Source organism: Kineococcus sp. NBC_00420, from assembly GCF_036021035.1.
Classification (GTDB): domain Bacteria; phylum Actinomycetota; class Actinomycetes; order Actinomycetales; family Kineococcaceae; genus Kineococcus.
Genome location: NZ_CP107930.1, coordinates 575,875 through 806,560, shown reverse-complemented (window position 1 = coordinate 806,560; position 230,686 = coordinate 575,875). Strand labels below are relative to the sequence as shown.

The following is a 230,686-nucleotide window of genomic DNA, read 5'->3' as shown; positions in this document are numbered from 1 at the left end:
TGGACCTGACCGCCGAGCACCACATCTCCGGGGGCCTGACCAGCGTCGCGGGGGCGTTCCTCGTCCTGCGGGCGTTCTCGTCCGGGGCGGCCGCCCTCACCGGGGTGGAGGCCATCAGCAACGGTGTCCCCGCCTTCGAGAAGCCCAAGAGCAAGAACGCGGCGACGACGCTCCTGCTCCTCGGCCTGACCAGCGTCACGATGCTCGTCAGCATCATCGCGCTGGCCCGGCTGACGGGGATCCGCTTCGCGGAGGACCCCGCCACCCAACTGCTGCGCAACGGCGTCCCCGTGGGGGGCTCCTACGTCCAGGACCCGGTGATCGGGCAGCTCGCGGCGACGGTCTTCGACCACTTCCCGGTCGCGTTCTACCTGGTGACGGCCGCGACCGGCGTGATCCTGGTGCTGGCCGCGAACACCGCCTTCAACGGGTTCCCGGTCCTCGCCTCGATCCTGGCCCGCGACGGTTTCCTGCCCAAGCAGCTGCACACCCGCGGCGACCGGCTCGCGTTCTCCAACGGGATCATCGCTCTCGCGCTCACCGCGATCGTGCTCGTCGTGGCCTTCGACGCCGAGGTCACGCGGCTGATCCAGCTCTACATCGTCGGGGTGTTCGTCTCCTTCACGATGAGCCAGACCGGCATGATCCGGCACTGGACCCGGCACCTGAAGTCGGAGACCGACCCGGCGAAGCGTTCCTCGATGAAGCGTTCGCGCGTCATCAACAGCATCGGCCTCGGGCTGACCGGTCTCGTCCTGATCATCGTGCTGCTGACGAAGTTCACCCAGGGCGCCTGGATCGCGATCCTCGCCATGGTGATCGTGTTCGTGAACATGAAGCTCATCCGTCGCCACTACACCTCGGTGAGCCGGGAGCTCGAGATCGGCCCGGACTCCAAGCCGAAGGCGCTGCCGACGGGGGTGCGCAGCGTCGTGCTCGTGTCGAAGATCCACAAGCCGACGCTGCGGGCGCTGGCCTTCGCCCGGGCCGCCAAACCCACGGAGCTGCAGGCCGTGACGGTGGCCGTCGAACCGGAGGAGAGCGCGGCGCTGCAGAAGCGGTGGGAGGAGATGGGGATCCCGATCCCGCTGACCGTGCTGGACTCCCCGTACCGCGAGATCACCCGGCCCGTCGTCGACCACGTCAAGGCGCTGCGCCAGCGGTACCCGCGCGACCTCGTCGTCGTCTACGTGCCCGAGTACGTCGTGGGCCACTGGTGGGAGACGTTGCTGCACAACCAGTCGGCGTTGCGCCTGCGCGCCCGGTTGCGCTACCAGCCCGGGGTGATGGTCGCCAGCGTCCCGTGGCAGCTCAGCAGTTCCGAGGGCTTGGAGGACCGCGTCGAACGTGCCGCCCCCGGGGTCGTGCGGCGGGGAACCTTCGGTCCCGCCCCCAGCGAGGAGATCGAATGAGCAGTCCCACCCGAGCCCGTCGGACCCGAGCGCGGGCGCCCCGCCCCGAGGCGGGCCCGGACGCCGCCGGGACCGAGGTCGAGCTCGAGGTCGGCCCGGTCGCCCACGGCGGGCACTGCGTCGCCCGGCACGAGGGGCGGGTCGTCTTCGTCCGCCACGCCCTGCCCGGGGAACGGGTCGTGGCCCGGATCACCGAGGGGGTGGCGAGCGCGAAGTTCTGGCGCGCCGACGCCGTCCGGGTGCTGCGGGCCGACCCCGCGCGGGTCGAACCGGCCTGCCCGGTGGCCCGGCCGGGGATGTGCGGGGGCTGCGACTTCCAGCACGCGACGCCGGCCAAGCAGCGGGAGCTGAAGGCCCAGGTCGTCGCCGAGCAGTTGCACCGCCTCGCCGGCCTCGACCTCGAGGTCGTCGTCGAGGAGGCGCCGCTGGCGGGGCCCGAGGGTCTGCGCTGGCGCACCCGCACCCAGTTCGCCGTCGACGCCGAGGGGCGCACCGGCCTGCGCGGACACCGCTCGCACCACGTCGTGCCCGTGCAGGACTGCCCGATCAGCACCCGGGCCGTGATCGACAGCGGGGTCCTCGACCAGCGCTTCGGCAACGTGGAGACCGTCGAGGTCGCCGCGGGTTCCGACGGGGCGGCACCGCTCGTGGTGATCACCCCGACGCCCTCACGGCACGCCAACCTGCCGAAGCTGCCCGACGCCTCCGTGGCGGTGCGGACCCCCGAGGGGCTGCACCGGGTGTCCGGGCGCACCTGGGTCGGCGAGCGGATCACCGTGCGGGGTCAGGAGCACGCGTTCCGCGTCGGCGGGGCCGGGTTCTGGCAGGTCCACCCCGCGGCCCCGGCCGTGCTGGGCGAGGCCGTGCTCGCCGCGCTCGAACCGCAGCCGGGGGAGAGCGCGCTGGACCTGTACTCCGGGGCGGGCCTGTTCACGGCCCTCCTCGCCGACGCCGTCGGTGAGGAGGGGAGCGTGCTCGCCGTGGAGGGTGAGGAACGCGCCGTGCGCGACGCCCGCCGCTCGCTGCACGGGCAGCAGCACGTCGAGCTGTGGGCCGGTTCCGTCGAGGAGTCGCTGACCGACGTGGAGATCACGTCCCGTCGGGTCGACGTCGTCGTGCTCGACCCGCCGCGCTCGGGCGCGGGTCGCGAGGCGGTGCAGGGGATCGCGGCGCTGGGTGCGCGTGCGATCGCCTACGTCGCCTGCGATCCCGCCGCGCTCGCCCGGGACACCGCGTTCCTGGCCGAGCACGGCTACGTCCTCGACGGGCTCCGCGCCTTCGACCTCTTCCCGCAGACGCACCACGTGGAGTGCGTCGCGCGGTTCGTGCCGCGCGGCTGACGTCAGGCGCGACCCGCGCGGTCGAGCTCGTCGAGACCGGCGAGCACGGACGCGAGCACGTCCTGCGCCGGCGTCTCGCCGGTGTCGGTGAGGTCGAGGACCCGGTCCCCCGTCCACCGCCCCGCGGTGTCGCGGGTGGAGTGGCGCGGGACGTAGCGGGCGGGACGGCGGGCGAGCAGCGGCACGGTGTTCTCCTGGGCGATCGGGGCGGGGTCAGCCGAGGCGGCCGGCGGAGGCCAGCCACGCCAGCAGGACGACGGTGAAGAGGAGCGAGGCGCCGGCACCGGCCTTGGCGACCAGGGCCAGGCCGTCGACGTCGATGCGCTGCCACACCGCGCGGAGCGCGTCGAGCACCCGGGTGCGGACGTCGACGACGGGCTTGTCCGGCACGGCGCGCAGACCGGCGAGCAGCGCGGTCAGGACGGCGCCGGACTCGGCGTCGCCCAGTTCCACGGCGCGGGGGGCGCGCCGGGCGGGAAGGGCGCGGTGGGCCGCGGCGGGGCGGGTGGTGCGGGTGGCCGGCGCGGGGACGGTGCGGGGGAGGGTGGGGTGCACGGGCTGCTCCTGAGTCCGTCGGGGGGTCGTCCCCCTACTGTGCTGACCGAGCGTGATCCTTCTCAAGCCGTCAGTAGTGCGTCCGGGTGCCCCCGTCCGGGTGATCCGTCGCCGTCCGACACGTCTGGGGGATGATCGGGACCGTGAGTGACGAGAGGTTCCCGCGCAGCGTCTACGGCGTCGGTGACGAACCCGATCCGCGGTTCTCGCTGGCCAACGAGCGGACCTTCCTGGCCTGGATCCGCACCTCCCTGGCCCTGCTGGCGGCGGGGGTCGCCCTGGAGGGGCTGAACCTCGCGTTGCAGCCCGGGTTCCGGTTCGCGGCGTCGGTGCTCCTCATCGTCCTCGGGCTGCTCACCCCGCTGCAGGCCTGGCGCGGGTGGGCCCGGGACGAGCGGGCGATGCGGCTCCGCGCGCCCTTGGCCTCCCCGACCCTCGCCTCGCCCCTGACGATCGGCGCGGTGCTCGCCGGGCTGCTCGTCCTCGCCGGCCTGGTCCTGCGGTGATCTTCGACGAGGGTCTGCAGCCCGAGCGGACGGCGCTCGCCTGGCGACGCAGCGCCCTGACGCTCCTCGTGGGCTCGCTCGCCGGTGCCCGGCTGCTAGCCCCCCAGCTGGGGGTGTTCGCGCTCGTCCTGGGGGTCGTGGGCTGCGGTGCGGGCGCGTGGACCTACCTGGCGGCGCGGACGCGTTCGCGCCGGGTCACCGCCCGGCTGCTGAGCGACGGGCACCTCGGGGAGGGGCCGCACGCCGGGGTGCTCGCCGCGACCGCCGGGTACTGCATGCTCCTCGGCGTGTTCGCGCTGGTCTTCGCCGTCGACCACGGCCTGCGTGGTATCTTGACGTCGAGATAAGTGGTCGAGATGAATGCCCCGGGAGTTCCGTCGCGACGGACCCCGCGCGCGGTCCCGCCCCCGCCGGTGGGAGCATCGACACCACGCACGGATCGATGACGATGACGACGGAAGACGAGTGAGGAGCTCCCGGTGAGCAGCCACAACAGCTTCGAAGCCAAGGCTACCCTAACAGCCGCTGGAACGGATTACACGATCTTCCGTCTGGACGCGGTGGAGGGTTCGGCGAAGCTGCCGTTCAGCCTCAAGGTCCTGCTGGAGAACCTCCTGCGCACCGAGGACGGCGCGAACATCACCGCCGACCACATCCGGGCGCTCGCCGGCTGGGACCCGTCCGCGCAACCCGACACCGAGATCCAGTTCACGCCGGCGCGCGTGATCATGCAGGACTTCACCGGTGTTCCCTGCATCGTCGACCTCGCCACCATGCGCGAGGCCGTCGCCGCCCTCGGTGGCGACCCGACCAAGGTGAACCCGCTGGCCCCGGCCGAACTCGTCATCGACCACTCCGTCATCGCCGACGTGTTCGGTCGCCCCGACGCCTTCGAGCGCAACGTCGAGATCGAGTACGGCCGCAACCGCGAGCGCTACCAGTTCCTGCGCTGGGGCCAGACCGCCTTCGACGACTTCAAGGTCGTCCCGCCGGGCACCGGCATCGTGCACCAGGTCAACATCGAGCACCTGGCCCGCGTGGTGTTCCCGCGCCAGGTCGACGGTGAGCTGCAGGCCTACCCCGACACCCTCGTCGGCACCGACTCCCACACCACGATGGTCAACGGCCTCGGGGTGCTGGGCTGGGGCGTCGGCGGCATCGAGGCCGAGGCGGCCATGCTCGGCCAGCCCGTCTCGATGCTCATCCCGCGCGTCGTGGGTTTCAAGCTGTCGGGTTCCATCCCGGCGGGCGCGACCGCGACGGACGTCGTGCTGACCATCACCGAGATGCTGCGCAAGCACGGCGTCGTCGGGAAGTTCGTCGAGTTCTACGGCCAGGGCGTGGCCTCGGTCCCGCTCGCGAACCGCGCGACCATCGGCAACATGAGCCCCGAGTTCGGTTCCACCGCAGCGATCTTCCCGATCGACGACGTGACCCTGGACTACCTGCGCCTCACCGGCCGCAGCGACGGCCAGGTCGCCCTGGTCGAGGCCTACGCCAAGGAGCAGGGCCTCTGGCACGACCCGAGCACCGAACCCGTGTTCTCGGAGTACCTCGAACTCGACCTCTCCACCGTCGTCCCGAGCATCGCCGGACCGAAGCGCCCGCAGGACCGCATCGTGCTGGCCGAGGCGAAGGAGGCCTTCCGCGCGGCGCTCGGCGACTACGTCGACGACGAGGTCCCCGGCGTGAACAGCGCCTCCAGCGCCCGGAGCGACACCGTCGACGCGGTGGTGGGCTCCTCCCAGGACGAGGCCAGCGCGGAGAGCTTCCCGGCCTCCGACGCGCCCTCGGCCTCCGCCAGCGACGAGCGCGACGAGCCGGCGGAACCCGGCCACGCCACCGGCCGGCCCTCGAAGCGGGTCGCCATCACGATGGACGACGGCACCGAGACCGAGATCGACCACGGTGCGGTCGCGATCGCCTCGATCACCAGCTGTACCAACACCTCCAACCCCTCGGTCATGATCGCGGCGGCGCTGCTGGCCAAGAACGCCGTCGAGCGCGGACTGAGCGTCAAGCCCTGGGTCAAGACCTCGCTCGCGCCGGGTTCCAAGGTCGTCACCGACTACTACGACAAGTCCGGGCTCACCCCCTACCTCGAGAAGCTCGGGTTCCACCTCGTCGGCTACGGCTGCGTCACCTGCATCGGGAACTCCGGTCCGCTGCCGGAGGCCGTCTCGGCCGCCGTCCAGGAGAACGACCTCGCCGTCACCGCGGTGCTCTCGGGCAACCGCAACTTCGAGGGCCGGATCAACCCCGACATCAAGATGAACTACCTGGCCTCCCCGCCGCTGGTGATCGCCTACGCGCTCGCCGGGACGATGGACTGGGACATCGACCACGACCCGATCGGCACCGACGAGTCCGGCACCGAGGTGTTCCTCAAGGACATCTGGCCCGACGCGGCCGAGGTCGAGCGGGTCATCGGCGAGGCCATCAGCAAGGACATGTTCGTCAAGGACTACGCCGACGTGTTCGCCGGCGACGAGCGCTGGCAGGGTCTGCCCACGCCCGAGGGCAACACCTTCGACTGGGACGCGGAGTCCACCTACGTCCGCAAGCCCCCGTACTTCGAGGGCATGCAGGCCCAGCCGTCGCCGGTCACCGACATCGCCGGCGCCAAGGTGCTGGCCCTGCTCGGCGACTCGGTCACCACCGACCACATCTCCCCGGCGGGTTCCATCAAGCCGGACAGCCCGGCCGGTGCGTACCTCTCCGACCACGGTGTGCAGCGCCAGGACTTCAACTCCTACGGGTCCCGACGTGGCAACCACGAGGTGATGATCCGGGGGACGTTCGCCAACATCCGGTTGAAGAACCTGTTGCTGGACAACGTCTCCGGTGGGTTCACCCGCGACTTCACCCAGGGTGGGGCGCAGGCCGCGATCTACGACGCCGCGCAGAACTACGCGGCGCAGGGCATCCCGCTCGTCGTCCTCGGCGGCAAGGAGTACGGCTCCGGGTCCTCGCGCGACTGGGCGGCGAAGGGCACCGCGCTGCTGGGCGTGAAGGCCGTCATCACCGAGAGCTTCGAGCGCATCCACCGCTCCAACCTCATCGGCATGGGCGTCATCCCGTTGCAGTTCCCGCAGGGCCAGACCGCGGCCTCGCTCGGGCTGGACGGCACCGAGAGCTTCGACATCGCCGGCATCACCGAACTCAACGAGGGCCGCACGCCCAAGACGGTGAAGGTGACCGCGACGAAGACCGACGGTGGGACGGTCGAGTTCGACGCCGTGGTGCGCATCGACACCCCGGGTGAAGCGGACTACTACCGCAACGGCGGCATCCTGCAGTACGTGCTCCGGTCGCTCACCAACGCCTGAGTTCCTCGCGATCCGCGGGCGGTCACCTCTCGAGGTGGCCGCCCGTCGTCGTGCCCCGGGTGTGGTGGGATGGCGCCCATGCGTTCTTCCCACCCGGCTCTGCGGCTCGCCCTCTTCGGGGCGTTCCTCGGCGCCCTCCTGAGCTGGGTGACCTCCCGCGGGCTCATCGACGACACCTACATCACCCTCGCCTACGCCCGCAACGTCGCCGAGCACGCGCACTGGGGGATGACCCCCGGTCTGACGTCGAACGCGGCGACGTCACCGTTGAACGTCGCGCTGCTCGCCGGCTGCCTGCGGCTGGTCCAGCCGTTCGCCGGTCCCGACGGCGAGCTCGCGCTGGGCGTGCTGACGACCCTGCTCGGTGCGCTGGCGGGATGGTGGTCGGCCCGGGCGGCGGGGCGGCTGGGCCTGTCCCTGGCCTGGCCCGCGGCCGCGCTCGTCGTGGTGCTGGCCAACCCGTTCCTGGTCTCCGCCCAGGGGCTGGAGGTCGTCCTCATCTTCACCGCCATGACCGCCCTGCTCTCGGCCGGTCTCGCCGGCCGGGCGCTCCCCTACGGGGTGGTGGCGGCGTTCAGCCTGCTGGCCCGTCTCGACATGGTCGTCTTCGTGGTGGTGATCGCGTTGGCCTGCCGCGGTGTCCGCCGGCGGTTGCCGGTCGCCGTCGGGGTCTGCGTGCTGGTCTGCCTGCCGTGGTTCGCGGCCAGCTGGTGGTGGCTGGGGTCGGCCATCCCCGACACGTTCGTCATCAAGACCAACCAGCGGAACTTCGGCGAGGGGCGAACCTACCTGCGTGGGCTGTGGACCCACTACGCGCTCAACACGCCGGGCGCCGTCGCGGTGAGCGTGGCCGCGGCCCTGGTCGGGGTGGTCGTCCTCCTCCTGCTCGTGCTCGCCCTGCTGCGCCGCCGCGCCCGGCCGGGAACGGGAGCCGTGCTCGGTCTGGCGCTCGGCGGGGTGGGGTACTTCGCGGTCTACAGCGTCCTCGGCGTCCCGCCCTACCAGTGGTACTACGTCGCGCCGATGGCGTCGCTGTCCTTCGCGGCGATGCTCGGGGCCGGCGTCCTCAGCGGTGAGCGGTCGCGGTCCCGGGTGACGTGGGTCCCGATGAGCGCGGTGTCGGTGCTGGCCCTGGTGGGTCTCTTCGTCTGCGTGCCGTCCGCGGCACTGCCGCTGCCGTGGCGCTACCCGCCGGTGTTCGCGAACTTCGCGACGCCGGCCGAGTACCGGACCGCCGGGACCGACCTCGCCCGGATCGTCGGGGACGAACGCGTCGCCGCCCCCGGGGAGATCGGGACGCTGGCCTACAGCTGCGACTGCGAGATCATCGACCAGTTCTCCGACCCGGCGTACCTGCAGGGCGTCATCGACGCGCGCATCGCCGAGGCGGGCCCGGTGCTGAAGCCGCTGCTGGAGTTCAACTACGCCCACCACCGCGACCCGGGGCCGGCGAGACCGACCCCGTTCGTCCTGCGCTGGACCGACGCGGGCGCCGACCCCGCGCAGGGGATCACGAGCTGGCCGACCACGGCGGGGACGTGGCAGGGCCGCAGCGTGCTCGTCCTGCTGAAGGGGTGAAGCCCTCTCCCCACCTCCCTCGCCGTCAGCGCCGGGATCTCCGCCGGGCTGGGCGTGGTGCTGCTCGGGCAGGGGCACGGACCCGCGCACCTGCTCGCACTCGTGGGAGCCGTCGCCCTGCTCACCGCGGCGTTCCTGCTGCCGGAACGGTGGCGTCGACGTCGGGGGCTGGTCGGCTACCGCGGCCGGGTCCGAACCGAGCACACGACGTTCCTGCTCGTCCTCGCCGGACTCGCCGTCGTCGGGTTCACGGCGGACTCCACGATGAGCGCCGTCTTCGTCCTCCTCGGTCTCGCCTCCGGAGCCACCTGGTTCTGGGCGCTGCGCCGCAGGCCGGAGGCCTGAGTCGTGCCCGACCTCGACGAGGTCCTCGTCTCCGCGGCCCGGCTGCGGATCTGCGCCTACCTGTCGGGGTGCGCCGAGGCGGAGTTCAAGGCCGTCGCCGACTACTGCGGGATGAGCGCTCCCACGTTGTCCAAGCAGCTCACCGCGCTGGCCGCCCCCGGCTACGTCGACATCCGCAAGGTCGCCTCCGGTCGCTACACCAGGACCGTCCTCGCCCTCACCGACACGGGTTCGGCAGCCCTGCGCGACCACGTCGCCGCGCTGCAGTCCATCGCGTCGCGCGCGAGCGACGAGGCGCTCAGAAGTCGATGAGTCAGAAGTCGATGAACCCGCCGACGGCGTGCTCGGTCCCGGGCACCTGACCGGTCTGGAAGTCCTCCATCAGCACGACGGCCGCGGTGTCCGGGGGAGTGATGCGACCCGACTCGTCGAACAACGGAATCCGTCGCCGCAGCCGCGCCCCCGGTCGGTCCGGGTGCTCGAACGTCCACTCCAGCACCGTGTCCGGCCAGTCGCCCACGAGGCGGGCGCGAACCGCGGTCATGCCCTCGACGAGCGGGAAGAACCCCTCGTCGGTGCGCCAGTGCTCCTGCAGCCTCCCGTTGCTCGCCAGCACCTGGCGGACGTAGGAACCCGACTCCAGCGGCCGCGGGGCCAACGGGCGGACGTGGTCGGCGACGTCGACGGAATCCGCACCCAGCAGGAGGGAGACGTCTCCGCCGCGCTGCACGGTGAGGACGTCGACCGGGGCCCGCAACACCCCCGGGACGTCGCGGCGCACGGCGACGGTCAGGCGTTCGGCCGGACCGGTTCCCACGAGGGCGGCCGACGTCGTCGTCCCCCGGCCGAGGTCGATCCGGCGCAACGGGTTCCCCTCGGCGTTGTGCACCAGGGCGACCAGGTGGCCCGCCGCGGCCGCCATCCCGTCCGCCCGCCAGCCGAAACCCCAGCGGGCCCCTTCGAGCCGGACGCCGTGCCGGTCGGCCCCGGCGCTCCACGGGTCCAGCCAGGAGTGGGTACCGCGACCGTCCTCGGTGCGGACCTCCGGCCCGTGCTCGACGGGTTCCGCGACGTCGCGCAGTTCGTCGCCGATCTCCGCACCCCAGGGGATCCGGAACCAGCGGGTGTTCCAGACGACCTCGTGGAGGTCGGCCCCCAGGGGTTCCAGGTGCCAGGGCTCGTCGTCCAGGGCGATGAAGAACCCCGACTCCTCCGCCTGCGCCGCCCGCACGGGGGCGTCGACGTTCGTGCGCCGGGGTCGACCGCCACGGCCGACGTGCAGCAGCTGCGCGGGCTGCAGCCCCCAGCTGGGCCGGCCGTCGGCAGTGCGGACGATATCCTGGGGCGGGGGCGAGGGGACGCACCAGACCCCGTCCGGGCCCACCGCCGACAACCGCAGCCCGTGGGTCCAGACCGCGAGTTCCACCCCGTCCGGGCCGATCCGCACCAGCGGGGCGTCCCCGTGCGGGTGGGTCCAGAACGAGGGGCCGTCCGGCAGCAGCCGCGGTGGCGGCCACGGGGTCGGGACGGGTTCGGCCGGCACCTCCGGCCAGCTGACGATCCGCTCGACCTTCCCGGTGCGCAGGTCCAGGACCGCGGCCACGGGCTGGGTCTCGTCCAGCGCCCACAACCCCGACTCCAGGCTGAGGAGGCGGGTCGGGCGCAGCGGTCTCACCGGACGATCCTCTCAAGCACGCTCACCCCCACGGCACCCGCTCCCGCCAGCGCGAAGGCGCCCAACGGCCCGACCGCGTCGACGAGTCCGCCCGCGCCCGCGACGGCGACCGCGCTCCCCGCGGCGCTGCAGGAGGCCAGCCAGGAGAACGTGCTCGTCAGCGCGCCGGCCGGGGCGCGCTCACGGGCCAGCACGGACGTCGCCACCAGGACCGGCGGCACGGCCGTCCCGACGACGAAGAGCACCACGGCGAGGGCCGGGACCGGCCAGGGGCCGATCAGCAGGAGCGCCGACAGGCCGAACGCCGTGGCGCTCACCCGCAGCCGGCGCCGGGCCGGTGCGCGCCAGGGCAGCGCCGAGAGAGCCAGTCCGGCGAGCAGACCTCCGGCGCTGGACGCGACGACCAACGAGGTCGCCGACCCCGTCCCGCGGGCCGCGGCGGCCACCGCCACGGGCACGGCTCCGAAGTGCACCCCGATCGCGACGTTCACCGCGATCGGCAACCCGACCCCGCGGGGCAGCCCCACCCGACCGCGCGGGCCGCAGCGCCGCCCCGGGGGCGCGGAACGTCGCTGGAACCCCAGCAGCAGGGTGGCCCCGACGACCAGGGTGGCGGCGAGGAGGACGGCGGACGTTGAGTGCCCGGAACTGCCCAGCGCCACGCCCAGGGCCGGTCCGAGCAGGTAGGCGGCGGAGTTCGCGGTGGCCTCCCACCCGAAGGCCCGCGACAACTCCGGACCGGGCGGGAAGCGGTGCGACCAGCGGGCGGCCGAGAACGCGCCGAGCTGGGGGAGGGTGGCGCCGAGCAGGCCGCCCAGGACGACCAGGGCGGACCGGGAGGAACCCGGCCCGGTCGCCCCCAGCAGCACGAGCACCGCGCCCGCGTGCGCGACGGCGAGCAGCGGCAGCACCCGGGGTTGCCCGAACCGGTCGACGGCGCGGGCGGTCTGCGGCCCGACCAGGGCCTCGGAGATCGCGAGGCCCGCGCCGAGGGCACCGGCGGCCCCGAACGACCCCGTCCGGTGGAGCACGAACCACAGGAGAGCGACGTTGGTCGCGGCGAGGCCGATCCGGCCCGCCGCAGCCGTCGCGAAGAACGCCGTGAGCACGGCGTGTCCTTCCGGGTGGGGCGGACCGGCCTCGAGGCCGGACGTTTGGCGCGAGGCTACCGCGCGGTGAGGAACTCCGTCACGTCGAGACCGCGCGAGGAGATCCGCACGTCGCCGATCCAGCCGTAGAACCCCTGCCCGAACTCCTCGTTCGACTGCGTCGCACCGATGGCGAAGGGCTTGCCGAGGGTCGCGATGCCCCGGGCCCGCTGCGCCGGGTTGCGCACGACCTTGGAGCCGTCGACGAAGACGACGGTGTGCTCCCCGTCGTTGACGATCGCGACGTGGGTCCAGCGGCCGGGGGTCAGGGCGTGCGTCCACGACGTCGGGTTCACGTCGTCGAGGGAGGGGTAGAGGACGAACTGCAGGAACCACTCCGACGTCACGTTGAGGCTGCAGCTGGGTTCCTCGGTGGTGTACCCGCTGGTCTTGCCCGCGTCGCCGTTGTTGCCCTCCCAGCTCAGGACCCCCATCCAGGCGTGGTCGCCCACGAACGGGTCGGGGAGTTTGAGGAACACCTCGATGGTGAAACCGTCGAGGAACTGCTCGGAGTTCACCGGGGCGTCGGAACCGGTCTCGAGGACCGCCCCGCCGTCGGGACCCTGGTGCCCGTCGAAGCGCAGGCTGGCGTGTGCGGGTGCGTCGTCGTGGTGGTCACCGGACCAGGTCAGGGCCCCGGCCCCGGCCGCCCCGACCAGGCGCGCGGTGACGTCGTTGCCGTTGCCCGTGCGGTCGTGCACCCTCGTCCCCGGACCCACGACGGAACCCTCGACCCCGCGGACCTCGTCGAAGCGCCAGTAGGCGGCGGTGTCCTTCGTGATGACGTCGTGGTCGGGGCGTTGCGCCGGCAGGGCCGGTGGGGCGAAACCCGCGAACCGTTCCTCGGCGACCAGGGGGAAGCTGAACCGGTCGAGGTCGGTGGACTTCTCGAGGTTCTCCGCCGCGAGCAGGTTCCGCTCGTCCTGCGGGATCGACTCCAGCCACGGTGAGAACGTCTCGACGTCGACGATCCCTCGGGCCAGGTCGACGTGGTAGAGGCGGATCATCGCGGCCCCGCCGTAGTACTGGTCCTGGTAGTTGGTCAGGTGCGCCTGCACCTCGTGCCCGGCGTCGTTGACCAGGACGGTCCGCCCCACCGGCCAGAAGTGCCCGTTCAGGGTGAGGAACACCTGGTCGCGGCCCCGGACCACGCTCTGCCACAGGGTGTTCCCGTACTCGGAGAGGGCAGCGACCCCGTGCTCGTCGGCGGCGACGAACTCGTGGGTGGTGAGGATCGTGGGCAGGGTCGGGTTCGCGTCGAGGACGCCGGCGGCCCAGGCGAGACCCTTCTCGGAGGCGCGCCAGTCCATCGCCAGCAGCAGCCACTCCCGCCCGCCCGCGGTGAAGACGTGGTAGCTGTGGTACCCGTCGGGGGAGGCGCCGCGGAACGTCGGCATCCCGCGGAAGCGCCACGGGCCGAAGTGGTCCAGGTACGGGGTGGGACCGCGCTGGTCGTCACCCGAGACGTCGTGGTTGCCCGCCAGCACCGAGAACGGCAGGTCGCTGCCGGACATCCCGTCCCAGACCACCGCGGCCGCGGCGAGCTCGGCCTCGGTGCCGTGCTCGGTCACGTCGCCCAGCTGCGCGACGAAGGCGATGTTCTCCTCGGCCCGGTTCTGCCGCAGCCACTCCAGGGTGGCCCGCAGCGGGGTGGGCTCGGTGCTGTCGGCGTCGAAGAGGTACTGCGTGTCGGGCAGGACGGCGAGGCAGAAGCGGGGGGAGTCGGGGTCGAAGCGCCCCGCGGACCCGCGCGGGGTCGCGCCGGACGTGACGGGTGCGGCGGCCGCGCTGCCCGCTCCGGTGACCGCGGGCAGGGCCGCGACGGCGGGGACCGCGAGTCCGGAGGCCAGCATCGAACGGCGGGAAGGGCCGGGGGAGGTGTTCACGCTCCGCATCCGATCGCACCCAGGTGCCGCGCAGGTGAACGCATCCACCACCCCGAACGATCAACTCGTGGCGCTCCGTGCCGATGAACACCCTGATGCGGCCCACGGAAGGTGCCGCCGGGAACCACCGTGGACGGAACCAGTGCTGAACGACGCGTGGCGCAGCCAGCACGCCGGGGGGAGCGACGACTCCACCACCGGTGTCGATGCCGCACTGCTGCACTTCGCGGCAGCCGCGGACCAACCCGTCCTGGTCGTCTCCCGCCCCCAGGCCCCCGCCCCTCTGGAGATCGCCCGCGTCCGCTGGGCGAACACCGCCGCCGCCGACCTGTTCGGGGTGGCCTCGGACCACCTCGTGGACCGGGCCGTCACCCGGCTGCTCCGCCGTCGCGAGGAGTCCCCCGAGGGGGAACACCTCTCGCGGGACCGCCGCATCCGCTGCACCGTCGACGCCCTCACCTCCGGCGGGGAGTCCCGGCACGTCGAGGTCGTCGCCTGGCCCGTCCCGGAACGCGAGGGACGCGAGTGGTTCTGGGTGCTGGCCGTCGTGCTGCCCGAGGACGAGCGGGCCCAGGCCGCGCTGCGCGCCGCGGAGGAGCGCTTCGCCACCCTGGCGCAGAGTTCCCCGGTGCCGACCATCGTCTCCGACGTCGGGGCCCGCCTCTCCCGCGTCAACGACGCCTTCGCCGAACTCATCGGCCTGCCCGCCGAGGAACTCTGCGGGACCGCGTGGCTCACCCACGTCGTCGACGACGAACGCAGCGGTGTCGTCGAGGCCGTCGCCCGCGTCCTCGCCGGCGAACGCGTCACCCTCGACACCCGGCTGCGCAACGCCGCCGGGCAGGTCCGCTGGGTCGCGGTGCGACTGGCCCCCAGTCGCACCCCCGGCTACGGCGCCGGGTTCATCGGCACCGTCGAGGACGTCACGGACCGCCTGGCCCGCGAGCACCGGCTGGCCTACCAGGCCCAGCACGACCTGCTGACGGGACTGCCGAACCGTCTCGCCCTGCTGGAGCGGCTCACCGACCTGCTGACCCCGCAGGCCGGGGCCCCGCAGGCGGGGAGCGGCGTGGGTGTCCTCATGGTCGACCTCGACGACTTCAAGACGGTCAACGACGGACTCGGCCCGGAGGCCGGCGACGCCGTCCTCGTGGAGATCGCGCGCCGACTCGCCCGGACCGTCCGCGGTGGCGACATGGTCGCCCGGCCCGGCGGCGACGAGTTCGTGCTCGTCTGCGCCGACCTCACCGACCTCGACGCCGTGCAGGCCACCGCACGTCGCGTCCTCGACGCCGTCCTCGCCCCGGTCGAGGTCAACGGGTTGCGGTTGCGGCTCGTCGCCAGCATCGGCGTCGTCCTGCTCGAAGGCCTCACCTGCAGCGCCGAGGAGGTCGTCCGCGACGCCGGGATCGCCGTCCACGAGGCCAAGGCCGCCGGCGGAGGGCGCTGGACCCTGCTCGACGACGAGGTGCGCCAGCGCGCCCGACGCGCCCTGCGCCTCGTCGCCGACCTGCGGGAAGCGTTGTCGCGCGGCACCGTCGACGTCCACTACCAGCCCATCGTGCGCCCCGGCTCGCCCGCCGAACTGCTCAGCCTCGAGGCCCTCTGCCGCTGGACCCACCCCGAACTCGGACCGATCCGGCCGGACGTGTTCGTCGAACTCGCCGAACGCGCGAACCTCGTACCGCTGCTCGACGCCCACGTCCTGGCGCTCGCCTGCCGCGACCTCGCCTCGTGGCGGGCCGCGCACGTCGCGGGCGACCTGCCGCACACCCCGGCCTACGTCGCGGTGAACGTGTCGGCGGTCAGCCTCGCGGCCGAGGGCTTCTCCGCCGGGGTCCGGCAGACGATCGCCGCGGCCGGCCTGCACCTGCGCGACATCTGCCTCGAGGTCACCGAGACCTCGCTCGCCAGCGACCTGCGCGCCTGCCGCACGGTGCTGGAGGAACTGCGCCGCGACGGAGCCCGCGTCGCCATCGACGACTTCGGCACCGGGTACTCCTCGCTGGCCTACCTCAAGGACCTGCCCGTCGACCACCTCAAGGTCGACCGGTCCTTCGTCCGCGACCTGCACAGCGTCGGCGAGGGTGTCGCCGGGGGACCGGCCCGCGCCGTCGCCGCCGCCGTCGTCTCGCTGGCGCGAACCCTCGGCCTGGGGATCGTGGCCGAGGGGGTGGAGACCCTGGAACAGGACGCGGTCATCCGCGACCTCGGCTGCGAGGCCGTCCAGGGTTTCCTCTACTCGCGGCCGCTGACCCGCGAGGCCCTCGTCGAGGTCCTGCGCGCCGGTGGCCTGCTGCACCCGCACCCCCTCGCGCCGACCCCGGCGCACGTGCCCGCACCGCGGGAGGTGACGGCGTGAACGAGACGCATTCCCCCGAGGTGGTCTCCACCCTCGTCCCCGGTGCCGTGGAGGTCCTGGGCCGGATCTCCGCCGCCCTCGACGACCTGCCCTCGCACCGTCCCGTCGCGGCCAAGATCATCGCCGAGGCCGACGACCACCGCTCGGACGCGAAGTCGCTGGGGCGGACGCTCAGCTACGACCCGGCGCTGGTGGCGAAGGTCCTGCGCCTGGCGAACTCCGCCTACTTCGGCCTCTCCGGCACGGTGTCCGCCCCCGCGTTCGCGGTCACCGTCGTCGGCTTCTCCACCGTGCGCAGCCTGGCGGTCTCCGCCATGGCCGGCCTCGACGACGTCCCCCCGGCCCTCGAGGGGTTCTGGGACCGCAGCGTCCTCACCGCCGTGGCGGCCGCGGAGTTCGCCCCGAGGCTGCGGGCGAAGGCCCCGGACGCGTTCTCCGTCGGACTGCTGGCCCGCCTCGGACAGGCGCTGCTGGTGCGCTGCGACCCCGAGGAGTACCCGGTGCTGGTGGCCGGTGCCGCGGACCGCGACGACCTGCTGGAGGCCGAGAACCGCCGCTACGGCGCCACCCACACCCGGGTGTCGGCCGAGGCGCTCGCGGCCTGGGCGTTCCCGGACGAGCTCTCCGAGGCGATGGCGCAGGTGGACCGCCCCGGCTGGGCGACCCCGCTGGCGACGTCGGTGCGGCTGGGACTCGAACTCTCCGAACGCATCCTGGACCCGGCCCGGGCCTCCCGTCCGGCCGAGCAGTTGAGCGCCGGGCACGTGCGCGACGCCGAGGTCGACGCGCTGCGGTCCGGGGTGACGCGCACCGCGGCCGAACTGGTGCAGCTGCTCACGTCCTGACCTGGTTGGATGGCGGGGTGTGCGAGGCGACCCCGGCTGCGGAGATCACGTTGCCCGACGACGAGCACTCCGCGCGTCGGGCCCGCACGTTCCTCAGTGAGGCCTACTGCGGGCGCCACCACGCGCGGGTGCTCGACGAGGCCCAGCTCCTCGTCTCCGAACTCGTGACGAACGCGGTGCGCCACGGTGGCCCGCCGGTGCGGGTCCGCGTCTCCTGCGGCGGCGGCGACGGCGCAGGTCTGCAGGTGGCGGTCTCCGACGGGAACCCGCACCCCCCGGTGCGTCGCGACGTGGCCCCGGAGGCCGAGGGAGGTCGTGGGGTGGCGCTGGTCGACATCCTCTCCGACCGGTGGGGCGTGGAGCACGCCTCGAGCGGCAAGACCGTCTGGTTCGTCCTGTCGTGAGGACCCGGTTGCGCCTCGTCGCGCTCGAGGACGCCGCGACCCTGGCCGCGCTGGTGCGGGAGAACTGGGACTTCCTCGCCCCGTTCGAACCCGAGCGGGCACCGGAGTACTTCACCGCCCAGGGTCAGCGCGAGGTCCTGGCCCGGTTGCTGGCGGAGCACGCCGCCGGTCGGGTGGTGCCCTGCGTGATCGAGCACGAGGGGGCGGTCGTGGGCCGCCTCACCGTCTCGGGCATCGTCCGCGGCCCCCTCCAGTCCGGTGACGTCGGCTACTTCGTGGCGCAGGCGGTCAACGGTCGCGGGGTGGCCACGGCGGCCGTCGCCGAACTGCTGCGCACGGCCTTCGCCGAGGCGCCCGCGGGGCTGGGGCTGCACCGGTTGCAGGCGGGAACGCTGCTGTCGAACTCCGCCTCGCAGGCCGTGCTGCAGCGCAACGGGTTCGAACGGATCGGGGTGGCCCGGCGCTACCTGCGGATCAACGGTTCCTGGCAGGACCACGTGCTGTACCAGCGCACGGTCTGAGGGGACTCACGCGCGGGCCGGTCCCACGACCCGGGCCACGAGGTCGCTCCACCCGGCGGCGAGCCGCTGCGGGGACAGCGGTGGAACGGCGCCGAGCTGCCGCTCGACGTGGAAGTCCAGCGGTGCCTCCAGCGCCGCGAGCAGGTTGAAGGCCAGCACCTCCACGTCACCGCCGACACCGGCGGCCTGCAGCAGGACCCGGACGTGCAGTCGGGCGAAGGCGGCCGGGGCGTTCGCCCCGCGGGTCAGGTGGGCGTCGGCCTCGCGGAGCAGGTAGCCGCGGTCGGCCAGGAACCGCAGGCGCTCGTGGCCGAAGGCCACCAGTCGCGCGACCGGTTCCGCGCCGGGGCCCAGCGGGGGTGGACCGCTGAGGCAGGCGGCCTGGAAGTCGCGTTCGTACTCGTCCAGCAGGGCGGCGAAGAGCCCGGCGCGGGACCCGAAGCGGCGGAACACGGTGCCCTTGCCGAGGCCGGCCTCGGCGGCGAGCGCGTCCATGCTGAGGCCGGCGACGCCGACGTCCCGGACGAGGCGACGTGCGGTGCACAGCAGCAGTTCCCGGTTGCGGGAGGCGTCGGCGCGTTCCGGCGGCGGCGGGGAGCCCAGGAGGCTGACTGTGCGGCGCACGGGTGAAGCGTAGGCCCTTCCCGCCCGGATGCTTGAAGAGGGCAGGAAAAACGGACTACAGTCCGCATCAGGAACGGGCGTGTCCGCCCTTCCCCACCCGCTTTGCGAGGAGATCCCCGATGACCAACGTCCTGGTGCTGGTCGGCAGCCTGCGCGCCGCCTCCACGAACCGTCAGATCGCCGAGACCGCCGTGCAGCTGGCGCCCGAGGGTGTCGAGCTGACGATCTTCGAGGGCCTGGGTGACCTGCCCTTCTACAACGAGGACATCGACGTCGAGGGCAGCGTGCCGCAGACCGTCACCGACTTCCGCGCCGCGATCGCCGCCACCGACGCCGTCCTGGTCGTCACCCCCGAGCACAACGGCACCGTGCCCTCCGTGCTGAAGAACGCGATCGACTGGGCGTCGCGCCCCTACGGCGCCAGCCCCCTGACCGGCAAGCCGCTCGTCGCCATCGGTTCCGCGTTCGGTCAGTTCGGCGGTGTGTGGGCGCAGGACGACGCGCGCAAGGCGTTCGGCATCGCCGGCGCCGACGTCCTCACCGAGATCACCATGGCGATCCCGGGTTCGGTCGTCCGCTTCGCCGACGTCCACCCCAAGGACGACGCCGAGGTCGTGGAGAAGCTCACCGTCGTCCTGGGTGGGCTCGTCGCCGCCACCACGGTCGCCGCGGCCTGAGCCCCGCAGCAGTTCACCGGGCGGGCGCGACCGGGACCATCGCCGAGGCGTTCCGGTCCCAGATGCGCGGCGCCCGCCCGGCGAACTCGGTGGCGAGCCACGTCCGGACCTCCTCGAAGGTCCGGCCGGTCTCAGCGACGCGGTGCTCGCCGAGTTCCTCGAACCGGTCGTCGTCGAGGCAGTAGGCGACCTGGTCGAGGGAGTTCATCTGCCGGATCGTGACGAGTTCCGCGACGAGCCGGTCCTCCGGGTGCGCGGCGGCCGGGTGCAGTTCCCCGGCCGCGGCGCAGAACTCCTCGCCGTGCGCGGTGTCGGTGAAGCTGTAGCGGTTCGCCCCGCCGGCGCCGTCGTTGCTCACCAGCCCGAAGCTCTGGCCGAACCGCAGCAGGTCGCACGACCAGGCGACCTCGAGGGCGTCCTCGGGGGCGTCGGGGTCCTCCTGGTAGCCGCTGATGCTGTAGCGCTGGTGCGGGTGGCTCATCGGCAGGGGCACGGCCAGACCCTAGGCGACCTCGACCTCGTCGCCGACCTGGACCTGCACCGGCGCGGGAACGCTCTGCAGCCGCACCCGGGCCGCCTCCAGCACGACGAGCTCGGCGATGGTGGCGGGGGCGAGCAGGTCCAGCGTGGCGGCGATGCGGGCGCACAGCGCGTGGTCCTCGGAGACGAAGGCCGCGTGCACGAAGGCCAACCCCATCACGAAGCTCGCGTGCCGGCGGGCCTCGATGGCCTGCAGGTCGTCGAGGGTCAGCTGGACTCCGAGCACCCGTCGCACGCAGGCCGGACCGAGGTGCAGGACGGTGCCCGTGGGCGTCGCCACCAGGGCGGCGCCGGTCGGCAGGGCGTGCCGGCAGAGGGGCGCCTGGCACCACCCGCCCTCGCGCGAGAAGCCGACGACGCGGCTGCCGGGAGGGACGGAGGAGAACATGCAGGAGTCATCGGGACGAACGTGGCGGGGCTCGATGCGCCGCTCGGGGGACCCTCGGCACCGGAACCGCGACCCTCTTGAAAAGGGATCTTTCGAAAGATAGCTTTTGATGGTGCCGACGCGCGACGACCACCCCGAGATCGACGACGAACGCGGCCTGCCGCTGCGGCAACTGCGACGCCCCGAACACCTCAAGGCCCTGGCTCACCCACGCCGCATGCAACTGCTGGACCTCCTCGTCTCCGACGGCCCCCTCACCGCCAGCCAGTGCGCCGAACGGCTCGGCGACTCCGCCGCCTCGTGCTCCTACCACCTGCGCCAACTGGCCCGGTTCGGTTTCGTCGTCGAAGCCGACGGGGGAGAAGGCAGGAACCGCCCCTGGCGGTGGGCCCCCATCGGCAACCACATCGTGGAGGGCACCTCACCCGCGGAACGCGCCGCCGCCGAATCCCTCGGTGCGGTGCTGGACGCGCGCAACCTCGACCGGATCCGCGGCTGGGCCGGTCGACGGGCCTCCGACCCGTGGCGCGAGGCCGCCGACGCGTCGGACTGGACGTTGCGGCTGACCCGGCAGGAGCTGGCCGACCTGACCGCGGCCATCACGGCGTTGATCGTTCCGTTGCAGCGCAGGACCTTCGACGGCGTGGTGCCCGAGGACTCCCGACTCGTCGACGTCCTGACCTACCTGCTTCCCCGTCCCGGGACGACGCCCGGTGCGTGAACTCGCGCGGCACCGCGAGTTCCGGTTGCTGCTCACCGCGCAGACCCTGTCGATGTTCGGGGACTGGACGCTGCTGCTGGTCCTGGGCATCTGGGCCAAGACCCTGACCGGCAGCAGCGCCGTCGCCGGCCTGACGGTCTTCGCGATGGCGGCCCCCGGAGTCCTGGCGCCGCTCGCCGGGGTGGTGGTCGACCGGCTGCCCCGTCGCAGCGTGCTGCTGGGGGTGAACCTGGTCGGCGTCGTCGTGGTCTCCTCGCTGTGGCTGGTCCACGACCGGCGGCAGCTGTGGCTGCTGTTCGCCGTCGCGGCCTGGTACGGCATCGCGAGCATCGTCACGAACGCCGCCACCTCCGGCCTGGTCCAGTCGATGCTGCCCGCCGAACTGCTCGGGCCGGCCAACGGGGCCCTGAGCACGGTCCGGCAAGGACTGCGCCTGCTGGGCCCCCTCGTCGGCGCGGGCCTCTTCGCGGCTGCCGGCGGACGCTGGGTCGCGACCCTGGACGCCACCGCCTTCGTGCTGGCCGCGGTCGTGCTGCTGCGCCTGCGCCACCGCGAGCAGCGGAGGGACCCCACCGCGGGACGTGGCGAGGTCCTCGCCGGTCTGGTCCACTTGTGGCGGACCACGGCGCTGCGCCGCGTGGCCCGCTCCACGCTCGTGTTCTCCGGCTCCGTCGGACTGGTCGAGGCGACGGTCTACGCCCTCGTCGACGACGGTCTGCACCGCCCCGCGGAGTTCGTCGGGGTCCTGGTCAGCGTCCAGGGGGGTGGGGCCATCGCCGGCGGGGTGGCCGTCAGCCTCCTCGTCTCCAGGGTCGACGAGGCACGGCTGGTCGCCGTGGGCATGGCGCTGGTCGCGGTCGGGGCGGGCGCCGGGGCGGTCGCGTCCTTGCCGGTGGTGCTCACCGGCTTCCTCCTGGTCGGTGCGGGGTTGCCGGTGCTGGCGGTGGGGGCGGCCACGACGCTGCAGCGCCGCACCCCGAACGCGGTCATGGGTCGGGTGGCGACGGGCTACGAGATGGTGAGCTCGGTGCCGACCACGGCCTCGATCGCGGTGGGGGCCCTGCTGGTGGGGGTCCTGCCGTTCCAGGTGGTGCTCGTCGTCACCGCCGTCGGCTGCGCGAGCGCGGCGGTGCTGATGGTCATCGGACGAGAGGCCGGGTCGCACGACCCGGCGGTGGCGTCCCCGGACCGCGACGGCGGTTCCGCCTCCTGCGTCCGGGCGAGGTGACCGTGTCCTGACGGTGGAGGACCCGCGCGGGATACTCCTGCCGTGCGTCCACACCAGCGAACCATCGCCGAGGAACTCGGCGTCGTCCCCTCCGTCGACCCCGCCGCGGAGATCGCGCGGCGCGTGGCGTTCCTGCACGACTACCTCCTGGCGACCGGTGCCGCCGGCTACGTGCTCGCGGTCAGCGGGGGGCAGGACTCGACCCTGGCCGGGCGCCTGTGCCAGCTCGCGGTGGAGGCGGTGCGGGCCGAGGGCGCCTCCGCCCGGTTCGTCACGGTGCGGATGCCGTACCGCAGCCAGGCGGACGAGGAGGACGCCCAGCTCGCCCTGCACTTCATCGCTGCCGACGAGGGGATCACCATCAACATCGGGCACGGCGTCGACGGTGTCGTCCGCGACGTGCAGTCCGCCACGGGGGAACCGTTGAGCGACTTCGTCAAGGGCAACGTCAAGGCGCGGCTGCGGATGGTGGCGCAGTACGCCGTCGCCGGTGAGCAGAACCTCCTCGTCGTCGGCACCGACCACGCGGCCGAGGCGGTGACCGGGTTCTTCACCAAGTACGGCGACGGCGGTGCGGACGTCGTCCCCCTCGCCGGGTTGAGCAAGCGGCAGGGCCGGGCCCTCCTGGAGCACCTCGGGGCGCCGGTCCGGTTGTCCGAGAAGGCGCCGACCGCCGATCTGCTCGACGACCAGCCCGGCCAGACCGACGAGGCGAACCTCGGTCTGCGCTACGCCGACATCGACACCTACCTCGAGGGCGGCACCGTGAGCGAGGAGGTCGCCGAGGCCATCGAGGCCCGGTACCGGGCCACCGAGCACAAGCGCCGGCTCCCGGTCTCGGGCCACGACGACTGGTGGCGGTAGCGGTGGAGTCACCCCCCGGACGCCTCCGGACGTACCGGGGCGTGGTGCAGATCTCCCTCGGCGGTCTCTGGGTGCTCCAAGACGCTGAGCCCGAGGGCTGGGGCTACGACGACTACCCGTCCGACTTCGCCGGGAGGACGGGCGGTGAAGGCGTCTACCTGATCTCGGGGCACTACGCCGGTCCCGTCGGGGTGACGGTGGAGGTGCACCGCTCCGCTCCCGAACCCCCACGAGGATGGGAGAAGTCGGCTGAGCTGGAGGGGAACTACCCCAGCCGGGTGGCCAGGGCGTGGTGCGAGCTCCTCGAGGTCGATGAGCAGTTGGAGCACATCGAGTTGCCGGCCGAGCGCGTGCGGATCCGCGTCTCGGTGGACGGATGGAGCACACCGCCCAACCCCGGTGGTTCGCCCGAGACCTGGCTCCTGCAGGTGTGGCCCGCTGGAGCTGCCTGACGATCGGCAGGTCGTACCCGCAGCACCCGCAGCGCGCCGCGTCGGGGTAGGCCCGTGCGCCGGTGAGTCCGTCGTCACCGACGTGGGGCAGGACGGGGAGCGTGTCTCCCGGTGAGTTCCGACGTCTCGAAACCCTCGACGACCTCCGAGACCGCGAGGTGGAGTTCGTCGAGAACGGTCACGAGTTGTCGCAGGAGTTCCGGTGGGTGCTGTCGCATCATCGCCTCGACCCGCTCGCCCAGGGGGGCGAAGAACCCCACGGCCTGGTCCTTCACGTCCGGCGGCACGCGCAGGGTCACGACCCGCCGGTCCCGGTGCTCGCGGGAACGGACCACCAGACCCGCGGTCTCGAGGCGGTTGAGCAGCGCGGTCGTCGCGCCGGTGCTCAGACCGATGCGGCGGCCCAGGACGGTCGGTGAGAGGGGTGTTCCGCGGTCCTGGTGGTAGACCACCTGCCCGAACGCCTCGGCGTCAGCCGTGCTGACCCCCAGCCAGCGGGCCAGGTGGTGGACCACGTCGGCGTTGTCGGCCGTGTACACCTGCAGGGCGTCGACGACCTGGTCCGCCAACGGCATCTGGTCCCGGGCGCCTACCGGCGCGTCGGGGACGGATCGGACCGGCCGGGATCCACTGCGTGGCTGGCTCATCACATCCCTCTCGCTGCTGACGTGGTGGTGACCCAGGCTAGCGCTTGACTCCAAGAACAAGTACCTCCAATATGGAGGTACTTCAGGTGAGCGCTAATGCCGCCTGACGGTCCGGCGCGTCCTCGGTCTCGCCGTCGCCTCCACGAGATCGCCGCGGTGATGATCACCGCCGCCCGCAGCCAGGCTGCTGACGCCGCCGTCACCGTGGCTCTTCCCGTCGTCTGAGTTCTCCACCACCCGCACACGCACCGAACCACCCGGAGGAACCACCGATGACGAACACCGCGAAACGTCCCCGTACGCCCCGGGTCCTCATCACCGGAGCCAGCATCGCCGGCCCCGCCCTCGCTTGGGGCCTGCGCCAGGCCGGGTTCGAGGTGACCCTGCTGGAGCGGTCTGCCCAACAGCGCGAGACGGGTCAGAACATCGACGTCCGCGGCCTGGGACGCGACGTCGTCCGGCGGATGGGCCTCGAAGCCACCGTGAAGGCGAACCTCACGGGGGAGCGGGGAACGCGTTACGTCGACGACACCGGACGTCCCTACGCGGTCCTCCCGCGCGAGGAGGGCCGTGACGGACCGACGGCGGAACTGGAGATCCTCCGCGGCAGGTTCGCCGAGATCCTCGTCGACCTCGTGGTGCGGGACGTCGACCTGCGCTACGGCGACTTCGTCACGGCGGTACGCCAGGACGAGGACGGGGTCGACGTCGAGTTCGACAGTGGCTCCCGGGAACGTTTCGACCTGCTGCTGGTCGCCGAGGGCCGCAGTTCGCGCACGCGCAGACTGCTCTTCGCCCAGGAGACCGAGTACCGCGACTTCGGTGTGAGCATCACCTACGGAACCCTGGACCGTGTTCCCGCTGACGTCGACTGGTGGGACTGGTACACGGCGACCGGTGGGCGGGTGGCCTCGATCCGACCGGACGACGTGGGCACGATGCGGGCCAGCATGTCCTTCGAGTCCGAACCCGCGGGGTTCGAGGGACTTCCGCTGGAGTCGCAGTTGGCGGTCCTGCGCGAACGGTTCCGGGGGGCCGGTTGGCAGACCCGGCGGATCCTGGAGGGTTTCACCGCACGGCCCGAGGAGTTCTACACCCAACGCATGGAACAGGTGGTCGTCTCGACCTGGAGCAAGGGCAGGGTCGCCCTGCTGGGTGACGCCGCGTGGGGTTCGGGCCCGACGGGGATGGGGACCACCCTCTCCCTCGTCGCCGCCCACGTGCTCGCGGGGGAACTCGCCCGGACCTGCGCCGCGGGTGGCGATCACCCGGCCCGGGCGTTCGCCCGCTACGAGTCCCTGCTGCGGCGCTACGCCGACAGCGCCCAGGGCCTCCCTCCCGGCGGAGCTCGCCTCCTGCACCCTTCCTCCGCGCTCGGCGTCAGAGTGGTGCAGGCGACGCACCGGCTCTCGGCGACCCCCGCGCTCAAGGGCCTGGCGCAGAGGTTCTTCCTCACCAGCGCCCGCCACGTTCCCCGCCTGGACGACTACCCCCTCCTGCGGGACTGACGCCGACGCCTCGAGTCCGCCAGCCCGGCCCGTGAAGGGGCGGTAGGCCACGGTGTCCGGTCCTCAGCCACGTCGGCGGCCGGTTGCCGTTGCACACGACCGGGGTCGGGAAGGTCCTCCTCGCGCACGCGCCGGCGGAGCCGCGTGTTCGCCGAACTCGTCCGGGTGACGCCCTACAGCATCAGTTCGCCGAGGGTCCTGGCCCGGCAACTCGCAGCGGTCCGGCGGGACGGCTTCGCCAGCACCAGCGGCGAGATGGACGTGGGCAACGCCTCCGTCGCCGTCCCCGTCCGCGGACCCGACGGGGAGGTGGTGGCGGCCCTGGGCCTCGTCGTGTCCTCGCTCGGGCGAGACCGTCCGCGGCTCGTCGCGGCGCTGACCGTCGCCGCGGCGGGGGTCTCCCGGGCGTTGCGTTCCTGAGAACGGTTCAGGCGGTCGCCCCGCCGGGACGGGCCGAGGCGAGGAGCATCTCCAGACCCATCTCGAAGGCCCGCGTCGCCACCGGGTCGTGCGGGTCCTCGTCGGCCAGGGTCGCGAACGCCGCGGCGAAGGTGGGGAAGGCGTCCTCCTGGCCGGTGGGGTCGAAGACGACGCTCGGCCCGGACATGTCGAGGACGCTGCCGAGGACGAAGGACTCGAACGCCGTCAGCAGGGGGAGCACGTCGCGCTCGGGCCAGCCGACGGTTGCGGCGGCCACCGCGAAGTCCTCGTACTGGGCCAGCAGGACGGGTGCCGAGGCGCGCTCCGTCATGAGCAGCGGTATCGCCCGGGGGTGGCGCGCGAAGGCGCTGCGGTAGGAGCGGGCCCACGCGCGCAGGCCGTCCTCCCAGGGCAGGGACCGCAGCGGTCCCGAGTCGATCCGCGCGGAGACCAGGGCCCGCACGTCCTCGATCATGGCGGCGCGGTTGGGCACGTGGTTGTAGAGCGACGCGGGGTTGACGGCCAGACGGGCGGCGACCCCGCGGATGCTGGCGGCCTCGGGGCCCTGGCTGTCGATCAGGGCCAGCGCCGTCCGGGTGATCAGTTCACGGTTGAGCAGTGGACGCGTCGGTCTGGCGATGGGCACCTCCTGGGAACGCGCCGAGCCTACGCGTCACCGGCCGTCAGGCTGCTCGGAACCCTGGCCGTCGGAAAACAAACGATGTATGTTTCCCGCCGTGGACACGAGGCCCTTCACCGTCGTCGAGGCGAGCGTCGAGCAGCTGCGCGAGGCCCTCGCCGCGGGCACCCTCAGCAGCGTCGAACTGGTGGCCCGCTACCTGAACCGCATCGGCCACCACGACCGTTCCGGTCCCCGGTTGAACTCCGTCCCGGTGCTCAACCCCGCGGTCTTCGACGAGGCGCGGGCCGCCGACGAGCGCCGCGCGCGCGGTCGGGAACTCGGTCTCCTCGACGGGATCCCCTTCACCGCCAAGGACTCCTACCAGGTGAAGGGGTTGCCCGTCGCCAGTGGTTCTCCCGCCTTCGCCGGCCTGGTCGCCCGCGACGACGCCTTCGCCGTCGCGCGGTTGCGGGCCGCGGGGGCGGTGTTCCTCGGCCTCACGAACATGCCGCCGATGGCGGCCGGCGGGATGCAGCGGGGCGTCTACGGACGGGCCGAGTCGCCCTACAGCGCCGACCACCTGACCTCCGCTTTCGGTTCCGGATCCTCCAACGGCTCCGGCACGGCGACGGCGGCGAGCTTCGCCGCCTTCGGTCTGGGGGAGGAGACCTGGTCGTCCGGACGGGCGCCGGCCTCCAACAACGCCCTCGTCGCCTACACCCCCTCGCGCGGGGTCGTCTCGGTGCGCGGCAACTGGCCGTTGGTCCCCACGATGGACGTCGTCGTGCCGCACACGCGGTCGGTGCGCGACCTGCAGCACGTGCTCGACGTGGTGGTCGCCGACGACCCCGACCCCTCCGGGGACCTGTGGCGCACCCAGCCGTGGATCGACCTGCCCCGCCCCTCGCAGGTGCGCCCGCCGTCGTTCGCCGACCTCGAGGACCTGCCGCTGGCCGGCCTGCGCCTGGCCGTTCCGCGCCTCTACGTCAACGCCGACCCGGACACCAGGCACCCGATCCGCACCCGCGACAGCGTGATGCGGTTGTGGGCGGACCTGCGGACGGACCTCGAGGCCGCCGGCGCGGAGGTGGTCGAAACCCCCTTCCCGGTCGTGGACAACTACGAGAAGCTCCACGTCGGGGACCGCGACTTCGTCGACCGGGGTTTCGTCAGCCGGCAGTTCCTGCGCGACGAGATCGGCGACCTCTCGGTCTGGGCCATGGACGACTTCCTGCGCCGCAACGACGATCCGACCCTGAACCGGCTCGCCGACGTCGATCCCGCGCGCATCTTCCCGGCGCCGCCCGGCGCGCTGGAGGACCGCTACGGCGTCTTCGACTTCGACCTCGCCTACGACATCTCCGGCTACGTCGACCGCGCCCGGCAGGGGGAGTGCGACTGGCGCACCATCGAGAGCCTCGAGGAGGGGTTGCGCGGGCTGGAGCACACCCGGCGCGTCGACTTCGAGGACTGGCTCACCGCCGAGGGTTTCGACGTGGTGGTCTTCCCGGCGGCCGCCGACGTCGGGCCCGCCGACGCCGACGTGAACCCCGCGTCGGCCGACCTCGCCTGGAGCAACGGCGTGTGGGTCTCCAACGGCAACCTCGTGCCCCGTCACCTCGGCATCCCGACGGTCACCGTGCCGATGGGCACGATGGCCGACACGGGGATGCCCGTCGGCCTCACCATCGCCGGCCCCGCCTACGGCGACACCCGGCTGGTGCAGGTGGCCGCGGCCGTCACCGCCCTGCGCGAGCGCCGGACGATCCCGTCGCGCACCCCGGAACTGCCGGACGAGGCGGTGTTCGCGGTCGCCCGCCCCGTTGCGACGGGGGAGCTCGCCGTCACCGTGGACGAGGTGCGCCTCGACACCGACGGAGTCGTGCGCTTCTGCGCGACCGTGGTCGGCGGGGAGAGCTTCGAGCACGCGGCCTTCGTCGACGGGGTGCGCGTCGCCACGACGTCGGAGCGAGGTCGCCTGCAGGGCACAGCGCAGGTCGACGCCGGAGCCCACCGCGCGCCCGTCAGCGACTGGCTCGCCCCCTTCGGGCCCCTCGTCGTCGTCCTCGTGCGCGACGGGTCGGGTGTGGTCGCCGGTGCCGTCGCGACGACGCCGCAGTCACCGCTGTGAACGCCCACCCGTCCCGTCCCGCCCCCGAGGGAGACGCCGTGTCCGAGGTCTTCGACTACTTCGCCCAGGTCGACCTGCCCACTCTGACGCTCACCGACGACGAGGTGCGCCGCCACGTCGCCGAGGTGTTCGGCGTCGAGGTCGACGTGCGGTCCCTCGGGAGCCAGCAGGACCAGAACTTCCGGCTGTTCCCCCGGGGTTCGAGCGAGCCGCTGGGGGTCCTCAAGCTCAGCAACCCGGTGTTCAGCGAGTCCGAGATCGAGATGCAGGACGAGGCCGCCGCCGTCGTCGCGCACCGTCACCCCGGCCTGCGCGTGCCGCGCCTCGTCGACGGTCCTCGCGGGGTGATGTCGGCGTGGTGGGACACGACGGGCGGACGTCTGCACGCGCGGGTCATCGAGAACGTCTCCGGGCGGACCCTCACGGGCTCGAGGTACCTGTCCCCGCCGGTCGTCGAGGCGATGGGGCGACTCGCCGCCGCCGTCAGCACCGCCCTGTCCGACTTCACCCACCCGGCGCAGACCCGGGTGTTGCAGTGGAACCTGCGCCACGCGGACCGGGTCGTCGACACCCTTCTCCCGCTCGAACCGGACGCTGCGGTGCGTGCCGTCGTGGGGGCGGCCGCCGTGGCGGCGCGCAACGCGCTGGCCCCGGTGGCCGCGGGACTCCCGGTGCAGGCCGGGCACTTCGACGTCACCGACGACAACGTGCTGCGGCCCGAGGGCGGGGTCGTCCCCGACGCCGTGATCGACTTCGGCGACGTGTGCGCGTCGTGGCGGGTGGGTGAGATCGCGGTGACGGTGTCCTCGATCCTGCACCACGACGGCGCCACGCCCGAGAGCGCGCTGACCGCCGTCCGCGCCTTCGACCGCGACCGTCCGCTGGACGATGACGAGATCACCGCCCTGTGGCCGCTGGTGGTCCTGCGCGGTGCGGTGCTGGTCCTCAGCGGCCGGGCCCAGGTGCGCGTGGACGAGCAGAACTCCTACGCCTCCGGCGCCCTCGACCGCGAGTTCCGCATCCTGGAACGGGCCACGTCGGTACCGCTCGCCGTCCTCACCGCCGCGACCCGCGCGGCGCTCGGACGACCGGTGGCGCCGGAACCGGCGTGGGTGGGGGACACCCTCCTGCCCCCTCTCGCGCGTCGGGTCGAACTCGACGCGTCGACGGAGTCGCCGCTGAACGACGCCGGGGCCTGGCTCGACGCGTCGACCCTCGAGAACGCCGCCCTGGCGGCCCTCGACGCCGGCGCCGAGATCGTCACCGTGCCCGCCTGGCGACCGGTCGTCACCGGTTCCCTGCCACCGCCGGCGGCGACGGCCGAGACGGTGTCCACCGGCGTCACCGTGTGGCTGGCCCGTCCGAGTCCCCTCGGTGTGGGTTCCGGTGAGGTCAGCCAGACCGCGCAGTCGCTCCGCTGGACGTCGACGGGAGGGACCGTCATCGTCACCAGAGAACTCGGGAACGACGGGTCAGGGGTGCTCCCCGCCCGCACCCGACTCCTCGTGCAGCGTTGCGCCGCAGGGCAGGATCAGCCACCGGCCCGGGTGACACCGCGGCTCGCACGCGCGTGGCGGGCGGTGGTCGGTGATCCCGGGGCGGCGATCGGCGTCCCCTCCGAGGGGGAGCGCGAAGGAACCGGGGACGACGTCCTGCGGCGCCGGCACCGCGTGCTCGCCGAGGTCCAGGAGCACTACTACGCGGCGCCCCCGCAGGTCGAACGCGGCTGGCGCGAGTTCCTCCTCGACGTCGACGGCCGCGTCCACCTCGACATGGTGAACAACGTCGCGTCGGTGGGTCACGCGCACCCCCGCGTCATCGCCGCGGCGTCCCGTCAGATGCAGTTGCTGAACACGAACTCACGGTTCCACTACCGGGCCATCACCGACTACGCCGAGCAGTTGTCCGCGACGCTGCCCGAGGGGCTCGACACGGTGTTCTTCGTGAACTCCGGCTCCGAGGCCACCGACCTGGCCGTCCGGCTCGCGATGGCGTCCACCGGGCGCCCCGACGTCGTCGCGATGCGCGAGGCGTACCACGGCTGGACCTACGCCAGCGACGCGGTGTCGACGTCGATCGCCGACAACCCGAACGCCCTCTCCTCGCGCCCCGCGTGGGTGCACACCGTCGACGCCGCGAACTCCTACCGCGGGCGTCACCGGGGCGCGGACGCCTGGCGCTACGCCCCGGAGGCCGTGGCCGTCATCGACGGGCTCGCGGCCGGTGGACGTCCGCCGGCGGGGCTGATCTGCGAGCCGTACTTCGGCAACGCGGGCGGGGTCGCCCTCCCCGAGGGGTACCTGGAGCAGGTCTACGCCGCGGTGCGCCGCCACGGTGGTCTCGCCATCGCCGACGAGGTGCAGGTGGGTTTCGGACGCCTGGGGGAGTGGTTCTGGGGTTTCCAGCAGCAGGGTGTCGTGCCCGACATGGTGGCGGTGGCGAAGTCCATCGGTGCCGGCCACCCGCTCGGGGCGGTGATCACCCGACGGGAGATCGCCGACCGCTACCGCACGCAGGGGTACTTCTTCTCCTCCACCGGCGGGTCGCCCGTCTCGGCGGTGGTCGGCTCGGCCGTGCTCGAGGTGATCCGGTCGGAACGCCTGCAGGACAACGCCCGCGTGGTGGGCGCGCACCTGAAGCGGCGCCTGGAGGACCTCGGCCGCGAGCACGACCTCGTCGGCACCGTGCACGGTTCCGGCCTCTACCTCGGCGTCGAGTTCGTGCGGGACCGCACCACCCTCGAACCCGCCACCGAGGAGACGGCCGCGATCTGCGACCGCCTGCTGGAACTCGGGGTCGTCATGCAGCCCACCGGCGACCACCTCAACGTCCTCAAGGTCAAACCACCCCTGTGTGTCTCACGGGCGTCGGTCGACGTGTTCGCCGACGCGCTGGGACACGTCTTGAGGACCGGCTGGTGAACGCCGGTGTTCCCCGAACCGAGAGGAGCTGTCGTGTGGCAGATGCCCGCTGAGACCGATCCGCACGAGCGCACCTGGATGGCGTTCCCCCGTGAGGGGTTCACCCTCGGCGCCGGGGCGCAGACCCGGGAGGAGGGGTACCGGGCCTGGACCGACGTCGCCCACGCGGTGGCGCAGTTCGAACCCGTGACGATGGTGGTCGACCCGACCGAGACCGCCCGGGCCCGGCGGATGCTCGACCCGGCCGTGGAGATCGTCGAAGCCCCCCTCGACGAGTTCTGGATGCGCGACGTGGGCCCGACCTTCGTGCTGGACCGCGACCGTTCCGGAGTCCTCGGGGCGGTCGACTGGATCTTCAACGGGTGGGGGGCCCCGGACTGGGCGGAGTGGCAGAAGTCCGCGGGCATCGCCCGGATCGTCGCCGAGCACGTCGGCGCCGAGGTCGTCGACTCCCTGCTGGTCGCCGAGGGGGGCGGCCTGCACGTCGACGGCACCGGCACGGTGCTGCTGACCGAGACCGTGCAGCTCGACCCCCGGCGCAACCCGTTCGCAGACCGGAGGCGGGTCGAGGCCGAGATGGCGCGCACCATCGGCGCGACGCAGGCCGTCTGGCTCTCCCGCGGTCTCACGCGCGACTACGACGAACTGGGTACCCGGGGCCACGTCGACATCGTCGCCACCTTCGCCGCGCCCGACCACGTCCTGGTCCACCACCAGCGGGACGAGGGACACCCCGACGCCGCGGTGTCGCGCCAGTGCCGGGCGGAACTGCAGGCGGCCTTCGAGAGCACGGGCCGCGCGGTCACCCTCACCGACCTACCCGCCCCGGCGACGCTGCGCGACGGTACGGGCCCCGTCGACTGGAGCTACGTCAACCACCTCGTCGTCAACGGCGGGGTGGTGGCCTGCGGTTTCGGTGAACCCGAGGCCGACGCCCGCGCCCGCTCGATCCTGAGCGAGGCCTACCCGGGCCGCACCGTCGTCACCGTCGACGCCCGTCCCCTGTTCGAACGCGGCGGCGGCGTCCACTGCATCACCCAGCAGCAACCCGCGACGGCCGGACCGGTTCAGTGAGCCGAGGCGGTGCTCCTGGTCTCGAGGGAGGACAGGTCGATCGACCGGGACGGCCGCGCCAGGGACGGGAAGCGCTCGCGGAGGAACTCCTCGCTGCGCTGTGCGGCGTCGCGGTGCACCGGATCGTGGTCGTAGAGTTCCACGCTGATCCAGCCCTCGTACCCGTCGGCCAGAACCCGGCCCACGGCGTCGAAGTCGACGTCCCCGTCTCCGGGAACGAGGTGCGCGTGCACGCGGTCGGCGATGTCCTCCACCTGCAGGTGGCGGGTGATCGGGAGGTGGCGGGAGAGTGAACCCAAGGCGTCCTCCTCCTCCACGACGCAGTGTCCGAGGTCCTGGCTGAGCCACAGGTCCGGGCTCGCCGTCCGTTCCAGCACGACCGCGACGTCGGCGTTCGTCCGGCAGTGGAACCCTGGTTCGGGCTCGATGCCCAGGACCGTGCTGCCGCGGGGAAGTCCTGCTGCGTCGAGGGTTTCGTGCAGCGTGTCGAGCAGGACGGCCAGGGCCTCGTCCAGCCACGCGTCGGCCTGGGCCGCACCGACCTCGGGACGCCGCTTGCCGGTGGAGAACACCACGAGCGGAACTCCGACGAGAACCCCGATGCGGACGCTGCGCTGCAACAGGTCCAGCCGGCGGGCGCGTTCGGCGGGGTCCGGGTCCACGAGCGCGGGTTCGAAGGCCTCCTCGCTCAGCAGGTGCGGGTCCCCGGTGGCCAGGCTGCACGCGACCATGCCGTTCGCCGCGAGGGTTTCCCGCAGGCGGGCCGCGTCGGCGGCGGAGAACGTCCACGGGTCGATGTGCTGGGCGTTGAGCGAGAGTTCGATGCCGTCGTACCCGCGGTCGGCCAGCGTCCGGACGGCGTCGTCGAGGCTCACCGAGCGCAGACCGTTCGCGTTGTAGGCGAGACGGGCGCGCGGGGTCGAGGGGGTCAGGGGGGTTTCGGGCACAGGTGCTCCTCGTGGTCGCGTGAGTCGCGGTGGAGGGGAAGAGTCGGATCAGCCTGGCAGCGGTCTCGGTGCTGCGCCCGACGACGATACGCACGATCTGACCGGGTGCGCTTCCGGAGTCACAGGACGTGAGAATCGTCACGGGAAGTCCGGTGTGCGGACTCCCGGGGAGCGGGGCACAGTGACGCCGTGCCGTTCACCGTGCCGAGCGCAGGAGCTCGAACCCGCCGATGACCTCCCCTCGACCCGTCTCCGTCGCAGGGCCCGACCCCGCGAACTCCGGTTCCCCCGCAGCTCCGGTGGTGGAACCCTCCACGTTGCAGCTCCTGCGGGAGGTGGCGGACGTGAAGCGCCTGCGCGACGCCCGAGGACCGGGTTCCCTCGCCGACCGCGCGTTCGTCCGGTCCTGGCGCGTTCTCCTGCAGGAATGGTCGGTGGACCACGTCCTGGCCCTGGCCCTGCGGGAGGTGGCCCACGCCCTGGTCGCGGCCCGTCTCGCCGGGGTCGACGCCGACGTCCTGGCCACGGCCGGTCTGGACCGGGACGAACGTCTGCTCGTGCTGCAGCGCGCCTTCGACGCCGTCACGGCGACCGCCGAGGGCGGTTTCGGTGACCTCGCCGACCTGCGCGCCGCGCTGGACCCCGACCCGTTCGCGGAGGAGCTCCTCCCTGCCGCACCGGCCTTCGTCGACGCCCTGGTCCGGCAGCCGCGAGCCGGGGCCACCCACCCGGTGCTGCCGCGCGTCGTCGTGGAACCCCCCGAGAGCCACGGTGACCACTGCTTCGTCACCGCGGTGTACTCCGCGCTCGTCGCACCGCGCTTCGGCGTGGGGCGCGGCGAGGCGTTCCTCGTCGCGCTGGCCCACCACCTGCCCAACGGCGACCTCCCCGACGCCGGGTTCGGCGGCGAGGTCCTGCTCGGGGAGCACTACCTGCGCGTGCTGGCGGCCCTGGAGCAGCGGTCCCTGCAGCAACTGCCGCAGGGCCTCGCGGAGCGCCTGCGGGTCCTCCTGCCGCAGCGCGAGACCACCGACACCCCCGTGGGGCGGGTCTTCAACACCGCTGACGTCCTGGACCGCGTGCTGCAGGTCCACCACCACGCCCGTGAGGCGGCGTTCACCGCCGCCCAGGCCCTCGACGACCTGGACATCGTCCACCCCGGCGCCGTCCAGCAGTTCCAGCTCGGTGTCCTCGCGGGCGCCGGCATCCCGGTGCGCTGAGCACCCCGTCCACCGAGGAGTCCCGTGAACACCCCTGACGAACTGCACGACGACGAGCGGACCGGCTGGGTCATCGCCGGAGCGGGCTGGGTCGCCCGCGACCACATGGCCCCCGCCCTGGCCGCCTCGGCCACCAGCCGGGTCGTCGCCGTCGTCGACCGTGACCTGGAGGCGGCGATCGCCCTCGCGGCCCGCTTCCCGGGCGCGCAGGCGCACGACGACCTGGCCGCGGCCTTCGCCACCCCGGGGGCGCGGATCGTCTACGTCGCCACCCCGAACCACGCCCACCGCGAGGTCGCGCTGGCCGCGGCCGACGCGGGGTTGGCCGTCCTGTGCGAGAAGCCGCTCGCGGCGAGCCTGGAGGACGCCGCGGCGCTGGTCGCCGGGTGCGAACGCGCGGGAGTGGTGGCCGCGACGGCCTTCGACCAGCGGTTCCACCCCGCCCACGAGGTGATGGCCGAGTTCATCGCCCGGGGCGACCTGGGCACCGTCACGGCCGTCCGCATCGTCTACGCGTGCTGGTTGCCGCCCGGGTGGGCACCGCCCGGCAGCACCACGGGTGACAACTGGCGCGTCGACCCCGTCCGGGCCGGTGGCGGGGCCTACATCGACCTCGCCCCGCACGGGCTGGACCTCGTCGGCACCCTGCTGGGCGAGGACGTGGCCACGGCCACCACCCACGTGCAGCACCGCGTCCACGACTACGCCGTCGACGACGGTTCCGTCCTTGTCGGCAGCACCTCCTCCGGGGTGCTGGTGACGATCTCGAACTCGTTCAACACCGTCGAGACCCTGCCGCGCCGTCGGCTCGAGATCGTCGGTACCGCAGGGCAGCTCGTCGCCAACGACACCATGGGACAGGACGCCGGTGGCCGCGTGGAGTTCATCGACGCCGCCACGGGTGCGTCCCGCGACCTGGAGTTCGACACCACCACGTCACCGTTCACCGGCGAACTGCGGGCCCTGGAGGCCGCGGTCACCGGCGGGGAGGACTGGCGATTCCCGATGTCGCGGGACCTGCGCCTGCTGAACCTGCTGCACGACGCCCTGGGCGCGCAGCCCCGACCCGTGGAGGCACGAGCATGACCGGACCCGACGACGCCCACGCGATGCGCGGGGTCCGCGCCGCGGAACTGGCGCCCCTGCCCACCCGGGCCCACCGCGAGCACCGCGCCTACTCCTGCACGAACTGCGGCCACTGGCAGCGCTGGTTCGCGCACACCCCGCCGCCGTCGTGCCCGGTGTGTTCCGACGTCCGCAACGAACTGCCCGTCGACGGGTTCGAGTTCCTGCGCGAGACCGAGGTCGACGCGCTCGTGACGACGTCCTGGCGCGAGGCCGTACCCGGGGTCACCGAGTTCTGGTGCGACCCCGTCGTGGGGCTCGGGTCGCACGGCTGGGTGCTGGAGACCTCCGACGGCCTGCTCGGCTTCGAGGCCGCCCCGTGGTACTCCGCCGACGCGCTGGCCGAACTGCGCCGCCGCGGTGGCCTGCGGGTCCTGGCCTCCAGCCACGTCCACGGTTTCGGCGGGCTGTGGCAGCTGCAGGACGAACTCGACCCGCCCGTCGTCTCCGTCGGCGTCCACGACCTCACCTGGACCAAGGCCTTCCGCGTGACCTGGCCGGCCGACGACCGGACCGAGCTGGCGCCCGGGATCACCCTGCACCGCACCGGCGGGCACTTCCCCGGGCACAGCGTCCTGCACGACGCCGATCGCGGCCTGTTCTTCTGCGGCGACTCCCTCAAGATCGACCTCGACGAGGACGGGAACGCCGCGGCGCTGAGCGCCCACAAGGCGTTCCACGCGCAGATCCCGCTGTCCCGGGCCGAGTTGCGCAGCATGCGCGAGATCGTCGGGCAGCTGGAGTTCGACACCGTCTTCAGCCCCTTCGAGTTCGCCCGCGGGGTCACCACGGCCCACGTCGTGGCCCTCGTCGACCACATGCTCGCCAACCCCCCGTCGGCGTCCCCGGTGCCGATGGACCTGCTGACCCGGACCGTGGAGGTCTTCGCGTGACCGCACCCCGTCGCCTGACCGTCGACCACCCCGTCCAGGAGGGGCAGGACCACCTCGCGACCGAACGCTTCCGCGACGTACTGGGGGAGCGCGACCGCTTCCAGTTCCCGACCTACCGCCTGGACACCGTCGGCATCCCCTCGTGGTGGACGATCGCCGCGACCGGCGACGCCGGGGTGGCCGCCATCGGCCACGGGTACGGCGGCACCGACGCCGACGCACGGCGCTCCAGCTGGGGCGAGTCCGCGGAACTGGGTCTGCTGCGCCGCACCGTGGCCACCCTGGAGCACCGGCGCGCCACCCGGAACGAGCTGGTCGCCGAACTCGGGGCCGACGCCGTCCTGGACCCGCCGGCGGTGTGCCTGGACGCCGGCGCGCCCTACACGCCCGACGTGACGCTGAACTGGCTGCCGTTGCAGCGCTACGGCACGGGGGAGCGGGTCTGGGCCCCCGCCGACGTCGTGCTGCGCGACTCCGACGAACTGCCCGACGGTTTCGTCGACGACCTGCCCCGCCTGGTGACCCGGCACGGCAACGGCCTCGGTGCCGGCGACAGCCTCGAACGCGCGGTCGCGCACGGGATCGGAGAACTCCTGCAGCGCGACGGCAACGGGACCCGCTTCCGGGCCCTGGACACCGGCGTCGTCCTCGACCTCGGCCCCGACGACGAACTCGTGACCGACCCCGTGACCCGCGACGCCCTGGCCCGGTTGCGGGCGGCGGGGGTGCGGGTCGTGCCCAAGCTGGCCAACGACTGGTGGGGCATCGCCAACATCACCGTCGTCGGCACCGACGACGACCCGCTGCAGCCGGTCATGGTGACCGCCGCCGGCGAGGCCGCCCACCCCGACCGGGAGGTGGCGCTGCGCAAGGCCGTGCTGGAGTTCGCCGCGGCCCGCTCCCGCAAGGCCTTCACCCACGGGGACCTCGACGCCGTCCGCGACATCAGCCCCGCCGGGTACGTCGAGCGCTACGCCGCCGACCCCTCCACCCAGGAGGAGCGCGCCCTGCGCGGGATGCTCGGCTGGCTGGAGAAGGACGCCGCTCAGCTGCGGTCCCTGCTCGAACCCGTCGTCCTGGCCGAACGCAGCCGGCGTCGCTTCGACACCCTGCCGACGTGGCGGGCCCCCGAGGGCGTCGACGAGCAGCAGGCCCTCTGTGCCCACCTCGTGGGTCTCCTGCGCGAGCGCGGGTTCGACGTGCTGGTGCTCGACTGCTCCGCCGAACCCGTCGCCGTGGCCCGGGTCGTCGTGCCGGGGCTCGAGGTCGAGATCGTCAGCTACGGCCGGATCGGGGAACGCGGGCTGGTGGACCTGCTCGAACGTGGGGACGGTCGGACGGGCCTGCACGGCATCGCCGGCCTCGGGGTGCCCGGACAGGACGGGGTCCCCGCCTCCGCCGAACCCGTCCACCTCACCGACGCCGCCCGGGAACGCCTCGGCGGCCCGGCCTGGTTGGACCGGACCGCGCTCGACTGCGTCCTGGGGGAGCTGTACCCGCTCTACCGCGAACCGGCACTGCACGCGGCCGCCGTGGCCCGCGAGAACGGATGGACCGCATGAGGATCTGCCTCGTCTCCCGCCGCTACTGGCCCGCCGTGTCGGGCATGAGCGTGTACGCGGAGAAGCTCGTGGAAGGTCTGGTGGCCCGCGGCCACGAGGTCGTGCTGGTGTCGCAGTTCCGCGGTGACCCCGCCGGCAGCGCCGTCTACGGCGGCGGTCCGCCCCCCGCGGACCGGGTCCCGGCCGGGGTGCGGGCGATCGGGTTGGAGGCGTTGGGGGAGCAACGGTCGGGCGAGGGTCTGCCCGCCGACTTCGACGCCGACATCGCCGCGATGCGCGAGACCGTGGAGCGCCTGCACGCCGAGGAACCGTTCGACCTGCTGCACGCCCAGTACGCCTGGCCCACCGGGATGGCCGTCCTGGAGGCGTCCGCCTCGCTCGGCCTGCCCTCGGTGGTCAGCGTCCAGGGGGGCGACGGGCACTGGGTGGGGTTGTGCTGTCCCGCCCACTCCGTGGGGATCCGCACGGTCCTCGACCACGCCGGGGCCGTCCTCATCGGTTCCCGGACGTTCGCCGACGAGGTCGTGGACCACCACGGGACCGACCCGGAACGGTTCGACCTGGTCGGTGGAGCCACCGACACGCAGGCCTTCACCCCCGCCGACGAGGTCGCCGTGGGTGTGCTGCCCGCGGACGGGCCGGTGACGCTCCTCTTCCACGGCCGCGTCGACCGTCGAAAAGGCGTCCTCGACCTGCTGCACGGTCTCGCGGCGCTGCGCGCGGAGGGCCGGGACGTGCGGCTCCTCGTCTCCGGCATCGGCCCCGACGTCACCGCGGTCGCCGAACTCGTCACCGAACTGGGGCTGGACGACGTCGTGGAGCAGCGGGGTTACGTCCCCTACACCGAGGCGCCCGCCGTCTACCGCGACGCTCACGTGTTCGTCTCGCCGACCCAGTCCGAGGGTTTCTCGAACACGATCCTGGAGGCCATGGCCGCCGGGCTCCCCGTCGTCACCACCCGCACGGTGGGCGTCGTGGACTGCGTGCGCGACGGCGAGAACGGTCTGCTCCACGAGGTCGGCGGCGTCGCGGGTCTGGTCGACGCCCTGCGTCGTCTGCTCGACGACCCGGCCCTGGGGCCGAAGCTGGCGCAGCAGGCGCTGAGCGAGGTGCGCGAGGTCTGGTCCTGGCCGGCTCTGACGGAACGCGTGGAAGCCGTCTACCACCGGGTCGTCGCCACGCCGCCGGACACCGCGTGGACGCAGGTCCCGCCCGCCGAACGCCCTACCAGCAGGGGGCGGGGCGTGGAACCCACGACCGCCGACTCCGACTGCCGGTTCCTCGTCACCCCCCACCTCCTGTGAACCGCGCCGGGGTGGACCCCGCGCGGGTCCTCGCCGTCTCCCCGCACCTGGACGACGCGGTGTTCTCCGCCGGGGCGCTGTTGACCGGGTTGGTGGCCGCGGGGGCCGAGGTCACGGTGCTCACCGTCTTCACCGGCAGCGTGACGGACCCGACGGGTTTCGCGTTGGCCTGCCAGACCGACAAGGGTCTGGCCGACGACGTCGACTACATGGCCCTGCGTCGCGCCGAGGACGTCGCGGCCGGCGCCGCCCTCGGCACGACGGGTTTCCACCTCCCCCTCCTCGAAGCGCCGCACCGCGGGTACCACAGCGCCGCAGCGCTCTTCGGGCCCGTCGTCGCCGGGGACGAGGGGTGCCCGGTCGCGATCGGGGAGGCCCTCACGGCGTTCCTCGACGAGCGGTTCGGGGGTTCCGTGGACCTGCTGCTGGGTCCGCAGGCTCTCGGCGACCACGTCGACCACCGCCACGTGCGCACGGCGGTCGACGTTCTCGCCCACGACCGGGGCCTGTCTCTGGCCCGGTGGGCGGACACCCCCTACGTCCTGCGGGCCGGAGCGGAGACTCCCCTCGGCGACCCCCGGTACCCCACGGAGGAGGAACTCGACGCCAAGGTGGAGGCGTGCGCCGCGTACGCCACGCAACTGGGTTTCCAGTTCGACGGGACGGACGCGATGGTCCGGGCCTTGCGGGCCCTGCCGGAGACCTTCTACCCACCGTTGCCGGTGGACGCGCGGACCAGGTGAACCCGGTCAACGGCGGCCCTGCCGCGAACCGGCGTACCCGGGTTCGCGGATCCGGCGCCACCGCTGCGGCACGCGCAACCCCGCGACGGCGTTGTGGACCGGTGCGAACGTGATCGGTCCTCCACCTCGCCCTCGTCGAGGAACAGTTCGGCGAACGGTCGCCACGGCCCGCGCGGTCCGTGGAAGCCGAGAGGCTGGAGTGCAGACCCCGAGCCCGACTCCTCGATCCAGCCGACCCCGGTCCCCGCGGTCAGGCCGTGCCGGACCGGTCGGCCGGTGTGGACGGTCCCGCACGGGTGCAGCGCCCTGGCTCCGCGGACGGCGGCCAGGGGGCGGAAGAGGGTGAACATCACCCCCGGCACCTTCCCCGTCCACGGGGGTGGCACACCTCACGGGGCGTCCGGGACGAACACCCGTCAGCGGCGGCGCAGGCGGTACCACTGCGGAGTGGTACCGCGCAGCGGCCCCGGGAACCCCCGGCTGTCGGTGGCGTCCTGGGCCACGACGTCCCAGCCGGGAAGGGCCTCGGTGACGTCGGAGGAACTGGCCCCGCGGGGCAGAGGCCCCCGGCGCCCCGGCGCGAACGCGAGCACGAGCAGGGTGGCGTCCGGCGCGGCGCAGGCGGTGATCCCGCGGCCCAGCTCGGAGCGTTGCCTGCGGCGGAGGCCGTTGAAGCAGCCCGCGTCGAGGAAGAAGTCGACGGGGGCTCCGATCCGGGCCGGGTCCAGTGCCGTCACGTCACCTTCGAGGGCGTGGACGTCCACCCCGTGCTCCTGCGCCCGCTCGGTGGTCCGGCGCACGACGGACGGCACCGCGTCGACGGCGCTGACGTCCCAGCCACGGCCGGCCAGTTGCACGGCGTGGGCGCCGGTGCCGCACCCGAGGTCGAGGGCGTGGCCGAAGGGGGCGACGCGTTCGGCCTCTTCGCGCTCGATCAGCGCGGTGAACTGGCCGGCGCCCACCTCCATGGCGCGTTCCCACGGTGTGATGCCGAGGCGGTAGGCGAGGGAGTAGCTGACGTTCACGGGAACCTTCCCACCGGTTGGAGGACTTCCAGGAGGAGCAGAGTGTCACGGCGGGGGAAGAGGTGGGCCGCGGCCGCGGTGAGGACCTCCCCGCCACCGTCGGCACCACCGCGCGATCAGCGGTACGAGCGTGGGTTCGAGCCCGGGCATCAACCCGGGGTACGAGGAATCGATGGTCGAGGATCCGACCACGCGGTGATGTTCAGACCGATCGTCACGGGGCAGGCTTCGACCATGAGCGAACCCGCCGCACTGAAGACTTCGCTCCGTTTCCCGTGGGCCGGGGGCGGCCGGCGCGACGGCTCGGCCGGTGGGCTGGGCGCGTCTCCGTTGCTCGGTGCGGCAGTGCTGATCGGCGCGGTGTGGGGGGCGTCGACGTCAGGGCTGCAGACGCTGCTGCCCTGGCCCTTCGCCGGGCTGGCCAACGCGGTGGGCCCCTGGGTCGCTCCCGCGTTCCTGGTCGGTGCCTGGAGCCGGCGGCCCTGGACTGCGGTCCTGGCCGGTGTCGCGGTGTGCTTCGGGGAGGTCGCCGGCTACTACGCCGTGTCCGCTGCGCGCGGCTTCGGCGTCAACCCCTCCAACGTCGTGCTGTGGGCCGCTACCGGTGTGTTCGGCGGGCCGGTCCTGGGGGTGGCCGGCTGGTGGTGGCGACGGGCGGCTGCGCCGCGGGTGGCCGCGCTGGGGGCGGCGCTGCTGGGCGGGGTCTTCCTCGCGGAAGGAGTGGTCACCTACGGGCTCTACCTGCGCTACCCGGGTGAGGCGGTCGTCTCCTGCGTCCTCGGTGTCCTGCTGGTGGTGGTCCTCGGCGCCACCGCGTCGGCCGCGCGGGCAGTGGGTGCGCGAGCCCGGGGTGTGGGTTCGGCTGCGGCGTGGTTGCTGTTGGTGTTGCCACTGGGTGCGGCCGGGGAGGTTCTGCTGCGTCTGGTCGTGACCTGAGCCGGGCGACCTCCATCCGCCCGGCCGGCGCAGGAGCGCAGCGCTCGGGCCCTTGAGTGTCAGGGCCCGGGTTTGATGGAGACCGTGGCGGGGCCTCGCCCCGCTCACCCTGGATGCGGCCGGTTTCGGCTGGCACTTCGCCCGCCGGGACTCTCGGGAGCTGGTCCTGCGCGCTGATCTGGGCCGAGAGACAGGAGTTGGTGAACGTTAAGGACGGTTGCCGGGTGGCCGATCGGTCACTGTCTGGTGCCGCTCCGGTGCCCTGGTGATGGGCGGTCGGTCATGTTCTCCTGGGTGCGGGACCTGCGGGTCTCTTCGAAGTTGTTCGCCGGGTTCGGCGTGGTGTGCCTGCTGCTGCTGGTGGTCACTGGCCTGGGTATCGCCCGCCTGGGGCAGGCTCAGACGAACCTGGACAACCTCTCCACCTCCGGGGTGGCCTCGGTGGACACCATCGACAAGGTCCAGACCGCCTACCTGCAGGTCCGCAAGGACCTCAGCGACGTGGCGATCGCCTTGGACGCGGCGTCCACCCAGAAGGCCACCGACCAGTTGAGCAAGGACCAGACGGCACTGGACGCCGCGTGGACGGCCTACCTGGCCACTGATCCGGCCAGCACCACCCAGCAGCAGGGTGTCTACACCCAGTCCCTGGCCCAGTGGCGCACGGCCAGCGAAGCGCTGCTGCCGTTGGCTGGTCAGGCGGATCTGACCGCGTTCGTCACCCAGCGCACGGCCACGACCACCGAGGTCGGCAAGACGGTCAACTCCGCCCTGGACACCATGAACGGGGTGGAGGCACAGGCCGCGAAGACGATCGCTACGGACGGGGCGACGGCGTACCACCAGGCCGTCATCGTGCTGGCCGGCTGCGCGGGGGTGGCGCTGCTGCTGGCCGTGGTCATCGCCGTGGTCATCGCCCGCTCCATCGCGCGCCCCCTGGCCCAGGCGGTGGGTGTGGTCGAAGGTCTCGCGCAGGGCCGGTTGGATCAGCGCGTCGACTACGTCAGCAGGGACGAGGTCGGACGTCTCGCCGCTGCGACCAACGCCTCCATGGACAGCCTCGCCGCGGTGATGCGTGAGGTCACCGACAACGCCACCACCCTCGCCGCCTCCAGCGAGGAGTTGACCGCGGTCGCCACCCAGCTCTCCTCCGGTGCGGAGGAGTCCGCGTCGCAGTCACAGGTCGTCTCCGCCGCCACGGAGCAGATCAGCGCCAACATCGGCACCGTCGCCGCGGCGGGGGAGGAGATGACCGCGGCGATTAACGAGATCGCCACCTCCACCGCGGAAGCCTCTTCCACGGCAGCGACCGCGGTCGCTGCTGCCGGGGACGCCGGCACGACGATCGAGCGTCTCGGTGCCTCGAGTCGGGAGATCGGGGACGTGGTGAAGCTGATCACCACCATCGCCGAGCAGACGAACCTGTTGGCGTTGAACGCGACGATCGAGGCGGCGCGGGCGGGGGAGATGGGCAAGGGGTTCGCGGTGGTGGCGGGTGAGGTGAAGGAACTGGCGCAGCAGACCGCGCGGGCCACGGAGGTGATCGTGGCGAAGGTGAACGCGACCCAGGCGGATGCGTCGGCGGCGACGGAGGTGATCGCGGAGATCGCGGAGGTGATCTCGCGGATCGATGGTTTGCAGGCCACGATCGCGGCGGCGGTGGAGGAGCAGTCGGCGACGACGGCGGAGATGGTCCGCAACGTCACCGAGGTCTCGACGGGTTCCCAGGAGATCTCGGCGAACATCTCGGGGATCGCGGCGGCGGCGGTGGAGACGACGACGTCGGCGTCGCACACGGCGTCGACGGCCGCGGACGTCTCGCGGAGTGCGGCGCAGTTGCAGACGCTGGTGGGCCGTTTCACCCTCTGACGCGTTTCCCCTCGAACGTCGTGGGTGGACTTCACGACGGCGTCAGCCGCGACTACTGCACTTCTCGAGTGGAGGGGCCGCGCTGCCGGTGGGACGACGATCTCACTCGGCCCATCTCGCCCGGCTCACAGTGCCCACCCCATGTCTCTGGCTGCGTCCGTGGTGCCGCGATTCCGTGGAAGGCGGTTCACCGGTGAAGGAACTACGCGACCTGAACGGCGCTGCCGAGTCCTCCGGTGGCGCCGCCGGGGTCACGTGGGTCGACGTCGTGAAGACGATCGATGTCAGCGGTAGGTGGGTGTGGCGCGGAGCGGGCGGTCGCAACGCCCACCTGGTACGGGAACGTTCAGCGAGTAGTTCCAGCCCGTGGTCGCTGTGCGGGAAGAGAGTCCGCGGACCCCGCCTGGCCTGGCGCGGCGTGTGTCCTGTCTGTCGTCGTCGAAGCGTGAGCCTCGACGCCGAACCCACCCCGGCGCATCATCACGGAGACGACTGCCGCCGCTGATCGTGGTCTCCGTCGCCCAGGCCGAAACACCTGCACCCCGCATCGTCAGCGACCACCCGAGCTTCCCACCACGATCAAGCGTCCACAGCCGGGAGCTGTCCGGGTGGGATACGGGATTGGCGAGCGTCGCTGCGGGTCTTTGCGGGTACGGTCCCTCAGTGCGTGCACTCATCACCGGAGCCACCGGCTACGTCGGTTCCCGCCTCGTCCCTGCTCTGCTGGACGCGGGTTTCGACGTCCTCGCCGGTGCCCGTGACCCGGGGAAGCTCGCAGCCTTCGACACCTCGCCTGGGGGCAGCCCACCGGAAGGCACCTCTCCGGGGAGCAGCACGCAGGAGAGCACCGCATCCTCGGGCCTCGCCCTGTCGCGGATTGCGACCAGCGTGGAGCTGGACGTCATGGACGCTGACTCCTGTGCCCGTGCGTTGAGCGGGCACGGCCAGGTCGACGTGGCCTACTACCTCGTCCACGGTCTGGGCGAGGGGGATTTCGCCGAGACCGACCTGGTCGGCGCCCGCACCTTCGCGTCGGCGGCCGCTGCGGCCGGGGTGCGGCGCATCGTCTACCTCGGCGGGCTGGTCCCGCCGGGGCAGGAGCTGTCGGAGCACCTGGAGAGCCGTCGCGTGGTCGGGGAGACCCTGCGGGAGTTCGGGCGGGGGGTGGATCTGGTGTGGCTGCGGGCGGCGATCGTGCTGGGGGCGGGGTCCACCTCCTTCGAGCTGATCCGTCACCTGGTGGATCGGCTGCCGGTCATCCCGGTACCGGTGTGGATGGAGCACCGGGTGCAGCCGATCGCCGTCGACGACGTGGTGCACTACCTGCGCCACAGTGCCGAGGCCGACGTACCGGCAGGCGCGTACGACATCGGCGGACCTGATGCGCTGCCCTACCGCGACCTCGTCGCCACCTACGCGCGGGTGAGCGGCCGTCGACGGTTCCTGCTGCCGGTCCGGGGGGTCAGTACCGCTCTGGCGGCGCGGGTCATCGGGTGGGTCGTGCCGTTGCCGTCGCCGTTGGTGGCCGACCTGGTCGACAGCCTGAGCAACACCATGGTCGTGACCGAGGAGACCATCCGAAGGTTCGTGCCGTCGCCGCCGGGTGGTGTGACCGGGGTTCGTGAGGCGTTGCGTCGCTGTGCCACTCCGGCCGGGGTAGCGGTGGTGGGGCCCGGTGCGAGCGCTGATGCGTTGCGCTTGAACGACACCGACCCTGAGTGGGCGGGCTGACCCTCACCGCATCGACGTCTGGTGTGACGGTGTCGAGGTGGTGCTGGATCCGCTGTGGCGCAGGCAGCCTGTCCGTCCAGTTGCCTGGGAAGCTCTGATCGAGAGGCGCCGGATGCGCCTTGGGTAGCTCTTCAGAGCGAAACGCGGTGCGGCTCTTGGTGTCCCCGGAGACCTCGGCGGTCTCGCGGCACCGGGCTCGGGGGCAGACCGTGTGGTTTCTCCGTGGGTGTCTTCGCGTGGTTTCTCTGTGCGGGGTGATTCGCTGGGCTGTGCGTTCTTGACGTTCCCCGCTGAAACGACGTCAGCCGCGCAGGGCCACCGCTTGGGCAGAACGGATGGCGTCGGCTGCGGTGAGGACCTCGTCCTTCCAGGAGCGGTAGTCGCTCTCACTGATCCCGTGCTCCGCGCACAGCTCCTCCAGCGGGCACTCCTCACGGATCCCGGCCAGGACGATGGCCAGTTTCTCGCGGGCAGGCAGCGGCCGGCTCGTCCGCCTCTGACCGAGGAAGGCTGCGGCGATGACCAGGGCAGCGCCGAGGAGGATGACGTCCTTGAGGACGTACTGCCCCTCCAACGTCGGGGCGTGGTGGGGACCGGCGAAGAGGCGGTGCGGCAGCAGGACGATCGGGGAGAGGATCCCCGCCAGCTGGGGAACCAGGAGGAGGAGGGCCGCGGGCAGGAACCTCCCGCCGAGCAGCAGGCACGCACCGATGACCGTCTCCAGCGAGGCGACGCCGATCAGTGCGAGGTGGTCAGGGACCAGTCCGAAGGTCAGCATGCGGGTGGTCGTCACCGCGAGGTCTTGCGCCGGGCTGGTTCCGGGAAAGAACTTCAGGACGCCGAAGCCGAAGAAGACCAAGCCCATGCTCAGCCGCAGCACCAGGAGACTCTGAGTGGTCAACAGCGTGTGGGCCGTGGCGTTTGCTCGGTGCAGGTGTTCCCGGGGCGTCATCACGGGGATCGTTCGGAGCGAACACCGTGGGCGATGGGTCCAGTTCGCTGCGGCCAGGACTGGGGTGGCGTTCTCACCCGGTTGCTTCGCGCGCGCGGCTCCGGTGGCGGGCTCGACGATCCCGGTCTGCGGCACGTCAGGCGGCGCGTTCGACAGCCGGCGCGTGCTCAGCGGGCACCGAGAACGGTCGCGAGACCGGCTTGCTCGTCCAAGGTGGTGCTCGTGCGGTCTGGACATCGTCCATCCTCCCGATGGTCGCCTCCACGTCCTGGATGCCTTGGCCCACTGCCCCGGTGGAGGTCTGGATGGAGGCGATGAGTTCCCGGACTCGTTCGGTGGCGCCACCGGTTTCGCGGGCCAGTTCCTACATCTCACTGGCCACGACCGCCGTCCCGGCGATGATGACCGATGGAGTCCACGTCAGCACGGCCGGCGATGACGTGCGGTGGGACCTGTTGCGAAGCGCGATAGGGCGCTGACCCGGGTCGATCTTCGAAGGAGGCCGTGGTGCGGTGCGGTGCGGTGATCTCCCGCTCACCGCACCGCACCGTCACATCGTCACGTTCTTGCCCGGTGTTGAACGGATGGCTCGTGTCAGCTGACGAGCACCTTCAACGCACAGCGGCGTTCCTGGGTGGGTCCTACTGGACGGCGGCGGTGGCGGCGTCAGCCGCGGCCTGGGGGACGGAGGGGGTTCCGCCGAAGATCCAGCCGGTGCCGCGGCCGGTGTAGCTGGTCTTGTGCCCGGAGAGGTAGCTGGTCGTCGTCGCGCCGAGCGAGCCGTCGAAGTCGATGAAGACCAGCGGCACCCCCTGCGATCCAGCGACCGGCGCGGCGGAGAGGGCGTCGGCTGCGGTGGTGTCGGAGCCGCCGACCAGGGCCACGGACTGGGTGTCGAAGTTCTGGCTGGCCGTGGCGTAGTCGGCGATCTTGGTGGCGGTGTCCTGTCGGCTGGTGCCGCCCAGGCGCTGAGTTCCACCGGCCTGGGAGTAGACGGCGTCGGAGACCGAGGCGGAGCTGCCGAGGACGACGCGGTTGCTGCTTCCCAGCTCATCCAGTGCGGTCTTCGTCACCGCCGGGAGGGTGCCGGCTTCGGTGAGCAGGATCGGGTAGTTGCGCGCCCACGCGATCGGCCCGGCGGCCAGGGCGTCGGCGGTGGAGGTGCCGGAGGCGAGGAAGACCTGCTCGGGGGCGTTGCCGTTGGGGTTGTCACCGTCTTCGGCGGTGCCGCCGGCTTCGGCGACCAGGGCGGCGGTCTCGTAACGGTCGGCGCCGGCGATGCGGGTCACGTCCTTGCCCGCGGCCTTCCAGGCGTCTTCCTGGGCGGTGGAGACGCGGTCGGTGCCGCCGATGACCCAGACGTTCTTCGCGCCCAGGCGTGCGATCTCGGCAGCGGTGACAGCAGGGACCGCCGTGGTGTCGGTGTAGAGGATCGGCGCGGACTTGAGTCCCGCGAGGTAGGAGGCGGTGAGGCCGTCGACGGTGGCGTAGCCGTTGACGATGACGACGTCAGTGGCTGCACCGTCGGTGGGTTCGAGCAGCTTCGAGGACTCCACGGCGGTGGCGAAGCGGTCGGCTCCGGCGATGCGGTGGTCGAACTTGAAGCCGGCGGCGGCCTGAGCGGGTGCGGCGATGGCGGCGGCGCCGCTGAGTCCGACGAGCAGGGCCAGCCCGGCGCTGACGGCGGTGTGCTTCTTCACGATCGTGTACTCCAAGGATGTGGGTGGTTCAAGGGTGTGGACGGTTCGAGGGAACGTCGAGGTCGAGGGGAGGTCGACGTCGACGGGAGGGGTGGGGTGGGGCTCAGCTGGTCTTGAGGTCGCCGTTGAGACCGGCGGGGTAGAACCCGCCCTTGCTGACGCCGGTGCCCGGGGTCAGGTACACGATGTTGAGGACTTCCTGCGGCGAACGGCTGAACGCGATCGAGTTCGCGTCGGTCGGGACGAGGTTCGCGCGCCCGGACGCACCGGTCGTGATGCCCTGGTCCTTGTCCGCGCCGGCCCCGTCGAGGGAGTCGCGGGCGTCGGAGATGGCGTTGGTGGGGGTGGAGAGGCCGTTCTCGTACAGCAGGGTGCGCACGATGCCCGCGTGGTACGCCTCGACGGCGAGGATGCCGGCCGCGGCCTCGAGGTAGTCCTTGTTCTGGATGAGCGGTGCCGCGCCCTTGTAGGCGGTGACCCCGACGTCTTCGAAGAGGAACGCGCCGAGCAGGAAGAACGCCTCGGAGGAGAACGGGTCGAAGGTCTCGCCCTGCTTGATGACCCCGGCGGCGACGGCCGCACCGGTGAAGGAGTTCTGCAGGTCGATGGCCGGCCGTGCGACGGCGGCAGCCCCGAGGTTCGCACGCAGGAACTTCACGTGGGCGATCTCGTCGTTGGCGATCTCTTCGGCGTAGTAGCGCATCGACTTGGACTTGAAGGGGACCCGGTGCCCGCCGGTGACGCCACCCATGGTGCCGGTACCGGTGGCCATGGCTTCGGACAGGCCGTGGCCGTAGGCGGCGAAGCAGTAGAACTCGGCTTCGAGGTATTCCAAGTTGAGGGCGAAGTTGAGAACCGTGCCGTCACTGATGGGGTCGCCCGGGGCGGCTTCCGCGGGGGCGGCGACGGAAGCTCCGACGAGGCCGGCGCCGACGGTGCCGGCGGAGAGCAGGCCCATGCCGCGCAGGAAGTTCCTGCGGTCGGCGGGGGTCTCGGAACTGCGGTTGATCATGTCGACGATGAGAGACTTCTTGAACATGGCCAGCTTCCTGTCCGGGCACCCCCTTCGTGAGGGTGCCGTCATCACGCCACGGGGTGCATCCAGCGGCAGCTTCTCCGTGCCTTCGACCCCTCGTGATGGGAACCATCGGGAACCGGTGAGAAGTCGTAGGCGGTGACCGTTCGGATCGTGGGGCGCGGTGGACGGTGTCCGTCCGCTGCCAGGATCACTGGTGATCACTACAGACCAGAGTGCCGCACCTCGAGCCCCATCACCACCCCTAGTCACAATCTGATCACTTGCAGTAGGCAAAAGTGGGCTCGATGTGGCTTCCAGCAGTGGGCCGGACGGACGGGCGGGCGGCGGGCGGGCGAGGCGGAGGTCGTCGACGGGGGACCTGAGTCGAGGGGACCTCAGTCGTGGCTGGATGTGTCCGAGCTGACTGGAGCCCGTGTGTCGAGGTGCGCCGAGCGTGATGTTGAGCGCGCCGGAGGCTCAAGTTCGTGCCGGGAGCTGTCGATAGAGCGCCAGGGAGCGTGCTGCTTCGACCTTGTGGGGAGGGCGTTCGATGAGCGAGTGGCGTCACCGCGCTGTCTGCCGGGATCAGATCGAGCTGTTCGATCAGACGTTCGACGTCAATCGCCGCCACCACGACGCCGCGGTCGCGATCTGCTGGCAGTGCCCGGTCCGCCAAGTGTGCCTCGAGGACGCGATGGACTACGAGATGCGGGGTCCTGGTCGCTTTGGCGTCCGCGGTGGCCTCACCGCGCGTGATCGTGAGCGGGCGATCCGTCTCGGGCGCAGTGCGTGACGCGTGGCGTACCCACGCATCCAGTCAGATCCAGCACGGTGGGCGGCTTGCTCCGGTGCCAGGAACACGAGTTGTGGTCGACGGACGGGGCTGACCTCAGCGAGTAGGGGGTGGGGCGGCTTTCGATGAAGTGGTGCGCTGACCGCGAGGCCACGAGCTGACCCGCGTGCGGTCCGTGCAGGTCAATGGATTCGGTGATGATGGTGACTGTGAGCGTCATCGGTCGCGAGCAGCGCCTGCCGAGAATCTTCGCTGCCCTGCCCTTTCCCTGCATGCTCTTGGACCCCGACCTGGTGATCCTCGAGGTCAGCGGTGCCTACCTCCAGGCCACGGGTCGACCCCGTGCGGAGCTGGTAGGTCGCTACCTCTTCGAGGCCTTCCCCTTGGCGCAGGCAGCTCCTTCAGCCCTACCGGGCCACGAGATCGACAGTGGCGGCGGCGGTGCAGAAGTGCAGGATCCGCAGGTCCTGGTGCGGGCTTCGATGCTGCGGGTGCTGGCCACCGGGGTCGCGGACCCGGTGCCGCTGCAGAAGTACGACATCCCCGACGCTGACAGCCCCACCGGCTTCAGCGAACGGTGGTGGAGCTTCACCACCTTTCCCGTCTTCGGCGCCGCCGCCGAAGACGAGAAAGGTGCTGGTGCTGGTGGGCAGGTCGCCGCGTTGCTGCACGTGACAGAGGACGTCACCAAGGAGATCACCCGCACCAGCACCACCCTTTCAGGTCGGGGTGCGACGCAGGAGGAGGTCGAGCAGGAGGTCCAGCGCTCCACTGCGGCCCTACGTGGTCGAGCCCAGCAGCTGGAAGCCGACCTCTACGAGCGAGCCGTCCAGGTGCAGGCCCTGACCGCTGCCCGGGAGCAGGCCGTGACGCGCCTGGCGGGACTAGCACGCACCGCCCTGGCCCTGGCCGAGGCCGGCAGCGTGCTGGAGCTGACCAATCAGATCACCGAACACGGCTTGGCCGCGACCGGCTGCGACAGCGGCGCCGTGGCCGTCTTCACCCCCGGCGATGCCACGATGATGGATCTGACCATCACCGACGGCTTCGGCGCCGCCACCCAACGCAATTACGCCCGGCTGCCCGCCGACAGTGTCCTGCCGGCCTGCGTGGCGGCGAGCACCGGACGCACGGTGCTGCTGAGCGACGCCGCGGCGTGTCTGGCGTGGTCACCGCAGATGCGGGACGTGATGGACTCCACCGGTTCCCAGGCCTTCGCCTGCCTGCCCCTGGTCGCCGACGGGCGGGTGCTGGGCTCCTTGACCGCGGGGTGGCACCAGCCGCAGACTTTCGACGCTGAGCAGGTGGAATTGCTGGATGCCTTCGCCGCCCAGTGCGCGCAGGTGCTGGACCGGTTGCTGGTGCACGAGGCCGAGATCGCTGCCCACGCCGAGGCGGCTGCGGCGTGGGAGACCCTGCAGCGCTCGATGCTCACCGAACCCCCTGAGCCGGACCATCTGCAGGTGGTCGTCCGCTACCGCGCCGCTGCGCGGACGGCGCAGATCGGTGGAGATTGGTACGACGCCTTCTTCCAACCCGACGGCTCCACCGTGCTGGTCATCGGCGACGTCATCGGGCACGACACGATCGCGGCGGCGGCAATGGGACAGGTGCGCACCATGCTCCGCGCGGTCGCGGCGCACAGCGGTGACGGGCCGGCTGCGGTGCTGAGCGCCACCGACCGGCTGCTGCGGCTGTTGATGATCTCCACCAGCGCCACCGCGGTGGTGGCCCGCCTGGAGCAGACCGCGCAGGAGCACGAGGACGGCGTGAGCCGGTTGCGCTTCTCCAACGCCGGGCACCTGCCCCCACTGGTGCTGGACACCGATGGGCGACCCAGGCTGTTGGAGGCGGTCGAGGCGAACCTGCTGCTCGGCATCGATGCCGACACCCCCCGGCAGGAGTCGGTGGTCACCCTGGAGCGGGAGTCCACGGTGATCTTGTACACCGACGGGCTCGTGGAACGGCGCGGTGAGTCCCTGCAGGTCGGACTGGAACGTTTGGCGGAGGTGGCCGGTGAGCTGGCCCAAGGCGGTGTCGACCTGGATGGCCTGGTGGATGGACTCTTGCAGAGGTTGGTGCCGGAGCAGCCTGAGGATGACGTGGCCCTGATCGCGGTACGACTGCACCCTCAGGACGTTCCCCGTCCGGCGGTGGCCGGCCCGAACCGCATCCCGGACGTCGTACCGCCGGAGCAGTGACGCCGGAGCAGTGACGACGCCGTCAGCGACCTGATCCGGATGTCATCAGGCGGTGCCGGTGGCGCGGTGTCACTGTTCACCGATCCCCGCCCCGGGGGTTCGCGGTAGAAGAGGTGTATCTGTGCTGGTCGATGGCGTCTGGGTGGCTTCGGTTGTGCTGGGGGTGCGCAGGTGAGGGGCCGCGCGATGCGGGTGCGGGCGGTAGTGACGGCTGCGCGGACCTCGTTGTGGCCCGTGCCGGTGGCCTGCATCGTCCTAGCCCTGATCGCCGGTGTCCTGCTACCGCGCCTGGACCGCGCTGCCGACGATCACGTTCCCGCCTGGGTGTCGGACCTGATCTTCAGCGGTGGGCCCGGAGCGGCGCGCACCATCCTGGACGCGATCAGCAGTTCCCTGATCACCGTGACGTCGTTGACGTTCTCCCTCACGGTGGTGACCTTGCAGCTGGCTAGTAGCCAGTTCTCTCCCCGGCTGCTGCGCACCTTCACCCGTGACCGCTTCGTCCACGTCACGTTGGGGATCTTCCTGGCCACCTTCACCTACGCCCTGACGGTGGAGCGGACGGTGCGCTCCGCTGATGAGGAGGGCAGCGCGTTCGTGCCGCAGTTCTCGGTGACGGTGGCCTTCGTGCTGACCATCGCCAGTGTCATCGCCCTGGTCCTCTTCCTGGCTCACCTGGCCGGGGAGATCCGGGTGGAGACGATGCTGCGGACCGTGCACGAGGACGCCAGCGGCACCGCCCGGGCGGTGCTGGGTGGCCCCCGACCCCGCGGTCCTGTCGCAGCCGGCTTGACCGGGGACCCCGCCGCGGACCTGCACCCCCCGCAGAGTGCGGTGCCGCTGCTGGCCCGCCGGTCGGGGTTCCTGGTCCGGGTCGATGAGGACGCGGTGCTGGCTGCTGCGGTGCGAGCGGACGTGCTCATGGTCCTCGAGCCGCTCCCGGGAGCCTCGGTGGTGACCGGGACGCCCATCGCCTGGGTGTGGCCGGCCGGCGGCGGCACGGTGGTGGGGCAGGAAGTGCTGAGCGAGTTGGAAGAGGCGGTGGCCGACGCTGTGGTCATCGGACCCGAGCGCACCGAAGCTCAGGACGTCGCCTTCGGGTTGCGCCAATTGACCGATGTGGCGACCAAGGCGCTGTCGCCGGGGATCAACGACCCCACGACCGCGGTGCACGCCTTGGGGCATTCCTCGGCGCTGTTGTGCGAACTCGTGGGCCTTCGTCTGGGCCCGAAGGGCCTGTACGACGGCGAGGACGGCGACGGCAACGGCGATGATGACGGCGACAGCGACAGTGGAGACGGCGGGAAGCGTCGGGGGCTGCGGGTTCTGGTGGCCCGGCCCTCGATCTCGGACCTGCTCGACCTGGCTGTGGCCCAACCCCGCCGTTACGGCGCCGCTGATCCCAGCGTTCTGGCCGCTCTGTACGAGCTGCTGCGGTCGCTGGCCTGGTGCGCACGCGCGGACACCCCCCAGGCCGGCGAGGCGGTCACCGCGGTCGAGGACCAGCTGAGCCGTCTGGACGCCACCGCGGCCGCGGCGGCCCGGGACGGGGATCACGACGAGAGCGAAGCGGCCGCTCTGCGCGTCCAGGGTGAGCAGGTGCGCCGGGCCTTGCAGGGGGTGTGGCGATCCGTCACCGCCGAGACCTCCGCACCGTTCAGTGACGGGGGGCAGCGGTGAACGCCGAACTGGTCGCGAGCACTGCGACCGAGACGGGAGTGGATCCCTCCGGTGCGGTGCGGATCCTCGGAGTCACGCTGGTCGGGGTCAGTGCCACCACCGGGGTGAAGGTGCTGTTCACCCTGGCGCTGATCGTCGTCGTCGTCGCCTTGCAGGCCGCGGCTCGAGCGGTGCTGCGCCGCATGCTCGGGGGGCAGGTCGCCGATCCCCGCCGCTTCTGGGCCCGCCAGGGCCTGCAGGTCATCACCGCGGTCGTCCTGGTCCTGGGTGTGGTCTCGATCTGGATCACTCCCGAGACCGACGTGTCCACCGGGGTCGGCCTGATCAGCGCGGGTCTGGCCTTCGCCCTGCAGCAGGTGATCCTCTCCCTGGCTGCCTACGCGGTGATCCTGCGCGGGGACACCTTCGGGGTCGGGGATCGCATCGTGCTCGGCGGGGTGCGCGGTGACGTCGTGCGCCTGGGGTTCCTCAAGACCACGATCATGGAGATGGGCCAGCCCCCGGCCGTGGCCGGGGCTGACCCGGCCACCTGGGTCCACTCGCGCCAGTACACCGGGCGGGTGGTCACCGTCACCAACGCGGTGATCTTCGAGGAGCCGGTCTACAACTACACCCGCGACTTCCCCTACCTGTGGGAGGAGATCGCCCTGCCGGTCTCCTACGACGCCGACCGCCACCGCGCCGAATCCATCCTGCTGGACGCGGCCCGCACCCACGCTGTCGTTGACGATCCCGACGCTGAGCGGGCCCTGGCGCGGATGCGCACCCGCTACGCCATGGCCGACGCGGCGCTCGCGCCGGCGGTGTACTGGCGCATCACCGACAACTGGCTGGAACTCTCGCTGCGGTTCCTGGTGCACCACCGCGGGGTCCGGGAGGTCAAGGACGCCATCACCCGTCAGGTCCTCGGGGGTCTGGACGAGGCCGGTATCGGCATCGCCTCCGCCACCTACGACGTCGTCGGACTCCCGCCGGTGGAGGTGACGTTCACCCCTGGCTCAGCCCAGTCCAGCCCGACTCAGCCCAGCTCGGCCGAGGTCGACGATCCCGATCGAGGTCCTGCGACGACGCCTCCCGGCCGCTCATAGCCCGAGCGTCGCTGTTCTGGACCAGAACTGAGACAGCTGTCCCGGGGCGGGAGAGGGGTCCCACGGCAGCCTGCTGGCGTTCCCGTGGGAGACCGCGTCGAGCCGGTCCTCAGCGGTCGGTCGGGCCGCGTTCAGCGCTGCCAGCCCCACCGCGGTCACTACCACTGCCATGGCTCCGGCTCAGGTCGGCGGGGTGGCTGCCGCCGAGGTGGCGGGCGGCGTTGACCAGGCCGACGAGGCTGAAGGCCTGCGGGGTGTTCCCCAGGTGCCGCCCGGTGGCCGGGTCGTACTCCTCACTCAGCAGGCCGACGTCGTTGCGCAGCAGCAGGAGGCGCTCGAACGTCTCCCGGGCCTGGGTGCGGCGCCCGATGCCGTGCAGGGCGTCGGTCAGCCAGAACGTGCAGGCCAGGAACGCGCCCTCTTCCCCGGCAAGACCGTCGCCGCCGTCGGCGCTGGTGGCGTAGCGCAGCAGGAACCCGTCGCGGTCCAGCTCACGCTGGACGGCCTCGACGGTGCCGATGACCCGTTGATCCTCCCAGGGCAGGAACCCCACCTCACCGATGAGAAGGGTGGCGGCATCGAGGCCGGTGGAACCGTAGGACTGCGTGAACGTCGCACGGTCGGGGTCGTAGCCGCGTTCGCAGACTTCGGCGTGGATGGCCGCGCGGGTTCGGCGCCAGCGATCCACCGGTCCCTGCAACCCGAACCGTTCGACGCCCTGGACGGCTCGATCCAGTCCGACCCAGGCGAGCACCTTGGAGTGCACGAAGTGCCGGCGGGGGCCACGAACTTCCCACAAGCCGTTGTCGGGGTCCTGCCAGTGACCTTCGAGGTGGTCCAGCAGTGCCCTTTGCAGGTCCCAGGACGCCTCATCGGGGGCGATCCCGGCACTGCGTGAGAGGTGCAGGCCGTCGAGGACCTCGCCCCAGACGTCGAGCTGCAACTGATCGGCTGCGGCGTTGCCGATGCGCACAGGTCCTGAGCCTTCGTAGCCGGGCAGCCAGGGCAGTTCTGCTTCCTGGAGCCGGCGGGTGCCGTCGAGGCCGTACATGATCTGCAGCTGTGCGGGGTCGCCGGCGACAGCGCGCAACAACCACTCCCGCCAGGCTTTCGCCTCCTCTACGAAACCCGTTCCGAGCAGCGCCTGCAGGGTGAAGGTGGCATCGCGCAGCCAGGTGAAGCGGTAGTCCCAGTTGCGTGAGCCGCCGAGTTGTTCGGGCAAAGACGTCGTCGCGGCGGCGACGATTCCGCCGGTGGGTGCGTAGGTGAGGGCTTTCAGCAGGATGAGTGAGCGTCGCGTCGCGGCGTCCCAGCGGGCGGCGGTCTCCGGTTCATCCTGCAGTGTCGTGGGCTGGAAGGTGTAGCGCTGCATCCAGTCCCGCCAGAAGTCCGCGGTGGACGACAGGGCCCGTTCGGCGTCGACCGGCTCAGGGTGTTCCAGCCAGGACGGGGCGTAGGTCAGGACGAACGGGACCCGGTCCCCGGCGCCCACCTGGAACCGGGCGACGGTGGCCATGCCCTCGCCGTGCAGGTGCACCGGGGTGTGCAGGTGGACCGCGTCCGGGCCGGCGACCGCGCGCATCCCGCCGTCGAGGGAACGGACCCAGGGGACGACGCTGCCGTAGTCCATCCGCAGCCGCAGGTCGGCCTCCACCTCGACACTGCCGCTCACGCCCTCGACGATGCGCACCAGGTCGGCTTCGCGCCCGCGCGGGGGCATGAAGTCGATGACCCGGACGGTGCCCTCGGCGCTCTCCCACTCCGATTCCAGGATCAGCGTGTCGTCGCGGTAGCGGCGGCGGGTGCAGTTTCCGGCACCGACCGGGGCGATGCGCCACCGCCCGGCCTCTTCGTCGCCGAGCAGGGCCGCGAAGCAGGCGGCGGAGTCGAAGCGGGGTAGGCACAACCAGTCGATGGAGCCGTCGCGGCCGACGAGGGCGGCGGTCTGCAGGTCTCCGATGAGTCCGTAGTCCTCGATGCGGGCCACGAGGCATCTCCTTCGGCTTAGGGGTCGGGTGAGAGGTCAGGAACTACTGTGGGTGCGAACGGTTCGCAGACTCAGCACGCACCAGGTCGTGGCGAGGATGGCGTCCACCAGGGCACCGCGGGCGTAGCGCGGTGCGCGCACCGCCAGCGCGAGGCAGGCGATCGCGTGGACGCCGTCGACGGCCGCGGCCAGTCGACGTTCCGTCCGCCCGGGCACCAGGGCACCTCCCGCCGCCTGCAGCAGGTGGCGGGCACCGAGGATCCGCGCGACGACGAGCGCGGCACCGTCCTCGCTGACCGGCTTCCCAGCGGTGAGTCCCAGCACCCGGTGAGGTGCGATCAGGAGAACGACACCCCAGCTCGCACGAGCAACCAGTTCCGCGGCGAGCAGTTGCCGCCGCCGGCGGTCCGCCTGTTCTCCGGGTTCTCCGGGTTCTCCGAGTTGCTCGAGGACTTCCCGAAGGGGCCGGTGGCGCAACCAGTCAGCGGCAGACCCCCACCCGGCTCCCGGGTCACGTTTCATAGCGCAACGACCGGGACTCGATGTCGAAGAGGACGACTTCGGCGGCTTCCGCGCTGACCTGGCCCTGACGACGGGCCCGCTGCACCGCGTCACGTTCGGCCTCGCTGGCGGTGGCGAGCAGCCGGCGCAGGTGGTCTCCCGCGCTGTCACCGCCGAGGTCACCCTCGACGAGATCGGTGACGCTGCGGCGGTAGTCCAATCGATTCTCGTACTGGCGCAGCACGGCCTGGACGACAGCCTCGGGGGTGTCGGTGTCGGTGTCGGTGTCGTCTTCGCGGAGTCGGTGCAGGGCAGCCTCCGCGGCGAGGTGGTGCAGTCGACGGACGTCGGTTCCGGTGTCGGCATCATCAGCGACGCCGAGACGGCGGATCAGCGGCGCCAACGTCAGCCCCTGCAGGACGAGGGTCACGATGACCACGACCAGCGCGACGACCACGACAACCTGCCGGGAGGGGAAGTCGTCACCGTTCTCGATCGTGGCTGGCAGCGCCAGAGCCGTGGCCACGGTCACGACCCCACGCATCCCGGCCCACGCCGTCACGGCCGCTTCGCGGTGTCCCGCCGGGGTTCCCTCGTTGCGGCGGCGGGCCCGTCGACCGGCGAGGGCCGAGGCGGTGAACATCGCCGCGGTGCGCAACAGGACCAGGACGGCGATGACCGCTGCCGTCAGGCCCCAGGTGCTCGCGTCGTTCAGCTCCGTCGACGAACGCAGGACGGTGGTCAGTTCCAGTCCGAGGAAGGCGAAGACGAGTCCGCTGACCAGGAAGTCGACGAAGCGCCACACGGACTTACCCAGCAGCCACCCGCCGGAGGTCACCTGTCCCGCGGTGCGGGCCCGCAGGAACAGCCCCGTCCCCAGGACGGCGAGGACGCCGGAGGCGCCGAGGTGGTCGGCCAGCAGGTACACGGCGAAGGGGACCGCGACGGTCACGGTCGTCTCGGTCGCGGCGTCGTGCAGGTGGCCCAGCGCCCAGCGGGTCAGCCAGCCACCGACGATGCCGATGCCCAGCCCACCCACCACCGCGACGAGGAGGCTCAGACCGATCTCCCCGGCACTCACGCCGCCGGCGACGACGGCCATCACCGACAACTGGTAGACGACCAGCGCGGTCGCGTCGTTGAACTGCCCCTCACCCTCGAGCAGGGTCACCAGCCGGGCCGGCAGGTGCAGTCGACCGGCGACCGCGGTGGCCGCGACCGGGTCAGGTGGGGCCACGACCGCCCCGAGGACAGCCGCGATCGCCCACGGCAGGCCCAGGGCGTGCGCGACGACGGCCACGAGCGCGGCGGTGAGCAGCGTCAGCCCGACGGCCAGCCCGAGGACCGGGCGGATCGCGCCACGCAGTTCCCGGATGGAGGTGTTCTGGGTCGCGGCGAACAACAGGGGAGGAAGGACCAACGGAAGGATCAGGTCGGGGGAGAGCCGAGGGATGGGTACATGGGGGATGAGGCCGAGGGCGAGGCCGTAGATGGTGAGCATTACCGGTTGGGGAACTCCCCAGCGGTCCGCGGCGGGGGTCAGCACGATGACGCCGAGGACCAGGAGTCCCAGCGCCAGGATGTCGCTCATGAGGTCATTCCGTCCTGCTGCTGGTCTTGGTCATCGTCGTGGTCGGGTTGACGTTCTTGTCGGTGGTCTTCTGGGGGTTCGTGCTGGGCGCCATCGGTGCACTGCTGGCCGTTCCGTTGAGCTTGCTGGCCCGGGCTGTCCTGGTCGATGCCGATCGTTCAGCGCACTGGCTGCTGCCGCTGATCGCCGGCAATCCCCGTGGAGTGCGCCGGCAGGGGGCTCGTCTGGACAGGACACGGGGCCGTGGAGCCACGGTGGCACCAGCGTCCAGTCCAGTCCCACCCGCAGAGTGAGCTGAGCCCTCCCCGCCACGGAGGAGACCGATCACTGACGGCAAGGTGTCGTTCTGCTCACTGTGTGCCTCCTGCGTCGAAGGCGTTGAGCTCGGCCAGGGTCCGCTCACCGCTGAAGCGCAGCACGAGGATCAGCCACAGGTAGGCCGCAGCGCCGACCAGCAGTACCCGCAGCAGACCGTTCACGTCATCGAAGAACATGCGCCTCGCCTCTAGCTCCGCCCGTGTTGGTAGACGTCGGGGATGCCGTCGCCGTCGTCGTCGCGCTGTTCTTCCTGCTGCAGGCGGCGGTAGGTGCGGTTGCGCACCCGCAGCACGACGGCGGCCAGGAGGGCGGCGAGCAGGGAGCCGGTGAGGACGCCGACCTTGACGTGCTCGTCACGCAGGCTGTCACTGCCGAAGGCGAGCTCACCGATGAGCAGGGACACGGTGAAGCCGATTCCACCGAGCAGGGCGGCGCCCAGTGCGTCCCACCACGACAGGCTCTCGTCCAGGCGGGCGCGGGTGAAGCGGGACACCAGCGCGGTCGCGCCGAGGATGCCCACCGACTTCCCGGCCACCAGGGCCACCACGATGCCCAGCGCGACGCGGTCCTGCAGCGAGGTCACCAGTCCACTGAGGCCGCCCACGGCGACCCCGGCGGAGAAGAAACGCGAACACGGGGACGGCGACACCAGCGGGCAACGGCAGCCAGACGTGCTCGAAGTGCTCGGCCATCCCCGGTCCGGCCTCGGGCCCGCCGGCGGCGCGGGAGCGGATGACGGGGACGGTGAAGCCGAGCAGGACCCCGGCGACGGTGGCGTGGATGCCGGAGGCGTGCATCAGCGCCCACGCCAGCACCGCCAGGGGGATGAGCAGCCACCAGGAGCGGATGCGTCTCTGCACCAGCACCCCGAATGCGGCGATGGTCGCGAGGGATCCGAGGAGGGGCAGCAGGGCGAGACCACTGGTGTAGGAGATCGCGATGATGGTGATGGCCAGCAGGTCATCCACGGCCAGGGTCAGCAGGAACGTGCGCAGTGCGGTGGGCAGGTGGGTGCTGATCACCGCCAGGACCGCGACGGCGAAGGCGATGTCGGTGGCGGTGGGGATCGCCCACCCCTGCAGCGCCCCGTTCCCGGTGGAGAGGTTGATCAGGGCGTACAGCAGCGCGGGCACGGCCATGCCCCCGACGGCGGCGGTCACGGGGACCAGGGCGCGACGGACCTCGCGCAGGTCACCGGCGACGAACTCGCGTTTGAGCTCCAGCCCGGCGATGAAGAAGAAGATCGCCAGCAGCCCGTCGGCGGCCCACTGCCCCAGGGACAGGTCCAGGTGCAGTGCGTGGGGTCCCACGACGGTGTCGCGCAGCCCCGCGTAGGCCGCAGACCAGGGCGAGTTCGCCCAGACCAGCGCGATCACGGTACCCAGCAGCAGCAGGGCCCCACCGACGGTCTCCTTGCGCAGTACCGTGGTGATGCGCTGGGTCTCCAGCCAGGACCCACGGCTGAACAGGGCTGTGCCGCCGCGCGGCGCGGCAGGGGGCGGCGTGGCCGGGGTCGGCGGGGGAGGACTACCGCTCATGCGTGACGGGTGATCGTGGTGGGCTGTCCGGGGCGACGCGTTCGGTGCGTTCGACGCGCGTCGTGGTGTCGGCGGACGGGTCCCTGCTTCACGATCGCTGCCCTCAACCGGCGATGACGAGGGCACGGGCCAGCGCGGCGGCGCCGACCACGCCGGAGTCGTCACCGAGCTCGGCGACGCGGAACTGCAGGTCGGGGCTGGGGCGCATGACCCAGGGCCGGGTGGAGGTCTCGATGCGGTCGGCGAGGTCACTGCCGAGCTTCTCGGCCAGGCCACCACCGATGACGACGAGGTCGACGTCGAGGACGTTGAGGACGGCGCCGATGCCGACACCGACGGTGTCCACCGCGGTGGCGAAGACCTCGATCGCCAGCTCGTCATCGGCTTCGAGGGCGTCACGCCAGACCCCTGAGGTCATCGAGCTCTTGTCGTGTTCGACGCGCAGCTCTTCGAGCACGCTCGTGCGTCCGGCTTCGATCATGGACCGCACGGCGCTGGTCATGGACCGTCGTCCTGCGTAGGCCTCCACACAGCCGCGTCGACCGCAGCTGCACAACGCCCCGCCCTCGCGGACGACGATGTGCCCGATCTCCCCGGCGCCGCCGCGGGCCCCGTGGAAGGGGCGGCCTTGAAGGATCAGGCCGCCACCGACACTGGTTCCCAGCCACACCCCCAGCACGTTCTCGGCGCCTTGGGCCGCACCGGCGAGCCATTCCCCCAGGAGGCCGACGTTGGCGTCGTTGCCGAGCGCCACGGGCAATCCCGTCCGCTGCGTCAGACCGGAAACGAGGTCGACGGGTCCGTCCCAATTCGGCAGGTTGGGAACCGTCAGCGCCTGTCCCTGGTGTACGACACCCGGAATGCCCAGACCCACTGCCGCCGGCGTCTGGTCCTCCCCGGACTCCTCCGCGGACTCGCCGGCGTTCTCGAGCAGTTCGCGCACGAGGTCCGCGACGACGTCCAGGACGGCGTCTGGACCGTCCTGGGGGGTGTTCTTCTTGGCGCGGCTGATGACCTCGTGATCGTCACCGACCAGCCCCACCTCGATGTTCGTCCCGCCGACGTCGACCCCGATCGTGTGCACCGCGTCCTCCTGGTCCAGGTCTTCTGGTCCCGGTGATCATCGACCATCACCGGCGCACGACCAGAGCGGCGCGCGTTCGGACCATGGCACGACACCGGGATCGCAGCGACCGGAGGACATCGCAGCGACTGCCCTTGCGTCCTTCGTGACTGTTCATCCTGCTTGTTCTCCGCGTGCGGAGCAACGCGTGGAGGCCCCCCCACGCCGTGGTCCCGGGTGACGAGATGCCGGCTGCGAGACACCGTTGCGAACGTCGGACCAATCGCGCCGACGCCGACGCCGACACCGTGGTCGCGCTGGTCGAGGCGGTGCTCGGTGGGCTCGCCGGTATGCGCTTCGACCGTCGCCTCGACGAGGTCGGCCTGGGCGCGTGACCACCGTGACCACCGTGGCCGACACCCGTGGCGGGGGTGGCCCGTCCTGATCGCCGGGGTGTTCGTGCCGTTGCTGGACGAGCGGATCGACGATGAACTCCCCACCGGTACTGGCAGGTCGTTCCCTGGATGCTCGTGGAGTCTGGCATGGGTGTGGGGTGGGCCGGCAAGTACTTCTGGGGTTTTCCCCCGTGCAGTTGGCGGTTCTCCCGTCCCAGTCGCGCAAATCCTTGGGGATCGTCCCCATTCAGCGCGCTTGGACCGTCTGCACGACTATCTCCGCTGCCGCTACCGTCGCGTTCGGTGGCGCGGACTCACTCCCGCAACTGCTTGGTGAGTGGGGCGGGGTCCGCGGGTAGCGCCCACGCGCCACCTCGATCCTCCTTCGCGGTGCGTGCGATGAGGTCGGGGAGGCGCAGTGCCGTGGCCAGGCCGGCCACGACGTGCAGAGCGTTGACCGCGCGTTGTGTCGTGGGTAGTCCCAGGCGCAGCAGCCGTGGGTTGACCGCAGCCTGGATCTGATCGGCGAAGGGCCGTAGCTGCCGGTCGTAGTTGGCCAGTGCGGTGGGTAGGTCGTGGGCGTTGTGGTTGATCTGTCCGGCCAGGACGTGTGCCCCGACCAGGGCGCCGGAGACACCCATTCCGCTGTAGGGGGAGGCGCAGTGCGCGGCGTCCCCGACCAGCACGACCCGCCCCTTCGACCAGGTGTCGGTGCGGACCTGCAGCACCTCCTGGGAGTAGAAACTCTTGGTGGCGTCCATGCCGGCCAGGAACCGCTCGCTCTGCCATCCCGCGTTCCGGAACCGGTCGGCCCAGAACTCCATCTGGCGCTGGATCGGCTGGCGGTGCACCGCAGAGGCTTCCGCGGAACTCTCCCGGAGGAAGAAGTAGACCTGCGTCAGCTCCGGGTGGTGACTGCGGCGCATGATCTGGCGGCCACCGGGAGCGGTGTAGGTGTCGCGGAGGGCACCGTCGGAGTCGATGCGGGGGACGAACCAGTACGCGTGTGGATGCCCAGGCGCCGGTAGGGCTCCGGGGCGCCGTGGGGAAGGATCGCGCGACGGGTGCGTGAGCCCTGCCCGTCGGCGCCGACGAGGAGGTCGAAGGTCCGTGAGGAGCCGTCGGCGAAGTGGGCGAGCACCTCGTGTTCGTCCTGTTCGAAGCGTTCCACGCTCGTGCCGTAGACGTGTTCGACGTCGCCCCGCGTCGCCTCGTGCATGATCCGCACCAGGTCCCCGCGCATGATCTCGTACTCCGAGGTCAGGCTCTGCCGGCCTCTGCCGGAGGTGTTCGCCATGATCGTCGCTCGGGTCCTGCCGCGGGCGTCGACGAAGGCGACCCCGGGCTCGTCCACGAGCTTCTCGCGGACGGCCTCGAGCAGTCCCATGCGCTGGACGGCTTCGATGCCCTGCCCGCGCAGGTCGACCTGGGCGCCGGTGGCCCGCAGGGCGGGGAAGCGCTCCACGACGGTGACCTGGTGTCCACCCCGGGCCAGCCAGAAGGCGAGGGTTTCGCCGGCGATGCCCCCACCGCAGATGAGGACCTTCAGGGACGGTGTGGGTGTCGTGGTTGCCATGACGACCTTATCTATCGGTGATAGGTACCTCGACAGCGTCATCTATCGCCGATAGGTTGTCAAGGTGTCGAAGATCAACCGGGAGACCGTCGTCGCCGAGGCCCTGGACCTGCTCGACGAGGTCGGGCTGGACGCCGTCAGCACCCGGGCGCTGGCCCGGCGCCTCGGCGTGGAGCAGCCCTCGCTGTACTGGCACTTCCGCAAGAAGGAGGACCTGCTCACCGCCATGAGCGAGGCCGCCATGGCTCCGCACGCCACCGCGCTACTGCCGAGCGCGGGTGAGGACTGGCAGAACTGGTTCGCGGAAAACAGTCGCAGCCTGCGGCGGACCCTGCTGATGCGCCGCGACGGCGCACGGCTGCACGCCGGCTCCTTCCCCGGCGAGGCGGACCTGCAACGCATCACCCACAAGCTGAAGTTCCTCACCGCCGCCGGAGTCCCCGAAGGGCACGCCCGGATGGCGATGCTCGCCTCGGGCCGGTACACCGTCGGCTGCGTCCTAGAGGAGCAGGCCCAGCTGCACCGGTCCAGTGGTGTGGCTTTGGCGGCCGCAGAAGATCATGTCGATCACGAGGCGGCCTTCGAGGCTGGGCTCGCCTTCATGGTGACCGGCGTGGCCGACCACGTGGTGCGCGGGTCCTAGCTCGATGGTCCGCTGATGACGTCGGAGCGGCGGCTCCAGCGGCTGTTTCCTTGTCTGTCAGGGTGAGTTGAGGCCAGCGGCTCATTGAGCCTTTGTCAGTAGCGGTTTGATCATGACGGCGGGTTACGTCGTGCGGTGGTGCTCGCGGTGCAGGACGACGAGGGCTGCGGCGACGATGACCCCGATACGCCAGGGGCAGAGCCCGACGTGCTTCAGAGCCTTGAAGGTGTTCTTCAGTAGCGAGTTGCCGCGTTCGACGACGGCGCGGGTGGCGGAGTGCAGCGCGTTGACGCAGGCTTCATCGTCGGTCAGGGTTTGGCCCTTGACGTGCTTCACGGGACAGGTGAGGCGGCCGCGTTCGCCTCCGTAGCCCAGGTCAGCCAGAACGGCGTGCTCGTCATCGCGCCAAGCGTCGAGGGAGTCCAACAGGCCAGGGTGAGTTCGGACGCAGGTCGTATCGTGGTGGCGCCGGGCCCGCGACGCCGGCCTGCTCGAAGGCAAGAACGACAGCACGCCCGTTGGCCGACCCAGCGCCGAGCAGGTCGAGATCGCCCGCTTGAAGCGTGAACTGGAGGTGACCCGCAGCAAACTCGCCACCACCGAGACCGCACTGGACATCATGGGAAAAGCGGCTCTTGTGACTCATGTGTGAGCTGAGCCCAGCGCTGTCGACGCGCCACTGACCTGCTGAGATGCAGGGCGCACGCCGTCCTGGTGGCTACGGTCCTGATTGTCGAGATCGGAACCGTCACCACGGGAGAACGGCCTGCGCGGGTCAGGACACGGGTTGAGCTGCTCGGGCTGCAGCAGGCCGTCGTCGAAGACGCCGAGTTCGACGACGACGGGGTGCTCGTCGTGTCGGTGCGGGTGTCGAAGCGCGTCGTCAACCGGTGCGGGCGGTGCCGGCGGCCGTGCCGCCGCTTCGACGACGGGCGCGGGGTTCTGCGGTGGCGGACACTGGACGTGGGCGGTGTGCGGGCCTACGTGCAGGCAGCTGCGCCGCGGGTTCGGTGCCGGAGGCACGGGGTGGTGGGTCAGCAGCAAGGTGGCGATGTGCTGCACAACGGTCCTGGAGGTGTGCAGCACAGCGGTGTCGGTGACAGCATCAGGCACGGTGGAACTCCGGTGGTGGGTGTTGCTGTGGGAGGCCCTCCGTCTATCGGAGTTCCACCTCCACCCGCAAACTCGGATCCCAGGCCGACGACCGGGAGTCACATCTGCGTGCCGCTGACAACAGGGCAGTGTGCCGGTGTGGGCCTCGGGCATGGCCCGGGGGCTTCGTGACGACTTCAACCGCTGGCGGATGCGTTGCCGTGCCCAGAGCGCCGAGGCCGTGGGCACGATCACGGGGCGTTCATCGCGGCCAGAGGCTCAAGAACCAGCCACGTTCGTGGACGGGACCCAACCGGTAGAGCGGATCCACTGGGCGAGGTCCTGGGTGGCCGGCTCGATTGCCCGCACCGCCGCGAGATCGGTCGGGTAGTCCGCCATCTTCGCGAACTGGCGGAACATCGCCCTGTCGAGGTCGCTGGGAAGCACACTCAACGGGAGGGCCTCGTACCGTGCCGGGAGCCCGGCGTACGCGCCGAACGCCGCGGCGATCTGAGGGCCCGTCAGCTCATCGCCGACGAGCTCGACGACTCCGCCGGGCGCCTGCGCGGTGTTGAGCGAAAGCGCGGCAGCGACCTTACCGACGTCCCTGACCGAGATCATCTTCAGGACGGCGTCCTCGGGCAGCGGCAACCGAAGCACGAGCTCTCCGTGCTCCAGCTTGGGTGCCATCACTTCCATGAAGGGGGTCGAGCGAAGCACCGAGGCCCGGAGGCCCGACTTCCTCAGGTGCTCCTCGATCGTGTGCTTCGAGTCGTGGTGCGGCACGCCCGACTCATGGTCCGCGCCGAAGACCGAACTGAACACGACGTGCGGGACGCGTACCGCGGTCGCCGCGTCGACGAGGGCGGTGCCGATGCGGATCTCCGTCTCGACCTCGTCAAGGTTGTTCGCCTCCGGGGTCATGAAGTAGAACGCCTCGACTCCCATCAACGCGGCGCTCAACGAGGCCGCGTCGTCACTCCGGATGGCCACCAGCTCGACGCCGCGGGCGGCCAGCGCCTGAGCTCGGTCGGACTGCGGGTTGCGGACCAGGGCCCGGACCGGGGCTTCGTGGTCCAGCAGTGCGTCGATCACCGCGCCACCCTGTTGTCCCGTCGCGCCGAAGACGGCGATCGTGCCGGTCGTCTGTGTGCTCATCGCTTCCACCCCTCACTAGTTCATGTCATGAACCAAACTAGTTCATGACATGAACATCGTCAAGGTGCGGGTCTAGCGGAACTTCACGGCGTGCTGGGCTGCTTCGAGGTGGACGAAGAAGGGCCCGAAGCGTCCACGACGGCGGTGGCCACGCGCTCGAGGTCGCGCTGATCGTCGGCGTCGAGGTTTCTCGCGATCTCAGGCAGGCGCCTGGTGATCTCGGCGTACACGGCCTCAGCGAGCACCTTCCCCGTGGGCGTTGCACTGAGCATGACGACCCGGCGGTCCTGCGCCGAGCTTGCTCGGGCGACCAACTCGAGGCGCGCGGTGCGATCCACCAGCTGGCTCAAGGCGTTCTTCGTCATGCCCAACGCCGCGACGAGTTCGGCCATCTGCCGCGGCTCGTTCCTGACTGCGCAGATCAGCGTGGCCTGCGAAGGGGTCAAGTCGAACTCGGCGCAGATCTGCGCGTACTTGCGTTGAATCACCACCGAGAGCCAGAAGAGCTTGTCGCCGTAGTCCACGCCAGCCTCCCCTTCCGATGACGGACGATCAGCCTACTCGTCGCTGACCGGCAGATCGTTCTGCACGCCTCGGACACGGTCATCATGTGACGGATCGTGACCATCACACCGCTAGCGGGAAAGGCTCACTACGAGATCGACCTCAGCACCGAGCATGCCCACCAACTGCGCGTCGGCCTCGACGTGTTCATCCAGCACGCCCGCCGCACCGGGAAGCAGACCGTCGGACATCGCGACGACTACCGGCGCACCACTCTCACCCCTGATCACCACATCGTCTTCGCCTGGACCCTGGACAACGGCGACCCCGTCCCTGCCACCGTCCGCATCAGCCCGGCCGTCCTGCGCGCCTGACAGGACATCCGCTGACCCCAGTCGCCCGAACACCCGTGCTTTGCGCCATCGCGACCCGGGAGCGCCGGGGAGGGTATGGGAAGGCGCCGCTGGAAGCGTCGGCGAGGTTGAGCTCGTAGGGCAACAGAAGTAGGCGGTCAGGGGATGTAGCCGGGCGGAGACCCTCGCCGTGCCCTGCAGCCCCACATCCCCGACATCTCGTGCTGTCGACGCTGCTGTGTGGCAGGCTCAGTCCACCACCACGACGCCATCTTCTCCCCAGTGACTTTGCGATGGTAAGTACGGCAACGCCGTCTTCTGGGCTAGATCATCCATTGACCATCGTGATGCGGCCCACGATCTCGCGAGGGCCCATCCCCGAGCTGATCTGCGCCGCGAGGCGCTGAGCAGCCACGCGATGGTCATCCCCTGCGAGCAACTCGTGCACTGCTGCGGCAACACGTGAGCTGTCGGTGACGCTGACTCCTGCACCTGCTCGAACGACGCTCTCCGCGATCGCGGGTTGGTCTGCTCCTTGAGGCCACAGGACCAGTGGGATCCCCTGGCTCAGGGCGGCCAGAACGGTCCCTGCCCCTCCGGCGGTGACCACGGCCACAGCTCCCACCAGCAGCTCAGCGAGCGGTCGAAATGGCACCCAGGAGACGGTCGTCGTGTCGCCGGGAACGGCACTGTCGGGTAGGTCTTCGCCAAGCATCATCGCTCGTGTCACCACGACGTGCATGCCGCCCTCAGCCAAACTGTCCGCAATGGTGCTGAGTGCTGCCGTGTCCGGGAATGTCGTGCCCAGGGTCACCAACACGTGCTTCTCGCGCGTTGCCGTGCGGGTCGATGCAGCGGGGTCTGCTGATCGGTGCGCCGTCGCTTGCATCGGCCAGCGGTTCGCGGTGGTGACCGGCTTGTCGCGAAGGGCGTTGGGCCACAGATCGATGATGCTCGTCGGCTCGGGGATCCTGAGCCCGGCGGTATCGAACCGTTTCTCGGCGGCGGCGGTGATGGCTCGCAGCCACTGTTCAGGGATGTCGACGGTCATGACGAACTCGTGCCACGGGACCGCCAGGACAGCGGAGAGGTATGGACCCAGGGTGTTGTACATGTCCGAGACGATGACGTCTGGCGCCCAGGTCCGGGCAGCAAGAACAGCATCGTCGATTGCGTAATCGAGCTGGACACCCCCGAACGTCTCACCAATGCCTTCGACGGTGGGGTGCATCAGGTCGCCTGCGGTGCGCTCGGCGGCAACGGAAGCGAGCACCATCGGCATCGGTCCGGCCGGCAGGAACGTCGTCGATGACGGCAGTTGCGTCTCCACCAGCGTTCGAAGCTCTTCGCTCACCATGACGGCGACGGCGTGTCCCGCTTCAATTGCCGCGTGCATCAGGGGCACTTGGGGGAGGAGGTGCCCGTGAGCGGAGACGGACGTGAAAAGGATGCGCATGGGCGTGTTGGTTCCCCGGGTCGGTTGTCGAGTGTCGTGTGCTTCGGCTTGATGGTGTGTCACGGGGTCTAGCCGGGGACCCCTGGATCGACTCTATGGGTCTGCAGGTTCGAGGCGCCACCGAGCTGGTCCACGGCGTCGATGAGCGAGGTCGTCCGGGAGCCGGTGACGCCCAGGCCGGCTACTTCGACCGACATGTCGCAGGTCATGAGTTCGATTGCGCCAGCAGCGATGACAACGAGCACAGTCTGCTCGAGGTCGTTGATCGCGAAGATTGCGTTGGGCACGCACGGCCCGGGTTCTTGGAACTGCTCCCACCAAGAGTTCATCCCGGGGACGGGGAGCGGGTGGATCACCTGGAACGCGACACCAGGATGCGACCCAGGCAACCTTGACGTGGGCAACGCGGAACCCCGGTGCGAACTGGTTGACCTGTACCGCCATGGCGGTCTCGACGCATTGAGCCGTTGCCAGTAGCGCGGTAAGGCGGCTGCTCGAGTCAGGAGGCGAAGACGTTGGGGCACGTAGGGCCTGGGTGGTCACGATGGTGGCGACCAAGCTCAACCGCCATGCCCGTCAGGACCCTACGTGCTCTCCTGTCGTGCCAGCCTCGACGTCCCCCGCGGCCTCGCCCAAGCCGTTGCCCACCTGCTGTTCCCTCACCGCGCCCGCATCGGTACCCGTCGCGGTCGCTGACCTCGCCCGCGACGACACCGACAGCCTCTCCAGTGCCTACCGCTGTCTGCACGAAGCTCTCGACGTTCTCGCCGACCAAGCCCCCGACCTCGCTGACGTGAGCGAGGACGCCCTCGAGGCCGGCCACGAGCACCTGCTGCTGGACGGCACCTCGATCCCCACCGACCGCGTCCACGACTGCGATCCTGGATCCGATCGCTGGTACTCCGGCGAGCACGAGCACCACGGCGGCAACGTCCAAGTCGTCTGCGACCCCGACGGTCGACCCCTGTGGGTTTCACCGGTCGAACTCGGCGCCACCCACGACCTCACCGCAGCCGGCCGCCACGTCCTACCCGCGCTCTCCCCAGCCGCAGCACGGGGGCTGCCGGTCCTGGGCGACAAGGGCTACATCGGCGGCGGTGTTCGCGTACCCGTTCGACGGCCGCGCAGAGGGCGAGTTCTCGATCGGAGCACTCGAGGGTGGAACTCCTACGTCAACACCGATCGCTCCTTCGTCGAGCACGGCATCGTTCACCTGAAGGTTCGCTGGCGGGCCTTGGCCCGCGCAACCCTCTGCTCCTGGGGCATCTCCGCCATCGTCGCTACCGCGCTGGTGCTCGGCATCTGGGAGAACCGGTACTGACGAAGGCTCACTGGCACCCAGTCGTCGTTCCGGTGGGTCGCGGCCGCCTACGAGCGGCGGTCCCTGGCCATCGCCTCGCGCTGGCCCTTCGAGCAGTGGGGCCGACTCCTGCCCGGGCAGACCACCGCCGCTTCGGTCCTGAACCGGCTCCTGCACCACGCGACGGTCGTGGTCACCAGCGGGGAGTCCTACCGGATGGGGCAGGCCCAGCAGGCCCGTGACGGTCGGAGGGAGGGCGCCCCGGGCCGCTGATCATCACGAGGGGTGGGGACTTCGACTTGGCCATCAGCGGGGACCGCTACCTGGCCATCGACGGACGATGCGGTCCATGTTCTCGTCGGCACCTGCGCTGGAGGTACGGATGAGGGCGGGGCCAGTGACCCCGAGTGCTGTCGCGCCGGGCGGCTGCACCTTCCGGTGGATGTCGGGGGTCGACTCTAGGGTCTTCGCTGTGGCAATGATCAACTTCGTCGACGAGACGACGTCCGGGCAACGCAGCGACGTGTGGGGACTGGAGGTGTCGGAGGAGACTCTCCCGTTGCGCGAACTGATCCGCCGGCGCATCTTCCAGGAGGTTTCCGAGCACCACGCCCGCCAGTTCGAGCCCTTCACCGGACTGGTGCAGCCCACAGCCACCGAGCGCGCCCTCAACGGCGAGCGCGTCCGCGCTCCCCATCGGGTGGACCCGCAGGAGCAGTTCGACCGAGCGGTGGAAGCATTCTCCGGCAACGGCTTCTTCGTCATCGTCGATGACCGGCAGGTCAGCGACCTCGACGCGGAGGTGGTCCTGCGCTCCGGCACCGAGGTCGTCTTCTTCAAGCTCGTGCCGTTGGTGGGTGGCTGATGACCGATGCCTGGACGCAGCGGTTGGTCGAGGACCTGCAGGGGGCCGCGGCGGCCGGGGATGAGGCCGAGCTGGTCCGACGCCTGCTCTCTGGCCACGGTGGGGCATCGAAGCCGTTCACGTCCGCGGTGCGCTCCTTCTCCTGTGACCTGCGCACCCGCCTGACGGAAGCGGTCCTGGCGCGCAGCGATGACGATGTCCTCGACCGGGCGTGGGCGTTGTCCCTCCTGACGCACGACCTGGATGGAGTTCTCACTGCCGACGACGTCGAAGGGGTGGTGCCCGACCTCGCGGGGCAGTGGACGTCGTTGCGTTCGTACCGCCTCGCTGGGTGCATCGAGCTCGCTCGCCGCGTCGGAGTTGAGGTGCCGCTGTCCCTGGTGGAGGTGGGGCGGCGTTCCGTCCAGCTGGAGCACTACGACCGCGGGCCTCTTCCCGCTGCACTCGCGGGGGTCTGCGCTCCTGCGCTGAACAGCGGGGAAGCGTGGTCCGACGCGCTCTTGGCGCAGCTGCCCGTGCTCAGGGCCGCGTGGCCCCTGTTGCTGGAGCACGCGCTGAGCGCGACCTCGGGAAAGCCGAGCGCCCGTTGGGAGGAGCAGGCGCGGAAGTGGCTGGTGGAGGTCGCCGACGGTTTCCGCCCGGCCGTCCTGAGCTGGCTCGCGCTCGTCGGGCGTCCCCGGACCGTGCCGCTGCAGCGCCAGCAGTGGGGGTACGACGCCAACGAGGCGTTCGACCCGCACAACGCCAACGCACTGCGCGGGCTGGTGTGGGCGCTGTCGCTGCTGCCCGGCGACGCCGCCACCGCCCGCGCTCTCGGCGCCCTCGTGGAGACCTCTCTGCGCAAGGTCCCCGGCCTGGGTCCGCGCAGCCCCAAGCTCGCCAACGCCGGCGTCTACGCCCTGTCCCGCCTCGAGGGGGAGGACGCTCTCGCCCAGCTGGCCCGGCTCGCGGCGCGCGTCACCTACAGGACGACCTTGAAGGAAGTCCATGCAGCCCTCGACCGACGGGCCGCGGCCATGGGGTTGTCGCGCGAGGAGGTCGAGGAGATCGCCGTCCCGGGCTACGGGCTGGAGGTCGGGGGCAGGTGCCTCCTGCAGCTGGGGGAGGCCACTGCGGAGCTCGCCGTCGACGCCAGCGACGTCACCCTCACGTGGCGCAACGCAGCGGGGAAGGTGGTGAAGTCCGTGCCGGGCGCGGTCCGGCGTGAGCACCCGGAGGAGCTGAAGGAGGTGAAGGCCACCGCCAAGGACGTCGCCGCGATGCTCAGCGCCCAGGTGGAGCGCTTGGACCGCCAGTTCCTCGCCCGGCGCACCTGGCCGTTCGCCGTCTGGCGCGAACGCTACCTCGAGCATCCCCTCGTCGCGACGATCGCCCGCCGCCTGATCTGGGTGGTGGACGGTACCCCGCTCGGGTGGGCGGAGGGGGCGCTGCATGGCCTCGACGAGGCAGTGGCTGAGCCGGGCGCGGACGCTGAGGTCTCCTTGTGGCACCCCGTCGGGCGCGACGTCAGCGAGGTGTTGGCGTGGCGGGAGTGGTTGGTCCGCTACGAGGTCGTGCAGCCTTTCAAGCAGGCCCACCGCGAGGTCTACCTGCTCACCGATGCGGAGCGCGCCACGGCCACCTACTCCAACCGTTTCGCCGCCCACGTCGTCCGCCAGCACCAGTTCAACGCCTTGGCCGCAGCCCGGGGCTGGAGGCACCGGCTGCGACTCGTGGTCGACGACAGCTTCCCGCCCGCCAGCCGGGATCTGCCCGAGTGGGGTCTGCGGGCGGAGTTCTGGGTCGAGGGCGCGGGTGAGGACTACGAGCAGGACGCTACCGAGGCCGGTGCCCACCTGCGCCTGAGCACCGACCAGGTCCGCTTCTACCCGCGTTCGGCACCCGAGAACACCAGCCACGGTTACGGCGGGGGGTATGAGTCCCGGGGCGAGACGCAGCGCGAGCCCGCGACCGCGTTGGCGCTTCAGGAGGTGCCAGCGCTGGTGCTGAGCGAGGTGCTGCGTGACGTGGACCTCTTCGTCGGGGTCGCCAGCGTCGGCAACGACCCCACCTGGCAGGACGGCGGGCCCGGGGGTCGGTTCCGCGCGTACTGGCAGTCCTACAGCTTCGGGGAACTCGCGACCACGGCAGCCACCCGACGTGACCTCCTAGCGCGCCTCGTGCCGCGGCTGGCGATTGCGGACCGCTGCTCCGTGCGGGGCAGGTTCCTCGTGGTGCGTGGGGACCTGCGTACCTACAAGATCCACCTGGGGTCGGGGAACATCCTCATGGAGCCGGACGACCAGTACCTCTGCATCGTCGCGAAGCAGGCTCCGGGTCCAGGTGGCGACGGAGTGTTCCTGCCCTTCGAGGGAGACGGCACTCTCGACCTGATCTTGTCCAAGGCGGCGCTGCTCGCCGACGATTCCGCGATCACCGACGCCACGATCACCTCGCAGATCAGCGGTGATCGGTGACGAGTTGCGCGACCTGGCACCTCTCCTCTCGCGCGAGGAAACGTGAGCTCGCGGAGGGTGGACGGGAGGGGGATCGGGGAAGTGGAGAAGTCGGTGGTTGGCCGTCGTGAGTGGTCAGGGCTGCGAGCGTCTGGGGTTTTGGCGGCGCTCGCGGGTCCACTGCGTCAGTGTCGCTGAGGTGGCGGGTCGGGGGTCGCCGATCTGTCGCGCCGCCGGCCTGCACGATCAGGTGCTGACCAGACGGTCTCGTGATCCTGGCGTCACGCGCACGGCGGGACGACCGTGACGTCTGCTTCTGGCCGACGTCAGCGAGGTCACGAGCTGGGTCGTTCCCCGTCGTCGAGGTCCTCGCGAGCGGGCCAGGGAGGCGGATCCGGGAAGGTGCCGTCGACGAGGTGCCGGGAGACGTTGGTCTTCCTGCCCATCACGAACTCCTTGGATGTTGCGCCGCTGCGACGTCGGTCAAAGCCAACCGTTGGTCCCTCGCCCTCGGCCTTGGTCGATCTGGCGGTTGATCTCCTGCGCGATGCGGGCCTTCTCGGGATCTGCCGAATGGCTCGCGCGGTCCAGGTGCCGTCGCGTGCCCCAGCCGATGCCCACCACGGACAGCAGTGCCACGGCGGCGCCGATGATCGTCCATCCCACGTCCGACCTCCTGTCAGCTCCTCGAGAGGCTACTGCCGACTCGTGAGATCGGGTCTGCTGCACTGATCGGTGACGACCGAGCTGGCGTGGGAAGGGCGGCTGAGCGGGGAACCAGCCTGCGGCGGTGGTGAGTCTCCTGTCGAAGGAGACGTAGCGGGGGCTGGTGACGACCGGTGAGGGGAGGACGTTGGCGCTGCACGATCCCGCCAGCGGCATCGTGGCTGGTCCCCGCCTGGTCGTTGGTGTGGGGTGCTCGGAGCCGGCGGGTGCCTACTCGCCAACCGCCGGCGACGGCGGACACCGCGGTACGACCAGACAGGGAGGTCCGCACCCGCGACGGGTGGTTCGCGCGTCCGTGTCCAGCTTGAATGCAGGACGGGACCCGCAGCGCGAGGAGGGACAGCAGTGGCGACGACAGTGCTCGATGAGGTCACGTGGTCCGTCGACGACCGAGGCCCCGAGCGGTCGATCTGGCGGATCGTCGTGCTGCCGATTCGCATCGCGACGGTGCTCGCCGGCTTGGTCCTCGCGCCGAGTGAGGTGCTGGCCGATCTGGGTACCGGCAGCCGCGGCCGGCGCAACGCGATCGTGCAGGTGGGGTCGTCGCACGAGCTGGCTCTGGCTCCGCTGCGGTTGAAGGGGCCCCGCACGGCATTCGGCGGGAAGCGGCAGTGGCCGGTGTGGACGGTGCGGTTGACCTCCTCGGGAGCGCGCGTCTACGACGACCCGGGGATGCCGGCGGTGGCTGAGCTGTCGCTGGCGCAGTGGTCGTTGGTGCAGGCATGTCCGCGTCGGCGTCGGCGTGCGGTGGGTCCCACCGCGTCGGGGGCGTCCTGGCGGGGGCGGCTCCGACGCGTCGGGGCGAGGGGTGTCGAGGAGTTCACGGTGGAGGGTGAGTGGCTGTCGTTGGCGTGGTTGGGTCACCTGGCCGGGTGGGAGGACCCGAGCCGGAACTTCGCCTCGTGACGGGTCCGCTGGGGCGTGTGCGGCGCTACCGCAAGGGCACGCGCGCTTCGAACCCCGTGCTCACGCACCCCCGGCGGCGCAGCGGCGCGGCTCCCCTCCTGTCGCCGCGCCGCCCACCTGCGATCGACACCCGCCCGCAGGCTCTGAGCCAGGGCCACCCGACGGGGTGCTCAGCCGACCGAGACGGTCGCGGCATCAGTGACGTGGATCGCCGCACCGAGGGCGGCGATGTCGGTGTCGGACCAGCCCAGCCCGGCCCACACCTGCACGGCGAGCTGGGTACCGGAGGGCTGGGCGAGGAACAGGGTGGTTCCGCCCAGCCGGTCACCGCCGGTGTTCAGATCGCTCTCGAAGAGCAGTCCCGTCGTGGTTCCCACCTGCACCGGGCGGACTCGGTCGCCGGTAGCGGCTTGCGGCAGGTTCTCCAGGAAGACGGCGACCTTGCCGGCGAAGGAGTTCGGGTCCTGGTCGGCGATCCCCGCCGGAGCCAGGGTGAGGACACCGGCGTCCACGCCCTGCACCTCCCACCCGCGGGGTAGCGCGTCGAGGGTGAAGCCCGCGGGCTGAGTACCGGTGTAGGCAACCATCTGCGTGTCCCCGACACCCGCGGCCGACGAGCTCGCTGGCGGTGTCGCCGCTCTCTCGGGTGTCGCGCCGGTGGGCGACCCGGTCTGCACGAGCACGGCCACGACCCCGGCAGCGGCCACGGCGAGCAACCCGCCACGGGCTCCGCGCCCCACCCGTTCGCGGCGCAGCCCGCGGTGGGCGCGGGCGAGGTCGGCCTGAACCAGGCCAGCGGGCGGGGTGTGGGGCGAGGCGGGGCCGCTGGCCTGGTCGAGCAGGGTGCGCAGGTTCGTCATCAGTGGCTCCTGGAGGTGAGGGGGTCCAGCACGGGGGTGGGGGGGCAGGCTTCGCCGGTTTCGAGGTCGGTCTCCAGGTCTGTGCCCAGCTGCCGGCGCAACTTGTCCAGGGCCCGTGCGGTCTGGCTCTTGACCGTTCCCTGGCTGCAGGTCATCGCCCGGGCGGTCTCGGCCACCGACAGGTCGTGGAAGTAGCGGAAGACCACGACCGCACGCATCCGGGCCGGCAGTTCCTGCAAGGCACGGAGGACGTCGTCGGTGCGTGGGTCGTCGCCGGTCGTGGAGCCCGGACCCTCGAGCTGCCCGGAGTGTTCGGGCAGCTGCGCGCGGAGGTGCTCGCGGCGCCGCCAGGGCCGTCGCTCCTCGTCGACCAGGGCGTTGACGAGCGCTCGCCGGGCGTAGGCGTGCACGTCGTCGGCGGCGCGGGTCCGGGGCCACACGAGGTAGAGGCGGGTCAGGGTGGTCTGCACGAGATCTTCGGCGCGGTGGGCGTCACCGCCGGTCAGCAGGGTCGCGGTGCGCAGCAGCACCGCACGCCGCTGCCGCACGTAGTCCCCGAACTCCTCGTCCCTCGTCACCGTCATGGACTGCTCCTGTCGTTCACACCCACCAGACGGATCACCACCCCACCCAGGTTGCACGAGCCGGCGGGTGTCCGGGCCCGTGGTGGTCGCCTCTGCGGGGCGCGGACGACTCGGGGACCCGGTGTCCTGAGACACCACGGTCCGCTGCCCTCGCCTGTGATGCACCAGGACTTCGGTGACAGTCGACGCGCTGGGCAGGTGGCGACCACTCGCGACGGCGCGCACACCGCGGGGTGACCGTGGAGTCGCAGGTGGTTCGGCAGCGTCGGGGAGCAGGTCAGGCTTGGGGCTGCGTGGAACTACCGCGGACGGCGTTGATCACGTCGTGGGTGGGGTACTCGCCGGGTCGTTGACTCTCGTCCCACAGGGCAAGGTGGAAGTCCTCGCCCTGGCCGCCGCCGGTCGTGCCGGAGCTGCCACTGGGACTGTCGCTGTTGATGATGAGGACGGTGCGGGGGTAGCCGCCGTCCAGTCCAACCTGCTTCGACGCCCCGACGAGCTGGTGCACCTGGGTCAGGACGTCCTGCTCCACCTGTCGTGCGGTCGTGGCCGCCTCCGGGGCGCAGCGGGCCAAGGCGGTAGCCAGGAGGTCGCTGAACTCGTCCTGGTCCCCGGCCCAGTCTTCGGCCAGCTGCTGCAGGGCGGGGTGCAGCTCAGGTGCGGCGAGTGCGGCGGCGGCTTCGAGCTCGAGGCGGAAGAGGTCTTCGCCGTCCTCGAGGCGTCGGCGCAGGACGGGTAGGGCACGTTGGTCGCCGACTTCGGCGAGGGCGAGGAGGGCTTCGCCGCGGGTGTCGGGGTCGGGGTCGGCGAGGCGGGCGGCGAGGGCATCAAGGGCGGAGAGGGAGCGGGCCTGGAGTTGGCCCAGGCCGAAGGCGGCCCAGTCCCGGACTGGGGGTTCGGGGTCGCGGGTGAGGTGGATCAGGACGTCGATGACGCGATCACGGAGGTCGTCGGTGGCGTCGACGTCGTCGACGCCACCGGGGAGGGCTTGGGCCAGGGAGAGGCGGACGTGGGAGTCGGGGTGGTCGGGGGCGACGTGGTGGAGGAGGGCGGTGGCCGCGGAGGAGTGCCAGGCGTGTCCGAGCGCGTCGACGGCGGCATGCACCACCTGCGGGTGGTCGGTGGCGGTGAGGATGGCGACCAGTCGGGGGACGACCTCGTCGATGTGTTCTGGGTGACCGTTGACGAGGTCGCCGAGGCGGTGGGCTTCGGGGATGAGCTGGTCGGTGGACGCATCGGTTGACTCGTCGGTGGGCACGTCGTGAGCGTGGCAGAGGGGCGTTGGTGTCGGTGCGGGACGTGAGGCCGTCACCTGATCGCTGGTGTTCCCGGTACCTCGGTCATCGCCAGACGTGCACAACGTGAGTTGACCCTCGTCGGTCGGCCTGACCGCGTGACGTGCTTGTCATCGATCAGTGCAGCAGACTCGGATGCCTGGGGTGGACGGCTGCCTCCCGCTGGAGTGGGTCATCCTGACCTCGTGCGTCGCTGGGACCCGCTCCAAGAACAGGACAACCGCCAGCAGCGGCGAATCGCTGCGGCGGGGCCGCCTGTCCCCTCGACCGCTGACGTCGCCGGCTTCGAGGACTACCCCTGCTTCTACGTGAAGCTGCGTCGTGGGCGGGTGCTGGACTCCGCGGGTTCCTTCGAGGAGATCGTGCGCTCAGCACGCGGGGGCTGGGCAGCGGGGACGACGGTGACGGCGACCCATCTGGCTCCCGATCGTCATCCGGTTCTCCTCCTCGAGGCGGCTGTCGGTGCAGGGGGCGGTGCTGAGTACGGCGCCAGGTGTGGTGCCACCCGCTGGGTGGCTGACGTGCCCGGCAGCGCCACGGCAGGACTCGTGGGCGCCCTGCGGACCTTGCACGCCTTCGACGCCCTCCCCGAGCTGAGCATCCAACGCGGTGGGGTGATCGGCTCCACTGCCGCCCGGACGCAAGCGGCTTGGCTCAGTGGGGAGACCCGGGCCGGTGTGGACGGGTTTCGGGTCCAGTGTCCCCGCCCATCAGGGCATGAGGGGTTGTGCGTGGTCCACGCCGTGGTGGGGGATGTGACGTGGAGTTGGGATCGCGAGCGTGAGGTGATCATCACCTGACTCCTCGTGCCCGCCATTCTTACCTCGCGCCGGCGAAGGGAGGCTGGGGAGAAACTTTCCTTCGGGGTAGGGCCAGATCCGCGGCGTCGACAGGTCGGGCGAAGAGGAACCCCTGTCCACTGTCGCAGGACGCGTCGATCAAGGACTGCAGCTGCCCGTCCTCCTCGATTCCTTCGGCGACGACTCCGAGGTGGAAGCTGTGGGCTGCGCTGATCACGAGGCGGACCAGGTCGGCGTGTCCTTCGCCGGGTGTCGAGACGAAGCTCCGGTCGATCTTCAGGACGTCGACGGGCAGTCGGGGGAGTTGGCCGATGGAGGTGTAGCCGGTGCCGAAGTCGTCGATGGCGATCCGGACCCCGAACTGGCGCAACGCGTTGAGCTGGTCCAGCGCGGTGGGTTCGTCGACCAGGACCGTCTCGGTGATCTCCAGCGTCAGTCGTGACGGGTCGATCCCGCTGCGCGCCAGTGCGTCGGCGACGTCGTCGAGGAGGTATCTGGCGGCGAGGTGTCGACCGGAGATGTTCACCGCGACGGTGAGACCTGCGAGTTCCCCGCCCGCGGTGTCCCACCAGCTCAGCTGGTCGAGGGCCCGGCCCAGGGCCCAGCGGCCGATGTCGCAGATGAGGTCGGAGCGTTCGGCGGTGGGGATGAACTCATCGGGGGGTACGAGTCCGTGACCGGGGCGGTTCCAGCGCACCAGTGCCTCGACCCCGGCGGTGCCGCCGGTCGCGAGGTCCAGCACTGGTTGGTAGTGAAGTACGAGTTCCCCACCCAGCAGAGCCTCGCGCAGTGCTTCCTCCGTCTCGGCCTGGGCGCTGAGTTCTCGGCGCAGTTCGTCGTCGAAGACTTCCACGACACCCCGGCCGCTGCCCTTCGCGCGATACGCTGCGGCGTCGGCCTCCTGCAGGAGACGTTCGGAGGTGGTCTGCGCGCCGCTCACGGCGACGCCGATGCTCGCCCCGACGCGCGCGGTTCGATCGCCGAGGAGCACGGGAGCCGACACCGCGGCGATCAACCGCTCACCGAGTTCCACCAGCTGACGGTGGTCCTCGGCCGGTTCGACCACGACGACGAACTCGTCCCCGCCGAGGCGGCAGACGGCGTCCCCGCCCCGGACGGTCGCCTCCATCCGCGCGGAGACGACGCGGAGCAGTTCGTCACCCGCGGCGTGGCCGTAGGAGTCGTTGACCTGTTTGAAGTGGTCGAGGTCGACGAAGAGCAGACCGACGGGCTGGTCGTGGCGGGCGGAGCGGTGCAGCGCCCGCTCGATCAGCACGAGAGCTTCCGCACGGTTGGGCAGTTCAGTCAGAGCGTCGTGGGAAGCCTGGTGAGCCATGCTGGCCTGCAGCCGTTCCCGCTCGTGGATGGCGCTGATCATCTGCGTGATCGAGGCGTGCACGACCGCGCCCAAGGACCCGGCCAGGGGTTCCCGGACGAGGTCGGAGGTGATCTCCCCGTCGGCGACGGCCTGAGCCTGGGCGCGTACCCGCCGAAGGCTCGCGACGGTCGCGGCCAGTCCTCGGGCGACGGTGCGCACCTCACGCGGTCCCCCTTCGGCGACGTCGAGGAGTTCACCGTCGCGCACGGCTTCGGCCTGGGCGGCGAGGCGGTGCAGCGGACGAGCGATGAAGCGGTGCACCACCACCATCACGCTGGCGGTGACCACGAGCAGCACCAGCGCGGCGAGCAGCAGGTGGCGCAGGTCCTCAGCGGCCCGTCGGGCCGGTCGCGAGGTGGCCGCGACGGCCCGGTCGCCGATCTCGACGACGGCCCCGCGGATGGCCGCGTTGCGGGCGGTGTTCGCCGTGGTGAGGGTGAAGAACTGGGGGAGCGAGAGCGCAGAGCCGGACAGAGCGGCGGCGTTCGTGATCTCGTCGACCTGCTTCCCGGCGTCCCCGGTCGTCGCGGTGCGCCACCCGGCGACCGCGTCGGCACCGCCGTGTGCGGTGAGGTCGGCGTCCGCGGCCCGGTACCCGCCCCAGGCCTGCAGGAAGGAGGAGCGCGCGTCCGCCGCGGTGGCGGCGTCGAGGGAGACCGAGCCGAGGTAGAGCGGCACCTCGAGGCTGGCGTAGGTCGCGGCCTCCTGTGCCCGGTCGAGGTCGGCGACAGCACGGGCTCCCGGACCGTCCAGGGACTGATCGCGGGCGGCGTCGAGGTGGGCGTCGACCTGCCCCGTCAGGTCCGCGACCACCTGCCGGTAGGAGTCGAACGTGGCCGTGGCGTCGCCGCCTGCGGTGGCGCTCTCGCGCAGTGCGGCGACGGTCCGCGCGGCGGCTGCGGCTTCGGCTGCCGCGGGGGTCCCGGTGGTCGCGGTGACCGCTTCGTCGGTGGCGGTCTGGACGCTGTGCAGCTGCTGGGTGATCGCCGGCCCGGCGAGGGCGGCGATGCCGGCGATGCTGGAGGCGTCGAGGCCGAGCGCGGAGGCGGTGGTGGGCTCGCTCAGCACCGACTGGGCCAGGACCGGGACGACCTCCTGGGCCACGCTGCCGCGGACGGTGTCCAGCAGGACGGCCGCGCGCACCTGCGCCGCGGCCGATTCCGCGGCTACAGAGACGTCCCGGCGTTGGTCGACCACGACGCCGACGACGCTCACCAACCCGAGCACTGGGACGAGCACCAGGGCCATCAAGCTGCGCTGCAAGGTGGGAGACCGACGGGGAAGGGGACGCACGCTGGGGAATCGACGCTTGATGCCGATTGAAAAAGCGATCAGACGAAGATTCACTCGAATGCCGCTTCGGCTGTCTAGTGTCCTCCGCCGGAGATACGCTACGGAAGTACAGTGGCGGGAATGCCTCGTACTGGACGCCCCAAGGCCGAGCTCGTACTCACCGACGACGAACGTGAGCAACTGCAACGCTGGACCCGGCGACACACCTCAGCCCAGGCCCTGGCGCTCCGTTCGCGGCTCATCCTGGCCTGCGCCGAAGGCACATCCAGCCGTGAGGTCGCCGAGAGGCTGGGCTGCAACGAGGCCACCGTCGGCAAGTGGCGGCGGCGGTTTGTGACCGACCGACTCGACGGCCTGAGCGACGAACCTCGACCGGGCCGACCGGCCTCGATCACCACCGACCAGGTCGAGGACGTCGTCGTCGCCACCTTGGAGGCCACACCCAAGAACGCGACGCACTGGTCGCGGTCGAAGATGGCGCAGCGCAGCGGGTTGAGCGAGTCCACGGTCGGGCGGATCTGGAAGGCGTTCGGCCTCCAGCCGCACCGGGCTGAAGGGTTCAAGCTGTCCAACGACCCACTGTTCGTGGAGAAGGTCCACGACGTCGACACATGAGGGTCGGCCTCTACCTGAACCCGCCCGAGGCTGCGGTGGTGCTCTGCGTGGATGAGAAGAGCCAGGTCCAGGATCTGGCCCGCTCTCAGCCGGCGTTCCCGATGATGCCGGGCATGCCGGAGAAGCGGACCCACGACTACGTCCGTCCCCGCATGCACACGGCACCACGACCTTGTTCGCAGCCCTGAACATCGCCGACGGCACGGTGATCGCCTCGACCCACCGTCGACACCGGGCGGTGGAGTTCAAGAAGTTCCTCACCAAGCTGTCCCTGACGACCTCGACGTGCACGTCGTCTGCGACAACTACGGCACCCACAAGCACCCCCGGTTCCACATGCACAACACCGCCACCTACTCCTCGTGGCTGAACCAGGTCGAGCGCCTCTTCGCCTACGTCACTGACGATCTGCTGCGCCGAAGCGATCACCACAGCGTTCAGGCCCTGGAAGCTGATCTGCGCGCCTGGGTCGCGGACTGCAACGAGAATCCGAGACCGTTCGTCTGGACCAAGACCGCGGATCAGATCTTGGCGTCACTCGGGCGACTTCTGCAGCGGATCTCCGGCGGAGGACACTAGGTGATGGAGCACTCGATGCGCCCAGTGGTGCTGACCACCCATGTCGCTGTCGAGCAGGCGGGCGTGGTGAAGGCCGTCTGCGGTCTACTCGTCGGCGGCGATGAAGCCGATCAGACGCGTCCAACGAATCCCCTCCGAGGCCGTCGTGTCAGTCGAGGGATGCACGCCGGAGAGCTGTGGACGGTAGCGAACACGTGCACGGCGATCCGGACCGCCGTATCCGGACGTGGTGGCTGCCGACTCGACAGGGTTCAACGCTCGGGCGCGGCTGGCGCGCCAGGCGTAGGTGCCGTCGGGCATCGCACACCGGAACCGGGTCTCATAGCGTCGTCCGGTCCGCAACGCTTCGTCCAGCGCGGCGGCCACGAGCGCTCGGTCGTCGGGGTGCACGTGATCTGCTCGGGCCATGTCGAGGGTGCCTTGGCCGCCGTGGTGTGTCAGCCCCATCAGGCGGGCGGCTTCGGCGTCGAAGCTGACCAGGCCGGTGACGGCGTCGAAGTCCCAGGCGCCGGTGTGCGCGGCGGGCAGGGCGGCCATCCCGATGCTGACCGGGGCCACCGTGAGTGCCCCCGCGGCGAGGAGACGCTCCAGCAGCGGCGCGGGGAGGTGGGCGAGGGCTTGAGCGCGTGATCCACTGTCCAGCAGGGCGGCAACGAGTTGGCGGTAGGTCAGTCCGTCGCCGTGCACGACGGTGTGGTCTTGGCGGCCGTGCTCGTCGTCACCGCCCAGGGCGTCGATGAAGGTGCTCAGCTTCGGGTCTGGTCCCAGAGGTGGTGAGTCGCCCCACAGTGCTTCGATGAGGTCCGCGACCTTCTCTGCGCGCAGGTGCAGACGGTGCTCGCGATCGATCCCACTGTCCACTGCACCCTCCTTCGAAGGCTCTGCCGAGGTCTCAGACGGGCTGGCGTTCACCTCGCTCGAGCGCCCTCGTGAGGAGACGTGTGGCCCTGAGAACGTTTGTACCAGCGGAGGCGTGAGAACGACCACGCGAGAACCGGGGCGGGTCGGGTGGAGGGGTGGGCAACCGCAACAAGGGTGAGCAACCCGCGACGAAGAGGGTCAGCGGGTGCGAGACAGCGATGCAGACCGGAGCGATACCCAGCAGAGCGGCTTGAAGCCGTCCAGGTGGACGGGGTGACGTTCAGGTCTTCAGGTCCGGCGGCAGGTGCCGGTGCTGGCTCGGTTGTCACCGATCCACGCAGCAGACCCTTGCGACCTAGCGGGTGGTTGTGCCTTGAGGGCTGGGTCATCAGGGTCGCGTTGTCCAAGGCTGCGTTGTCCAACGCCGGATTGTCCAGGGTCGGTTGTGCAAGGTCGGGTCAGGAGATGAGACCGCCCTGGCGGGCGAGGGCGGCGGCAGCGGCGGAGGAGTGGACGCCGTACTTGCGGCGCACCGAGACCAGGTGCTGGGCGACGGTGTTGGGGGCCAGGCCGAGGCGTTCGGCGGCGACGGCACCGGGGCAGCCCTCAGCGATCAGCTGCAGGATCTCCTGCTCGCGGGCGGTCAGGGTGACTCCGGGGTGACCTGGTGACTGGGACTGGGCACGTTCGGCGTCCTCGAGTGCGCGGTAGTGGGCCTCGGAGACGATGACGAAGCGGTGGCCGGCGGCGTCCTCCACGATCGCTCGACGCTCACCGTCGGCGGTGGCTCGCAGGACGTCTGCGAACCAGTCGGTGGGGACCTGTACCCGGTTGCCGTCCGTGGCCGCCAGGTTGGTGTGCGTCATGTCGTGGGGACCCTTCATCGCTGCTGGAGTCGTGCTTGGTGGCGAGAGTGAGGTTCGCCGTCCAAGTCAGGATCGGGTGGCAGCTAGCAATGTTCAAGTGCTCAACTAGAAGGTGACCTGATCGGCCCCCGGTGGCGCAGCACGACTTCGAGCGGACACGCCGGTGGAAACTGTCTGTGAGCATCGAGGTGGGCTGATGACCTGGTCTCACACCGCTGCCGGCGTCGGTACCGGTACGACGGTCGAGTCCGGCCCGACAGCGTGACCGACCGCGGTGGTGGTGGCGCTGCGCTAGGTCTGCAGTTCGATCCTGCACGTCGGATCTGCGGTTCAGGGTGTCTTGGAGGGGCGAGGCCTCCGCACTGACCTGACGATGAACGCGTGTGCGCTATCACCCCGCCTTCACAAGTGACCCTGCCCGCGGAACTGGCTTCTGGGCGACTGGCTCGGGTGTTCATCGACGAGCACTGGTGCACCACCCACGACAGCGTCGAGCGTGAGCGGGTCCACCTGCTGGTGACGGAGCTGGTCGTCAACGCGGTGCGTCACGGCGGACCGCCGATCATGGTCAGGATCGAGTGCACCGGTCCGGTCAGTGTCCTGGTCTCGGTCAGCGACGGCAGCGCTGACCTGCCCCGCCCCCGCGAGGTTGAGCCCGAAGCGGTGGGTGGTCGTGGGGTGCATCTGGTGGACCTGCTCAGTGCTGAGTGGGGGGTGGAGCACCACCACATCGGCGGCCGGCACACCACCGGCATCGATACCGGAACCGACAACGACACCGATGATGCAGCTGGTGAGGGGAAGACGGTGTGGTGCCGACTGGTGGCGTGAAGACCTGCCGACGACCACGCCGAACTGGCCGCGGAACGCGGCATGCCCGGTGCCGCGCATCCCCGGATGACCTTGCGCTCACGCGACGGCGGCCGTGGCGGCGGTAGGAGTCGCCGTCGAGGTTGAGGACGACGGAGCGGTGCAGGAGCCGGTCGAGCATGGCGACAGCGACGGTCGCGTCGCCGAGGATCTCGCCCAGGACGCGACACCGCGGTTGGTCGTGAGGATGATCGAGGTTTTCGCGTAGTGCTGGGACACGACTTGGAACAGAGGCGAGGCAGCCTTGGCCGGTAACGGGAGGTACCCGAGTTCATCGATCACGAGCAGAGTCGGTCCGGCGAAGAAGCGCATCGTGCAGTTCCAGCGGCCTTCGATGGCCGCGCGGTGGCAGCGGGCGACGAGATCGGCGGCGGTGGTGAAGTAGGTGCGGTAGCCGCTTTCGACAGCATTGCGGGCCAAGGCGACGGCGAGGTGGGTCTTGCCGACACCGGGTGGCCCGATGAGCAGGACGTTGGTCGCGGTCTCGAGGTAGCGGCAGGTCGCGAGTTCCTGCAGCAGGTGCGGGTCGATGCCGGCGGCGGTGCTCAGGCCAAAGTTCTCGATGCTCGCCGGGGTCGGGAGGGAGGCGAACCGCAGTCGCCCGGCCAAGCGGCGTGCTTCGGTGTCGGCGACCTCAAGAGCCAGGAGTTTCTCCAGAGCTACGGTCATCGACAGGCCTTCGGTGACGGCCTGGTCGAGGACGGCGGGGAGGTGTTGCGCGGCGGCGTGCAGGCGCAGGGTGGCGAGGTGGGCGCCCAGTTGTTGGTGGAGACTGGCCGGCGTCGTCGTGTTGGGGGTGCTGAGGTCTTGGGCGTTCATCGCAGGGTGTTCCGTCCTACCGCGATCGCGGCGTAGCGTTCGAGGTCGACGACAGCAGCGTCCGACTCGCTCAAGCGGCCAGCGTCCTCGACCAGGGCCATCTGTCCAGGGACATGTCCGAGCTGACCGTTGAATTGGCCGTTAATGTTGCGTTGCATGGCTTGTGCGGCCAGCACTGCAATCGCGCCGGGTGGAACCCGACGCTCATGCCGGTGCGGCAGGTTCGTCTCACTCCCGGCGGCGGCGGCGGTCGTCGCGGCGGTGTGCAACGCGGTCACGTGATGGTCATCGCGGACCGTTGCGCCGGTCCCGGCGGCGACGAGTCGGTAGCGGGCCACGACCGCCGCCGGTGAAGCGGCCGGGGCGATGGCGAGGTGATCGGCGCCGTGGACGACGGTGACGAGAACGGCGGCGCGGGCCAGTTCAGGTGTGACGAACTAGGAGTTTCCGCCGTAGGACATCAAGGCCTGCGCCGATGCGATCCGTTCCACGGTCGCCGTCACCGGGTACGGTAATGGCAATGGCCGCAACGGTTCCGCGGCGGCAAGTTCACCGACGGTGGTGCGCCGGTGGGTCCCGTCAGGTTCGAGGATCACCCGCAGACGCGCATCGCCCTTGGCGGCGCACCAGGCGTCGGGCCTGGGCCTGGGCCTGCTCGACGGTGATCGGCTTCGACCTGTCCCCACCGTCGATCGTGTCGGGCAGGGACCGCCAGAAGCGTTGCGCGGCGGCGTGGTTGGCCTTCTCGACGACACCCTTGCGGTTGCCGCGCCGGGATGGGCAGAGTTCGACGGTGACGGCGTAGTGCTTGGCCAGGCGGGCGAACGTAGCCGTCACCCCTCCCCGACCCCGGCGCGGCGACGGTCGACATCCGGTCGAAGCGTCAGGCCCGGGTGGGCCCGCCGAGACGGTCGGCCACTTGGTGCAGGGCGCCGGCGAGGTGGGCCTGTTCTTCCGACTCCACCAGCACTCCCCGCCAGCGTCCGGAGTGCGATGAGGCTCCCACCCGCAGGTGGGCGTGCTTGCCCCACCCCCCCAGTGCGCGGGCGGGTCGGGCAACTCGACCCAGTCGAACTGCGTCTCCGCCCCGGGCGGGTGGTCGATGACGGCGATGGGACGGTCTTTCAGGCTCCGGCACTGCTCACACCGTGGGCGCAGGCCGCGGTCGCGGACCTGACGGGTCAGCGTGGAGTATCCGCCGCCCCAGCCGAGTGGTTCGAGTTCGTCGGAGAGGGCGCTGACCCGCAGGTGAGCGTCTTCGGTCAGACGGGCGCGGACGTAGTCGACGAAGGGCTCGAAGGCATCGGGGATGGTCTTGGCGCGAACCCCGGCGGTCCGCTCGCCGGACAGGTGGGCGCGGATGGTCTTGCGGTCTCGACGGAGGTGGCGGGCGATCGCGGAGATCGTGATGCCTTGGGCGGCGAGTGCGTGGGCTGGGGGCACCTCCCGCTTGCGGGGGACGATGTCTTCCTCCCGTGTCAGCATCTGCTGCAGGAGTTCCTTCGAGTGCTGGTGCGTGGTCAGAGACCACCAGCCTCGGAGGGGCTCCGCCTGGTTCTGCGGAGCCACACGGGTGGGGAATTCCAGTGAGCAGGACTGGAGACTTTCACGTGAGCGGCATCAGCAGAATGCGCGTCGTACTTGCAGCGGGCTGAGGGCGACGCTGGGCCATGGTGTGAGGCGCCAGGCCGCAGCACTCCAGGTTGCTGGACTTCGGGGCGCGGCCGGGTCAGTCCACTGGAGTGTTTGGTTGGCCCTCCACGTCAGCGTGGGGATCGGGCTGGCCGCGCTGAGTCTGCTGGTCATGCCGTTCCTGTCTGCGGCCCAGCGCCGGGCCGGACGTGAGCTGGGTTCGGCCACCGCGGTGGCCGATTCCCAGCAGACGCTGCTGTGCACCTACCTCTCCGGGGTGCTGCTGGTGGGGCTGGTGGTCAACGCCGTGGTGGGCTGGTCGTGGGCGGCCCCGATCGCGGGGCTGGTCATCGCCGTCATCGCGGTGAAGGAGGGCCGGCAGGCCTGGCGCGGGGAAGGGTGCTGCGCACCGCACGCCAGCGTGCCGGGTGCCGACGCGTCGAGTGGACACGTGGTGGCGGGCAGGTGCGGGTGCGGAGACGACTGCTGCGGCTGACGACACCACGGATCGTCCGAGGTGTTCCTCGGATGCGGTGAGGTGGCCAGCAGGCTGGCTCCTAGGTACTTCACCGTTGCAGAAGGTTGATGTCGCGCGGGTACGACTCAGACCGAGGCGCCGCCGGTCTCTGCGGGTGTCAACCGGTCACCCCGGTTCCCCGATGCCGCCGCCGGGGGCGTCCTCCAAGACGGGGTACGCCGTGGTCGGTGGAGGGAGAGCACGAGGCGCGATGCGTCTTCGTGCGCCCTTGCCCGGCCGGCGTGGTCAAGATGCCTTCGTCGATGCTGGTCGGACTGGCACTCGAGCCCGCAACTGCCGAGGCGCATCGTTGCTTCTCGTGGTTGGCTGGTTGCTGAAGGTGAGATCGAGAGCGGGGCGTACTTCAGCGTCTCCAGAACGAGGGGTGTCGTGATCAGCGTCCAGTTCGTCGTGGGCACGTTGCCCGACGATGACCCGGTTCAGGCGTGCCACCGCCTGACGCTGGAGCCCTCACCACGCTCGGTCTCGGCCGCACGCCGCTTCGTCCGCTCCCACGTCCCCGACCTGCCGGTGGAGACCGGAGAATCGCTGGAACTGATGACCAGTGAGTTGGTCACCAACGCCGTGCTGCACGCCCGCACCATCGTGAACGTCGAGGTGGTCGTCGCAGCCACCTCGGTGGTCGTCGGTGTGCACGATCAGGACCGGGTGACGTCCTTGCAGACTCCCTACGGTGATCGTGAGGGTGGGTGGGGGTTGGGTCTGGTGGGGGCGCTGGCGCATTCCTGGTCCATGGTCAGTCATCCCCAAGGTGGTAAGACGGTGTGGTTCCGGCTGCTGCGGGCAGAAGCGCACTCCGTGAGCAACGGCGCCGCGGCTCGGACCGACGCAGACCGGAGAGATTCATGACCGATGCTCCACGGAGAGGGTCCTCGTTCTCTTCCTCGACCCCGCCCTCCACGACCCTGCCCTCTCCGTCGCCGGGAATGCCGGCCGCATCGGCCCGACTGGCAGGGCGGTTGGCGCTGGGGGACGACGGCCACGAGTCCGGTGCGGCCATCACCAAGGTCGCCACCGGCATCGGCGGGTTCGACCACGTCGCGATGGGTGGGTTGCCGCTGGGGCGGACCACGGTGGTCGCGGGGCCGGCAGGGGCGGCGAAGACGCTGTTCGCAGCCCAGTTCCTGGCCGAAGGGGTCCGCTCGGGTCAGCCCGGGGTGTTCGTGACCTTGGAGGAGCCGGCTGCGGACCTGCGGGCGAACTTCGCCACCCTGGGCTGGGACGTGGCCGCGTGGGAAGCCCGTGGGGACTGGCGTTTCGTCGATGGCTCCCCGTTGGCTCCCACCGACACCAGTGCCCGACCGGACTACGACGTGGACACGTTGGCCGCTCAGATCGGTGCCGCGGTGGACCGTACCGGGGCCCGGCGCCTGGCGTTGGACAGTCTCAGCGCGGTGCTTTCCCTGCACGAGGACGTAGTGCTGGCGCGGCAGTTGTTGCGCACCCTGGTCCTGCGACTGCGGGCGATGGCCCTGACGGTGGTGCTGACCGTCGAGACTGAAGACGATCCCGGGGGCTCCCTCACCCGCTACGGGGTGGAGGAGTTCGTCGCCGACAACGTGGTGCTCCTGCGCAACGTCCGGGAGGGTACGTTCCGCCGTCGCACCGTAGAGGTGCTGAAGATGCGGGGGGCGATGCACCACAAGGGCGACGTCGCGTTCACCGTCGTCCCCGGCGAAGGCCTGCGGGTGCTGCCCGTCAGTGTGCCGACACCTGCAGTTGCGTCCCCGCCCGCTCCGTCCTCGCCCGCTGCGTCGTCAGCAGCAGTCGACGTCCCCGACGCGGCCCCGTCCTCCCACGCTCCTCGGGAGCGTGTCTCCAGTGGCGTTGCCGGTCTCGACGAACTGACCCACGGTGGACTGTTGCGTGCATCGACCACACTGGTGGCCGGTCCCACGGGGGCGGGAAAGACGATGCTGGCCACCCAGTTCGCCGCCGAGGGCGTGAGGTCGGGGGAGGAGGTGCTGGTCATGGCCTACGAAGAATCTCGTGAACAGGTTCTGGCCAACGGTGCGGCGTTGGGATGCGACCTCGAGCACTACGAGTGGGCGCTCGGCAGCTCATCGACGGGCAGTTCTCCCACGGCGGACCCATCAGACGATCAGCCGGGCCGAGTGTCGATCCAGTCGTTCTACCCCGAGGTCGCCTCTCTCGATGATCACCTGGTGGAGCTCCAGGGACTCATCGAGCGGTTGCATCCGACCCGACTGGTGCTGGATGGACTCTCAGCGCTGGAGCGCCTGGGTTCTCAGCCGTCCTACCGGGGGTTCCTGCTGGCGATCACGGCCTACGTGCGCAGCATCGGTCTCGCCACGTTCATCACCGCGACCCCGCCGGCGCTGCACCCGGGTTCCTCTCCCGCCGGCGGCGCCAGCACGGCGGACAACCTCACCGGTCTGGTGGACACGATCATCGTGCTGCGGCTGCAGGAGGTCGGGGCCACCATTCACCGCGGCATCCACGTCCAGCGGATGCGTGGTAGCCATCACGAGAACGTGGTGCGGGAACTCGTCGTGGATGAACGGGGCATCAGCGTGGGGGATCTCATGCCCACCGGGGCGACAGGGATCGCGGGGACGTGATCGTGAGCGGTTCCAGTTCCACTACCGCCGGCAGCGCCCCCTGTCCTCGCTGTGGGGACTTCGCGGTGTGGGGTAGACGACCAGCTGCGACGAGCAGAGCGACTGCCGTCTGATCGAGGGGCGGCTCGAGACGAGTGGGGTTCACGAGGACGACCACGTCGTCGCGTTCATGGACCACCAGCCGGTCAACCCTGGACACGTCCTGGTCGCTCCCCGACACCACCTGCCGCTGTTCGAAGATCCCGACGACGTCGCCGGAAATGCTTTCCGACGCACCCATCACCGGCACCCAGCGGCCAGAGCAAGACTCGCTGACGCTGAGGTCGGCAGCGATCTCGGTGATCGGCTGCTCCCGTGGCTGGACCAGTTGCACAGCGTGTCGACGGAACTCCGGCAGTGAGGTCGGGCATCGCGAGACTCTTTCCTGGGCAGCATCACCACCTCAGATCGGTGTCCTGAGGAGCAGGTCAAGCTCCGTGTCATCTCTGCCGGCCGTCACCGGCATCTGCAGTCCTGTTGTCTTTCAGCCAGAACCGGAGACCTCGCCGTTGCGACTTCTCTCCACCATCACCGCAGCAGATCCCTACGGACGGTGAGGCCGGACGAGAACGAGGGTGGTGTCGTCACCCGCTCCACCGGCCACCGCGGTCAGAAGCCGGTCCGCCAAGGTCGCCATCGCATCCGCCGGGCTGACCGCTGCGACGAACAAGTCCGTGGCCGCACCCGTGGCAGCTGCAGCGAGGACCGCGGTGGTGTGCTCCATGCTCGCGTCACGTCGCTCCACCAGTCCGTCGCTGAACATCAGCAGCAGGGCGTCGGGTGGCAGTGAGATCCGTACGACCTCTTCCGCCAGACCGGTGGTGGGACCGAACCCCAGCCCGAGCATCGGACGCGGGGGCACGTGCACCGTGCTGGTGCTCGCGCCACTGAGGTCACCCGAGGTCCCGGAGGTACTGATGAGCAGTGGTGGGGGATGTCCCGCGCTGGCCAGTTCCACGATCACGTTCTCCCCGCCCTCGACGGACTCGGCACCGCTGCTCCTGCCGGGGCGGGCATGCTCGATGACGGCGACGAGGGCGGTCGCGGTGTGGTTTCCCAGCAGCGTGCACACCAGGGTGTCCAGGCGGTCCAGGGCGGAGGCGGGGGAGTGTCCCTCCAGGAGGTAGGCGCGCAGCGCGGTGCGCAGTTGCGCCATCGCCGCGGCGGCGTGCACCCCGTGTCCAGCGACGTCACCGACGACGACTGCGACTCGGCCCGTCTGCAGTGGCAGGACGTCCCACCAGTCCCCGCCGAGCTGACCGCCTTCGGTGGGGCGGTAGCGGGCCAGGACGTCCATGCCGGGTACCTGCGGTGCTTCGTCGAGCACGACAGCGCGTTGCAGGGATTCGGCGATGGCGATCTGTCCGTGGGAGCGGCCGAGCATGATCCCGGTGATCTGGGTGCGCAGCCGGTCTGCGGTGCTGGCGTGCCAGGGTCGCCACGCGGTGCTGCGCCCACGAACGACCTCGCGCCACTTCTCGAAGCTGGTGCGCGGGCTGATCCGCACCTCCAGACCTTCGGTGGCCGCGATCTTCGCGTTGTGCGGATCACCACCCCACTCCACGACGCGGGGCTGTTCCGGTCGCAACCACAGCAGCCAGCCGGTGTCGTCGATCCCTACCCGCAGCGCCCCCGCCGCCGTGTCGGCGACCTCGCCCAGGCCGGGGCTGAGCGTGGCGAGGTGATCGGTGAAGGTCGAGGCACCGTCCTTGCGGGCCAGGAGTGCGGCGATGCGTTGCAGCACCGCCCACGGAGGTACCTGACCGCAGGTGCGCAGCTGATGCCCGTCCCACACCGCAGCACCGGTGGCGTCCAGCAGCTCCAGCAGCCGCCCGTTCTCGATCAACGTGGCCAGGGGTTCACGGGTGCTGGCGGCGACGTTGGCGAGGATGTCGGACATGAGTTCGTGCGCGGCCAGGGCCTCGTCACGTTCTTGGGAGCGCACGCGTTCAGCGACCAGCTGGGAGGTCGTCTGGGCGAGGAACTCCGCGGCTGAGCGCGCGTCGTAGCCGGGGCGGTGCGCGCCGGTGTAGTGGTGGCAGGCCACCAGACCCCACAACCGCCCGTCGACGACGAGGGAGACCGACATCGATGCCGCCACCCCCATGTTCTTCAGGTACTCGATGTGAATGGGGGAGACGCTGCGCAACACCGAGTGCGAGAGGTCAAGTGGGGCACCGGCATCGGGGTCGAGCAGGGGAGTCAACGGGGAGGGGGTGTAGTCGACGTCGGCGATCAGGCGCACCCAGTTCAGCGTGTACAACCGGCGTGCCTGGGCGGGGATGTCGGAGGCGGGGTAGTGCAGGCCGAGGAAGGGGTTGAGGTCTGCCCGGCGGTCCTCGGCGACGACCTCGCCGTTCCACTGCGGGTCGAAGCGGTAGACCATGACCCGGTCGAAACCGGTCAGGGCCCGCACTTCACGGGCCAGGACCGCACACAGGTCCTCGATGCCGGCGCTACCGGCCAGGCGCGCCACCGCCCCCCGTGTGGCGCGGTAGGACACCGGCGCGGCCTGGTCAGGAAGGCCTTCGATCTCCACCACGAGCCGATCGCCGGAGATGTGCAGTACGACGTCGACGTCGACGTTCTCACCGCCCACTTCGAGGCGGGCGTGGAGCGCCTCGTCCAGGTTGTCCGCGGCCTCAGCTGCCGACACTCGGGCGGCGAGGTCCAGACCCAGCAGCTCGTGCAGGGGGGCGCCGAGGACGTCATCGACTTCACGAGCGAAGAGCTCCCCGGCGTTCGCGGAGGCAACCACCACCTGCCGGGTGGCACGGTCGACAGCCAGCAGCACGCCGTGCGGCTGTACAGCTCCGGGAACGTGGATGGGTTCGCTCTCGCACGTCGTCAGGTCAACAGCCGGATAGGCCGGCGCGAACGCTTCCGGGTGCAGCGGAGCACCTGGTGGGGTGGTGCTCACCGGGTCCCCATCCTGGGAGACGCGCGAATCGCCGACGCGACCCGCTCGACGGACGAGCAGCAGAATCTGGTGATGACGTGCACCCCTCGTGCCAGAACTTCGAGCGACCGGTGGCCACCCCTCTTCGAGGCTAACTCGTGGAGTCGAGTCCGTCGTGGTGGCCGGGTCGCGACAAGGAGGAGAGCCATCGCTCGTAGGCGGTGAAGGTCGCGATCGCGGAACGGACTGCTGCGGCGACATCGTCTTCACGCAGGGCGTCCAACGCGGCGATGGTCTCGCGCCAGCGCCGCCCGACACCCTCGCGCCCGGTCAGCGAGGTGCACGCCTGCACCGGTACTCCGGCAGCCACCGCGGCGCGGGCGACGAGTTGACCGCCGAGGGTGGATCCGTCCAGGACGTAGCAGACCCCGAGTGCGGCGGAACGCGTCGTCGCCGGGGGCACGTCGGGGCACTCCTGAAGATCCTCGAGGTCGACGTCCTCGACGCCCAGCACGCGGAGGTCGGCCAACGCCAGGTCGGCGCGCGCTCGGGTGACCACGTCGAGGGCGTCGGGGTCCTCCTCCGCCCACACGGCCAGGTCTCGCTCCAGAGGCGCGAGCAGTCCCCAGGTCAGGCTCAGCCAGCGGCGGTGCACGTCGAGGCTCCAAGGACGGGAGAACACGTCCAGGCCTTCGTTCAGACGTTGGTGAGCCGGGGCGGTCGCAGTGCGCAGCCGAGCCAGGGCACCGGGCGGGCGGGTGGACTCCTTCGCGTTCCTCACCGCGACATGATCCCGCAACTCGTTCCACGCCGCCTACGTCCTGGCTGTGTTGACTCCCGCTCGAGCAGTCCTCCCTGACCAGGTCAGTCCGTGCTGCAGGCGGTAGGAGACGTTCGGGGATCCTGCCTCCTCGGGGAGGGGTCCGTCTTCGGGGTGGACCTGCAGGGCGAGGAGGGCGCCGTCGTCCTCGATCTGGTCACCGGTGCGGCCCAGCAGGGCGTCGCAGAGTTCGTCCACGGGCAGAGTTCGTCCACGGGCAGGGCGCGGGAACGGCCGCGGTGGTACGCCGTGGAGCGCCGCAGAGGCGGTTGGTCGTTCCCTGCAGCAGACCGACCACACGTCGGCAGACCCGAATCGCCTGCTGTTGCCTGCGGATCGGGAAGTCGTTGTGGCGCGTCCGGCTACCGTTGTTCTGCCTGCACCCGCAACACGTTGAAGGGCCGTGGTGAGACATGCAACCGGTTCACCCGATGAGCACCCTGCTACCGGCTGGACGCAGCACTGGGTACCCAGTGAGTCACGCGTCCTCGCGGAGCTGCTGCGCTGCAGCGCCTGCGCCGACACGTCCGGCCCTCAGCGGGGAGGTCCCGACTGCCTACGCCGTGTCCGGGTCTGGGCGGTTCCAGGTGGCCGTATGACTTCCTCGCCACCCTTGGAGTCGATGAAGGGGGGTGGGGACACCGATGAGACGTTGACCGCGCAACACTGCGAGGCGACGTCGTTCGAAGAAGCCGCGCTCGCGGCGAAGGCGACGGTCACTGCTGAGGCCGCGACGATCCTCGGGCAGGCCAGCTTCGGCTCTCGGCCCGGGGATGAGGTTCGGGACGAGTCGCTGGAGCGGGCAGTTCGTCGGGCGATGCTCCTCGGCGAACGGGAGGCCGCCTTGACTCGACGACGGTCTCGTGGTGTCCGACCACGCCGTCTGCCGGTACCGCGCCAAGGGGCCCGCGGAGGCACCGAGGACGAGCCGTCGGCGTCAGAGCGCTGATTTCGAGACGAGCACGGGCAGGAGTCGCAGCTCAGTCCACGATGCGAGCATCGCGGGAGACGTCGCCGATGTGAACGTGGGTGTGGACCTGTTCGGCGGCGGGGGCGAGTTCACCGAGCAGCTCCCGCAGCACCTTGAGCGCTACGAGGTGGATGCGGTCGGCGAGTTCCAGCAGGGGGGTGCCGAAGAGGGCGATCAGCTGGATCGTCACTGATTCCAGCTGGTCATCGTGCCCGCTCGTGCAGGTGATCTGCTGTGCAGCGGCGTGGGGGACAGCGTCGACCGCCTCGCGCAACTGGGCGACGAGGACGTCGGAGGCGACGAAGAAGTCGCCGTCGTGATGCCGCCCGCGCAGGGGTGCCGAGGGGCGGAACAGGCTCAACGCACGGGCCAGGACGCGGTCTTCGATGGCCTCCCAGCCGGCGTCGGTGTGCTGGCGCAGCAGCATCGTGGCCTGCGCGAGCCGGTCAGTGACGGTGCCGTCAGCGCGGCGAGCTCCACCGCTGTCGCCGGTCCGGTCACCATCGCGGTCGCCGGAGGTGCTCTCGTCGTGACCGTCGTCGTCGTTCTTCATGTTCACCGCCACTCCTCCAAGGTCGCTGCGATCGCCGTGCGGGCCCGTTGCAGCAGACCCCGCACGGCGGTGGGGCTGACACTCACGACAGTGGCGATGTCGGCGTAGGAGAGATCTTCGATCTCCCGCAGGATCCACACGCTGCGTTGCCGCTCGGGCAGCAGCAGTAGCGCTGCATCCAGCGCGGCGAGGAGTTGGGAGTCGATCGTGTCACGTGCAGGGTCGGCGTGCAGATCTCGCAGGCCCGCGGTGGCCTGATCGAAGTCGATGACAGGGCGTGAGCCCGACTCGGGAAAGCGCGGCCGACGCCGCTGGCTGAGTTTCTGCGCCGCGTTTCGGCCCAGTACGAACAGCCAGGTCCGGAACGCGGAGTCGCCGCGGAAGGAGGTGATGTTCTTCCAGGCCGACACCATCACCTCCTGCACGCAGTCCTGGGCGTCGGAGGTGTCGTTCAGCAGCCGGAACACGTAGCGGTACAGCGCCGGGCCGTGTCGTCGGGTCAGGTGCGCGAAGGCCACCTTGTCGCCCAGTGCCGCCCGCCGCGTCAGCACCTCATCGGGGACCGTCGTCGCCGCGCTGGTGTTGCGCGGTGATTCCCCCGGAACGCTGGAGGTGGAAGAACCGCCGGCCGATGACGGGTCGTGGTCGCCGGGGATGGGGAAATCCGGCAGTTCGTTCGTGCCTCGCTGTCGGGCTCGGCGTTCGATGCCGTCCGGTCCAGTACCACCTGATGCGTCCCAGCTAGCGGCGGCACCGGAGGGGCCGCTTCGCTCCCGGTGGCTCTCTACCACCGGGGGGCTCCCGACGGGGGTGCAGTGCGTGTGGAGGGGGCGCCGGAGGGTTCGGTGCCACGGGATCGGGGGGATCCGGGGTGCGGGTTCACGGCGCACCCTTCGAGAAGACGTCGCGTCGGTGGTCCGGGCGCAGAACCGAGTGCAGCAGGGGTCGCAGGTCGCGGCAACTTCAACACCGCGATCTTGTCGGGTGAACAACGACCCATCCCAAAATGTGACGCAGGTCATACTTGAGGGACCGTGCCGTTTCGCCGGTTCTTCGTCTCTATCCCCGTGACAGACCACGAACGACGCCCGGCCACCACGGCCGGCAGCGCGATCGCCGGCTGCACCCCTCAACGTTTGAAGGAGTTCTCGTGAGCGAGCGCACCACCACCACCACGACCGCTACCCCCAAGGCCGTGCCGACCGCTGGCTCCAACGCGCTGGCCGTCTCCCGTGACGGCTCCGGTCGCGACGCGTCCCTGTTCTCCAACCAGGGCACGACCTCGATCGCCGACACCGTCGTCTCCAAGATCGCCGGGCTCGCCGCCAAGGACGTCTCCGGGGTGCACGCCCTCGGCGGTGGCGCCTCCCGCGCCGTCGGCGCCCTGCGTGAACGCATCCCCGGCGGCCGCGTCAACCACTCCCAGGGCGTTTCGGTGGAGGTCGGGGAAACCCAGGCCGCCGTCGACATCGACCTCATCGCCGAGTACGGCGTCGCCATCGCCGACCTCGCCGCCGGTGTTCGCCGCAACGTCATCGCCTCCGTCGAGCGGATGACGGGTCTGCAGGTCACCGAGGTCAACATCGCCGTCGCCGACGTCCACCTGCCCAGTGACGACGCCGATGAGAACGAGGACGCCGACTCCGCTCCCCGCGTCCGGTGACCGAGCCCACCACGCCGACCGGCGCCCCCCTCGGCGCTGGCTCGGCCACCGGGTGGACACCCGCCCCAGTCACCGCCCCTGAAAGCACTCCCGGGAGCACGGCGTCGGCGGCGCCCACGTCGGTCACCGGGGCGGTGGAGGTCATCTCCACCGTCCCGGTGTCGGAGGTCACAGTCGCTGACGAGATCGCGGGTTTCGTCCTGGCCGTCCCAGGAGTGGTCGAACTGCACCCGGGCCGCTTCGGTGAAGTCGCGACCTATCTGCCCGGCCGACGGGTGGCCGGGGTCAAACTCGGCGACGAAACCGTGGAGATCCACGTCGTCCTCGCCTACGGGACTCCCATCCGGGCCGTGGCCCAGCAGATCCACGCCGTCGTCGCGGCCGTGGTGGACGTGGCGGTGCAGGTCTTCGTCGAAGACCTCGCCGCCGCCCACGCCGCCTGACGTTTCCTGCGGCACCAGGTGCTACCGCGCCACAGCGCGCCGTTCTGCTGCACTAGCGGCCGTTCTGCTGCACTACCTGCCGGTTCTGGCTAGATCCGGCAGGCCCCACCCCCCTTCCCCTGGAGGAACTCGTGACTGCCTCGAACGTCGGCATCTTCGCCGGCCTGCTCCTGGCCATCATCGCCATCCAAGGTGGCTTCGGCTGGTTCCTGCTGGCCCTGCTCTTCGCCGCCGTCGGCTACGTCATCGGCGCCCACCTGGAAGGCAAGCTGGACCTCTCCGCCCTCGTCCCCGGCCGCAGCCGTGGCTGATGGCGCCACCGCTGATACCGCAGCAACCAGCAGCCGTGGCAGCCTGAACTCCCGCGCTGAGAAGGCTCGCCACGCACACACCTCGAGTGCACCCAGTGTGCGTCGCTGGGACGGCCCCGCTCAGGCGGCGGCTGAACTCAGCGCCGAGGAGTGGACCGAGATCGCAACGCGCGGATCGCTGCAGGTCAAGGAGAAGGCCGTGGAACGCATCGCCGAAGCTGCGGTCGCGGAAGTTCCCGGCGTCATCGCCGCCCAGGACAGCGCCGGCACCATCGCGACGGCCCTGGGGCGTTCCTACCCCCGCGTCGATGTGCAGGTGGCCGGTCACCGCGCCCGGGTCGAGGTCGACATCGTCACCGCCTGGCCTCGCCCGGCCGCTGCCGTTGCCGCCGCCGTGCGTGACCACGTCACCGAGCGACTGCGCACCCTGGCCGACCTGGACGTCGACGTCGTCGACGTCACGGTCGCCAAGGTGCTGCGTCCCACCACCCCGGAGAGGAGACGCGTCCAGTGAGCTTCCAGACCAGCCCTGACACAGCCCCTGAACGAGCTCCGATGCAGGCTGCGGACCAGAAGAGCGGCAGCGGGCCCATCGGGGTCATCGGCCCGATCCTGGCCATCCTGCTCCTAGCTCTCGGCGTCCTGCTGCTGCGCGATGCCCTCGTCGCAGCCGGCGCCTTCTCCGGTACCCCGTGGCTGAGCGCCGGCGTGGACGGGCTGAAGGGGTTCGCGCCGGTGTGGTGGCTGATTCCGGTCGGGATCGTCGTGGCCCTGATCGGGTTGTGGCTGGCCGTGACCGCGTTGCGTCCCCGTTCGCGCAAGACCCTCCCGTTGACCTCACGTACCGGGGTGTTCCTGCACACCCGCGACATCGCCCGGCTGGCCTCCGGTGCCGCCCAGGACGTCGACGGTGTCCTGGACGTCTCCTCGACCGCCACCCGTCGCACGGTGAGCGTCATCGTTCGCGGCACCGCTGAAGCGGGCCTGCGGGAGTCGGTGACCGAGGCGGTTGCGCAGCGGTTGTCGCCGCTGCAGTCCCCGCCGCGGGTGGCCGTCACCGTCCACACCCCGAAGGAGAACTGATGGGCCGCGCCGTCCTGGGGCTCAACCGCCTCGCCGCGATCATCGTCGGCCTGGTCCTGCTCGTCCTCGGTGTGGCTGTCGCCGCCTGGGGCGCAGGATGGTTGGTGAAGGTGTGGACCGCGTCCCCGCAGCAGCTGACCTTGAAGACAGCCACCGACACCTTCGCCACCGCCTGGTGGCCCTGGGCCGCCGGCATCGCCGGCGCCGTGTTCATCCTGCTGGCCCTGTGGTGGTTGTTGTCCCACCTGCCTCGACGTGGGGTGGGCGAGTTGTCGTTGAAGGGCTCGAACAAGAGCGGGCGACTGCGCGTCGACCCGGCCGGGGTCGCAGCCACCGCAGCCGACGTCTTGGCTGAAACTCCGGGGGTTCGTTCGGCTTCGAGCCGGGTACTGCGGGATCGTGGTCAGCTGGTGGTGGCGTTGAAGGCCACCGTCGAACCCGATGCTGATCTGCAGTCGGTGGTCACCGCCACCGATGACGTCGCCACCGACCTGGCTCAGGTTCTCGGTCGTGATGACGCCCGCGCGCGGGTGCAGCTGGCCGTGGCCCGCCGAACCCGCCACCAGACCCGCGTGCACTGACTCCCACTTCGAAGCCGGGCACCGGACCCGGTACCGGACTCGGTCAAGAACCCAGCATCCCGACTGAAGGAGATCGAACATGTGGGTCCTGCTCTCCAGCGGTCTGCGCCGATGGGTCATCTTCACCGTCGCCGTTCCGGTGGCCGGACGGTTGCTCGCCGGCCTGGGCCGGCGGGTGGAAGCCGGTAGCGGCCCCACGAAACTCTCCCGTGGTCTGCTGGGCGCAGGCCGGCTGGTGTCTTCCCGGGCCCGCAAGGACGACCCCCGCAACGCCCGGCGTGGACTTCTGCGCCGCAGGCCCCGCTGACCCGTCGGCGCCCTCTCGAACCGCACGACCCGCAGACACCCTGAGCCGATCAGATCATCGGTCGACCTGCACGAAGGAGAACCATGACCATCGGTGGCATCATCACCGCGATCATCATCGGCGCGATCATCGGCGCTCTGGCCCGCCTCGTCCTGCCGGGCAAGCAGAACATCTCCATCCTGCTGACCATCGTCGTCGGCATCATCGCCGCGTTGATCGGCACCGCTCTGGCCCGGCTCTTGAACGTGGCCGACACCCCCGGCATCGACTGGATCGAACTGATCCTGCAGGTCGCCGTGGCTGCCGTCGGGGTCACCGTCGCCGGCAGCCTCAGCGGCCGCCGCCGCTGATCGGCGGTTGCATCACCCGACCAGGTCCTGACCGGACTAGGAATCGGGGCTCTACTTCTTCCTGCACCGGCCGGTCGAAGCGCGTTGCGTGACATCCACACCGAAGAAGAGGAAACCCTCATGGCTCAGAACATCACCCCCGACGCCCTGTTCGGCACCACCGTCTACGACAACGACGGCGACAAGATCGGCAAGGTTGACGAGGTCTACCTCGACAACGCCTCCGGCCAGCCGGAGTGGGTCTCGGTCAAGACCGGCCTGTTCGGCTCCAGCTTGTCCCTGATCCCGCTGGCCCAGGCCAGCACGTCCGGGGACTCCGTCAAGGTGCCGTTCGCCAAGTCGGTCGTCAAGGATGCTCCCCATCACGACCCGGGTGCCGAGCTGAGTGAGACCGACGAGGCCGACCTGTACCGCCACTACGGCATCGCCGACTCCAGCGCCTCGGCTCCGAACACCGGCACCCAGAACACCGGCACCCAGAACACCGGCACCCAGAACACCGGCACCCAGAACACCGGCACCCAGAACACCGGCACCCACAACACGGGCACTGGTGTGACGGGCAGCTACGACACCGACCGCACCAGTGATCGCACTGCCTCCGGTTCCGGCTACGACCACAGCCGCGGCGAGGGCTACGACACCTCCGGTGACAACACCGACAACGCGATGACCCGCTCGAAGGAAGAACTGCGCGTCGGTACCGAGACCCGCGAGGCGGGCCGGGCGCGGCTGCGCAAGTACATCACCACCGAGAACGTCTCCCGCACCGTGCCGGTCTCGCACGAAGAGGTCGTTGTCACCCGCGAGCCGATCACCGAGGCCAACCGCGGGGCGGCCCTCTCCGGTGGCGACCTGACCGAGGAAGAGCACGAGATCGTCCTCACCGAGGAGCGTGCCGTGGCCGAGAAGGACGTCGTCGCCGTCGAGCGCGTCCAGCTGGGCACCGAGACCGTTCAGGGCACCGAGACCGTCCAGGCCGAGCTGCGCGAAGAGCAGATCGACCTCGACGCCGACGCCGGTGTCAAGACCGGCAACACCGCCGGCGTGGCAGACACCGCTACCGGGACCACGGGCAAGCACAACAAGCGCTGAACGCGCTTGCGGTGGCCATCAGGACCATCAGGGCTGATGGCCACTCAGCTTTCTCTGTTCCAGCTCCTCAGGACCCTGCGCTGCGAGGCCCTGCATGTCAGGGTTGAAGTGCCCACCGAGCGGCCTCGAGGTCAGGAACCAGGATGAACAGCAATCCCGCCGGTGAACCCACCATCACCGCTCCCACTGACCAGTTCACCGTGGCCGCCGCCCAGGGCGATGATTTTCCTGCTCTCGTTCCTGGCGACGTCGACTCGACTGTCGATGTCGTTCTGCACGCTGAGCGGCTGCTCATCTCTCGTGCGCGTTACGCGACGGAACGGGTTCGGTTCAGCAAGCGGATCGTGACGACCACCCGAACGATCGAGATTCCGGTCCGTATCGAGCAGCTCGTGATCAGTCACGAGCCTTTCCCCCCGGCTACCTCCGCGGACACTCTTGCCGCCACCTCCGCAGCCACCTCCACCAACACCATGGTCAGCGATTTGACCGCGGCTGTACCGGCGCACTTCCCGGGTGACGGTGAGGGCGAGAGTGACCTGATCATCGTGCTGCACGAAGAAGTTCCTGAGTTCACGTTGCGTGTCGCCCCGGTCGAGCGGGTCACCATCGGGGTCCGCACAGTCGTCGCCGAGCAGATCATCACCGCGACACTGGGTAGTGAGACCATCAGCGTCGATCAGCAGCAGGTCGACCAACAGCAAGTCGGCCACGAGCAAGTCGGCCAGTAGCAGCTCGATCATGTGCGTGGGGGACAGGTCCTCCCGGATCCCGCAACGTACCGACGCCGACACGAAAACCGTCAACCTCGTCGAGTCACGCAGAGGCTTGATTCGTTGAGTCCACCGGCGGCCGATTGATGTAGACCGTCGAGGGTGGCGTCGGCAGTCGCGGGTGCCGGGCAGAACGTTCAGGGTGCTCAGTGTAGGCAGCGGTCAAGGTCGCGCAGCGGCGGGCTCGAACCTCCCCGGCACGACCGTGGTGAACGTCAGTGGGGGTGAGCAGCCCAAGCTCGGAGTGGCGGGGCTCGGTGTTGTACCACGTGAAGAACTGCCTGCCGTGGCTGCGGGCGCGCTCCAGGCTGGAGAACCGGGCCGGGAAGTCCGGGCGGTACTCCAACGTCTCGAACGTGGTCTCGGAGTAGGGATTGTCGTTGGAACGATGCGGACGCGAATGCGACTTCGTCACCCCGAGATCGGCCAGCAGGAACGCCGTCGGACGAGACGCCATCGAGGATCCGTTGTCGGAGTGGATCGTCAACTGATCCCGGTCGTTGCCGTGACGGGTGATGGTCTCGGCCAGGAACGGCTCGGCCAGCGTCGAGGACTCTCGTGGATCGATCATCCACCCGACGATGTATCGGGAGTGGACGTCGATGATCGTGTAGGGGTGGAAGCAACCCCACTTCACCGGTCCCGCGGGTTTCGTGATGTCCCAGGAACACCTGGTTCGGCGCGGTCGCGACCAGTTCAAGCTTCATCCGCGCCGGGTGGGTGGCCTGGCGGCGACGTTCGGGGACCTCACCCCGACTGCGCAGCAACCGGTACGTGCTGGTTTCGGAGCACAGGTAGGTTCCTTCGTCCAGTGACGTCGCGACGATCTCTGCAGGAGCGGAGTCGACGAAGCGCGGTGGATGCAGGACGTCCAGGACGCCTTGGCGTTCGCCTGCGCTGAGGGCTCGGAGTTGAGGCCCCACCGGCCGGTTCGCGGCGAGGGCCCTGCAGTGGCGGCCGGCAATGCACCTCCCGGCAGCGCCGGCTGCGTGTTCGTCCCAGAGCGCGGCAAGCGGTCGTCACTCCGATGACCGGGGTGAGTTCGGCCAGGTAGCCTCGATCATTTGTCGGCCTCGCGGTCGGTGGTCGGGCTGCTGGTCGTGAGAGTGTCCAACAGCGCAGAGAGTTTTCCCTGGACCACGATCACCGCCTGTGCCTTGGCCAGGTCCGCGGCAAGGCGTTCGTTCTCCCTGGACAGGCGGGCGTTCTCTCGTTCCAACGGGTCGGCCTTGGCCCGCCCCGGGGCCCGGCTCAGGGCGTGGAGGGCGGCGGTGTCGCGTTGTTCACACCAAGCGGGGATGAGGGAGGTGTAGAGGCCTTCGCGGCGCAGGATGGCTCCGCGGGTGGTCTTGTCCGCGTCGTCGTACTCGGTGAGGACTTGCGCCTTGTACTTCGCGGTGTAGGTCCTGCGTTGGGCACGGGCGGGGATCTCTGGATCAGGTGCGCTGCCCATTGCTTCAGCCTGCACCGTGAGGAGGGGGTTGGTCACGCTCATCGGAGACTCCTTCACCACCCTTGGGTCAGAGTCAAGACAGCGGGTGCTGTCTCACTCCAGGCTGACAGAGAGGGCCGCGTTGTCCGCCGGTTGAGGGTTGAAGTCGAGTCAGGGCGCGGGTGGCTGCGGGGGTGAGGTCGATGGAGGGTTGGGGGTCGTCCACCAGGTCATCGTGGCGTTGTGCGGGGTCTCGCGCAGGGAGCAGTCGAGCCTGGTGGTGACTGGTGTGCCGGAGCCCACGACCAGTGCGGACACTGTCGTGACCGTGACGTCCGTGACCGTGAGATCGGGGTGGTGCGGGTGAGTCGCTGACAGCCCCGCGCTCACCCGGTGCAGGAGGAGGTCTGCGCTGCGTGGTGGCCGGACGGCAGCAGGAGCTCGGAGGACCGAGGAGTGTCACCGACTCCTCGATGCGGAACTGTCACCGATGTCCTGTGACATGACAGTCCGCTTCCTCGCCTGTTATGTCTCAGGACATCGGTGACGGTTCTACATCAGGACATTGGTGACACTTCCAACGATCCTGGTGGTGACACTTACGCACCCCCGGAGACGCTGCCACAGTGCGGCCCCGGGCAAGGGTGCGTACCGCGAGCATGGACGCCCAGCGACCTTTACCGGCTACCTGGGTCGCCACTCCCGTAGGTGAGAGCGGACAGATTGAGCCTCAAACTATAACCTTGGGTGATGAACCCATTACGCGGAGTAGCGGTATGAGGTACCGTCTCATCCGGTTCATCTAGAACCCACAGGCAAATCCCATGTGACTGCACCTCACCCTCACCTCCGGGAGAAGACACGTGAAGATCAAGACCGCCCTCAGGACCGCTGCCGCTGCCGCACTGGCCGTCGGGACCCTCACCGGCCTGGCGATGCCCGCCCAGGCCGCAGGGAACTACAGCGGAGCAGGCTCCCCGCTGACCTTGACCACCTACGGCGCCAGCCGCACCGGCTTCGGTCCCTCCGCACCCTCCACCGTGCCAGCGACGAGCACGATCACCGGCGTGTCCTACAGCATCAGCTACAGCCGACCGTCGTTCGCCCCTGGCTCCCTGAGCTCGCAGATCTGCTACACCGGCTTCGGCTGCACCGCCGCCAGCTACCCCTCTGGGTCCACCACGGCCTTCAATGGTCTGGCAGCCAACAAGGATCTCTACTTCAAGTTCATCTGGTCTGGTGGTAGCGGGACCATCAAGGGCGGAGTGAACGTGACCGACAGCATCACGGTCGACTACAGCTGAGAGGGAGCCACCATGCAGGTCAACCCCATCGGAGCCGCAAGCAGCAGCTCTCTGAACCGGACCGCGCAAGCCCTGTCCCGCCACAACCTCATCGACGGTGGCGGCATCGGACCCCTCACCCCGGGCGACTACAAGATGCTCCAGGCCGCTAGCGGTCTGACGTTCAGCTGGCCCCCCAAGGAGGGAGAGGTCTTCCCCGAAGAGGCGGTGAACATCGCCTCCATGCGCGCCCAGCAGGTCGCTGCTGGCGCCGCGATCAAGGAGCTGAACCCGGCCGACCTGATGAAGATGCTGACCGACGGCACCGGCAGTGAGGAGTTTGCAGCCAACGCGACCGCCTACCTGCAGAACGGCACCGTCGCTACAGCCAAGACCACAGCCAGCGTTCGGGCCACCCAGGTCGCCAACCCGGATGCGACCTACCTCTAGACCGCATGGCGTCAGCCGACGCAGACTGCCCGCCATCGCCTCCTCTGGGTGGCGGGCAGCCTGCGTCTACGTGATGTCGGTGACGGCGAAGCACGGGCCCGGCGATCGTTCGGTCGGGATCACCGGGGCCGCGAGGCTGCGGCGGTGGCTGCTCATGAACCGATCAATCCCAGCGTCCGTCTCGCCATCGCCCAGTGGCCCGAAGACGCCCCGCGCGGGGCGGTCTCAACCTTCTGCGCCGAGCACGACATCTCCCGCAAGTCCTTCTACGAGCTGCGCAAGCGCGCACGACTGCACGGGCCTGCGGCGGTGCTGGAGCCCCGGTCGCGGCGCCCTGCGGTCAGCCCCAGAAGGCTGACGGAGGAGGTTAAGGACCAAGCCGTCGCGGTCCGGGCTGCCTTGGAGGCCTCCGGCTTGGATCACGGCCCGATCAGCGTGCACGACAAGATGGCCGCGATGGGCCTGCCGGTGGTGCCCTCGACCGCTGCGCTGGCCCGGATCCTGCGCGAGCGGGGCGTGGCCCGCGCCGAGCCGAAGAAGCGGCCCCGCGCGGCCTGGCGCCGGTTCGTCTACCCGGCACCGAATGCCTGCTGGCAGATGGACGCCACCGAGTACGTCCTCACCGGCGGCCGCAAGTGCGTGATCTTCCAGTTGCTTGATGATCACTCCCGCTACGCCGTCGCCTCTGTGGTCGCGGCCAGCGAGACTGCTGCGGCGGCGATCGCCACCTTCGACAAGGCCGTTGTCGCTCACGGTGTCCCGCAACGGCTGTTGACCGACAACGGTGCCGCGTTGAACCCCGCCCGCCGAGGTCGGGTGGGTCAGCTCGTAGAGCACGTGTCTCGCCTGGGGGTCGAGGCGATCACCGGCAAGCCGTACAAGCCGACCACTCAGGGCAAGAACGAGCGCTTCCACCAGACCTTGTTTCGCTACTTGGACAAGCAGCCCCTGGCTGAAGGTATGGGCGAACTGCAGACGCAGGTCGACGCCTTCGACCATCTCTACAACACTCAGCGGCCCCATCAGGGGCTACCGGGGCGGGTTACGCCCCTGACGGCCTGGCAGGCCACCGCCAAGGTTGAGGCGCCGCGTCCGCACTTCGAGCGGCCCCAGCCCTCCCGGCTGCCTTCCCGACTGCCCGACCTCCGACTCCCTGAAGCTGCCGCCGACTCCGGCCGACTCCGGCCGACTCCGGCCGACCACGGCGACCTCGCTCACGACCTCGCTCACGACCTCGCTCACGGACGCGCCCGTGGATCTGCCGATGGATCTGCACATCGACACCTGCATCAGGACGTTGAGCAGTGCCGGCACCTTCATGCTCGACCGGGTTCAGTACAGGGTTGACGGGCAGTACGGCTTCGAACGGGTTCTGCTCACCACCGACGGCGACAAGATCATCGTCACCGACCTTGAGGGTGGGGTCCTCATCGTGCACACCCGCCCCGCGCCGGGGGTCCGGTACGTCGGCAATGGAAGAGCCGCGGGCCGGCGGCGACTCAGTCCGGCAAGTGTCACCGATGTCCTGACACATGAAGTGTCACCGATGCCCTGATGCAGAACCGTCACCGATGTCCAGATACATCACAGTCCGCTTCCTCGCCACGACGTCGTAGCATCGAACGCATGTTCGAACGACGTCCGCGGCACGGCCCGCCGGGCTGGCCGCAGGAGGTCCCGCCCCCCGAGGTGGACGACTGGCAGGTCGCCACCTCCTCCTGGCTGCTCGACCAGGCCCCGCCGGAGTTCCGCTCCTACGCCGCCGTCCGCCACCACCCCCTGCTGCTGGCCTGGCTGGTCGGCCACCACGTCAGCGCTCAGCAGGAGGCCGTCGTCCGCGCCCGCAGCACGGCCCGCCGGGACCTCGCCGCCGACCTGCCCCCCGAGGTCGGGCCGCAGGTCTTCGACGTGCTCGACCGCGAGGAACTGCGGCTGCGCAGGGTGGCGCGCGCGGTCGACCTGCTCGAGCAGGCACTGCGAGGGAAGAGGTTCGTGCCGCGCCTGTGAACGCTCTGTCCGAACGGGCGAGTGCGGGCCGACGTCGGGGAGGGGTCCTCCTACACTCGCTCAGTCCGTTCACGCTCGACCCCGCGACACAGGAGGCCACCCCGCATGGGGCTGCTCGAGACGATCAAGGGGCCCGAGGACCTCAAGGCCCTGCCCGCCGAGGACCTGCCCGCGCTGGCCCAGGAGGTCCGCGACTTCCTCGTCGCCGCCGTGAGCAGGACCGGCGGGCACCTCGGACCCAACCTCGGCGTCGTCGAACTGACGATCGGTCTGCACCGCGTCTTCGACTCCCCGCGCGACCGCCTCGTCTTCGACACCGGCCACCAGAGCTACGTCCACAAGCTGCTCACCGGCCGCCAGGACTTCGCCCACCTGCGTGAGGCGGGCGGCCTCTCCGGCTACCCCTCCCGCGCGGAGAGCGAGCACGACGTCGTCGAGAACTCGCACGCCTCGACGTCGCTGTCGTGGGCCGACGGGCTCGCCCGGGCCTTCGAGCTGCGCGGCGAGAGCCAGGGGGAGAACGGGCGTCGCGTGGTCGCCGTCATCGGTGACGGCGCCCTCACCGGTGGCATGGCCTGGGAGGCGCTGAACAACATCGCCACCTCACGCCGTCCCGTGGTCGTCGTCGTGAACGACAACGGACGGTCCTACGCCCCGACCATCGGCGGGATGGCCTCCCACCTCGCGACCCTGCGCACGACCCGCGAGTACGAGAAGCTCATGGACTGGGGCAAGCAGTCGCTGCGACGCGGTGGCACCCCCGGCCGCCTCGCCTACGAGACGCTGCACGGCGTCAAGAAGGGGATCAAGGACATCGTCGCCCCGCAGGGGCTCTTCGAGGACCTCGGTCTCAAGTACGTCGGACCCGTCGACGGCCACGACACCGAGGCCGTCGAGCACGCCTTGCGCCGCGCGCGGTCCTTCGGCGGCCCCGTCATCGTCCACGTCATCACCCAGAAGGGACGCGGCTACGAACCGGCCCTCGCCGACGACGCCGACCGCTTCCACGCCGTCGGGATCATCGATCCCGAGACGGGGGAGGCGCAGGCCACCTCGGGTTCCTCCTGGACCAGCGTCTTCGGCGAGGAGATCCGCGCGATCGCCGACGTCCGCCGCGACGTCGTGGGCATCACGGCCGCCATGCAGGGCCCGGTGGGTCTCGACGCGTTCGCCCGCGCCCACCCCGACCGCGTCGTCGACGTCGGGATCGCCGAGCAGCACGCGGTCACCTCCGCGGCCGGCATGGCCGCCGGCGGTCTGCACCCCGTCGTTGCCCTCTACGCCACCTTCCTCAACCGCGCCTTCGACCAGCTGCTGCTCGACGTCGCCCTGCACCGGGCCGGGGTCACCTTCGTCCTCGACCGCGCCGGGGTCACCGGCCCCGACGGTCCCAGCCACCACGGCGTGTGGGACCTCGGACTGTGCCGGCTCGTCCCGGGCCTGCGTCTCGCCGCCCCGCGCGACGCCGCCACCCTGCGCGAGGAACTGCGCGAAGCGCTCGCCGTCGAGGACGCGCCGACGGTCCTGCGCTACAGCAAGGGCAAGGTGCCCGCCGACATCCCCGCGATCGCCCGCGCCGGGCACGCCGACGTCCTCGAGGGGCCCTCGTGGGCCGAGGGTGACGACGTCCTGCTCGTCGCCGTGGGCTCGCTGGTACCTCGCGCCCTCGACGTCGCCGCTCGGCTGCGGGCCCACGGCGTCGGCGTGACCGTCGTCGACCCGCGCTGGGTGGTGCCGGTGGACGAGGCGCTGCTGGAGCTGGCCCGCAGCCACGGCCACGTCGCCGTGCTCGAGGACGGTGGCGAGGTCGGCGGTGTCGGCTGGGCGCTGGCGGCGGCGCTGCGCGGGCGCGACGACCCGACGACCGTGCACACCTTCGCTCTCCCGCAACGTTTCCTGGACGTCGGCAGCCGCGACGCCCTCCTCGACGAGGCCGGGCTCGCCCCGCAGGACGTCGCCCGGACGTTGGTCGAGGCGGTGGCGCTCGGCGGTCAGCAGGTCCCCGCGAAGGACTCCTCGGAGATCGCCGACTCGTCGCCCACGACGATCGTCGCGCCGAGCGAGGTCGCGCCCGAGAGGTAGTCGTCCGTGGCGGCGGGCGTGCAGTCGCCCGGTACCAGCAGCAACGGTGCGCCGTTGACCGCGGCCGCCGGCACGGCGGCCAGGGCGTCGGGGAAGTTCCGGCCGGTCGCCAGGACCGCGACCTCCGCGTCGGGGAAGGTCGTCCGGGCCACGACGGCGGCGGTGTCGTAGCGGTCCGCACCGGAGAGCCGCGCGACCGGGTCGGCGTCGGTGAGGAAGAGGGCGACCTGGTCCGCGACGGGGTCCGAGACCGAGTCGACCCCGCCGATCACGGTGGCGCGGGCCCGGTCGGAGGCGTTGAGCCAGGCGGTGACGGTCGACGGGAGGGCCTTCGGCGCGGTCAGCAGCAGCGGTTCGCCCCTCCCGCCGGCCAGGGCCGCTCCCGAGACGGCGTCGGGGAAGGCGTCACCGCGGGCCAGGACGAAGGAGGTCTGGTTCGCGGGGAAGAAGCGCGTCGCGATCGCGGTGGCCGTCGCGTACCGGTCCGCCCCCGCGGTGCGGTCGACGGTCGCGGTGGGCAGCAGTGCCCGCACGGCGCTGAGGACGGCGTCGGGCACGCGGTCCGGCCCACCCACGACGTGCACGAACGCGGGCGCGAGCCGCTTCAGCACGTCGATCGTGGGTCGGGGGAGACCCCTCGCGGCGGTCAGCAGCAGCGGACCGTCGAGGCCGGCGGCGGCAGGGCCGTCCGCGAGGGCGTCGGCGAAGGACTCACCGCTGGCCAGGAACAGTGCCGACCCGGGCGAGGGTGCGAAGGAACCGTGGGAGACGACGGCCGCGGTCTCGTACCGGTCGGCGCCCGCGGCGCGGACGATGCCGGTGTAGGCGAACGGGGTGCTCACGGCCTGCGCCGGTGCCCCGGTGGCGAGCAGACCGGCCACGACCAGTCCACCGACGATCGCAGCGTGACGCCTGGTGCGCATGACGCAACTCTACGTCACCTCACGGACCGGCCCGCGGTGTACGGGGAACCCCGCGGCGAGCCACGCCTGCACCCCGCCCTCGAGGTCGGTGGCCCGGTGCAGACCGACCGCCCGCAGCGACGCCGCGGCCAGGCTGGAGCTGTAGCCGTGCCGGCACACCACGACCACCCGCAGGTCCGGTCCGGTCGCCTCCGGGATCCGGAAGGGGCAGGTCGGATCGAGTCGCCACTCCAGCACCGTCCGGTCGATGACCAGCGCGCCCGGGAACTCCCCCTGCTCGACCCGGTGGGCCGGGGTGCGGGTGTCGACGACCAGCGCCCCCGCCCGCTGCTCGGTGCACAACTGCTCCGGGGTCAGCCGGTCGAGTCCGACCCGCGCCGCGGCCAGCACCTCCTCGATGCTCACAACAACCCCGCCAGACCCGCTGCGGCACGGTCGAACTCGTCGGCCACCCCCTCCGCCACGAGTTCCACGGCCGGACCCCACCCGTCGAGGGCGGCCTGGCGCAGGCCGTCGGCGTGGTCCTGGGCGCGAACCCGCACCGCGTCGAGCACCTCCTCCTCGCTGCCCCTCCAGCCGTAGGCGGCGAGCAGGGCCCGCAACCGCCGCCACCGCTGCTCCGGGGTGCGACCGTCCTGCCCCATCAGCGGGACCCACCGCAGCGCGACGAACGCCAGGTCGCGCAACGGGACGGAGGGGGCCACCAGGTCCCAGTCGACGAACCCGACCAGACGCTCACCGTCGACGACGGCGTTGTAGGGCGCGAGGTCCTGGTGGCCGAGGATCCGGCCGTCCTCGCTCCAGAACTGCTCCGAGGCGTCGTGGAACTCCCGCAGCCAGTACCCCACGTCGGTGAGCAGCGCGTCACCGAAGACCCAGTCCGGCCAGGGTTCCTGCGTACCGATGGTGCTGCCCCGCAGGTACTCCCAGACCTCCCGGCCCGCTTCGTCGATCCCCAGCGGACGCGGGACGCGGTGGAACCCCTGCGCGTGCAGGTCGCCGAGCAGGGCCTGCACGGTCGGGGTCTGCGTGCCCGCCGCCTTCCGGACGGTGCGCCCGATCCGGACCGCCCCGAGGTTGCGCCCGCCCGGGAGGTCCTCCGGTTCCTCCGGCGCCAGGAAACTCCGCACCACCTGTGCGAAGCCCGCGGGGTCGTCGCGCCACGGGAAGTGCCGGGCCCGGGTGAGTTCCACGAAACGGGCCCGCGGGAACAGCTCGGCGAACTCCCGCAGGACGGCCGGGGGAGCGCCGACGTCGAACTCCCCGGCCAGCACCAGCACCTCCCCGGCGAAACCTGCGACAGCCGCGCGGGTGGCCGTCGGGTCGAACGCACCCGGGGCGGTGAACTCCGCCGCCAGCACCGGGTCGGATTCCTCCGCGGGATCGGAACCGGTGAACCGCCCCACGGCGTCCCAGTCGTCCGGCTCGCCGTGGCCCGCACCGACCCGCTGCAGCGCAGCGAAGCTCTGCTCGAACCAGGGTTCGTCACGGCTGAGTTCCGCCGTCCGTGACCGGGTCTCCGCCGACACCGGCAGCCCGACGGCGAACACGCTCGGGGTGACGAGCACCAACCGTGCGACCCGGTGGGCGAAGCGTTCCAGGTAGCGGACGGCGAGGTTCGCCCCCGCCGAGTGCGCCACCAGGTCGACCACGGGGATCCCGTGCGCCTCCCGCAACTCCTCCAGCGCGTCGACGAGCTGGTCGCAGCGCCGTGCCGGCGCGAACCGCAGGTCGGCCACCAGGACGCGTTCGCCGGGGAGTTCGAAGGGGAGGTAGGCCGGGTCCAGCAGGGGACCCCCGGGCACCAGCAGGACGCTCACGCGCCGACCACCTCGACCGGAAACCCGCTGCGGACCGCGGCGAGCACCGTCGAGTCCGCGATGGCGGCCCGGAGGAGTTCCGCGACCGCGCCACCGCCCTCGAACCGGACCCGTGCCCCCACCACGCGACCCTCCACGACGTCGACGTCGGCGAGCACCCGCACCGCGTCCAGGTGCGGGTCCTCCGGGTCGGCTGCGGCGTAGCGCAGGTCGTTGGCCAGGCACCCCGCGATCGCCAACGCGAGCAGCTGCCCGCCGTTGAACCCGAGTCCCGCCCCGCCGGCCGCCCCGTCGGGGCGGTCCACGACGATGCAGTGGCCGCCGCTGCTCCCCACCGCCGTGGCGGTTCCGGACACCGGGCGGACGACAGCGCTGATCGTGGCCATGCCCGCAGCATCGCGCACGGACCCCTCAGTCGGCGAGGACCCGCTCCACGAGCCGCGGGCTGCTCGGCGCGAGCGCCACCTCGTCCAGCGTCACCAGCACCGGCCGGCGGAAGCCCCGGTCCGCGGCGTCGGTGGCCATCCAGGCGGCACCGACGTAGGCGGGGTCGATGCGGGCGAGGTCGAACCAGCCGCGGGTCCGGTCGGGGATCGCGACGGCGCGCAGCAGGTTCCCGACGGCCCGGTCCGGGCCGGCGACGAGGTGCTCGCGCAGGGTCCGCGACGCCAGCAGGGTCGGGACGTCGCAGCCGGCGACGGGGCGGAGGAGACCGTCGGTGGCGCCGAGTCCCCGGCTGCCGGCGTCGCGGACCAGTCGTCGTGCGACGAGGGCGCCGATGTCCTCGAGGCGGGCCAGGTCGACGTCGCTGAGCCGGGAGGAGCGGCCGGTGGCGCGGGCGGAGGCGACGGGGACCGGCAGCGTCCGTTCCCGCACCCGTCCGCCGCTCTCGTCGCGGACCACGACGCCGAGGCCGAGGTCGAGCGCGCCCCCGAGCTGGGGGGTGTGCGTCCAGCCGTAGGCGGGGTGGCGGTCGGCCCCGACGGGGATCGCCAGCGGAACGGTCCAGACCTCACCGCGGTGCAGTTCCAGGTGGGCGTGCAGCAGGTCGGCCACCCGCAACCGGGCGACCTCCTCACCGGCGCCGGCGGCCGTGCGGGCCAGGTCCGACCACTGCAACGGCGAGCAGCCGGGCATCCGGACACCCTCGTCGTCGAGGTCGACGTCGAGGTCACCGAGCACGCTGGCGGCGAGCACGCAGCGTCGTAGGAGGGCCCTGATGGGGCGCGGCTGATCGGTGCTCACGTGGCAGACGGTAGGCGAAACCACGCCTGCGCCCGACTCGGCGTCCCCCGAACGGGCGCAGACGGCTCACCCGGTGGCGAGGTGGAACCAGACGGTCTTGCCGCCGGAGCGCTCCTGGGGGCTCGGCCAGTCGCCGGAGGCCTCGTCGGTCTCGCTGCCGTCGCTGCCGTAGACGCCCCAGGTCGTGGCGAGGGCGTCGACGAGGGCGATGCCCCGACCTTCCGTGGCTCCCGGCGACTGCTCGCGCAACGTCGGGACGCGTTCCTCGTGGTCGGAGATGCCGACGAGGATGCCCTCCTCGTCGTGGGTCAACGACAGGACGACCGGGCCCCGGCCGTGCGAGAAGGCGTTGTGGACCAGTTCGCTCGTCAGCAGTTCGGCGATCCAGCGCCGCGCGGCGGGCAGGTGCTCGTCGGGGCAGTGGTCACAGACCCAGTGCCGGGCCATCGCCGCTGCGGAGAGCTGCTCGTCCAGGGTGAGGCGTTCCACGTCCACCTCCGTCGCCGTTGACGCACCACTTCGTCGTGACGCGGTGTCGACGATGACGCACGAACGGCCGCTCGGCAAGAGGAGCGGTGTCGAGCTCAACCAGCGTCGGGGACGGGTTCCGCGTCCGGTTCGGGGACGCGGGCCTGCGCCATGGCCTCCGCGACGGGTCCCGACACCAGGTCGAGCTGCCAGGCGCGGGCACCGCGCGTGGCCAGCGCCGCCCGGACACCCTCGGCGTCCAGCGGCTGCGGGGGAGCCCACGCCACCCGGCGCAGGGCGTCGGGCTGCAGGACGTTCTCGACCGGGAGGGCGTGTTCCTCGGCCAGCGCGGTCACGACGGCCCGGGCCGCGTTGAGCCGGGCCGCGGCGAGCGGGTCCTTCGCCGCCCACGCCCGCGGCGGCGGCGGACCGTCGCTGCGGGGAGCGTGCGCGGGGAGCTCCGACTCCGGCAGGGCCAGCCCCTCGGCGACGGCGTCGGCCCACACCTGCAGCTTCGTCTTCGCCGCACGGCCGGTGAACCCCGACGTCGAGGCGAGGGCCTGCGCGGTGCGGGGGGTGGCGCGGGCGGCGGCGACGATCGCGGAGTCGGGCAGCAACCGGCCCGGGGAGGTGTCGCGTCGGCGGGCCTCGCTGTCGCGAGCCGACCACAGCGCCCGCACGACGGCGAGCTGGCGCCGTGAACGCACGGCGTGCAGACCGGAGACGCGCCGCCACGGCTCCGCCGGTGCGACGGGCGTCGGGGCGTTGGCGACGGCGGCGAACTCCTCCAGGGCCCAGTCCAACTTCCCCTGCGCGGCAAGGCGTTCAGCGAGGACGTCACGGACCTGGACGAGCACCTCGACGTCGAGGGCGGCGTAGGTCAACCACGGGACGGGCAGCGGGCGGGTCGACCAGTCGACCGCGGAGTGCTCCTTGGCCAGTCGCAGGCCGAGCAGTTCCTCGACGACCGCCCCCAGACCCACGCGGGGCAGACCCGCGATGCGGGAACCGAGTTCGGTGTCGAACAGGCGGGTGGGGCGCATGCCGAGTTCGGCCAGGCAGGGCAGGTCCTGGTTCGCGGCGTGCAGCACCCACTCCACGTCCGCGAGGACCTCGCCCAGGGCGGACAGGTCCGGCAGCGCGTCGGGGTCGATGAGGGCGGTGCCGGAACCCTCACGGCGCAGTTGGACCAGGAACGCCCGCTGCCCGTAGCGGTAGCCGGAGGCGCGTTCGGCGTCGACGGCGACCGGGCCGGTGCCGGCCGCGAACGCGGCGACGGTCTGCGCGAGCGCGGCCTCGTCGGTCACGACGGGCGGCAGGCCGTCGGCGGGGACCGACAGCATCGGGAGCTCGGGCCCGGCCTGTTCAGGCTCCTCTTTCGTCGGCGTCTCGGTCACGGCACCACCGTACGTGACCGCTCAGCTGAGCCGTCGCACGATCGGGGGTGCGGCGACCGGCCGGGTCGAGGAGGGGGAGAACGCCGAACGCCGCCCACCGGAGGCGGGCGGCGTGACGAGGAGGGGTGCTCAGCCCCCCTCCAGGCGCGTCACTGGATGACGCCGGCCCGCAGGGTGATCGCGACCATCTCGGCGCGGTCGCCCGTGCCGAGCTTGCGGGCGATGCGGGCCAGGTGGCTCTTCACCGTCAGCGCGGACAGGCCGAGCAGGGCGCCGGTGTCCTTGTTGGACCGGCCGTCGGCGACGTGCTGGAGCACCTCGACCTCACGCTCGGAGAGGCTGTCGACGCCGTTCTCCCCGGTGCGTCCCTCGAAGCCCACCCCTTCGGGGCGGGTCGTCACGAGGTAGCAGCGGACGCCGGCGGCGACCGCACCGCGGACCGCGAACGGGTCGGCGTTGCTGGAGAGCACGACGCAGCGGTTCCACCCGGCGGCGCGCAGCTCGGAGACGAGCTGGGCGCCGGAGCCGTCGGGCAGTCCCGCGTCGGCGATGAACAGGGCGCGCGGGCCGGTGCGGGCCATCGCGCGGGCCTGGGCGACGCTCGTGGCGTGCTCGACGTTCACGGCGCCGAGCATCCGCAGCGTGCGGGTCACGGACTCGCGGACGGCGGGATCCGCCACAGCGACCAGAGCCGCGAAGCGGCCGAGCCGGGAAGGTACAGCCATCCCGGGGCGTTCGACGAGTGCCGTCACCGTCGTCCTCCTGCAGGCGATCGGCGCCCGCCCACTGCGGAACGCCTCCATCATTCGAGAAGGTGATCGGCCCATCCGGGGGGTTCCTTGAACACTTGGTGACGCGTGTCTCAGTGCGCGCGTCTCAGTGCGTGCGGCCACCGAGGGACACGACGCCCTCGGGCAGCGGCGGCAGACCCGCCACCGTGCACACCAGGACCTCCCACGCGTGCAGGTGCGCCGCGATGTCCGTCGGGTCCGTCGGCGTCCACGACGCCCGCAGTTCCACGTCCACGGACGCGGGCCGTTCGGCCAGAGCGCCGTAGCCCTCCGACAGCACCCGCGTCACCGTGCCGCCCACGCTGGTGGCCTGGGCGCCGGCCGAGGCCAGACCGTCCTCCAGCCAGGACCACCCGACCTGCCCCAGCATCGGGTCCTCACCGAGCTCCGACTCCAGGTCCGCGCGGACGTAGGTCACGACGCGGAAGTCGCCGTCCCACTCCGCCGGCCGGGTCGGGTCGTGCAACAGGATGAAACGTCCGGTCGCGAGTTCGTCACCGTCCAGGACGACGTCACCGGCCACGGCCAGGGCGTAGGGCGCGATGCGCGCCGGGGCGGGGACCTCCGTCAGCACCAGCTCCGAGCGCAGGCGGACGGCGCGCACCGCGGCCACCGCGGCCTCGAAGGCCGGCGGAGCACCGGGCGCTCCCGGGGTCCGGTGCGCACTCACGGCACGGAGCCTAGGCACCCCGACCCCGCGGGGGCGTCAGCCACGCCGTGGGACCATCAGCGCGTGCCGCTCGAGAACTCGCCCTACCTCCACGCCGCCCGCGGGGGCACCACCCCGCACCGCACGCCCGTCTGGTTCATGCGCCAGGCCGGTCGCTCGCTGCCGGAGTACCGCGAGGCCCGTGCCGGGACGACGATGCTGGAGTCCTGCCGCATCCCCGAACTCGTCGCCGAGATCACCCTGCAGCCGGTCCGCCGCTACGACGTGGACGCCGCCGTCTTCTACTCCGACATCGTCGTGCCGCTCGAGGCCGCCGGTGTCGACGTCGAGATCGTCCCCGGCACCGGACCCGTGATCGCGCAGCCCTTCCGCACCCGTGCCGACCTCGACCGGATCCCGGAACTCTCCCTCGACGCCCTGCAGCACGTCACCGACGCCGTGGGGCTGACCGTCGCCGGGCTCGGCGACACGCCCCTCGTCGGGTTCGCCGGCGCCCCGTTCACCCTCGCCAGCTACCTCGTCGAGGGTGGTCCGTCCCGGGACCTGTTGCGCACCAAGGCCTTGATGCACGCCGACCCGGAGCTGTGGCACGACCTCGCCGCCCGCCTCGCCCAGATCGCGGGGACGTTCCTACGCGCCCAGGTCCTCGCCGGCGCCTCCGGCGTCCAGCTCTTCGACTCCTGGGTCGGGGCGCTCCCGCTGACCGACTACGAACGGCTCGTCGCCCCGCACTCCGCGACCGCGCTGGCCGCCGTGGGCGACCTCGGGGTCCCGCGCACCCACTTCGGCACCGGCACCGGGGAACTCCTGGGCGCCATGGCCGCGATCGACGGTGGCGTCGACGTCCTCGGCATCGACTTCCGCCTCCCCCTCGACGTCGGGGCCGCCCGCGGCGCCGCCGGAGCCGGTCGTCCCGTCGCCGTCCAGGGCAACCTCGACCCGGCCCTGCTCTTCGCCCCCTGGGAGGTGCTGCGCGCCGACCTGCACCGCATCCTGGCGGAGGGCGAACGGGCCGGCGCCGGGCACATCGTCAACCTCGGCCACGGCGTCCCGCCGACCGCCGACCCGGCCGTCCTCGCCCGGGTCGTCGAGGAGGTCCACGCGTGGCGGAACTGACCCGTCCGCACGTCGTCGTCGTGGGGGCCGGGATCTCCGGTCTCACCGCGGCCTGGGAACTCAGCCGCCACGACGAGTTCACGATCGAGGTCCGCGAGGCCGCGCCGGTCGTCGGAGGCGTGCTGCAGGGCAGCGAGATCGGTGGCGTCACCGTCGACGTCGGGGCCGAGTCGATGCTCGCGCGACGTCCCGAGGGCGTCGCCCTGATCCACGACGTGGGTCTGGGCGGGGAACTCGTCCACCCCGCCACCACCCGCGCGAGCCTGCGCTCGCCCGGCCACCTCGACCCGCTGCCCGCCGGCACCCTGATGGGCGTCCCCCGCTCCGCCGCCACGGTCGAGGGTTTCCTCGACCCCGCCGACGTCGAGCGGGTCCGGGCCGAACCGGGACTGCCCGCCCCGCCGCTGGATCACGACGTCGCCGTCGCCGACTACGTCGCCGCGAGGGTCGGTCGGGCCGTCGTCGACCGCCTCGTCGAACCGCTGCTCGGTGGGGTCTACGCCGGCCACGCCTCGAAGCTGTCCCTGCAGGCCACCGTCCCCGCGCTCTGGCAGCACGCCGTCCGCGGCGGATCCCTGCTGGAGGCCATCTCCGAACCCCCGGTCGCGAACCCGGCCCCCGTCTTCGCCGGCCTGCTCGGCGGCCTCGCCACCCTCCCGCGCACCCTGGCCACGAAGCTGGCTGAGCGCGGCGTCACGATCGCCACCTCCACCCCCGTGCACCGCCTCGAACGCACCCCCGACGGCTGGCTCGTCGACGCGACCCCCGCCGACGCCGTCGTCCTCGCCGTCCCCGCGCCCGCCGCCGCCCGGTTGCTCGCGGGACCGGTCCCCGCGGCCGCCGCCCTGCTGGGTGACGTCGAGACCGCGAGCATGGTCATCACGGCGCTCGCGGTCCCCGCCGTCGAACTGGCCGGGCTGACCGGGTCCGGCGTCCTCGTCCCGCCCGCCGTCGGGGCGCTGGAAGGGCTGCGCGCCAAGGCCTTGACGCTGTCGGGCAACAAGTGGGGCTGGGTCGGGGACCAGAGCGGCGACGTCGCGGTCCTGCGGGTCTCCTCGGGACGTGCGGGGGAGACCGAGGCCCTGGAGGCCGAGGACGACGACGTCGTCCGCTGGGCGGTCGCCGACGCCTCCCGGTTGCTGGGCCGGGAACTGCACCCGCTCGACCACGACGTCGTCCGCTGGTACGACGGGCTGCCGCAGTACGCCGTCGGCCACGTGGACCGCGTCGCGGCGGTGCGCTCGGCGCTCACGGGCGTCGGGCGCCTCGCCCTCTGCGGTTCCGTCCTGGACGGCGTGGGCGTGCCCGCCTGCATCGGTGCGGCCACCCGTGCCGCCGCCGAGGTGCGTGCGCAGCTGCAGATGGTCTGAGGGAGGATGCGGGCATGACCGAGCAGCACACAGCAGCACCCAACGCCGACACGATCAACGACACCATCGCCTACACGATGTGGTCGGTCTTCGCCGTCGAGACGCCCCTCGGGGACGCCGAGCGTGCGGCCCTGACCCAGGAGGTCCAGGACCTGCTCGACGAGCTCACCGGCAAGGGCCTGGTCGTCCGCGGGCTCTACGACGTCGCGGGTCTGCGCGCCGACGCCGACCTCATGTTCTGGTGGTACGGCCCGACGGTCGAGATCGTCCAGGAGGCCTACCGCCGCCTGCGCCGCACCCGCCTGGGGCGCCACCTCGCACCCGTCTGGTCCGTCGTGGGCCTGCACCGGCCGGCGGAGTTCAACCGTGGCCACGTGCCCGCGTTCATGTCCGGCGACCAGGCCCGCGACTACGTCTGCGTGTACCCGTTCGTGCGGTCCTACGAGTGGTACCTGCTGCCCGAGGGTGAGCGGCGCACGATGCTGCGCGACCACGGTCTCGCGGCCCGCAGCTACGAGGACGTCCGCGCGAACACCGTCTCCGCGTTCGCCCTCGGCGACTACGAGTGGATCCTCGCCTTCGAGGCCGACGAGCTGTACCGCATCGTCGACCTCATGCGCGACCTGCGCGCCACCGAGGCCCGTCGTCACGTTCGGGAGGAACTGCCGTTCTTCACCGGCCCGAAGGTCGCCCTCGGCGAACTCGTCAACGCCTTGCCCTGACGAGTCCGCCTGCGGGAGAGTCAGACCTGGCGGTAGTCCCGGTCGGAGTCGGCGTCGCCACCACTGACGGCGTCGACGTCCGGGACCTCCTGGGCCAACCGCTCGTCGAGGGTCTCTTCGTTGCGGTCACCGTCCACGATGAGTTCCGCCGTCGCGTTCGACAGGTGCTGGTCGGGCTCCCAGGTGTCGTCCTGGTCGTCGGCCTCGAGGGTGTCGCTGGACAGGTCGTCGGCCTGGTCTCGCTCCGTCTCCTGGTCCAACGAGGAGTCCGCCGCCTGCAGGTCGGGGTCCAGTTCCGGGATCTCGTCGCTCATGGGGTCAGCCTGCCTCAGGCCTGCGCGGGACGCAGGCTGAGGCTGATCGAGTTGATGCAGTAGCGCTGGTCGGTGGGGGTCGGGTAGCCCTCGCCCTCGAAGACGTGACCGAGGTGCGAACCGCAGTTCGCGCAGCGCACCTCGGTGCGGCGCATGCCGAGGGTGTCGTCGACGAGGAGTTCCACCGCGGTGGAGTCCTTGGGGTCGAAGAAGGACGGCCAGCCGCAGTGCGAGGCGAACTTCTCGTTGCTGGTGAACAGCTCCGACCCGCAGGCGCGGCACGCGTAGACGCCCTCGGTCGTCGTGTCCTCGTACTCGCCCGTGAAGGGCCGCTCCGTGCCGGCCTGGCGCAGCACGTGGTAGGCCTGCGGGTCGAGTTCCGCGCGCCACTCAGCGTCGGACTTGGTGACGTTGTAGGTCTTGCTCGTGGTGTCGGGCGTGTGCGCAGTCATGTCCCGTTCAACCTCCCCGTGCTCGGCGGTGTTCCGTCACCCGAGTCTGGTCGTGCCCGCGTAGACGTGCAGGACCGGGACCCCGAACTCGTCGCGCGCCCTCGAGGCCCAGTCGGTGTGCAGGGTGTCCTCCACCGCGTGCGGACGGGTCACCACGACCAGCTCACGGGCGTCGGGTCCTTGGAGCAGGGCCTCCCGCACCGCCGGCAGCGGGTCGTCGTCCGTCGTGCGGCCCTCCGCGCTCAACCCCAGCTCGCGCAACGCGGCCAGCGTGGCCGCCAGGGCCGTCTCGGCGTCCGCCCGGGCCCCGTCGGGGTGGCGGCCCTCCCGGACCTCCGCGAACGCCTCCTTCAGCTCACCGAGGCTCAGGTGGTCGAGGAAGCCCGCCAGCAGGCTCCGCTGGGTGTCGGCGGGGACGAGGACGACGTGGCGTACGTCGTCCCCGGCGGCGCGGGCGTCCGCGTGCAGCTCGGCGACGTTGCGGGCGTCGACGTCACCGAACGCCTCCTCGGTCAAGACGACGACGGTCCAGGTGTTGGGGTCCACGCGGTGACCCTAGGGGACGTCGGGCAGGATCGCCGGTGTGATCAGCGCCGTCCCGTCCCGCAGGTGGGTCCCCGTCGCGACGATGTTCGGCGTCGCGGGCCTCGCCCACTTCGTCCGTGCGGCGCACTTCGACGAGATCGTCCCGCGCGCGCTGCCGGGCAGCGCCCGCACCTGGACCCTCGCCTCCGGCGTCGTCGAGCTCGGACTGGCGGCCGGGTTGGCGCTCCCGCGGACCCGCCGCGCGAGCGGCACGGTCGCTGCGGCCTTCCTGGTCGCGGTCTGGCCCGCCAACGTCACGATGGCCCTCGACGCGAGGTCCCCCCGCGCCCGCGCGATCACGATCGCCCGGTTGCCCCTGCAGGTCCCGCTGATCCGTGCCGCCTGGCGGGCGGGACGGTGAAGGCCTCCCGCCTCGTCCCGCTCGCGGCGGCGCTCACCGTCACCGCGGTCGGTGCCGGGCTGACGGGCGTCGCGGTGTCCTTCGCCCGCGCCGTGGTCACCCCGCGCCCGCACAAACCCGACGACGTCGAGGTCCTGCAGGTCGGACCCCACCGGGTCGTCCTCGAGCAGACCGTCGACACCGTCGTCCCGGGCCGCTACGGCGTCTGGACCGACGGCGGCCGGGGGCACTTCCGCGTGGGGGACGTCCTCGACGTGACCGACGGCCGGGTGACGCGGGAACTGCTCGGCGTGGACCGGGGGGTCCCACGGCCCGGGTCGGCGCGCTGGAACCAGTACTACTACTCGGGCGACCCGAGCACGGCCCTCGGTCTCGCCCACGAGGACCTCGTCGTCCCCGGCGAGGTCGGGGACCTGCCCTGCTGGTTCGTCCCCACCGCCTCGCGGGGCGAGAGCGACGTCTGGGCGGTCCTCGTCCACGGCCGCGGCGCCACCCGCGAAGAGGCGTTGCGGGCCCTCCCCGTCCTGCACGAACTGGGCATCCCGTGCCTGGTCCCCAGCTACCGCAACGACGCCGACGCCCCGGCCGCGAAACCGGGCCTCTACGGCCTCGGCGACACCGAGTGGAACGACGTGGAGGCGGTGGCACAGCACGCGATCGACTCCGGCGCCCGGCGTCTGCTCGTCGTGGGCTGGTCGATGGGCGGGGCGATCCTGCTGCAGTTCGTCGCCCGCTCGCCGTTGGCCGAGAAGGTCTGCGCGCTCGTCCTCGACGGGCCGGTGGTCGACTGGTACGACGTGCTGGACAACCAGGCGCGGCAACGGGGGATCCCGATCCGGTTGGGGCGCTACGGGTTGCGCCTGCTCGCGCATCCCGTCGGTCGGCGGCTCGTGGGGGTCCGGGGACCGGTCGACCTCCGCGCCATGGACTGGGTGCGTCGCGCCGAGGAACTCGTGCTGCCCGTGCTGCTGCTGCACTCCGACGCCGACGACTACGTGCCCCACGGCCCCTCGGAACGCCTGGCGGCGGCGCGGCCCGACCTCATCACCTACGTCGCGAGTTCCACCGCCCGCCACACCAAGGAGTGGAACGTCGACCCCCCGCGCTGGGAGAGCGCCGTGCGGGACTTCGTCACCGCGAAGCTGGAGGAGGTCCCGTGAGCGTCGCCCGCGCGTTGTGGGTCACCGGTCCGGGCCGGGCGGAACTGCGCGACGAGCTCCTGCCCGTCCTCGGTGTCGCCGACGTCGAGGTCCGCGCCGAGTTCTCGGCCGTCAGCCGCGGGACCGAGGCCCTCGTGCTCGCGGGCGGGGTCCCCGAGAGCCAGCACGACGTCATGCGCGCGCCGTTCCAGGCCGGGGAGTTCCCCTACCCCGTGAAGTACGGCTACCTCTCGGTCGGGACCGTCGTGCACGCCGGGGCCCGCGCGCAGGACCTGGTGGGACGCGCCGTCTTCTGCCTGCACCCCCACCAGGACCGCTACGTCGTCCCGGCCTCGGCCGTCCTGCCCGTCCCCGCGGGCGTCCCCACCGGCCGGGCCGTCCTCGCGGGGATGCTGGAGACCGCCGTGAACGGCGTGTGGGACGCCGGCGTCGGCATCGGTGACCGGGTCAGCGTCGTCGGTGCGGGCGTCCTCGGCCTGCTCGTCGCGGCGCTCGCGGCCCGGGTTCCGGGCACCGACGTCGAAGCCGTCGACGTCCGCACCGACCGCTCACGCACCGCCGACGACCTGGGGTTCCGCCTCGTCGCCCCCGACGACGCCCGCCGGGAACGCGACGTCGTCCTGCACACCAGCGGGACCGGGGCGGGCCTGACCACCGGTCTCGGCCTGCTCGGCTCGGAGGGGCTGCTGGCCGAACTCAGCTGGTACGGAGACCGCTCCGTCGAGGTCGGGCTGGGGGAGGGTTTCCACTCCCGGCGACTGACGATCCGGGCCAGCCAGGTCGGTCGGGTACCCCCCGCCCGCGCGCCGCGCTGGACGACGCGTCGCCGGCTCGCGCTGGCCCTCGACCTGCTGACGGACGACCGGTTCGACGTGCTGCTGGACGGCGAGACCCCGTTCGACGAGGCCGCCACCGTGCTGCCCGCCCTCGCCGCCCCCGGCGGCGACGCCCTCTGCCACCGTTTCCGCTACTGAGGAGCCCCTGACCGTGTACTCGTTGACCGTCCGCGACCGGATGATGATCGCCCACAGCTTCACCGGGGCGGTGTTCGGCCCGGCCCAGCGGTTGCACGGGGCGACGTTCGTCGTGGAGGCGACGTTCCGACGGGCCGTCCTCGACGCCGACGGCCTCGTGGTGGACATCGGGATCGCCGCGGGGGCCCTGCGATCGGTCCTCGCGTCGGTGGAGTACCGCAACCTCGACGACGTCGAGGAGTTCGCGGGGAAGAACACGACGACGGAGTTCCTCTGCGCCTGGGTCGCCGACCGGCTCGCGGACCGGCTCGGGACGGGTCTGGACAGCATCGAGGTGCTGCTGCGCGAGTCCGACGTCGCGTGGGGTTCCTACGAGCGAACCCTCTGATGTCGTCGTGAGGTTCTTGCTCGCGCCCGACCTCTCGGCGCCGACCGGCGGGAACCGCTACGACCGGGAACTCCTCGACCGTGCCCCCCTGTCCCACGTGGTCGTCGGGGACCTGCAGACCTCCCTGGCCGGTCTCGCCGACGGGTCCACGGCGTTACTGGACGGGCTGGTCGCCACGGAGCAGCCCGACGTCCTCGCCGCGCACGCGGGGCGGCTGCGGCTGGTCCTGCTCGTCCACCTGTTGCGTGCCGACGATCAGCCCGCGGGCTCCCTCCTGGCCGAGGAGGTCCGCGCCCTGCGACTGGTCGACGCCGTCGTGGTGACCAGCCGCAGTTCCCGCGTCCGGGTCCTGGAGGTCGCCGGAGTGGGCGCGGTCGTCGCCGAACCGGGAACCTCGCCCGCACCGACGTCTGCGGCCCTCGGCGCGCACCGGCTCCTCTGCGTCGGGACCGTGGGTGAGCGCAAGGGGCAGCGGGTGGTCGCGGAGGCCGTCGCGGCCCTCGGCCCACCCTGGTCGTTGCACTGCGCCGGAACCGTGGCCGAGGGTTTGTCCCTCCCCGGGACGACCCTGCTCGGCCCCCTGCACGGCGACGCCCTCCAGGCGGAGTGGGACCGGGCCGACCTGCACGTCCTGCTCTCGAGCGCGGAACCCTACGGGATGGCCGTCGCCGAAGGTCTGCGACGCGGGGTGCCGTCGCTGGTCGCGGACGCCGGGGAACTCCCCGAACTCGTGGGAGACGCCGGGATCGTCGTGCCCCGACGGCCCGCGGACGTCGCGGAGACCCTGCAGCAGTGGGCTTCCGACGCGTCGCTGCGGTACCGGCTGCGTTCTGCGGCACGAACCCGCTCGCTCCCGACCTGGGACGAGACCGCACGGATCGTGGAAGGTGTCCTGTGAACGACCTGGAGAACTTCGATCCGGACTGGCTGGCCCTGCGGGAACCTCTCGACCACGCGACCCGGTCCGCCCGCCTGGAGGAACTGCTCGTCCCGGCGCTCGCCGACCGCCCGGCCCTGCGCATCGTCGACCTCGGTGCGGGTTCGGGCTCCACCCTGCGCCACCTCGCCCCGCGGCTGGCGGAACTCGGGGTGGACGCCGAACAGCACTGGCTCCTCGTCGACCACGACGAGGAACTCCTGCAGCGGGCGCTCGCGACCCCCGCCCCCGCCGCGACGTCCGTGCGGACGGCGCGGGCGGACCTCGGCGACCCGGACGCGCTGCGGTCGGTGCTCACCGGTGCCGACCTGGTCGTGGGTTCCGCCCTGCTGGACGTGCTGTCCGCGGCGGTGGCCGACACCCTCCTCGACGGGTTGTCCGCCCTCGCACCCCGCCCCGCGGTCCTGTTCGTGCTGACCGTCACCGGCGGGGCCACCACCGAACCCCCCGCCCCCGAGGCTGCCGCCGGTTTCGACGCAGACCAGCGCTCGCACGGTCTCGGCCCCGACGCGGTCGAGTTCTGCGTGGCAGGTTTCGCCGCCCGGGGGTGGACCGTCGAGCGGGAACCGACCCCCTGGCGGCTGGCGGACTCGCCCCTGCTGCAGGAGTGGGCGCGGGGGTGGTTCGGTGCCGCCGGGATCGAGGCGCCGGCCGTGACCTCCGCCGTGGTGCCGCACGAGGATCTCCTCGTCCTGCCCTGAGGGACGTCGCAGCCAGGGCACGCAACTCTGCGCCCCCGCAGCCTGCCGGTTGCGGGGGTGACTCGTGGTGGGGGTCAGAACGGTGGTTCGTCTGGAAGCCCGGGCCAGAGTTCTCCCGGCTTCCCGAGCCTTGCGTTGATCCTGGCGTGGTGGGCCTTCGTGGCTTCGAAGACGTACTGGGTCTTGAAGCGGTGATGGCCTCGACAGTAGGCGCGGAGGTTGTTCGCGGTGGTCTGACCTTCGGGCCTGGGGATGGCGTGGTCGAGGTCGCAGTTGACGGCGGGAACGTGGCAGCCGGGAGCTTGGCAGTACTCATCACGGGTGGTGATGAAGCGGCGCATGGTGTCGGTGATGGCGTAGGCCTTGGCGCCGATGTCGATGACGTCTCGGGTGCCGGGGGATTCGATGACCTTGCGCCACATCGCGCCGACGCTGGTGGCGAGTTCGCGGGTGACGTGGGCGGGGACGGGTCCGACGCCGTCGACGGTGGCTTCTTCGTCGTCGAGGCCGAGGAGGGTGGTGGCGTCGATGCGGACGTAGACCTGGACGGACGTCGCGGGGCGGTGGGTGCGCCCGATCACTGCGGGTGAATCAGCGGTGGCAGGTGTGGTGGGATCCGAGAGGGCGGGGACGGCGCGGTTCATGGCGTCGGTGAGCATGTCGACGATGACGTCGCGAACTCGCTGCCCGTGGGACCGGGTGTCGACGAGGCCGGCCCTCTTCGCAGCGTCCGCGGCGTGGTCGGCGGCAGCATTGGTGTGCGCCACCAAGCGGAGGGCGAAGGCGGTGGGGGCGATGAACCCGAGGTGGCTGTGGAGGCCGTCTTCGCAGGGGGTGTGTCCAAGTCCGTGGCGGTCGTCGTTCTTGGCGAGGGTGACGGATTCGTAGCCGGGGGTCAGTTCCCGGACTTTCCGGGAGCACTTGATGCTGAGCTTCCGTCCGGTCAGGCCGGTTTGCGCGTGGTGGACGGCGTCGGTGAAGTAGTCCTGCAGAGCCGCGGTGTAGGCGTCTCCTTGGAGGAGTTTCTCTTCTTCGGTCACCTCTTGGGAGGTGACGTTGCCATCGGGGTCGAGGTGGTCGGTGAGGGTGGCGGTGCGGGCGCTGAGGCGTTCGGCGTGGTCTTCGATGGTGCGGGCCTGGTAGCGGGTGACACTGCCGTCGGCGACGGCTTGCCAGAGGGTGCGGTGGTCGTGGCCCTTGCGCCAGGCGTTGTGGATGGTGGCGCGGGCTCGGTCGAAGTCCATGCCTTCGTCGCGGGAGTACTCCTCGGCGACGAGGTCGACGGCGGCCTCCCAGCGGTCGAACCCGGTTCCGGTGATGGTGACCCCGCGGTCTTGGAGTTGGTCGAGGTCGGGGTGGGGGGAGTCGTGGACCATGGTGACGGCGTCGGCGACGCCGAGGTAGAACAGGGCGTGGGCGGCGTCGGCGAAGCGGCGGTACTTGCCGGGGAGGCCGAAGGCGACCCCGGTGGGGGTCTCTTCCGTTCGCTCCGCGAGTGCCGCTGTCATGTCCTGAGTCTACCGTGTTCGAGCGGTTCGAACAAGTTCGTATTGCCTGCAGTGCAGTGGATGTGGGTGCACTGAAGGGTGTGTCGGTACGGGTTCGGTGAACCGTCAGGAACCCCTCCTGCCGAGCCAGGACGATCAGGGACTTGTCAGGCTCTGCACGGGGAGTCCCCGGCCCCCGGTGCCATCGTCGTGACTGCGCCTGCGACGTCGCGGGCGCACCAGCTTCCAGGAGGACGATGATGGCGAAGCAGCGCATCGGACGCGGGCCCCTCGACGTGGTTCTCGAGGACACGACCACCTCGCACCCCCGCCTGTACGTGCGGGACGGCAGTGGACTGGTGATGGTCCTGCCGGTGCACGTCGACTCCGTGCGGGACGTGCGGGCGCACCTGGACAGCCCGGGGGCGGGGGAGGCGTGCGACGTCGAACTCGTCGACGAGTCCGGTCAGGTCGCCTCGCGGTGGGGGAGTTTCGCCTGCCCGGGCCAGGCGGCCGCGTTGGCCGTCGTCCTGCTGGGTTCCGACCGGAGCCTCGTGGACGCCCGGGTCGTCGCCCACGGCGGGCCGCGCCGGGGTGCCACCGTCGAGGAGGTCCGCTGGCACCGGACGCCCTTCGTGCCCGCTACGGCCTGGGGCTGAGCGTCCACGGGAAGGCTCCGGCGGTCGAGCGCGCACCCTGCGCCGCCTTCGAGGCGCCGGGTTCGCCGAGCTCGGCCAGGACCGACTCGGACAACTGCACGAGTTCCGCGAACGTCTGCGGGGTGAGCCAGTCCGGCCGCAGACCGAACACGAGGTCCTCGGTGGCCGTGTTGCCGCTCGCCCCGGGCGCGAACGGGCAGCCGCCCAGGCCCCCCAGGGTGGCGTCGACGAAACCGGCACCGGCTGCGACGGCCGCGTGTGCGTTCGCGACCCCCTGGCCCCAGGTGTCGTGGCCGTGGAAACCGATCCGCCGCTCCGGGGTCTCGGTCCGCACCCGGGAGATCAGCGAGCCGACCTCCGCCGGGGTCGCCTGACCCAGGGTGTCGCAGACGACGATGTCCTGGGTGCCGGCGGTCCGCGGGTCGTTGGCGATGCGGATGACCTCGTCGGGGTCGACGGGACCGTCGAACGGGCAGGTGAAGCTCGTGGCCAGGCACAACTGGATCCGCCCGCTCTCGGCGGCTGCGATCCCGTCCGGCACGGTGTCCAGGCTCTGCTCGGTGCTGCGTCCGAGGTTCGCGCGGTTGTGGGCGTCCGACACCGAGAGGCAGTACTGGAAGTTCACGACCCCGCGTTCGGCCGCGCGGCGCACGTGACCCGGGGTGGCGACCCACACCCAGCACCGCCGCAACTCCTCCGGGGTCAGGGCGTCGACGACCTCGAGGGTGTCGGCCAGTGTGGGGACGAGGTCGCCGCGCGCCATCGAGCCGATCTCCAGGCTCGGGACCCCCAGGGCGAGCAGGGCCCGGACGATCTCCACCTTGCGCGCGGTGCTCGGTGCACGGCCGACCAGTTGCAGGCCGTCCCGCAACGTCACGTCACGCAGTTCCACCGTGCTCACGAGAGTTCCCCCGTCGCCGCGAACTGCTGTGCACGCTCCGCGGACCACCCCAGGACGCCCGTCAGGACCTCGACGGTGTGTTCGCCGAGGTCGGGGCCGACGCTGCGCACCGGCAAGGACGTGGCCCCGAGCAGCGGCACGATCCCCGGGAAGTCCACCGGCTGCGGACCCCGTCCGGCGTCCACGCGGAGCTCCTGCACCATGCCCCGGACGCGGTACTGCGGATCGGCGCGGATGTCGGCGGCCTCGTAGATGGGGCCGGCCGGGACGCCGGCGACGTCGAGGACGTCGAGGACCACCGCCCGGGTGCGGGTCGAGGTCCACGCCGTGATGGCCTCGTCGAGCTCGTCCCGACGCTGCCACCGGGCCGCGTTGCTCCCCAGGTCCGCGTCGTCGGCGAGGTCGGGACGGGCGATGGCGGTCATGAACCGGGCGAAGATCGAGTCGCCGTTCCCGGCGATCACGACGCTGCCGTCGAGGCACTCGTAGGCGTTCGTCGGCGCGATCCCCTCCATGCGCCCGCCGACCCGCTGCCGCGTCACCCCGTAGGCGGAGTGGTCGGGCACGAGGGACTCCATCATCGACAGGACGGCCTCGTTGAGGGCGACGTCGACGTGCTGGTCCACCGGACCGAGCGGTGGTGCGCCCGCGGCGGAGCGCCGGTCCCGTTGCAGCAGCGACATGACGACCCCGAAGGCGGCGTAGAGACCGGCGATGGAGTCCCCGATGGAGACCCCGGTGCGCGACGGCGGGCGGTCGGCCTCGCCGACCAGCGCGCGGAGTCCGCCGAACGCCTCGGCGACGGCCGCGAATCCCGGGCGGGCCGCCATCGGACCGGTCTGCCCGAAGGCGGAGATCCTGGCCACGACGAGGTCGGGGTTCTCCGCGTGCAGATCCGCCGCCGAGAGCCCCCACCGGTCCAGGGTCCCCGGCCGGAAGTTCTCGATCAGCGCGTCGGAGGCGCGGACCAGTTCACGGACGACGTCGCGGCCCTCGGGGGTCCGCAGGTCGACGACGATCGACTTCTTCCCGCGGTTCACCGTCCGGTAGAGCATCGACGTGTCCCCGGCGTAGAGGCGCCAGTTCCGCAGTTCGTCACCGGTGCGGGGGCGCTCGACCTTGACGACCTCGGCCCCGAAGTCGGCCAGCAACCTCCCCGCCGTGGGGGCGGCGATGTAGTTGCCGAGCTCCAGGACCCGCAGGCCCGAGAGCGGCAGGGGACGGTCGTCGTCGGTCGGCACGGCTCGATCCTGCCCGATGCGCCCGCCGTCGAGCGCTCAGGTGGTGAGGGAGAGGAGCCCGGCCCCCAGGAGCCCGCCGGCAGCGACCGTCGCCGCGGTCCAGAGGACGACGCGGCGACGCAGCACCCCCAACACCATGACGGCCGAGGGGAGGCTGATCGCGGGGAGGGTGATCAGCAGCACGCCCACGACCGCGGGTTCGAGACCCGCCGCGGCCAGGCCCTGGGTGATGGGCACCTCGCCCGCGGTGGGGATGACGAGCAGGGTGCCGAGCACGATGGCGAGCAGGACGGTCAACACCCCCCACGAACGGGCGGACTCCCCGAGCGGGAAGAGCCAGCCGGCGAAGGTGCCGACGGCGAAGACGACGAGGAGGTACTCCGGGACGAGGACGAGAGCCATCCGCGCCAGGACGGGCAGGAAGCGCCGGGGCCCACCGTCGTGCTCGGTGACGGCGTCGCCGGCCTGCGCCGCGACGCGTTCCCCGGCGAGGCGGGCCACCAGGACGGAGCCCCCGGTCACGACCAGCAGGCCGACGACCAGCCGGGTCACCACCCACTGCCAGGGCGCGACCAGAGCGAGGAACACCAGGACCGCCGGGTTCAGCAGCGGGTTGCCCAGCCAGTGCGCCACCACGCCTGCGGTCGGTACCCCGCTGCGCCGCAGGGAGTTCGCCACCGGGGCGGTGCAGCAGGAGCACATCATCGACGGGGTCGCCAGCAACCCGCCGACGACGGCGCTGGAGGTGTCCCGCCGGCGCTGCAGCAGCGAGAGCAGCCACCGCCGGGGCACGAGCGTCTGCACCCCCGCCGCGACGACAAGCCCGGCCACGACGGCCTTCCACACGGCGAGGGCGTAGACCTCGGTGAACTCCCAGCCCGCGCGGAGGCTCGGGCCGGTGCCGGGTTCGATGCCGGCCCCGGCCAGGACGGAGGAACCGCTCCAGTCACGGGTACCGAGCAGTTCCTCCGTCCTCGCCGTGTACGGGGACCACTTCGCCCAGAGGAGCAGGACGGCCGTCAGCCCGAGGAACGCCAGGAACCCCGGCAGGGCCACGCGCCGGAGCACCGGCGGGGACGACCGGACGGTCATCGGGATCCCTCCAGGGGTCAGCTGGGGACGTAGTCCATGGTGTCGGGGTGGCCACCGGTGCGGCCGGCGTCGCCCTGGTCCAGGGCGGAGATCAGGGCGAGGTCCTCCTCGGCCAGCTCGAAGTCGAACAGCGAGAAGTTCTCCTCCATCCGCGACGGCGTCACCGACTTGGGGAAGACGATGTCGCCGCGCTCGATGTGCCAGCGCAGCACGACCTGGGCCGGGGACTTCCCCAGGCGCCGGGCGACGTCGGTGATGGTCGGGTCGTCCAGGACCTTGCCCTGGGCGATGGGCGACCACGCCTCGACCCCGATCTGGTGCTCACCGCAGTAGCGGCGCACCGCCTCGTTGCCGAAGTAGGGGTGCACCTCGATCTGGTTCACCGCCGGGACGACGGTGGTCTCCTGGGCGAGGCGCTGCAGGTGGTTGACCTGGAAGTTCGAGACGCCGATCGACTTCAGCCGGCCGTCGGCCCGGGCCTCCTCGAGCACCTTCCACGTGGAGACGAAGTCGCCGCCGTAGAGCGTGGGCAGCGGCCAGTGGATGAGGTAGAGGTCGATCGGTCCGCCGAGCTTGGCGACGGAGTCGTCGATGGCCTGGCGCGCCTCGTCGGGTTCGTGGAAGCCGTTGTTCAGCTTGCTGGTGATCCACACCTCGCCGCGGGGCACGCCGGAGTCGAGCACGCCCTGGAGGGTCTCGGCCTCGTTGCCGTACATCTGCGCGGTGTCGAGGTGGCGGTAGCCGAGGTCGAGCGCGGTCTTGACGGCCTGCGCGGTCTCGGTCGGGTCGATCTGGAAGACGCCGAACCCGAGCTGGGGGATCTCGCGGCCGTCGTTGAGCATGATGGTGGGTACGGACATGGCGGACACGCTGGTACGACGCGTCGGGGTGCGCATCTCGAGATCGCGGGCGTAACCTCCCGTTCGTGGGCATCAAGACGTTCCTCGAGGGCTGGCCGGTCTACCGCCAGCTGACCGGTGACGACCCGTTGGGGCGCGGTGCGGCGTCGCAGTCGAACCGCTCGAAGTCACTGACCCCCCGGACGGTCACGGCCGACCGGGTCGCCAAGTCCGTCTGCCCCTACTGCGCCGTCGGCTGCGGTCAGCGCGTCTACGTGAAGGACGAGAAGGTCGTCCAGATCGAGGGCGACCCCGACAGCCCCCACTCGCGCGGTCGCCTCTGCCCCAAGGGCTCGGCCAGTGAGCAGCTCGTGAACGGCGACTCCCGCCAGACGAGGATCCGCTACCGCGCGCCCTACGCGAGCGAGTGGTCCGACCTCGACCTCGACACCGCCATGGACATGATCACCGACCGGGTGATCGACGCCCGTCGCCGCGGCTGGCAGGACCGTGACGAGCAGGGCCGCCGGCTGAACCGGACGATGGGGATCGCCAGCCTCGGTGGGGCCACGCTGGACAACGAGGAGAACTACCTCATCAAGAAGTTGTTCACGGCCATGGGTGCGATCCAGGTCGAGAACCAGGCTCGCATTTGACACTCCGCCACGGTGCCCGGTCTGGGTGCCTCGTTCGGTCGCGGTGGAGCCACCGGTGACCTGCAGGACCTGAGCAACGCCGACGTCATCGTCATCCAGGGCTCGAACATGGCCGAGTGCCACCCGGTCGGGTTCCAGTGGGTGATGGAGGCCAAGGCGCGCGGGGCCAAGGTGTTCCACATCGACCCCCGCTTCACGCGCACGAGCGCGCTCGCGGACACCTACCTGCCCATCCGCTCGGGCACGGACATCGTCCTGCTCGGGGCGATCATCAACCGCGTCCTGGTGCAGGAGCGCGACTTCCGCGAGTACGTCCTGGCCTACACCAACGCCTCGCACCTGGTCAGCGAGGACTTCCAGGACACCGAGGAGCTCGACGGGCTGTTCTCCGGCTTCGACCCCGAGACCCGCTCCTACGACACCAAGTCCTGGCAGTACGCGGGAGCGGAGGGGCACGGGGACGAGCAGGAGGAGACGGCCGAGTCGCAGGACAGCGAGTCGGGGCACTCCCTGGGCGCCGGCGGCGCGGCCGTGGACCACGAGAGCATCCAGCGCGACCCGACGTTGCAGGACCCGCGTTGCGTGTGGCAGGTCATGAAGCGGCACTTCGCGCGCTACACCCCGGAGATGGTGGCCGACGTCTGCGGCATCCCCACCGACCTCTTCGAGGAGCTCGCCGAGGCGTGGATCTCGAACTCGGGCCGGGAGAGGACGGGCGTGCTGGTCTACAGCGTCGGCTGGACCCAGCGCGGGACGGGCGTGCAGTACATCCGGGCCGGCGCGATCCTGCAGCTGCTGCTGGGGAACATGGGCCGCCCCGGCGGTGGCGTCATGGCGCTGCGGGGCCACGCGTCGATCCAGGGGTCCACGGACATCCCCACGCTCTACAACCTGCTGCCCGGCTACCTGCAGATGCCGCACGCCGAGCGGCACCCGAGCCTGGCGGAGTACGTCGACGCCATCAAGGGCGACAACCAGAAGGGTTTCTGGGCCAACGCCGACGCCTACACCGTCAGCCTGCTGAAGGCGTACTTCGGTGACGCGGCGACGGCCGAGAACGACTACCTCTTCGACGAGCTGCCCCGCATCTCCGGCGACCACGGCACCTACAGCCAGGTCATGGACATGATCGAGGGCGGGAAGATCTTCGGGTACTTCCTGCTCGGGCAGAACCCCGCCGTCGGCTCCGCCAACGGTCGGGCCCAGCGCCTGGGGATGGCGAACCTCGACTGGATGGTCGTGCGCGACCTGGTCATGATCGAGAGCGCGACGTTCTGGAAGGACGCGCCCGAGGTCGAGACCGGGGAGATCGTCACCGAGCAGTGCCGCACCGAGGTGTTCTTCCTCCCCGCGGCCTCGCACGTGGAGAAGGAGGGCACCTTCACCCAGACGCAGCGGCTGCTGCAGTGGCGGGAGAAGGCGGTCAACCCACCGGGCGACGCGACGAGCGAACTCTGGTTCTTCTACCACCTGGGCCGCCGGATGCGGGAGAAGCTCGCGAACTCCACCGACCCCCGCGACCAGCTGCTCCTGAACGTCGCGTGGGACTACCCCACCCACGGGGAGGAACAGGAACCCAGTTCCGCGGACGTGCTGAAGGAGATCAACGGGTACGGGCCGGACGGCCTGCTCCCCGGCTACACGGCGCTGAAGGCGGACGGGTCGACGTCCAGCGGGTGCTGGATCTACTCCGGGGTCTACGCCGACGACGTCAACCAGGCCGCCCGCCGCAAGCCCGGACGCGAGCAGTCGCTGCACGCCCCCGAGTGGGGCTGGGCCTGGCCGATGAACCGTCGCGTCCTCTACAACCGCGCCTCCGCCGACCCGGACGGGAAGCCGTGGAGCGAGCGCAAGGCCCTGGTGTGGTGGGACGCGGACGCCGGGCGCTGGGTCGGGGACGACGTCCCCGACTTCGAGGCGACGAAACCGCCGTCCTACCGTCCCCCCCAGGGGGCGACCGGGGTGGAGGCCATCGCCGGTGACGACCCGTTCATCATGCAGAGCGACGGCAAGGCCTGGCTCTACGCGCCCAAGGGCGTCGTCGACGGCCCGTTGCCGGCGCACTACGAACCGGCCGAGTCGCCCTTCCGCAACGCCGTCTACACCCAGCAGGCGAACCCCGCGCGGGAGATCTACACCAACCACCTCAACGAGGTGCACCCCTCGCCGCCGGAACTGGGCAGTCAGGTGTTCCCGTTCGTGTGGATCACCTCCCGCCTCACCGAGCACCACACCGCCGGCGGCATGAGCCGCTACCTCCCCTACCTCGCGGAGCTGCAGCCGGCGCTGTTCATGGAGGTCTCCCCGGAACTGGCCCACCTGCGCGGGTTGGAGCACCTCGGCTGGGCGCACGTCGTCACCGCCCGCGCGGTCGTCGAGGCCCGCGTCCTGGTGACCGACCGGCTGACCCCGTTGAAGGTGCAGAACCAGCTCGTGCACCAGATCTGGTTGCCCTACCACTGGGGCCAGGGTGGCCTGACGACGGGAGACGTCGTGAACGACCTGATGCACCTCACCCTGGACCCGAACGTGCACATCCAGGAGTTCAAGGCCGGCACCTGCGACGTCGTCCCGGGCCGCCGTCCGCGGGGTCCGGCGGTGCTCGACCTCATCGACACCTACCGCGTCCGGGGCGGGGTGACGATGGCGTCGGGTTCGGTGGCGCGGACCTCCGACCTCATCGCCCGCGGCGGACGGGGTGTCGCCGACCTGGCCCAGACGGGTGCTGACAACGTCGGCGTCGGGCACGACGACCGGGAAGTGGAACGGGTGTTGAGCGTGCGCCACGACGGCAGCGAGCCGAGGGTGCTCGATCCAGACCCCGCCGAGGGGCTCGACCCCGGGAACGAGGACCGATGACCGCCCTGGACGACCTCGCCGGCAGCCTGTACGGCCGCCTGGACGACCCGGCGCGCGACGCCGGCCACGAGGCGCCGCCGCCGCGGAAGGGGTTCTTCACCGACACCTCGGTCTGCATCGGCTGCAAGGCGTGCGAAGTGGCGTGCAAGGAGTGGAACGCCGTCCCCGAGGACGGCATCGACCTCCTCGGCATGTCCTACGACAACACCGGTGGGCTCGGCGCGGACTCCTGGCGGGCGGTGGCGTTCATCGAGCAGTCCCGGCCGGTCGTCGACGCGCTGCAGCAGGAGACGGTGTCCGCCGGGTTCGACGCCTTCGAGGAGGCGGCGCGGCTGGGGACCGGGGTGCCCGGGGGGCAGCCGCTCGCGGACCGGGCCTACCAGAACTCCTCCCACGGCGGAGGCGGTGGTGGCGGCGGCTGCGGCGGTTCCTGCGGGTCCTCCGCCGCGGCGCCGACGAAGCCCGCGGCTCCGGCCGACAAGAGCACGGGTCAGTTCCTGGGGATGCCGGGGATGCTGGCGCCCGCGCCGCTGCCGGACCGGGACGGCCGCCAGGACGTCCGGTGGCTGATGATGTCCAACGTCTGCAAGCACTGCACGCACGCCGCGTGCCTGGACGTCTGCCCCACGGGTGCCTTGTTCCGCACGGAGTTCGGGACCGTCGTCGTCCAGGAGGACGTCTGCAACGGGTGCGGCTACTGCGTCTCGGCCTGCCCCTACGGCGTCATCGACAAGCGGGAGAGCGACGGCCGGGCCTGGAAGTGCACGCTGTGCTACGACCGCCTCGGTGAGGACCAGACTCCCGCCTGCGCACAGGCCTGCCCCACCGAGTCGATCCAGTTCGGTGACCTCGACGAACTCCGGGAACGCGCCGAGCGTCGTCGTCAGCAGCTCCACGACGTCGGGGTCACCGAGGCCCGGTTGTACGGCGAGAACGCCGAGGACGGGGTGGGCGGGGACGGCGCGTTCTTCCTCCTCCTCGACGAACCCGAGGTCTACGGCCTGCCGCCGGACCCGGTCGTCACCACCCGCGACCTGCCCTCCATGTACAAGCACATGGCCGCGGCCGCGGGGTTCATGGTGCTCGGTGTCCTCGCCGCCTCGGTGGGGCGGCGCGGGTGAACCCGAAACCGTCGCAGGAGACGCCGCACCAACCGGGTCAGCCGGGGTTCGAGCACGTGCCCGGTACCGACCCCATCGGCGGCCAGGCGGCGCGCATGTTCGGGGCCGAGATGGGAAAGCGGGAGAAGCGCAAGGGTCGGCGCGGTGACGTCAACGCCGTCGTCCCCGACGCGGAGTTCCGCTCCTACTACGGCCGCGCGGTGCTCAAACCCCCGGTGTGGACCCACGAGATCGCCTACTACCTGTTCGCGGGGGGTCTCGCGGCGAGCAGTTCGATGCTGGGTGCGGTGGCCACCGCGCGGGGCGACCTCGCGGCCCGGCGCGCCTACCGGTTCACCGCCCTCGGCGCCGTCGGGGCCAGTGCCTACTTCCTCATCTCCGACCTCGGTCGTCCCGAGCGCTTCTACAACATGCTGCGGGTCGCCAAGCCGACGTCGCCGATGTCGGTGGGGACGTGGATCCTCACCGCCTACGGCCCGCTGGCCGGAGCCGCCGCCGTCTTCGAGGCGGCCCCGCTCCTGCCCCCACGCGGCGTTCTCGGGCTCGCGCGCAGGCTCGCCCCGCCCGCAGGTCACGTCCTCGGGGTCGGGGCGGCCCTCACCGCCCCGTTGCTGGCCACCTACACGGCGGTGCTCTTCGCCGACACCGCCGTGCCGAGCTGGCACGAACCGTTCCGCGAACTCCCCTTCGTCTTCGGTGGCAGCGCCCTCGGCGCGGGAGCCGGGGCCGGGCTGCTGCTCGCCCCGCTGAGCCAGTCCGGTCCCGCCGCGCGCGTCGCGGTGATCGGTGCCACCGTGGAACTCGCTGCCGCGCACCGGATGGAGACCGCTCACGGGCTCGTCAGCGAACCGTTCCACCTAGGCCGGCCCGGGAAGTTCCTCCGGGCCGCCCGCATCCTGACCGCCGCTGGAGCAGTCGGCGCGGTGCTCGGTCGCCGGTCCCGGATCGTGTCCGCCGCCGCGGGCGCGAGCCTGCTCGCCGGTTCGTTCCTGACCCGCATGGCCGTGTTCGAGGCGGGCGTCGCCTCGACCAAGGACCCCAAGTACGTCGTCGTTCCCCAGCGGGAACGCCTGGAGGCACGTCAGCGCGCCTCCTGAAACCTCGAGGAGCTTCGCATGGCGTTCAAGACACCCGATCAGATCGCCGTCGCGGCGGTCGCCAGCGGCGAGAAGAAGGCTCACCTCCCCGTCTCGAAGATGCTCGTGGGCGGTTTCCTCGCGGGGGCCTACATCGCCTTCGCGGGGTTGCTGGCCGTGGACGTGACCGCCGGCCTCGACCCGAAGATCTGGGGCGGGGTGACGACCCTGCTCACGGGTGCGGTGTTCAGCCTCGGGCTCATCCTCGTGGTCGTCGCCGGTTCCGAACTGCTCACCGGCAACATGGCCCTGGTCCCGATCGCCCTGCTCAGCCGCCGCGTCAGCCTCGGGCGGCTCGGGTTGAACTGGGGCGTCGTGCTCTTCGCCAACCTCCTCGGGTCCCTCTTCGTGGCCTACGTGCTGGCCGTGCAGACGGGGGTCATCGGCGCCGAGGGGACGGCGTCCTTCACCCGGCTCGCCGCCATCGCGACCGGCAAGGCCGTCACCGAGGACGACCTCACGATCTTCCTGCGGGCCATCGGCTGCAACTGGCTGGTCTGCCTCGGGGTGTGGATGGCCATGGCCGCCGAGGACGTCGCCGGCAAGGTCCTGGCCATCTTCTTCCCCATCACCGCGTTCGTGGCGCTCGGCTTCGACCACGTCGTCGCGAACATGTTCTTCCTCCCCGCGGCCCACTGGGCCGGGGTGCCCGGCATCGGGTGGGGCAGCATCGTCCGGAACTGGATCTTCGCGGGACTGGGGAACGCCATCGGCGGAGGTGTGTTCGTCGGCGCCGCCTACTGGTTCCTCTACCTCAAGGGCAAGGACGACGTTTCCACGAGCGCACCGCGCTGATCAGCGGACCACGAGCGTGGTCCCCGCCCGGGCGGGGACCAGTTCACCGACCACCGGGTAGCCGGGCACCTCACCGGCGACGAGCAGACCTCCGGAGGTCTGGGCGTCGGCGAGCAGGATGAGCTCCTCCTCGTCGAAACCCTCGGCCGAGAGGAACGGGCGGACCCAGTCGAGGTTGCGGCGGCTGCCGCCGGGCACGAAGCCGTCGGTCAACGACCGGCGGGCCCCGTCGACGTAGGGCACGGCGGCGGCGTCGACGACGGCGGTGACCCCGCTGGCGCGCGCGACCTCGTGCAGGTGGCCCAGCAGGCCGAAACCGGTGATGTCGGTCGCGCAGCGGGCGCCGGTGGCGAGCGCCGCCCGGGACGCGTCCGCGTTCAGCGTCGTCATCACCGCGACCGCCTCCTCGAAGACCTCGCCGGTCGCCTTGTGGCGGTTGTTCAGCACCCCGAGGCCGAGGGGTTTCGTCAGGGTGAGGGGGAGACCGGCCACGGCCGCGTCGCCCCGGAGGAGCCGCTCGGGGTCGCCGAGGCCGGTGACGCTCATCCCGTAGAGGGGCTCGGGGTTGTCGATGCTGTGGCCGCCGCCGAGGTGGCAGCCGGCGGCCGCGGCCACGTCGGCCCCACCGCGCAGGACCTCCCGGGCCAGTTCGGGCGGCAGGACGTCGCGGGGCCAGCCGAGCAGGTTCACCCCGACCAGCGGTGTCCCGCCCATCGCGTAGACGTCGGACAACGCGTTCGTCGCCGCGATCCGGCCGAAGGTGTAGGCGTCGTCGACGACGGGGGTGAAGAAGTCGGCGGTCGCGATGACCGCCTGCCCACCCGCGATGCGCACGACGGCCGCGTCGTCGCCGACCCCCACGAGGAGGTCACCGGTCGCGGGCCCGGTGAGGCCCTCGACCATCCGTTCCAGCTCGCCGGGCGGGATCTTGCACGCGCACCCCCCGCCGTGGGCGTACTGGGTGAGCCGAACCGCCGCGTCCGTCGTCGTCACGCGGCCCACGGTATGACAGGGTGTGCTCGCGTGCTGCCGGGGAGGCGTACGGGTGCCTGGTGGCCCCCGCGGTCTTCAACACCGACGTGACCGAGCACCTCGGTCAGGTGGGTTCGATTCCCATCCGCCTCCGCCACGCAGCCCCGGGGTAGGTTCTGCCTCGTGCTGCCCGATCACCGCCGGACCGTCCCCCGCACCGACGCCGTCCTCGCCGATCCGCGGGTCGACGCGGCCGTGCGCACCCTGGGGCGCGACGTCGTCAAGGACGTCGTGCGGGAGGTGCAGCAGCGGGTCCGCACCGGGGAAGCGCCGGCCGAGGACGTCGTCGGGCTCGTGCTGGCGGGGTTGCCCGCGGCGGGGACGACCCTGCGCCGCGTCCTCAACGCGACCGGCGCGGTCCTGCACACCAACCTGGGCCGCGCGCAGCTCTCCGACGCCGCCGTGGAGGCCGTCGTCGCCGCGGCCGGGGCCACCGACGTCGAGATGGACCTCGCGACCGGCCGCCGGGCCCGGCGGGGCCGGGGCACGATGGCGGCGCTGCGGGCCGCGGTCCCCGCCGCCGGTGACGTGCACGTCGTGAACAACGGTGCGGCGGCGCTCGCGCTGGTCGCGACGGCCCTGGCCGCGGGCAAGGAGATCGTCGTCAGCCGGGGCGAACTCGTCGAGATCGGGGACGGTTTCCGGTTGCCGGACCTGCTGGAGTCCACCGGCGCCCGGTTGCGGGAGGTCGGGACGACGAACCGCACCTCGCTCGCCGACTACCGGGCCGTGATCGGGGAACGCACGGGGTTCGTCCTCAAGGTCCACCCGTCGAACTTCGTCGTCACCGGGTTCACCGCGGGTGTCGAGGCGGCCGAGCTCGCCGAACTGGGAGTTCCCGTGGTCGTGGACATCGGGTCGGGGTTGCTCACCCCGGACCCGCTGCTGCCCCGCGAACCGGACGCGCAGTCCGTCCTCACCGCCGGTGCCGACCTGGTCACGGCGTCCGGGGACAAGCTCCTCGGGGGACCGCAGGCGGGTCTGCTGCTGGGCGACGCCGAGCTCGTGGAGCGATTGCGACGACACCCGCTGGCCCGCGCGCTGCGGGTCGACAAACTCACCCTCGCGGCCCTCGAGGCGACGCTGCGCTCGGTCGGGAACCCGACCGTGGGGGCCGTGCACGCCGACGTCGACGACCTGCGACGACGCTGCACCGCCGTCGCGGACACGCTGTCCGGCAAGGGGATCGACGCCCGTCCCGAACCCTCGGTCGCCGTCGTCGGCGGTGGTGGCGCCCCGGGGGTGGAACTCCCGTCGTGGGTGGTGTCGCTGCCCCCGCAGCTCGTGGAACCCCTGCGGCTCGGGGAACCCGCGGTCGTCGGTCGCGTCGAGGGTGGGCGGACGTTGCTGGACCTGCGGTGCGTACCGCCGGAGTCCGACGACGCGGTGGTGGCCGCCGTCCTGGCGCTGACGTGATGTCTCAAGCGATGCACGTCGTCGCGACCGCGGGGCACGTCGACCACGGGAAGTCCAGCCTCGTCCGGGCGCTGACCGGACGGGACCCGGACCGCTACGCGGAGGAGAAGCGCCGCGGCCTGACCATCGACCTGGGTTTCGCCTGGAGCGACCTGCCCGGGGCGGGGGCCGTGGCGTTCGTCGACGTCCCCGGACACGAGAAGTTCGTCCCCACCATGCTCGCCGGGGTCGGTCCCGTCCCGGTCGTCGTGTTCGTCGTCGCCGCCGACGGCGGGTGGATGCCGCAGTCGGCCGAGCACCTCGCGGCGCTCGACGCCCTGGGCGTCCGGCACGGGATGCTCGTCGTCACCCGCGCCGACCTCGCCGACCCGGAACCCGCGCGGGCCCGGGCCCTGGCCGAACTGCGCGCCTCCAGCCTGGGGGAGGTCCCCTCCGTCGCGTGCAACGTGGTGACGGGGGCCGGGTTGGACGACGTGCGCCGGGTCCTCGCCGACGTGCTGTCGCGGGTGCCGGCGCCAGACCTCGCGGCGCCCGTGCGGTTCTGGGTGGACCGCAGCTTCTCCATCACCGGGGCGGGGACGGTCGTGACCGGGACGTTGTCGGCCGGTCGGATCGCCGTGGGCGACGAGCTCCAGCTGGGCGAGCGCCGCGTGCACGTCCGCGGGGTGCAGTCCATGGACCACGACGTCGATCGGGTCGACGCGCTCGCGCGGGTAGCGCTGAACCTGCGGGGGGTGGACCGCCACGACGTGGGTCGCGGGGACGCCCTGCTGACCCCGGGGACGCACCGGCTCACCGACGTCGTCGACGTCCGGCTGCCGGGCACCGAGCCGCCCACCGACCTGCCCGCGCAGGTGGTCGCGCACGTGGGGTCCGCGGCCGTCCCGGTGCGGACCCGGCCGCTGGGCGTCGACGGCAGCGGGGACGGCGAGGACGTGCTGGTGCGGTTGCAACTGCGGACGGCGTTGCCGCTGCGGGTCGGCGACCGGTTGCTGCTGCGTGACCCGGCCCGCCACACCGTCCTCGGGGCGGGGACGGTGCTGGACGTCGACCCGCCCCCGCTGAACCGTCGGGGGGCGGCCGCCGCGCGCGCCGCCGACCTCACCGGGGTCCGGGGACCGGACGCGGCCGGGGAACTGCGCCGGCGGCGGGTGGTGCGGGGTGAGCACCTGCGCTCCATGGGGGTCGCGCCGACCGGTGCGCCGGTGACCGGGGACTGGTACGTCGACGCGGGGTACTGGGCGGACCTCGGGCGCCGGTTGCGCACCGTCGTGACCGAGGTCGCCGCCGCGAACCCCCTGCAGCCCGGCCCGACGCTGGAGCAGGCCCGGCGGCTGCTGGGGCTCCCGGCCCTGGAACTCGTCGAGGCGCTCGTGTCGACGCCGTTGCGGGTCCACGACGGGCGCGTGGTGGAGCGGACCTCGGACCTGCCCCCCGCGGTCGAGCGCTCGGTCCAGCTCGTCCTCGCCGACCTGGCGCGGGAACCCTTCGCGGCCCCCGACGTCGAGCGGCTGCGGGAACTCCGGTTGGGCCGCTCGGAACTCGCCGCGGCCGTCCGGGCGGGTCGCCTGGAACGGGTCGCCGAGGGGATCGTGCTGGCCCCGGGGTTCCGGGACCGGGCCGTCGGGGCGCTGCGGGCGTTGCCGCAACCGTTCTCGATGAGCGACGCCCGGCGGGCGCTGGGCACCTCGCGTCGGGTGGCGGTGCCGGTGCTCGAGTCCCTCGACGCGGCAGGGCGGACTGTCCGGGGCGCGGACGACCGGCGGCGGCTGGAGGGGAAGCCGTAGTGCGTGTCCTGGGGATGATGTCCGGGACCTCCCACGACGGGATCGACCTCGCCGTCGTGGAGTTCACGCTCACCGGGGACGTGCTGCACGCCCGGGTGGGGGAGTCGCGCAGCGTGCCGTACTCCGACGCGCTGCGCGCCGACCTCGTGGCCGCGCTGCCGCCGGGACGGATCGGGATGGCGGAGGTCTGTGCCCTCGACGTGCGGATCGGTCAGGAGTTCGCCGCCGCCGCGGCCGGGGTCGTGGAGGAGTTCGACGTCGTCTGCAGCCACGGGCAGACGGTGTTCCACTGGGTGCAGGACGGTTCGGTGCTGGGGACGCTGCAGCTCGGGCAACCGTCGTGGATCGCCGAGGCGACCGGGGTTCCGGTGGTCTCCGACCTGCGGACCGCCGACGTCGCGGCGGGTGGGCAGGGGGCGCCGCTGGTGCCGCTGCTGGACGAGTTGCTGCTGGCACCGTTCGTCGAGCAGGGACGGACGGCGGCGGCGCTGAACCTCGGTGGCATCGCGAACGTCACCGTCTGCGCCCCGGGGGAGCCGACCCGGGCGTGGGACACCGGTCCGGCCAACGCCCTCGTCGACGCCGCGGCGGGCGGGATGGACCGCGACGGGGCGCTGGCCGCGGGGGGCACCGTCGACCCGGACCTGCTCGCGGAACTCCTCGCCGAGCCCTACTACCGCCGGGAACCGCCCAAGACGACGGGCAAGGAACTGTTCCACCCGGGCTACGTCGAGGGGTTCCGCCGGGGGCCGCTCGACACCGCGGACCTCGTCGCGACGCTCACCACGTTGACGGCCCGGACCGTGGCGGACGCCCTCCGCGGGGTGGACGTCGTCGTCGCCAGTGGTGGCGGCGTGCGCAACCCCGAGCTGATGCGCCGGCTCGCCGTCGAACTCGGCGATGTGGAACTCGTGACCTCCGACGCGCTGGGCTGCCCGCCCGACGACAAGGAGGCCGTGGCCTTCGCCCTGCTCGGCTGGGCCACCCTGCACGGCCTGCCGGGGAACGTCCCCACCTGCACCGGCGCGAGCGGCCCCCGGGTCCTGGGGCAGGTGACGCCGGGCCGGGCGGGCTGGCCGGTGCTGACCGCACGACCCACCTGGCCCACCCGGCTCGACCTCAGGACTTGATCGTCACCACCGGGCAGGACGCCTCGCCGATGACCCGCTGTGCGATGCTGCCGAGCAGGAACTTCATGGTGGCCGAACGGCGGCGCACCGGGAGCACGACGACGTCGGCGCCGGCGGCGCTGAGGGCGATCAGCTGGTCGGCGACGTCGGGGTCCGGGTCGTGCAGGCGCGCGGACACCCCGGCCGCGGCCGCGTCGACCTCGACGCTGCGGCGCAACGCCTGCGAGGCGTGCACGGGAGTGGAGGGCGCGTCGGAGGTGATCGGCACCGCCTCCAGTTCCAGGCCGAGGGCCCGGGCGCGTTCCAGGGCCCAGGCCAGGGCCGCGGCCCCTTCCGGGCGGTCGGTGACGGCGACGACGACGTTCTTCACGATCTCGTTCTCCACGGGGTCCACGGGTTTCTCCTGGTTTCAGCCGAGCGGGACGACGCCGAAGGCGACGGCCGTGGCGAGCATGACGAGGGACAGGACGACGGCCCGCCAGATCACCTTCTTGTGGTGGTCGGCGAGGTCGACCTTGGCGAGGGAGATCAGCAGCAGCATCGCCGGGACGAGCGGGGAGGTGAAGTGCACGGGCTGGCCGACGATGGAGGCCCGGGCCATCTCCACGGGGCTGATGCCGAACTCGGCCGCGGCCTGGGAGAGGATCGGCAGCACCCCGAAGTAGAACCCGTCGTTGGACAGGAAGAACGTCAGCGGCATGCTCAGCACCGCGGTGATCGCCGCCAGGTGCGAACCCCACGCGTCGGGCACCACGTCGACGAGCCAGGTGGCCATCGCGGTGTCCATCTTCGACTCCGACAGCACCGCCGTCAGGACCGCCGCGGCGAAGACCATCGAGACCACCGAGACGATGCTCGAGGAGTGTTCCTTGACGCGCTCGACCTGCTGGGCGGGGTTGGGGAAGTTCACCAGCAGGGCCAGCGCGGCCGCCACCATGAACAGGAACGGCAACGGCAGGACGTCCATGCCCAGCAGGACCAGCAGCGCGACGGTGAGGACGGCGTTGAACCAGATGAGCTTGGGACGCAGGGTGGGGCGGTTCGGGTCCAGCGCCCCGCTGGTCATCCCGTCGTCGTCCGCGGAGCCCCCGGCCGAACCGCCACCACCCGTGCGGGGACGGCCGTCACCGCCGGCCATCGCCAGTTCCCGGGACTCCACCGTCTCGGTCTCCTCCAGGGTCAGCTCGAGGCCGGCCTTGGCCAGGCGGCGCTTCTCGCCGACGCCCAGGGCCCAGGCCATGAGGATCACCGCGACCATCCCCGCGAGCATGCTGGGGACCATCGGGTTGAACAGTTCCGAGGGCGAGACCCCCAGCGCCGTCGCGGCGCGGACGGTCGGTCCGCCCCAGGGGACGATGTTCATGACGCCGGCCGACAGGTTCGCCACGACGGTCAGGACGACGGGGGAGAGCTTCAGGCGCAGGTAGAGGGGCAGCATCGCCGAGACGGTGATGATGAACGTCGTCGACCCGTCGCCGTCGAGGGACACGAGCGCCGCGAGGACGGCGGAACCGATGACGACGCGCACCGGAGAGTTCCCGCAGATCCGCAGGATCAGCCGGATCAGCGGGTCGAACAACCCGACGTCGATCATCAGGCCGAAGTAGACGATCGCGAAGAACAGCAGGGCCGCCGTGGGCGCGAACTCCTTGAGCTGGTCCATCACCGCGTCACCGACGCCGACCCCGCTGCCCGCGAGGACCGCGAAGAACAGCGGGACGAGGATCAGGGCGACGACCGGGGTCAGTCGTTTGGTGAGGATGAGCGCCATGAACACGGCGACCATGCCGAAACCGAGGGCGACAAGCATCGTTGCTCCGTCTTCAGGGGTTGGTGTGACCCGGGCCACGCTAGGGGGAGCCCACCGCGCGGGGCGGGTTGCGCGCCTTGCGCTCACGGGGTGCGTCTTGCGCGTGTTGTGCTCGTTGTGCTCGACCCGGGCCGGGGATACGGTCTGCGGTGTGGACCCCCGACGATGGCCGTTCAGCCGCCAGGTCCTGGCCGTCCTGCTCCTCCTCGTCGCGGTCGTCCTCGCCATCGGCTGCGGCGGGTCCCTCCTCCTGCTGCGCCAGCAGGCGGTGGAGGAGTCCCGCTCCCGCAGCCTCGACGTCGCCCGCACGCTGGCCGAGGACGACGCCGTCCGCGCCGCCGTGACCGCCGCCAGCGACGCCCCGCCGGCCACCGCCGCCGACCTCGCCGCGGGCACCGTGCAGCGCGAGGCCGAGGACGTGCGGCGGCGCACCGGGGCGTTGTTCGTCGTCGTCACCGACGACCGTGGGCTGCGCCTGGCCCATCCCGACCCCGCCCTCCTCGGGGCGCGGGTCAGCACCGACCCCACCCAGGCGCTGGCGGGGAACGAGGTCGTCACCGACGAGGTCGGAACCCTCGGGTCCTCCGCCCGGGCCAAGGTGCCCGTCTACGCCCTCGACTCCGACCGCGTCGTCGGGGAAGTGAGCGTGGGCGTGGGGGCCGCGGCCGTCGCCGACCGGGCCCGCGACGCGGTCCTGCCCGCCCTCGCCGTCGCCGCGGGCGCGCTCGTCGTCGGCCTGCTCGGCGCCGGGTTCCTCGCCCGGCGGCTGCGCCGGCTGACCCTCGGTCTGCAACCGGAGGAGATCGGCGGGCTGCTCCAGGGCCACGACGCCGTCCTGCACGGCATCGCGGAAGGGGTCGTCTCCGTCGACCCCGCCGGTCGCGTCGTCCTCGCCAACGACGAGGCCGCCCGCCTGCTGGGGTGCGGGCTGCCCGCCGGCCGCGACGTCGCCGAACTCCCCGCGCCCGTCCGCGCCACCCTCGACGCACCCGCCCAGCTGCCGCGCCTCGCCGTCGTGGGCGAGCGGGCCCTGCTGCTCTCGGCCCGCCGCGTCGAACGGGAAGGCCGGTTCCTCGGCCACGTCGTCACCGTCGCCGACCGCACCGACGTCGAACTGCTCACCCGTCAGCTCGACGCCGTGCGCGCCGTCGGGGAGGTCCTGCGCGCCCAGCGCCACGAGTTCGCCAACCGGCTGCACCTGGTCTCCGGCCTCCTCGAGACCGGCCGCACCGAGGAGGCCGCGGGCTACGTCCGGACGCTGCTCGCGACCGGGCCCCTCGGCTCACGGGTCGAAGGTCTCGACACCGTCGTCGACCCCTACCTGCAGGCGTTCCTCGCGGCGAAGGCCGCGCACGCCCGCGAACGGCAGGTCGTGCTCGCCCTCGGCGACGTCGCGGTCGCCGGCCGGGTCGCCGACCCCGTCGACGTCACGACCGTGCTCGGCAACCTCGTCGACAACGCCGTCCGCGCCGCCGCCGGCAGCCCGCAGGCCCGGGTGGAGGTCGACCTCGTCCAGGACGGGACCGACCTCGTGCTCGCCGTCTCGGACTCCGGCCCGGGAGTGCCGGACGCGCTGCGGGACAGCGTGTTCGAGACCGGCGTGACGACCGGGGACGGGGGGCAGGGGATCGGGCTGGGCCTGGTCCGCCAGGTCGCCCGGACCCGCGGTGGGGACGCCTGGCTCGTCCCGGCCGACCCGGCCCCGGCGAGGGGGGGAGCGGTGTTCGTCGTCCGCCTCCCCGGGGCCCTGACCCTCGCCCCGCGCACCCGGACGAGCGAGGAGGTCCGCTGATGCCCGGCGTCCTCGTCGTCGACGACGACTTCCGCGTCGCCTCCCTGCACGCCGGCTACGTCGAGGCCGTCGCCGGGTTCCACGTCGCCGGGACCGCGGGCTCGCTGGCCCAGGCCCGTGTCCTGCTGGAGCACCACCGCGCTGCCGGGACCCCCGTCGACCTCGCCCTCGTCGACGTCTACCTCCCCGACGGATCCGGCCTCGACCTGCTGCCCGACCTCGCCCCCGACTGCGACGCCTTCGTCCTCACCGCCGCGGGGGAGGCCGAGACGTTCCGCCGGGCCCTGCGCTCCGGGGCGCTCGGCTACCTGGTGAAGCCCTTCGGCGAGGCGCTGCTGCACGGCCGGCTGCGCTCCTACGCCCGCTACCGGCGGGTGCTCGCCACGGCCGTCGAGCACGCCCAACCGCTGGACCAGGACCTCGCCGACGCCGCCCTGCGCGCCCTGCACGCCGAGGCCGGCGCGGCCAAGAACGCCAGCGTCGCCGCGGGCGCGACCCGCGACCTCGTGCTGCGGGCCCTGGCCGAGGCCGCTGAACCCCTCTCGGCCGCCGAGGTCGCCGCCGCCACCGGCATCTCTCGCGCCACCGCCCAGCGCCACCTCGCCGCCCTCGACGGCGAGGGCCGACTCGCGCTGCGGCTGCGCTACGGAGCGACGGGCCGACCCGAGCAGCGCTACGCCCCCCTGCCCTCCTGAACTGCACCCGTACGGGTGACTGCAGGGCCGATCGGGCTGGCTCGACAGGACGCGGCCAACCGGGTGAAGTAGACAGAACGTGTTCGACCCGTGACGATGTGCAGTTAAGTGCCTCAAGCCCGGACAAGGGGAGGAACGCAGGATGAGCCGTTGGCCCTGGTCGGCCCGGCACCTGGCCGGAGACGACGTACGCACCCGCGTCGTCCCGTGGGCCGTCGTCTCCCCCCTCGTCGTCGTCGGCGTCGTCGCCCTCGTGCAGGTCGCCGTCGACGGACTACCCACCCTCTCCGGACTCCTCACGGCGCTCGCCGGCGGGATCGTGGCCGCAGCCCTGCTGCTCGTGCTCTCCCTGCAGACCGCGAACCGCCTCGACACCGAGGGACGCAGCCGGCAGGTGGAGCTCGACGCCGCCATGCGCCAGGCCCTGCACGACCCGCTGACCGACCTCGGCAACCGGCAGTTGTTCACCGACCGGCTGCAGCACGCGCTGGCCCGTCGTGGTTCCAAGACCTGCGCCGTCCTCTACCTCGACCTCGACGGGTTCAAGACGGTCAACGACACCCACGGCCACGCCGTCGGGGACATCGTCCTCGTCGAGGTGTCGCAGCGGTTGCGGACCGCCGTCCGTCCCGAGGACACCGTCGCCCGGTTCGGGGGGGACGAGTTCGCCGTCCTCTGCGAGGACCTGACCGACGAGCTCAACGCGAGCCGCATCGCCGACCGCGTCGTGAGTTCCATCTCCGACCGCCCGATCGACTTCGGCGAGGGCCACAAGCTCAATATCACGCCCAGCGTCGGGATCGCCCTGGCCCGCGACGAGGCCGACGCGTCGAAGCTGCTGCGCCGCGCCGACGCCGCGCTGTACCGGGCGAAGGAGGGCGGCAAGGCGCGGTCGGAACTCTTCGACGAACGCATGCAGGCCCAGGCCGTCGACGCCATGCAGACCGAGGACGACCTCGCTCTCGCCGTCGAACAGGGACAGCTGCGGCTGCACTACCAGCCGATCATCGACCTGCGCGACGGTCACGTGCAGGGGGTCGAGGCGTTGCTGCGCTGGCAGCACCCGCGACGAGGTCTGTTGCAGCCCATCGACTTCGTTCCCGTGGCGGAACGCAGCGGGCTGATCATCGAGATCGGGAAGTGGGTCATCGCCGAGGCGTGGCGGACCCTCGAGGAGTGGTACTCCACGATCGAGGACTGCCAGCTGACGATCGCGGTGAACGTGTCCCGTCGGCAGCTGGCGAACGCGGAACTCCTCGACGCCGTGGCTGCCAACCAACCGACCGGTCCGGCGGGCAACGCGCTCCTCGTCGAGGTGAGCGAGGACCTCCTCGTCGCCGACGCGAACGCGGGTTTCTCGACCCTGCACGCGCTGCGGATGATGGGGGTCCGCATCGCCGTCGACGACTTCGGCGCCGGGGTGTCCTCGCTGAAGCACCTGCAGTCGATGCCCATCGACCACGTGAAGGTCGACCGGCACTTCATCGCCGGCCTCGGCCGGCACCGTCAGGACGAGGCCGTCGTCGCCGGCATCATCGGCATGGCCAAGAACATGGGCGTCGGTGTCGTCGCCGAGGGTGTGGAATCGCACGAACAGCTGGAAGCGCTGCGCCGTCTCGGGTGCGATGCCGCGCAGGGCTTCCTGCTGGGTCGCCCGAACCCGGAGGTGCGGGAGGTCATCGATCTGCCGCCGTCACCGCGGCGCGAGCTGGACGCCAGCGCCAACGGCGTCGTCCCGACGCCCGTCGCGGGCTGAGCCGAAACGCTTCACCCGAACGCCCGAACCGCCGATGAACCCGGTGGAGGCGTCAGGTGGGCGCCAGGTGAAGGTGGGCGGTTGTGATGGCGGGTTCCCCGCGCAAGGGTGGTTCCCTGACCTCTGGCATCGTCGGGGCGGCAGGGTGCATGGGCGTGGTGGCCCTCGCCCTCGGGGTGACCGGTGCGGTGACCGCGCAGGGGCAGGCCGACCAGTTCCAGCGGTTGCGTGACGACGCGCTCGTCCGCCTGGACACCGTCCACTCGGTGGAACTGCTCAACGAGCAGGTCAGCACGCTCGCCCTCAGCGTCCAGTTCCTGCCCGGCGCCTCGACGTTGGCCCCGGACCTGCAGACGGCCACCACCGACCGCGCCGCCGCGGTGACGAAGCTCCAGGGACTCACCAGCGGCTCCGACGCCGAACTGTCCGCCGACCTCGCGACCCAGCTGTCGACGATGACGACGCAGGGCGGTGCGCTCCTCACCGCGAAGGACGACGCGAGCCGTGCGGCGGCGGCGGCCTACAACACCGCGCAGACGGCGTTCCGCAAGGACGCCAAGGTGCTGCTCGAGCACGCCTCCGCCTCCGTCGAGGCGGTCGTGACCGAGAGTCAGCACCGGGCCCGCACCGCGTTGCTGACCACCCTGCTCCTGCTCGCGGGCGGGTTCGCCGTCTGCATCGCTGTCACGACGCACGTCGTGCGCCGGGTGCGCGGTGATGCCAACCGGATCGCTGCGGTCGCCGAGGCCCTGGACCAGGGCGACCTGACCGTCTCCTCCGGCATCCAGCGGGGCGACGAGCTGGGCCGGATGGCCGCTGCTCTCGACCACGCCATCGCCCGGCTGCGTCAGGAGTTCTCCTCCGTCGCCGCCGGCGCGGAGAGCCTGGGACGTTCCTCGCGGGCCCTGGCCCAGGCGTCGTCGGAGTCCGCCGTGGCCTCCGACCGGGCGGGGTCGGAGGTGCGCTCGGTCTCGGGTGACATCTCCTCGGTGTCGACGAACCTGCAGGCCGTCTCGGCGGGTTCGGAGCAGATGGGTGCGGCGATCCGTGAGATCTCCGCCTCCGCCGCGGAGGCCACCGGGGTTGCGGCGCACGCGGTTCAGGTCGCGGAGGACACCACCGCGACCGTCGCCCGCCTCGGGGAGAGTTCCGCGGAGATCGGCAACGTCGTGAAGGTCATCACCGCGATCGCGGAGCAGACGAACCTGCTGGCGCTGAACGCGACGATCGAGGCGGCGCGGGCGGGTGAGATGGGCAAGGGGTTCGCCGTGGTGGCCGGTGAGGTGAAGGAACTCGCCCAGCAGACGGCCCGGGCGACGGAGGACATCTCCAAGCGGGTCGCGACGATCCAGTCCGACACGACCGGTGCGGTGACGGCGATCTCCTCGATCAGCGAGGTCATCGCGCGGATCAACGACCTGCAGACGACCATCGCCTCGGCGGTGGAGGAGCAGACCGCGACGACGTCGGAGATGTCGCGTTCCATCGGTGACGCCGCCCACGGTGCGGAGCGCATCACCTCCGGCATCGACGGGGTGTCGGCGGCGACGGACGCCACGGATCGTTCGGTCGTGGCGACCCGGACCGCCGCGGATGAGGTGTCGGGTGTGTCGGAGCAGCTGCGCGCGCTGGTGGGTCGTTTCCGCCTCTGAGCACCGCGTCCGGTAGTTTGCCCGCGTGCCGCGGATCGTGTTGGAAGACCTCACCGATCCGCAGCACGCGGGTTTCCTGCGTGACTACACCCACCTCAAGGACGTGCAGCTGCGCGCACGCCGTGAACCGGCGGAGGGGTTGTTCCTCGCCGAGGGCGTCGAGGTGATCCGCCGGGCGCTGGCCGCGGGACACGTGCCGCGCTCGTTCCTGCTCTCCGAGGCCCGCTACTCCGACCTCGTGAACGTGCTGCCCGAGGACGCGACGGTGTTCGTGGCCCCGGTGGAGGCGTTCGCCGAGCTGACCGGGGTGGACCTGCACCGCGGGGCCATCGCGTCCATGCAACGGCCCCCGGTCCGGTCGGTGGCCTCGTTGCTGGCCTCGCTGCCTGCGGGCCCGTCGCGGCTCGTGGTGCTCGAGGACATCGTCGACCACACCAACATCGGCGCGATCTTCCGGTCCGTGGCCGCGTTCGGCGTGGACGGGGTGGTCGTCAGTCCGCGCTGCGCGGACCCGCTGTACCGGCGCAGCGTGCGGGTGTCGATGGGTACCGTCCTGCACCTGCCCTGGGCCCGGGCCGGCTCCTGGCCGGGGGACCTCACACTGCTGCGCGAGGCGGGGTTCACCGTCGCGGCGCTGGCGCTGTCGGACGACTCCGTCGACCTCGGTTCCTTCGCCGCGCCGGACCGGTTGGCGTTGCTGCTGGGGACGGAGGGCGACGGGCTGAGCCGGCGGGCGGTGTCCGGGGCCGACGTGGTGGTCCAGATCCCGATGGATCCGCGGGTGGACAGCCTCAACGTGGCCGCCGCGAGCGCGGTGGCGTTGTGGGAGACGCGGCGGGCGTAGCGTGACGCGGATGCATGTCGCCGTCCTCGGGTCCGGAGCGTGGGGGACGACCGTCGCCGGGATCCTCGCGACCAACGCCACCAGCGTGGGGTTGTGGTGCCGGCGGCCGGAACTCGCCGAGCGGATCCGCAGGTCGGGGGCCAACCAGGAGTACCTGCCGGGGATCGCGCTGTCCCCCCGGATCCGGGCGAGTTCCTCCGTCGCCGAGGTCGTCGCCGGGGCGTCGTTGGTGGTGCTGGCGGTTCCGTTGCAGCAGTTGCGGTCCTGGCTCCTCGAGTGGCTCCCGGAGTTGCCCCGGGTTCCCGTCGTGAACCTCGCCAAGGGCGTCGAGACGGCGACCGGGTTGTTCGGTTCCGAGGTCGTCGCCGACGTCCTGGACCCGGTGCACGTCCTGGCGTTGTCCGGTCCGAACCTGGCCCTCGAGATCGCCCGCGGGCAACCCGCCGCGACGGTCGTGGCCTGCGCCGATCCGGCCGTCGCCGCGCGGGTGGCCGGCTGGTGCAGCACACCCGCCTTCCACGCCCACCCGCTGACCGACGTCATCGGTGTCGACGTGGCGGGCGCGTTCAAGAACGTCGTCGCGCTGGCCGTCGGGATGGTCGAGGGGGCCGGGCTGGGCGCGAACGCCCGGGCCGCGGTGACGACGTTGGGGTTGACCGAGACCGCGTCGCTGGGGAGCCGCCTGGGCGGGCGGTTGGAGACGTTCCTGGGACTCGCCGGCGCCGGGGACCTGGTGGCGACCAGCACGTCGACGTTGTCCCGCAACCACCGGGTGGGCGTCGCGTTGGGGCAGGGTCTGCCGCTGGCGGAGGCAGTGGGGCGGGCCGGCGGGACCGCCGAGGGGGTGGCCACGGCGCCCGCGCTGCTGCGGCGCGACCCGGACCTGCCGTTCGTGCGGGACGTGGTGGCGGTGCTGGAGGGTCGGCGGTCACCGGTGGAGACGGTGTCCCGGTTGTTGTCGGTGAGTTAGCCGCCACAGCGCCGGCCAGGCGACCGGCCGATAGGGGGCGGGAGCCCGCAGTGTCGTGCCGCACCCGCCCGGGAGGTCGAGGACCCCGTGGTCGAGGGTCATGCCCGCAGCGCGCCACGTCCACGTGCGGGCGTCCTCGTCGACGGCGAGGACGGTGAAGGGGATCTTCAGCGGACCCGAGCGGACGGTGCCGGTGACCCCGGTGGCGATGCGGTCCGCCGACGCGGTCACCGAGGTGATCTGCGGGGACCAGGTCGGCCAGTGTTCGATCCGGGCGTAGTCCTCCCAGACGTCCGCGGCCGACCTCGGCCCCCGCACGATCACCGGGCGGGTAGCGCGATGTCCAGGACCTCGGCGTTCGGCAGCGCGGCGAGGTCGGACCCGCGGACGACGAGCTTCGACGTCCGCACCCCGGAGCCGATGAGGACCCAGTCGCTGGCCGCGACGGCGGAATCGACCAGGACGCGCCAGTCGCCGGGTAGGCCGAGCGGCGTGATGCCGCCGTACTCCATGCCCGACTCCTCGACGGCTCGGTCCATCGGGAGGAATGACGCCTTGCGGACGTCGAGGAGCCGTTTGACCGCGCCGTTCACGTCGGCGCGAGTGTTCGCGAGAACCACGCACGCCGCGACCCGCTCCGCCCCGTCGCGCTTGCCGGAGACGACGACGCAGTTCGCGGACCCGTCGAGGGGGACGTGCGCCGCGTCGACGAGGGCCTGGGTGTCGGCGAGGTCCGGATCGATGCCGAGCGCCCACGAACCCTCGGGGAGGGCCTTCCGGACGGCGTCCGGTACGAGGTCGGCGTTCTCCCCGGCCGGCACGAGCTCGAGGTCCCCGGCGACGCGCTGAGCCTCCGCCGGGACGCTCACCGGGAGTAGACCGGGCTGAGCGTCGCGCGGGCCAGGACGTGACCGAGGGACATGAAGGCCGCGACGGTCGGCGTCGCGCCCTCCGGGAGGCCGAGGCTCTCGACGTCGAGAGCGTGCACGGCGAAGACGTAGCGGTGCGGGTGGTCACCGGGCGGGGGAGCGGCGCCGGTGAAATCGGCGGTACCCATGTCGTTCTTGAGCACGGTCGCCCCCTGCGGAGCGGGTTGCGAGCCCGCGCCGGTGGGCAGGCTCGTCACGGAGAGTGGCACGTCGACGATCGTCCAGTGCCAGAAGCCGGCCGGGGTCGGAGCGTCCGGGTCGAAGCAGTTGACCAGGAAGCTCTTGGTGCCGTCCGGGAAACCGTCCCAGTCCAGCTGCGGCGAGACGTTGCCGCTCGCGTGCTGCTCGTCCAGCTGCGTGCCCGACGTGACGTCGGAGGAGTGCAGGGCGAAGCTGGGGATGGAGGGGAGCAGGGAGTACGGCTCCGGGGCGATCGGTCGTTCGAGGTTCATGGCACGACTCTACGAGGCGGGCCGGTTTCGGCGCGTCGGCTCCACGGTGTCCTCGATCGACACCGTGGAGCTGACGCTCCGTTGTGCGCTGAGGCTCAGGCCGAGGGCGGGGTGAGGGGCGCGTCCATGGCCGCGTCCTCGGTGCCGTACTGCAGGGTCTGCAACGCCTTGTGGGACTTGGGGTTGACGACGATCGGGGCGAACAGGTTGATCGTCGCCTTCTCCATGCCCCTCGCCATGTTGACGATGGTGAGGACGGCGCCGTCGGTCTCGTCCTGGAGGTCCAGGGCGGCGGCGGTCTCATCGTTGATGATCGCGTCGTAGCCGGGGTAGAACGGCGTGGGGTCGGCCAGTACCAGCCGGAGGCTGGGGTCCGACGTCGACTGCATGGTGTAGAACATGCCGTCGTCGCCGAGGGCTTCGAGCTCGAACGCCGTGTGCTCGTCGAACCCCATCAGGGGTGCGACGAACTCGATCTTGGGCTTGGTGTCGGAAGCGATGCTCACAACGGATCCCTTCGTCTGTTCAGGTCCCCGGGCTCGGATCCCGGGCGTCGCCTGGTCGCCGCGAGTACTCCTGGCGGCGTCTCGACCACTACCGACAGTAGCGGAGAAGTTGCAATCCGTCTCGGTATCCGTGGCGTCCCGAAACGCAGCAACGCCCCGCCGGCGAGCCGGCGGGGCGTTGGGGGAGTTTCTGCTGGTCAGACCGCCAGGAGTGGAGCTCGCAGTGGCATGTCCGTCCCGACGAGCACCACCTGAGCAGCCCGCATCGTGCGGTGGTTGATCACGATGGGAGCGAGCAGGTTGACCGTCGCGTGGGCCGGGTCGTCGCCGATCGTCACGACGTTCAGGACCGCAGCCTCCGTGGTGTCCCGCAGATCGAGCTTGGTGACCGTCTCGTCGTCGATCTCCGGCGCGTACCCCGGGAAGAACCTCCCGGGGACGACGACGACGAGGCGGATGCCCGTGCCGTCAGCTGCGCGCAGTGAGTACAACGTCCCCTCCTCGTCCAAGGGGACGAGGTGGAACGCCGTGTGGTCGGCGAAACCCATGATGGGCGAGACGAACTCGATCGTGGGGGCGTGCACGGGCGCGTCGGTCATGAGGGTCACTCTAGGAACTCCGGGGGACGAGGGGCGGTTGAAACGTTCTCGCACTGCGGTTCGGAGCGGTCCGCGTCAGCGGAGGAAGTCCATGAGACTGGTCTGGACCGTCTTGGCCGTCACCTGCAGCGCCGCCTGGTAGGCGACGTTCTGCTGGGTGAACTCGAGGTACGCCTTCGCCGGGTCGACACCCTGGACGTCGTTGAGCTGCGCGGTGAAGTACTGCAGCTGGGAGGTGTTGACGTCCTCGGCGTGGTCGACCTGGTTCTGCTTGGCGCCGATGGTGGCCATGGCGTTGGTCGCCAGGCTGATGCGGCTGTCGATGGTCGTGAGGTTGACCGTGCTCGTGGCGCCGTACGTGCCGGCCTTGATGTCGGCGGCCAGCTTGTCCAGCTCGTCGAAGACGTTGCTCGTGGCGTCCCCGTACACGGTCTTGCCCGAGGTGTTCACCGCCATGGTGACGCCCGCGGAGATGGTCCGCGTCACGGTGCCACCGTCGTCGTTGGTGACGTACCCGGTGGCCGGGGCCGTCGCGGACGCGTAGGCCACGGGGTTGTCGGTCGTGCCGCCGAAGACGGCGCGACCGGCGTAGTTGGTGTTGGAGTTGCCCAGGATGGTGTCCTTGATCGCGAGGATCTCGGCGGCGATGCCGCCCCGCGCGTTGGCGTCCAGGGTGCCGTTGACCGCGCCGACGGCGAGGTCACGGACTCGCTGCAGGCGGTCCACCGTGCTGTTCAGCGCCTGCTCCTGGCTGTCCATGACGTTGCGGGCGTCGTCCAGGTTGCTGCCGTAGTCGGCGTTGAGGGCGATCTGGTCGTTCAGTCGCAGGGCGGCGGCGGCCCGGACGGAATCGTCCGACCCCTTCTGCAGGGAGCTGCCGCTGGTGATCTGCTCCTGCAGCTTCGCCGTGCGGTTCTGGTTGGCCTGCAGGTTCGTGAGCGAGTTCATCGCGATGCTGCGCTGGGTGATGCGGCCGAGCATGTCAGTCCCCTCCTCGGGAGTCAGTGGGTCAGCGGACCATGTTCAGGAGCGTGTCGAGCGCTTCGTCCATGGTCGTGAGGACCTTGGCGGCGGCCGAGTAGGCGTGCTGGTAGGCGACGAGGTTCGTCATCTCCTCGTCGAGGTTGACCCCGGAGACGCTGTCGGCCACGGAAGCGGACTTCAGCGACACCTGGGACGCGAGGTCGGCGCGGTTCGAGGCCGACTGCGTGGAGCTGGCGAGGTTGGTGACGCTCGTCCGCCAGTTCTGCTTGACGTCGCCGAAGGCGGCGACGACCTGCTTGGCGAACTTGCGGTCGGTCGAGCCGTCACCGGCCGCGCTCGTGCTCTCCTGGACCGAGGTGGCGGCCAGGACGATGTTCGCCGAGGTGACGGTCCCGCCACCGGCGGCCGCGAAGAACGTGGCCCCCGTCGCCGCGTTCACCGTCGTCGTCAGCGTGGCGGCGAAGGCGTCCAGCTTGCCCTTCTGGTCGGGCAGGGTCTTGTTCGCCCCGTCGAGGGTGCCCTTGAGCGACCCGGTGACGGGCGCCGCGTCCATCCCGCCGATGGTGGCGACGATCTGCGCGCCGATCTGCGGGTTGCCGATGGTCTGACCGGGGTTCGCCGGGTCCGGCACGCTGAGCTTCAGGTCGTAGTGGAAGTCGCCCGTGACGATCGTGGCGTTGCCGACGAAGACGTCGACGGTGCCGTTGTCGCGGTTGACGACACGCGAACCGGTGAGGTCGGCGAGCTGGTTCAGGTACTGGTCGCGCTGGTCCATCAGCTCGTTGGCCGAGGCACCGGTGGACAAGGTCTCGCGGATCGAGGTGTTCAGGCTGGCGATGTTCGACGCAGCCGTGTTGGCCTGCGTCGCGAGGGCGCTCGCCTGCAGGCTCAGAGACCCGTACTGCGCCTGCAGCTGGTTGCTCATGCTGCTGATGGTCGAGACGACGGCGGCGCTCCGGGTCAGGACGAGCTGGCGGTCACCGGCTTGGCCGGTGACGCCGTTGTTGTTGGCCAGGGTGTTCCAGGCCGAGCCCAGGTCCTGCAGGCTCTGGCTCAGCCCCGTGGCCCCGGTGTCGCCGATGGCGTTCTCGATGGTCTGCCAGACGGAGCTCGCAGCGGCCTGCTCCTTCGAGGCCGCGGAGTCCTGGCGTGCCGTCGACGTGGCCAGGGCGTCGGAGACGCGGGCGATGCTGGTGACCGAGACGCCGTCGCCGGGGATGTTCTTCTGGGCGAACTGCCCCGTCTGGTTCAGGACGCTCGCGGACTGCTCGACCCGCTGGCGGGAGTACCCGTCGGTGTTGGCGTTCGCGACGTTCTGGCCGGTGACGTCCATACCGAGCTGGGCGGCGGTCAGGCCGCGGCGGGCGATGTTGATGCCGGAGAAGGTGCTCATCGTCAGGGTCCTCTCAGAGTGCTTCGTCGACGAAGTGGGCGCGGGAGCCACCGGTCGACGCGACCGTGTTCTTGCCCTGCGCGGTGTAGGTGTCGAGGGGCTGGTCCAGCCCGAGGAGGGTCTCGCGCAGGGCGCGGGAGCCGGCGTTCAGCAGGTCCCGGTTCGCGTCGGCGAGATCCTGGATCTCCGCGGTCAGCGTCAGGAACGCGTCGCGGTGACCACGGAAGAGCTCGCCCCACGGGTCGGGTGCGGAGTCGGCGATGGTGCCGAGGCTCGGGCCGGGCTCGAGGCCCAGCTCGGCGGCGATGGCGTCGACCTCGACGGCCCGCAGGAGCTCGGTGGAACGGATCTGCTCCATCACGAACTCGACCTCACGGGTCGCGTGCGCCAACCAGCGCGTCCGACCGCTGGCCAGCACGAGCTGCTCCTCCTCCAGCTTGAACAGGAGCAGCTCCAGCAGCTCCCGCTCCTTCCAGAGGATGCCGGAGACCTCTGCCAGTCCCATGCGTGTCCTTCCCCGATGCCGTCGTCAAGTGGTGCTCGAGCCGTCCATCGGCGGCTGCTACCACGAGCTGAGGTGCGGGACGGGTGGAACGGCGGAGTCGCCTCGCTAGGATCAGTGGTGAGGAGGTGGTCACGTGAGCGTGTCGATCGGGACGTCACTGCCGCTGCACCTGGAGGACCTGCCGCAGGGCGACGGTGGGCCCCGCATCGAGCTCGTGGACGGGGGACTGCTCGTGACGCCGATGGCCGGTCCGGGGCACCAGTACACGGTCGGGAGACTGCAGACCTGTCTCAGCGCCACGGCTCCTGCGGGGTGGGTGGTCCTTCCCGGCGCCAACGTCGCGCGCCGTGGTGCACAGGACCGGCTTCTCATCCCCGACGTCCTCGTGGTGGAGGCGAGCGTGCTCACTGAGAACAGCCCCTACATCGATCCGTCCGACGTCCTGCTGGTCGTCGAGGTGGAGGCCCCTTCCACGAAGTCCACCGACCGCCTGCTCAAGCGAGAGCTGTACGCGCAGTGGCGCATCCCGCACTACTGGCTCGTCGCCGTCGACGAGCGGCGGATCACCAAGCTGGCCCTCACCCCTGAACGCCGCTACGACGAAGCCGTGGCCGAGGACTCGTGGGTGACCTCCGTCGACACGACGTCGGTCTGGCCGGACCGTTCAGCCTGACTTGCGGATGAACTGCGCGTTCTTCGTCGGCTTCCGCAGGTAGTAGGGCCTTCCGTCGTCACGGGCCGCCCGCATCTCCTGGTTGAGGATGCGCGCTTCTTCCTCCATGGCGCGGTTGACCGCGGCCTGGTCGATCCCGTGCTCCCGTTCTCCGGCGAGGTGGTCGTTGCGGCCGATCTCGTGCTCGACCTCGAGGTAGTTCTTCGCGCACAGGGCGTAGAGCGCGGCAACCCGCTCGCCGTTCACGTCGGCGTAGTGGTCGAGGTAGGACGGGGTCAGGCGGCCCTTCTTGTACGCGAACTCCAGATCCCGCACGACCTGCCACAGCGGCTTCACGACGTTCCCTCCAGCCCCACGAACCTCACGCGCCACACGTGGTGCGGCGCAACGCTCTGACCAACCTTCGGTCGTTCTCCCCCCGGTGCTGAACAGGGTTGCGCCGAACGTGGCTGTTGTCACCCCGGTGCTCCCCGCGTGGACGGGCAGTGACGTCGGCGACCCGTTCGGCGCAGCGTGCGGGAGGGAGCCGTCACCCGGTCGGCGCTCAAGTCCCCGGGGGGTGTGTGCCGAGAAGGGGTGTGTGACCGCAGACACCGCCTTCGCCACCCGGGAGCTCCCCATGGTCGAGCTTTCTGCCGCTGAGCGCCACGCGCTCGTGGAGAAGAACCTGCCGCTCGTCGGCTACATCACCTCTGAGTTCATCGGTCGTCTGCCGTCGCACGTGAGCCGGGACGACCTCACCTCGGCCGGCCTCATGGCGCTGTTCCAGGCGTCGAAGGCCTACGACCCGAGCACCGGGGTCCCGTTCAACCGTTACGCCAACACCCGCATCCGCGGCGCCATCCTCGACGACCTCCGCGGGGCCGACTGGGCCTCCCGCGGGGTTCGCAGCCGGCAGCGCAAGCTGAGCCAGACCGAGGACAAGCTGACGACGGAGCTGGGTCGCACCCCGAAGAACGCCGAGCTGGCTGCCTCTCTCGGGGTCTCCGAGAAGGAGCTCGCGGAGACCCGCGACGAGGCGCAGCGCTCGATGGTGCTGTCGATGCAGGGCTTCACCGCCGACGGCGCCTCCCTCGACGACCACCTCCCGACCCACACGCCCGGCCCGGAGCAGGAGCTGCTGCACCGCGAGCGCCTCGGCTACCTGCGCTCGGCGATCCTCGTCCTGCCCGAGCGCCTCAAGCACGTCATCGAGGGCTACTTCATCCAGGAGCGGCCGATGGCCGAGCTGGCCGAGGAGCTGGAGGTCTCGGAGTCGCGCATCTCGCAGATGCGCGCCGAGGCGCTCGTGCTGTTGCGCGACGGGATGAACACCCACCTCTCGCCCGAGATGGTGGCCAAGGTCGGCGGGTCCGGCGCTTCAGTGAAGCGCAAGGAGTCCTACTACGCCGCGGTCGGGACGCAGAGCGACTTCCGGAGCCGGCTTGCGCTCAGCAGCTTCGGGTCCTACGCGGCGCCGGTGGCGCGCACGGCCTGAACGACCACGCCCCTCCTCGAAGGCCCCGTCGCGACCTTGGTCACGGCGGGGCCTTCGTCGTTCCCGAACCTCACTAACCGCGACATGACGTGACGGTACGTGTTTAGATGTGAGGGCGACTCGGGCTGTGCCCAGGTCGACCGGTGAACCACGGCGGGTGTGCCTGGAGGGACTCCAGGTGGCTGTGGTGCGGGTGATCGCAGAGTGTCACCCGTTTGCCGCGGGACCAACCGCTCAGGTGGGAAGCCCGCCAGCCGATGAATGAAGTGTCAGGCCACGGACGGCCGACACGAACCACGTCAGACCCCACATCACGGAGGAATCGTCACCATGGGTCTTCGCATCAACTCCAACATCGCGGCGCTCTCGTCTTACAACAACCTGAACAAGACGGACAAGGCTGTCAGCTCGTCGCTGGAGAAGCTGTCCTCGGGCTTCCGCATCAACAAGGCTGCGGACGACGCGGCCGGCCTGGTCGTCTCCGAGGGCCTGAAGTCGCAGATCGGTGGCCTCACCGTCGCCGCCCGCAACGCCCAGGACGGCGTCAACGTCGCCCAGACCGCTGACGGTGCCCTCAGCACCAGCACCGACATCCTGCAGCGCATGCGTGACCTGGCTGTCCAGGCCGCCAACTCCGGTTCCCAGGACTCGACCGCGCAGAAGGCCGCCAACAAGGAATTCTCCGCTCTCTCCAGCGAGCTCGACCGCATCTCCAAGACCACGGCGTTCGGCGGCCAGCAGCTCCTGAGCGGCAGCTACAACGGTGTCTTCCAGGTCGGCGCGAACAACAGCGCTGCTGGCGACGACCGCATCAACATCGACCTGTCGTCTTCTTCTGCCCTGTTCGGGGGGACCACCGCTGTTGCTCCGGTGAAGGCGGAGAACAAGTACACGATCTCCGGCGCAGTCGCGGGTGACGTTCTCAACATCGCCGCCTCCGGAACTGCTCCCAGCATCAACGTCACCACGACCGGCACCACTGCCGCGTCGACGGCCGCTGACATGAACGCGAACACGACCTTCGCTGCGAACTACTCGGCTTCGGTGGACACTGCTGGGCAGTTGACGATCACTGCACTCAAGGGTCAGACCGGCCAGTCGGTCACTCTCACCAAGGGATCGGGTACGGGTACGGCGCCCGCAGCTTACACCGGTGGTAGCCCGGCATACGCAGCTCCCACTGCCGTGACGGGTGTTGTTGGGACGGGTGTCCGCGGTTTCGACTCCGCTGGTCTCGGCCTGACCGGTATCGACCTCCTCAGCGGGGCCGACGCTCAGCAGGCCATCGACGCGGTCTCCAACGCGCTGGCCGGCGTGTCGGGTGCTCGTGCGTCGATCGGTGCGGTCCAGAACCGCTTCGAGAAGACGATCGACAACCTGAACACGGCGATCCAGAACATCACCGCCTCCAACTCGGCCATCCGCGACACCGACATGGCGGCCGAGATGACCAAGTTCACCAAGAACCAGGTCCTCTCTCAGGCCGGTACGAGCATGCTCGCGCAGGCCAACTCCTCGACCCAGAACATCCTCACGCTGCTGCGTGGCTGAGTTCGAGAACTGAGGTCGGGTCGCTCCGGCTGACCCTTCCCTCACAGGCGGGGGACACCGCTTGGCGGTGTCCCCCGCCTTCTTCCATGTCACCTCCATCGACAACAGACAGGAGCCCCAGGTCATGACCTCAGTGTCATCGTCCTCCTCCGCCGTCGACGGGCTGATCAGCGGACTCGACACCAGCAGCATCATCACCAAACTGCTCAGTGTGGATGCTGCCCCGCAGACCCAGCTGAAGAACAACGTCTCGACGGCGCAGACGAAGATCAACGCCTACCAGTCCGTCAACGCCCGGATGGCGGCCCTCCAGACTGCCGCCGCCGCACTGACCCAGGCCTCGACGTGGACCGCTGCGTCGGCCACGACGTCGGACACCAACGCCACGGCCACCGCAGCGAGCTCGGCCCTCCCGGGTGCGCTTTCCTTCTCGGTGAACGGACTCGCTTCGGGCAAGTCCATCCTCAGTGGGACGTTCGACCCGGCCAGCGCGGACATTCGCGGTGCCCTGAGCATCCCGCTCGACGTCGTGGCCTCCGACGGGACCGTCCTCGGAACGGTCAACCCCACGTCCGGGTCGCTCAGTGACGTCACGTCCGCCATCAACAAGGTGGCCGGCCTCGGTCTGAGCGCAGTAGCCGTTCGCGTCAGCGACGGCAACTACCGCCTGCAGATCAGCAGCACCAGCACGGGGCGGACGAAGGGTGACTTCGACCTCGTCCCGCTGGTGAAGAACTCGGACGGCACCTTGTCGGTCCGCAACCCCGACGGCACCACCACCCCGAACCCGGCGGTGGGTCAGAAGGTTGACGGGTACACGCCGCCAGCAGGGACGACCTCCGTCACAGGTTACGAGCCCCTGACCAAACCCCAGGACGCCGAGATCTCCATCTCGACTCTCAACGGGACTGGTTTCGTCGTGACGTCGGCGACAAACACCTTCACCGACCTGATGCCGGGGGTCGCGGTCACCGTGGCCAAGGTGACGGCCGCGAACGGCGCCCCGACCAAGGTCAGCGTCGGAACGGACGCCTCCGCCGTCGTGAAGTCCGTGAATACTCTCGTCACGGCGGCCAACGCCGCCCTGGCGGAGATCGCCAAGCAGTCCGCTGCCGGCGTGGTCGGCGCGAGCGGGACGTCGACGGGAGCCGGGGTCCTGAACGGGGATTCCTCGCTCCGTGCCATGAAGTCGCGCATCATCAGCGCGGTGACGGGCGCGCTCGGTGGCTCGGCGTCCGCGGCCCAGTACGGCCTGCAGTCCACCTCGGACGGTCAGCTCAAGTTCGACAGTGCGGTGTTCTCGACGGCGTACGCGGCCAACCCGCAGGCGACGCAGCAGGCCCTCGCGCCCACCAGTGTGGACAGCACGAGCTCTGCGCAGGGTGTGGTGGAGCGGCTGTCCAGCGTCGCCCTGGCGGCGACGGACAAGTACACCGGTTCCCTGACGTCGGCCATCAAGGGGCAGACGTCGACGATCGGTGACCTCACGAAGCGGATCTCGGACTGGGACTCCCGCCTCGAAGCCAAGAAGGCGTACTACCAGAAGTACTACTCCCAGCTCGAGATCGCTCTGCAGAAGTCGCAGAGCCAGGGGAGTTGGCTCTCGGGTCAGTTGGCGAGCATGAACTCGAGCAACGGCTGATCAGCCCGTCGTAGCCGGTCACCACTGCCCGTGGTGGCCGGCTCTTCGCGTTCCGTAGCACGAGTTTCGTTCCACCACTGGAATCGGCCGGATCCGGGCCGATGGAGTCCTCGACACCGGCAACCTCCTGGAGGATCCAGCGCATGACTCAGACGACGTTCGGCGCGCGCAGCGCCAACCGCTACCTCAGGGACAGCCTCGCCACCGCGAGTCCGGCGGCTCTGCTCGTCATGTTGTACGACCGTCTCGTCCTGGACCTGCAACGGGCGGAGAACGCCCAACTCGAGGGTGACCGCGAGACGGCGCACACCAACCTGATGCACGCCCAGGAGATCGTCGACGAACTCCGCACCAGCCTCGACGTCGAGGCGTGGGATGGTGGGCCCAACCTCATGGCGCTGTACACCTGGCTGTCCCAGGAGCTCATCGCCGCGAACCTCAGTGGTGACGCGACGAGAACCGCCGCCTGCCGGACGGTCACCGTGGAGCCCCTGGCGGAGGCGTGGCGTGAGGCGGCCCTCGAGCACCTCAGCGGTGGTTCGGCCGCCGGCCACGGGGTCGCATGACGACGCCGGACGTCGTGGAGACGACCGTGGCCGACGACGACGCGACGCTGCCCGACTGGTCCTCGGCCTGGGACGACGCCCTGCGTTCGGTCGAGCTCGACGTGGATCGCGCAGAACTCCTCATCCGCGCGATGCACGCGGGGGAGGAGCCCTCGGAGGGGCTTCCCGCGCACGACTGGGTGGCCCCTGCCGCCCTGGGACAGGTGCCCCACGAGTTCGCCGAGCGGGCACGTGTCCTCCTGCAGCGTCAGCTCGACGTCAGCGAACGTCTGGCCGAGGCCATGATCCACGCCCGTTCCCGGCGCCGAGCCCTGGGGAAGTTCGATCCGGCCGAGCGGCCTCCGGTCTTCATCGACCAGGCGGTCTGAGTCGCCCCTGCCCGGCTCGGGTGCCGGGACTACGCAGAGCGAGAGTCGCCGCGATCGGGTGATCCGAGTCAAGAACACCGGGCCCAGGCCGACATCTAGAAGGAGTTCTAGACGTCGACCTGGGCCTTTCGTGGTCCACGCTGGAAGGGCCACCCCATGCTGAACCGCCGTCTCACCCGCGCCGCGGCCGCCGTCGCCGCCGCGTCGATCCTCAGCGTGTGGTCGCCGCAGATCGGTTACGAACTGGGCCTGTCCTCCAGCAACCGCGCCCAGGCCGCCCCGGCGGTCGCACCGACCGGGCTGAAGCTCGACGTGGGCGACACCCGGCTCTTCCCGTACTGGACGGCGAACACCGACGCCGGTGTCGTCGGCTACAAGGTCACCTACGTCTGGCTGGGTGTCGTCGGCGTCCTGCTCGGCGGGTCCAAGACGGTGTCCGTGCCGGCCCCGGCGACGTCGACGACGCTCACCGGTCTGACCAACGGGACGTCGTACTCCGTGCAGGTCACCGCCGTGTACTCCGACGGGTCGGAGTCCAGCGCGTCGACGCAGCTCAGCGCTACCCCCAACGCCCCGGGTGCTCCGCTGCAGCCGACCAACCTGGCTACCACCGTCGCCGACACCGCGGTACCCCTCACGTGGAGCCTGCCGACTGATCCCAACCGCAAGCGCGTCGACGTCTACCGCAACGGCGCCTTCCTCGCGTCGATGGCGAACGCAGGCACACAGGCCTGGACCGACACCACGGTCACCAACGGGCGGACGTACAGCTACCAGGTCGTCGCGGTCAACACGGCCCTGAACCCGCTGAGCCGCTCGGACTACTCCGCGTCCGCCACGGGTTCCCCGTTCGACCTCACGCCCCCGGTGGTCCCCGTGGGGCTGACCGCGGCACCCACCGACAAGCGGATCAACCTGTCGTGGACGGCGAACGGTGACAGCGACTTCGACCACTACCTGCTCAACGGCGCCTCACTGAGCGACGTCTCGGTGACCGGGAACTCCTACTCCGTCAGCGGCCTCACCAACGGCACGAACTACACGTTCACCCTGTCGGCCGTGGACAAGGTCGGGAACAAGTCGGGAACGACGTCGGTCACGGCCAAGCCCGTCGACAACGTCGCACCGGACGTCCCGACAGGGCTCGTGGTCCAGGCATCGGACTCGACGCTGAACCTCACCTGGAACGCCTCCGCGGCGACCGACACCAGCACCTACCGCATCTACGTCAACGGGGCCCTGCGCACGACCGTCCCCGCCGGTACCACCAGCACCGCCCTGACGGGGCTGACCAACGGGATCGCCTACCAGGTCCAGGTCACGGCCGCCGACGCCGTTCCGAACGAGTCGCCGAAGAGCACCTCCGTGTACGGGACGCCGGTCGACCTCACGGCTCCCTCGGCCCCGACGGGTTTCGTGGGCACGGCCGGGGACGGGCAGGCGACGTTCACCTGGAACGGCAGTCCCGAGGCTGACGTCAACCGCTACGTCGTCCGTCGCAGCGGATCGACGACGACCCTCGCGGCCGTCGGCAAGAACGTCACCACCGCGACCGTGACCGGACTCGTGAACGGGACGCCCGGGTCGTTCGTCGTCGTCGCCATCGACAACGCGGGCAACGAGTCCACCGCGAGCAACGTCGCCACGGTCACACCGCGCGACATGACCCCGCCCGCTGCCCCGGTAAACCTGACGGGCACCGCCGAGGACACCTCCGTGACGCTCTCGTGGAACGCCAACAGCGAGAGCGACTTCGACCACTACGTGGTCCGCAACGGATCGGGAGCCACCGTCGCGACGGTCACCAAGGGCACCCAGACCGTGCGGATCGGCAACCTGGCCAACGACACGGCGGCCTCCTTCACCGTCGTCGCCGTCGACACCGTGGGGAACGTCTCGGCCTCCAGCAACGCGGTGTCCCTGACTCCCAAGGACACCACCGCTCCGTCGGCGCCGACGAACGTCGTGGCGACCGCCGGTGACGGACGCGCGACGTTGACCTGGACGCGGAGCCCCGAGGCGGACGTCGCCAGGTACCTCGTCAAGAACTCGGCCGGCACCACCGTCGCCACCGTCACGGGCGGCGCCACCTCGACGACGATCACCGGCCTGACGAACGACACGGCCTACACCTACACGGTCGTCGCCGTGGACACCTCCGGCAACACCTCGACCGAGTCCGGTCCGGTCAGCGTCACCCCGAAGGACACCACCGCACCCTCGGCGCCTTCCAACGCGACGGGCACCGCGGGTGACCGCACCGCCACCGTCTCCTGGACGCGCAGCCCGGAGACGGACGTCGACCGCTACCTGGTCCGCGACTCCTCGGGTGCGACCGTCGCCACCGTCGGCGCCACCGGGTCCACGGCGACCGTCACCGGGCTGACGAACGGCACGAGCTACGTCTTCACCGTCGTCGCGGTCGACCGCGCCGGGAACGTCTCGCCCGCCAGCGCCACCGTGCCCCTGACGCCGAAGGACACCACCCCGCCGCCTGCGCCGTCCGCGGCGGGCAGCACCGCGGGGAACTCCACCGTCACCGTGACGTGGACCGGATCCACCGACCCGGACGTGGACCACTACGAGGTCCTCGACCCGTCGGGGACCACCCGCGCCACGGCGCCGGCCGGGAGCTCCTCGGCGACCGTCAGCGGCCTCACCAACGGCACGGCCTACACCTTCTCGGTCGTCGCCGTCGACGCCGCAGGCAACCGCTCGAACGCGAGCACCGCACCGGCAGCCACCCCCCGGGCGCCGCTGGCCGCCCCTGGGTCCGTCTCGGCGTCGGCCGGCGACGCCCAGGTGACGGTGTCGTGGACCCCGGTCGTCGACACCCGCCTGGACCACTACTCGGTGTGCTCGACCGGAGGGTCCTGCGTCTCCGTCCCCGCGGGCACGACCAGCTGGACCGCCACCGGTCTGACGAACGGTTCCGCCTACAGCTACGTGGTCTACAGCGTGGACGGTGCGGGCGTGACGTCGGCTCCGAGCGGAACGGTGACGGCGACACCGCAGGTCGCCCTGCCGGCGACCCCGCAGAACCTCACGGGGTCGGCGGGCAACACCACGGTGACGCTCGCCTGGAACCCCGTCGCCGGGGTCGCCGGGTACGACGTCCTGGTGAACGGCGCTCCGGTGCAGCGGGTCACGACAGCGACGGCGACGGTCACGGGCCTGACCAACGGCACCGCGTACACCTTCTCGGTCCGGGCCGTCGCGGCATCGGGCACCACCGGGGCCGCCTCGTCGTCGATCGCGCTGACGCCGTCCGCCCCGTCGGCCCCGTCCGGTCCGATCTCGAACGGCACGACCACACCGACCGCCGGTGCCGGTGCCGCGTCGGGCACGGCCTCCTCGCGGAACGGGCGGTACACGATCTTCGGATCGTCGGCCCAACTGGAACCCACCGACACCAACACCAGCTACGAGCTCTACGTCAAGGACAGCGTCGCCGGCACGGTGACGCGTCTGGACCCCGCTGCTGCCGGGACGGACCTGAACAACAGTCAGGTGGTGATGAGCGACGACGGACGCTACGCCGTCGTGACCACCTCGGTCTCCAAGGTTCCCGCTGACACCAACGGAATGCTCGACGTCTACCGGCTCGACCGGCAGACCGGGTCGTGGCAGCTCGTCAGCGTTCCCACCGGGGGAGGGGTGACCACGACCGCCGGGACCGAGGTCGTCACGGGGAACCGCGTCTACTCCACGGCGCCCTCGCTGGCCGTGACGGCCGACGGGAACCAGGTCTTCTTCTTCTCTTCGCGGGCCGACCTCGTCCCGGGGGACACCAACGGGGCCCGGGACCTCTTCCGCAAGGACCTCAGCACGGGAGTGGTCACCCGGGTCGACGTCGATCCGAACGGCAACCAGATCGCCGGCGGGACCATCGGCGCCGCCTTGAAGGTGACCCCGGACGGCCGGTACGCCCTGTTCGTGACCAGTCTGCAGAACACCCCCGTCCTGTGGCGCAAGGACCTGCAGACCGGAGCGCTCGCCGTGGCCGCCGGGGCCGGTACCTGGAACTCGATCAACTACACCGCACGGGTCGACCAGGGCTCGAACGACGTCTCGCTCAGCGAGGACGGGCGGTTCGTGGGGTTCAGCTCCAACGACAGCAGCCTGACGGCCAACGCGGGTGAGTACCTCGCCTACCGGCAGGACATGACGACCCGACAGGTCGTGCGCGCCGGTCTCGTCGGCCAGAAGGTGACGTGGGAGCACGGTGTCCAGCTCGACCCGACCGGTCGCTACGCCTTCTTCTCGACCACGGCCAACTACGGGGCGGACACCGACCAGCACACGGACTGGTACCGCCGCGACCTCGGCTCGAGCGACACCACGGCGGTCATGGTGACGGCGCAGTCCACCGGGGCTCCGGCGGCCCGGCGCATGATGGGTGACGTCATGCCCGCGGAGTTCGGGTCCCTGACCATCCTGTCCGGCGAATCGGTCCTCGTCGTGACCACCCAGGCCCTCATCGCGGCCGACACCAACGGCAAGCCTGACCTGTACGCCAAGACGATCAGCACCGGCGAGGTGGGTTCGGCCGCCTGAGGAGTTCCGACGACCGTTCGCCACCGCGGCGGGCGGTCGTCGGGGTAGCGTGTTCGTGTGATCCGGGTGAGCGCCTGCCTCATCGTCCGTGACGAGTCCGACCGGATCGCCGGGTGCCTCGCCTCGTTGCAGGGACTCGTCGACCAGGTCGTCGTCCACGACACCGGTTCCACCGACGACACCGTGGCCCTCGCCCGGGCCGGCGGGGCCCGGGTCGTCGAGGGATCGTGGAGCGACAGTTTCGCCGCAGCCCGGAACGCGTCGCTCGACGCGGCCACGGGGGAGTGGGTCCTGAGCCTCGACGCCGACGAACTCGTGCACGCCGACGTCGCCGGGCTGCGGCAGTGGCTCGACGGTGTCGACGACCGTGCGCTCCTCGTCCTGATCCGCAACCCTGTCGTGGACGGCGGCCATGGCTACGAGTACACGACGGTGAAGCTCTTCCGGCGATGGGGTGCCCGCTGGGTCGGTCGGGTCCACGAACGTGTGGTGCACGACGGGGTACCGGTGCAACCGCTTCGGCTGGTGCCGCCAGAACTCTTGGCCCTCGACCACCGCGGGTACGCCGCCGAGGGGGCAGCGGTGCGCAAGGGTAAGCGAAACCTGCGCCTGGCGGCACTCGAGCTGAGGGACCGGCTCGACGACCGGCCCCCGTCGCCGGAGGCAATCGCGCTAGCGGCCTTGAACCTCGGTCGCTCCGCGATCGGCGCGGGCGATCCGCAGCAGGCCGTCGACGCGTTCGAGTCCGTACGTGAAACCGTGACTGGGGGCGATGTCTGGAACGAGGCGACCGACCACCTCGCCCGGGTTCTCCTCGGGGCGGGGGAACCTGCATTCGGAATCGTCCTCGCCGGACAGCTCCAGGACGTGGGAGTGGATCCGAGCTACTGCAGCTGGTTGCGGGCCCAGGGCCTGGCGCAGTCCGGGGATGCGGTAGCGGCCCTGCACGAACTCGAGGGGGTGACGCAGATCGTGGACACGGCCGGCCGGAGACACGACCCGGCGGCCCTGGAGACGTTGCGCGGCCTGTGCCTGGAACTCCTGGGCACGTCCACCTGATACGAGGACGTGACGTCAGCCCAGGGTGGTCTACGACGCGGCGGGCCGCGCCAGGTGGTATCCCTGACCAACTGAACGCCCAACTCCCGCAGCACGTCGAGTTCCGTCGCCGTCTCGATTCCCTCGGCGATGATCAACGCGTCCGTCGCGCTCGCGAACGTCACCAGCCCGGCGACGCGCAGCTGGTGATGAGATGATGAGGGCCGCCCCGGGACAGCTGGACATGCGGTGCCAGGTGCCCGATCCCCAAGCCCAACCCAGAGCCGCCACGAGTCCTCCGTCGTCCTGGCCCTGTCGGTGATGGCCGTCTTGATCAGGCGCGGCAGCATCGGTGAGGATGCGTTCGCGCCGTTGACGGCGCCGTGTACACATCCAGGTGTCCAGGGCTGCCGAACCCGTTCCGGCCCGTGTCCGATGTCACCGCGGCAGCCCGACGCGGTCGAACTCCTGCTGCAGCCGGGGCCGGCGTCGGTGGGTGACGCGGAGTTCGGCGACGAACTCCTCCACCGCGGTGGCTTCGACGGTACCGGCGGCGAGCCGGCGCATGCGGGCCAGTCGGCGGGCGGCCTCGCGGTACTGCCGGGCGTCGGCCTCCGTCAGGGCCTCCGTGACGAGACGACGGTGCACGGGGAGGACGGCGAGGGGATCCACCGTCTCGTAGGCGGCGGCGAGAGCGGACCAGCCGGAACTGTCGGTCAGACCGAGTTCTTCGGCCAGCTTCCACGCCCGCACCGGATCCGCCAAGGAGTTCAGGCAGAAACTCACCGACTCCGCGGCGTTCGTCGCCAGCGCGGCGAACGTCTCGGCCTCGTAGCGGGACCAGGTCGCACCGGCGGCCTCCCGCAGGGCGGCCGCGGTGCTCGCCGTGGGCCAGCGGTGGAACACGTAGCGGACCGCCTCCAGGGTCTCCTCGGGCCGGTGCCGGGTGATCAGGCCGAGCCAGTAGCGCGACGCCGTCAGCGACTGGTGTCCATGATCGTGGTCGACGGCGCGGCGGGCCCAGTCCAGGGCGAGGTCGGTCCGGCCGATCTCCTCCATCGCCTCGGCGGTGTCCTGCAACCACGCTGCGACCCGCCGGTCGCGGGCGTGGGTGCGGACGATCCCCTCGACGTCACGGTCGAGGACGGCGAGGCGCCGGTCGTTCCACTCCAGCACCCATCGGATTCGCCGGTGCGGGTCGGGCCAGGAGGCCGCGTCGGGTGGTGGGCCTGCCGTCGTGCGGATCTCCGCGAGCGCCGCGCGGTACCTCGCCGTCCCCAGCTCGCCCAGGGCGGGCGCGTACGCGACCGGATCGAGCTCGAAGTAGTCGACCTCGCCCTCGAACTGGAACCGGATCAACCACGGGACGAGGGTGGACGCCGGCACCGACGCGGCCTGCGCGACCCGCGGGTGCAGGTCCAGCAGTCGCCGGCACGCGTCGCCGATGATGCCGCTGGAGTCGTCGGCGCGGGCGATGATCGTGACGGCGCTGGCCAGGGCCTTGTGCGTCACCGTCCACGCGTCGTGGGGATCGGCGTCCGGCACGGCGGCTTCCAGCCGGTCGACGGCGTCGTGCATCTGCCGGCCGTGGGCGTTGGCGCTGCTCCACCGGTGCAGGTCGGCCCGGGTGCGGAGCAGGGGGAGGACGGCGTCGGCGAGGTCGGACACCACCCCATCGTCTCGTGGCTGCGGGTCCCGCCGCGCGTCAGCCCAGGACCAACGGTGCCGGCCGGGCCAGGTGGTACCCCTGCCCCAACTGCACGCCGAGTTCCCGCAGCACCGCGAGCTCCTCGCCCGTCTCGATCCCCTCGGCGATGATCAGCGCGTCCGTCGCGCTCGCGAACGTCACCAGCCCAGCGGCGAGCGCCCGACGCGAGGTGTCGGTGTCGATGTCGCGGACGAGGGAGATGTCGAGCTTGATGAAGTCCGGCAGGATCGCGAGGACGTGGGAGAGCGAGGCGTAGCCGGCGCCGGTGTCGTCGACGGCGACGCGCAACCCTCGGCGGCGCAGCGGTTCCAGGGTCGACAGCAGGGCCGCGTAGTCGGCGACGGCGGAGTGCTCGGTGATCTCCAGGACGATCCGGTCCAGCGGCAGCCGCTCGAGGCGGCGTAGCAGGCCGGGGGTGGTGATGGTCGCGGGGGAGAGGTTCAGCGCCAGGAACCCGGGCAGCACCGGGAGCCCGTGCAGGGCGTTGTCGAGGGCGCTGAGTTCGAGTTCCTCCCCGCAGCCGACCTCGGTCGCGTCGGCGAACCAGCGGTCGGGGGTCGGGGTCCCGTGGGGGAAGCGGCTGAGGGCCTCCACGCCGACGGCTTCGCCCGTGGCGAGGTCGACGACGGGCTGGTAGACGACGACGGGTCCGCCGGCGGCGTCGAGGTCGTCGAGGCGGGCGAGCTTGCCGCGTCGCGCCCGGCGGGAGCGGTCCTCCTCCTCGACGAGTTCCATCACCGCGCCGGTGACGGCCCGCAGGATCTCGGCGTCACGGGGCCGCAGGCTGTGGTCCGGGGCCCGGGAGACGGTGCACAGCGTCCCGTAGAGGGAGCCGTCACGGCGGTGCAGCGGGATGCCGACGTAGGAACCCTCGCGGAGCAGGTGGTCGCGGTGGGCGTCGAACTCGGGTTTGGAGGTGTCGGTGGCCACGAGCGCGGCGTCGTCGGAGAGGACCTGGTCGCACAGCGATCGCCGTTCCGTGACGTCGGTGCCCGGGGTCAGCGAGGTCGGGAACGGGGAGACCGCGTTGCGGATGTAGCGCCGGTCCCCCTCCAGGGTGGAGATGAACGCGAACTCGGCCCCGATCTGGCGTCGGGCGAGGTCGAGCAGGGCGTCGAGGGTGCTGTCGCTGCCGGACGTCGTCCGCGCGGGCGGGGGCGGCGTGGACGTGACGCGGGAGGCGGTGTCCGCGGCGATGGCGTCCTCGGCCCGCGCCCACGTCGTGAGCAGCCCCTGGCTGCGGTCGCGCGTCGCCGCACCGATGCGCACCGAGACGCCGTCGGCCGCGAGGGCCGTGCGGATGCGCTCGACGAAGGCGCGCGACCCCTCCAGTCCGGATCCGGGCAGCAGGACCCCGAACCGGTCCCCGGCGATGCGGGCGAGCAGGTCACCGCTGCGCAACCGGGCGCCGACGGTGGACGCCGTGCGGTGCAGCAGCCCGTCCCCGGCGGCGAAACCGAGGCGACGGTTGACGTCGACGAGGTCGGGCAGGTCGATGAGCACGAGGGACACCGGCGCCGCGTGCCGGGCGGCCCGGGCTTCCTCGGCGATCAGGGCGGTCTGCCACGTCTCGGGCGGCGCGACGCCGGTGACCTCGTCGGCGTGCTCGGACTGCGCGCTGCGTTCGGCCGCGCGGGAGCGTTCCGTGAGCTCCAGTTCCGCCGCCAGCAGCGCGCCCAGGAGGTCCCCCTGCAACCGGACGCTGGGGACGAGGTCGTGCAGGTGGGCACCGTTGCCGCTACCGACCCCGCAGAGCGTGGCGAGGACCGTGCCGTCCGGCCCGGTCAGCGGAACGGTGATGAGGGAGACCGCGCCGAGGTCCTGGCCGACGGCGCGGGGGGCCAGCGAGGCGGGCACGCTCTTCAACCCGGCGAGGACGGGGTCGACGCCGTCCTCGACGACCCGGCGGCAGTGGGTGTCGGCCCAGGACAGGGCGTCGCCGGGAGTGAGGCCGAAGAGCGGGTCGGTCGCGGCGAGGATGACCTGGTCGGGGCCTTCGGTGCGCCCGATCCACCAGCTCGGGAGGCCGACGCGCTGGGCGAGGTCGGCGAGGGTCCGGTTCGCGACGCCGAGGAAGTCGACGGCGGGGACGGCGGGAACGGCGGACACCCGGGGGTGATCGGCAGGTCCGGTCCCGGACTTGAGCCGTGGTCACCTCGCGGAGTGGAACGTTCGAATGTCAACGCTGTGTAAACAGGTTGTGACGTGCGAAACGTTTGGGGTGTTCCTGCCGATGCTCCTAGGAGGGTGAGGACAGGCGCCCGGGCAGGACGACGCAGACGACCGACGGAGACGATCATGGCCAGCACCTCTCGCACCACCCTCGCGGCGTGCCTCGTGCTGCAGGGCACCACCGACACGGCGACCCTCGCGCCGGCGCTGGAGCACGACCTGCGGGGTCTCGTGAGCGTCGCCGACGAGGTCGTCGTCTACGACACCGCCGACCACATCGCCCCGGGGAGCGCGGCCTTCGAGGCGACGCTGCACCCCGCGGTGACGGTCGTCTCCGGATTCTGGGCCGAGGACCGCGAGAAGGCCCAGCAGGCGGCGCTCGCGCACGTCGGCGCCGACTGGGCGCTGTGCGTCCTCGCCGGTGAGCGGGTCACGTCCTCGCCCGAGGCGTTGCGCGCCCTGCTGCACGCGGCGACCGACGTCCCCGCGATGTCGGTGCGCGTCGACGACGTCGTGCGGGGGACGCACCGCTCGGCCCGGCTGCTGCACAAGGCCCTGGCGGGCGCCTCGTTCTGCGGTGAGCTGGCCGAGGTGCCGAGCTCGCTGCTGACGGTGTCCCAGCCGGTGGCGACGACGGCGAACGTGCCGCGTCAGCGCGGGGTCTTCGACCGGGTCTGATCTTCGGGGGAGTGCGTGGCGGGGCCGGGTGTGGTGCGCGGCCCCGCCGACGCGCCCCGGGGCTAGGTTGAGCCGAGACCCGGAGGAGGTGTTCCGCATGACCGAGCAGGTGGCCGAGCAGGTGGCCGAGCTGCGGTTCAGCGTGGGGCAGGTCCTCACCTGGGAGGAGTACGCAGCCCTCCCGGAGGACCCGCGTACCGAGTACGTCGACGGCCACCTCGTCGTGAGTCCCAGCCCGACCGGTCAGCACCAGAAGATCTCCTTCCGACTCCAGGCCGCGTGGGGGTGGAAGCCGACCGCTGACGAGTTCATCCCCGACGTGATCGTCTTCGACCGGGAGACGAAGGAGCTCGGCTCCGATGCCCGCTTCACGAGAATCCCCGCGCTCGTCATCGAGATCCTCTCCTCCAACCGCAGTGACGACCTGCTGAAGAAGATGCACAAGTACGCCACGGCGGGACTCCCGCGCTACTGGATCCTCGACCCTCTCGTCGAGACCCTGACGACGTACGCGTCGCTCGACGGGGTGTCCGCGCCGACCGCGGTCCACGGCCGGGACGAGACGCCGGAGCTGGATCTCGGGATCGCGACGATGCGGCTGGACGTCGCCGAGCTGCTGAGCTGACCTCAGTCGCCCGAGATCGAGAAGTGCTGGTAGTCCTTCAGGGAGTTCCAGTCCCCGCCCCAGGAGAACCCCCGGTCCGCGAAGGCGCGCACGACGGCGTCCCCCGCGACGACCACGCCGGGCGCGGGCTTCCGCCCGACGAAGGCCCGGCCCGCCTCGGGCAGGACGGTGGAACCCTTCACGTAGGGGTTCTCGACCGGGTTCAGGTCGATCGCGGTGCCGTAGGAGTGCTCGGAGAACCCCGTCCCGCCGGTCGTGGCGCGGCAGTTGAAGGCCGAGGTGTTGTCGGCGGCCATCGAGGCGTCGTCGGAACCGCCGAACGCTTCGACGGGTTCCATCCGGGCGACGGGGTAACGCATCGCGTAGAGGGAGCCGAAGACGTCGGCGGTCGCCTGGGCCACGTCGGCGGCCACGACGATGCGTCCTGTCCCGGGTCTCCCGTCGAAACCGATCACCGTCACCGTCACCACGCGCAGGTCCGCCGGGGCGACCGGGCACCCGGCCCGCCACGAGGCGGAGACGTCACCGACGGGAGAGACCACGGAGGTGTAGGCCGGCAGCATCGGCGAGCTCGTCGCCCGGGTGCCCCGGGTCACGAGGGCGGTCGACGCTGACGGGATGGTGGTCGCGGACGGGGTCACCGCCGCGCACCCGGCGAGCAGCGGCACGACGAGCAGGCACAGCAGTGAGCGACCCATCACGACACGTTAGCGGCTGCTGACGCTGACCCGCGGTGCGGACACGGCGACGGCGCGTTCGCGCTGCTGCAGCGAGACGACGACGGCGAGGAAGATCGCCGGGCCGACCATCTCGCAGGCCTCCTCGATCGCCTGCAGCGTGCCGAGGAACAGGCCGGCCTCGTCGAAGCCCCTGTCGCTCAACAGGTTCGCGACCATCTCCAGGCCCACGGACCCGCCGACGTAGAGCACGCCGCCGAGGAGGGCGAACGCCGCGGCGCGACGCGGCAGGGCCAGCAGGAACCGGACGTAGAACAACGCGACGACCACGACGACGGGCAGCGCGGCCGCGACCCAGGCGTACGTGAAGACTCCGCTGTCGCCGACGACCGCGGTCATCGGCTCGACGAGACGTTCGTGCAGGGCGACGAGTTCGTCGAGGGAGAGGTAGCAGAACCCGACCCCGAGGACCACCCAGTGCCAGGCCCAGCGCGTCCCCGCCACGAACTTCTGCCGGCCGAACTCGAAGGTCACCAACCCGACGACGGTGAGCAGCACCGCGGAGAACCAGGACGGGAGGTTCGTCTCGGCGTTGACGTCGACGAACTTGCGGGCCGAGACGACCGGTCCGGCGTCGACGCCGAGCCCGACGGTGGCGACGAGGAACGCGTAGCTCGCGGCGCTCAGCAGGGCGATGACGACGAGCAGGGTGATCAGCAGCTGGCGTGGGCGTACGGAGACTTCGAGCACGTGGTTGACCCTCCGGTCAGGCTTGCGCCAGTCGGTGCGGAGCGGGGGCCAAGGTTAACCACGGATGAACCAACGGTGGACAGTTGTGACTAGACCGATCGGGTGAGGACCGGGGCCTCGACCAGCTTCCCGTCGACCAGGTCGAGCACCCGGTCGGCCCGGTCCACGCCCTCGGTGCGGTGGGCCAGCAGCAGCACGGCCTGCCCGCCCCGGGCGTCGAGGAGGTCCGCGAGCAGTCGCGCACCGGTCTCCTCGTCGAGGCCCTCGGAGGGTTCGTCGAGGACCAGGACCCGGACGTCGCCGAGCAGGGCGCGGGCCATAGCGAGCCGTCGCCGTTCCCCACCGGACATCGGCTCCCCGCCGTCGCCCAGGCGGGAGTCCAGTCCCCGGGGCAGGGCGGTGAACCAGTCGTCGAGGCGGACGCGGTGCAGGGCGGCGCGCAGCGCGTCGTCGTCGGACCCGGAGGCAGCGAGCAGCAGGTTCTCGCGCAGCGTCGTCGCGAAGACGTGCTCGTCGTCGCCGACGCGGCCGACGACGGTGCGGACGTCGTCACCGGTCAGCGTGCGCAGCTCGACGCCGTCCAGGGTCGCGCTCCCGGTGTGGGGGTCGAGGAAGCGTTGCAGCACCGCGGCGAGGGTGGACTTGCCCGACCCCGACGCGCCGCGGACGGCGACGACCTCACCGGCGACCAGGTCGAGGTCCACGCCGCGCAGGCAGTCCTCCTCCCAGCCGGCGACGACCCCGCGCAGCCTCACGACCACCCGCTGGGGTGCACCCAACGGCTGCGGCGCAATGGGTTCGACCGCGGCGAGGGGTGTGGCCAGCAGGGCCTCGCTGCGGCGGTGGGCCGCGCGGGCCCTTTCCCGGGCACGGGCGGCGTCGGGCAGGCCACGGGCCGCGTCGGCGACGGTCACCCCGGCGAGGACGACCGCGGCGATCCACGCGGGGTTCCCGTCGCGGGGCAGCAGCGAGGCCGTGACGGCGAGCGCGACGATGCCGGCGCCGGTCCCGAGCGCGGCCAGCGCGGCCGTCGCGGCCGCAGCGCGGGACTGCCGGGTCTCGGCCCGGGTCAGTGCGGACTGCCTGCGGCGTACCGTGTCCAGCGGGTCGACAGCACCGAGGGTGCGCAGGTCCTCGACCGCGTCGAGCGTCTCCACCGTCGCGGCCGCCAGGGCCCCGACGTCGGCGCGGTGGTCGTGGTCGCGGCGCTCGGCGAAGGCCGCCACGGCGGGCGCGGCGAGCACCAGGACCGCCAGACCCGGGAGCGCGGCGAGCGCGAACCAGGGGTCCACCAGCGTCGCGGCGAGCAGGGCGAGGACGAGCGCGGCCAGCGTCACGGTGACCGGGTGACGGAAGCGCAGCACCCCGTCGACCCGGGCGTCGACGTCCTCGACGAGCTGCACGAGCAGTTCCCCGGACCGTCCGGACCGCTTGCGGGACAACGGGCCTGGCAGGCGCGGGATGAGGGCGGCGATCACGCCGGAGCGCCAGCGCGCCAAGCGGGCGAAGGCGGCGTCGTGGCTCAGCAGTCGCTCGACGTAGACCAGCAGGGGCCGCGCGGTGGCGCTCGCGCGCACGACCACGGCCGCCACCGACAGGGTCAGCACGGGCGGACGGTCCGCGGCCCGGACGATGAGCCACGTCGCGGCGGCGGTCAGGGTCGCCGCGGCCAGGACGGCCGCCACACCCGCGACCACGGCCAGGGCCCCGGCCTCCCGACGCGGTCCCCGGTCCCCGGCGGAAACAACACTTTCCGCCCTCGAAGGGGCTGCGCGGGGGGCGGAAAGTGTTGTTTCCGCGGGGACGGCGGGGACGGGACGGGTGAGGGTGGTCGTGCGGTCCGCGGCGGCCAGCAGAGCGGGGCGGTGGGCGACGACGAGGACGGTGCAGCCCTCGTCGTGGGCGAGGGAGCGCAGGGAGTCCACGACGACGGCTTCGCTCACCGGGTCCAGGTGGGCGGTCGGCTCGTCGAGGACGAGGACCCGTGCACCGCAGCGGACCGCGAGGAAGGTGCGGGCCAGGGCGACCCGCTGGCGCTGGCCCGCGGAGAGCCCCGCGGCGTTCTCCCCGAGCGGGGTGTCGAGGCTCAGCTCGGGCGCGGCGGCGAGGTCGAGGGCGTGGCGGACGTCGTCGTCGGACACGTCGGGGGTGCCACGACCGGCGCGGACGGCGTCCCCGACCGTGCTCGCGTAGGGGAAGGCCGGGCGCTGGGGGAGGTGCGCGACCCCGTCCAGACCGTGCTCGACGGAGCCCGCGTCGGGGACCAGGACACCGGCCGCGACCCGGGCCAGGGTCGTCTTGCCCGCCCCCGAGGGGCCGGCGAGGGCGTGCAGCTCGCCGGGGACGGCGTCGAGGTCGACCCCGTCGAGGACGGAGGTGGAGTCCGCGCGCCGCACCGTGATCCCGCGCAGCCGGACCCCCTCGGCAGAGCCTGCGGCGGGGCCCGACCCGAGAACCGGCAAGGGCGCGGTGAGCACCTGGTCGACGTCGTCGACGACGGCGGCGGCGTCGGCGGAGTCGTGGAAGCGGGCACCCACCTCGCGCAGCGGCCGGTAGGCCTCAGGCGCCAGCAGGATCACCAGCAGGGCGGTGTGCAGGTCGAGGGTCCCGCCGGCCAGGCGCATCCCGGCGGTCACGGCGACGAGGCCGACCGACAGCGTCCCGACGAGGTCGAGGGCGGTGGAGGAGAGGAACGCGATGCGCAGCACCGACATCGTCGCCCGGCGGTGGGCGTCGGTGACGGCGGCGACGGCGCCGACCTGACGCTGCGCGCGGCGGTGCGCGCGCAGGGTCGGCAGCCCGCGGACGGTGTCGAGGAAGTGCGCCGCCAGCGTCCGCTGCGCCGACCACTGCCGGTCCGCGCGGGACTGGGCCGCGCGGCCCAGCAGGATCGCGAAGACCGGGATCAGCGGCAGCGTCACGGCGACGGTGATCGCCGACTCCAGGTCGGTGAACGCCAGGACCACCAGCACCAGCGGCGGCAGCAGCACCCCCGGCACCAGCGCCGGGAGGTAGCGGGTGAACCAGGCGTCGAGGGCGGGCAGGCCCTGGGTCAGCACCGCGGAGAGCCGGGCCCGCCCGAACCGCTCGACCCACGCGGGGCCCAGCGCCAGCGTGCGGGCCAGCACCTGCTCGCGCAGGTCGCTGCGGACGGCGCTCGCCGTCCGCTGGGCCAGACGGGCTGCGGCCCAACTGGTCACGACCCGCCCGGCGACCGCGGCGACCAGCACCCCGAGGGCGCCGGAGGCCGGGGCTCCCCGCCACAGCGCCACGACGAGATCGGTCAGGGCGAGGGCCTGGGCGAGGAGCAGTCCCGCGGAGACGGCCTCGACGACGCCGATCGCGGCGATCCCGGCCCGGGCCGGGCGGGCGTGGCGGAGCAATCGGGGGTCGACGGGTCCTCTGGATCGCGGGCTCACCGGGTCACGGGCACCCGACGTGGGCGGGACGTCGTCGCGAACCCGGTGTGGACCCGCTTGCGGAACACGACGTAGGACCAGACCTGGTAGGCGATGACCGCGGGCAGGACGATCACCCCGGCGACGGTGATGAGGTGCAGTGCCCCCTCGGAGGCCGCCGCACCCCGCAGGGTCACGTCGTTCGCGCTCGACAGCGTGCTGGGCAGGAGCACCCAGGTGGAGCCGAGGTGGGCGGTGAACACCGCCACGACGCTACCCGCGACCGCGAGCGACGTCGCCGCGAAGGCCAGCACCTCCGCGCGCCGCCAGGCGGCGACCGCGGCGACCGCCAGCAAGGCCAGCGCGCCGGCGACGGCGGCGTGCCCGGCGGCGATGAACAGGGCCAGGGCGATGACGGCCAGCGCGGGGGCGGTGGCGACGGTGAGGTGACGGGCCCGGGCGCGCACGGGGCCGGTGGTGCGCAGGGCCAGGAACGTCGCCCCGTGCACGGTGGTCAGCAGCACGCCGGCGAAACCGCCGAGCACGGCCCAGGGTCCGAGGACGGGGGCCAGGGAGCGGCCCAGCCCGGCGCCCTGCACGTTCCCGCCGGGGTCGAGGGCGAGGCCGACGACGAGCGCGCCGAGGACCGCGCCCCAGGTCGCGGCCAGCAGCAGCGAGGAGGTGGCGAGGAACACGTCGCAGCGCAGGTGCCAGCTCGCGGTGTCGTGCTTGCCGCGGAACTCGATGGCGACGCCACGCACGGCCAGCAGCAGCAGGATCGCGATCATCGGCAGGTAGAGGCCGGAGAGGAGGGCGGCGTACCAGTCGGGGAAGGCGGCGAAGGTGACGCCGATCGCGGCGACCAGCCACACCTCGTTGCCGTCCCAGACGGGGCCGACGGTCCGGATCGCGGCGCCGCGTTCGGCGTCGGTGCGGCCCAGCAGCGGCCCGAGGAACCCGACGCCGAAGTCGAACCCCTCCAGGACGAAGAAGAGGACCCAGGCCAGGACGGCGATGGCGAACCAGATGACGGGGAGGTCCATCACTCTCTCCTCAGTAGCTCACGGCGTAGGGCTCGACTGCTTCTTCGTCTTCCGCCTGGGGCACGGGCATCGACGGGAGCCCCTTGCGCACGAGGCGGGTCACCAGCAGCGTCCAGGCCCAGGCCAGCGCGCCGTAGACGAGGGTGAAGGCGATCAGGCTGGTGGCGACCTCGGCCCAGGTCAGCCCGGGGGAGACACCGTCGGCGGTCTTGAACAACCCGAACACCAGCCACGGCTGGCGGGCGGTCTCGGTGAAGATCCAGCCGAAGGAGTTCGCGAACAGCGGCATCAGCGGGAGGACCGGCAGGGTCCAGAGGATCCCGCGGGCCAGGCGCGGGTCGGGGTTCAGGACGACCGACTTCCGGGTGACCCAGAGGTGGACCAGGGCGATCATCGCGGCGGTCATCCCGACGCCGATCATGAGGCGGAAGCTCCAGAACGCGACCGGCACCCAGGGGATGTAGTCGCCCGCACCGAACTGCGCGGAGTAGGAGTCCTGCAGGTCCTTGAGGCCGAGGACCGTGGAGGAGAAGGACCCCTTGGCCAGGAAGGAGAGAAAGCCGGGGACCTCGAGGGCGAAGGTCGGGCGGTCGGAGCCGAGCGGGGCGTAGGAGAAGATCGAGAACGGCGCGCCCGTCGTGGTCCGGTAGAGCCCTTCCGCCGCAGCCATCTTCATCGGCTGGACGGCGGTGATGACCTTGCCGAGGGCGTCGCCGCTGAGGGCGACCCCGGCGCCGGCGACGAGGGTGAACCAGGCGCCGAAGCGGGACAGCGTGCGGAACGCGGCGAACTCCTCGGAGGTCACGTCGTGGCCCCCGCGCAGCAGGTGCCAGACCCCGACGGCCATGACGAGGGCGCCGCCGGCCATGACGGCACCGGCGTAGGTGTGGGGGAAGGCGGCGAGGTTCAGCTCGTTGGTCAGCAGGTCCTCGAAGCTGCCGAGCCGCGCGCGGCCGGTGGCCGCGTCGATGCTGTAGGCGACGGGGTTCTGCATGAAGGAGTTGGCCGCGAGGATGACGAAGGCGGAGATGGCGGTGCCGATCGCGACGATCCAGATCGTCGCGAGGTGCACGTACTTCGGCAGCCGGTCGCGGCCGAACCACCACAGGCCGATGAAGGTCGCCTCGAGGAAGAAGGCGAGCATCCCCTCGATGGCCAGGGTGGGCCCGAACACGTCGCCGTAGAAGCGGGCGAACGCGCTCCAGGAGAGGCCGAACTGGAACTCCTGGACCAGGCCGGTCACGACGCCCACGGCGAAGGTGATCATCATGAGCTTGCCGGTCAGCAACGAGAGCCGGCCGTAGCGGTCGCTCCCGGTCCTCGCCTCGACGCGCAGGTGCGCGGTCTGCAGGATCGCGGTGAAGAGCGCGAGGCTGATCGAGAGCGGCACGAAGAGGTAGTGGTACAGCGTCGTCACGGCGAACTGCAGACGGGTCAGCGATTCGATGCTCACGGCTGGTTCCTGGCCTTCCTACGACGTCCTGTCGTACTACGACTAACTGTAGTACTTCAATCGGTAGTACGACGGCTCGCGTTCGGCGGTGTGGTTGACGTAACATCCACCCCGTGGCCCTGGGAGAACTCGAACGCGACGTCATGGACCGGCTGTGGGCGGCCGGTACGCCCCTCACGGTCCGCGAGGTCCACGAGCAGCTCGCCGAGCACCGCAAGATCGCCTACACGACGGTCATGACCGTGCTCGACCGCCTCGCCAAGAAGCACGTCGTGCGCCAGGAGCGCGAGGGTCGCGCCTTCCGCTACACCCCCGCCGCCACCCGCGAGCAGATGGTCGCCGACCTCATGCTCGACGCCCTCGGGGGAGTGCCCTCCGTCGACGACCGCCAGGCCGCGCTCGTCCACTTCATCGGCGGTGTCTCGCCCGCCGAGGCTGCCGCGCTGCGCGAGGCCCTGGACGCGATGGCGGGGACCGACCAGACCGGGGACGCGACCACCACCGCCTAGGCGACCCCGTAGGTTCGTGGCGTGACCGCCGTCTGGTTCGCAGCGCTGGCGCTGCTCCTGGCGGGTCCGGCGCCGGCGCTGCTGGCCCGTGCCCGCTGGACCTGGCAGGTGCCCCGAGCCGCCCTGGTGCTGTGGCAGGCGATCGCCCTCGGCGCCGTCCTCGCCACCCTCGGCGCCGGCCTCGCCTCGCTCTCGCTGCTCTTCACCGAGGAGCCCGGCTTCCCCTTCCTCGAGCGCCACGGCCCCGTCCAGACGACCCTCATCGGGCTCACCTCCACGCTCGTGGCCATCGTCACCGTGCGGTTCTGGGTCGTCGCGACCCTCGTCGGCATCCGCACCCGGCGACGCCGCAACCGCCACCGCGACATGGTGGACCTGTTGCACCGCAAGGAGTCAACCGGCGAGATCGACGCCGCCCTGCTCTCCCAGGCCGGGGTGCGGGTGCTCACCGGACCCGGCCGCGTCGCCTACTGCGTCCCCGGGGTGCGCTCCCGCGTCGTCGTCTCCGACGCCATGCTCAACTGCCTGACCCCCGAGGAGGTGCGCGCGGTCCTGGCCCACGAACGGGCCCACCTGCGCGCCCGCCACGACCTCGTCCTCGAGGGCTTCACCGCCCTGCACGCCGCGTTCCCGCGCTTCGTCTCCAGCCAGGCCGCGCTCGACTCCGTGCGACTGCTCGTGGAGATGCTCGCCGACGACTCCGCCCGCCGCCACACCGGATCGCTGCCCCTGGCCCGCGCGCTGGTCGCGCTCGCGGGCCAGCCGGACGGGGTGTCGGAGATGCCGCTCGGCTCGGCCGCCCTCGCCCGGGTGCGGCGACTCGCCGCCCGCCCCGCCACCCGCGGACTCTCGCTGGCGACCTACGTGGCCGCGGCGCTCGTGCTCGGCGGGCCCACGCTGGCCGTCGCCGTGCCCTGGTTGCTGACCAGCTACCACGCCTTCGTCCACTGACCCACCCATCGACGCGAAGAGCCGTGATCATGCAGGGATTCCCTGCATGATCACGGCTTCTCGGTTCAGCGGGTCACTGCTGGATGAGGTAAAGCTCCAGCTGGACGACCCCGGCCTGGGGGGCGTCGGCGTTCACGGCCCGCCAGAAGTCGCGCTTGCCCGACCCGGTGAACACGTTCGGGGCGGCGACGTCGAGCTGGGCGTTGACCCGGCGGGCCAGCGCGGTGCCCGCACCGGGGGTGCCGGCGGTGCCGAAGGTCAGCACGAACGCGGCGCGGCGTCCCTGGGCGGCGAGGTCACCGACGGCCCCGGCCACCGAGGCGCGGATCGCCTCGTCGTCGGCCCCGCCGACGTTGACGTCCAGCACGACCGGAGCCTGGGCGACACCGGCCGGCATCGTGGGTACGTCTACCGGGAGCGGCGCGGCGGTCACGGTGACCGTGGGGACCGGCGTGGGCGCCGCGGTCGGGGTGGCGGTGGGCGCCACCGTGGCCGCGACGGCCGTGGCCTCCCCGACCCCGGCGTGCACGGCACCCCCGGCGGCGAGACCGATGATCGTGAGGGCCAGGAGGGCGTCGGCGAACACCCAGCCCGCGAGGCCGATGGCGGCGTTCTCCTTGTTCCGCGGGCGCAGCGCGCCGCGGCCGTGGCGCCTCACTGGCCGGCCCGGGAGTAGCGGCGGGCCGCGAGGGCCTGCAGCGTGCGGGGCGCGACCGCCACGAACTGCTCCTCGACCTCGGGCTCGGCCGCCCGGACCGGGCGGCGCTCCTCGACCCGGGGCTCGACCCGGGGCTGGGGTGCGCGCTCGACGCGCGGTTCGGGACGGGGTTCCTGACGTGGTTCCGGGCGCGGTTCCGGACGCGGTTCCTGACGGACGACCGGACGCTGGGCCTGCACCGGGCGACGCTCCGGAGCCGGCTGGACCGGAGGCTGCACGGGGGGGTGCTGGCGCTGCTGACGGGCGGTCGCGGAGGCGATCCGCTCGGGCAGGGCCTCGACCTGGTCGGAGAGGCGGTCCATCACCTGGTCGACGACGGTCCCGAGCCCCGACCCGAGGGTCTGGGTGAGGTCGTGGGTCAGCTGGCGGCTGGCGTCGCGGTAGGCGCGGTTGACCTGACGGACATGGTCGTCCTGGGCCATCGCGAGGGTCTCGGTGACGGCACCGGAGACGTCGTCGCGCAAGGTCGCACCGATGCTGCGCAGGGCGCGACCCGTCGCGTCGGCGTGCTCGTGCTGCACCTTCTCCATCCAGCGCGGGACCGAGCGCATGTCGTGTGCGGCCTCCACGAGGCGGTTCTCGATCCCGCGCCAGGAGTCGAGGACCTCGTTCTGGGTGGTGAGCAGGTCCGCGAGGCGCTCCTCGTGACGCACCCGGCGGTCGGCGGACTCGGCCGCGGTGGCCAGCACGCGACTGGCGGTGGAGAGTGCGGACTCCGCGGCGGAGGAGGTGCGCTCGACGTCGCGACGCAGCGTCTCCATCGTCTGCGCGGCGTGCTCGGCGGAGGCCGAGACGTGCTCGCTGAACGCCTCGCCGGTCATCCGGGTGACCTTCTCGACGCTCTCCACGACCGCGAGGTGCATCGTCTCCACCGATTCCTTCGCCGTGCTCGAGAGCGCGGCGACGTGGCCGGTGACCTTCTCGCCGAAGTCGGCGCTGTGCCGGGTCATCGCGGAGGCGGAGGTGGCCAGCTCGGCCATCGACTCCCGGGTGGCGCTGGAGAGCAGCTCGACGGAGGCGCTGACGCCCTCGACGGCGGAGAGGACGCGGTCGCGTCCCTGCAGACCCTCGCGCAGCGCCTCGGCGGTGCCCTCCCGGACCTGGCCGAGGTGGTGGACCAGCGTCTGCGTCGACTCCGCCAGCGTGCGGGTGTGCTGCTCGCGATCCGCCGCGATCAGCTCGCCGTGACGGCCGACCGCCGCGGTGACGGCGCCCTGCAGTTCCAGCGCGGCGCGGGCCACGTCGGCGCCGCCGGTGTTCGCGGCGTTCGCGGCGACGATGGCGGTCTCGCTGGAGGTGCGGACGGTCGCGACGAGGGCGGAGGTGTCGGCGTGCAGGCGGATCGTCTCCGCCACGAGGCGACCCAGCTCCGTCAGCCCGCGTTCGAAGTGCGCGCCGAGCTGCTCGGCGGCGTTGGCGCGGTGCGGCGCGAGGGCCACCGTGGCGCGTGCGGCGAAACCGCGCAGGAGTTGACGGTGGGACTCGTCCGCGCTCGCGGCCTGGACCTCGTCGGTGCGCTGACGGCGGTCGGTGGCGACGCTGATCGCGATGGCGCCGGCGATGAGCAGGACGGCCATCTCCGCGACGCGGTCCAGGGAGAAGAACGTGCGCCCGCCGAAACCGTCGAGCCACAGTTGCAGGAACGACTCGCCGTCGGCGGCCTCCCCGTCGGCGCTCATCCCGCCGTAGGCGCGGCCGGCGAAGAGCAGACCGACCCAGGTCACCATGACCGGGGCGAAGACGAGGATGGTGCGCAGCGAACCGGAGCGCAGGACGCTGCGGCGCTGGTCCAGCGGGGCGACGGCGGCGTCGACGTCGAAGACCTCGAAGAGGTCCGCGTCGGCCCAGCGGCCGAGGTGCCCCTCACCGCCGGTCGCGGCGGTGCGCAGGGCCGTGCTCAGCGAGGCGAGAGCGGTCGCGCGGTGCTGCGCGGGTTCGGCGGCGGCGAGCCCGTCCGCCTCGACGGCGAGCCCACCGAGTTCGGCGTCGCTGAAACGTTCACCGTCCGCCTCGGCCTGCGCGGCAGGGGAACGCTCGATCGAGTCGTAACCCTCCGCAGGGGCGGCGGTTCCCGCTGGAGTGCTCTCGTCCGCTGTGGTCATGGCCACTACCTCGGCGGGAGTCGGCGCGGACTTGAGCCGCTGGATCGGCCGATCGGGTGACACCCGTCCGGTCGCACCGGCAGTGGGCGGTGAGCTTCCCGCCCGACGGGGGCCCCTGCTCGGCTGCGCCCGAACCGGTGACGACGAGTACGAGGAGGAGCGCCCGGCAGGGCGTTCCCAGTCACTCAGGGTGCCTGCCCGTTCGTGTCAGCCGCCGAACGGGTGAACGGTGCGATCCCGTTCGGCGGACCTACCGGTGATCGGTGGCGTTTCGCACTCATCCGGGCTCAAGCCCCCGCCTGGATGGGCCGAAGGAGTGTGCAGGCCCCGGGGACCGCAACGGTCGCGCAGGGAGCACCCGAACACCTCGCACAACACCTCGCAAACGCAAGAGCCAGCAATCACCTACGGAGGGTGGCCTCGTGTCCGATCTCACCAGCGTCGCGCTGCACACGGCGTTGAACGGTCTGCAGGCGCGGCAGCGGGCCATCGCCGACAACATCGCCAACATCAACACGCCGAAGTACCTGGCGAACAAGGTGTCCTTCGAGAGCGAGCTGCAGAGCGCGGTCGCCAGCGGCGACGCGTCCTCGGCGCAGAGCTCGGGCATCGTCACGCAGAAGTCCCTGGAGCCGACTCGCGAGGACGGCAACAACGTCAACCTCGACGAGGAGACGATCTCCAACATCTCCACGAACCTCAGCTACCAGACGGTGCTCTCGGCACTGAACTCCAAGTACTCGCTGCTGCGCACCGCGATGAGCAGCCAATGACGGGGAACACCCCCTGACCCCCGTCCCCTGACATCCGGAGCGAAACCCCATGAGCATCTTCGACGCGATCGGCATCGCCGGCACCGGCGTCACCGTCAACCGCACGTGGATGGACGCCGTCAGCGACAACCTGGCGAACATCAACACCGCGACCAGGACGTCCGACCCCGCCTACGAGGCCAAGTACGTCGTCGCCACCGAGGCCGGAGACGGCAAGGGCACCCAGGTCGCCGGCATCGTCACCGGGAGCCCCGCGGGACGGATGGAGTACGACCCCACCAACCCCCTCGCCGACGCGCAGGGGTACGTGAAGTACCCCGACATCGACATGAGCACCCAGATGACGAGCCTGATGATGGCCCAGCGCGCCTACCAGGCGAACCTGCAGACCATCACGACGGCCAAGGAGGCCTACACGGCCGCCCTGCAACTCGGGAAGGCGTGAGCGTGAGCATCGAATCGATCGGCGCGATCGGGTCCTCCACCGACATCGCCAGCACCCTGGGAACCCTCGCCACCGGCTACGGCCAGGGCATCGCCGACACCGACAACGCGCAGATGACCTCCTCGATCGGGGGTGGGACCGGGGTCGGCTACACCGGCTCGGTCACCGGAACCCCCTCCGCCCTCGGGATCAGCGGCGTGGGCACCGACACCTCGGTCGACGGGACCTCGGGAACCGACTTCGCGTCCCTCCTGTCCGGTGGGATCGACAAGCTGCAGGGCCTGCAGTCCACGTCGGACGACCTGGCGGTGAAGGCCGCCACCGGTGACCTCACCAACGTCCACGACTACATGATCGCCAGCAACGAGGCCCAGCTGGCCACCCAGCTCACCGTCGCCATCCGCAACAAGGCAGTCGATGCCTTCAACGAGATCATGAGGATGCAGGTCTGATGGCCAAGGCCAAGGGAAGCGCGGCGATCGTCGAGAACGCCAAGAACTTCGTCTCCGGATTCCGGACCTTCTCGACCGGCCAGAAGGCCGTCGTCATCGCGGTGATCGCCGCACTCATCGGGGGAGCGGTCTTCTTCTCCCGCTGGGCCTCCACGCCCTCCTACACGCCGATGTTCTCGAACCTCTCGGGGACCGACGCGAGCGCCATCGTCGACAAGCTCACCGCCGACGGGGTGAAGTACCAGCTCAGCGACAACGGCGCGACGATCGCCGTCCCCGCCGACGTCGTCGACAGCGAGCGCCTGACGATGGCCGGCGCGGGGCTGCCCGCCGAGACCAGCTCCAGCACCGGGTCCACGCTGCTCTCCAAGCAGGGCGTCACCGCCTCGGAGTTCGTCCAGCAGCAGGCCTACCAGCAGGACCTGAAGGCGACGCTGGAGAAGACCATCGGCTCCATCGACGGGATCGACGCCGCCGTGGTGAACCTGGCCATCCCGCCGAAGGACGTGTTCCTCGACGAGCAGGACCCGGTGACCGCCTCGGTCCTGGTCAAGCTGCGCGCCGGCAAGACGCTGTCCAACGACAACGTCACCTCGATCGTCAACCTGGTCGCCGGCGGCGTCCCGGGCATGGACGCGAAGAACGTCTCCGTGGTCGACGACAAGGGCAACACCCTCTCCACCGACGGCACCGGTTCCAGCGCGCAGAACGAGAAGACCAGCGACTACAACACCGCTGCGACGGCCAAGCTCCAGACCTACCTCGAAGGCATCTACGGGGTCGGCAACGTCAAGGCCACCGTCAACGCGACGCTGAACTACGACGACAAGACCACCCAGTCGACGACGTACAGCCAGCCCACGACGATCGCGCCGCTGGCGCAGTCCAAGACCACCGAGACCTACAGCGGTTCCGGTTCCAACGCCGCCACCGGTGTCCTCGGCCCCGGCAACATCGCGGTCCCGACCGGCACCTCGACCGCCGGGACCGGCGGGTACTCCAAGGCCTCGGAGACCAACAACAACTCGATCGACCGGACCGACACCACCACCAAGCAGGCCCCCGGCAAGCTGGAGAAGCAGACGGTCTCGGTCGTCGTCAACGCCGGTGCGAAGGGTGCCGCCGGCGCCGCCGACATCAACCAGATCACCCAGATCGTCAACCAGGCGGCGGGGATCGACGCCACCCGCGGTGACGCCGTCTCCGTCGTCAAGACGGCCTTCGACACCACCGCCGCCACCGACGCCCAGGCCCAGCTGGCCCAGGCGAAGAAGGCCGACCAGCAGAACGCCTACATCGGCTACGCCAAGACCGCCGCTCTCGGGCTCCTGGTACTGATCATGCTGATCGTGATCCTCGTCGCCTTCCGCCGCCGCAAGGTGGAGACGGTGGACGTCCTGGACGTCGACCCCCTCCAGCTCGGTGACATCACCGGAGAGCTCAAGGAAATCGCGCCGGCTGTCGAAAGGCCGGTGGCGCTCGAAGCAGCACCGGTGGACCCGGCCCTGGAGGCCGCAGCCGCCCGCCGCACCGAGGTCGTCGAACTCGTCTCCCGCCAGCCCGAGGAAGTCGCGGAACTGCTCCGCGGCTGGCTCGCCGATCGGAGGTCCTGACCCGTGTCGTCCACCGAGCTCGAGGTCGCCCCCATGTCCGGGGCACAGAAGGCCGCCGTCCTGCTCCTGCAGGTCGGACAGGACAACGCCGCCAAGGTGCTGTCCCACCTGCGACCCGCTGAGATCGAAGAACTCACCGCGGAGATCCTCCGGCTCCGTGCGGTCTCCCCGGAGATCGCCGGCATCGTCCTGGAGGAGTTCCACGGGATGATCGCCTCGCCGCTGCGCGGCGGGCTCGGTGGCCTCGACTTCGCCCAGTCCCTCCTCGAGGGCGCCCTGGGTGCGGAGGGGGCCGCGGAGGTCCTCGGCCGCGTCGCCGAGGCGGCCGTGGTGCAGCCCTTCCAGTTCCTGCACCAGGCCGACCCGCAGCAGATCCTCACCTTCCTCACCGGTGAGCACCCCCAGACCATCGCCCTGGTCGTGGCGCACCTGCGCCCCGACCAGGCCTCGATGATCCTCGGTGGGCTGAGCGCGGACATGCAGGCCGACATCGCGCTGCGCATCGCCACCATGGAGGCGACCAGCTCCGAGTACGTCCGCCTCGTCGAGGACGTCGTCCAGCGCCGCACCTCCACCGTGCTCCAGGCGAAGACGAACTCCGCCGTCGGCGGCGTGCAGCCCCTGGTCGACATCATCAACCGCGCCGACCGCGGCACCGAACGCTCGATCCTGGAAGGCCTGGCGACCAAGAACTCCGCCCTGGCCGAGGAGATCCGCGCGCTCATGTTCGTCTTCGAGGACATCACGACCCTCGACGACCGCGCCATCCAGCTCGTGCTGCGCGGCGTCGAGACCGCCGACCTCGCCACGGCGCTCAAGGGCGTCACCGAGACCGTCCGGGACAAGATCCTCAAGAACGTCTCCGAACGTGCCCGGGAGAACCTCATCGACGAGATCGAGCTCATGGGCCCGGTCCGCATGTCCGCGGTCGAGGAGTCCCAGCAGAAGGTCGTCGCGATCATCCGGCAGCTCGAGGAGTCCGGTCAGATCGTGCTGACGCGCGGTGGTGACGATGACTTCGTCGCGTAACACCTTCTCGACTCCGTCGCGTGACACCTTCCAGGTCGCCGACACCAAGCCCACGACCACCCGCGCCCCGCGGGTGTTCGTGGCGGCCCCGGCCGCCGCCCCCGGGTTCGAGCGCGCCTTCACCGGCCTCGACCTGGGCGACCGCGAGGACAGCGACACCGCCCGCCGGGTCCGCGAACAGGCCCGCACCCAGGGCTACGCGGCCGGCTGGGCCGCGGGCATGCGCCAGGCGGCGGAGAAGGCCGCCGCCGAGCTCGACGCCCAGCGCGAGGCCGCCCACGCGGCGGCCCGCGCGGAACGCGAGGAACGCCGCGCGTCCCGCAACCGGGCCGAGGAGGCGCTCTTCGCGGCCGGGGAGGCGTTGCGGGCCGAACGGGAACCCTCCATCGGGGCGCTCGCCGACACCGTCCTCGAGCTCGCCCTCGAACTCGCGGGGGCCGTCCTGGACCGCGAGGTCAGCGCCATGGACTCCCCGGTCCAGGAGGCCGTCCTGCGCTCGCTGCGGCCGCTGGAGGGCGAGAAACCCGTCACCGTGCGCGTCAACCCCGCCGACTTGAGCGCCCTGATGGGTGACAGCCTCAAGGGTCGCCACGCTCTGGCCGATGCAGACCTCGTGAGCTACCAGTCAGACCCCACCGTCCAACCGGGTGACGCCGTCGCGCGCCAGGGTGACACCGAGGTGGACGCCGGCCTGCGAGCCAGCGTCTCCCGGGCCCTGGCCGCACTCGTGGGTGACGAAGGGCCTGCCGGAGTCCTGGCATGACCGCCTCCCTGGTGTCGGACCGCCTCGCGGCCGGCGTGCGCGAGATCCTCGCGCCGCAGGTCGCGCGGGCCGTCAGCGCCGCCGCCCCGGAGATCCGCGGCCGGGTCTCGGCCATCGTCGGGCTCTCCGTCGAGGTCGCCGGGCTGGAGGCCGCCGTCGGCGAGACCATCCGCCTCGGGGACGCCACGCACTCCATCCCCGCCGAAGTCGTCGCGGCGGAGGGCGGGAAGCTCCGCTGCCTGCCGCTGGGCCACCTCACCGGCCTCGCCGCCGGTGCCCCCGCCACCGCCACCCGCCGCCCCTCCGACGTCCCCGTCGGCGCGGCCCTGCTCGGTCGCGTCGTCGACGCGCTCGGCAACCCCCTCGACGGCGGCCCGCCGCTGCACGCCGCACCCCGCGCACCGCTGCACGCCACCCCGCCGCCGGCCATGACCCGCGGCCGCGTCGACGCACCCCTGTCCCTGGGGGTGCGCGCCCTCGACACCCTCGTGCCCGCCGGTCGCGGTCAGCGCTTCGGCATCTTCGCCGGTTCCGGCGTCGGCAAGTCCTCGCTGCTCTCGATGATCGCCCGCGGCACCTCCGCGGACGTCTCCGTGCTGGCGCTGGTCGGTGAACGTGGCCGAGAGGTCCGCGAGTTCCTCGAGGACGACCTCGGCCCCGAAGGACTCGCCCGCTCCGTCGTCGTCATCGCCACCTCCGACGAGGCCCCCGTGCTGCGCCTGCGCGCCGCGCTCACCGCGACCGCGATCTCGGAGTCGTTCCGCGACATGGGCGCCGACTGCGTCCTCATGATGGACTCCCTCACCCGCGTCGCCATGGCCCAGCGCGAGATCGGCCTCTCCGTCGGCGAACCGCCCGCGACCCGGGGCTACCCGCCCAGCGTCTTCGCCCTCATGCCGCGCCTGCTGGAACGCGCCGGCCCCGGGGTCACCGGGTCCATCACCGGGATCTACACCGTCCTGGTCGACGGCGACGACCACAACGAACCCATCGCCGACAGCGCCCGGTCCATCCTCGACGGTCACGTCGTGCTGGACCGCCGGCTCGCCACGGCCGGTCACTTCCCGACCATCGACGTCCTCGAGTCGGTGTCCCGCGTCGCCGGCCGCGTCACCACCCCCGAGCAGAAGGCCGCCGCGACGGCCCTGCGCCGGGTGCTGGCCGCCCACCGCGACGCCAAGGAGCTCATCGACGTCGGCGCCTACCAGCCCGGCGCGAACCCCGAGGTCGACGCGGCGGTGGCCCAGCTGCCCGCGATCAACGCGTTCCTGCGCCAGGACATCCACGACATCACCCCCGCCCCCCAGGCGTGGGCGCAGCTGCAGCAACTCGTCTCGACCTTCGGAGGACTGCAGTGAGTGCCACCAAGGCGATCATGGCGCTGCTCAAGCTGCGCAAGGTGCAGCAGGAACAGATCAAGATCGACGTGGCCGCCGCCAACGCCGTGCTGCGCAACGAGCAGAAGCGCGCCGCCCGCGTCCGCCACGAACTCGGCGAGGCCCACCTCTCCGACGAGACGATGGCCGCCTGGACCGCCGCCGTCGCCCGCCGCGCCGCCCTCGTCTCCGACCTCGACAACACCCGGGCCCTCGTCGCCCGCGCCGAGATCGACCTGGGGGAGAAGCAGGCCGCCTGGGCCCGCGCCCGCCGCGCCGAACGGTCCCTGGAACGCATCGTCGAACGCCACGAGATCGCCCAGGAACAGGCCGCGCTGCACGCCGACCAGAAGTCCCTCGACGACCGCACCGTCGCCGAGTTCGCCGCGAAGGCACGTCGCCGCGCCGCCCGGGAAGGGGATTCCGAATGAGCGTCGCCGAGATCCAGGCCCGCATCTCCGACATCGAGGCCCGCATCGCGCAGTTCTCCGGAACCGTTGCCGCGCAGGCCACCAAGACGACCGCGTCGGTCTCCTCGGTCGCGTCCAAGGCGTCGTCCTCGGTCTCCTCCGACTTCGCCGACCTGCTCTCCACCTCCGGCTCCGGCGCCTCGGGCATCGTCAACCGCGGACTGCGCACCCTCAGCTCCGGCGACACGGGGGAGAAGCTCCTCGCCGCGGCCAAGCAGTACACCGGCACCGCCTACAAGTGGGGCGGCACCACCCCCTCCGGGTTCGACTGCTCCGGCCTGATCCAGTACGCCGCCCAGCAGATCGGCGTCCACCTGCCGCGCACCGCGGCCGAGCAGGCCACCGTCGGCACCGAGGTGCCCTCGCTGGCCGAGGCCAAGCCGGGCGACCTCGTCGTCCTCGAGAACGGCCACCACATCGGGATCTACGTCGGCGACGGCAAGATGCTGCACGCGCCGAAGACGGGTGACGTCGTGAAGATCTCCAAGGTCTGGGAGACCCCCATGACCATCCGCCGCCTCGGGACGAGCGCCGCCACCACCGCGGCCGGGGTCGGCGTCGCCGCCGCCACGCTGCTCTCCGGCCTCGCCACCCCCGACACCTCCAGCTACGTGCGTCCCGCCTCGCTCTCGAGCGCTTCGTCGACCGCGTCGAAGTCCGCCCCGTACGAAGCCGCCTTCACCGCCGCGGAAGCGAAGTACGGCCTGCCCAGCGGATTGCTCAAGGCGGTCGCCAAGCAGGAGTCCGGGTTCAACGCCAACGCCCGGAGCGGTGCCGGCGCAACGGGTCTCATGCAGTTCATGCCCGCCACGGCCAAGAGCCTCGGCATCGACCCGAAGGACCCGTTCGCCTCCATCGACGCGGCCGGCAGGTACCTCGGGCAGAACCTCACGAAGTTCGGCTCCGTGTCGCTGGCGCTCGCCGCCTACAACGCCGGCCCGGGCAACGTCAGCAAGTACGGCGGCATCCCGCCGTTCACGGAGACCCAGAACTACGTCAAGAAGATCACCGCCGACCTCGGGAGTGCCGCGTGAGCAACAACCTGTCCGTGACGACGTTGCCCTACCCGACCGGCGCTCCGCGCGAACCCTCCCGTTCGTCCTCGTCGGACTCCAGCTTCGCGGACTCCTTCGGGCAGGCCGTGCAGGACCTGCGCACCACCGCCCGTGACCAGCGGGACGCGCGGGACTCCCGAGACGCCGGGGACTCCCGGGACGACTACGCGCGGACCTCTCCCGAGCGCAGCCCGGCCGGTGAGGACGCCCGCACCGACCGCCCCGCCGACGACCGCGTCACCAAGGCGGCCGAGCGCACCGAACGCCCCGAGCGTCCGGAACCCGGACACGAGAACCCCGTGAAGACGGGCAAGAAGGACGCCGCCACGGGGGGACGCCCCGAGGCCACGGACGCGACCACTGACAACGACAAGGTCACCGACGAGGTCACCGACGCGGTGACCGTCCCGACCGTCCCCGTCGACCCGTCCCTGCTGGGTCTGCCCGCCGCCCTGCGCGCCGTCCTCACCCCCCGGACCGAGGCGACCACCCAGCCCGCCACCCAGGCCACCGTCACGGCCACCGACGGGGTCACCGCGCAGCCCGTGCCCGCCGCGACACCCGTCGTCGCGCCGGTCGTGGGGGAGACCGCCCCCGCCGCGGCGCAGCTCCCGACGTCGACCCCGCCGGTCACCACGGCCCCCGCTCAGGCTCCTGCCGCAGCCCCCACCACCCCCGTCGCCGCCCAGGCCGTGCCGGCTCAGACCGCCGCACCCGTCGCGGTGCCCGTCCCCACGCAGGCCGCAGCCGCCGTCCCCGCCACCCCGGGCGACGCGGCGCTCGCCGCCGCCACCGTCACCTCGACGCCCGTGGCGCCGGTGACCCCGGCCGGGGTGCCCGCTCCCGTGCAGACCGCCGTCACCGGGTTGCCGCAGAACGTCGTGAAGAACGCCGTGCTGACCGACCAGCCCGCCGCGCAGAACGCCGGTCAGGCCATCACCTCCGTGGCGACGCAGCCGGTCGCGGCTGCCGCCGTGGCGGCGCCGACCCTCCCGGCCGCCGCCACCGCCGCCACCGCGAAACCCGTCGCGACCGACGTCCCGGCGCCGACCGCCCCGACCTCCGGGGCGCCAGCCGTGGCCGTCCCGACCGTCGCCACCGGCCAGTCGGGCGCCGACACCAGCGGTCAGCCCGGCCAGCAGCAGGGTCAGACCGGGCAGCAGCAGCCCGCCCCCCAGGTCGTCGCGGCGGCACCGCGCGCCGCCGCGGGGGAGGCACCCGTGCCGCAGCCCGTCGTGATGGCCGCGAGCCCGACCGTCGCGCAGCCCATCGCCGCACCGGTGACCGCCGCCGTTGCGAGGCCGCTCCCGCAGGCCGTCGACCCGAGCGCCACCGCGCTGCCGACGGCCGTCCCGACGCTCACCGGCACCGCGGCCACCGCCGCCCCGACGGTCGCCGCGGCCTCCACCCCGCCCGTCCCGCTGCCCCTGACCAACCCCGCCGCGTTCGCGCACGGGGTGGCCGGCCGCCTCGAGGACCTCCCCGAAGTCGACGCCGTGCACAAGATGACCGTCGAGGTCAGCCCGGAGGGCCTGGGGCCGGTGAAGATCACCGCCGAGGTCAGCGGGGGAGCGCTGCACGTCTCCCTCGCCGGCGCGTCCGAGGCCGCCCGCCACGCCCTGAAGGCCGCCGTCGGCGACCTGCAGCGGGAGCTGTCGGGCTCCGGGTTCACCCAGACCACCGTCGACGTCAGCACCGGTTCCGGTTCGCCGCAGGGCCGTTCGGCCGACGCGCAGTTCGGTGCGGGACAGCAGGGTTCCTCCCACGGGCAGCAGGGACAGCAGACTGGCTCCGGCCGCTCCTCGGGCGGGTCCCTCTTCGCCGCGGCCGCCGACGAACGTCGTGCGGCTCGTACCGCCGCCGCCGCTGCCGACGGGCGCCTCGACCTCAGCATCTGAAGCGTTCACCGCGGGATTCACCTGGCAGGACGCTGTGGATCCCTCACCTGGGTTAAAGGCCGTCACCCGTTCGACCGAAGGAGTAGGCATGACCATCGACGCGGCAAGCGGCTCCAACGCCTACACGTCCCTGATCGCCAACTCCGACGCCATGGCGGCGGCCTCGGCGACCAAGAACGCGAACGCCACGGACACCTCCGCCGTGGCGAAGGCGAAGACCAAGGACGACAAGGACATGTTCCTCAAGCTCCTCGTCGCCCAGCTCCGCTACCAGGACCCGTCGAAGCCCGCGGACACCACCGCCTTCATGGCCCAGACCGCGCAGTTCTCGGCGCTGGAAGCCATGCAGGACGTCGCGACCCAGTCCAGCACGATGGTGGCGGGTCAGAACAAGCTGCAGGCCAGCACCATGGTCGGGCAGACGGTGTCCTACACCGCCGAGGACGGCACGCTGAAGACCGGCGAGGTCAAGTCGGTCTCCTTCACGCAGGGATCGGTCGGCGGTACCAACGGCGAACCGGTCCTCAACGTGGACGGCACCAGCGTCGTCCTGTCCAAGGTCTCCGGCATCGGTGAGGCAGCGGCCATGGCCGCCGCCGCAGCCGCGGCGGCCAAGGCGGCGGCGGACGCGAAGGCAGCCGCCGACGCCAAGGCCGCCGGGGGTTCAGCCACCACGAGCCCGACCGTTCCGGGCGCGACCACCACGAGCCCGACCGTTCCGGGCGCGACCACCACGAGCCCGACCGTTCCGGGCGCCGCTGCGACTCCGCCCACGTCGACCCCGGTCACCGGATCGACCTCGAGCCCCACGACGGGGAACACCCCCGTGTCCGGCTCCACCGGGAGCACCCCGTCGGGTTCTTCGAGCCCGACGATCCCTGCCTGACCCGCTCCCGCTCGTCCCATCACAGTTCCCCGTCAGCCCCTCGAAAGGTCTGAAGCATGCTTCGCTCCATGTTCTCCGGTGTCAGTGGTCTCCGTGCGCACCAGACGATGATGGACGTCGTCGGCAACAACATCGCCAACGTCAACACGACCGGCTACAAGAGCGACTCCGTCGTCTTCGCCGACACGCTGTCGCAGCTGACCAAGGCCGCCGGCGCCCCCACGAACGCCAGCGGTGGTACGAACCCCTCGCAGGTCGGTCTCGGTGTCCGCGTCGACGCGATCTCGCAGAACATGACGCAGGGTTCGGCGCAGGCCACCGGCAAGGCGACCGACCTGATGCTGCAGGGCGACGGGATGTTCGCCATCCAGCAGGGCGACGGCACGTTCTACAGCCGCAACGGGTCCTTCACGCTCGACGCGAACGGGTCCATCGTCACCAACGACGGTGGGTACGTCATGGGCTGGAAGGCCGATGCGGCGGGCACGGTCAACACGAACGCGCAGATCGGGAAACTGGTCATCCCGTCCGACTCGGTCATGCCGGCCGTCGCGACGACCACCAGCACCCTCAGGGGCAACATCGACCGGACGTTCAAGACGCCGTCCACAGTTCCGACCGCCGACACCACGCTGCCGGGCGCCGCCCCGACCGCGCCGGACGAGAAGGTCCCCGGGACGGTCGTGACCACCGCGATCAACTCCTACGACGCCCAGGGCAACCTGTCCAAGCTGACCGTGACGTTCACCAACACGGTCATCCACACCCCGGCCGTCGGGTCGAACGCGGACAAGTACGCCCCGACCAACGACTGGAAGATGGTCATCACCGACGCCAACGGGAACGTCGTGAAGTCCACCGGCACCAAGGGCGCCTCAGCTGGTGCGTCGGCGACCGAGCAGGACCTCAGCTTCGACCCCAGCGGCGCCTCGTCGTCCGTCAAGCAGGTCTACCTGGCGGCCCCGGGCAGCCCGACCGGTCGTGAACTTTCGATCGACCTCACCGCGCTCACGGGCTACGTGGGTTCCTCCGGCGCCAGCAGCATCAACCCGACCACCGACGGCGCGCCGATCGGTACCCTCACCAGCTACGCGTTCGGCACCGACGGTGTCATCACCGGCAACTACTCCAACGGCTACAAGCAGACGCTGGGCCAGATCGCCATCGCGTCCTTCAACAACGCAGCTGGTCTGCGCAAGGAGGGGAACTCCCTCTACTCGGTGTCGACGAACTCGGGCAACCCCGTCTACGGCATCGCCGGTCAGGCCGGTCGCGGTGGGCTGCTCGCGGGCTCGCTGGAGATGTCGAACGTCGACCTCTCCTCGGAGTTCACCGAGCTCATCCTCGCCCAGCGCGGTTTCCAGGCGAACTCGAAGGTCATCACGGCCTCCGACGAGATCCTGCAGGACTTGGTCAACCTGAAGCGCTGACCCTGGTTCCGCCGCTGGTTCAAGAGCCGGCGCAGAAGTGCCGAACACCCTCCTGGAGCAACGCTCCAGGAGGGTGTTTTCGTTGCAGCCAGTGACGATCCTCGACGCATTAGCACGAACGGGTGTACCGCGCAACCCTCTCTCAGGTCTACGCCTCGCACGCCGATGGACTGGATGAACCAGCCCACGGACGGGCGCCCCACTCCACCGCCAAGGATGGAAACCCTGTGATCCTCGTGACTCGCCTCAACGGATCGGTGTTCGCCGTGAACCCCGACCTGATCCAGCGTGTCGATGCAACCCCTGACACGGTCATCACGCTCGTGGACGGCGCCAAGTTCGTCGTCACCGAACCGCTGGCCGAGATCATCGAGCGCGTCATGGCGTTCCGCGCGCGGGTCGTCGCGACCGCGCACTCCCTGGAGGAGACGGGGACCGCCGACGTCCTGGAGCTCCCGCACCACACCACCGAATCCACCCACAGCGACACGGACGGCGACCTGCCGGCCCCGGTCCCGCTGCACCGCAGGAGGCCCTGAGCCATGGACTTCGCAACCATCGGCGGGTTCATCGTCACCGTCGCCGCCATCCTCTGGACGCAGAACCACGAGGGTGGTTCGCCCACGGACCTCCTGCTGCCCGGCCCGCTCGTCATCGTCATCATCGGGACGGTCGGCGTCGGCTTCATGGGCGGCACGCTGAAGGACGGCATCGGGGCCTTCAAGTCCCTGAAGCGGGCCTTCCTGGGCAAGCCCAAGGACTCCGGCGCCACGGTCGGCGTCATCGTCAGCATGGCCGAGCGTGCGCGCCGTGAGGGCCTCCTGGCCCTCGAGGACGCCATCAAGGAAGTGGACGACGAGTTCCTCCGCGACGGCCTGCAGACCGCGATCGACGGCACCGACCCCGACGAGCTCTACGAGATCCTCAGCGCCCAGATCCAGGCCAAGAAGGCCGCGGACAAGCAGGCGGCCAAGATCTTCGGTGACATGGGTGGCTACGCGCCCAGCGTCGGCATCTGCGGCACCGTCATCTCCCTCACCGTCGTCCTCGCGAACCTGACCAACGCGGCGGCCCTCGGGCCGCTCATCGCCGGCGCGTTCGTCGCGACCTTCTGGGGGGTTGCCAGCGCGAACATCCTCTACCTGCCCCTGCAGAGCCGGCTGACCCGCCTCTCGGCCATCGAGACCGCGCAGATGGAACTGGTCGTCGAGGGCATCCTCGCCATCCAGGCGGGCTCCAACCCCCGCTCGGTCGCGAAGAAGCTCGAGAGCCTGCTGCCCCCGGGCACCGCGGTTCCGGACAAGAAGGCGGCCTGATGTCGGCGGCGCACAAGCGGCGTCACAAGCACGAGGAGCACGAGGAGCACGCCAACCACGAGCGGTGGCTGGTGGCCTACGCCGACATGCTCACCGTGCTGATGGCCCTCTTCATCGTCCTCTTCGCCCTCAGCCAGGTCGACCAGCTGAAGTTCGCGCAGTTCAAGGACGGTCTCACCAAGGGGACCGCCGCCTCCAACCAGGCGGTGTCCGGCAGCGCCGGGGTCCTGGACGCGACCAACGGCGACATGCCCATCGACATCAGCCCGAACTCGACCGGTCAGCCGTTGCAGCAGAGCATCTCCTCCGAGGTGAAGCAGGTCCTGCAGCGTCAGCAGACCGCTCAGACCCAGTCCGACCTCCAGGACGCCAAGAAGGAGGTCCAGGACTACCGCGAGATCGAGAAGCAGATCAACGACGCGCTCACCGCGAAGGACGACCAGGACCAGGTGACCTACCGGATCACCTCCGACGGGCTCATCGTCGGTCTGGTCGCCGACAACGTGTTCTTCGCCAACGCCTCCGCCGAGGTCGAGACCAAGGGCCGCGAGGTGCTGGACGTCATCGCGCCGATCCTGGCGAAGCTGCCCAACGACGTCGGGGTCCAGGGGCACACGAACTCTTTGCCGCTGAACGGGTCTCCGATCTACCGCTCCAACTGGGACCTCTCAAGTGCTCGGGCCAACACGGTCGTGCAGCGGTTCATCGCCGCCGGCATCCCCGCCACCCACCTCTCGAGCACGGGGTACGCCGACTCCCGTCCGCTGTACCCGGACGGGGACCCCAAGGCTCTGACGGGCAACCGTCGCGTCGACCTGGTCATCGCCTCCCCGAGTTCGGACGCCGTCAAGGCGCTCCTGCCCGAGGTCGCCGCCCAGACCGACACCGGCACAGGACCCAAGGAACTCACCGGCACCACCGACACCGCCGGTGCGAAGAACACCTCGAGCGTCACCTCCACCACCGACCTCGCCACCGACATCGCGCCGAACCTCGCCGCGAACGTCGCCCACTGACCCCCTGACGAACACGACCGAACGGAGTTCCCCATGGCCAAGGACAAGACCAAGGGCGACGGCGAGGCCAAGCCCGGCGGCAAGAAGAAGATGATCATCATCGCCGCGGGCGCGGCCGTCCTGCTCGCCGGTGGCGTGGGTGGTGGTGTCTTCTTCCTCACCAAGGGCGACAGCGCCTCCGCCGCGACGGCGACCCCCACGCCGACCCTCACCCCGGGTGACGTCACCGCGCTCGACCCGATCAGCGTCAACCTCGCCGACGGTCACTACCTGAAGATCGGCGTCGGGCTGCAGGGCGTCCTCGCCGCCAGCAGCGGCCACGAGGGCAGCAGCACCGGCCTCGACGGCTCCAAGGCCTACGACCTGATCATCAACGAGTACTCGAACCTGTCGATGAGCGACCTGGAGAACGCCGACCAGCGCAACCACTTCAAGGACGAGCTGCAAGGCAAGATCATCGAGGCGTACAAGACGCACGACGACAAGGGCGTGGCGACCGAGGGGGTCATGGGCATCTACCTGACCTCCTTCGTCATGCAGTGAGCTGAACCCCCACGAGGAAGGCCCCGGGCACCAGCGCCCGGGGCCTTCCCGCGTCTGCAGCGCTCACCCTCCGCTGGTCGTCGGGACGGTGAGGTAGAAGAAGTCCCGCTGATCGGGCTCGAGGTAGCGATCGGCCGGACGGGACATGTCGGGCAGCAGCTTCGTCGGCGTCGGCGTTCCCGACCCATCGGTCGGTTGCCAGCTGGCGAAGGACGCCATCCCGTGGTGCATGTCGAGTTCCATGGCGCGCACCGCTCCCGCGGTCACGAGGGCGTCGGTCAGGTGCACCAGGTCGAGGCCGTTGCCCGCGACGTAGACGGTGTCACCGCGCGCGTCGACCCCGAGACCCGACCGCCAGGTGAACTGCTTCTGGTTCCTCGACGTCCCCCACGCACCGTGCGCGTCGTCGGCGAGCCCGGGAACGGGACGACCGCCCTCGACGACCATCTGCAGGTTCTGCCGCGCGGCGAGGGTCGTCGGGCCGACGGTGACGTCGGAGCCGAGCCTCCCGACGTCCAGGTGTCCCCGCGCGTCGATCACCGCGGTGGCCAGGCCGTCGACGAGCGGTCGCGAGGACCGGCCCTGCAGCAGGAACCCGCCGGGAGTGTCCTTGAACTTGAACCCCGAGTTGAACGTCGCCAGCAGGTTCGGGACGTCGGTGGTGGCGACGCGGGCGTTCCCCGGCCAGGAACCCCGGTCCGGCTGGGTCGTCCCGGCGACGAGGTGGGCGACCGCTCCGGCCTCGATCCACGCGGCGCCGGCGATCACCTCAGGGTGGGCCGCGTCGGGTCGGAAGAACGTCGTCCAGAGGGCGGGGTTCCCGTCGGTCCCGGACCTCCCGGGGATCCACTGGTCCTCGCCGACGGCCTGCGGGACTCCCGGGATCACCGGTGGCACGACCTGGACCACCCGCACGACGTGCGTGCTGCCCGTCCCGGCCCGGACCGTCGGCGTCTGACCCGCCGGCACGTGCCGGGCGTACCACCAGTTCTCGGCGGCGTCGACGACCCGGCCACCCCCGTTGTCCCGCACCCACTCCACGGAGCGCGTCGCGAACGGAGCGGACCCCGGGTAGGTGAGGGCCTGCACGTAGGAGACGGCGGGGGCGGCGAGGACAGCAGCGGTGATCCCAGCCGTGACCAGCAGTCGGCGACGGCGGCGGGGGTGTCGACGGAGCGGTCGGTGGGGAGGGGAGTCGGCGGTGCTCATGGGCACACCCTGCTCCGGCGTTGTTGAAACTGCGCTGAATCCGGGCGCGCTGTGCCGGGCGAGTCAGCGGTTCAGCGGGTCACGAGTCCGCGGTCGGGGGAGTCGATGCGGCTGCGGGTCAGGTACACCACGACGACGAGGATCGCGGCGAGGAAGATCGCGCTGGTGGCGGTGGTGCCGAGGCCGAGTCCCCCGTCGCCCTTGGCCTGCGACAGCAGGTCGCCGAGCGAAGCGCCGAGCGGGCGGGTCAGGACGTAGGCGGCCCAGAAGGTCGCCACGGCGCTGAGCTTGACGCCGAAGCGCAGCACGGCGACGACGGCGATGGCCGCGGCGAACAACGCGACCGAGGGCAGGTAGCCGAGACCCGCCTCCTCCGCGATGAGGTCGCCGGCGGCGGTACCGAGGGCGAACGTGAAGAGGATGGTCAGCCAGTACCAGGCCTCGCGGCTGCGGGAGTCGACGGCGTGGATCGAGAGCGTCCCCTCCCGGGCGTACCAGACGGCGAACGTGGCGGTCAGCAGGACCGCGAAGGCGACCGTCGAGGCGATCAGCGGAACTCCGGCGACATCCGTGAGGTTGTCGGTGATCAGGGTGCCGACGACGCTGATGAGGACGACGGCGAGCCAGTACAGCGGGGGCCGGTAGGTGCGCGACCGGAACTGCGCGACGAGCACGATCGCCAGCAGGAGGCCCATGACGATGCTCGTGGCGCTCAGGCCGAACCCGAGGGTCTCGTTCAGGTAGTCGGCGGCCGTCTCGCCGACCGTGGTGGCGAGGACCTTGACGATCCAGAAGAAGGCGGTGACCTCGGGAACCTTGTTCGTGGCGGTGCGCAGGGGAGATGTCATGCACTCACCGTGACGGGGTGGTGCTGAAGGGTTCCTGAGGACGGCCCGAGGAGGACCGACCCGTCCTCAGCGAGGGTTCAGCGCGCCTGTCGGATGCTCCTCGCAGTCGAGCGGAGGTGGTGAGGGCGGTGGAGCACGTGGTGGCTGCCCTGCTGGCGGTGCCGACGGTGTGGCTGCTCGTGGTCGTCGCCCTGCTGGTCTTCGCCGAGGACGCGCTCTTCGTGGGATTCGTGGTGCCCGGTGAGACGGCTGCGATCGTCGCCGGCGCCTCCGCGAACCTCGGGCACACGCCGCTGCCGGTGGCCTTCGCCGTCGTCGCGCTCGCAGCGGTGGCCGGCGACAGCGTCGGCTACCTCGTCGGGCGGCGGTTCGGTTCCCGCCTGCTCGCCGCAGGGCCGCTGCGCCGGCACGCCGTCGGCCTGGAGAAGGCCCGCGACCTCCTGGAACGTCGCGGGGGCGGCGCGGTGTTCCTCGGTCGGTTCACCGCCTTCCTGCGGGCCGTCACCCCGGCCCTGGCGGGAACGGCGCGCATGCCCTACGGGCGCTTCGCCGCCTGGAACGTCGTCGGCGGGATCGTCTGGGCCGTCGCGGCCGTCCTGGTCGGCTACTCCGCCGGCGCGTCCTACTCCGCTGCGGCGCAGTGGCTCGGTCGGGGCAGCGGTGTCCTCGTCGCGGTCGTCGCGGTGGTCGTCCTCCTGGTCTGGTCCCTGCGACGCCGCCGGCATCGCACACCCACCTCCTGAGGAGTCCTTCCGTGCTCCACCGGCGAGCGGTCGCGCTCGGGGTCGTCGTCGAAGGGGAGACGTAGCTGCCGCCTCTCGATCCATCGGCTGCCGGGCGGTCGTCGAGGAATGCCGCCGCTCCCGCGAGGTCGTTGCTGGCGGCGACCACCACACCGTCGGCGTCGGCGTCGATCGCCTCCTGCAGGGCTGCGTGCCCGGCAGCGTTCGCCGCTCTCGCCGCGTCGGGCGCACTGGCGATGTCGACGGTGACGAGCGGGGCGGTGAACTGGGCCGTGGCGACGTTGGTCGCGTCGAGGCTGACCCGGAAGTCGTTGAGCACCAACAGCAGTACCGCGTCGGCCGCAACGGCGACGAGGGCCTGCACCCGGCGGCGGCGGAGGACACCTGGACCCCGGCTTCGAGCCACCACAGCATGATCCGACAGGGTCGTCGAGCAGTTCGCGGCAGCCGCCGAACACCAGGTGGTCGACCTCGCGGCACCTTGGTTCGGTCGACCACACGACGCCCGCCGAGGCAAACCGGCGGGCCGCAGGAAGAAGGTCATCGTCAGCGCAGCGGCCGCCGCTGTCTTGATCCCCGGCGGGGACGGGATGCCTGGTGCTTCACCCGTCCAGCAGCGGCCGTGACCACTCCGGCTCCCGTCGTGGGGGCTGTGGTGGCACTGGAACCCATCAGCGTCAACCTCGCCCTCGGTCACTACCTCGAGGTCGGGTCGTGCTACAGGCCACAACCGCCGCCACCACAGCCCCCGACGGCAGCAAGGCCGTCGATGTCGTGATCAACGAGTTCAGTGGGCTCACCGAGGCCCGACTGATCTCCGCCGGGCAACGGGACGGGTACGTCGCGGACGCGCGGAAGAAGATCGTCACCGCCTGCACCACCGTCGGCGTGGGGCAGGTCATGAGCATCTACCTGACCGATCTCGTCAGGCACTGACCTCGGACCTCATCGTGCGGTGATCTCTCGTGGCGATCTCTCGCGGTGGTACCTCAGGTGGCGTTCAGGACTGGACTGCCATGGTCGTCGCCAACGACCGGTGCTCACCTCGCGACCGTCGATCCCGACTACGCGCCGACCACCTGGAGATCTCTTGTCCACTCTCACCGCCGTCGCGGGGCTGAGCACCCCTACGACCGGTACTGCGGGGCTGGCCGGGGTCACCGGGTTCTTTGCGGACCTCATCGATGCTGCGGGAGGTCGGCGTCGGCTTCCTCACGCTCGTCGAAACCCTCATCCCACCTGCGCCCAGCGAAGTCGTCCTGCCACTGGCGGGCTTCCCGGCCCAGCAGGGACGGCTGTCCCTGCCCCTGGTGCTGGTCACCGCCACGACCGGTTCGGTCGTGAGCGGGATCGCCACCACTGTCAGCAACGTGGTCGTCGTGGTCGGCCGCCGCGACCTGCGCCGTCGGGCGCTGCAGCACTCCCGCTGAACCCTCCCAAGAAGATCGCTGAACCAACCGGACCAGAGTCAGGAAGCACCGTGCAGTTGTGGCAGGCCGTCGTCCTCGGCATCGTCGAGGGACTCACCGAGTTCCTCCCCGTGTCCAGCACCGGACACCTCACCATCGTCGAGAAGCTCCTAGGGTTGCGGGTCGATGACGCCGGGACCACGGCGTTCACCGCGATCATCCAGTTCGGTGCGATCATCGCGGTCGTCGGGTACTTCCGCCGCGACATCGTCCGGCTGCTGCTGGCCTGGGTCCGGGGACTGCGGAACCCCGCTGCACGCCAGAGCGACTACCGGCTGGCGTGGTGCGTCATCGTCGGGTCGGTCCCGGTGGGGGTGGTGGGTTTCCTGGCCAAGGACGTCGTCTCCGGTCCACTGCGCAGCTTGTGGGTCGTGGCCGTGGCGCTCATCGGCTGGAGCTTCGTCATGATCGCTGCGGAGAGCTTCGCTGCCCGCCGCGCCGTGCAGCACGGTGAGGCCCAGGTCAACCTCCAGGACGCGGTCGCCATTGGGCTGCTCCAGTGCCTCGCCCTGGTTCCGGGGGTTTCGCGGTCCGGGGCCACCATCAGCGCCGGCCTGTTCCGCGGTCTGGACCGGGTGACCGCGACCCGGCTGTCGTTCTTCATGTCGATCCCGGCGCTGACCGCGGCCGGTCTCTACGAGGGGATCTCAGCAGGGTCCGAGGTCTCGGCCACCGTGGGGTGGGGTGCCACCGCCGTGGGGACTCTTGTGAGCCTCGTCGTGGCGTACGCGTCGATCGCCTGGTTGCTGCGTTTCGTCGCCCACCACCGCATCAGCGTCTTCGCAGGATACCGGGTCACCCTCGGCGTCGTGCTTCTCGCGCTGCTGGGCACGGGAACCCTCGCCGCGGTGTGAGACACGCATGACCGCTGTTGGTGAGGAGGCAGGGAGGATGGACGGGATCCAGGTCGTGGGCTCTCAAAGTCGTTCCGGAGCAGGACCGTGGTCCAGGACGCCTCCTTCGGCCCTCGCGCGGGCCGCATCACGGCCATGGTCGGACCCGGCGGAGCCGGCGGGTCCACCCTCCCCGTGATGGTCTGCGGGGAGGTTTCACCCACCCGGGGTTCGGTGCTCGTCGCCGGCCGTTCACCGATCCAGCAGCCTGAACCTCATCGGCTGGAGAACGTTGGTGGTACCGGGCCCTGGGCTCGCCGAGGAGCAGAAGGCGATATCGACGTCAAGCAGACCCTCCGGCAGGACAGCTTCGCTGCAGAGGGTGAAGGCCTGAACGTCCAGACCGGAGGCCCTCTGCACGGTCTCGGCACGGGGCGCCTGGGCGTGAGCGGTGAAGAGTGCCGCCTTGTCGTGCAGGGCCTTCCGTCCCTCAGTTCGCAGGATCGCCTTGCGCAGCCACTGCAGGCCGAAGACCAGCAGCAGCGCTCCACGATCAGACGTAGCGTTGAGCGGTATCGCCGTCAACGTGGGCCCCAGAGCGGCAACGATCACCGAGAGTGCAGCCAGAATACCGAGACCGCTGGAACGCCGATCGCGAGTCACCCCGATCGCACGTACGGCGGTCAACACTTCGACGGCCTCTACGATGCAGGTCAGGACGACGGGGAGAAGCAGAGGCGAGGTTGCGGTCTCGACAACTCTCGAAACGATTCTGGATGTCTGCCCCACCCCGTGCAGGGTGCGACCGCACACTGCGATGCGGAGCCTGACATCGCCTGTGACGCCGACCCTTCCTCCTCAGGAGGGGTTCAGCAGAACTGTGTGAGAGTGCCAGACATGATCCGGACAGCGGACCCGCGCTCGTTGACGTCTTCCCGTTCCCGAACCGACACCGCCCCCGACACCGTCCCCGCCCAGTGCGCCTGGACGGGCCTTTTCTGCGCGTGCCCGACGTCGTGAGTCCAGCCGCGACCACCGGTTCCACAGCAGCGGTTCACCTGCCCTCACTCGGCCATCCTCACCTGCCCTCACCCGGCCCTCGCGGGCACGCGCCCAGGGTTCTGGTGGTGTCGGGCAGCGTGGGAGCGGGCCACGACGGCGCCGCCAAGGAACTCGCTGCCCGCCTGCGCGCGGCGGGAGTGGTGGTGGAGGTGCGCGACTTCCTCAGCGCCCTCCCCTCGGCGTCCGCGCGTCTGCTGCGGGAGGGATACACGTCGAGCGTCGGGTACGTCCCGGCGGCGTACGAACTGCTGTTCCGACGCCTGGAGCGCAAGAGCCTGCTCTGGCGCGTCGAGAAGGCCATCTGCACCTCCGGCAGCAGCGACGTGCAGCGCTGGATCGAGCAGGTACAGCCGGACGTCGTCGTGTCGACCTACCCGCTGGCGAGTCAATGCCTGGGCGGTTTGCGAGCAGCGGGATCGCTGACGGCTCGCGTGCTCACCTACCTCACCGACCCTGCCGCGCACATCAGCTGGCTGCACCCGAGCGTCGATGAGCACCTCACCGTGACGGCTGCCACCGCTCAGCAGGGCGCGGCCGCATACGCCACGTCGTTCGTGGTCGCCGGCCCCCTGGTGCCCGCTCGCTTCGCCCGCCCGGCAGACCTGGAACGGCTCGTCCACCTGCGCGCCACCTTGGCCCTGCCGCCGGGCCGACCCGTGGCCCTGCTGGTGGCGGGATCGCTGGGGCTGGGCGACGTGCTGCCTTCGGTGCGTGACGTCAGCGCTGCGGGACTGGTGCCCCTGGTGCTGTGCGGTCGCAACGAGAGGTTGCGACGTCGGGTGAGGGAGGTGCCGGGAGCGGTCGCACTGGGCTGGCGCAGCGACGTTCACGAGCTGATGCAGCTGGCCGACGTCCTGGTCCAGAACGCCGGCGGTCTCTCCTTCACCGAAGCCCTCGTTGCCGGGCTGCCGGCCGTCACCTACCGGCCCATCCCCGGACACGGCCGGGCCAATGCCTCGGTGTTGGACCGTTCAGGCCTCGCGCTGTGGGCCCGAACCCCTGCGGCACTGCCCGACGTCCTGCACCGCCAGCTCGCCCGCACCCGCATCCTCGCCTCCCTCCCCGACCCGACCGAGGTCGTGCTGGCGAGCCTGGGCTTGCCGAGGCCCGCCCAGCCCAGCTCCCAAACTCCCTCCACCCCTCCCGCAGGAATCTGATGGAACCCCACCCGCCACGACGAGTCCGGTTGGTCGCGGCACTGAGCGCAACCGCACTCGGAGTGCTTGGCGCGTACGCCGCTCCGGCCCTCAGCGCACGCGGTCCGCTGCGGCGGGCCACGCCGGCCCTGACCGGGCGGGGACGACCCGGAGGAATTGCTCTCACCTTCGACGACGGGCCCGATCCGGAGGGAACTCCCGCCGTGCTGACCGCACTGGCCGCCCTGGGCTGGAAAGCGACCTTCTTCATGCTCGGGCGGCAGGTCCGCCGCTACCCACAGGTGGCGCGGTCAGTGGTCACCGAAGGTCATGAGGTGGCCATCCACGGCGACGAGCACCGCAACCACCTCACCCGGTCCCCGGCCTGGATCCACCGCGACCTGGCGCGAGCCTGCGGTGAGGTGCGAGCGGTGACGGGAACATCGCCCCGCTGGTTCCGCCCGCCCTACGGGGTGCTCAGCGCCGGTTCCTTGCACGCCGCAGCCACCTTCGGCCTCACGCCGGTGCTGTGGACGTCCTGGGGGCGGGACTGGGAAGTCACGACGGCGCCGAGGATCCTGCAGATCATCACCCGTGATCTGGCTGATCGGGGCACCGTGCTCCTGCACGACTCCGACTGCACCAGCACTGCCGGTTCGTGGCGTGCCACGGCCGAGACCTTGCCCCTGCTGGGCCTCGAGCTCGCCCGCCGGGAGCTGGAGGTGCGGACCCTCAGCGAGCACATCGACGGCGTCCGGTGAGGATGGGGCGGGGCGGATCCCCAAGACCCTTACGTTCCTCACGACTCCGGAGATCCCGGTGGTGCTGACGGTTCTGGCCGCGTTCGGCGCCGCTGCGGGTTTCGCGGTCTCGACCGCTCTGCAGCACCTGTGCGCCGTACGCGTGCCTGTCGCCGGCGGCGGGGCGCTGTACCTGCTTCGGCGGCTGCTGCGCCAACCCCTGTGGTGGATCGCGCAGATCACCGCCGGCCTCGGATTCGTCCTGCACGCCGCGGCCCTCGGTGGTGGAGCCCTGGCCCTGGTGCAACCCATCATGGTCAGCGGACTGGTGCTGACCGTGTTGGTGCAGGCAGTGCTAGCTCGCCGCGCGCCCTCGGGACGAGAACTGGTGAACGTCTGCCTCGTCGCCATCGGGTTGGCTCTGCTCCTCGCCGGGGCTCCTTCCGAGAACACTGGCGGCGGTGCGGACGACAGCGGAACACCAGACGGGCGTGCGGGCGCCGTGGTCGCTGCCGGCGTGGCCCTGGCGCTGTTCGCCGTCTGCGCTGCGGTGCGTTCGAGTCGTTCCACCGTGCGCGGGGTGTTCCTGGGTGTCGGTGCCGGGGCCCTGTTCGGGCTGCTCGCCGGCGTCCTCAAGCTCGCCGTCCACGACCTGGGCGGCGGAGTACTCGGGCTGCTCACCGACTGGCCGGTGTGGGCTCTGCTCTTGCTGGGCGCCGGCGGGCTGCTGCTGAACCAGCGGGCCTACCAGGTCGCTCCGCTGTCGGCGTCGATGCCCGCCTCCAACGTCGTCGATCCGCTCCTTGCGATCGCGTTCGGCGTCGTCGTGTTCGGGGAACGTCCCGGGACCGCGACGCTGCTGCTGGCCGGCGACGTCGTCGGCTTCGTCCTGATGGCTGTTGGGACCTACCGCCTGGCCGGCGAGCCGACCTGAGCCGGAACGTGGACAACTGCACCAGGTGCACTCAGCGGGGCTTCAACCGTCACGAGGCAGGTTGGCACCATGAGGTCCTTGCCGTGATGCAACCGATCGACGACGAAGACGCAAGGTCCTTGGGGGTCGGACACGTGCACGCCGGCGACCGCGACCTCGAGCTCCTGCTGGGGTTCGTCTCCGAGCAACTTTCCGCGCCCACCACCGTGAACACCGAGAGCAGGAGACGTCGCCGACGTGCGGTCGCGATCGTGGCGTTCTGCCTCCGCGCCGTCCCGGGGATCTCGCTGGGCCGAGCCATGATCACTCCTGGCGCGGCGCCTGCCTCCGTCCGCACGGTGGAGTGGGTGCGCGAGCACGGAGGCAGCCATCTCGTGGACGCTGCCGAAACTGGTGGTTCGGGCAATGGTCACCCGGACGCATCGGCGTCGACAGTGCGCCGGCGCTCTGCACGACGTAGTTCCACCCGACTCAGACCACCCGCAGGTGGTGGCCGCCGCCGCCTGGACACGCCAGGGCGACCACCGCACACCTGGTCACTGGGACCCGTCAGCCCGATGGTGCTTCGTGGCCCGGTGAGGGCCGGGTGGATCCAGCCGACGTGCCCAACCTGCGCAACCAGGGCCAGTACACCTGGCGCTCGGCGCTGGGGGTGGATCGACACGGAAACCTGCTCCGCGTGGCAGGCGACGAGCTCGATCTCGTCCACCTGGCCGGGGCCCTCGTGCAGGCCGGTGCGGTCCGGGCCATGGAGCTGGACATGCACACCGGCATGGTGTCGTCCTCCCGCTGGGACTCGAGCGGGTCCGTAGTGAACCCACGACGCTGCTACCGGACGTGAGCCGCCAGGCCGACCGCTACCTCGCTCCCGATCAACGCGATCTCTTCTACTTGACGACGAAGTAGCCGATGTACCCCCAGAGCTGTTCACACAGGCAGGACCACGGCGACCACGGAGGTCTCGACGCATGACCCGAACGCCCCGTCTCTTCCGCTTGTTGCCTTCCCCCGGCATCACAGCCGCGAAGGTCCCCGAGATCACCGTGTTGTTCTGGGTCGTCAAGGTCCTCACCACGGGTATGGGCGAGGCGGCCTCGGACTACCTGGGGGAGACGAACCTCATCCTGGGCGGCGTCGTCGGCGTCGGCGGGTTCGTCCTGGCTCTGCGCCTGCAGTTGCGGGCCGAGCGTTACCGCGCCCCCGTCTACTGGTTCTGCGTCTCGATGATCGCGGTGTTCGGCACCATCCTCGCCGATGTCCTGCACGTCGCCTCCGGCCTGCCGCTGTGGGCGACCTCGGCGCTATACGCACTGGCGGTGGTGGTGATGTTCACCTGGTGGCGGCGTAGCGAAGGCACCCTGGACGTCCACAGCATCACCACCGTGCGTCGCGAACGGTTCTACTGGGCCACCGTCCTGGCCACGTTCGCCCTGGGCACGGCGGTAGGCGACCTCACCGGCCTGGCCATGCACCTGGGTTTCCTGCCCTCGGGTCTGCTGTTCACCGCCGCGATCGCCGTCCCGCTCCTCGCCTGGCGGGCCGGGGCCAGCCCCATCGCGACGTTCTGGGCTGCATACGTCCTCACCCGTCCGTTGGGTGCCTCCTTCGCTGACTGGCTCGGCAAGGAGCACTCGATCGGAGCCGGCCTCGGTCTGGGCGACGGCCCCGTCACCCTGGTCGCGATCGTCTTGATCGCAGTGCTGGTCGCTGTCATGGTGCGCCGCGGCGATGACGTGCAGCGCGGTGTCGCACCCGTCGCAGACATCCCGCCTCCCGGCGCGGGATCCGGGCCGTCGACGAATCGGAAGCGGTCTGAGCCCGGCGACGCCACAGTGGAGCGGGCACGACACGCTCTCAGCGACGCTTCGACCTCCGAGCGCCACGATGACGGCGTGACCCGCTGACCCGGCACCGGGGTCTTGCGCACCACGGCGAACAAGGTCCCTGAAGTCACCGCCGGGTTCTGGATGGTGAAGTTCCTGGCCACCACCGTCGGGAAAGGGGCTGCCCCGACTTCGGTGGACTCCGGTCGGTAGGGGCTTTCAGGCCGCGTCAGCGGCCTGAAGCAGTGAGCTCGACCCGGTTTGCCGGACAGGTGGATGACTCGATCATCGACACAGCCGCTGCCCTCTGGATCGGGGATCGATGGCTATGAATCCTGCAGGGTCCCTGTGAAACGTCCTCAAGGGCTCAGTTGCGACCCCGGACCGTCGATACCGAAGCATGGGCGTCCTGCGAAACATGAAGGTCTCGGCAAAGCTGTTCGCCGCGTTCGGTGTCATCAGCTTACTGCTCGCCACCGCCATCGGCTTCGGCGCCTACGAGCTGCACGTCATCCAGGAGCGACTGAACACTGTCTCCAGCTCCGGTATCGCCTCCACCCGCGCGATCGGCAAGGTCGAATCCGCCTACCTGCAGGTCCGCTTGGACGTCGCCAACATCGCCCTCGCCACCATGGATGCCGCAACGTTGACCACCGCGCAGCAGGCCCTGAGCACCGATGACACCGCGCTGGACGCCGCGTGGAGCACTTACCTGGCCGCGTCCCCGGCTTCCACCACTGTCCAGCAGCAGGCCTACACGACGCTGCTCACGCAGTACCGCACCGCCCGCGCCAACAGCGTCACCATCGCCCTCACCGGTGACCTGGCCGCGTTCAACGCCCAGCGCGACACCGAAGTCCGCCCCATCTCCCAGCAGCTCGCCGCCGCTGTCGACGCTCTCGCCACCGCCCAAGCCGACCACGCCGCCGCTCTGGCGAAGAAGAGCAGCGAGGAGTACCGCCAGGCTCTGGCCGGCCTGATCGGTGCCGGGGTCATCGCCCTCGGGTTGGCGACGGCACTGTCGGTGCTGATCTCCCGGTCCATCGCCCGCCCCCTGGCCCAGACCGTCGTCGTGGTCGAAGGCCTCGCCCAGGGCCGGTTGGACCAGCGCGTGGACTACGTCAGCCGTGACGAGGTCGGGCGCCTCGCGGCGGCGACGAACACCTCGATGGACAACCTCGCCGAGGTGATGCGTGAGGTCACCGACAACGCCACCGCGCTCGCCGCTTCCAGCGAGGAACTGACCGCAGTCGCCACCCAGCTCTCCTCCGGGGCGGAGGAGTCCGCCTCGCAGTCGCAGCTGGTGTCCGCCGCGACGGAGGAGATCAGCGCCAACATCGGCACCGTCGCCGCGGCGGGGGAGGAGATGACCGCGGCGATCAACGAGATCGCCACCTCCACCGCGCAGGCCTCCTCCACCGCGGCGACCGCGGTGGCCGCTGCCGGCGACGCCGGCACGACGATCGAACGTCTCGGTGCCTCGAGTCGGGAGATCGGGGACGTGGTGAAGCTGATCACGACGATCGCGGAGCAGACGAACCTGTTGGCGTTGAACGCGACGATCGAGGCGGCGCGGGCGGGGGAGATGGGCAAGGGGTTCGCGGTGGTGGCGGGTGAGGTGAAGGAACTGGCTCAGCAGACTGCGCGGGCCACGGAGGTGATCGTGGCGAAGGTGAACGCCACCCAGGCCGATGCTGCCGCGGCGACGACGGTGATCGCGGAGATCGCGGAGGTGATCTCGCGGATCGATGGTTTGCAGGCGACGATCGCGGCAGCGGTGGAGGAGCAGTCGGCGACGACGGCGGAGATGGTCCGCAACGTCACCGAGGTCTCCACGGGTTCCCAGGAGATCTCGGCGAACATCTCGGGGATCGCGGCGGCGGCGGTGGAGACGACGACGTCCGCGTCGCACACGGCGACCACGGCGGCGGAAGTCTCCCGCAGTGCGGCGCAGCTGCAGACGCTCGTGGGTCGCTTCACCTTCTGAGGGGCTTGTGCCCCCGCGCGGTGGTGGCCGCGGTGAGTGCAGATGCGAGGACATCGCGTTCGAGGGTCGTTGCTCAACCAGTACAGATCGACTCTGCCCGCGACCGCTCGACGCACCCGACCCGTGGTGACGAGCGATCCATCCAGCGAGGGGCCAGTCGGGAACCCCTGAATTCGTCGTGATCGCGACGCCGTCGACAGCTCAGGACCGCGCGCACCGCGGGATGCGCGGATCTTGCGGACAGGTGTCGCTCGGCGCGGACGAACCTGCACGACTGCTGCTAGACCGGAGTGGTGAGAAATCAACGCTGCGTGTTCACGTGGTCCTCGGTGGGCTTGACGTTGGCGTTCGCCGTGGCGGTGGCCGGCTGCGGTTCCCCGGGGCAGGCCCGGGCCGACGTGGTGCAGCAGCACACGGCGTCCGAGGTGCCGGATGATGTGGTCCGCGCCTACCTCGACGCGGTCCAGCACGAGGACGAGGACGGTGCTGCGCAGGTGTCGACTCCCGGGTTCGCCGCGCAGGATCAGTGGCAGCACGGGGTGGACCCGGGCTTGAAGGACGTGGACGTCTCCTCCGAGGTCGCGCCTCACGACACCACGTCGAGCCCGGATGAGTTGAAGGCCTACGAGCAGGTGGTGTCGGTGCAGGTGACCTTCACCGTGACCGACCCGGATCAGGGCTTCTCCACCGGCGAACCTTCCGGGTGGGGGTACGTGCTGGTCCGGCACAGTGACCAGGAACCCTGGTTGATCGCTGAGGCGGGCAACGGCTGACCGGTCGGCGACAGGAGGCCCGCTCGCTCATCAACACGACCCTGACGTCCCCAGGCCATCCGAGCCGCCCGTACCGCGGGATGACCGCAGGATCGTCCCGCTACGTCGAGGTCCTGGCGCACCGGTACCGCTGGCGGACACGGTGGCGTTGCCGACTGCCCCGGGTTCTCGTTGGGCGGGGGTGGCGGACACGGGGCACCGCGACTGCGGCAAGCACAGGTGGTGTCGCGCTGACGACGCCTGGGAGCACTGCTACCACTGCCGGCAGGTCGAGGTCCCGACGATCCAGATGGGCGCGGGACTCGTCCTGGCCGTGGGCGCCGTCGTGTCCGGTAGCGGTGCGTCGACCTCACCGCAGGTCCAGAACGTAGCGGCCTGCATCGGCTCGTCATCGACGTATCCGGAGGGGGCCACGGTGCGGGTAGAGCTGCGGATGGGCTCCAACGTCGTGGCCTCCGGGACTGGACCGGTGAGCAGCACCATTGGTGCCCAGCTCCCGCTGGGGGAGGTGTCGGTCGTCGCCGACGACGTCCTGGTCGGTGTGGTGGGGTCTGCGAATGCGCCTGCCACTGTTGGGGGAAGACGAGCCGGCCGACGTCAGCTGCTTCTCCCAGCCCGGGTGTCCCACCTCCCGCCTGCCATCTGAGCTGACGAATTGGGCCGCACCCGAAGGCGTCCGACCGCGCGGCCCGAGCGAGGCCGAAGCAGTCCGACGTCTCACCGAGGCCGGCACCTTCACCGACGAGCCGAAGACCGACCGTCAGTGATCACCAGGTGACGCAACACGTTCTCGGCGGCCATCGCGTGGTTGCTGAGGATCGTCGCCGGGCACCGCATCAGCGTGTTCGCCGGGTACCGGGTCGCGCTCGGTGTGGTGCTCGCCGTGCTCCTCGCGCTGGGTGTCGTCGCCTCCGTGCGAGTCGTGGCAAACTCGCTTCACCACGGGTCCAGGGGGGATGACGGTGCGGGTGCTGCTGGTCGACGACGAGGTCACGCTCGCCGCGACGCTGTCGTCGGGGCTGACCGGGGTCGGGTTCAGCGTCGAGGTCGTCCACGACGGGGGTTCCGGGTTGGAGCGGGCCACCGCCGGGGCGTTCGACGTCGTCGTCCTGGACATCATGCTCCCGGTGCTCAACGGCTACGAGGTGTGCCGGACGTTGCGGGCGCGCGAGGTCTGGACCCCGATCCTCATGCTGACCGCCAAGGACGGGGAGTACGACGAGACCGACGCGTTCGACCTCGGTGCCGACGACTACCTGCGCAAACCCTTCTCCTTCGAGGTCCTCGTCGCCCGGTTGCGTTCGCTGGTCCGGCGCGGTGCGCCCGAGCGGCCCGCGACGCTGAGCGCCGGGGAACTCGCCCTCGACCCCGCTCAGCAGCGGGTCCACCTGCGCGGCGAGGAGGTCCGCCTCACCGCGCGGGAGTTCCAGGTGCTGCACCACTTCATGCGCCACGCCGGCGACGTCCTGACGAAGACGAACATCCTCGAGAACGTCTGGGACGAGTTCTACGACGGTGACGAGAACCTCGTCGAGGTCTACGTCGGGTACCTGCGCCGCAAGGTCGGTCGCGACTACATCGAGACGATCCGGGGTTCGGGCTACCGCTTCGTCAGTCCGTGAGTTCCGGGGAGTCCGGGAACTCCGAGATCGGGAGTTCGATCCGGAAGCACGTCCCCGGGCCGTCGTCGGGGTCGAGGACGCGGACGCTCCCGCCGTGGGCCAGGACGATCTCGCGGACGATGGCCAGCCCCAGACCGGTGCCGCCGAGGTCGCGGGCACGACTCTCCTCCAGGCGCACGAACCGGTCGAACACGCGTTCGCGATCCTGGCCGGGGATCGGGGGGCCGTCGTTGACCACGTCCAGGACCGCGGTGGAGTCGTTGTGGTGCAGAGTGATGGACACCGCCGTCACGGCGTGGCGGGCGGCGTTGTCGGTGAGGTTGCGCAGGACTCGCGACAACGCGTGCTCGTCGCCGATGATCCGGGCCGGTTCGCGGTGGACGGAGACGGCGAGCGTCGTGGCGGACCGCAGCCGACGGGCTTCCGCGGTGACGAGGTCGTCGAGGTCCACCTCGTCACGTCGCGACGTGACGGCGGAGTTCCGGCCGTGTTCGTCGACCCGGGCCAGCAACAGCAGGTCGGCCACGAGCCGATCCAGTCGCATCGCCTCGCCCCGCACCAGGACCGCGAGGTCGGTGCGGTCAGCCCTGTTCGGCACCGTGAGGGCGATGTCGGCGGCAGCCCGCAGGGTGGCGACCGGACTGCGCAGTTCGTGGCTGGCGTCGGAGACGAACTGCCGTTGCGCGGTGGTGGCCCGGTCGAGGTCGACGAGCATGGCGTTCATGGTCCGCGCGAGCTGGGAGACCTCGTCGTTCCCGGGCGGGACGGGCACCCGTTCGGAGAGGTCGCGCAGGCTGATGCCCTCGACGGTGGAACGGATCTTCGCGACGGGACGCAGGGACCGCCCGATGAACAGGTAGGTCGCGCCGGCCACCGCGAGCAGCAGCAGGGGCCCCGCGACGGCGAGGGCCACCTCGGCTGCGTGCAGGGTGTCCTCGCCGGTGCCGAGCGACTCTCCGATGAGGACGGTGAACCGGGTGCCGTCGGCTTCGCCACCCAGAGCGGTGAACCGGTAGGGATCGTCGTCGAAGGGCAAGCCCTCCTGGAAGATCTCGGTCCCGCCGACGGCGGGCATCCGGTGTGCCACGGATCGGAAACCTCGCAGGTCGCTGCTGGAGGCGATGACCGCGCCGTCGGCGTTGAGGACCTGGACCACTGCTCGGCGCTGGGCGGCGGCGTCGATGGCGCCCTGCAGGTCGTCGCGGTCGGGAGCGTCGTCGACGGAGGCTGCCGAGGAGCCGGCGATCTCCTGGTCGACGAAGGCGGAGATTCCCTGGGCGGTGGCGAGGTTGCCGGCGTCGATGCTGGTCTGGAGGTTGTTGTGCAGGGCGAGCAGCAGGACCGCTCCCGCCGCCGCGACGACGGCGGCCTGCAGCAGGGTCGCGGCGACGGTCGAGCGGACCTGCACGCCCGCCCCCAGCCACCAGCGGACGATCTCCTCGACCCCGCGCCGCGCTACTGCGATCACCGGAACCACCTCCCTCACCTCGGACGGCCCGTACCGGTCCTGATCCTCCCGCACCGGCTCCGAGCAGGGCTCCGCCACCCTGGACGCCGCCGACCGAAGCCCTTCTGAGGGGGAGCCCCGAGTGACGAAGTTCGTCGGACCGGATCTCCATCACCGGCTGAACCCCGGCACCGTGTGTGCGCACACGATCGCTTCTGCAGGTCGGTCTCGAGAGCGCTCGGGTCGTCGCACGTGCAGGCCGCGAGTGGCACCCCGCCCCTCACGACGAAGTGGCCGGCGTACGCGATTGCCGTCGAGGGTGGCGCGATCAGGAAGCACGCAGGGTGCGGGTGGGGACATCGGCGGCACTCGATCGCCTCCATCGTCCCGACCAGCAGTACCGGCAACGGCAGAGGGCGTCGGAACGACTTCCCCGACGCCCTCTCCTGGTGAGGACGGCTCACCCGGTGGTCGTCGTCACCCGTTGCTGGATGCGGCGGGGGCAGCGGTCATCTGGTCGGCCCACACGGCCTTGGCCCCGGAGTCACCGACTCGATAGACCTGAACACCCGAAGCGATAGCAGCGACGACGGCGAGGACGGCGACGACACCGAGTCCGCGGACACTGCGCCGGCGGTGCTCACGACGAGGCGTTGTCGTGGCGGGTCCGTGGAAGCCGGGGCCTTCCCGGTCCTGGGTGCCGAGCTCTCGGTCGGTGTCGACGTCGGCGTGGGCGCGGCGCTGCATCCACCAGAGGATCAGGGCGAGGAGAGCCATGGGCAGCGAGAACCAGAGGAGCTGGTCACCGAGCTCGGCGTGGAGGCCGGGGTCACCCACGCGGTGTTCGAGTGCCTCGCCGCTGCTGGTGGCGACCGGGCACAACGCTGTCCCGACCACTGCGACCAGAGCGTTGATGCCGGCGTAACGGGTCCGCCACCGAGGGAAGACGGCGACGGCGATGGTGCCGAGCACCGCGAGGGGTAGCAGGACGACCACAGCGTGGACGACGAGGGGGTGCACGGGCAGCCCGCCGATGGTGTCGAACATGAACACTCCTCTGGGTGGGCCTTGCGGTACGAAGAAACGCACACTGACCCGAGGGGTGTGCAGTCTGCTGAACAGCGTGACAGCAGGAAACTGGCTTACTACTGTGACGATAGTAGTTCCAGGCTGGCGAAGGTGTCACTTCGTGAAACGAACGCGTGGTCCTTTGGGGGAGGGCCCTGAGTCGTGGTTCCCGCAGCAGGCTGCCCGTGTGGATGGCCGAAGGGGGCCTTGGGGACGGTCCTGGCCACTCGATCGCGAGAATCGTGCCGGCATCCGCGTCGAGGCAGTTTCGAGGACTCGTTCGCAGGACGGATCGGTGACACCTCAATCCGATGAGCGCCCTCCGCACGCCCCCGCCAGGAGGTGACGGGGGCGTGCGGGCTGGATCGGATCTTCGACGAGGCCGGGGGGTATCAGCCGAGGATCGTTGTCCCGTCCGGGGCCGGGGATGCCGTGACGTCGTAGCGGTCGGCCATCATCACCTTGTTCCACACCGCGACGAAGTCCCGGACGAACCGTGCGCCACCGTCTCGCGCGGCGTAGACCTCGGCGATGGCGCGCAGTTGGGAGTTGGAGCCGAAGACCAGGTCGTTGCGGGTCGCCCGGTAGACCGCCTCACCGCTCTCGCGGTCGTTCAGGGTGAATTCGCGGCCGGCTGCGTCGGACGTGTTCCACACGTAGTCCATGCTCGTCAGCGTCTCGAAGAAGTCGGTGGTCAACGCGCCGACCCGGTCGGTGAACACCCCCGCGGAGGAGTCGTCGTGGTTGCAGCCCAGGACGCGCAGCCCCCCGGTCAGCACGACCCACTGGGGTGCGGTGAGGTTCAGCAGGTCCGCCTTGTCGAGGAACATCTGCTCCGGCGCCACGCTGGTGATCCGAGCGAGGTCCGGCTGGAGGTAGTTGCGGAAACCGTCCACCACCGGCGCGAGCCACTGGAACTGGGTGACGTCGGTCTGCTCCTGGGTGGCGTCGACCCGCCCGGGTGTGAAGGGCACGTCCATCGCGACGCCGGCCGCCGCCGCCGCCTGCTCGACCGCTACGCAGCCGCCGAGCACCACCACGTCCGCGAGGCTGACCTTCGCCGACCCGCCGGCGTTGAAGGAGTCCGTGACCTCGCGCAGCGCGGCGACCACGGGGACGGTGCGGCGGTTGACCGCCCAGTCCTTCTGCGGTGCCAGCGCGATCCGTGCCCCGTTGGCGCCGCCCCGCTTGTCGGAGTCGCGGTAGGTCACCGCTGAGGAGAAGGCGGTGTAGGCGAGGTCCGAGACCGAGAGTCCCGTGGCCAGGACAGCGTCCTTGAGTCGCGCCACGTCCGCCGCGTCGACGACCGGGTGTTCACGGACGGGCAACGGGTCCTGCCAGCTGAAGTCCTGGGCGGCCACCTCGGGACCGAGGTAGCGCGACTTGGGACCCATGTCGCGGTGGGTGAGCTTGTGCCAGGCCTTGGAGAACTCGCGGGTGAAGAGGTCGAAGTCGTCCAGGAACCGCTGGCAGATCTCGCGGTAGACCGGGTCGACCTTCAGGGCGATGTCACTGGTCATCATCATGAGCGGGTGGGTGACGCCGTCGAGGTGGGCGTCGGGGGTCTCGGGTGCCGAGGGGTCGGCCGGCGTCCACTGCAGGGCACCGGCGGGGCTCTCGGTCTGCTCCCACTCGTAGCGGAACAGGTTCTCCAGGTAGGAGTTGTCCCACTGGGTGGGGTTCGGCGTCCAGGAGCCCTCGATGCCGTTGGTCATCGTGTGCTCCGCGAAACCCGTGCCCTCGGGGTTGTGCCAACCCAGGCCCATGGCTTCCATGGGGGCGATCTCCGGTGGCGGGCCGATCTTGTCGGCCGCGACCTGACCGTGGCTCTTGCCGAAGGCGTGACCGCCGGCGATGAGGGCGACGGTCTCCTCGTCGTTCATCGCCATCCGGGCGAAGGTGATGCGGATGTCGACCGCCGAAGCGGCGGGGTCGCCGTTGGCGTTGGGCCCCTCGGGGTTGACGTAGATGAGTGACTGGTGGGAGGCGGCCAGTGGCTGCTCGAGCTCGTAGTCGGCGTCCCCCGGCTCGCCGGTCCACCGTCCATCGCGCATCACCATCGCGTCGAAGGACTCCGGGGTGGTGTTGTCGATGTACTCCGGTCCCCAGTAGGTGGCGTCGTCGGCTTCCCAGGCGTCGCGGCGCCCGCCGCCGAAACCGGTCGTGGGGAAGCCCATGACCTCCAGCGCGCAGTTGCCGGTGAGGATCATCAGGTCCGCCCAGGACAGAGCGCTTCCGTACTTCTGCTTGAGCGGCCACAGCAGGCGCCTGGACTTGTCGGTGTTGCCGTTGTCCCACCAGCTGCTGATGGGTGCGAACCGCTGCATCGCCCGGCCGGCGCCGCCGCGTCCGTCGGCGATGCGGTAGGTGCCCGCCGCGTGCCAGGCCATGCGGATCATCTGCGGTGCGTAGTTGCCGTAGTCCGAGGGCCACCACGACACGGAGGTGGTGAGCAGAGCCTTGATGTCGGCCTTGAGCTCGTCGAAGTCGATCGTGGCGAAGGCAGCGGGGTAGTCCAGGTCTGCCAGTGGGTTGGCCATGACGGCGTCGCGATGCAGCTGTTCGACCCGTAGTCGTTCGGGGTACCAGTCCGAGAGCGTCGGCTTGGAGGTCTGTGCGCCGCCGATCGTGTTCCCACCGAAGGGGCACGCCCCCTCGAGGACTTCGGAGTACCTGGAGTGGTCGGTCATGGTGTTTCGCCCTCTCGGCAGTGGTGGTGACAGGACTTCTCGCTGCGGGGGCGCACCGCTGGGGCGGTCCGAGCCTGGCTCGCACAGGCTGGTGTGGCGCCAGGACCACGTGGCGAGCCTGCGCCTGCCCCGGTGACCGGGTGGTTCGTCCCCTGGGGGATGGGCAGGCTCGGGATTCTCCCGCTTCAGGGGTGAACGTACTCCGACCGGGCCCGACGGTCGTCCGGAAAGTGGTGCATGAGCAGAAGAGTATGGGTCCCTCTTGTACCGCGCCAGGTAGAGGAGGCTACCCTCGACCCGCTTCTGGGAACTCGCTCCACTGCATTTGATCCTGAACTTCTGCTGACAACGGTTGGCTCAGGACGGACTCTCCTGATCGGAGGCACTGGTGCCGATGGTGGCATTGCGGATCAATGGTGAGGACCTCTTGGTCGAGGTTTGATCGTCAGGCAATCGCAAGGGTGACAACGTCGACACGCCCATTACCGCGAAGCCCCGCAGGGGTGAACTCCGGGAACGCAGGGTTTCTCATCGACCTGAGTGGCTGGCAGTCACTGTGGTGGGGAGGGCTTCGTGCTCGACAGGTTTGCGGCAACCGACGCCGGAACGACGTCGACGGGTTCGCAGAACACAACACCCCGTTCCGCTCGAACGGTGCTGTCCCCAGTTCCGTTTCGTGGACCACGACCTGCGGGTTCAGCAGTTCGCGCGGCAACGTGCACCGGAGACTCTCCATCGCCCGTTGTCGACGCTGGAGGTGATCCGGCCCATCGATCCCAGCAGGCCGGCGGTCAGCAGGGGCAGACCCGACCTCGGTCAGCAGCACCTGCACCGTCCTGACCTGCGTGGACGAGATGATGGTCGAGGCGCTCAGCGGAGGTTCAGCACACTCCCGCCACCCTGGGGACATGACACAGACTCCTGCTCGCCGGGGACCCCGGGGCGGCACCGGTGCCGCCCTGCGCACGGCGGCGAACAAGGTTCCCGAGGTCACCGCGTTCTTCTGGATCGTCAAGGTGCTGGCCACCACGGTGGGGGAGACCGCGGCGGACTACCTGAACGAGACTCTCGGCTTCGGTCTCACCGCGACCAGCATCGTCATGACGGTGCTGCTCGCGGTCGTGCTCGTGGTGCAGTTCCGCAGCCGTGGCTACCGGCCCCCGGTCTACTGGCTGGCCGTGGTTCTGATCAGCGTCGTGGGGACGTTGCTCACCGACAACCTCACCGACGGTCTCGGGGTGCCGCTCCTGGCCTCCACGATCGTCTTCGCGGTCCTGCTGACCGCGACGTTCCTGACGTGGCACCGGGTCGAGGGCACGCTGTCCATCCACGCGATCGACAGCCCCCGGCGGGAAGCCTTCTATTGGCTCACCATCCTCTTCACCTTCGCCCTGGGCACCGCGGCCGGTGACTTCGTGGCCGAGACGACCGGCATCGGCTACCTCGCTTCCGTCGTCCTGTTCGCCGTCGCGATCGCCGTGGTGGCCGTGCTGCGCTTCGGGCTGCACCTGAACGCCGTCGGGACGTTCTGGGCGGCCTACGTCCTGACCCGCCCGCTGGGCGCGTCCCTGGGTGACCTGCTGTCGCAGGACCGGGCCGACGGCGGTCTCGGTCTGGGGACCACGGTGACCAGCGTCCTGTTCCTCGCGGCGATCCTGGCGGTGGTGGTCTACCTGAGTGTCAGCAGGGTCGACGCCCCCGACCGGCGCGGCGCCCCGGCCGCCTCGTCGTCCTCCTCCTCGTTGTCGTCGTGAGCGCGCTGCTGGACCCCCAGCACCTGCTGTCGTCCTTCGGGATCCTGGGGGTCTTCGTGATCCTCTTCGCCGAGACCGGGTTGCTCGTGGGGTTCTTCCTCCCCGGCGATTCGCTCCTCTTCACCGCCGGGCTGCTCACGGCGACGGGTGTCAGCTCCTCGGTCCACCTGTCCCTGGTCCCGGTGCTCCTGGCCGCGGTCGGCGGGGCCCTGCTGGGGGCGGAGGTCGGCTACCTCATCGGCCGGGCCGCGGGTCCGGCTCTGCTGGAGCGTCCTGAGCACCGCCGGCGCTACGCGGGGGTGCAGCGCGCCCGCGCCGTCCTGGAACGCTACGGGCACGGCAAGGCGATCGTCCTCGCGCGGTTCATCCCGGTGGTCCGGACGCTGATGAACCCCCTCGCGGGGACGGTGGGCGTCCCGGCCCGCACCTTCACCCTGTGGCAGTGCGTCGGGGGGCTCCTCTGGGCCCTCGGGGTCACTCTCGCCGGACACGTGCTCGGTGGGCAGATCCCCGGGATCGACGCCTACCTGCTGCCGATCATCGCCGTCGTCGTGGTGGTCTCGCTGCTGCCGGTGCTGGTGGAACTGCTGAGGTCGCGGCGAGGAACCACCTCACGCCGCTGACCGCTCTCAGCCGCGGTTCAGCGACTCGCAGGCAGCATGGGGGGGAACCCGCGAACGCCGCCGCCACGCCCACCCCCTGTCTGGAGACGACGCCCCATGGCCCGCACGCCCCTGAAGCGCTTCCCCTGCGCGCGTCCCCCGGTCGCGGCGAAGGTGCCCGAGATCACCGTCCTCTTCTGGGTGGTGAAGGTGCTCACCACCGGCATGGGAGAGGCGGCCTCGGACTTCCTCGGCACGACGAACCTCGTCCTCGGCGGGGTGGTCGGCGTCGGGGGGTTCGCCCTCGCCCTGTGGTGGCAGTTGCGCGCGACGCGCTACCAGGCGCTCCGCTACTGGTTCGCCGTCGCGATGATCGCCGTCTTTGGGACGATCGTCGCCGACGTGCTGCACGTGGTGACCGGCCTGTCCTACTACGTGACCTCGGCGTTCTACGGGGTCGTGGTCATCGTCCTGTTCACCTGGTGGCGGCGCAGCGAGGGAACCCTCGACATCCACAGCATCACGACGGCCCGCAGGGAACGGTTCTACTGGGCCACCGTCGTCGCGACCTTCGCGCTGGGGACGGCGGTCGGGGACCTGACCGGGTTGACGATGCACCTCGGCTTCCTGCCCTCGGGATTGCTCTTCGCGGTCGCCATCGCGGTTCCCCTCGTGGCGTGGCGACTCGGAGCGAACCCGGTCGCGACGTTCTGGGTGGCCTACGTGCTGACCCGCCCGCTGGGGGCCTCCTTCGCGGACTGGCTGGCGAAGGAACCCTCCGTCGGAGGGGGTGTCGGTCTCGGGGACGGCCCGGTGACCCTCGTCGCGCTCGTCGTGATCGTCGCCCTGGTGGCCTACCTGGCGGTGAAACGCAGCGACGTTCAGGAGCAGACCGGAGGGGTCCCGGATGGTTCCGCGGACGTGCCGGTGCGCCGTGCTGCGCCGTCGTCGTCGCCCCGGGTCGCCACCGAGTCCCTGCCCGGCGACGCCGGCGGGGACCGCAGCTGATCGGGAGTCCGCCCGCACCGAGCCAGGAGCATCCGTGACCGCAACCTCCGCGCTCTTCCTCTCCGTCTTCCTGGCCAGCACCGTCGAAGCCGTCGAGGCGCTCACCGTGGTCCTCGCCGTGGGCGTGACGCGGGGCTGGCGCTCCGGCGGACTCGGCGTCCTCGCGGGTCTCGCCGCGTTGGCCGTGCTCGTGGTGGGCCTCGGGCCCGCGCTGACGGTGGTTCCCCTGCAGGTGCTCCGACTGCTCGTGGGGGCGCTGCTGCTGGTCTTCGGGCTGCAGTGGCTGCGCAAGGCGGTCCTGCGCGCCTCCGGGCGCAAGGCCCTGCACGACGAGGCAGCCCTGTTCGCCGCCCACGCGGCGGCGGCACGCTCGCAGGCGATCGCGACGTCGGACGGCGTCGACGCCTACGCGTTCACCCTCTGCTTCAAGGCCGTCCTCCTCGAAGGTCTCGAGGTGGTCTTCATCGTCCTGACCTTCGGGGCCAACGCCGGACGCATCGGGCTGGCCGCGCTGGGGGCCGCGGCGGCGGTCCTCGTGGTCACCGTCGCCGGCCTCCTGGTCCGGGGCCCGTTGTCGCGGGTGCCCGAGAACCAGCTGAAGTTCGTCGTCGGCGTGCTGCTGACCTCCTTCGGGATGTTCTGGAGCGGTGAGGGCGCCGGGGTGCTCTGGCCGGGTGCCGACGCCGCCCTGCCGGTGCTCGTCGCGTTCACCGCCTGCCTCGCCGTCGGGTACACGCTGCTGCTGCGTGCGCGGACCCCGCGCGTGGACGCGTCCGCGCGGGCCGGGTCGTGAAGGCGCTGCGCGTGGTCCTGGACGTCGTCCGCGACCTCGTCATCGGTGATGACTGGCGGATGGTCGTGGGGATCGCGGCGATGGTCCTGCTCATCGTCGGCGGTCGTGCGGTGGGGTTCCCGGTGTGGTGGCTACCTCCGGTGACGGTGCTGGTGATGCTCGGTGTCGGCGTCTCGAGCGCACCCCCGGAACTGCGCCGGCCCCGGCGTCGGGATCGGCGTCGGTGACGACCGAGTCACAGGTTCGTCTGCGCCTCCAGCCAGTCCGGGTAGCGGCCACCCTCGATCTCGAGGGCGGCCGACTGCCGGGACAGCTCCTCCACCTCCTCGGGTGTGAGGGTGACTTCGGCCGCGGCGACGTTCTCGCGGAGCCGCCCCGGGTTGGTGGTCCCGGGGATGGGGACGATCCACGGCTGGCGGGCCAGCAGCCAGGCCAGGGCGATCTGGCCGGGTGTGCAGCCCTTCCGCTCGGCGAAGCGCCGCACGAGGTCCACCACGGCGGCGTTCTGCTGCTGGGCCGCCGCCGCGAAGCGGGGGATGCTGGCGCGCAGGTCGCTCCCCTCGGCGAACGAGGTCCCGGTGGCGATGGTCCCGGTGAGGAAACCCTTGCCGAGGGGGCTGAAGGGCACGAACCCGACGCCGAGTTCGGCGCACACGCCGAGGACGGCTTCCTCGGGGCGACGCCACCAGAGCGAGTACTCGCTCTGGACCGCCGTCACCGGGTGCACGGCGTGCGCCCGGCGGATGGTGTCGGCGGCCGCCTCGGAGAGCCCGTAGTGCTTCACCTTGCCCGCGGCGACGAGGTCCGCGACGGCACCCGCGAACTCCTCGATCGGGAACTCCGGGTTGACCCGGTGCTGGTAGTACAGGTCGATCGCCTCGACCCCGAGGCGCTGCAGGGAACCGTCGGCGGCGGCCGCGACCTCGTCCGGTCGCAGCATCCGCCCGGTCGCGGTCCGGGTGGCGGGGTCGACGTGCTGGGCGAACTTCGTGGCGATCACGACGTCGTCCCGATCGGCGAGGACGTCGCGGAGGGCCTCGCCGACGAGTTCCTCGTTGGCGTGCGGGCCGTAGATCTCGGCCGTGTCGAAGAACGTCACGCCGAGGTCCACCGCGGAGCGGACGTGGGCGAGCATCTCCGCCCGGTCGGGGGTGGCGCCGTAGCCGCCGGTGGTGGTCATGCAGCCCAGGCCGATCGCGGAGACGGCGGGGCCCTGCGGGCCGAGGGTTCGGGTGTGCACGGGTTTCTCCTCAGACGGTTCGGGTGGGGACGCGGAGACTCAGCAGCGCAGCGCCCAGGAGCAGCGCCGCGGAGATCAGGAAACTGGCGCGGGCACCCGCGAGGAACTCGCCGGACACCAGGGCGCCGAAGACGGCGATGGCGACCGCACCGCCGATCTGGCGGAAGGTGTTGAACACCGCGCTGGCCGTGCCGGACCGCTCCGGCGCGACGCCCTCCAGGACGACCGAGGTCACCGAGGGCATCGCCAGCGAACCACCCGCCCCGAAGAAGCAGACGCAGAGCGCCGTCCACCCGACCGAGCCGGCCCCGACCGTGGCGGCCAGCCCGAGCAACCCCGCGACCATCGACGTCAAACCGGCGACCACGGGGACCCGCGCGCCGAAGCGGTTCGTGACCGGTCCGCTCGCCAGGTTCCCCGCGACGGCGAGGACCGCCGACGGCACGAAGACCAGTCCCGCCCGCAACGGGGTCAACCCCAGGTGCTGCTGCAGGTAGAGGCTCACGACGAACACGTTGCCGAAGTTGCCGACCATGAAGGCGAAACCCACCGGCAGCGCGATCCGCACCCCGCGGGCGCGGAAGAGGTCGAGCGGCACCATCGGGTGCGCGGCGCGGGCCTGGACGACGATGAACCCGGCGATCGCCGCGACGGCGAGGACCAGGTTCGCCACCACGGTCGGTGACGTGAAACCCCGGTGACCGCCGTCGATCAACCCGAACACCAGGGCGGACAACCCGAGCACGGCCAGGACCTGACCGGCCACGTCGAAGGGGCTCGGTCGGCGCGGCGAGGTCGCGACCCGGGTGAGGAAGACGAGCATCCCCCCGCAGACCGGCACGTTGACCAGGAACACCCAACGCCAGTCCAGCGAGGTGAGGAAACCGCCGAGGGGCTGACCGAGCAGGCCGGCGACCGCTCCGCCGACGGCCCAGATCCCCAGGGCCCGGGCCCGGCGACCCGGCTCGGGGAACGCCTCCCGGACCAGGGCCATGGACGCGGGCAGCATGATCGCCGCGCCGGCTCCCTGCGCGCACCGCGCGGCGATCAGCGCCCCCGCCGACGGAGCTGCCGCACAGGCCGCTGAGGTGATCGTGAAGACGACGACGCCCAGCGCGAGGG

At 71.2% G+C, this 230,686-nt stretch carries 214 protein-coding genes, 1 tRNA gene and 12 pseudogenes (2 of these 227 running past the window's edge); 138 read left to right on the top strand and 89 right to left on the bottom strand.

Annotated elements, in window-relative coordinates:
• Positions 1 to 1,412, top strand: the 3' portion of a protein-coding gene (locus OG218_RS03975; protein WP_328291902.1) for an APC family permease. 622 nt of this gene lie to the left of the window's left edge; 1,412 of the gene's 2,034 nt are visible here — the last part of the coding sequence; its start codon lies beyond the left edge, outside the window; it ends in the stop codon at positions 1,410 to 1,412.
• Positions 1,409 to 2,752, top strand: a complete 1,344-nt coding sequence (locus OG218_RS03970) for a class I SAM-dependent RNA methyltransferase (RefSeq protein WP_328291901.1) — start codon at positions 1,409 to 1,411, stop codon at positions 2,750 to 2,752. The genes OG218_RS03975 and OG218_RS03970 overlap by 4 nt, the downstream gene beginning before the upstream one ends.
• Before the next feature lie 2 nt (positions 2,753 to 2,754).
• Here the strand turns inward: OG218_RS03970 and OG218_RS03965 are convergent, their stop codons facing one another.
• On the bottom strand, positions 2,755 to 2,937 hold the full coding sequence (locus OG218_RS03965; protein ID WP_328291900.1) for a hypothetical protein: 183 nt from the start codon (positions 2,935 to 2,937) through the stop codon (positions 2,755 to 2,757).
• Between the two features lie 28 nt (positions 2,938 to 2,965).
• Positions 2,966 to 3,307 (bottom strand): hypothetical protein, encoded by a 342-nt coding sequence (locus tag OG218_RS03960; RefSeq protein ID WP_328291899.1) that lies wholly within the window; start codon positions 3,305 to 3,307, stop codon positions 2,966 to 2,968.
• 131 nt (positions 3,308 to 3,438) lie between these two features.
• Between OG218_RS03960 and OG218_RS03955 the strand changes: the two genes are divergently transcribed.
• The 6 genes from OG218_RS03955 to OG218_RS03930 all read left to right on the top strand — a co-directional run bounded on the left by OG218_RS03955 (position 3,439) and on the right by OG218_RS03930 (position 9,377).
• Positions 3,439 to 3,813, top strand: coding sequence for a YidH family protein (locus OG218_RS03955; protein WP_380161686.1), 375 nt, complete (start codon positions 3,439 to 3,441; stop codon positions 3,811 to 3,813).
• Positions 3,810 to 4,160: a DUF202 domain-containing protein gene (locus OG218_RS03950; protein ID WP_328291897.1), complete on the top strand. Its 351-nt coding sequence runs from the start codon at positions 3,810 to 3,812 to the stop codon at positions 4,158 to 4,160. Before OG218_RS03955 ends, OG218_RS03950 begins: the two co-directional genes overlap by 4 nt.
• A 132-nt stretch (positions 4,161 to 4,292) precedes the next feature.
• Positions 4,293 to 7,142 (top strand): aconitate hydratase, encoded by a 2,850-nt coding sequence (locus OG218_RS03945; protein ID WP_328291896.1) that lies wholly within the window; start codon positions 4,293 to 4,295, stop codon positions 7,140 to 7,142.
• Between the two features lie 78 nt (positions 7,143 to 7,220).
• A complete protein-coding gene (locus tag OG218_RS03940) occupies positions 7,221 to 8,720 on the top strand; it encodes a hypothetical protein (RefSeq protein ID WP_328291895.1) in 1,500 nt (499 codons plus the stop codon).
• A gap of 57 nt (positions 8,721 to 8,777) precedes the next feature.
• Positions 8,778 to 9,065 carry a hypothetical protein gene (locus OG218_RS03935; protein ID WP_328291894.1) on the top strand — a complete coding sequence of 96 codons (288 nt, stop codon included), beginning with the start codon at positions 8,778 to 8,780 and terminating at the stop codon, positions 9,063 to 9,065.
• Positions 9,066 to 9,068: 3 nt separating this feature from the next.
• Positions 9,069 to 9,377: a transcriptional regulator gene (locus OG218_RS03930; protein WP_328291893.1), complete on the top strand. Its 309-nt coding sequence runs from the start codon at positions 9,069 to 9,071 to the stop codon at positions 9,375 to 9,377.
• Position 9,378: 1 nt separating this feature from the next.
• On the opposite strand, the gene OG218_RS03925 is transcribed toward OG218_RS03930, so the two are convergent.
• From OG218_RS03925 to OG218_RS03915, 3 genes are read right to left on the bottom strand one after another with little or no spacing between them, the layout of a single operon-like run.
• Positions 9,379 to 10,740 carry a hypothetical protein gene (locus OG218_RS03925; protein ID WP_328291892.1) on the bottom strand — a complete coding sequence of 454 codons (1,362 nt, stop codon included), beginning with the start codon at positions 10,738 to 10,740 and terminating at the stop codon, positions 9,379 to 9,381.
• Positions 10,737 to 11,849 (bottom strand): MFS transporter, encoded by a 1,113-nt coding sequence (locus OG218_RS03920; protein ID WP_328291891.1) that lies wholly within the window; start codon positions 11,847 to 11,849, stop codon positions 10,737 to 10,739. The genes OG218_RS03925 and OG218_RS03920 overlap by 4 nt, the downstream gene beginning before the upstream one ends.
• 56 nt (positions 11,850 to 11,905) lie before the next feature.
• The gene (locus OG218_RS03915; RefSeq protein ID WP_442906361.1) at positions 11,906 to 13,783 is read right to left on the bottom strand and encodes a LamG-like jellyroll fold domain-containing protein; all 1,878 of its coding nucleotides are present in this window, start codon (positions 13,781 to 13,783) and stop codon (positions 11,906 to 11,908) included.
• Positions 13,784 to 13,916: 133 nt separating this feature from the next.
• On the opposite strand from OG218_RS03915, the gene OG218_RS03910 reads away from it, so the two are divergent.
• The 4 genes from OG218_RS03910 to OG218_RS03895 are packed head-to-tail and all read left to right on the top strand — an operon-like array spanning position 13,917 to position 17,906.
• The gene (locus tag OG218_RS03910; RefSeq protein ID WP_328291889.1) at positions 13,917 to 16,136 is read left to right on the top strand and encodes a putative bifunctional diguanylate cyclase/phosphodiesterase; all 2,220 of its coding nucleotides are present in this window, start codon (positions 13,917 to 13,919) and stop codon (positions 16,134 to 16,136) included.
• Complete coding sequence (locus OG218_RS03905) at positions 16,133 to 16,981, top strand: HDOD domain-containing protein (protein ID WP_328291888.1); 849 nt, start codon at positions 16,133 to 16,135, stop codon at positions 16,979 to 16,981. The genes OG218_RS03910 and OG218_RS03905 overlap by 4 nt, the downstream gene beginning before the upstream one ends.
• 17 nt (positions 16,982 to 16,998) lie before the next feature.
• A complete protein-coding gene (locus OG218_RS03900; RefSeq protein ID WP_328291887.1) occupies positions 16,999 to 17,385 on the top strand; it encodes an ATP-binding protein in 387 nt (128 codons plus the stop codon).
• Positions 17,382 to 17,906 (top strand): GNAT family N-acetyltransferase, encoded by a 525-nt coding sequence (locus tag OG218_RS03895; RefSeq protein ID WP_328291886.1) that lies wholly within the window; start codon positions 17,382 to 17,384, stop codon positions 17,904 to 17,906. Before OG218_RS03900 ends, OG218_RS03895 begins: the two co-directional genes overlap by 4 nt.
• Before the next feature lie 6 nt (positions 17,907 to 17,912).
• Here OG218_RS03895 and OG218_RS03890 read toward each other — a convergent pair whose 3' ends face one another.
• Positions 17,913 to 18,530: a TetR/AcrR family transcriptional regulator gene (locus OG218_RS03890; RefSeq protein WP_328291885.1), complete on the bottom strand. Its 618-nt coding sequence runs from the start codon at positions 18,528 to 18,530 to the stop codon at positions 17,913 to 17,915.
• A gap of 119 nt (positions 18,531 to 18,649) precedes the next feature.
• Between OG218_RS03890 and OG218_RS03885 the strand changes: the two genes are divergently transcribed.
• A complete protein-coding gene (locus tag OG218_RS03885) occupies positions 18,650 to 19,207 on the top strand; it encodes an NAD(P)H-dependent oxidoreductase (RefSeq protein WP_328291884.1) in 558 nt (185 codons plus the stop codon).
• A 13-nt stretch (positions 19,208 to 19,220) separates the two neighbouring features.
• Here the strand turns inward: OG218_RS03885 and OG218_RS03880 are convergent, their stop codons facing one another.
• Positions 19,221 to 19,700: a hypothetical protein gene (locus tag OG218_RS03880; RefSeq protein WP_328291883.1), complete on the bottom strand. Its 480-nt coding sequence runs from the start codon at positions 19,698 to 19,700 to the stop codon at positions 19,221 to 19,223.
• 9 nt (positions 19,701 to 19,709) lie between these two features.
• Positions 19,710 to 20,135: a hypothetical protein gene (locus OG218_RS03875; protein WP_328291882.1), complete on the bottom strand. Its 426-nt coding sequence runs from the start codon at positions 20,133 to 20,135 to the stop codon at positions 19,710 to 19,712.
• Between the two features lie 112 nt (positions 20,136 to 20,247).
• Between OG218_RS03875 and OG218_RS03870 the strand changes: the two genes are divergently transcribed.
• From OG218_RS03870 to OG218_RS03855, 4 genes are read left to right on the top strand one after another with little or no spacing between them, the layout of a single operon-like run.
• Positions 20,248 to 20,856, top strand: coding sequence for a winged helix-turn-helix domain-containing protein (locus OG218_RS03870; RefSeq protein WP_328291881.1), 609 nt, complete (start codon positions 20,248 to 20,250; stop codon positions 20,854 to 20,856).
• Positions 20,849 to 22,084, top strand: coding sequence for an MFS transporter (locus tag OG218_RS03865; protein WP_328291880.1), 1,236 nt, complete (start codon positions 20,849 to 20,851; stop codon positions 22,082 to 22,084). The genes OG218_RS03870 and OG218_RS03865 overlap by 8 nt, the downstream gene beginning before the upstream one ends.
• Positions 22,085 to 22,126: 42 nt before the next feature.
• Entirely contained in the window at positions 22,127 to 22,948 is an 822-nt protein-coding gene (gene nadE, locus OG218_RS03860) for an ammonia-dependent NAD(+) synthetase (RefSeq protein WP_328291879.1), read from the top strand.
• Positions 22,949 to 22,989: 41 nt separating this feature from the next.
• Complete coding sequence (locus OG218_RS03855; RefSeq protein ID WP_328291878.1) at positions 22,990 to 23,400, top strand: hypothetical protein; 411 nt, start codon at positions 22,990 to 22,992, stop codon at positions 23,398 to 23,400.
• Positions 23,401 to 23,474: 74 nt separating this feature from the next.
• Here OG218_RS03855 and OG218_RS03850 read toward each other — a convergent pair whose 3' ends face one another.
• On the bottom strand, positions 23,475 to 24,047 hold the full coding sequence (locus tag OG218_RS03850; protein WP_328291877.1) for a MarR family winged helix-turn-helix transcriptional regulator: 573 nt from the start codon (positions 24,045 to 24,047) through the stop codon (positions 23,475 to 23,477).
• A 272-nt stretch (positions 24,048 to 24,319) separates the two neighbouring features.
• On the opposite strand from OG218_RS03850, the gene OG218_RS03845 reads away from it, so the two are divergent.
• Both OG218_RS03845 and OG218_RS03840 read left to right on the top strand, forming a co-directional pair.
• Complete coding sequence (locus OG218_RS03845; RefSeq protein WP_328291876.1) at positions 24,320 to 25,555, top strand: FAD-dependent monooxygenase; 1,236 nt, start codon at positions 24,320 to 24,322, stop codon at positions 25,553 to 25,555.
• Between the two features lie 144 nt (positions 25,556 to 25,699).
• The gene (locus OG218_RS03840; RefSeq protein ID WP_328291875.1) at positions 25,700 to 25,975 is read left to right on the top strand and encodes an IclR family transcriptional regulator domain-containing protein; all 276 of its coding nucleotides are present in this window, start codon (positions 25,700 to 25,702) and stop codon (positions 25,973 to 25,975) included.
• Between the two features lie 7 nt (positions 25,976 to 25,982).
• Here the strand turns inward: OG218_RS03840 and OG218_RS03835 are convergent, their stop codons facing one another.
• Complete coding sequence (locus OG218_RS03835; protein WP_328291874.1) at positions 25,983 to 26,621, bottom strand: TetR/AcrR family transcriptional regulator; 639 nt, start codon at positions 26,619 to 26,621, stop codon at positions 25,983 to 25,985.
• A gap of 79 nt (positions 26,622 to 26,700) precedes the next feature.
• Here OG218_RS03835 and OG218_RS03830 point away from each other — a divergent pair, with 79 nt between their 5' ends.
• Genes OG218_RS03830 through OG218_RS03820 form a run of 3 tightly spaced genes read left to right on the top strand, consistent with a single transcriptional unit; the run spans position 26,701 to position 32,723 of the window.
• Positions 26,701 to 28,728 (top strand): amidase, encoded by a 2,028-nt coding sequence (locus OG218_RS03830; RefSeq protein WP_442906359.1) that lies wholly within the window; start codon positions 26,701 to 26,703, stop codon positions 28,726 to 28,728.
• 38 nt (positions 28,729 to 28,766) lie between these two features.
• Positions 28,767 to 31,649 (top strand): aminotransferase, encoded by a 2,883-nt coding sequence (locus OG218_RS03825; RefSeq protein ID WP_328291872.1) that lies wholly within the window; start codon positions 28,767 to 28,769, stop codon positions 31,647 to 31,649.
• A gap of 42 nt (positions 31,650 to 31,691) precedes the next feature.
• On the top strand, positions 31,692 to 32,723 hold the full coding sequence (locus OG218_RS03820; protein ID WP_328296212.1) for an agmatine deiminase family protein: 1,032 nt from the start codon (positions 31,692 to 31,694) through the stop codon (positions 32,721 to 32,723).
• Here the strand turns inward: OG218_RS03820 and OG218_RS03815 are convergent.
• On the bottom strand, positions 32,717 to 33,670 hold the full coding sequence (locus OG218_RS03815) for a sugar phosphate isomerase/epimerase family protein (RefSeq protein WP_328291871.1): 954 nt from the start codon (positions 33,668 to 33,670) through the stop codon (positions 32,717 to 32,719). The genes OG218_RS03820 and OG218_RS03815 overlap by 7 nt on opposite strands.
• 230 nt (positions 33,671 to 33,900) lie before the next feature.
• On the opposite strand from OG218_RS03815, the gene OG218_RS03810 reads away from it, so the two are divergent.
• From OG218_RS03810 to OG218_RS03785, 6 genes are read left to right on the top strand one after another with little or no spacing between them, the layout of a single operon-like run.
• Positions 33,901 to 34,890 (top strand): HD domain-containing protein, encoded by a 990-nt coding sequence (locus tag OG218_RS03810; protein ID WP_328291870.1) that lies wholly within the window; start codon positions 33,901 to 33,903, stop codon positions 34,888 to 34,890.
• 24 nt (positions 34,891 to 34,914) lie between these two features.
• A complete protein-coding gene (locus OG218_RS03805) occupies positions 34,915 to 35,976 on the top strand; it encodes a Gfo/Idh/MocA family protein (RefSeq protein ID WP_328291869.1) in 1,062 nt (353 codons plus the stop codon).
• Positions 35,973 to 36,908 carry an MBL fold metallo-hydrolase gene (locus tag OG218_RS03800; RefSeq protein ID WP_328291868.1) on the top strand — a complete coding sequence of 312 codons (936 nt, stop codon included), beginning with the start codon at positions 35,973 to 35,975 and terminating at the stop codon, positions 36,906 to 36,908. The genes OG218_RS03805 and OG218_RS03800 overlap by 4 nt, the downstream gene beginning before the upstream one ends.
• Positions 36,905 to 38,470, top strand: coding sequence for a YcaO-like family protein (locus OG218_RS03795; RefSeq protein ID WP_328291867.1), 1,566 nt, complete (start codon positions 36,905 to 36,907; stop codon positions 38,468 to 38,470). Before OG218_RS03800 ends, OG218_RS03795 begins: the two co-directional genes overlap by 4 nt.
• Positions 38,467 to 39,774: a glycosyltransferase family 4 protein gene (locus OG218_RS03790; protein WP_442906455.1), complete on the top strand. Its 1,308-nt coding sequence runs from the start codon at positions 38,467 to 38,469 to the stop codon at positions 39,772 to 39,774. The genes OG218_RS03795 and OG218_RS03790 overlap by 4 nt, the downstream gene beginning before the upstream one ends.
• Positions 39,771 to 40,517: a PIG-L deacetylase family protein gene (locus OG218_RS03785; RefSeq protein ID WP_328291865.1), complete on the top strand. Its 747-nt coding sequence runs from the start codon at positions 39,771 to 39,773 to the stop codon at positions 40,515 to 40,517. The genes OG218_RS03790 and OG218_RS03785 overlap by 4 nt, the downstream gene beginning before the upstream one ends.
• A 416-nt stretch (positions 40,518 to 40,933) precedes the next feature.
• On the opposite strand, the gene OG218_RS03780 is transcribed toward OG218_RS03785, so the two are convergent.
• Entirely contained in the window at positions 40,934 to 41,542 is a 609-nt protein-coding gene (locus OG218_RS03780) for a class I SAM-dependent methyltransferase (protein WP_328291864.1), read from the bottom strand.
• Between the two features lie 234 nt (positions 41,543 to 41,776).
• Here OG218_RS03780 and OG218_RS03775 point away from each other — a divergent pair, with 234 nt between their 5' ends.
• From OG218_RS03775 to OG218_RS03765, 3 genes are all read left to right on the top strand, one after another.
• Complete coding sequence (locus tag OG218_RS03775; RefSeq protein ID WP_328291863.1) at positions 41,777 to 42,478, top strand: DUF6518 family protein; 702 nt, start codon at positions 41,777 to 41,779, stop codon at positions 42,476 to 42,478.
• A 282-nt stretch (positions 42,479 to 42,760) separates the two neighbouring features.
• Positions 42,761 to 44,347, top strand: a complete 1,587-nt coding sequence (locus OG218_RS03770) for a methyl-accepting chemotaxis protein (RefSeq protein WP_328291862.1) — start codon at positions 42,761 to 42,763, stop codon at positions 44,345 to 44,347.
• Between the two features lie 663 nt (positions 44,348 to 45,010).
• Entirely contained in the window at positions 45,011 to 46,078 is a 1,068-nt protein-coding gene (locus OG218_RS03765; RefSeq protein WP_328291861.1) for an NAD-dependent epimerase/dehydratase family protein, read from the top strand.
• A 301-nt stretch (positions 46,079 to 46,379) separates the two neighbouring features.
• Here the strand turns inward: OG218_RS03765 and OG218_RS03760 are convergent, their stop codons facing one another.
• The 3 genes from OG218_RS03760 to OG218_RS03750 all read right to left on the bottom strand — a co-directional run bounded on the left by OG218_RS03760 (position 46,380) and on the right by OG218_RS03750 (position 49,769).
• Complete coding sequence (locus OG218_RS03760) at positions 46,380 to 46,958, bottom strand: DoxX family membrane protein (RefSeq protein ID WP_328291860.1); 579 nt, start codon at positions 46,956 to 46,958, stop codon at positions 46,380 to 46,382.
• 713 nt (positions 46,959 to 47,671) lie between these two features.
• A complete protein-coding gene (locus OG218_RS03755) occupies positions 47,672 to 48,730 on the bottom strand; it encodes a cell wall-binding repeat-containing protein (protein WP_328291859.1) in 1,059 nt (352 codons plus the stop codon).
• 103 nt (positions 48,731 to 48,833) lie between these two features.
• Positions 48,834 to 49,769, bottom strand: a complete 936-nt coding sequence (locus tag OG218_RS03750) for a ferritin-like domain-containing protein (protein WP_328291858.1) — start codon at positions 49,767 to 49,769, stop codon at positions 48,834 to 48,836.
• 529 nt (positions 49,770 to 50,298) lie between these two features.
• Here OG218_RS03750 and OG218_RS03745 point away from each other — a divergent pair.
• From OG218_RS03745 to OG218_RS03730, 4 genes are all read left to right on the top strand, one after another.
• Entirely contained in the window at positions 50,299 to 50,541 is a 243-nt protein-coding gene (locus tag OG218_RS03745; RefSeq protein ID WP_328291857.1) for a WhiB family transcriptional regulator, read from the top strand.
• 209 nt (positions 50,542 to 50,750) lie between these two features.
• Entirely contained in the window at positions 50,751 to 52,742 is a 1,992-nt protein-coding gene (locus OG218_RS03740) for a SpoIIE family protein phosphatase (protein WP_328291856.1), read from the top strand.
• A 171-nt stretch (positions 52,743 to 52,913) separates the two neighbouring features.
• Positions 52,914 to 54,422 carry a DUF2254 domain-containing protein gene (locus tag OG218_RS03735; RefSeq protein ID WP_328291855.1) on the top strand — a complete coding sequence of 503 codons (1,509 nt, stop codon included), beginning with the start codon at positions 52,914 to 52,916 and terminating at the stop codon, positions 54,420 to 54,422.
• Positions 54,419 to 55,510: a mechanosensitive ion channel family protein gene (locus OG218_RS03730; RefSeq protein ID WP_328291854.1), complete on the top strand. Its 1,092-nt coding sequence runs from the start codon at positions 54,419 to 54,421 to the stop codon at positions 55,508 to 55,510. The genes OG218_RS03735 and OG218_RS03730 overlap by 4 nt, the downstream gene beginning before the upstream one ends.
• A gap of 109 nt (positions 55,511 to 55,619) precedes the next feature.
• Here OG218_RS03730 and OG218_RS03725 read toward each other — a convergent pair whose 3' ends face one another.
• From OG218_RS03725 to OG218_RS03695, 6 genes and pseudogenes are all read right to left on the bottom strand, one after another.
• Complete coding sequence (locus OG218_RS03725; protein ID WP_328291853.1) at positions 55,620 to 57,497, bottom strand: glycoside hydrolase family 15 protein; 1,878 nt, start codon at positions 57,495 to 57,497, stop codon at positions 55,620 to 55,622.
• Between the two features lie 36 nt (positions 57,498 to 57,533).
• Positions 57,534 to 57,821 (bottom strand): hypothetical protein, encoded by a 288-nt coding sequence (locus OG218_RS03720; RefSeq protein ID WP_328291281.1) that lies wholly within the window; start codon positions 57,819 to 57,821, stop codon positions 57,534 to 57,536.
• Positions 57,822 to 58,008: 187 nt separating this feature from the next.
• The gene (locus OG218_RS03715; protein ID WP_328291852.1) at positions 58,009 to 59,589 is read right to left on the bottom strand and encodes a Na+/H+ antiporter; all 1,581 of its coding nucleotides are present in this window, start codon (positions 59,587 to 59,589) and stop codon (positions 58,009 to 58,011) included.
• Positions 59,590 to 59,939: 350 nt separating this feature from the next.
• The gene (locus tag OG218_RS03710; RefSeq protein WP_328291851.1) at positions 59,940 to 60,083 is read right to left on the bottom strand and encodes a hypothetical protein; all 144 of its coding nucleotides are present in this window, start codon (positions 60,081 to 60,083) and stop codon (positions 59,940 to 59,942) included.
• An 11-nt stretch (positions 60,084 to 60,094) separates the two neighbouring features.
• Positions 60,095 to 61,445 (bottom strand): annotated as a pseudogene (gene nhaA, locus OG218_RS26575) (Na+/H+ antiporter NhaA).
• A gap of 103 nt (positions 61,446 to 61,548) precedes the next feature.
• Positions 61,549 to 62,529 carry an ROK family protein gene (locus OG218_RS03695; protein WP_328291849.1) on the bottom strand — a complete coding sequence of 327 codons (981 nt, stop codon included), beginning with the start codon at positions 62,527 to 62,529 and terminating at the stop codon, positions 61,549 to 61,551.
• A 224-nt stretch (positions 62,530 to 62,753) separates the two neighbouring features.
• Here OG218_RS03695 and OG218_RS03690 point away from each other — a divergent pair, with 224 nt between their 5' ends.
• Complete coding sequence (locus OG218_RS03690; protein WP_328291848.1) at positions 62,754 to 62,903, top strand: hypothetical protein; 150 nt, start codon at positions 62,754 to 62,756, stop codon at positions 62,901 to 62,903.
• 314 nt (positions 62,904 to 63,217) lie between these two features.
• Here the strand turns inward: OG218_RS03690 and OG218_RS26570 are convergent.
• Positions 63,218 to 64,479, bottom strand: a pseudogene (locus tag OG218_RS26570) (FAD-dependent oxidoreductase).
• Positions 64,480 to 64,543: 64 nt separating this feature from the next.
• On the opposite strand from OG218_RS26570, the gene OG218_RS03675 reads away from it, so the two are divergent.
• Positions 64,544 to 65,122, top strand: coding sequence for a TetR/AcrR family transcriptional regulator C-terminal domain-containing protein (locus OG218_RS03675; RefSeq protein WP_328291845.1), 579 nt, complete (start codon positions 64,544 to 64,546; stop codon positions 65,120 to 65,122).
• A 123-nt stretch (positions 65,123 to 65,245) separates the two neighbouring features.
• Here OG218_RS03675 and OG218_RS03670 read toward each other — a convergent pair.
• A pseudogene (locus OG218_RS03670) lies at positions 65,246 to 65,605 on the bottom strand (transposase family protein); the annotation flags it as partial.
• On the opposite strand from OG218_RS03670, the pseudogene OG218_RS03665 reads away from it, so the two are divergent.
• Together OG218_RS03665 and OG218_RS26565 are read left to right on the top strand one after the other, a co-directional pair.
• Positions 65,577 to 65,750: pseudogene (locus tag OG218_RS03665) on the top strand (IS3-like element ISAar46 family transposase); the annotation flags it as partial. The pseudogenes OG218_RS03670 and OG218_RS03665 sit on opposite strands and share 29 nt — an antisense overlap.
• Positions 65,751 to 65,836: 86 nt before the next feature.
• On the top strand, positions 65,837 to 66,406 hold the full coding sequence (locus OG218_RS26565) for a transposase family protein (protein ID WP_442906358.1): 570 nt from the start codon (positions 65,837 to 65,839) through the stop codon (positions 66,404 to 66,406).
• A gap of 87 nt (positions 66,407 to 66,493) precedes the next feature.
• Here OG218_RS26565 and OG218_RS03655 read toward each other — a convergent pair whose 3' ends face one another.
• Together OG218_RS03655 and OG218_RS03650 are read right to left on the bottom strand one after the other, a co-directional pair.
• On the bottom strand, positions 66,494 to 67,372 hold the full coding sequence (locus OG218_RS03655) for an NmrA/HSCARG family protein (RefSeq protein ID WP_328291843.1): 879 nt from the start codon (positions 67,370 to 67,372) through the stop codon (positions 66,494 to 66,496).
• A gap of 83 nt (positions 67,373 to 67,455) precedes the next feature.
• Positions 67,456 to 67,896 carry a MarR family winged helix-turn-helix transcriptional regulator gene (locus tag OG218_RS03650; protein ID WP_328291842.1) on the bottom strand — a complete coding sequence of 147 codons (441 nt, stop codon included), beginning with the start codon at positions 67,894 to 67,896 and terminating at the stop codon, positions 67,456 to 67,458.
• A gap of 96 nt (positions 67,897 to 67,992) precedes the next feature.
• Between OG218_RS03650 and OG218_RS03645 the strand changes: the two genes are divergently transcribed.
• A complete protein-coding gene (locus OG218_RS03645) occupies positions 67,993 to 68,250 on the top strand; it encodes an Lsr2 dimerization domain-containing protein (protein WP_328291841.1) in 258 nt (85 codons plus the stop codon).
• Between the two features lie 307 nt (positions 68,251 to 68,557).
• Here the strand turns inward: OG218_RS03645 and OG218_RS03640 are convergent, their stop codons facing one another.
• Both OG218_RS03640 and OG218_RS03635 read right to left on the bottom strand, forming a co-directional pair.
• Positions 68,558 to 69,625 (bottom strand): glycosyltransferase, encoded by a 1,068-nt coding sequence (locus OG218_RS03640; RefSeq protein ID WP_328296210.1) that lies wholly within the window; start codon positions 69,623 to 69,625, stop codon positions 68,558 to 68,560.
• Between the two features lie 128 nt (positions 69,626 to 69,753).
• Complete coding sequence (locus tag OG218_RS03635) at positions 69,754 to 69,972, bottom strand: hypothetical protein (RefSeq protein WP_328291840.1); 219 nt, start codon at positions 69,970 to 69,972, stop codon at positions 69,754 to 69,756.
• A 314-nt stretch (positions 69,973 to 70,286) separates the two neighbouring features.
• Here OG218_RS03635 and OG218_RS03630 point away from each other — a divergent pair, with 314 nt between their 5' ends.
• The 4 genes and pseudogenes from OG218_RS03630 to OG218_RS03620 all read left to right on the top strand — a co-directional run bounded on the left by OG218_RS03630 (position 70,287) and on the right by OG218_RS03620 (position 74,306).
• On the top strand, positions 70,287 to 71,006 hold the full coding sequence (locus tag OG218_RS03630; protein ID WP_328291839.1) for a transposase family protein: 720 nt from the start codon (positions 70,287 to 70,289) through the stop codon (positions 71,004 to 71,006).
• Positions 71,007 to 71,015: 9 nt separating this feature from the next.
• Positions 71,016 to 71,258: pseudogene (locus OG218_RS26560) on the top strand (ATP-binding protein); the annotation flags it as partial.
• A 205-nt stretch (positions 71,259 to 71,463) separates the two neighbouring features.
• Complete coding sequence (locus tag OG218_RS03625) at positions 71,464 to 71,850, top strand: hypothetical protein (RefSeq protein WP_380162494.1); 387 nt, start codon at positions 71,464 to 71,466, stop codon at positions 71,848 to 71,850.
• Complete coding sequence (locus tag OG218_RS03620) at positions 71,850 to 74,306, top strand: DUF4132 domain-containing protein (RefSeq protein WP_328291837.1); 2,457 nt, start codon at positions 71,850 to 71,852, stop codon at positions 74,304 to 74,306. The genes OG218_RS03625 and OG218_RS03620 overlap by 1 nt, the downstream gene beginning before the upstream one ends.
• 462 nt (positions 74,307 to 74,768) lie before the next feature.
• On the opposite strand, the gene OG218_RS03615 is transcribed toward OG218_RS03620, so the two are convergent.
• Positions 74,769 to 74,951 (bottom strand): hypothetical protein, encoded by a 183-nt coding sequence (locus OG218_RS03615; protein ID WP_328291836.1) that lies wholly within the window; start codon positions 74,949 to 74,951, stop codon positions 74,769 to 74,771.
• A 405-nt stretch (positions 74,952 to 75,356) separates the two neighbouring features.
• On the opposite strand from OG218_RS03615, the gene OG218_RS03610 reads away from it, so the two are divergent.
• The gene (locus OG218_RS03610) at positions 75,357 to 75,917 is read left to right on the top strand and encodes a hypothetical protein (protein ID WP_328291835.1); all 561 of its coding nucleotides are present in this window, start codon (positions 75,357 to 75,359) and stop codon (positions 75,915 to 75,917) included.
• A gap of 170 nt (positions 75,918 to 76,087) precedes the next feature.
• Here OG218_RS03610 and OG218_RS03605 read toward each other — a convergent pair whose 3' ends face one another.
• From OG218_RS03605 to OG218_RS03595, 3 genes are all read right to left on the bottom strand, one after another.
• On the bottom strand, positions 76,088 to 76,777 hold the full coding sequence (locus OG218_RS03605) for a hypothetical protein (RefSeq protein ID WP_328291834.1): 690 nt from the start codon (positions 76,775 to 76,777) through the stop codon (positions 76,088 to 76,090).
• Positions 76,777 to 77,361 (bottom strand): SigE family RNA polymerase sigma factor, encoded by a 585-nt coding sequence (locus tag OG218_RS03600; protein ID WP_328291833.1) that lies wholly within the window; start codon positions 77,359 to 77,361, stop codon positions 76,777 to 76,779. The genes OG218_RS03605 and OG218_RS03600 overlap by 1 nt, the downstream gene beginning before the upstream one ends.
• A gap of 277 nt (positions 77,362 to 77,638) precedes the next feature.
• Positions 77,639 to 78,619, bottom strand: a complete 981-nt coding sequence (locus tag OG218_RS03595; protein ID WP_328291832.1) for a HEAT repeat domain-containing protein — start codon at positions 78,617 to 78,619, stop codon at positions 77,639 to 77,641.
• 222 nt (positions 78,620 to 78,841) lie between these two features.
• Here OG218_RS03595 and OG218_RS03590 point away from each other — a divergent pair, with 222 nt between their 5' ends.
• A complete protein-coding gene (locus tag OG218_RS03590; RefSeq protein ID WP_328291831.1) occupies positions 78,842 to 79,456 on the top strand; it encodes a hypothetical protein in 615 nt (204 codons plus the stop codon).
• 19 nt (positions 79,457 to 79,475) lie between these two features.
• Here OG218_RS03590 and OG218_RS03585 read toward each other — a convergent pair whose 3' ends face one another.
• Positions 79,476 to 82,082 (bottom strand): putative bifunctional diguanylate cyclase/phosphodiesterase, encoded by a 2,607-nt coding sequence (locus OG218_RS03585; protein ID WP_328296209.1) that lies wholly within the window; start codon positions 82,080 to 82,082, stop codon positions 79,476 to 79,478.
• A 165-nt stretch (positions 82,083 to 82,247) separates the two neighbouring features.
• Here OG218_RS03585 and OG218_RS03580 point away from each other — a divergent pair.
• Positions 82,248 to 83,321, top strand: a pseudogene (locus tag OG218_RS03580) (IS630 family transposase).
• Between the two features lie 84 nt (positions 83,322 to 83,405).
• Here the strand turns inward: OG218_RS03580 and OG218_RS03575 are convergent.
• Together OG218_RS03575 and OG218_RS03570 are read right to left on the bottom strand one after the other, a co-directional pair.
• The gene (locus OG218_RS03575; RefSeq protein ID WP_328291830.1) at positions 83,406 to 84,233 is read right to left on the bottom strand and encodes a PAS domain-containing protein; all 828 of its coding nucleotides are present in this window, start codon (positions 84,231 to 84,233) and stop codon (positions 83,406 to 83,408) included.
• A 407-nt stretch (positions 84,234 to 84,640) separates the two neighbouring features.
• Positions 84,641 to 85,048 carry a response regulator transcription factor gene (locus OG218_RS03570; RefSeq protein ID WP_328291829.1) on the bottom strand — a complete coding sequence of 136 codons (408 nt, stop codon included), beginning with the start codon at positions 85,046 to 85,048 and terminating at the stop codon, positions 84,641 to 84,643.
• 408 nt (positions 85,049 to 85,456) lie between these two features.
• Here OG218_RS03570 and OG218_RS03565 point away from each other — a divergent pair, with 408 nt between their 5' ends.
• Positions 85,457 to 85,879 (top strand): ATP-binding protein, encoded by a 423-nt coding sequence (locus OG218_RS03565; protein WP_328291828.1) that lies wholly within the window; start codon positions 85,457 to 85,459, stop codon positions 85,877 to 85,879.
• A gap of 100 nt (positions 85,880 to 85,979) precedes the next feature.
• Here the strand turns inward: OG218_RS03565 and istB are convergent.
• The 3 genes and pseudogenes from istB to OG218_RS03550 all read right to left on the bottom strand — a co-directional run.
• Positions 85,980 to 86,737, bottom strand: a pseudogene (istB, locus tag OG218_RS03560) (IS21-like element helper ATPase IstB); the annotation flags it as partial.
• Positions 86,734 to 87,015, bottom strand: coding sequence for a hypothetical protein (locus OG218_RS03555; protein WP_328291826.1), 282 nt, complete (start codon positions 87,013 to 87,015; stop codon positions 86,734 to 86,736). The gene OG218_RS03555 and the pseudogene istB, both read right to left, overlap by 4 nt.
• Positions 87,016 to 87,316: 301 nt before the next feature.
• Entirely contained in the window at positions 87,317 to 87,574 is a 258-nt protein-coding gene (locus OG218_RS03550; RefSeq protein WP_328291825.1) for a hypothetical protein, read from the bottom strand.
• A gap of 258 nt (positions 87,575 to 87,832) precedes the next feature.
• On the opposite strand from OG218_RS03550, the gene OG218_RS03545 reads away from it, so the two are divergent.
• From OG218_RS03545 to OG218_RS26555, 5 genes and pseudogenes are all read left to right on the top strand, one after another.
• Entirely contained in the window at positions 87,833 to 88,327 is a 495-nt protein-coding gene (locus OG218_RS03545) for a hypothetical protein (RefSeq protein ID WP_328291824.1), read from the top strand.
• A gap of 97 nt (positions 88,328 to 88,424) precedes the next feature.
• Positions 88,425 to 88,865: pseudogene (locus tag OG218_RS03540) on the top strand (cation transporter); the annotation flags it as partial.
• 411 nt (positions 88,866 to 89,276) lie between these two features.
• Positions 89,277 to 89,756 carry an ATP-binding protein gene (locus tag OG218_RS03535; protein ID WP_328291822.1) on the top strand — a complete coding sequence of 160 codons (480 nt, stop codon included), beginning with the start codon at positions 89,277 to 89,279 and terminating at the stop codon, positions 89,754 to 89,756.
• Between the two features lie 77 nt (positions 89,757 to 89,833).
• The gene (locus OG218_RS03530) at positions 89,834 to 91,489 is read left to right on the top strand and encodes an ATPase domain-containing protein (protein WP_328291821.1); all 1,656 of its coding nucleotides are present in this window, start codon (positions 89,834 to 89,836) and stop codon (positions 91,487 to 91,489) included.
• Between the two features lie 169 nt (positions 91,490 to 91,658).
• Entirely contained in the window at positions 91,659 to 91,889 is a 231-nt protein-coding gene (locus OG218_RS26555) for a hypothetical protein (protein ID WP_442906357.1), read from the top strand.
• Positions 91,890 to 92,072: 183 nt separating this feature from the next.
• On the opposite strand, the gene OG218_RS03520 is transcribed toward OG218_RS26555, so the two are convergent.
• The 5 genes from OG218_RS03520 to OG218_RS03500 form a co-directional block, all read right to left on the bottom strand.
• Positions 92,073 to 94,688 carry a SpoIIE family protein phosphatase gene (locus OG218_RS03520; RefSeq protein ID WP_328296208.1) on the bottom strand — a complete coding sequence of 872 codons (2,616 nt, stop codon included), beginning with the start codon at positions 94,686 to 94,688 and terminating at the stop codon, positions 92,073 to 92,075.
• On the bottom strand, positions 94,579 to 95,208 hold the full coding sequence (locus tag OG218_RS03515) for a biliverdin-producing heme oxygenase (protein ID WP_328291819.1): 630 nt from the start codon (positions 95,206 to 95,208) through the stop codon (positions 94,579 to 94,581). Before OG218_RS03515 ends, OG218_RS03520 begins: the two co-directional genes overlap by 110 nt.
• Before the next feature lie 33 nt (positions 95,209 to 95,241).
• A complete protein-coding gene (locus tag OG218_RS03510) occupies positions 95,242 to 95,445 on the bottom strand; it encodes a hypothetical protein (RefSeq protein WP_328291818.1) in 204 nt (67 codons plus the stop codon).
• A gap of 782 nt (positions 95,446 to 96,227) precedes the next feature.
• Positions 96,228 to 96,776 (bottom strand): hypothetical protein, encoded by a 549-nt coding sequence (locus OG218_RS03505; RefSeq protein WP_328291817.1) that lies wholly within the window; start codon positions 96,774 to 96,776, stop codon positions 96,228 to 96,230.
• Positions 96,773 to 97,321, bottom strand: a complete 549-nt coding sequence (locus OG218_RS03500; RefSeq protein ID WP_328291816.1) for an RNA polymerase sigma factor — start codon at positions 97,319 to 97,321, stop codon at positions 96,773 to 96,775. Before OG218_RS03500 ends, OG218_RS03505 begins: the two co-directional genes overlap by 4 nt.
• Positions 97,322 to 97,989: 668 nt before the next feature.
• Here OG218_RS03500 and OG218_RS03495 point away from each other — a divergent pair.
• The 10 genes from OG218_RS03495 to OG218_RS03450 all read left to right on the top strand — a co-directional run bounded on the left by OG218_RS03495 (position 97,990) and on the right by OG218_RS03450 (position 103,334).
• Positions 97,990 to 98,433 (top strand): Asp23/Gls24 family envelope stress response protein, encoded by a 444-nt coding sequence (locus tag OG218_RS03495; protein WP_380162498.1) that lies wholly within the window; start codon positions 97,990 to 97,992, stop codon positions 98,431 to 98,433.
• A gap of 158 nt (positions 98,434 to 98,591) precedes the next feature.
• A complete protein-coding gene (locus tag OG218_RS03490; RefSeq protein WP_328291814.1) occupies positions 98,592 to 98,876 on the top strand; it encodes an Asp23/Gls24 family envelope stress response protein in 285 nt (94 codons plus the stop codon).
• A 131-nt stretch (positions 98,877 to 99,007) separates the two neighbouring features.
• On the top strand, positions 99,008 to 99,187 hold the full coding sequence (locus OG218_RS03485) for a DUF2273 domain-containing protein (protein ID WP_328291813.1): 180 nt from the start codon (positions 99,008 to 99,010) through the stop codon (positions 99,185 to 99,187).
• Between the two features lie 97 nt (positions 99,188 to 99,284).
• Positions 99,285 to 99,701, top strand: a complete 417-nt coding sequence (locus tag OG218_RS03480) for an Asp23/Gls24 family envelope stress response protein (protein ID WP_328291812.1) — start codon at positions 99,285 to 99,287, stop codon at positions 99,699 to 99,701.
• 41 nt (positions 99,702 to 99,742) lie between these two features.
• Complete coding sequence (locus tag OG218_RS03475) at positions 99,743 to 100,270, top strand: DUF6286 domain-containing protein (protein WP_328291811.1); 528 nt, start codon at positions 99,743 to 99,745, stop codon at positions 100,268 to 100,270.
• Positions 100,270 to 100,851 carry an alkaline shock response membrane anchor protein AmaP gene (amaP, locus tag OG218_RS03470; RefSeq protein WP_328291810.1) on the top strand — a complete coding sequence of 194 codons (582 nt, stop codon included), beginning with the start codon at positions 100,270 to 100,272 and terminating at the stop codon, positions 100,849 to 100,851. Before OG218_RS03475 ends, amaP begins: the two co-directional genes overlap by 1 nt.
• Before the next feature lie 79 nt (positions 100,852 to 100,930).
• The gene (locus OG218_RS03465; RefSeq protein ID WP_328291809.1) at positions 100,931 to 101,158 is read left to right on the top strand and encodes a hypothetical protein; all 228 of its coding nucleotides are present in this window, start codon (positions 100,931 to 100,933) and stop codon (positions 101,156 to 101,158) included.
• Between the two features lie 83 nt (positions 101,159 to 101,241).
• Positions 101,242 to 101,508, top strand: a complete 267-nt coding sequence (locus OG218_RS03460) for a GlsB/YeaQ/YmgE family stress response membrane protein (protein ID WP_328291808.1) — start codon at positions 101,242 to 101,244, stop codon at positions 101,506 to 101,508.
• A gap of 120 nt (positions 101,509 to 101,628) precedes the next feature.
• On the top strand, positions 101,629 to 102,603 hold the full coding sequence (locus OG218_RS03455) for a DUF2382 domain-containing protein (RefSeq protein ID WP_328291807.1): 975 nt from the start codon (positions 101,629 to 101,631) through the stop codon (positions 102,601 to 102,603).
• A gap of 143 nt (positions 102,604 to 102,746) precedes the next feature.
• On the top strand, positions 102,747 to 103,334 hold the full coding sequence (locus OG218_RS03450; protein WP_328291806.1) for a YsnF/AvaK domain-containing protein: 588 nt from the start codon (positions 102,747 to 102,749) through the stop codon (positions 103,332 to 103,334).
• Between the two features lie 85 nt (positions 103,335 to 103,419).
• Here the strand turns inward: OG218_RS03450 and OG218_RS26550 are convergent.
• Positions 103,420 to 104,871: pseudogene (locus OG218_RS26550) on the bottom strand (IS3 family transposase).
• Positions 104,872 to 105,671: 800 nt separating this feature from the next.
• Between OG218_RS26550 and OG218_RS03435 the strand changes: the two are divergent.
• From OG218_RS03435 to dxs, 5 genes and pseudogenes are all read left to right on the top strand, one after another.
• Complete coding sequence (locus OG218_RS03435; RefSeq protein ID WP_328291803.1) at positions 105,672 to 106,112, top strand: flagellar protein FlhE; 441 nt, start codon at positions 105,672 to 105,674, stop codon at positions 106,110 to 106,112.
• 12 nt (positions 106,113 to 106,124) lie between these two features.
• Entirely contained in the window at positions 106,125 to 106,541 is a 417-nt protein-coding gene (locus OG218_RS03430; protein WP_328291802.1) for a hypothetical protein, read from the top strand.
• A gap of 144 nt (positions 106,542 to 106,685) precedes the next feature.
• Positions 106,686 to 107,624, top strand: a pseudogene (locus tag OG218_RS03425) (DDE-type integrase/transposase/recombinase); the annotation flags it as partial.
• Positions 107,625 to 108,167: 543 nt separating this feature from the next.
• Entirely contained in the window at positions 108,168 to 108,548 is a 381-nt protein-coding gene (locus OG218_RS03420) for a hypothetical protein (protein WP_328291801.1), read from the top strand.
• 105 nt (positions 108,549 to 108,653) lie between these two features.
• Entirely contained in the window at positions 108,654 to 110,630 is a 1,977-nt protein-coding gene (gene dxs / locus OG218_RS03415; protein ID WP_328291800.1) for a 1-deoxy-D-xylulose-5-phosphate synthase, read from the top strand.
• Here the strand turns inward: dxs and OG218_RS03410 are convergent.
• From OG218_RS03410 to OG218_RS03370, 9 genes are all read right to left on the bottom strand, one after another.
• Entirely contained in the window at positions 110,540 to 111,553 is a 1,014-nt protein-coding gene (locus OG218_RS03410; protein ID WP_328291799.1) for a cell wall-binding repeat-containing protein, read from the bottom strand. The genes dxs and OG218_RS03410 overlap by 91 nt on opposite strands.
• A gap of 9 nt (positions 111,554 to 111,562) precedes the next feature.
• Positions 111,563 to 111,958, bottom strand: a complete 396-nt coding sequence (locus tag OG218_RS03405) for a rhodanese-like domain-containing protein (protein ID WP_328291798.1) — start codon at positions 111,956 to 111,958, stop codon at positions 111,563 to 111,565.
• Positions 111,955 to 113,373, bottom strand: coding sequence for an alpha/beta fold hydrolase (locus OG218_RS03400; RefSeq protein WP_328291797.1), 1,419 nt, complete (start codon positions 113,371 to 113,373; stop codon positions 111,955 to 111,957). The genes OG218_RS03405 and OG218_RS03400 overlap by 4 nt, the downstream gene beginning before the upstream one ends.
• Complete coding sequence (locus OG218_RS03395) at positions 113,370 to 113,759, bottom strand: hypothetical protein (protein ID WP_328291796.1); 390 nt, start codon at positions 113,757 to 113,759, stop codon at positions 113,370 to 113,372. Before OG218_RS03395 ends, OG218_RS03400 begins: the two co-directional genes overlap by 4 nt.
• 25 nt (positions 113,760 to 113,784) lie before the next feature.
• Complete coding sequence (locus OG218_RS03390; RefSeq protein ID WP_328291795.1) at positions 113,785 to 114,618, bottom strand: hypothetical protein; 834 nt, start codon at positions 114,616 to 114,618, stop codon at positions 113,785 to 113,787.
• A 66-nt stretch (positions 114,619 to 114,684) separates the two neighbouring features.
• Entirely contained in the window at positions 114,685 to 115,107 is a 423-nt protein-coding gene (locus OG218_RS03385; protein WP_328291794.1) for an ATP-binding protein, read from the bottom strand.
• A 95-nt stretch (positions 115,108 to 115,202) separates the two neighbouring features.
• Positions 115,203 to 116,483: an HRDC domain-containing protein gene (locus OG218_RS03380; RefSeq protein WP_328291793.1), complete on the bottom strand. Its 1,281-nt coding sequence runs from the start codon at positions 116,481 to 116,483 to the stop codon at positions 115,203 to 115,205.
• Positions 116,484 to 116,632: 149 nt separating this feature from the next.
• Positions 116,633 to 117,235 carry a response regulator transcription factor gene (locus OG218_RS03375; RefSeq protein ID WP_328291792.1) on the bottom strand — a complete coding sequence of 201 codons (603 nt, stop codon included), beginning with the start codon at positions 117,233 to 117,235 and terminating at the stop codon, positions 116,633 to 116,635.
• A 124-nt stretch (positions 117,236 to 117,359) separates the two neighbouring features.
• Positions 117,360 to 117,944: a DUF3000 domain-containing protein gene (locus tag OG218_RS03370; RefSeq protein ID WP_328291791.1), complete on the bottom strand. Its 585-nt coding sequence runs from the start codon at positions 117,942 to 117,944 to the stop codon at positions 117,360 to 117,362.
• 63 nt (positions 117,945 to 118,007) lie between these two features.
• Here OG218_RS03370 and hemE point away from each other — a divergent pair, with 63 nt between their 5' ends.
• From hemE to hemQ, 3 genes are read left to right on the top strand one after another with little or no spacing between them, the layout of a single operon-like run.
• Entirely contained in the window at positions 118,008 to 119,060 is a 1,053-nt protein-coding gene (hemE, locus tag OG218_RS03365; protein ID WP_328291790.1) for a uroporphyrinogen decarboxylase, read from the top strand.
• Positions 119,048 to 120,430: a protoporphyrinogen oxidase gene (hemG, locus tag OG218_RS03360; protein ID WP_328291789.1), complete on the top strand. Its 1,383-nt coding sequence runs from the start codon at positions 119,048 to 119,050 to the stop codon at positions 120,428 to 120,430. The genes hemE and hemG overlap by 13 nt, the downstream gene beginning before the upstream one ends.
• A gap of 14 nt (positions 120,431 to 120,444) precedes the next feature.
• Positions 120,445 to 121,152 carry a hydrogen peroxide-dependent heme synthase gene (hemQ, locus tag OG218_RS03355; RefSeq protein ID WP_328291788.1) on the top strand — a complete coding sequence of 236 codons (708 nt, stop codon included), beginning with the start codon at positions 120,445 to 120,447 and terminating at the stop codon, positions 121,150 to 121,152.
• A 20-nt stretch (positions 121,153 to 121,172) separates the two neighbouring features.
• Here hemQ and OG218_RS03350 read toward each other — a convergent pair whose 3' ends face one another.
• The 3 genes from OG218_RS03350 to OG218_RS03340 are packed head-to-tail and all read right to left on the bottom strand — an operon-like array spanning position 121,173 to position 122,464.
• Positions 121,173 to 121,466: a hypothetical protein gene (locus tag OG218_RS03350; RefSeq protein ID WP_328291787.1), complete on the bottom strand. Its 294-nt coding sequence runs from the start codon at positions 121,464 to 121,466 to the stop codon at positions 121,173 to 121,175.
• A 14-nt stretch (positions 121,467 to 121,480) separates the two neighbouring features.
• On the bottom strand, positions 121,481 to 121,918 hold the full coding sequence (msrB, locus tag OG218_RS03345) for a peptide-methionine (R)-S-oxide reductase MsrB (protein WP_328291786.1): 438 nt from the start codon (positions 121,916 to 121,918) through the stop codon (positions 121,481 to 121,483).
• 36 nt (positions 121,919 to 121,954) lie between these two features.
• A complete protein-coding gene (locus OG218_RS03340) occupies positions 121,955 to 122,464 on the bottom strand; it encodes a hypothetical protein (protein WP_328291785.1) in 510 nt (169 codons plus the stop codon).
• Between the two features lie 82 nt (positions 122,465 to 122,546).
• On the opposite strand from OG218_RS03340, the gene OG218_RS03335 reads away from it, so the two are divergent.
• From OG218_RS03335 to OG218_RS03310, 6 genes are read left to right on the top strand one after another with little or no spacing between them, the layout of a single operon-like run.
• Positions 122,547 to 122,864 (top strand): DoxX family protein, encoded by a 318-nt coding sequence (locus tag OG218_RS03335; protein ID WP_442906454.1) that lies wholly within the window; start codon positions 122,547 to 122,549, stop codon positions 122,862 to 122,864.
• Positions 122,861 to 124,024 (top strand): alpha/beta fold hydrolase, encoded by a 1,164-nt coding sequence (locus tag OG218_RS03330; RefSeq protein WP_328291783.1) that lies wholly within the window; start codon positions 122,861 to 122,863, stop codon positions 124,022 to 124,024. The genes OG218_RS03335 and OG218_RS03330 overlap by 4 nt, the downstream gene beginning before the upstream one ends.
• Positions 124,021 to 124,998, top strand: coding sequence for a zinc-dependent alcohol dehydrogenase (locus OG218_RS03325; protein WP_328291782.1), 978 nt, complete (start codon positions 124,021 to 124,023; stop codon positions 124,996 to 124,998). Before OG218_RS03330 ends, OG218_RS03325 begins: the two co-directional genes overlap by 4 nt.
• Before the next feature lie 13 nt (positions 124,999 to 125,011).
• Complete coding sequence (locus OG218_RS03320) at positions 125,012 to 125,386, top strand: 6-pyruvoyl trahydropterin synthase family protein (RefSeq protein WP_328291781.1); 375 nt, start codon at positions 125,012 to 125,014, stop codon at positions 125,384 to 125,386.
• Positions 125,387 to 125,393: 7 nt separating this feature from the next.
• Positions 125,394 to 126,284, top strand: a complete 891-nt coding sequence (locus tag OG218_RS03315) for a glycosyltransferase family 4 protein (protein ID WP_328291780.1) — start codon at positions 125,394 to 125,396, stop codon at positions 126,282 to 126,284.
• Positions 126,281 to 127,024, top strand: a complete 744-nt coding sequence (locus OG218_RS03310; RefSeq protein ID WP_328291779.1) for a class I SAM-dependent methyltransferase — start codon at positions 126,281 to 126,283, stop codon at positions 127,022 to 127,024. The genes OG218_RS03315 and OG218_RS03310 overlap by 4 nt, the downstream gene beginning before the upstream one ends.
• Positions 127,025 to 127,098: 74 nt before the next feature.
• Here the strand turns inward: OG218_RS03310 and OG218_RS03305 are convergent, their stop codons facing one another.
• On the bottom strand, positions 127,099 to 128,532 hold the full coding sequence (locus OG218_RS03305; RefSeq protein ID WP_328291778.1) for an HNH endonuclease signature motif containing protein: 1,434 nt from the start codon (positions 128,530 to 128,532) through the stop codon (positions 127,099 to 127,101).
• A 239-nt stretch (positions 128,533 to 128,771) separates the two neighbouring features.
• Between OG218_RS03305 and OG218_RS03300 the strand changes: the two genes are divergently transcribed.
• Complete coding sequence (locus OG218_RS03300) at positions 128,772 to 129,170, top strand: hypothetical protein (protein ID WP_328291777.1); 399 nt, start codon at positions 128,772 to 128,774, stop codon at positions 129,168 to 129,170.
• Here OG218_RS03300 and OG218_RS03295 read toward each other — a convergent pair.
• From OG218_RS03295 to OG218_RS03280, 4 genes are read right to left on the bottom strand one after another with little or no spacing between them, the layout of a single operon-like run.
• Positions 129,154 to 130,071 carry a hypothetical protein gene (locus OG218_RS03295; RefSeq protein ID WP_328291776.1) on the bottom strand — a complete coding sequence of 306 codons (918 nt, stop codon included), beginning with the start codon at positions 130,069 to 130,071 and terminating at the stop codon, positions 129,154 to 129,156. The two genes, OG218_RS03300 and OG218_RS03295, sit on opposite strands and share 17 nt — an antisense overlap.
• On the bottom strand, positions 130,068 to 131,312 hold the full coding sequence (locus OG218_RS03290) for a CaiB/BaiF CoA transferase family protein (protein WP_328291775.1): 1,245 nt from the start codon (positions 131,310 to 131,312) through the stop codon (positions 130,068 to 130,070). Before OG218_RS03290 ends, OG218_RS03295 begins: the two co-directional genes overlap by 4 nt.
• Before the next feature lie 36 nt (positions 131,313 to 131,348).
• Positions 131,349 to 132,404: a permease gene (locus OG218_RS03285; RefSeq protein WP_328291774.1), complete on the bottom strand. Its 1,056-nt coding sequence runs from the start codon at positions 132,402 to 132,404 to the stop codon at positions 131,349 to 131,351.
• Positions 132,405 to 132,421: 17 nt separating this feature from the next.
• Positions 132,422 to 133,264, bottom strand: a complete 843-nt coding sequence (locus tag OG218_RS03280) for an aldo/keto reductase (protein WP_328291773.1) — start codon at positions 133,262 to 133,264, stop codon at positions 132,422 to 132,424.
• Positions 133,265 to 133,329: 65 nt separating this feature from the next.
• On the opposite strand from OG218_RS03280, the pseudogene fdh reads away from it, so the two are divergent.
• The 4 genes and pseudogenes from fdh to OG218_RS03260 all read left to right on the top strand — a co-directional run.
• A pseudogene (gene fdh, locus OG218_RS03275) lies at positions 133,330 to 136,563 on the top strand (formate dehydrogenase); the annotation flags it as partial.
• Positions 136,564 to 136,754: 191 nt separating this feature from the next.
• On the top strand, positions 136,755 to 137,879 hold the full coding sequence (locus OG218_RS03270) for a 4Fe-4S dicluster domain-containing protein (protein ID WP_328291772.1): 1,125 nt from the start codon (positions 136,755 to 136,757) through the stop codon (positions 137,877 to 137,879).
• A gap of 95 nt (positions 137,880 to 137,974) precedes the next feature.
• Positions 137,975 to 138,976 carry an NrfD/PsrC family molybdoenzyme membrane anchor subunit gene (nrfD, locus tag OG218_RS03265; RefSeq protein ID WP_380162502.1) on the top strand — a complete coding sequence of 334 codons (1,002 nt, stop codon included), beginning with the start codon at positions 137,975 to 137,977 and terminating at the stop codon, positions 138,974 to 138,976.
• A gap of 18 nt (positions 138,977 to 138,994) precedes the next feature.
• Positions 138,995 to 139,810, top strand: coding sequence for a formate/nitrite transporter family protein (locus OG218_RS03260; RefSeq protein ID WP_328291770.1), 816 nt, complete (start codon positions 138,995 to 138,997; stop codon positions 139,808 to 139,810).
• On the opposite strand, the gene selD is transcribed toward OG218_RS03260, so the two are convergent.
• The gene (selD, locus tag OG218_RS03255) at positions 139,811 to 140,803 is read right to left on the bottom strand and encodes a selenide, water dikinase SelD (protein ID WP_328291769.1); all 993 of its coding nucleotides are present in this window, start codon (positions 140,801 to 140,803) and stop codon (positions 139,811 to 139,813) included. It abuts the gene before it with no gap.
• Between the two features lie 40 nt (positions 140,804 to 140,843).
• Between selD and OG218_RS03250 the strand changes: the two genes are divergently transcribed.
• From OG218_RS03250 to OG218_RS03235, 4 genes are all read left to right on the top strand, one after another.
• Positions 140,844 to 140,939, top strand: a tRNA-Sec gene (locus OG218_RS03250).
• Between the two features lie 29 nt (positions 140,940 to 140,968).
• On the top strand, positions 140,969 to 142,258 hold the full coding sequence (gene selA / locus OG218_RS03245) for an L-seryl-tRNA(Sec) selenium transferase (RefSeq protein ID WP_442906453.1): 1,290 nt from the start codon (positions 140,969 to 140,971) through the stop codon (positions 142,256 to 142,258).
• Between the two features lie 11 nt (positions 142,259 to 142,269).
• Entirely contained in the window at positions 142,270 to 144,045 is a 1,776-nt protein-coding gene (selB, locus tag OG218_RS03240) for a selenocysteine-specific translation elongation factor (RefSeq protein ID WP_442906452.1), read from the top strand.
• Complete coding sequence (locus tag OG218_RS03235) at positions 144,045 to 145,175, top strand: anhydro-N-acetylmuramic acid kinase (protein WP_328291766.1); 1,131 nt, start codon at positions 144,045 to 144,047, stop codon at positions 145,173 to 145,175. Before selB ends, OG218_RS03235 begins: the two co-directional genes overlap by 1 nt.
• Here OG218_RS03235 and OG218_RS03230 read toward each other — a convergent pair.
• Complete coding sequence (locus OG218_RS03230; protein ID WP_328291765.1) at positions 145,165 to 145,569, bottom strand: universal stress protein; 405 nt, start codon at positions 145,567 to 145,569, stop codon at positions 145,165 to 145,167. The two genes, OG218_RS03235 and OG218_RS03230, sit on opposite strands and share 11 nt — an antisense overlap.
• A gap of 15 nt (positions 145,570 to 145,584) precedes the next feature.
• The gene (locus OG218_RS03225; RefSeq protein WP_328291764.1) at positions 145,585 to 146,985 is read right to left on the bottom strand and encodes a CitMHS family transporter; all 1,401 of its coding nucleotides are present in this window, start codon (positions 146,983 to 146,985) and stop codon (positions 145,585 to 145,587) included.
• Between the two features lie 151 nt (positions 146,986 to 147,136).
• Here OG218_RS03225 and OG218_RS03220 point away from each other — a divergent pair, with 151 nt between their 5' ends.
• The 6 genes from OG218_RS03220 to OG218_RS03195 all read left to right on the top strand — a co-directional run bounded on the left by OG218_RS03220 (position 147,137) and on the right by OG218_RS03195 (position 154,694).
• Positions 147,137 to 148,777 (top strand): sensor histidine kinase, encoded by a 1,641-nt coding sequence (locus tag OG218_RS03220; protein ID WP_328291763.1) that lies wholly within the window; start codon positions 147,137 to 147,139, stop codon positions 148,775 to 148,777.
• A complete protein-coding gene (locus OG218_RS03215; protein WP_328291762.1) occupies positions 148,777 to 149,472 on the top strand; it encodes a response regulator in 696 nt (231 codons plus the stop codon). The genes OG218_RS03220 and OG218_RS03215 overlap by 1 nt, the downstream gene beginning before the upstream one ends.
• A 142-nt stretch (positions 149,473 to 149,614) precedes the next feature.
• Positions 149,615 to 151,228, top strand: coding sequence for a putative bifunctional diguanylate cyclase/phosphodiesterase (locus OG218_RS03210; RefSeq protein WP_328291761.1), 1,614 nt, complete (start codon positions 149,615 to 149,617; stop codon positions 151,226 to 151,228).
• Between the two features lie 86 nt (positions 151,229 to 151,314).
• Complete coding sequence (locus OG218_RS03205) at positions 151,315 to 152,880, top strand: methyl-accepting chemotaxis protein (protein WP_328291760.1); 1,566 nt, start codon at positions 151,315 to 151,317, stop codon at positions 152,878 to 152,880.
• 25 nt (positions 152,881 to 152,905) lie between these two features.
• Positions 152,906 to 153,724, top strand: a complete 819-nt coding sequence (locus tag OG218_RS03200) for a TrmH family RNA methyltransferase (protein ID WP_328291759.1) — start codon at positions 152,906 to 152,908, stop codon at positions 153,722 to 153,724.
• 10 nt (positions 153,725 to 153,734) lie between these two features.
• Positions 153,735 to 154,694: an NAD(P)H-dependent glycerol-3-phosphate dehydrogenase gene (locus OG218_RS03195; RefSeq protein ID WP_328291758.1), complete on the top strand. Its 960-nt coding sequence runs from the start codon at positions 153,735 to 153,737 to the stop codon at positions 154,692 to 154,694.
• On the opposite strand, the gene OG218_RS03190 is transcribed toward OG218_RS03195, so the two are convergent.
• The 8 genes from OG218_RS03190 to flgN all read right to left on the bottom strand — a co-directional run bounded on the left by OG218_RS03190 (position 154,653) and on the right by flgN (position 160,062).
• A complete protein-coding gene (locus OG218_RS03190; RefSeq protein ID WP_328291757.1) occupies positions 154,653 to 155,012 on the bottom strand; it encodes an SRPBCC family protein in 360 nt (119 codons plus the stop codon). The two genes, OG218_RS03195 and OG218_RS03190, sit on opposite strands and share 42 nt — an antisense overlap.
• A 2-nt stretch (positions 155,013 to 155,014) precedes the next feature.
• Entirely contained in the window at positions 155,015 to 155,563 is a 549-nt protein-coding gene (locus OG218_RS03185; RefSeq protein WP_328291756.1) for a YbaK/EbsC family protein, read from the bottom strand.
• Entirely contained in the window at positions 155,560 to 156,075 is a 516-nt protein-coding gene (locus OG218_RS03180) for a YbhB/YbcL family Raf kinase inhibitor-like protein (RefSeq protein ID WP_328291755.1), read from the bottom strand. Before OG218_RS03180 ends, OG218_RS03185 begins: the two co-directional genes overlap by 4 nt.
• 95 nt (positions 156,076 to 156,170) lie before the next feature.
• Positions 156,171 to 156,581 carry a flagellar assembly protein FliW gene (locus OG218_RS03175; RefSeq protein WP_328291754.1) on the bottom strand — a complete coding sequence of 137 codons (411 nt, stop codon included), beginning with the start codon at positions 156,579 to 156,581 and terminating at the stop codon, positions 156,171 to 156,173.
• A gap of 197 nt (positions 156,582 to 156,778) precedes the next feature.
• The gene (locus OG218_RS03170; protein ID WP_328291753.1) at positions 156,779 to 157,180 is read right to left on the bottom strand and encodes a flagellar assembly protein FliW; all 402 of its coding nucleotides are present in this window, start codon (positions 157,178 to 157,180) and stop codon (positions 156,779 to 156,781) included.
• Positions 157,181 to 157,255: 75 nt separating this feature from the next.
• Positions 157,256 to 158,161, bottom strand: a complete 906-nt coding sequence (flgL, locus tag OG218_RS03165; RefSeq protein WP_328291752.1) for a flagellar hook-associated protein FlgL — start codon at positions 158,159 to 158,161, stop codon at positions 157,256 to 157,258.
• A 28-nt stretch (positions 158,162 to 158,189) separates the two neighbouring features.
• A complete protein-coding gene (flgK, locus tag OG218_RS03160; protein WP_328291751.1) occupies positions 158,190 to 159,557 on the bottom strand; it encodes a flagellar hook-associated protein FlgK in 1,368 nt (455 codons plus the stop codon).
• Positions 159,558 to 159,570: 13 nt separating this feature from the next.
• On the bottom strand, positions 159,571 to 160,062 hold the full coding sequence (gene flgN, locus OG218_RS03155; RefSeq protein ID WP_328291750.1) for a flagellar export chaperone FlgN: 492 nt from the start codon (positions 160,060 to 160,062) through the stop codon (positions 159,571 to 159,573).
• A 133-nt stretch (positions 160,063 to 160,195) separates the two neighbouring features.
• On the opposite strand from flgN, the gene OG218_RS03150 reads away from it, so the two are divergent.
• Entirely contained in the window at positions 160,196 to 160,735 is a 540-nt protein-coding gene (locus tag OG218_RS03150; protein ID WP_328291749.1) for a Uma2 family endonuclease, read from the top strand.
• Here OG218_RS03150 and OG218_RS03145 read toward each other — a convergent pair.
• A complete protein-coding gene (locus OG218_RS03145) occupies positions 160,727 to 161,071 on the bottom strand; it encodes a hypothetical protein (RefSeq protein ID WP_328291748.1) in 345 nt (114 codons plus the stop codon). The genes OG218_RS03150 and OG218_RS03145 overlap by 9 nt on opposite strands.
• Positions 161,072 to 161,315: 244 nt before the next feature.
• Here OG218_RS03145 and OG218_RS03140 point away from each other — a divergent pair, with 244 nt between their 5' ends.
• The 7 genes from OG218_RS03140 to OG218_RS03110 all read left to right on the top strand — a co-directional run bounded on the left by OG218_RS03140 (position 161,316) and on the right by OG218_RS03110 (position 171,955).
• A complete protein-coding gene (locus OG218_RS03140; RefSeq protein WP_328291747.1) occupies positions 161,316 to 162,212 on the top strand; it encodes a sigma-70 family RNA polymerase sigma factor in 897 nt (298 codons plus the stop codon).
• 261 nt (positions 162,213 to 162,473) lie between these two features.
• The gene (locus tag OG218_RS03135; RefSeq protein ID WP_328291746.1) at positions 162,474 to 163,763 is read left to right on the top strand and encodes a flagellin N-terminal helical domain-containing protein; all 1,290 of its coding nucleotides are present in this window, start codon (positions 162,474 to 162,476) and stop codon (positions 163,761 to 163,763) included.
• 124 nt (positions 163,764 to 163,887) lie between these two features.
• Complete coding sequence (gene fliD / locus OG218_RS03130) at positions 163,888 to 165,405, top strand: flagellar filament capping protein FliD (RefSeq protein ID WP_328291745.1); 1,518 nt, start codon at positions 163,888 to 163,890, stop codon at positions 165,403 to 165,405.
• Positions 165,406 to 165,548: 143 nt separating this feature from the next.
• A complete protein-coding gene (fliS, locus tag OG218_RS03125; protein ID WP_328291744.1) occupies positions 165,549 to 165,971 on the top strand; it encodes a flagellar export chaperone FliS in 423 nt (140 codons plus the stop codon).
• Positions 165,968 to 166,339, top strand: coding sequence for a hypothetical protein (locus tag OG218_RS03120; RefSeq protein ID WP_328291743.1), 372 nt, complete (start codon positions 165,968 to 165,970; stop codon positions 166,337 to 166,339). The genes fliS and OG218_RS03120 overlap by 4 nt, the downstream gene beginning before the upstream one ends.
• A gap of 156 nt (positions 166,340 to 166,495) precedes the next feature.
• Positions 166,496 to 170,896, top strand: a complete 4,401-nt coding sequence (locus tag OG218_RS03115) for a fibronectin type III domain-containing protein (RefSeq protein WP_328291742.1) — start codon at positions 166,496 to 166,498, stop codon at positions 170,894 to 170,896.
• 57 nt (positions 170,897 to 170,953) lie between these two features.
• Positions 170,954 to 171,955 (top strand): glycosyltransferase family 2 protein, encoded by a 1,002-nt coding sequence (locus OG218_RS03110; protein WP_328291741.1) that lies wholly within the window; start codon positions 170,954 to 170,956, stop codon positions 171,953 to 171,955.
• A 417-nt stretch (positions 171,956 to 172,372) separates the two neighbouring features.
• Here the strand turns inward: OG218_RS03110 and OG218_RS03105 are convergent, their stop codons facing one another.
• Positions 172,373 to 173,602, bottom strand: coding sequence for a DUF6880 family protein (locus OG218_RS03105; RefSeq protein WP_328291740.1), 1,230 nt, complete (start codon positions 173,600 to 173,602; stop codon positions 172,373 to 172,375).
• A gap of 37 nt (positions 173,603 to 173,639) precedes the next feature.
• Entirely contained in the window at positions 173,640 to 175,751 is a 2,112-nt protein-coding gene (locus OG218_RS03100; RefSeq protein WP_328291739.1) for an EAL domain-containing protein, read from the bottom strand.
• Positions 175,752 to 175,940: 189 nt separating this feature from the next.
• Here OG218_RS03100 and OG218_RS03095 point away from each other — a divergent pair, with 189 nt between their 5' ends.
• Together OG218_RS03095 and OG218_RS03090 are read left to right on the top strand one after the other, a co-directional pair.
• Positions 175,941 to 176,492 carry a hypothetical protein gene (locus OG218_RS03095; RefSeq protein WP_328291738.1) on the top strand — a complete coding sequence of 184 codons (552 nt, stop codon included), beginning with the start codon at positions 175,941 to 175,943 and terminating at the stop codon, positions 176,490 to 176,492.
• Positions 176,493 to 176,589: 97 nt separating this feature from the next.
• Positions 176,590 to 177,117 (top strand): Uma2 family endonuclease, encoded by a 528-nt coding sequence (locus OG218_RS03090; protein WP_328291737.1) that lies wholly within the window; start codon positions 176,590 to 176,592, stop codon positions 177,115 to 177,117.
• Between the two features lie 2 nt (positions 177,118 to 177,119).
• On the opposite strand, the gene OG218_RS03085 is transcribed toward OG218_RS03090, so the two are convergent.
• The 5 genes from OG218_RS03085 to OG218_RS03065 all read right to left on the bottom strand — a co-directional run bounded on the left by OG218_RS03085 (position 177,120) and on the right by OG218_RS03065 (position 184,438).
• A complete protein-coding gene (locus OG218_RS03085; RefSeq protein WP_328291736.1) occupies positions 177,120 to 177,815 on the bottom strand; it encodes a M15 family metallopeptidase in 696 nt (231 codons plus the stop codon).
• Positions 177,816 to 177,824: 9 nt separating this feature from the next.
• Positions 177,825 to 178,544, bottom strand: a complete 720-nt coding sequence (locus tag OG218_RS03080) for a hypothetical protein (RefSeq protein WP_328291735.1) — start codon at positions 178,542 to 178,544, stop codon at positions 177,825 to 177,827.
• A gap of 89 nt (positions 178,545 to 178,633) precedes the next feature.
• Complete coding sequence (cydD, locus tag OG218_RS03075; protein ID WP_328291734.1) at positions 178,634 to 181,963, bottom strand: thiol reductant ABC exporter subunit CydD; 3,330 nt, start codon at positions 181,961 to 181,963, stop codon at positions 178,634 to 178,636.
• A complete protein-coding gene (gene cydB, locus OG218_RS03070; protein ID WP_328291733.1) occupies positions 181,960 to 182,985 on the bottom strand; it encodes a cytochrome d ubiquinol oxidase subunit II in 1,026 nt (341 codons plus the stop codon). The genes cydD and cydB overlap by 4 nt, the downstream gene beginning before the upstream one ends.
• 10 nt (positions 182,986 to 182,995) lie before the next feature.
• Entirely contained in the window at positions 182,996 to 184,438 is a 1,443-nt protein-coding gene (locus tag OG218_RS03065; protein WP_328291732.1) for a cytochrome ubiquinol oxidase subunit I, read from the bottom strand.
• 113 nt (positions 184,439 to 184,551) lie between these two features.
• Between OG218_RS03065 and OG218_RS03060 the strand changes: the two genes are divergently transcribed.
• Positions 184,552 to 184,947, top strand: coding sequence for a BlaI/MecI/CopY family transcriptional regulator (locus OG218_RS03060; protein ID WP_328291731.1), 396 nt, complete (start codon positions 184,552 to 184,554; stop codon positions 184,945 to 184,947).
• 21 nt (positions 184,948 to 184,968) lie between these two features.
• Positions 184,969 to 185,898, top strand: coding sequence for a M56 family metallopeptidase (locus OG218_RS03055; protein ID WP_328291730.1), 930 nt, complete (start codon positions 184,969 to 184,971; stop codon positions 185,896 to 185,898).
• Positions 185,899 to 185,971: 73 nt separating this feature from the next.
• Here OG218_RS03055 and OG218_RS03050 read toward each other — a convergent pair whose 3' ends face one another.
• Entirely contained in the window at positions 185,972 to 186,556 is a 585-nt protein-coding gene (locus OG218_RS03050) for a hypothetical protein (RefSeq protein WP_328291729.1), read from the bottom strand.
• Positions 186,553 to 188,718 carry a hypothetical protein gene (locus tag OG218_RS03045; RefSeq protein ID WP_328291728.1) on the bottom strand — a complete coding sequence of 722 codons (2,166 nt, stop codon included), beginning with the start codon at positions 188,716 to 188,718 and terminating at the stop codon, positions 186,553 to 186,555. Before OG218_RS03045 ends, OG218_RS03050 begins: the two co-directional genes overlap by 4 nt.
• A 422-nt stretch (positions 188,719 to 189,140) precedes the next feature.
• Here OG218_RS03045 and flgB point away from each other — a divergent pair, with 422 nt between their 5' ends.
• The 16 genes from flgB to OG218_RS02965 all read left to right on the top strand — a co-directional run bounded on the left by flgB (position 189,141) and on the right by OG218_RS02965 (position 203,783).
• Positions 189,141 to 189,491: a flagellar basal body rod protein FlgB gene (flgB, locus tag OG218_RS03040; protein WP_328291727.1), complete on the top strand. Its 351-nt coding sequence runs from the start codon at positions 189,141 to 189,143 to the stop codon at positions 189,489 to 189,491.
• Between the two features lie 49 nt (positions 189,492 to 189,540).
• Positions 189,541 to 189,936, top strand: coding sequence for a flagellar basal body rod protein FlgC (flgC, locus tag OG218_RS03035; protein WP_328291726.1), 396 nt, complete (start codon positions 189,541 to 189,543; stop codon positions 189,934 to 189,936).
• Positions 189,937 to 189,938: 2 nt separating this feature from the next.
• A complete protein-coding gene (gene fliE, locus OG218_RS03030; RefSeq protein ID WP_328291725.1) occupies positions 189,939 to 190,388 on the top strand; it encodes a flagellar hook-basal body complex protein FliE in 450 nt (149 codons plus the stop codon).
• Complete coding sequence (fliF, locus tag OG218_RS03025; RefSeq protein WP_328291724.1) at positions 190,388 to 192,001, top strand: flagellar basal-body MS-ring/collar protein FliF; 1,614 nt, start codon at positions 190,388 to 190,390, stop codon at positions 191,999 to 192,001. The genes fliE and fliF overlap by 1 nt, the downstream gene beginning before the upstream one ends.
• A gap of 3 nt (positions 192,002 to 192,004) precedes the next feature.
• Entirely contained in the window at positions 192,005 to 193,030 is a 1,026-nt protein-coding gene (gene fliG / locus OG218_RS03020; RefSeq protein ID WP_328291723.1) for a flagellar motor switch protein FliG, read from the top strand.
• Positions 193,014 to 193,793 carry a FliH/SctL family protein gene (locus OG218_RS03015; protein WP_328291722.1) on the top strand — a complete coding sequence of 260 codons (780 nt, stop codon included), beginning with the start codon at positions 193,014 to 193,016 and terminating at the stop codon, positions 193,791 to 193,793. The genes fliG and OG218_RS03015 overlap by 17 nt, the downstream gene beginning before the upstream one ends.
• Positions 193,790 to 195,151: a FliI/YscN family ATPase gene (locus tag OG218_RS03010; RefSeq protein WP_328291721.1), complete on the top strand. Its 1,362-nt coding sequence runs from the start codon at positions 193,790 to 193,792 to the stop codon at positions 195,149 to 195,151. Before OG218_RS03015 ends, OG218_RS03010 begins: the two co-directional genes overlap by 4 nt.
• Positions 195,148 to 195,600, top strand: a complete 453-nt coding sequence (locus tag OG218_RS03005) for a hypothetical protein (RefSeq protein ID WP_328291720.1) — start codon at positions 195,148 to 195,150, stop codon at positions 195,598 to 195,600. The genes OG218_RS03010 and OG218_RS03005 overlap by 4 nt, the downstream gene beginning before the upstream one ends.
• Entirely contained in the window at positions 195,597 to 196,673 is a 1,077-nt protein-coding gene (locus OG218_RS03000) for a transglycosylase SLT domain-containing protein (protein WP_328291719.1), read from the top strand. The genes OG218_RS03005 and OG218_RS03000 overlap by 4 nt, the downstream gene beginning before the upstream one ends.
• Entirely contained in the window at positions 196,670 to 198,592 is a 1,923-nt protein-coding gene (locus OG218_RS02995) for a flagellar hook-length control protein FliK (protein WP_328291718.1), read from the top strand. The genes OG218_RS03000 and OG218_RS02995 overlap by 4 nt, the downstream gene beginning before the upstream one ends.
• 88 nt (positions 198,593 to 198,680) lie before the next feature.
• Positions 198,681 to 199,478, top strand: coding sequence for a flagellar hook capping FlgD N-terminal domain-containing protein (locus OG218_RS02990; protein ID WP_328291717.1), 798 nt, complete (start codon positions 198,681 to 198,683; stop codon positions 199,476 to 199,478).
• A gap of 68 nt (positions 199,479 to 199,546) precedes the next feature.
• The gene (locus OG218_RS02985) at positions 199,547 to 200,908 is read left to right on the top strand and encodes a flagellar hook protein FlgE (RefSeq protein WP_328291716.1); all 1,362 of its coding nucleotides are present in this window, start codon (positions 199,547 to 199,549) and stop codon (positions 200,906 to 200,908) included.
• A 227-nt stretch (positions 200,909 to 201,135) separates the two neighbouring features.
• Positions 201,136 to 201,447 carry a flagellar FlbD family protein gene (locus OG218_RS02980; protein WP_328291715.1) on the top strand — a complete coding sequence of 104 codons (312 nt, stop codon included), beginning with the start codon at positions 201,136 to 201,138 and terminating at the stop codon, positions 201,445 to 201,447.
• Between the two features lie 3 nt (positions 201,448 to 201,450).
• Positions 201,451 to 202,224 carry a motility protein A gene (locus OG218_RS02975; protein ID WP_328291714.1) on the top strand — a complete coding sequence of 258 codons (774 nt, stop codon included), beginning with the start codon at positions 201,451 to 201,453 and terminating at the stop codon, positions 202,222 to 202,224.
• Positions 202,224 to 203,240: an OmpA/MotB family protein gene (locus tag OG218_RS02970; protein WP_328291713.1), complete on the top strand. Its 1,017-nt coding sequence runs from the start codon at positions 202,224 to 202,226 to the stop codon at positions 203,238 to 203,240. Before OG218_RS02975 ends, OG218_RS02970 begins: the two co-directional genes overlap by 1 nt.
• A gap of 33 nt (positions 203,241 to 203,273) precedes the next feature.
• Positions 203,274 to 203,783, top strand: a complete 510-nt coding sequence (locus tag OG218_RS02965; protein ID WP_328291712.1) for a flagellar basal body-associated FliL family protein — start codon at positions 203,274 to 203,276, stop codon at positions 203,781 to 203,783.
• A gap of 63 nt (positions 203,784 to 203,846) precedes the next feature.
• On the opposite strand, the gene OG218_RS02960 is transcribed toward OG218_RS02965, so the two are convergent.
• Together OG218_RS02960 and OG218_RS02955 are read right to left on the bottom strand one after the other, a co-directional pair.
• Entirely contained in the window at positions 203,847 to 204,992 is a 1,146-nt protein-coding gene (locus OG218_RS02960) for a hypothetical protein (protein WP_328291711.1), read from the bottom strand.
• A gap of 71 nt (positions 204,993 to 205,063) precedes the next feature.
• The gene (locus tag OG218_RS02955) at positions 205,064 to 205,840 is read right to left on the bottom strand and encodes a COG4705 family protein (protein ID WP_328291710.1); all 777 of its coding nucleotides are present in this window, start codon (positions 205,838 to 205,840) and stop codon (positions 205,064 to 205,066) included.
• A gap of 140 nt (positions 205,841 to 205,980) precedes the next feature.
• Between OG218_RS02955 and OG218_RS02950 the strand changes: the two genes are divergently transcribed.
• From OG218_RS02950 to OG218_RS26545, 5 genes and pseudogenes are all read left to right on the top strand, one after another.
• Positions 205,981 to 206,583, top strand: a complete 603-nt coding sequence (locus OG218_RS02950; RefSeq protein ID WP_328291709.1) for a DedA family protein — start codon at positions 205,981 to 205,983, stop codon at positions 206,581 to 206,583.
• 714 nt (positions 206,584 to 207,297) lie between these two features.
• A complete protein-coding gene (locus tag OG218_RS02945) occupies positions 207,298 to 207,519 on the top strand; it encodes a hypothetical protein (RefSeq protein ID WP_328291708.1) in 222 nt (73 codons plus the stop codon).
• Positions 207,520 to 207,767: 248 nt separating this feature from the next.
• On the top strand, positions 207,768 to 208,013 hold the full coding sequence (locus OG218_RS02940; protein ID WP_328291707.1) for a DedA family protein: 246 nt from the start codon (positions 207,768 to 207,770) through the stop codon (positions 208,011 to 208,013).
• Between the two features lie 50 nt (positions 208,014 to 208,063).
• Entirely contained in the window at positions 208,064 to 208,906 is an 843-nt protein-coding gene (locus tag OG218_RS02935) for an undecaprenyl-diphosphate phosphatase (RefSeq protein WP_328291706.1), read from the top strand.
• A 135-nt stretch (positions 208,907 to 209,041) separates the two neighbouring features.
• A pseudogene (locus tag OG218_RS26545) lies at positions 209,042 to 209,110 on the top strand (hypothetical protein); the annotation flags it as partial.
• A 27-nt stretch (positions 209,111 to 209,137) separates the two neighbouring features.
• Here OG218_RS26545 and OG218_RS02930 read toward each other — a convergent pair.
• A complete protein-coding gene (locus tag OG218_RS02930; protein ID WP_328291705.1) occupies positions 209,138 to 209,674 on the bottom strand; it encodes a hypothetical protein in 537 nt (178 codons plus the stop codon).
• A gap of 338 nt (positions 209,675 to 210,012) precedes the next feature.
• On the opposite strand from OG218_RS02930, the gene OG218_RS02925 reads away from it, so the two are divergent.
• From OG218_RS02925 to OG218_RS02890, 8 genes are all read left to right on the top strand, one after another.
• Positions 210,013 to 211,104 carry an MGDG synthase family glycosyltransferase gene (locus OG218_RS02925; protein ID WP_328291704.1) on the top strand — a complete coding sequence of 364 codons (1,092 nt, stop codon included), beginning with the start codon at positions 210,013 to 210,015 and terminating at the stop codon, positions 211,102 to 211,104.
• Positions 211,104 to 211,844, top strand: a complete 741-nt coding sequence (locus OG218_RS02920; protein ID WP_328291703.1) for a polysaccharide deacetylase family protein — start codon at positions 211,104 to 211,106, stop codon at positions 211,842 to 211,844. Before OG218_RS02925 ends, OG218_RS02920 begins: the two co-directional genes overlap by 1 nt.
• Before the next feature lie 61 nt (positions 211,845 to 211,905).
• Positions 211,906 to 212,757, top strand: coding sequence for a DMT family transporter (locus OG218_RS02915; RefSeq protein ID WP_328291702.1), 852 nt, complete (start codon positions 211,906 to 211,908; stop codon positions 212,755 to 212,757).
• Positions 212,758 to 213,358: 601 nt separating this feature from the next.
• Complete coding sequence (locus OG218_RS02910; protein ID WP_328291701.1) at positions 213,359 to 213,598, top strand: hypothetical protein; 240 nt, start codon at positions 213,359 to 213,361, stop codon at positions 213,596 to 213,598.
• A gap of 127 nt (positions 213,599 to 213,725) precedes the next feature.
• Positions 213,726 to 214,661, top strand: a complete 936-nt coding sequence (locus OG218_RS02905) for a COG4705 family protein (protein WP_328291700.1) — start codon at positions 213,726 to 213,728, stop codon at positions 214,659 to 214,661.
• A gap of 319 nt (positions 214,662 to 214,980) precedes the next feature.
• Positions 214,981 to 216,567 carry a methyl-accepting chemotaxis protein gene (locus tag OG218_RS02900; RefSeq protein WP_328291699.1) on the top strand — a complete coding sequence of 529 codons (1,587 nt, stop codon included), beginning with the start codon at positions 214,981 to 214,983 and terminating at the stop codon, positions 216,565 to 216,567.
• A gap of 311 nt (positions 216,568 to 216,878) precedes the next feature.
• Positions 216,879 to 217,340, top strand: coding sequence for a hypothetical protein (locus OG218_RS02895; protein ID WP_328291698.1), 462 nt, complete (start codon positions 216,879 to 216,881; stop codon positions 217,338 to 217,340).
• 962 nt (positions 217,341 to 218,302) lie between these two features.
• Complete coding sequence (locus OG218_RS02890) at positions 218,303 to 218,962, top strand: response regulator transcription factor (protein ID WP_442906451.1); 660 nt, start codon at positions 218,303 to 218,305, stop codon at positions 218,960 to 218,962.
• On the opposite strand, the gene OG218_RS02885 is transcribed toward OG218_RS02890, so the two are convergent.
• From OG218_RS02885 to katG, 3 genes are all read right to left on the bottom strand, one after another.
• On the bottom strand, positions 218,952 to 220,430 hold the full coding sequence (locus OG218_RS02885) for a sensor histidine kinase (RefSeq protein ID WP_328291696.1): 1,479 nt from the start codon (positions 220,428 to 220,430) through the stop codon (positions 218,952 to 218,954). The genes OG218_RS02890 and OG218_RS02885 overlap by 11 nt on opposite strands.
• A 456-nt stretch (positions 220,431 to 220,886) precedes the next feature.
• Positions 220,887 to 221,456 (bottom strand): DUF2231 domain-containing protein, encoded by a 570-nt coding sequence (locus tag OG218_RS02880; RefSeq protein WP_328291695.1) that lies wholly within the window; start codon positions 221,454 to 221,456, stop codon positions 220,887 to 220,889.
• Positions 221,457 to 221,869: 413 nt separating this feature from the next.
• The gene (gene katG, locus OG218_RS02875) at positions 221,870 to 224,167 is read right to left on the bottom strand and encodes a catalase/peroxidase HPI (protein ID WP_328291694.1); all 2,298 of its coding nucleotides are present in this window, start codon (positions 224,165 to 224,167) and stop codon (positions 221,870 to 221,872) included.
• Positions 224,168 to 225,075: 908 nt separating this feature from the next.
• On the opposite strand from katG, the gene OG218_RS02870 reads away from it, so the two are divergent.
• From OG218_RS02870 to OG218_RS02850, 5 genes are all read left to right on the top strand, one after another.
• On the top strand, positions 225,076 to 225,921 hold the full coding sequence (locus OG218_RS02870; RefSeq protein WP_328291693.1) for a COG4705 family protein: 846 nt from the start codon (positions 225,076 to 225,078) through the stop codon (positions 225,919 to 225,921).
• A complete protein-coding gene (locus OG218_RS02865) occupies positions 225,918 to 226,544 on the top strand; it encodes a DedA family protein (protein WP_328291692.1) in 627 nt (208 codons plus the stop codon). Before OG218_RS02870 ends, OG218_RS02865 begins: the two co-directional genes overlap by 4 nt.
• A 96-nt stretch (positions 226,545 to 226,640) precedes the next feature.
• Positions 226,641 to 227,531 carry a COG4705 family protein gene (locus tag OG218_RS02860; protein WP_328291691.1) on the top strand — a complete coding sequence of 297 codons (891 nt, stop codon included), beginning with the start codon at positions 226,641 to 226,643 and terminating at the stop codon, positions 227,529 to 227,531.
• Between the two features lie 34 nt (positions 227,532 to 227,565).
• A complete protein-coding gene (locus OG218_RS02855; protein WP_328291690.1) occupies positions 227,566 to 228,324 on the top strand; it encodes a hypothetical protein in 759 nt (252 codons plus the stop codon).
• On the top strand, positions 228,321 to 228,551 hold the full coding sequence (locus OG218_RS02850; RefSeq protein ID WP_328291689.1) for a hypothetical protein: 231 nt from the start codon (positions 228,321 to 228,323) through the stop codon (positions 228,549 to 228,551). Before OG218_RS02855 ends, OG218_RS02850 begins: the two co-directional genes overlap by 4 nt.
• A gap of 8 nt (positions 228,552 to 228,559) precedes the next feature.
• Here OG218_RS02850 and OG218_RS02845 read toward each other — a convergent pair whose 3' ends face one another.
• Both OG218_RS02845 and OG218_RS02840 read right to left on the bottom strand, forming a co-directional pair.
• The gene (locus OG218_RS02845) at positions 228,560 to 229,564 is read right to left on the bottom strand and encodes an aldo/keto reductase (RefSeq protein WP_328291688.1); all 1,005 of its coding nucleotides are present in this window, start codon (positions 229,562 to 229,564) and stop codon (positions 228,560 to 228,562) included.
• A gap of 10 nt (positions 229,565 to 229,574) precedes the next feature.
• Positions 229,575 to 230,686, bottom strand: the 3' portion of a protein-coding gene (locus tag OG218_RS02840) for an MFS transporter (protein WP_328291687.1). Its footprint extends 286 nt past the window's final position; the window shows 1,112 of its 1,398 coding nt (coding positions 287-1,398); its start codon lies off the right edge, out of view — the gene reads right to left on this strand; the stop codon is at positions 229,575 to 229,577.

Bases quoted from the DNA above. Each gene is read 5' to 3' on its own strand.
- OG218_RS03970 (WP_328291901.1), top strand. From the start codon at position 1,409: ATGAGCAGTCCCACCCGAGCCCGTCGGACCCGAGCGCGGGCGCCCCGC.
- OG218_RS03955 (WP_380161686.1), top strand. From the start codon at position 3,439: ATGATCGGGACCGTGAGTGACGAGAGGTTCCCGCGCAGCGTCTACGGC.
- OG218_RS03940 (WP_328291895.1), top strand. From the start codon at position 7,221: ATGCGTTCTTCCCACCCGGCTCTGCGGCTCGCCCTCTTCGGGGCGTTC.
- OG218_RS03915 (WP_442906361.1), bottom strand. From the start codon at position 13,783: ATGCGGAGCGTGAACACCTCCCCCGGCCCTTCCCGCCGTTCGATGCTG.
- OG218_RS03885 (WP_328291884.1), top strand. From the start codon at position 18,650: ATGACCAACGTCCTGGTGCTGGTCGGCAGCCTGCGCGCCGCCTCCACG.
- OG218_RS03875 (WP_328291882.1), bottom strand. From the start codon at position 20,135: ATGTTCTCCTCCGTCCCTCCCGGCAGCCGCGTCGTCGGCTTCTCGCGC.
- OG218_RS03850 (WP_328291877.1), bottom strand. From the start codon at position 24,047: ATGAGCCAGCCACGCAGTGGATCCCGGCCGGTCCGATCCGTCCCCGAC.
- OG218_RS03845 (WP_328291876.1), top strand. From the start codon at position 24,320: ATGACGAACACCGCGAAACGTCCCCGTACGCCCCGGGTCCTCATCACC.
- OG218_RS03830 (WP_442906359.1), top strand. From the start codon at position 26,701: ATGTTTCCCGCCGTGGACACGAGGCCCTTCACCGTCGTCGAGGCGAGC.
- OG218_RS03820 (WP_328296212.1), top strand. From the start codon at position 31,692: ATGCCCGCTGAGACCGATCCGCACGAGCGCACCTGGATGGCGTTCCCC.
- OG218_RS03810 (WP_328291870.1), top strand. From the start codon at position 33,901: ATGACCTCCCCTCGACCCGTCTCCGTCGCAGGGCCCGACCCCGCGAAC.
- OG218_RS03800 (WP_328291868.1), top strand. From the start codon at position 35,973: ATGACCGGACCCGACGACGCCCACGCGATGCGCGGGGTCCGCGCCGCG.
- OG218_RS03790 (WP_442906455.1), top strand. From the start codon at position 38,467: ATGAGGATCTGCCTCGTCTCCCGCCGCTACTGGCCCGCCGTGTCGGGC.
- OG218_RS03775 (WP_328291863.1), top strand. From the start codon at position 41,777: ATGAGCGAACCCGCCGCACTGAAGACTTCGCTCCGTTTCCCGTGGGCC.
- OG218_RS03770 (WP_328291862.1), top strand. From the start codon at position 42,761: ATGTTCTCCTGGGTGCGGGACCTGCGGGTCTCTTCGAAGTTGTTCGCC.
- OG218_RS03750 (WP_328291858.1), bottom strand. From the start codon at position 49,769: ATGTTCAAGAAGTCTCTCATCGTCGACATGATCAACCGCAGTTCCGAG.
- OG218_RS03745 (WP_328291857.1), top strand. From the start codon at position 50,299: ATGAGCGAGTGGCGTCACCGCGCTGTCTGCCGGGATCAGATCGAGCTG.
- OG218_RS03715 (WP_328291852.1), bottom strand. From the start codon at position 59,589: ATGAGCGACATCCTGGCGCTGGGACTCCTGGTCCTCGGCGTCATCGTG.
- OG218_RS03710 (WP_328291851.1), bottom strand. From the start codon at position 60,083: ATGTTCTTCGATGACGTGAACGGTCTGCTGCGGGTACTGCTGGTCGGC.
- OG218_RS03690 (WP_328291848.1), top strand. From the start codon at position 62,754: ATGCCGGCTGCGAGACACCGTTGCGAACGTCGGACCAATCGCGCCGAC.
- OG218_RS03655 (WP_328291843.1), bottom strand. From the start codon at position 67,372: ATGAGCACACAGACGACCGGCACGATCGCCGTCTTCGGCGCGACGGGA.
- OG218_RS03640 (WP_328296210.1), bottom strand. From the start codon at position 69,625: ATGCACGCGGCAATTGAAGCGGGACACGCCGTCGCCGTCATGGTGAGC.
- OG218_RS03625 (WP_380162494.1), top strand. From the start codon at position 71,464: ATGATCAACTTCGTCGACGAGACGACGTCCGGGCAACGCAGCGACGTG.
- OG218_RS03620 (WP_328291837.1), top strand. From the start codon at position 71,850: ATGACCGATGCCTGGACGCAGCGGTTGGTCGAGGACCTGCAGGGGGCC.
- OG218_RS03605 (WP_328291834.1), bottom strand. From the start codon at position 76,777: ATGACGAACCTGCGCACCCTGCTCGACCAGGCCAGCGGCCCCGCCTCG.
- OG218_RS03600 (WP_328291833.1), bottom strand. From the start codon at position 77,361: ATGACGGTGACGAGGGACGAGGAGTTCGGGGACTACGTGCGGCAGCGG.
- OG218_RS03585 (WP_328296209.1), bottom strand. From the start codon at position 82,082: ATGGCCCTGGTGCTCGTCCCAGTGCTCGGGTTGGTGAGCGTCGTCGGC.
- OG218_RS03570 (WP_328291829.1), bottom strand. From the start codon at position 85,048: ATGACGCACACCAACCTGGCGGCCACGGACGGCAACCGGGTACAGGTC.
- OG218_RS03530 (WP_328291821.1), top strand. From the start codon at position 89,834: ATGCCGGCCGCATCGGCCCGACTGGCAGGGCGGTTGGCGCTGGGGGAC.
- OG218_RS26555 (WP_442906357.1), top strand. From the start codon at position 91,659: ATGGACCACCAGCCGGTCAACCCTGGACACGTCCTGGTCGCTCCCCGA.
- OG218_RS03520 (WP_328296208.1), bottom strand. From the start codon at position 94,688: ATGTCGCCGCAGCAGTCCGTTCCGCGATCGCGACCTTCACCGCCTACG.
- OG218_RS03475 (WP_328291811.1), top strand. From the start codon at position 99,743: ATGCAGGCTGCGGACCAGAAGAGCGGCAGCGGGCCCATCGGGGTCATC.
- amaP (WP_328291810.1), top strand. From the start codon at position 100,270: ATGGGCCGCGCCGTCCTGGGGCTCAACCGCCTCGCCGCGATCATCGTC.
- OG218_RS03465 (WP_328291809.1), top strand. From the start codon at position 100,931: ATGTGGGTCCTGCTCTCCAGCGGTCTGCGCCGATGGGTCATCTTCACC.
- OG218_RS03460 (WP_328291808.1), top strand. From the start codon at position 101,242: ATGACCATCGGTGGCATCATCACCGCGATCATCATCGGCGCGATCATC.
- OG218_RS03455 (WP_328291807.1), top strand. From the start codon at position 101,629: ATGGCTCAGAACATCACCCCCGACGCCCTGTTCGGCACCACCGTCTAC.
- OG218_RS03450 (WP_328291806.1), top strand. From the start codon at position 102,747: ATGAACAGCAATCCCGCCGGTGAACCCACCATCACCGCTCCCACTGAC.
- OG218_RS03430 (WP_328291802.1), top strand. From the start codon at position 106,125: ATGCAGGTCAACCCCATCGGAGCCGCAAGCAGCAGCTCTCTGAACCGG.
- OG218_RS03420 (WP_328291801.1), top strand. From the start codon at position 108,168: ATGTTCGAACGACGTCCGCGGCACGGCCCGCCGGGCTGGCCGCAGGAG.
- dxs (WP_328291800.1), top strand. From the start codon at position 108,654: ATGGGGCTGCTCGAGACGATCAAGGGGCCCGAGGACCTCAAGGCCCTG.
- OG218_RS03410 (WP_328291799.1), bottom strand. From the start codon at position 111,553: ATGCGCACCAGGCGTCACGCTGCGATCGTCGGTGGACTGGTCGTGGCC.
- OG218_RS03395 (WP_328291796.1), bottom strand. From the start codon at position 113,759: ATGGCCACGATCAGCGCTGTCGTCCGCCCGGTGTCCGGAACCGCCACG.
- hemQ (WP_328291788.1), top strand. From the start codon at position 120,445: ATGACCGAGCAGCACACAGCAGCACCCAACGCCGACACGATCAACGAC.
- OG218_RS03350 (WP_328291787.1), bottom strand. From the start codon at position 121,466: ATGAGCGACGAGATCCCGGAACTGGACCCCGACCTGCAGGCGGCGGAC.
- msrB (WP_328291786.1), bottom strand. From the start codon at position 121,918: ATGACTGCGCACACGCCCGACACCACGAGCAAGACCTACAACGTCACC.
- OG218_RS03335 (WP_442906454.1), top strand. From the start codon at position 122,547: ATGTTCGGCGTCGCGGGCCTCGCCCACTTCGTCCGTGCGGCGCACTTC.
- OG218_RS03305 (WP_328291778.1), bottom strand. From the start codon at position 128,532: ATGACAGCGGCACTCGCGGAGCGAACGGAAGAGACCCCCACCGGGGTC.
- OG218_RS03300 (WP_328291777.1), top strand. From the start codon at position 128,772: ATGGCGAAGCAGCGCATCGGACGCGGGCCCCTCGACGTGGTTCTCGAG.
- OG218_RS03285 (WP_328291774.1), bottom strand. From the start codon at position 132,404: ATGACCGTCCGGTCGTCCCCGCCGGTGCTCCGGCGCGTGGCCCTGCCG.
- OG218_RS03280 (WP_328291773.1), bottom strand. From the start codon at position 133,264: ATGTCCGTACCCACCATCATGCTCAACGACGGCCGCGAGATCCCCCAG.
- OG218_RS03270 (WP_328291772.1), top strand. From the start codon at position 136,755: ATGACCGCCCTGGACGACCTCGCCGGCAGCCTGTACGGCCGCCTGGAC.
- nrfD (WP_380162502.1), top strand. From the start codon at position 137,975: ATGTTCGGGGCCGAGATGGGAAAGCGGGAGAAGCGCAAGGGTCGGCGC.
- OG218_RS03260 (WP_328291770.1), top strand. From the start codon at position 138,995: ATGGCGTTCAAGACACCCGATCAGATCGCCGTCGCGGCGGTCGCCAGC.
- selB (WP_442906452.1), top strand. From the start codon at position 142,270: ATGCACGTCGTCGCGACCGCGGGGCACGTCGACCACGGGAAGTCCAGC.
- OG218_RS03225 (WP_328291764.1), bottom strand. From the start codon at position 146,985: ATGCTTGTCGCCCTCGGTTTCGGCATGGTCGCCGTGTTCATGGCGCTC.
- OG218_RS03215 (WP_328291762.1), top strand. From the start codon at position 148,777: ATGCCCGGCGTCCTCGTCGTCGACGACGACTTCCGCGTCGCCTCCCTG.
- OG218_RS03210 (WP_328291761.1), top strand. From the start codon at position 149,615: ATGAGCCGTTGGCCCTGGTCGGCCCGGCACCTGGCCGGAGACGACGTA.
- OG218_RS03205 (WP_328291760.1), top strand. From the start codon at position 151,315: ATGGCGGGTTCCCCGCGCAAGGGTGGTTCCCTGACCTCTGGCATCGTC.
- OG218_RS03195 (WP_328291758.1), top strand. From the start codon at position 153,735: ATGCATGTCGCCGTCCTCGGGTCCGGAGCGTGGGGGACGACCGTCGCC.
- OG218_RS03180 (WP_328291755.1), bottom strand. From the start codon at position 156,075: ATGAACCTCGAACGACCGATCGCCCCGGAGCCGTACTCCCTGCTCCCC.
- OG218_RS03170 (WP_328291753.1), bottom strand. From the start codon at position 157,180: ATGACCGACGCGCCCGTGCACGCCCCCACGATCGAGTTCGTCTCGCCC.
- flgL (WP_328291752.1), bottom strand. From the start codon at position 158,161: ATGCTCGGCCGCATCACCCAGCGCAGCATCGCGATGAACTCGCTCACG.
- flgK (WP_328291751.1), bottom strand. From the start codon at position 159,557: ATGAGCACCTTCTCCGGCATCAACATCGCCCGCCGCGGCCTGACCGCC.
- flgN (WP_328291750.1), bottom strand. From the start codon at position 160,062: ATGGGACTGGCAGAGGTCTCCGGCATCCTCTGGAAGGAGCGGGAGCTG.
- OG218_RS03135 (WP_328291746.1), top strand. From the start codon at position 162,474: ATGAAGTGTCAGGCCACGGACGGCCGACACGAACCACGTCAGACCCCA.
- fliD (WP_328291745.1), top strand. From the start codon at position 163,888: ATGACCTCAGTGTCATCGTCCTCCTCCGCCGTCGACGGGCTGATCAGC.
- fliS (WP_328291744.1), top strand. From the start codon at position 165,549: ATGACTCAGACGACGTTCGGCGCGCGCAGCGCCAACCGCTACCTCAGG.
- OG218_RS03120 (WP_328291743.1), top strand. From the start codon at position 165,968: ATGACGACGCCGGACGTCGTGGAGACGACCGTGGCCGACGACGACGCG.
- OG218_RS03115 (WP_328291742.1), top strand. From the start codon at position 166,496: ATGCTGAACCGCCGTCTCACCCGCGCCGCGGCCGCCGTCGCCGCCGCG.
- OG218_RS03095 (WP_328291738.1), top strand. From the start codon at position 175,941: ATGGCCAGCACCTCTCGCACCACCCTCGCGGCGTGCCTCGTGCTGCAG.
- OG218_RS03090 (WP_328291737.1), top strand. From the start codon at position 176,590: ATGACCGAGCAGGTGGCCGAGCAGGTGGCCGAGCTGCGGTTCAGCGTG.
- OG218_RS03085 (WP_328291736.1), bottom strand. From the start codon at position 177,815: ATGGGTCGCTCACTGCTGTGCCTGCTCGTCGTGCCGCTGCTCGCCGGG.
- cydB (WP_328291733.1), bottom strand. From the start codon at position 182,985: ATGGACCTCCCCGTCATCTGGTTCGCCATCGCCGTCCTGGCCTGGGTC.
- OG218_RS03045 (WP_328291728.1), bottom strand. From the start codon at position 188,718: ATGACCACAGCGGACGAGAGCACTCCAGCGGGAACCGCCGCCCCTGCG.
- flgC (WP_328291726.1), top strand. From the start codon at position 189,541: ATGAGCATCTTCGACGCGATCGGCATCGCCGGCACCGGCGTCACCGTC.
- fliF (WP_328291724.1), top strand. From the start codon at position 190,388: ATGGCCAAGGCCAAGGGAAGCGCGGCGATCGTCGAGAACGCCAAGAAC.
- OG218_RS03015 (WP_328291722.1), top strand. From the start codon at position 193,014: ATGACTTCGTCGCGTAACACCTTCTCGACTCCGTCGCGTGACACCTTC.
- OG218_RS03010 (WP_328291721.1), top strand. From the start codon at position 193,790: ATGACCGCCTCCCTGGTGTCGGACCGCCTCGCGGCCGGCGTGCGCGAG.
- OG218_RS03000 (WP_328291719.1), top strand. From the start codon at position 195,597: ATGAGCGTCGCCGAGATCCAGGCCCGCATCTCCGACATCGAGGCCCGC.
- OG218_RS02990 (WP_328291717.1), top strand. From the start codon at position 198,681: ATGACCATCGACGCGGCAAGCGGCTCCAACGCCTACACGTCCCTGATC.
- OG218_RS02985 (WP_328291716.1), top strand. From the start codon at position 199,547: ATGTTCTCCGGTGTCAGTGGTCTCCGTGCGCACCAGACGATGATGGAC.
- OG218_RS02975 (WP_328291714.1), top strand. From the start codon at position 201,451: ATGGACTTCGCAACCATCGGCGGGTTCATCGTCACCGTCGCCGCCATC.
- OG218_RS02970 (WP_328291713.1), top strand. From the start codon at position 202,224: ATGTCGGCGGCGCACAAGCGGCGTCACAAGCACGAGGAGCACGAGGAG.
- OG218_RS02965 (WP_328291712.1), top strand. From the start codon at position 203,274: ATGGCCAAGGACAAGACCAAGGGCGACGGCGAGGCCAAGCCCGGCGGC.
- OG218_RS02960 (WP_328291711.1), bottom strand. From the start codon at position 204,992: ATGAGCACCGCCGACTCCCCTCCCCACCGACCGCTCCGTCGACACCCC.
- OG218_RS02955 (WP_328291710.1), bottom strand. From the start codon at position 205,840: ATGACATCTCCCCTGCGCACCGCCACGAACAAGGTTCCCGAGGTCACC.
- OG218_RS02940 (WP_328291707.1), top strand. From the start codon at position 207,768: ATGCTGCGGGAGGTCGGCGTCGGCTTCCTCACGCTCGTCGAAACCCTC.
- OG218_RS02920 (WP_328291703.1), top strand. From the start codon at position 211,104: ATGGAACCCCACCCGCCACGACGAGTCCGGTTGGTCGCGGCACTGAGC.
- OG218_RS02905 (WP_328291700.1), top strand. From the start codon at position 213,726: ATGACCCGAACGCCCCGTCTCTTCCGCTTGTTGCCTTCCCCCGGCATC.
- OG218_RS02900 (WP_328291699.1), top strand. From the start codon at position 214,981: ATGGGCGTCCTGCGAAACATGAAGGTCTCGGCAAAGCTGTTCGCCGCG.
- OG218_RS02880 (WP_328291695.1), bottom strand. From the start codon at position 221,456: ATGTTCGACACCATCGGCGGGCTGCCCGTGCACCCCCTCGTCGTCCAC.
- katG (WP_328291694.1), bottom strand. From the start codon at position 224,167: ATGACCGACCACTCCAGGTACTCCGAAGTCCTCGAGGGGGCGTGCCCC.
- OG218_RS02870 (WP_328291693.1), top strand. From the start codon at position 225,076: ATGACACAGACTCCTGCTCGCCGGGGACCCCGGGGCGGCACCGGTGCC.
- OG218_RS02860 (WP_328291691.1), top strand. From the start codon at position 226,641: ATGGCCCGCACGCCCCTGAAGCGCTTCCCCTGCGCGCGTCCCCCGGTC.